This window comes from Streptomyces sedi, assembly GCF_006335015.1.
Classification (GTDB): Bacteria; Actinomycetota; Actinomycetes; order Streptomycetales; family Streptomycetaceae; genus Streptomyces; species Streptomyces sedi.
The window spans coordinates 56,126-245,021 of sequence record NZ_VDGT01000009.1; the positions used below are offsets into that span (position 1 = coordinate 56,126).

Genomic DNA, 188,896 nt, shown 5'->3' on the forward strand with positions numbered 1-188,896 from the left:
CGTGCCGTCCGCCTCGCCGCCGGCGACCAGCCGGGCGGCGGCCACGGCCGGCTGGGCCGCGAGCACCTCGCGCACCGCGGCCAGCACCTCGGGGTGCTCGGCCGGCGGTCCGCCGCCGGCGAGGGCGCGCAGCGCGGGGCCGGCCACCTCGAAGGTGACGGGGCCGGCGACGTCGAGCACCAGGGCGCCGGCGCCCTCCTGCACCGCGGCGGCCAGCGCCTGGGAGGCGGTCACCGGCACCGGGCGCGCCTCGGGCTGCCAGCGGGCCAGGGTCTCCAGCGCGGTGAAGACGGGCAGGGCGCGACGGCCGCCCGGCAGCTCCAACGTGAGCAGCGCCATCTCGCTGCTCTTCTCCCGCCGCCGGCCGGCCTCGTCGGTCTCCTCCTCACCGAGGACGGCGACCACGCCGGCCAGCAGCCGCGCCCGCGCCAGCGCCGCCACCACGGCCTCGGCGTGCGTCGCGGGGTCGGCGGCCCACGCGTCGAGGGCGGCGCGCAGCGCGGGATCGACGGTGCCGTCGTCGTCGGCGAACGCGGGCTTCGGGATGTTCTTCAGCGCCATCCGTCGAGGGTATCCATCGGGTGTGACAAAACTTCCACCGAGTGGGGCGACCCCTACGGCGGGCGACGGGAGCGGAGCGGCACGTTCCCCCTTACGCACTGTTACCCGTTTTTCACATAGTCGCCAGTGACTCGTGCGCTTGTGCGAGTTACGGTTTTGGACTATGCATCAGAACGCCCGGCGACCAGCACGGCGGCTGCGGCCCACCCTGTTGGTGAGCACAGCCCTCGCCGGCACGCTTCTGGCGTTCGCCGTGGGGGGAGACGCAGCGGACATGACCAAGAGTGAGCTGGCCGAGCAGGTCCCCGACCGAATACCGCCGGGCGTGCCTCCGGAGCCGGGCGACAGCACGGCCGACCGTGTCACGCCCTCCGAGATATCCCCCCACATGCTGGTCCCCGACCGCGCGGCGAACGCGCGGCTGGCCACGCTCATGAGCGAGGCGCCGACGGAGTCGGAGGCGCGGCTCTCGGTCTCGGTGCTGGCGTTGGACAGCGGGCGTTCGGCCTCGTTCGGCAACCAGCGCTTCGACACCGCCAGCATCGTGAAGGTGGACGTCCTGGCCGCCCTGCTGCTCAAGGCGCAGGACGAGGGCCGGCAGCTGACCGTCGAGGAGCGGGCGGACGCCGAGCTGATGATCCGGATGAGCGACAACGAGGCGACCGACGCGATGTGGGCGCGGATCGACGGCGCCTCGGGTCTTGAGGCGGCCAACGCGCGGCTGGGACTGACCGCGACCGTTCCCGGGGCCGACGGCGCCTGGGGGCTGACCCAGACCACGAGCGCCGACCAACTGGCGCTGCTGCGCACCGTCTACGCGGCGGATTCGCCGCTGGAGGCCGCCTCGCAGGAGTACCTGCACGAGCTGATGGGCACGGTGATCGACGAGCAGCGCTGGGGGATATCGGCCGCCGCCGACCCCGGCGGGGACGCCCCCGAGGGGTTCGCGCTGAAGAACGGCTGGCTGCCCCGGAGCGAGACCGGTCTCTGGGACGTCAACAGCATCGGCTGGGTCTCCTCGGGCGGCCACGAGTATCTGATCGCCGTCGTCTCGGACGGCCACTCCGACCACGCGACCGGCATCGCCGCCGTCGAGTGGGCCGCCCAGCGCGCCGTCGAGTCCCTGGCGGAGGACTCGCCTCCGGTGACCTGACCGCCGCGAGCCCCGTTCACCGCGGTCGGACCCGGTGCGGTCGGACCTGGTTCAGTCGGACCTGGCCGGCAGCCCGCCGAGCCAGAAGCGGCGGAAGAGCAGCACCCCGCCGGTGCCCAGCAGCAGCACGCCCGCGGCGCCGGCCGCCGGCGCCAGCCAGTCGGTGCCACCGCCGCCGGCGGACTCGGTGGCGGGCCCCGGGCCGAAGAACTCACCGGCGTAGACGCCGCCCTGGTCGGCGGCCGGGGCCCCGGCCGCCTCGTTGGCCGCCTCGATCGCAGCCGCCGCGTCCACCACCCCGCTGCCCACCGCGTCGTTCCTGCCGCCCTCGGGGGCGTCCTGGGCGGTCTCGGTCAGCAGCCGGCGCACCTCGGCCGGCGTGAGGTCGGGGTGGGCGGAGAGCAGCAGCGCGGCGGCGCCCGAGACGAAGGCGGCGGCGGCGGAGGTGCCCCAGCCCGTGTAGTAGCGGCCGTCGGGGTCGGCGACGATCACGTCCTTGCCCGGCGCGCTGAGCGTCGCGTACCAGCGGCGGGTGGAGAACTCGGCGGGGCTGCCGCCCCGGTCCACGGCGGCCACGGCGATGACCCCGGGGTAGCCGGCCGGGTAGGAGACGGGGTCGCCCTTCTCGCCGCCGTTCCCCGCTGAGGCGACCACCACGGCGCCCTTCTCCAGGGCGTAGCGGACCGCCGCGTCCTCCTCGGGGTCGGGGTGGGCGGAGGCGCTGTCGTCGCCGAGCGAGAGGTTGATCACGTCGGCGCCCTGGTCGGCGGCCCACCTGATGCCCTCGGCGAGGGCGCCGGCGCGTTCGTCCCTGGCCCGGTCGCGCTGCGGGTCGTCGTCCTCCAGCAGCACCCGCACGGGCAGCACCCCGGCCTCGGGTGCCACGCCGAGCACGCCGTCGCCGCGCTGACGTCCGTGGCCGTGGCCGGCGATGATGCCGGCCATCGCGGTGCCGTGGGCGGCCCAGTGGTCGTCGCCGGGCTCGGCGCCCATCCGGACGAAGTCCCAGCCGCCCTCGACGTTGTCGACGAGGTCGGGGTGGTCGGTGTCGACGCCGGTGTCCAGGACGGCGACGGTCACGCCCTCGCCGCGGGTGAACTGCCAGGCGTCCGGCGCCCGTACGGCGTCCAGTGCCCAGCGCTGCTGCTCCCGGATGGAGTCGGCGGCGGCCGGTGTGGTCGTTCCCCAGAGCACCGCCAGGGCGGCGCCCGCCGCGACGCACAGGCGCGCGTGACGCGTCGCACGCCGGCTCATGCGCTCTCCCCCGCGCGCTCGTCGTGCGCCTGGCGCAGCCGGCCGGCGATCCGGTCGACGATGCCGGCGCTGTCGTGCCCGAGGCCGGCCAGCGCGGCGGCGCCTTCCGCGTCCTCGGCCGTCGCCTCGGCCGAGGGCGTCGGCGCGGAGACCGCTCGGCCGTCGGCGAAGCCGGTCACCGACCAGGCGACGACGGGAAGTCGGTCCTCCACCGCCACGGTCCAGGCGGCGCGCTGCGCGTCGCCGAAGCCGGCCGCCGCCGTCCCCTCGACCGGGAACGCGCGCGGCAGCAGGTCGGGCCGCCCGGCCAGGCCCTCCTCGGTGAAACGCTCCGCCAGCACGCCCATGCCGGCGGCGTCGGCCGTGGTGAAGAGCAGGCCGACGGTGGTCACCGTGGTCTCCGTCTCGTCGGTGTAGGTCGCCCGTATCAGGCGGTGGCAGCCGACGGCGGAGAGCACCTCGGTCAGCAGCGGGTCGAACGCGTCGGCGCAGCCGCTGTCGGGCGCGACGCCGAGCCGCACCCAGCGCCGGTCGGCACCGCCCGGGCCCGCCTCCTCGGCCGTCAACTCCGGCGGGAACAGCTCGTCCACCGGCATCTCGCGCCACAGCTCCCTGCCGTCCTCCCAGGCCGCCTCGGCCGCCTGCTCGCGCTCGTCGCCGCCGGCCAGCCAGGCGCCGGCCGCGGCCCCGCCCAGCAGCCCGGTGCCGAGCACCAGGCAGACGACGGCGCCGACCAGCCGCAGCGGCACCCGCGCGTTGAGGGTGCGCCAGGCGCGCGCCTGGGGGCGCTCGGTGGAGGGCGGGGTGGTGAACGGGCGCGGTGGGGCGCCGGGTTGGGGCGGCGCGCTGGGCGGTGGCGGTCCGTAGGGGCTCGGCGGCGCCGGAGGGCGCGGCGGCGGGGCGCCGGGCGCCCGCCGGGGTGGGGGCACAGGGGCGAGCGGGGAGACGGGGATCGAACGCGGCCCCTGCTCGGTGTTCATCCGCCCCACTCCCCGGCCAACCGGCGACCTGCTGGTCACACGTGAACGGGCTTACTTTAAGGGCGCACGGCTAGGCAGCGGTACCTGGCCCGTCCGAGACGGCCACCACGCCGTCCAGAATGAGCTCCAGATCGGACATCGGGGGCGCCTGCCCGACGTCGTCCCAACTCAGCCGCAGCACCAGCAGGGTGGAAGGGTCCCCCGGCGCGACGAAGGCGACGCTCTCCACCACCGCCGCGCTGAACGGCGTGTTCAGCCCGACCCGCACCCGGTACCCGGACTCCCCCGCCACGGTGACGGAACCGGCGGACAGCTCGTCGGCGCCGAAGATCCCGCCGTACGCCTCGCCGGGGTAGGCGTCCCGCTGGAACGCGGCGACGTCGGAGCGCGCGGCGCCCTCCACCGAGAGCGTGCCGGCGCCGGGGAGCGCGTGGAGCGTCGCGGCGCCGGCGAGGCAGTCGAGGGCGGCGTCGGCAGGGCAGGGGTAGCCGCCGTACGCCAGCGAGACGAGGGAGTCGCTGGGGCGTTCGCTCCACTCCTCGGGCACCGGCAGGGCCACGCCGGCGACCCGGCCCTCGCTCAACGGGCCGGCGTCCGGGTCGCGTCGCCCGTCGTCGGGGGTCTCGCTCGCCGAGGGCGGCGGCCCGGTGCCGTCGTCGGGCGGGGAGCTTCCGTCGTCGCCGAGCAGCAGCGCGGCGACCAGGGCCCCGGTCAGCGCGAGGCCCAGCAGCCCGAACCCGATGACCGCCCGGTCCCGTCGCCGCCCCCGCGCGTCGGACGGGTCCGGCGCCTCGGGCTCCGGCTCGGCCAGCGGCCGGTCGCCGGGGAGCGTGGGCAGCGTGTGCGGGCCGCGCGCCGGTTCCCGCGGCAGGGAGGGAACGGTCGGGGTGCGGGTGGGCGCGTTCCCGGCCGGCCGCGTCGTGGCGGTCCACGCCGCGCCGTCCCACCAACGTTCGCGCGGCGGCTCGTCCGCTGACCGGCCGGGGTCCGCGTACCAGCCGGGCGGTGTGCTCTGGCTCACGGACCGAACTTCTCACATCGCGCGCCGTCGCGACCAGTGTTCGGGCGATAACCCCGGATAACCGTCAACGCCCGGCGGCTGCCGGGCGTTGACGGTGCGAACGGGGTGGCGGTGTCCGCGGCGGGAACGACGCGGGCCCTGGGCGCGGGCCCGGTGGGGGACTCTCCCGCCTCCGGTGAGGGCGCTACCTTCCGGAGCCCGCCGGCTCCGGCTCCGGCACCTCGGCCTCCGCGTGCTCGGCCAGCGCGTCCTTCCCACCGGGCAGCACCCTGGCCAGCCAGTGCGAACGCCCGGCGACCAGCGGCGCGAGCACCGCGAGGATGAGCACATAGCCGGCGATGAACGGCGAGAGCCGGTCGTCGAGTCCGGCCGCCGCGGCCATGGTGGCCAGGATCAGCGCGAACTCGCCCCTGGCGACGAGCGTGGTCGAGACGTTGGCGGTGGGCAGCGCGCCGAACCCGTAGATCCGGGCGGTGACCAGGCCGGCCCCGACGTTCATCACCACGGTGATCAGCACGGCGATCAGCACGGGCCAGATCACGGACGGCAGGTCGCCGGGCGCGATCGAGAGGCCGAAGCCGAAGAAGAAGATCGCGGCGAACGCGTCACGCAGCGGGTGGACCAGCTCCCTGATCCGTTCGCCGCTGCTGGTGTTGCCCAGGATGAGGCCCACCATGAACGCGGCGATGGCGTCGGCGACACCGAACTGCTCGGCGATCCCCGAGACGAGCACGGCGGCGCCGAGGAACGAGATCACCAGCAGCTCGTCGTCCTTGGTGGCGAAGAGCCGGCCGATGATCTTGGTGCCCCAGCGGGCGGCGACGGCCAGCAGGAGGAGGAAGCCGAACGCCTTGGCGATCTGCCAGGCGGTCTCCCCCGCGCCGTCGGAGCCGGAGATCACCGGCTGGAGGGCGGCCAGGTAGAGGGCGAGGAAGATGTCCTCGACCACGATGATGCCCAGGATGGGCTTGGTCTCCGGGCTGCCGATGCGACCGAGGTCGACCAGGATCTTGGTGACGATCGCCGAGGACGAGATGCCCAGCACACCGGCGAGCACCAGCGCCTCCGAGGTGCCCCAGCCCAGCGCGAAGCCGAACGCGAGGCCGGCGCCCACGTTCAGCACCAGGTAGGTGCAGCCGGCGATCACCATCTTCTTGCCGCCGGTCTTGAGGTCGTCCATGTGGAATTCGAGACCGAGGTAGAACAGCAGCAGCACGAGGCCGAGCGCGGAGAGCATCTCCAGGTCGTGCGGGTCCTCCAGCAGGACGAAGCCGGGGGTGTTGGGGCCGAGCAGTATGCCGGCCAGGATGAAGAGCGGAATCGTGGGCAGGCCTATCCGGCCGCCGAGGCGGGCGAGTATCGCGGCGGCGACGAAGGCGCCACCCATCGCGAGCAGGGTGTCAGCGTGTCCCATCCCGCATCACCCCCGGGGGCGGAGCGAAGCGGAAACGGGCAGGTGAGCGAGGTGAGCGGCGGGACCAGATGGGGTGCCGGGTCGGATGGGCGTCGGCAAGTGAGAGTCTCCTTCTCGGCGTCCGGACGGCTCGGCAAAGTGAGCGTCAAGAAATCGTTAATAATTAGCTTACCAAACGATTTCCGGCCCACCAGGGGGCGAGCCGAATTTGTCGGTGGTGTACGGCATGATCCGTGCTGTGACCACTCGCCTGATGCTGCTCGACACCGCCTCGCTGTACTTCCGCGCCTACCACGGCGTCCCCGACTCGGTCCGCGCCCCCGACGGCACCCCGGTCAACGCGGTGCGCGGACTGCTGGACTTCATCGCCCGGCTCGTCACCGACCACCGCCCCGACGCCCTGGTGGCCTGCCTGGACGAGGACTGGCGCCCCGCCTGGAGGGTGGAGCTGATCCCGACCTACAAGGCCCACCGCGTCGCCGACGAGGTGCCCGAGGGGGCCGACGTCGAGGAGGTGCCCGACACCCTCAGCCCCCAGGTGCCGGTGATCCACGAGGTGCTGGACGCCGTCGGCATCCTCCGTGTCGGCGCGGCCGAACACGAGGCGGACGACGTGATCGGCACGCTCAGCCACCGCGCCGCCGGCCCGGTGGACATCGTCACCGGTGATCGCGACCTCTTCCAGCTGGTCGACGACTCCCGGGGGGTGCGTGTTCTCTACCCCGTCCGAGGCATGGGAAATCTGGCGGCCTTCGACGAGGCCGCGCTGCGCGAGAAGTACGGCGTGGACGGCCCGCGCTACGCGGAGCTGGCGCTGCTGCGCGGCGACCCGAGCGACGGGCTCCCCGGCGTCGCCGGCATCGGCGAGAAGACGGCCGCCAAGCTGCTGGCCGCCTTCGGGGACCTGGGAGGCGTGCTGGCCGCGCTGGACGACCCCACCTCGGCCCTGACCCCCACCCAGCGTCGCCGGCTGCGCGAGGCCGCCGGCTACCTGGCCGTGGCGCCCCGCGTGGTCCGGGTGGTCACCGACCTCCCGCTGCCCGAGCGGGACGCGGCCCTCCCGACGGCCCCCGCTGACCCGGAGGCGCTGGACGCCCTCGACCGGCGCTGGGGCCTGGGCGGCTCGCTGGCCCGCCTCCTGACGGCCCTGGAGTCCCGCGCCTGAGCCACTCCCAGAGGGCCACGGGGAACGGCGCGAGCCCCACCGGCCCGGTGGGGGCGCGGGGAACGGCGCGAGCGCCCCCACCCGGGCCGCACACGACGACCCACCGCGACGACACGGGCCGCGGGCTCCTGCCGGCTACCCCAGCGAGCTGTACGCGACCACGCCGCGCAGGAGCTGGTCCACCGCCTGGCGGGCCGCCTTGGCGACGCCGCTGCCGTCGGGCGCGGCGGCGGAGAGCTGCCCGAGGACGTCGATGACCTGCTTGCACCAGCGGACGAAGTCCCCCGCCGGCATCTCCGCGTCCCGCAGCACCACGTCCAGGCTCTGACCCTGCGCCCAGCGGTAGACGGGCCAGGCGAAGCCGAGGTCCGGCTCCCGCTGCCCCACGCCGTTCACGGTGCTGATCCGGTGGCGTTCCTCCAGGGCGTCCAGCCGGCCCCAGATCCGCACCATCTCGCCCAGCGCCTGCCGGGTCCGCCCGGCGGGAACGTCGGGCGCCGGCGCGTCGTCGGCCGAGCGCGCCTCGTAGACCAGCGCGGAGACGCAGGCCGCCAGCTCGGCCGGCTCCAGCCCCTCCCACACGCCGTCCCGCAGGCACTCGCTCGCCAGCAGGTCCAACTCCCCGTACAGCCGCGCCAGTCGGCGGCCGTGCTCGGTGACCTCGTCGCCCCGCAGGTAGTCCAGCTCGGTCAGCAGCGCGGAGACCTCGTCGAAGGTCCTGGCGATCGTGTTGGTGCGGCCCGTGATCCGCCGTTCCAGCTGCCGGGTGTCCCGCTTCAGCCGGTGGTAGCGCTCGGCCCAGCGGGCGTGGTCCTCGCGCGACTCGCAGCCGTGGCAGGGATGCGCCCTGATCTCCCGGCGCAGCCGCGCGATCTCCTGGTCGTCGGCCGCCTCCGCGCGCCCCTTGCGGTGCCGGTGCGGCTCCACGTGCCCGGCCTTGGTGCGCAGCGCCGACGCGAGGTCGCGCCGTGACTGCGGGCTGCGCTGGTTGAACGACTTGGGGATGCGCATCCGGCCCAACGGTTCGACCGGCACCGGGAAGTCGATCGCGCCCAGCCGCTTCACCTGCCGCTGCACGGTCAGCACCAGCGGGCGCGGCCCGTCGTGCGCGTCGAAGCCGCGGCGCCCGCCGCTGCGCCCGTCCGGCGTGCCGGGGTCGAGCACCAGCGCGAGCCCGGCGAACTTCCCGGTCGGCACGTGGATGATGTCGCCCGGCCGCAGCTTCTCCAACGCGTCCGACGCCGCCGCCCTGCGCTGCGCCACGCCCTGCCTGGCCAGCTCGTTCTCCCGCTCCTTGAGCCGCTGTCGCAGTCCCGCGTACTCGCGGAAGTCCCCCAGGTGGCAGGTCATCGCCTCCCGGTAGCCCTCAAGGCCGCTCTCGTTGCGCTGCACCTGGCGGGAGATGCCCACCACCGAGCGGTCGGCCTGGAACTGCGCGAACGACGTCTCCAGCAGCTCGCGTGAGCGCCTGCGGCCGAACTGCCCGACCAGGTTGACCGCCATGTTGTACGAGGGCTTGAACGAGGAGCGCAGCGGATATGTGCGCGCCCCCGCCAGTCCGCCGAGCGCCCCCGGGTCCATCCCGCGCTGCCACAGCACCACCGCGTGGCCCTCGACGTCGATCCCCCGCCGCCCGGCCCTGCCGGTGAGCTGGGTGTACTCGCCGGGGGTGATGTCGGCGTGCTGCTCGCCGTTCCACTTGACGAGCTTCTCCAGCACCACGGAGCGCGCCGGCATGTTGATGCCCAGCGCCAGCGTCTCGGTGGCGAAGACGGCCTTGACCAGGCCCTCGACGAACAGCTCCTCGACGATCTCCTTGAACCGGGGCAGCATCCCCGCGTGGTGGGCCGCGATGCCTCGCTCCAGGCCCTCAAGCCACTCGAAGTAGCGCAGGACGTGCAGATCCTCGTCCGGGATGTCCGCCGTGCGCCGCTCGACGATCTCCCGCACCCGGGCGCGCGAGGAGGGGTCGTTGAGCCGCAGCCCGGCGGCCAGGCACTGCTGTACGGCCGCCTCACAGCCCGCGCGGCTGAAGATGAACGTGATCGCCGGCAGCAGCCCGTCCGCGTCCAGCCGGTCGATGACCTCGACGCGGCTGGGCGTGTAGAGCCGGTTCCGCTGGCGCTTCTCCCGCTCGCGCTCGGCCGCGCGCCGCCGGTCGCGGCCATTGCGGTTGCGTTCCCGCGCGCCCCAGGAGCGGGTGTTCTCCAGTCGCGCCATCCGCACCAGGTCCGGGTTGACCTCCCGCTTGCTCCCGGACTCCGCGAACAGGTCGTAGAGCCGCCGCCCCGCCAGCACGTGCTGCCACAGCGGCACCGGCCGGTGCTCGGAGACGATCACCCGGGTGTCCCCGCGCACGGTGTCCAGCCAGTCGCCGAACTCCTCCGCGTTGGAGACCGTGGCCGACAGCGAGACCAGCGACACCGACTCGGGGAGGTGGATGATCACCTCTTCCCAGACCGCGCCCCTGAACCGGTCGGAGAGGTAGTGCACCTCGTCCATCACCACATGGCCGAGGTTGGTCAGCGACGAGGAGTTGGCGTACAGCATGTTCCGCAGCACCTCGGTGGTCATCACGACCACCGGCGCCTCGGAGTTGACGCTGTTGTCCCCGGTCAGCAGGCCGACCCTGTCCTCGCCGTAGCGGCGCGCCAGGTCGGCGTACTTCTGGTTGGAGAGGGCCTTGATCGGCGTCGTGTAGAAGCACTTCCGCCCCTGGCTCAGCGCCAGATGGACGGCGAACTCCCCGACGATCGTCTTGCCCGAGCCGGTGGGCGCCGCGACCAGCACGCCCTGTCCCGCCTCCAGGGCCTGACACGCCTCGATCTGGAAGTCGTCCAGCGCGAAGTCGTAGAGATCACGGAAGGGGGCGAGAGCGGTCCGCTCGTCCGCGGCCCGACGCCGCGCTTCGGCGTACCGCTCGGCGGGAGACATGTCGTCGGTCATCGTCATCCGAGCCTACCGGCCCGCTCCGGCCCCCTCCGAGGGATTTCCCCGCGCCCCCGGGCAGGCCGCCGTCGGGGGTGCGGGGGGCGTGCGGGGGTCAGGTCGCGTCGTCGTCGTACCCGTTGACCCGCCGGTCGTGGTCGTCGTCCAGCCGCTGGGCCGGGCCCACCGCCTCGGGCGTCAGGTCCAGGTCGGAGGCCTCGTCGTCGGACAGCCCCGCGTTCGGGTCGCGACGCGCCCGACGGCGGTCGTTGAGCAGGGCGATGCCGCACGCCAGGAAGTACAGCCCGGTCACCGGGACCTGCAACGCGATCATCGACAGCAGGTCGGTGGGCGTGATGGCCGCGGCGAAGACCGCGATGCCCATCACCATCCAGCGCCACCAGCTGATCATCCGTTTGCCGGTGATCACCCCGCCCAGGTTCAACAGGACCAGCAGCAGGGGCAGTTCGAAGGAGATGCCGAACGCGAGGGCCAGCCGGACGGTGATGTCCAGGACCTCCTCGACGCTCACGAAGTTCTGCGCGTCGTCGGCGCTGAAGCTCAGCATGACGGGGATCGCCCGCGGCAGCAGCCAGTAGGCGAAGTAGGTGCCCGTGAGGAAGAGCGGTACGCCGACGCCGACCACGGCCCGGCTGTACTTCTTCTCGTGCTTGTGCAGCCCGGGCGCGATGAAGGCCCAGAACTGGTAGAGCCAGACCGGCGAGGCGACGATGAGCCCGACCAGCAGCGCCACCCGCACATAGGTGCCGAACGGAACCAGCAGTCCGGTCTGCGAGAGGACGGCGCAGCGCTTGTCCTCGGCCTCGGGGTCGCCTGCGTCGCAGATCGGCACAGGCTCCGTGAGGAAGTCCATGATGTCCTTGGCGAAGAACGCCGCCACGACCGCGACGATCACCACCGCGAGCGCGGCCTTCCCCAGCCTGTTGCGCAACTCCCGAAGATGCTCGGTGAGCGGCATCCGCCCCTCGGGGTCCCTGGGGGGTTTGCGCGCGGTCTTGAGCACCCCACGTCCTCATCTCGTCGGGCAGCCGGCATCAGCCCGGCCACCGGCCCTCACTGCCAGGTCAACACCGCACGTGCGGCCGTCAGCCCTGGGCGCTGCCCCGGGGCTCGTCCACGGGGCGCGCCGCCTCGCTCTCGCCGGGGGCGGGCTGGATGACGCGGGGGGCGACGGCGGGCTCGGCGTCCGCGCCCTCGCCCGGCTTCTTGCCGTCCGACTTCATGGCGGTCGTCTCGCTCTTCATGATCCGCATCGACTTGCCCAGCGCCCTGGCGGTGTCCGGCAGACGCTTGGAGCCAAAGACCACAACGACGACGAGGGCGACGACGAGAAGGTGCATAGGGGAGATAGCGCCCATGTTGTGTCTTCTCTCTCTTCGGGTCTCTCTTCGAGATTCGGATCTGATGTCGGCCCTGGGAGGAATACCCTCATCGGCCACACGCTCCGCAATCTTAACGCGGGGGGGTAAACACAAAGCAATGCTTGGGCGTCGCTCTATTCATCCGGTGAACCACGCACGACACCCGGGGTGATCTCCCGCCCGACCTCCCCCGACCTGGCCGCCAGCGGCTCGGCGGCCCGTTCCAGCTCATCGGCGGCGCGGCCGATCCGCTCCGTTCCCTCGGCGACCGCGTGGGAGAAACGGGCCACCTCGATCCCGACCCGCACGGCGAGTACGCCGAGCACGGCGACCCCGGCGAAGGTCAGGAAAACGAGTGCCATCGGCCAGAACACGGGCTATCCCAACTCCTCGTAGGCGCGCAACGCTTCCCGCGCCGCCTCGCGGGCGCTGTCGGCCAGCCGCGCGGGCGCGACGATCCGGCCGTCACCGCCGAGGCGCAGCGCGAGCCGGCGCAGCGTGATCGGGTCGGGGGTGCGCAACGCGATGCGCAGCCCGCCGTCCGGCAGCTCCTCGGCCTCGTCGTGCGCGTAGTACTCGGCGACCCAGCGTCCGCCGGGGCCGACCTCGATGACCACCTCGGGGTCGGTGGGCGCCGGCTGCACCAGCCCCTCGCTCAGGTCGCGCGGCTCGATCGGCGGCGGGTCGGCCGGCACGTCCAGCAGCTCGATGCTGGCCACCCGGTCCAGCCGGAAGGTGCGCCGGGCCTCCGTGCGGTGGCACCACGCCTCGACATAGGTGTGGCCGACGGCGAAGAGCCGGATCGGGTCGATCTCCCGGTCGGTCAGCTCGTCCCTGCCGGGCGAGTAGTAGCGGATGCGCAGCCGCCTGCGTTCGGCGATGGCCCTGTCCACCTCGGCGAAGACGCCGCCCTCGGACTCGAAGGTGACCGACACCCGGGAGCTGGCCCTGGCGCTCTCCCCGGCCGCCGCCTCCAGCTTGGCGGTCAGCCGCAGCAGCGCGTCCCGGTCCCCGGCGCGCAGCCCCGGCATCGTGGCCACGGCGCGGGCGGCGACCAGCAGCGCCGTCGCCTCGTCGGCGGCGAGCCGCAGCGGCTGGCCGGTCGTGGAGCCGGTGGCCTCCGCGTTGTACCACCAGATGTGCTCGCCGTCGGTGTCGATGTCGAGCAGGTCGCCGCCCCGGAAGCTGGTGCCGCACATCGGCAGCACGCTCAGGTCAGAGATCAGCTCGTCCTCGGTGACGCCGAACGCGCGCGCCACCTCGTCGACCCGGGCGCCCGGGCGCTCCCGCAGATAGGTAACCAGCGACAGCAGTCGCCTGGTGCGGTCAATGGCGGTGGTCGCCATGTCGTCCTCTCCCCCTCCTGCCCTCTCCGGCCTCAGCCCGCGGCCACCGCGCGCAACCGCTCCAGCACGTCGGCGCGCAGCTCCGCCGGCTCCAACACCAGCACGTCGGGACCGAACTCGGCCAGCCAGGCGTCGAGTCCGTGACCGTAGGGGATCTCCAGCTCGTCCCACTCCACGCCCCGGCTCAGGAACCGGGTCGCCCTGGCGCGCAGCGGATAGCCCGCGCCGGCGCGCAGCCGGATCCGCGCCTGTGCCGTCGCGTGCTCCCCGGCGAACGCGGCCACGCCCTCGCGCACCGCGACCTGGTCGGGCACCTCGGCCGTGAACTCGCCGGACCGCGACCTGACCCGGCCCACGATCCGCGAGAGCCGGAAGACACGCTGCGCGCCCCGCCCCCGGTCGAAGCCGGCCAGGTACCAGTTCCCGTGCCAGCACTCCAGCGCCCAGGGCTCGACCTGCCTGGCCTCGGGGGTGGCCGCGTTGGACTTGCGGTAGTCGAAGGTGACCACCCGGCGGTCGCGGCAGGCGATCATCAGCGGCTCGAACGCCGCGTCCCCGGCCGGCACACGCGGCTCCAGGGCGCTGTAGTGGTCCGCTTCCGCCTCGACCATGGGAACGCCGGCGGCGCGCAGCTTCTGGAGGGCGCCGCTGGCCGCGCCGGCCAGCCTCGCCTGCTGCCAGACGCGGGCGACCAGCCCGAGCGCCGCCGCCTCGGCCGCGTCCAGGGCGACGGGCGGCAGCCGGTTCAGGTCGCGGCGGGCCAGGTAGCCCACCTCGCCGTCCAGGCTCTCGACCGTCTCGATCACCATGCCGAGCTCGCGCAGGTCGTCCTTGTCCCGCTCGAAGGTGCGGTTGAACGCGTCCTCGGAGCTGACCTCGATGTACGCCTCGATGGAGTCGCGCAGCTCGCGCTTGCTCAACGGGCGGGCGGTGTTCAGCAGGCACAGGGCCAGGTTCATCAGCCGCTCGGCCTTGGCGATGGCCATCGCCCCGCCCCCTTCCGTTGGTCCGTTCCGATGTCCTCGGCGGGTGTCCCCGCCGGACCGGCGTGTGCGTCAACCGGCCCGTGCGGCAGGGGCGTTCGCCACGGACGCGCGTGGGCCCACCCCCGCTGAGGGGATGGGCCCACGGTACCGCCTGCCTCGATCAGACCGAGACCAGGTCGCAGACGAAGATCAGCGTCTCGCCCGGCTTGATGCGCCCGCCGGCCCCGGCGTCGCCGTAGGCCAGGTGCGGCGGGATGGTGAGCTGCCGGCGACCGCCGACCCGCATCCCCTGCACGCCCCGGTCCCAGCCGGTGATGACCTGACCGGCGCCGAGCTGGAAGACCAGCGGACGGCCGCGGTTCCAGCTGGCGTCGAACTCCTCGCCGCTGCTGAAGGCCACGCCCACGTAGTGGACGGAGACCTGGGCGCCGGCCTCGGCGACCGGTCCGTCCCCCACCCAGAGGTCCTTGATCTCAAGGTCCGCCGGCGGCTCGCCACCCGGGAAGTCAACCTCGGGCTTCTCGTTGTTCACCGAAAACCACTCCTACGAAGGATTGCTACCTGCGTCGCCTGTTGACGCGAGGGGCGCCCGAGGCGTTGATCAACCTCAGGCCGCACCAATGATGTCGACCACGAAGACCAGCGTCGAACCGGCGGGGATGCCGCCGTTCTCCTGGTCGCCGTAGGCCATGTCCGGCGGGAGGACCAGCAGGACGCGGTCGCCGACCTTCTTGCCCACCAGGCTCTCGTCCCAGCCGGCGACGACCGAGCCGGTGCCGATCTGGAAGGCGGAGGCGGACTCGCGCTCCCAGGAGGAGTCGAAGACCTCTCCGTCAGCCCAGGTCACGCCCGTGTACTGGACGACGAGCGCCTGCCCGTCGGCCACCTCGGGGCCGTCGCCCTCGACGAGCAGCTGCTCGCGCAGCTCCTCCGGCGGGTCCTCGCCCTCGGGGATGGTGATCTCAGGGCCGCCGTCGCCGATCTCCACGGCCGGCAGGCCGTCCTCGGAGTCGGCCTGCTCGCCCTCGACCGAACCGGCCGGGTCCACCTGGGCGGAGGCGACGATGTCGAAGACCCAGACGACCCCGTCGTCCTCGCTCAGCCCGACCTGCTGGGCGGCCGGCCCGAGCAGCTCGCCCGCCTGGCCCTCGACCTGCACGCGGCTGCCGACCTGCTGCCCGATCAGGGGCTGGGTGACCGCCTGCGGGAGCGAGGACTCGACGTTCGCCTGGGCGATGACCTGCGGCTTCGCCCCGTCCTCGGTCTCCTCGCTGGGCTCGCCCTCGGTGGTACGCCAGGTGTTGACCAGCTCGGCGCCCTGCTCGACGGTGGTGGCGAGCACGTCCATCCGCAGGTAGTCGCCCTCGGCGATCTCCGCGCCGTCCCCCTCGGCGAGCACCTCGACCACGGTCTCGTCGGCGACCGCGGCCTCCTCGTCGATCTCGATCTCTGGCTGCTCGCCCGACTTGCCCGAGACGGTCGCCACCGGCCCGTCGCCCCCCTTGTCGTCGCCCGATTCGGAACCGCAGGCGGCGGTCAGGAAGAGCGCCGGCACGGCCAGCGCGGCGACGAGGCGGTGCGCTCGTTGTGTGGGGATCATGAGTCCAACTCGCGATAGGAACGGCCGGGGCGGGACCCCGCTGGTCCCGCCACCCTACGACCTCGGCCGCCCCGCCGGGACGGTCACATGCCGGCGATCAGCTTCTCCACCCGCTCGTCCACGGAGCGGAAGGGGTCCTTGCACAGGACGGTCCGCTGGGCCTGGTCGTTCAGCTTCAGATGGACCCAGTCCACCGTGAAGTCGCGGCGCTGTTCCTGCGCCCGCCGGATGAAGTCGCCGCGCAGCCTGGCCCTGGTGGTCTGCGGCGGGACCGACTTGCCCTGGAAGATCTTCAGGTCGTTGCAGATCCGCTGCGCCTGACCCTTGCGCTCCAGCAGGTAGTACAGGCCGCGGCGGCGGTGGATGTCGTGGTAGGCCAGGTCTATCTGCGCCACCCTGGGGTGCGACATGGTCAGGTTGTGCTTGGCCCGGTAGCGCTCGATCAGCTGGTACTTCATGACCCAGTCGATCTCGGTGTTGATCTTGTCGAGCTGCTCGCCGCGGATCGCGTCCAGCGTCCGCCCCCACAGCTCCAGGACGCGCTCGGTGAGCCCGGAGCGCATCCCGCGCCGCTCGCAGAAGTCCAGCGCCTTGTCGAAGTACTCCTGCTGGATCTCCAGTGCGGACGCCTCCCGGCCGGTGGCCAGGCGGACCTTGCGCTGTCCGGTGATGTCGTGGCTGACCTCGCGGATGGCGCGGATCGGGTTCTCCAGGGTGAGGTCGCGCATCACCGTGCCCGCCTCGATCATCCGCAGCACCAGATCGGTCGCGCCGACCTTGAGAAGCATGGTCGTCTCGGACATGTTCGAATCGCCGACGATCACATGCAGTCGTCGGTACCGCTCGGCGTCGGCGTGCGGCTCGTCCCTGGTGTTGATGATCGGCCGGGAGCGGGTGGTCGCCGAGCTGACCCCCTCCCAGATGTGCTCGGCGCGCTGGCTGACGCAGAAGACCGCGCCCCTGGGCGTCTGGAGCACCTTGCCGGCGCCGCAGACGAGCTGGCGGGTGACGAGGAACGGGATCAGCACGTCCGCCAGCCGGGAGAACTCCCCGTGCCGGGCGACCAGGTAGTTCTCGTGGCAGCCGTAGGAGTTGCCGGCGGAGTCCGTGTTGTTCTTGAAGAGATAGACGTCGCCGGCGATGCCCTCCTCGTGCAACCGCCGCTCGGCGTCCACGAGCAGACCCTCAAGAATGCGCTCGCCCGCCTTGTCGTGGGTGATCAGCTCGGTGACGTTGTCACACTCCGGGGTGGCGTACTCCGGGTGGGAACCGACGTCCAGGTACAACCGGGCACCGTTGCGCAGAAAGACGTTGCTGCTACGGCCCCATGACACGACTCGGCGGAAGAGGTACCGCGCCACCTCGTCCGGGGACAGCCGTCGCTGGCCACGGAACGTACAGGTGACGCCGTACTCGTTCTCCAGCCCGAAAATGCGGCGATCCATGAGTGAACATTACGCCTGATGCCCACTTCTGAAACCGGGTTCGAGCGCGGCGTTTCGATCATTTCGCGATTCCGGGGGCGCTTCGGAAGGGGCCTCGGGAACTGCGAGAACGCGGCGGGTGGCGAGCAGCACCAGCACGGCGAGGCAGCCGGAGACCCCGGCGACCAGGAAGCCGGCGCCCTCCTCGCCCCACTCGACGGCCGGCCCGGCGACGGCCGTGCCGACGGCCGCGCCGACGCCGAAGGTGGTCACCAGCCAGGAGAACGCCTCGGTCACCGTGCCGCGCGGCGCGTGCCGGTCGATGACCGCGAACGCGCAGGCCAGCGAGGGGGCGAGGGCGACCCCCGCGAGGCCGGCGAACAGCGTCATCAGCGCCACCGAGCCCGGCACCAGTGCCAGCGGCAGATAGCCGGCCGCCAGCACGGAGACCAGCGCCAGCAGCCGTGGCTCCGGCGCCCCGGCCCACGGCCTGGCGCCGTACCAGAGCCCGCCGACCAGCGCGCCCACGCCGAGCGCGGAGAGCAGATAACTGGCCACCCACTCGTCGCCCCTGGCGTCCGCGTAGGCCACGGCGGCGACCGAGATCGCGCCCAGCGCCATGCCCACGCACAGGAAGCAGCCGAGCAGCGCCAGGAGCCCGCCGGAGCGCAGGGCCCCGAGCCAGTGGGCCTCGCGCTGTTCCCCGCGCCACCGGCGTGAGGGCTCGGAGACCACGACGGTGAGCGCGCCCAGCAGCCCGACCGCGTTGATCACCAGCAGCGCCGCCGCCTCGGACCAGACGGCCACGAGAAGCATCACCAGCAGCGGCCCGCCGGCGAACATCACCTCCTGCGCGACGGCGTCCAACGCGTAGGCCCTGCGCACCCGTTCGGCCGAGCCGAGCACGGTGGACCACAGCGCGCGCAGCGCGCCCTCCAGCGGCGGGGTGGTGAGCCCGGCCAGCAGCACCAGGGCGGCGGCCACCGGCAACGGCTCGGTGCCGAGCAGCGCGAACGCGACCATCGCCAGCGCGGAGACCAGCGCGGCGGGGAACATCACCCTCTGCCCCCGCAGGTCGACCAGCCGCCCGAGCAGCGGCTGGCCGACGGCGGTGGCCAGCCCGTGCACGGCGGCCAGGGCGCCGGCGAGGGTGTAGCCGCCGCCCTCGGCGCGGGTGAAGAGCACGATGGCCAACGGAGCGGTGCCATGCGGGAGTCGGCCGACGAGCGTGCCGCTCAGCAGCCGCAGCACATGGGGGGAACGCAGCAGTTCCCCGTAGCCGGCGGTCATGGGGTCACCCTTCGGTAGTGTTACGTATAACTGCCCCCGATTCTACGTACGATGCTCCGGTCCGCGACAATCGATATCCCGCTTTCGACATCCCGCTCTCCTCAACGGCCAGGGAGGCCAAGTGCCCGAGGCACGCCCGCCGACCAGTCGCGACGTGGCCCGGCACGCCGGCGTCTCCCAGGCCACGGTCTCGCTGGTGCTGCGCGACCGCTGGCGCGGCCGGGTCTCCCCCGCCCGCGTCGACGCGGTGCGCGCGGCTGCGCGGGAGTTGGGCTACCGGCCGAACCAGGCCGCCCGCAGCCTGCGGCTCGGCGGCTCCAGGACCGCGCTGCTGGTGGTGCCGGCGCTGGCCAACGACTTCTTCGGCCGGGTGCACGCGGGCGCGGCGTCGGTCGCGGCGGAGAACGGGCTCCACCTGGTGCTCTACCCCTCCCCCGGGGGCGTGGGCCCGGCGCCCGACCCGTTCGCCTCGGCCAGCGCCACGCTGGACGGGGTGCTGGCCTCCTCGATGGCGGCGGAGGCGCTGAGCGCGCTCAGCGGGGCCGGGCTGCCGCTGGTGATGCTCGACAGCGAGCCGGGGCGCGCGCCGGCCGCCGCCACGGTCAACCCGGACATCGCGGCCGGGACGCGGCTGATCGTCGACCATCTGCGGGAGTGGGGGCACCGGAGGATCGCCCATCTCGCGGCGGACGTCGACTCCTGGACCTTCGCCATGCGGGCCGCGACCCTCGCGGAACGGCTGGATATCGACGGTCTCCCGCCGCCTCGCACGGAACGGGCCGAGCTGAGCGTCGGCGGCGGACTGCGGGCGGCGGAACGCGCGTTGGCGGCCACCCCGCGCCCCACCGCGCTGTTCTGCGACGACGACCTGCTGGCGGCGGGGGCGTGCAAGGCGGCGCGGCGGATGGGCCTGCGGGTGCCGGAGGACGTCTCGGTGACCGGCTTCGACGACCTGGCGCTGGCCACCACGGTCGAGCCGGAGCTGACCACGGTGAGCCTGCCCGCTGAGGAACTGGGCGCTGCCGGGCTGCGCGCGTTGCTCGCGGTGCTCGACGGCCGCGCGCAGCAGGACACCGTGCTGCCGGTGCGGCTGGCCGTGCGCGGCACCACGGGGCCGCCCCCCGGCTGAGAACCCGCCGCCCTCACAACCGGTGGTGCACCCACCCCCCCCGGTTCCACGTAGACCGCGTGGTCGTGCGCGACATCGCAGTGCACCGGCACGAGCGCGTCGGGCACCGTGACCGGACCGGTGGCGTCGAACGGCAGCCCGGTCCAGGAACGCCACTCCGCCAACGTGCCGGGGATGACCATGGCGCGCGGGCAGACTCCGACGATCCGGCCGCCGGCGCGGACATGGACGCGCAGCCACGGGTCCCGCGGCAGCCCGTCCTCGCGGACGAGCCGCGCGTACTCCTCCACGGGCAGGTCGGGGACGAGGTGCTTGCGGTTCGGCCGCACCGGGGCGACCAGGTGCGCGAACCCGAGCCGCGCCGCGTTCTCCCGCATCGCGGCCAGCATCCGGCCCGACAGCCCGGTCCCCTGGAGGTGCCGGGCGACGCTGATCTCCAGTGCCGAGACGAGGTTCGGCCTCCGGCCGAGCTGCCGGTCGCGCGCCGCGCGCCAGATCGCCCCGTCCCAGCCGTCGACGGGGAGTTCGCCGCGCGCCGGATCGCCCTCCCAGAAGAAGGGGACGGAGAAGCCGCGGGCGACCGCCTGGTCCGGGGCCTCGGCGTCGTAGGCGAGCAGGCCGTGCTCCGGGTGCGCGGTCCTGACGTCGCTGAAGTAGAGCGGGCCCATGGGGTCCTCGTCCATGAACGCCGGCCAGGGTTCGCTCTCCGGCGCCGCGAACGAGGACTTCAGCGTGGGTCGTTGGGCGAGCGTGACGATGCGCAGGTCCATGGCCCGACCGTAGCCAGCGGGACCCGCCCGGGCACCCGGTTTACGGTGCCGCCCGTCCCCGGCCGGTCGCCGGGGACGGGCGGCGGCCGTTACTTCCCGTCGCCCTTGGGGGCCTCGTCGTCGCCCGCCTCGCCGTCCTCAGCGGCCTCGGCCGCCTCGGCGCTGTCGCCGGCCTCCAGCAGCGCGCTGAGCTGACGCTGCAACACCCGCTTGAACTTGCGCTGTTGGGGCCGCTCGCGGTCCAGCACCGCGACCTCAAGCTGGTCGCTGGTCAGCTCGCGCTCGGTGCCGCCGCTCTCCCTGCCCAACGAGGCCACGGCCAGCCGCAGCGCCTCGCCCAGGTCCATGTCGTCCCGGTGCCGCTGGCTGAGATAGCTGCCGATCTGGTCCGAGTTCCCACCGACGGCGACCGATCCGTGCTCGTCGATGATCGAACCGTCGTGCGGCAGCCGGTAGATCTCGTCCTCGGCCGGGGTGGCCCCGACCTCGGCGACCAGCAGCTCGACCTCGTACGGCTTCTCCACGGTCGCGGAGAAGATCGTGCCCAGCGTCTGGGCATAGAGGTTGGCCAGGCCGCGGGCGGTCACGTCCTGCCGGTCGTAGGTGTAGCCACGCAGGTCGGCGTAGCGGGTGCCGCCGATGCGCAGGGACTCGTACTCGTTGTACTTGCCGGTCGCGGCGAACGCGATCCGGTCGTAGATCTCGCTGACCTTGTGCAGCGCCCGCGAGGGGTTCTCGGCGACGAACACGATGCCGTCGGCGTACTGGAGCACCACCAGGCTCCGGCCGCGCGCGATGCCCTTGCGGGCGTACTCGGCGCGGTCGGCCATGGCCTGCTGGGGTGAGACATAGAACGGCGTGGACACCGGGGTCGTCCCTTCACATCTGGTCGGTCACAGCGGATTGATCGGCACCGCGAGGGCCGAGGGCACTCAGAGGGCGGGCGCCTGGGGTCCGTCGGGCCGCCGGAGGCGGCCGTCGTGGATGGCCTCGGCAGCCGCGGACACCTCGTCCTCGGTCAGGCGGCGGATGCCGTCCTCGGTGATCACCATGACGATGGGGTAGATCCTGCGCACCAGGTCGGGGCCGCCGGTCGCCGAGTCGTCGTCGGCGGCGTCGTAGAGCGCCTGGAGCACGACCGTGGCGACCTCGTCCTGCGACAGGTCGTCACGGTGCAGCTTCTTCAGGGAGCCGCGGGCGAAGACCGATCCGGAGCCGACGGAGGCGAAGCCGGACTCCTCCGTGCGACCGCCGGCCACGTCGTAGGAGAAGATCCGGCCGTGCCCGCGGTCGAGGTCGTAGCCGGCGAAGAGCGGGACCACGGCCAGGCCCTGCATGGCCATGCCCAGGTTGCCCCGGATCATCGTGGAGAGGCGGTTGGCCTTGCCCTCCAGCGAGAGGACCTCGCCCTCGACCTTCTCGAAGTGCTCCAACTCCAGCTGGAAGAGCTTCACCAGCTCGACGGCGATGCCCGCCGTGCCGGCGATGCCCACAGCGGAGAACTCGTCGGCGGGGAAGACCTTCTGCATGTCCTTGGTGGCGATGACGTTGCCCATGGTGGCGCGGCGGTCGCCGGCGAGGACCACGCCGTCGGCGAAGCCGGCGGCGACGATGGTGGTGCCGTGCGGCGCCTCGACCGGCCCCTTGATCGGGGGCGTCGCCCCGCCGGGCAGCCGCTCGGGCGCGTGCTCGGAGAGGAAGTCGAGAAAGGAGGACGACCCCGGCCGCAGGAAGGCCGCCGGGAGTCGCCCCTGATCGTGGGAGTTGGCTGCCACAGGTTTCCTTCCAGATAGGCGAAACGGTCCGCTGCTCCGGGCCGACGGAGGGCCGGGCAGAGGCAGCGTACGTCACGGACCCTACCCGTCAGATGGACATGATCCACATGACTCGGAAAGCCTCGGCCGGCAGCCCGCGGCCTACTGGCCGCCCTTCTGGACGAAGCTGCGCACGAAGTCCTCCGCGTTGGACTCCAGCACCTCGTCGATCTCGTCCAGGACCGAGTCCACGTCGTCCGTCAGGGCCTCCTGACGCTCCTTGAGATCCTCGGAGACCTCGGCGTCCTGCGCCTGCTCCTCGGTCTCCTCGCTGGTACGCGACGCCCGCTGCTGGCCGCCGCCGGTGTCCTTGGTCGCCATCTCCCTCACCCCATGCTCAGCTGTGACGTGACATGAATCAGACCCTACTCGCCGGGGCTGACATCGGCTTCCCGGAGCGGAGACCTCGGGAATCCGCTGAGATCATTCCCAGATCGGGCACCCCTCAGCCGCCGGACAGCGCCCTGACCAGATCCTCGGCGGTCTCCGAGCGTTCCAGCAGCCCCTCCACGTGCTCCCTGGTGCCCCGCAGCGGGTCCATGGTGGGCACCCGTTGGAGCGAGTCGCGGCCCGGCAGGTCGAAGATCACCGAGTCCCAGGAGGCGGCGGCCACGTGCTCCGCGTAACGGTCGAGGCAGCGCCCCCTGAAGTAGGCCCTGGTGTCCTCCGGCGGCTGCCGGCGGGCCTCGTCCACGGTCGCGTCGTCCAGCAGGGTCCTCATCCGGCCGCGTGCCACCAGCCGGTTGTACAGGCCCTTGGCCTGGCGGACGTCCGCGTACTGGAGGTCGACCAGATGCAGCCTGGCGTCCTCCCAGCCCACGCCGTCCCGGCGCCGGTAGCCCTCCATCAGCTCGCGCTTGGCGACCCAGTCCAGCTGGTTGGACAGGCTCATCGGGTCGCTCTCCAGCCGGGTCAGCACGTCCTCCCAGCGGGCCAGCACGTCGGTGGTCTGCGCGTCGGCGTCCGTGCCCCAGCGCTCCTCGACGTACTTGTGGGCCAGCTCGTAGAACTCCATCTGGAGCTGGACCGCCGTCAGCCGCCGACCGCTGCGCAGCGTCACCAGCTCCTTGAGCGACGGGTCGTGGCTGACCCGGTGGAGGGTGCGCACCGGCTGGTCGACGGCGAGGTCGACGGCGATGAAGCCGTCCTCGATCATCGATAGCACCAGCGCGGTGGTGCCCAGCTTGAGGTAGGTCGAGATCTCCGAGAGGTTGGCGTCGCCGATGATCACATGGAGCCTGCGATAGCGCTCGGCGTCGGCGTGCGGCTCGTCCCTGGTGTTGATGAGGGGCCGCTTGAGTGTGGTCTCCAGGCCGACCTCGACCTCGAAGTAGTCGGCGCGCTGGCTGATCTGGAAGCCGTGCTCGGAGCCGTCCTGCCCCAGCCCCACCCGCCCGGCGCCGCAGACCACCTGGCGGGAGACGAAGAACGGGGTGAGGTGCCGGACGATGTCGGAGAACGGGGTCTCCCGCTTCATCAGGTAGTTCTCGTGGGTGCCGTAGGAGGCGCCCTTGTTGTCCGTGTTGTTCTTGTAGAGCAGGATCGGCTGCGCGCCCGGCACCTCGCCGGCGCGCTCGGCCGCCTCGGCCATGATCCGCTCCCCCGCCTTGTCCCAGCGGACGGCGTCCAGCGGGTTGGTGGTCTCGGGGGCGCTGTACTCGGGGTGCGCGTGGTCGACGTAGAGCCGGGCGCCGTTGGTGAGGATGACGTTGGCCAGGCCGATGTCCTCGTCGGTCAGCTGGCTGGCGTCCGCGTTGTCCCTGGCCAGGTCGAAGCCCCTGGCGTCGCGGAGCGGGTTCTCCTCCTCGAAGTCCCAACGGGCTCTTCTGGCGCGGTGCATCGCCGCCGCGTAGGCGTTGACGACCTGGGAGGAGCTGAGCATGGCGTTGGCGTTGGGGTGGCCAGGGACGGAGACGCCGTACTCGGTCTCGATGCCCATCACTCGCCGTACGGTCATGCGGCCCTCCTTGCCTCGCGGCGCCCTGCGGCCCCGGTCGCTGGCTAGCAGCCTAGGCGACACGGGGTGCGGTGAGGAGATCACCGCGAGTCCTCGGGCGGTCCGGATACGCGTCCGGCTGCGGGCCACGCCTCGCGTGTCCCGCAGCCGGACGTCGTACGCTCGTTTGTCTGCTCTGCCGGGTCCTACAGGTACTGGCCCGTGTTGGCCACCGTGTCGATGGAGCGGCCGGTGTCGCCGCCCTGCTTGCCGGTGACCAGCGTGCGGATGAAGACGATCCGCTCGCCCTTCTTGCCGGAGATCCGGGCCCAGTCGTCGGGGTTGGTGGTGTTGGGCAGGTCCTCGTTCTCCTTGAACTCGTCCACACAGGCCGAGATCAGGTGGGAGACGCGGATGCCCTTCTGCTGGTGGTCGAGGAAGTCCTTGATCGCCATCTTCTTGGCCCGGTCCACGATGTTCTGGATCATGGCGCCGGAGTTGAAGTCCTTGAAGTACAGGACCTCCTTGTCACCGTTGGCGTAGGTGACCTCCAGGAAGCGGTTCTCCTCGGACTCCGCGTACATCTGCTCCACGACGGTCTGGATCATGCCGTCGATCGCGGCATCCGCGTTGCCGTGGTGCTCGCCGAGGTCGTCGTCGTGCAGCGGCAGGCGCGGCGTGAGGTACTTGGAGAAGATGTCGCGGGCGGCCTCGGCGTCGGGGCGCTCGATCTTGATCTTCACGTCGAGGCGTCCCGGGCGCAGGATCGCCGGGTCGATCATGTCCTCGCGGTTGGAGGCGCCGATGACGATGACGTTCTCCAGGCCCTCCACGCCGTCGATCTCGGAGAGCAGCTGGGGAACGATCGTGTTCTCCACGTCGGAGCTGACGCCGGAGCCACGGGTGCGGAAGAGGGAGTCCATCTCGTCGAAGAAGACGATGACGGGCGTGCCCTCGCTCGCCTTCTCCCTGGCCCGCTGGAAGACCAGGCGGATGTGGCGCTCGGTCTCGCCCACGTACTTGTTGAGCAGCTCGGGGCCCTTGATGTTGAGGAAGAAGCTCTTCCCCGCGGGCTTGCCGGTGACCTCGGCGACCTTCTTGGCGAGGGAGTTGGCGACCGCCTTGGCGATGAGCGTCTTGCCGCAGCCGGGCGGGCCGTAGAGCAGGACGCCCTTGGGCGGGCGCAGCTCGTGCTCGCGGAACAGGTCGGGGTAGAGGTAGGGCAGCTCGACCGCGTCCCTGATCAGCTCGATCTGGCCGCCGAGGCCGCCGATCCGGGTGTAGTCGATGTCCGGGACCTCTTCGAGGACCAGCTCCTCGACCTCGCTCTTGGGCACCACCTCGAAGACGTAGCCGGAGCGCGGCTCCAGCAGCAGCGCGTCTCCGGCCCTCAGGGTGGAGGCCATCAGCGGCTCGGCGAGCTTGACCACGCGCTCCTCGTCGGTGTGGCCGACCACGAGGGCGCGCTCGCCGTCCTCCAGGACCTCCTTCAGGGTGACGATGTCCCCCGCGTTCTCGAAGTCCATCGCCGAGACGATGTTCAGCGCCTCGTTGAGCATGACCTCCTGGCCACGCCGCAGGTCGGCGGCTTCGAGTCCGGGGCTGACATTGACCCTGAGCTTCCGGCCGCCGGTGAAGATGTCGGCGGTGCCGTCCTCGGTGGCTTCGAGGAAGACGCCGAAGCCGGAGGGCGGCTGGGCGAGCCTGTCTACCTCTTCCTTGAGCGCGACGATCTGGTCACGGGCCTCCCGAAGAGTGCTTGAGAGCCGCTCGTTCTGCGCCGACACGCCGGCCAGGTTCGTCTGGAGCTCGACGATCCGCTCTTCGAGAACCCGCGTGTGCCGCGGCGAATCGGCCAGCTTGCGGCGCAGGACGGTGATCTCCTGCTCAAGGTCGGCGATCTGGCGGGTCTGGTCGTCGGAACCTCGCCCGGACCGGATGCCGCGGTTGCTGTCGTCGTTCTGGGATACCACGGTCCTCACCTCCTCCAAGGGGAGCTGGACGCTTCCAGACCCTACCTGGACCGGTGCAGTTCGAAACCCCTAGATCACAAAGACGGTCGGGGCGTGTCCGATCTTCACCCTTGCGCACTCCCTCACGCGAGGGGATACCCACCCGACGCCCTCAGGAAGCGGCCGGTTGTATCGTCGGTGGTGGTCAACAGCCGTCGGGGACAGCTTCTTTTGCTGCCTCGCCCACGAAGATCCGATTCCCATGCCCCAGGACGGGGCCCGAGGAGCGACAGCCGGATGAGCACGCGGAACGAGACCCCCGCAGGGGCGGCGAGCGACGAGCTGGAGGTCTGGATCGACCAGGACCTGTGCACCGGGGACGGTATCTGTGCCCAGTACGCGCCCGAGGTGTTCGAGCTGGACATCGACGGGCTCGCCTATGTGAAGCCGCCGACCGAGCCGGGCACGGAGGCCGAGTTGCTGACGGAGCCGGGGGCCAGGGCGCCCGTTCCGCTGCCGCTGCTGCGCGAGGTGTCGGACTCGGTGAAGGACTGCCCGGGGGCGTGCATCCATGTGCGTCGCGTCTCGGACGGCGTCGAGGTACTGGGCCCCGACGCCGACTGAGGCGCCCGCCGCTGGTCCTCCGGGATCAGACGCTGTTCGGGGCGCGCTCGGCGGTGAGTTCGAGGCCGCCGTCGCGCCACTCCCAGCGCACGTCGCGCATCATGTCGGGGCAGCAGCGCGGGATGTCCGTGGAGGAGTAGCCGACCAGCCGGGCGGAGAAGCCGGTGCCCTCGGCGCGCAGCCGGTCGACGGTCATCTGTTCCGACGGCTCGACCAGGGTGGCCGTGACCTCGGGCGGCGCCTCGCTGCCCGCGCCGTGGGTGAGCAGGTACATGCCGTTGGGCGGGGTGCCGAGACCGGCGTCGCAGCGGACCACCGCGACCGTCTCGCCCTGGCCGTCGGAGTCGAGGTCCACCTCCGCCTGGTCAGTGACCAGCACGTCGAACGGGCCGCAGTCCACCGGGTAGTCGGCGATCGTCGCGTCGGGGCCGGCGGTGAGGACGGGCCCCGAGGTGGCGCCGGCGCCGGTCGGCTGGACGAGGGCCGCGGCGCCGGTGACGGCGGCGACGCCGACGGCGGTGACCAGCCAGTGCCGGGGGCGGGCGTGGGTGTGCGGGGGGCCTTCGGTGCGCGGGGGGTGGGGCGCTGCCGATTGCTGCACGCTGGGGTTCTCCTGGGGCGGGAGTGCGGCGTGCCACGTCGCGGGCCCCTGGTGGGGCGTGCCGTGGCGGGACGGGATGGCCGGCTGACGCGCCGGCAGACCGGCATCGTGCCATATCTCACATCGCCGGGGAACGGCGGGGGGCGGTTGGTCCCGCACCCCTCACCGTTCCCACCCGTTTCCTCGCCGCTCCCGCCCCTCGTGGTCAAGGGCCGGGCGGGCGGCGGGAGTTCGGGAGGTGGCCTCGGGAGGGGCCTCAGGAGGCGGCTGAACCAGGGCCCGAGTAGTCGGAGCCGTAGGCGCCGGGGGCCGGGCGGCGGCGGCGCAGCGGCGGGGTGACCCCGTCGGCGAGGCGGCGCGCGGTCAGCAGGAAGCCGGTGTGCCCGATCATCCGGTGGTCCGGACGGACGGCCAGGCCCTCGACGTGCCAGGTGCGGACCATGGTCTCCCAGGCGGTCGGCTCGTTGAAGCTGCCGTGCTCCCTGAGGGTCTCGACGGTGCGCGCGAGCTGGGTCGTGGTGGCCACGTAGGCGCAGAGGATGCCGCCGGGGACCAGAGCCTTGGCGACGGGGTCCAGGCACTCCCAGGGAGCGAGCATGTCCAGGATGACCCGGTCGACGTCGGTGTCCGAGAGGTTGTCCTGGAGGTCGCCGACCGTCAGCTCCCAGGCGGGGTGCGGGCTTCCGAAGTAACGGGTGACGTTCTCCCTGGCGATGTCCGCGAAGTCGGCGCGGCGCTCGTAGGAGTGCAGCATCCCCTGGTCGCCGATGGCGCGCAGCAGGAACGTGGAGAGCGACCCCGAGCCCACGCCGGCCTCCACCACCCGGGCGCCGGGGAAGATGTCGGCCATGGCCAGGATCTGCCCCGCGTCCTTCGGGTAGACCACCGCGGCTCCGCGTGGCATGGACAGGACGTAGTCGGGGAGCAGAGGGCGCAGCGCCAGATAGGCGACGTTTCCCGTGGTGCGGACCACCGTCCCCTCGGGGGCGCCGATCAGCTCGTCGTGGGGGAAGGCTCCCTTGTGGGTGTGGAAGCTCTTTCCCGCCTCAAGCGTGAACGTGTAGTGGCGGCCCTTGGGGTCGGTCAGCTGTACCTGGTCCCCGACCTCGAAGGGCCCGCGACGGCGGGCGGCACCGGTCGGTTCGGACATGGCGGCAAGACTAGTCCAGACGGGGAGCCGGTCCGTAATCGAGGCGTGCGAGGGCCGGTCGCGCGGGCGTCAGCTCACGGGGGCGGGCTCGCCCCGTTCCATGGCGGCGAGGACCCGGTCGACGTCGCGGGCGGAGAGCACGCCGCAGGTCGCGCCGTCCTCGTCGACGACCAGGTACTCGCTGGCCGGGGTGGCGTCGAGGTGCTCCAGCAGCCGTTCGCCGGCGAGGTCGGCGGGGACACGCATCCCCTCGGTCAGCTCCTCGGCGACGGCGATGACCGGCACCCAGGGCCGGCGTTCCTCGGCGACGGTGGCGACGGCCGCCTCGCGGACCAGGGCGAGCGGGGTGCCGTCGTCGTCTTCGACCAGCAGGGCGTTGGCGCCGACCTCGTTGGCCCGGCGCAGCGCCTCGGCCAGAGAGGTCTCGGCGGCGACGGGGACCGCGCGGCGCAGCAGGGAGCGGGCCGTCAGCGCCGGCAGCCCGGCCTCGCGGCGGGCGATCCGCAGGCTGCGCCCGGCGGAGAGCCAGATGACGGCGGCCAGCACGGCGGCCAGCAGCGCGTCGAGCAGCGGCTGGAGGCCGCCGAACGCGGCGCGGTCGCCCATCAGCAGATAGGTCGCGGTGGGGAAGCCGACGAGCACCAGCAGCGCCAGCGCCCGGCCGGCCCAGACGGTGATGACGGTGGCCCGCAGTATGTCTCCGGTGCGCCACCACAGGGCGGCGCGCAGCATCCGGCCGCCGTCCAGGGGCAGTCCCGGGAGCAGGTTGAACGCGGCGACGATCAGGTTGGAGATCATCAGCGCGGCGATCAGCACGCCGGGCACGGTGCCGGGCTCGACGAGAAGCAGCCCGAGCGCGAAGACCCCGCCGAGCAGCAGCGAGAGCAGCGGGCCGGCGCCGACGACGGCCAGGTCCCTGGCGGGGGTCGCCGAGCGGTCGTCGATCTCGGAGGCTCCGCCGACGAACTGGATCTGCACGCGGTGGACGGGCAGGCCGAGGCGGAGCGCGACATAGGTGTGGGCCAACTCGTGGACCAGCACGGAGCCGTAGAACGCGACGGCGAAGAAGAGCGCCACCGCGTAGCGGGCGGCGCCGAGTTCGGGCAGCACCCGGTCGAGCTGGTGGCCGAAGAGCAGGGTGATCAGGGCCGCGACCAGGAACCAGCTGGGGGTCACCAGAACGGGCACGCCCCGCACGCGGCCCATCAGCAGCGCGCCGCGGGGGCGGCCGGGGTCGCGGGGCCGGTCCTCCCCGTTCTCCCGGCTCACCGGCGGTCCGTGGGGCGCGCGTTCGGCCGGGGTGTCGGGGGCGGCGGCGTGCTCCGGGCGTGTCGGTGTCTCCGGGCGCTCCGGCTCTCCGGGCCGCCCCGGCTCGTCCGGCTCGGGTGACCGGTCGGTCGTGGTCTTCGCCACCTGCTCCCCTCGGGCCTCGCGGCCACGCGTGGCCGCCGCGTGGAGACGATGGTATGGGCTGGCTGTCAGTGACGCGCCGTAGGGTTCGGTGCATGAGTCGCTCCACCGCCGCGCCGCCGCGTTCCCTGTCTCCTTCCCGGGCCGCCGACTTTCAACAGTGCCCGCTGCTCTACCGGTTCCGCGTCATCGACAAGCTGCCCGAGGAGCCGAGCGAGGCGGCGACGCGGGGCACCGTGGTGCACGCGGTGCTGGAGCGGCTCTTCGACGCGCCGGCGGCGGAGCGCAGCGTGCCGAGGGCGCGGGCGCTGGTGGGGCCGGAGTGGCGGCGGTTGCTGGCGAAGCGGCCGGAGCTGGCGCGGCTCTTCGGGGCCGGCGGGGGCGCCGGGGAGGAGCGGGAGCCGGCTGACGCGCCGTCATCCGCGGACGGGGGCGGGGACGACGGGGGCGACGGGGGCGACGGGGGCGAGCTGGACGCCGAGCGGCTGGCCGCGTTCCTGGCCGAGGCGGAGCGGCTGGTGGAGCGGTGGTTCACGTTGGAGGACCCGACGCGTCTTGAGCCGGCCGAGCGGGAGTTGTGGGTCGAGACGACGCTGGAGACGGGGCTGCGGCTGCGCGGGGTCATCGACCGGGTGGACGTGGCGCCCGGCGGGGACATCCGGATCGTCGACTACAAGACGGGCAAGGCGCCCCGGCCGGAGTTCGCCTCGGGGGCGCTCTTCCAGATGAGGTTCTACGCGCTGGTGCTGTGGCGGCTGCGCGGAGTGGTGCCGCGTCGGCTCCAGTTGGTCTATCTGGGCAGCGGCGAGGTGGTGACGTACGACCCGGACGAGTCGGATCTGCGTGGCGTCGAGCGGAAGGTGCTGGCGCTGTGGGACGCGATCCAGCGGGCGACGGAGTCGGGCGACTGGCGGCCCCGCCGGGGGAAGCTGTGCTCCTGGTGCGACCACCAGGCGCGCTGCCCGGAGTTCGGCGGCACTCCCCCGCCGTACCCGTTGGACATCCAGACGGCGCTGCCGCTGCCGGCGCAGCCGTCCGGTGAAGAGCGCGGGGAGGGCGGGGAGTTGGCGCGCGAGGGCGCCCGGGCGCCGGTGGCGCGGTCGGGTGAGCCAGAATGATCGTGGATCTCGGCCGCAGTCCAGCCGGCGCGGCCGTCTCCCCGACCGAAGGGCGCTTCGATGCCGATCCGCGTTCTGCTGGTGGACGACCAGCCCCTGCTGCGCACCGGTTTCCGGATGATCCTGGAGGCCGAGCCCGATCTGGCCGTGGTGGGCGAGGCGGGTGACGGCGTCCAGGCGCTGGAGCAGGTGCGGGCGCTCCAGCCCGACGTGGTGCTGATGGACATCCGGATGCCGAGGATGGACGGGGTGGAGGCCACCCGGCAGATCACCGGGACGGTCAAGGACGGCCCGGTGAAGGTGCTGGTCCTGACCACCTTCGATCTGGACGAGTACGTGGTGGAGGCGCTGCGCGCCGGGTCCAGCGGCTTTCTGTTGAAGGACGCGCCGGCCGCCGAGCTGGTGCAGGCGATCCGGGTGGTCGCCGGCGGCGAGGCGATGCTGGCGCCGAGTGTCACCCGTCGGCTGCTGGACATGTACGCCTCCAAGCTGCCCTCGGGCGAGGAGCCGGTCCCCGACGCGCTGGGGACGCTCACCGAGCGGGAGGTGGAGGTGCTGAAGCTGGTGGCGCGCGGCCTGTCCAACGCGGAGATCGCCGCCGACCTCTTCGTCAGCGAGACGACGGTGAAGACCCACGTCGGCCATGTGCTCACCAAGCTGGAGCTGCGGGACCGGGTGCAGGCCGCGGTCTTCGCCTACGAGAGCGGGCTGGTGCGCCCCGGCAGTTGAGCCGGCGGCCGGGCGGGGCCCCGGGTCAGGCCTCGGACAGCTCCAGCTCCCAGAAGCGGAAGACGGTGGAGGGGTCGAGCGTCCACTGGAGCCCGTTGATCCGTTCGTCGGCGACCGCGTACTGGCGGCCCTGCCAGAGCGGGATCAGCGGGACCTCGTCGGCGACGATGTCCTGCACCTCCTCGAAGGCGGGCACGGAGTCGGCGCGGGCGGCCTCCTGGCGGGTGGCGGGCAGCAGCTCGCCGGTGATCCGCTCCGAGGTGTAGCCGTTGGCCAGCACGTTGTCGGCGCCGAAGAACGGGTCGGTGAAGTTCTCCGGGTCGGGGAAGTCGGGGACCCAGCCCCGGACGAACGCGCCGTACTCGCCGTCGGCGACGCCCTCGGCGAACTCCTCGGCCGGCACGCTCTCCACCGTCGCCTCGAAGAGCCCGCTGTCGTTGAGCTGGTCCGCCAGGTACTCGAACGCGGCGACGGTGTCCGGGCCGAAGCGGACCGGGGTGGCCCAGAGCGTCAGCTCGACGGGCTCGGTGACGCCGGCCTCCCGAAGGGTCCGCGCGGCGGCCTCGGGGTCCCCGGTGGCGCCGTACCGGTCGAAGAACGCGGTGTTGTGGCCGGTGATCCCGGCCGGCACCACCGAGTACAGCGGCTCGGCGGTGCGCTGGTAGACGTCGCGCACCAGCGCCTCGCGGTCGACCAGCTGGGCGATCGCGCGGCGCACCGCCGGGTCGCCGGTGACGGGGTCGTCGAGGTGGAAGACCAGGTACTGCGCCTCGGCGCTGGTGCCGTCGACGACCTTCAGGTCGCCCGTGCCGCTGCGGTCCTCGGTCTCCAGTCCCGCGATGTCGCCGGAGGCCAGCCCGCGGTAGGCGACGTCCACGTCGCCGCCGCGCACCGCCTCGCCGAGCGCCTCCTGGTCGCCGTGGAAGAGCCGCATGGTGACGCCGGAGTTCTTCGCCTCGGCGGGGCCGTGGTAGTCGTCGTTGACCTCGAAGACCACCTCGTCCTCGCCGTAGCCGGCGAGCGTGTACACGCCCGAGCCGACGGCCTGGCCGTCGGTGCGCAGCCGGTCGGAAGGGTACTCGCGGTGGTCGACGAGGGAGCCGGCGCCGGAGGCGATCTTCTGCGGGAAGGTGGCGTCCGGCTCGTTGAGGTGGAAGGTGACGGTCCTGTCGTCCGGGGTCTCGACGCGGTCGATCGTGGAGAGCATCACCGCGGGCCCGTCGGGGTCGTCGATCCGCAGCGTGCGGTCGAAGGAGAACTTGACGTCCTTCGAGGTCAGCGCGTTGCCGTTGCTGAACGTCAGCCCGTCCCTGAGCGTGCAGGTGTAGCGCTGGCTGGCCCGGTCGGTGAAGCCGCACTCCTCGGCGGCCTCGGGCTGCGGCTCGGTGCCGCCGGGCGGGAAGCTGAGCAGTGACTGGAAGACGTTGTTGAAGACCAGCCAGGATCCGGGGTCGTAGCCGGAGGCGGGGTCGACGGAGAGCACCTCGTCGCTCATGCCGACGGTGATGGCCTCACCGTCGCCCGCGCCGTCGTCCTCGGTCAGTCCACAGCCGGCCAGCAGGGCCACGGCCAGTGAGAGGGCGAGTGTGGGGCGCGCCCTCCCCAAGCGGGTCTTCACGGTGTCGGTCCTTCGGTCGCTTCACGGTCCTCGTCGACGAGCAATCGACCCTAGTTCGGCGCGGAACGCCCACGACACCGCGCACGAGTGAGATGGGTCACGCCCTTTTTCCGGCCAGATCGTCCTCGGCGCCGGGCTCGGGTGCCTCGGCGGGGCCGCTGACCAGGCCGCGCAGGAACGCGAGGTCGACCGTCTCCAGGGAGTCGACGACGGTCCGGCCGGCGGCCGGCGGGATCGGAGCGACCGAGGGCACGGCCAGCACCCGGCAGCCGGCGGCCTCGGCCGAGGCGACTCCGGTGGCGGTGTCCTCGACGGCCACGCAGCGCGCGGGCTCGGCGCCCAGCCGCAGCGCGGCGGTGAGATACGGGTCGGGGTGCGGCTTGGTGCGCGCCAGCTCGTCGCCGGCGACGGTGGTGGCGAAGAACTCCGTGCCGAGCGAGCGCAGCGTCCGGTCGATGACCTCGCGGTGCGACGCGGAGACCAGGGCGGTGGGCACCCGGTGGGCGGCCAGCTCCGTCAGCAGCCGGCGGGCGCCCGGCATCAGCGGGACGCCCCGGTCCAGGCGCCGCAGAAACGCCGAGTTGAGCAGGTCGCGCACCTCGTCGAGCGTGATGTCGGCGCCGGTCACCTCGATCAGATAGCCGGCGGAGCGGGTCATCGGGCCGCCGACGACCACCTCCCGGTGCTCCTCGTCGAGGACGTGGCCCAGCGCGCCGAAGACCTCGACCTCGGCGTCCCACCAGAAGTCCTCGGTGTCGACCAGGGTGCCGTCCATGTCCAGCAGCACCGCGCCCGGCAGCGACCCGAGGGGCCGCCGTGCGTCGAGGGCGGGAGTGGAACTCGTCATCCGCGTGCACCTCCGTGGGGAGAGAACTGGCCGGCCGCCCGCGAGGGGCAACCGGCCAGTACCGGACCGATCATTCTACGTCGGAGGCGGGAACGGCTCCGAGCCGAACGGCCGACCTCACCCGGTCGGCCTAGGCCGTCTCGTTTGGATCTTCGCGGGGGCGCGACGCCAGCTACGGCACCTCGCTGCGTTGCCGAATCGCGCGAATACGACCAAGTATGAGCTGCGATCCGGTGCCTTGCGATGCACCGCATCTGACGCCGCGCCCTGATCCACGGAGATCCAAACGAGACGACCTAGTGACCGGTCGGTGTCGGTCGGCTTTACGGACGAGACGGTCGGAGAACGGGCACTCAGCGGGCGTTGAAGTAGTTGGCCTCGGGGTGGTGGACGACGAGCGCGTCGGTCGACTGCTCCGGGTCGAGCTGGAACTCCTCGGAGAGGGTCACCCCGATCCGCTCGGACTCCAGCAGCTCGGCGATCTTGGCGCGGTCCTCCAGGTCGGGACAGGCGGGGTAGCCCAGCGAGTAGCGGCAGCCCTGGTACTCGGTGCGGAACATCCCGGACAGCTCGACCGGGTCGGCCCCGGCCACGCCCAGCTCGGCGCGGACCCGCGCGTGCCAGTACTCGGCCAGCGCCTCGGCCAACTGCACGGACAGGCCGTGGAGTTCCAGGTAGTCGCGGTAGGCGTCCGCGGCGAACAGCTCGGCGGTCGCCTCGCTGACCCGGGGCCCGATGGTGACGGTCTGGAGCGCGACGACATCGCGCTCCCCGCTCTCGGCCGGGCGGAAGAAGTCGGCCAGGCACAGCCGCCTCCCCCGGCGCTGCCTGGGGAAGGTGAAGCGGGTGCGCTCGCCGCCGTTCTCGTCGAGGATCACCAGGTCGTCGCCCTCGGCGTGGCAGGGGAAGTAGCCGTAGACCACGGCGGCCTGGAGGAGGTTGTCCGTGTGCAGCCGGTCCAGCCAGCCGCGCAGCCGGGGGCGGCCCTCGGTCTCCACCAGCTCGGTGTAGTCCGGCCCGTCGTCGCCGCGGCCGGCCTTCAGCCCCCACTGGCCCTTGAAGAGCGCGTCCTCGTCCAGCCACTCGGCGTAGTCCTTGAGCGGGATGCCCTTGACCACCCGGGTACCGAGGAACGGCGGGGTCGGCAGCGGCACGTCGGTCGCCGTGGCGGAGCGCGCCGGCCCGTCGTCCGGCTCGGCGAGCACGGGCGTCTCGCGGCGGGCGACCCTGCGCTCCTTGCGCGCGGGCAGCACCGCGCCGGGAACGCCGCGCTTGACGGCGACCAGCGCGTCCATCAGCCGCAGTCCCTCGAAGGCGTCCCTGGCGTAGCGGACCTCCCCCTCGTACACCTCGTGGAGGTCCTGCTCGACGTAGGCGCGGGTCAGTGCGGCGCCGCCGAGGATCACGGGGTAGCCGGCGGCCATGCCGCGCCGGTTCAGCTCCTCCAGGTTCTCCTTCATCACCACCGTGGACTTCACCAGCAGCCCCGACATCCCGATCACGTCGGCCCTGTGCTCCTCGGCGGCGTCCAGGATCGCGGAGACGGGCTGCTTGATGCCGAGGTTGACCACCTGGTAGCCGTTGTTGGTCAGGATGATGTCCACGAGGTTCTTGCCGATGTCGTGGACGTCGCCGCGGACGGTGGCCAGCACGATGGTGCCCTTGCCCTCGTCGCTGGAGCGCTCCATGTGGGGCTCCAGGTAGGCGACCGCGTTCTTCATCACCTCGGCGGACTGGAGCACGAACGGCAGCTGCATCTGGCCGGAGCCGAACAGCTCGCCGACGACCTTCATGCCCTCCAGCAGCGTCTCGTTGACGATCTCCAGCGCGGGGCGCTCGGCGAGGGCCGCGTCCAGGTCAGCCTCCAGGCCGTTGCGTTCGCCGTCGATGATCCGGCGGCGCAGCCGCTCCTCCAGCGGGAGGGCGGCCAGCTCGTCGGCCTTGCCCGCCCTCATGGACTTGGTGTCCACCCCCTCGAAGAGGGTGAGGAAGCGCTGGAGCGGGTCGTAGCCCTCGCGCCTGCGGTCGTAGATCATGTCGCGCGCGACCTCAACCTGTTCCTCGTCGATCCTGGCGATCGGGAGGATCTTGGCGGCGTGCACGATCGCCGAGTCCAGGCCGGCCTTCACGCACTCGTCGAGGAAGACGGAGTTGAGCACCAGCCGGGCGGCCGGGTTGAGGCCGAAGCTGATGTTGGACAGGCCGAGGGTGGTGCCGACCTCGGGGTGGCGGCGCTTCAGCTCCCGGATGGCCTCGATGGTGTTGACGCCGTCCTTGCGGGACTCCTCCTGCCCGGTGCAGATGGTGAACGTCAGGAAGTCGATGAGGATGTCGGAGGGCTGGAAGCCCCAGTTGCCCGTGAGGTCGGCGATCAGCCGCTCGGCGACGGCCAGCTTGTGCTCGGGGGTGCGGGCCTGGCCCTCCTCGTCGATGGTCAGCGCCATCAGGGCGGCGCCGTGCTCGGCGGCCAGCCGGGCGACGCGGCCGAAGCGCGAGTCGGGGGCGTCGCCGTCCTCGTAGTTGACCGAGTTGATGACCGCGCGGCCACCGAGGTGTTCGAGCCCGGCCTCCAGCACGGCGGGCTCGGTGGAGTCGAGCACGATCGGCAGCGTCGAGGCGGTCGCCAGCCGGCCGGCCACCTCCCGCATGTCGGCGGCGCCGTCCCTGCCGACGTAGTCCACGCAGAGGTCCAGCAGGTGGGCGCCCTCGCGGATCTGCTCGCGCGCCAGCTCCACGCAGTCCTCCCAGCGGCCGTCGAGCATGGCCTGGCGGAACTTCTTGGAGCCGTTGGCGTTGGTCCGCTCGCCGATCGCCAGGTACGCGGTGTCCTGACGGAACGGCACGGTCTGGTAGAGGGAGGAGGCGCCCGGCTCGGGGCGCGGCTCGCGCGTCGGCGGGGTGGTGCCGCGCACCCGGTCCACGACCCGGCGCAGGTGCTCGGGCGTGGTGCCGCAGCAGCCGCCGACCAGGGAGAGGCCGAACTCGGCGACGAACTCCTCGTGCGCGTCGGCCAGTTGGTCGGGAGTCAACGGGTAGTGCGCGCCGTCCTTGCCGAGCACGGGGAGGCCGGCGTTGGGCATGCACGACAGCGGCAGCCGGCTGTGCCGGGCGAGGTGGCGCAGGTGCTCGCTCATCTCGGCCGGTCCCGTGGCGCAGTTGAGGCCGATCATGTCGATGCCCAGCGGCTCCAGCGCGGTGAGCGCGGCGCCGATCTCGGAGCCGAGGAGCATGGTGCCGGTGGTCTCGACGGTCACCTGGACCAGCAGCGGCAGGTCGACGCCGAGCGCCGTCAGGGCGCGCCGGGCGCCGAGGGTGGCGGCCTTGGTCTGGAGCAGGTCCTGGCTGGTCTCCACCAGCAGCGCGTCGGCGCCGCCGGCGATCAGGCCCTCGGCGTTCTGCTGGTAGGCGTCGCGCAGCGGCCGGTAGGTGGTGTGGCCGAGCGAGGGGAGCTTGGTGCCGGGGCCCATCGAGCCGAGCACCCAGCGCGGCTGCCCGTCCCGCGCGCCGAACTCGTCGGCGACCTCCCTGGCGACCCGGGCGCCGGCCTCGGAGAGCTCGTGGACCCGCTCGGGGATGTCGTACTCGCCGAGGGCGGCGAGGTTGGCGCCGAAGGTGTTGGTCTCCACGCAGTCGATGCCGGTGGCCAGGTACTCGCGGTGCACGTTGGCGACGATGTCGGGGCGCGTGACGTTCAGGACCTCGTTGCACCCCTCCAGCTGCTGGAAGTCCTCCATCGAGGGGTCCTGGGCCTGGAGCATCGTGCCCATCCCGCCGTCCGCGACGACGACGCGGGCGGCGAGCGCGTCCCGCAGGGCCTGGGCGCGCTGCGCCTGGTCGGTGGTGGGCAGGCTGGCAAGTGCCATGGGCTTCTCTCCCAGAGTGCGACGGCTGTCGGCTATGCGCGCGCCAGCGGCGTGCGCACACCAGCAGCCTAACCGGCCGGCGGCGGCTGGGACCTGACCGTTCCGGCAAACGGACGGCCTTAAACTCAGTTCTGGCCTGGGGGTATCGACATCCCCCACTCTGGTTCGACAATGTCGAACGGTAACTGTTGGCGAGACGGGACGCAGGGAGGCGGCCTCATGGCTCGGTCCATCCAGTCACTGGAACGCGCGGCGGCGGTGCTGCGACTGCTCGCCGGCGGTGAGCGACGGCTGGGTCTTTCCGACATCGCCTCGGCCATAGGGCTGGCGAAGGCCACCACCCACGGGCTGCTGCGCACGCTCCAGCAGGAGGGCTTCGTCGAGCAGGACGACGCCTCGGGGAAGTACCAGCTGGGCGCGGAGCTGCTGCGATTGGGCAACAGCTACCTGGACGTGCACGAGCTGCGGGCCAGGGCGCTGGTGTGGACCGACGACCTGGCCAGGTCGAGCGGCGAGAGCGCCTATCTGGGCGTGCTGCACAAGGGCGGGGTGCTGATCGTCCACCACGTCTTCCGCCCCGACGACAGCCGCCAGGTGCTGGAGGTGGGCGCGATGCACCCGCTGCACAGCACCGCGCTGGGCAAGGTGCTGGCCGCGTTCGACCCCGTGGCGCACAACGAGGCGATGGAGTCGGACTTCGCCTCGATCACGGCGGCGACCGTGACGGAGCCCGCGGCGTACGACCGCGAGCTGGCGGGGGTGCGGGCGCGCGGCTGGGCGAGCGACGTCGGGGAGACCTGGGAGGGCGTCGCCTCGGTCGCGGCGCCGATCGTGGACCGGCGCCGGATGCCGGTCGGGGCGGTCGCCGTCACCGGAGCGGAGGAACGGGTGCTGGACGGCTCGGAACCGCGATCCGCGCTGGTGGCGGCCGTGCGGGACTGCGCGAGGGCCGTGTCGCGAGACCTCGGAGCCGGTCGATTCTAGGACAATCAGGACACCGGAGAGGGACCTGACGCGTACCCACTTGACGGAGTCCCCGCCGGGGAGAACACTGCCGTGCGTTGGTCGATAATGTCGAACAGTGGACGGATGTCGGCCAGGAATCCCCCTGGACGAAGGACAAAGGAGTCGCGGGTGTCCAGCTCCGATATCTTCTTCGGCGAGGTGCTCGGCACCGCCGTACTGATCCTGCTCGGTGGTGGCGTCGTCGCCGGCACCGTTCTCAAGAAGTCGAAATCGTTCGAGGCCGGCTGGGTCGTCATCGCCCTCGGCTGGGGCATGGCGGTGCTCACCGGCGCCTATGCCTCCACCCAGCTCTCCGGCGCGCACATCAACCCGGCGGTGACCCTCGGCATCGCCATCGACACCGGCGAGTGGGGCGACGTGCCCACCTATGTCGCCGGGCAGATGCTCGGCGCGATGATCGGCGCCGTGCTGGTCTGGCTGGCCTACTACGGCCACTTCCAGGAGCACCTGCTGGCCCGCGAGGAGGTCAGCGGCTCCGTCACGCCGGGGCCGAAGGCGTTCGACGAGGGCGCGAAGCGGACCGCCGAGCGCCGCCCCAGCGACCCGAACCAGCCGGGCCCGGTGCTGGGGATCTTCTCCACCGCCCCCGAGATCCGCAACACCGTCCAGAACCTCGCCACCGAGATCATCGCCACCGCGGTGCTGGTCATCGGCGTGCTGACCATCGGCGTCAACGACGACCTCGCGCTGTCGGGCACCGGCCCACTGATGGTGGCGCTGATCGTGCTCGGCATCGGCCTCTCGCTCGGCGGCCCCACCGGCTACGCCATCAACCCGGCACGCGACCTCGGCCCCCGCATCGTCCACGCGCTGCTCCCCCTGCCCAACAAGGGTGGTTCCGACTGGGGCTACTCCTGGATCCCCGTCGTCGGCCCCCTGATCGGCGCCGCGATCGGCGCCACGATCTTCAACCTGCTCTTCTGACCGCGTCTTCGGCGCTTCCCACCACGGAAACGGGTACCCGCGACCGCACGACCGCAACTCCACGACCAGGAGCCGCACACCATGTCTGACGCTCAGGACCCCGCACTCACCACCGAGTCACGCGAGTACATCGCCGCGATCGACCAGGGCACCACCTCCAGCCGCTGCATCGTCTTCGACCGCGACGGCCGCATCGTCTCCGTCGAACAGAAGGAGCACGAGCAGATCTTCCCCAAACCGGGCTGGGTGGAACACGACGCCAAGGAGATCTGGACCAACGTCCAGGAGGTCGTCGCCGGCGCGCTGGCCAAGGCCGAGATCACCAAGGAACACGTCAAGGCGATCGGCATCACCAACCAGCGCGAGACCACCCTGCTGTGGGACCGCACCACGGGCGAGCCGGTGCACCACGCCATCGTCTGGCAGGACACCCGCACCGACGCGCTCTGCCGCGAACTGGGGCGCAACGTCGGCCAGGACCGCTTCCGCCGCGAGACCGGGCTGCCGCTGGCCTCCTACTTCGCCGGGCCGAAGATCCGCTGGCTGCTGGACAACGTCGAGGGGCTGCGCGAGCGCGCCGAGCGCGGCGAGATCCTCTTCGGCACCATGGACTCGTGGGTGATCTGGAACCTCACCGGCGGCACCGAGGGCGGCGTGCACGTCACCGACGTCACCAACGCCTCCCGCACCATGCTGATGAACCTGCGCACGCTGCGCTGGGAGGAGCGGATCTGCGCGTCGATCGGCGTGCCGATGGAGCTGCTCCCGGAGATCCGTTCCTCCTCCGAGGTCTACGGCCACGCCAAGGGCGGCGCGCTGGACGGGGTCCCGGTGGCCTCCGCGCTGGGCGACCAGCAGGCCGCGCTCTTCGGCCAGACCTGCTTCTCGGTCGGCGAGGCCAAGTCGACCTACGGCACCGGAACGTTCCTGCTGATGAACACCGGCCACGAGGCGATCAACTCCTACGCGGGCCTGGTCACGACCGTGGGCTACCGGATCGGCGACCAGCAGCCGGTCTACGCGCTGGAGGGGTCCATCGCGATCACCGGCGCGCTGGTGCAGTGGATGCGCGACCAGATGGGACTGATCCACAGCGCGGCCGAGATCGAGACGCTGGCCAGCTCCGTGGAGGACAACGGCGGCGCCTACTTCGTCCCCGCGTTCTCCGGCCTCTTCGCCCCCTACTGGCGCTCCGACGCCCGGGGCGTGATTGCCGGTCTGACCCGCTATGTCACCAAGGCGCACATCGCGCGGGCGGTGTTGGAGGCCACCGCCTGGCAGACCAGGGAGATCGTCGACGCCATGCACAAGGACTCCGGCGTCGAGCTGACCTCCCTGAAGGTGGACGGCGGCATGACCTCCAACAACCTGCTCATGCAGAAGATCTCGGACTTCCTGGACGCGCCCGTGGTGCGCCCCATGGTCTCCGAGACCACCTGTCTCGGCGCGGCCTACGCGGCCGGGCTCGCCGTCGGCTTCTGGTCCAACGTGGAGGACCTGCGGGCCAACTGGCGACGCGCGGCGGAGTGGACGCCCGAGATGGACCCGGCCGAGCGCGACCGGGAGTACCAGTTCTGGCTCAAGGCCGTGCAGCGGACCATGGGCTGGCTCGACGAGGAAGGCTGACATCAGATGAACACCCCGCACCCGACAGCCGAACCGGCCGCCGTGACCCGCGCCGAACGGCGCGCCGAGACCCGGCAGCGACTGGGCGAGGCGACCTACGACCTGCTGGTCATCGGGGGCGGCATCCTGGGCACCTCGGTGACCTGGCACGCCGCCCAGTCGGGGCTGCGGGTGGCGATGGTGGACGCCGGCGACTTCGCCGGCGCCACCTCGTCCGCGTCCTCCAAGCTGGTGCACGGCGGTCTGCGGTACCTCCAGACCGGTGCCGTGCGGCTGGTCGCCGAGAACCACCACGAGCGGCGCGTGCTGGCCAAGGACGTCGCCCCGCACCTGGTCAACCCGTTGACGTTCTATCTCCCCGTCTACGAGGGCGGCCCGCACGGCGCGGCCAAGCTCGGCGCGGGTGTCTTCGCCTACTCGGCGCTCTCCGCCTTCGGTGACGGGGTCGGCCGGGTGCTCAGCGCGAAGAAGGCGGCGGCCAAGGTGCCGGGGCTGCGCACCGAGGGCCTGAAGGCCGTCGCGGTCTACGGCGACCACCAGATGAACGACGCGAGGGTCGCCGTGATGACCGTGCGCGCCGCCGCCGAGTCCGGGGCGACCGTGCTCAACCACGCCGAGGTCACCGGGCTGCGCAAGAGCGCGGGCCGGGTCACCGGCGCCGAGCTGCGGGACCGGCGGGACGGCTCGGAGTTCGGCGTGAACGCGCGGCTGGTGCTCAACGCCACCGGGCCCTGGGTCGACCATCTGCGGCGGATGGAGGACCCGGGCGCGGCGCCGAGCGTGCGGCTCTCCAAGGGCGTGCACGTGGTGATGCGGCGGACGGCGCCCTGGCCGGTCGCGCTGGCGACGCCGGTGGACAAGTACCGCATCACGTTCGCGCTGCCCTGGGAGGACCAGCTGCTGCTGGGCACCACGGACGAGACCTACGAGGGCGACCCGGGCGAGGTCGCGGCGACCGAGGCGGACATCGCCCAGATCCTGGACGAGGCCGGCCACTCGGTGCGCGACGAGCAGCTGGACCGGGACCTGATGACCTACGCCTTCGCCGGGCTGCGGGTGCTGCCCGGCGGCCCGGGCGGGGTCGCCAAGGCGAAGCGGGAGACGGTGGTCACCGAGGGCGCCGGCGGGATGCTGTCGGTCGCCGGCGGCAAGTGGACCACCTACCGCCACATCGGGCGGACCGTGCTGCGCAAGCTGGCCAAGCTGCCGGGCGAGCCGCTGGGCAACGAGATGGAGCCCGTCTCCGACCTGGTGCGCCGGGTGCCGCTGCCGGGTGTCGCCCGCCCCAACGCGGTCGCCCACCGGCTGCTGGCCGACCCCGACCTCGGGGAGCTGCTCGGCCCCGCGACGGCGGGCCATCTGGCGAGCCACTACGGTTCGCTCGCCTTCGACATCGCCGAACTGGTCCGCAGGGACCCGGCGTTGGGGGAACGGGTGCATCCGGACAGCCCGGAGATCGTGGCGCAGCTCGTCTACGCCAGGGACCACGAGTGGGCCGAGACCGAGGACGACGTGCTGCGGCGGCGCACCACGTTGACCATCAGGGGCCTGGACACGCCCGAGGTGCGCGAGCGGGTGGCCGAGGTGCTGGGGCGCGAGGGCGGCGCTCACGCCGAGGGGAGCGCCCCCGCCGAGGGGGATGCCCCGCCGGCCGCATAGACCATCCGCTCTTCATACCACGTCAATACCGGGGGGAGAGACTGAACCGACTCAGGGCCAGAAGGAGTTGTCGCCCGTGCGGTTCAGTCATCCCTCCCCCGTCCGACGCCGTGCCACCGTTCCCGCCGCGCTGCTCTGCGGCGCGCTGCTGCTCGCCGGCTGCGGCGCCAACGCCTCGTCCTCTGCCGGCGGCGACGCCGGGGAACCCGTCGAGGGCGGCGAGCTGACCTTCGCCCTCGCCTCGGCGCCCACCTGCGCCGACCCGCAGCAGGTCGCCACCAACGACTCCCTCTACCCGGCCAGGCAGCTGGTGGACTCGCTGACCGACCAGGACCCGGAGACGGGCGAGATCGTGCCGTGGCTCGCCGAGTCCTGGGAGGTGAACGAGGACGCCACCGTCTACACGTTCACCCTCCGCGACGACGCGACGTTCAGCGACGGGACGCCCGTCGACGCGGAGGCGCTGCGGCTCAACCTGGACGGCATCGCCGCGCTGGGCGCCAGAGCGCCGCTGGGGCACAGCTATCTGACCGGCTACCGCTCGACCGAGGTGCGGGACACGCACACCGCCGAGGTCGCCTTCGACCGGCCCAACGCCCAGTTCCTCCAGGCCACCACGACGCCCGCGCTCGGCCTGCTCGCGCCCGCCACCCTGGAGCGCTCCCCCGGCGACCGCTGCACCGAGGTGGTGGGCTCGGGGCCCTTCGTGCTGGAGGAGTACCGCGTCAACAGCTCGGTGACGCAGGTGCGCAGGGAGGACTACGCCTGGGGCTCCTCGCTCTGGGAGGCGCCGGGCGCGGCCCGGCTGGAGCGGCTGACGTTCGAGGTGATCGCCGAGTCCGGGGTGCGCACCGGCGGGCTCTCCTCGGGGCAGGTGGACGCGATCGGCGGGGTGGCCCCGCAGGACGAGGCGACGCTGGAGGCGAGCGGGCTGACGCCGCACCGCCGCGCCAACCCGGGGCTGCCGTTCTCGCTCTTCCCGCAGCTGGAGCGGCCCCTCGTCTCCGATCCGGCGGTGCGGCGGGCCGTCTCGCTGGCGATCGACCGGCAGGAGATCGTGGACACGGTCCTCTCCCCCTCCTACCGCCCGGCGACCAGCTCCCTCGCCTCGACCACAGATCTCTACGCCGACCACTCCGCACTGCTGACCCACGACCCGGAGACCGCCGCCTCGCTGCTGGCCGAGGCCGGCTGGCGGGAGGGACCCGACGGCGTGCTGACCAAGGACGGCGAGCCGCTGCGGCTGACCCTCGTGTGGGGCGCCAACTTCGGCCCCAACCAGCCGGCGTTGGAACTGATCCAGCAGCAGCTGCGCGCGGTCGGCATCGACGTGGTGCTGCGGACGGTCACCGCCGCCGAGTACAACGGCGTCCGGGAGGAGGGCGACTACGACTACGCCTGGTCCAACACCACCCGCACCGACCCCGACATCCTGCGGGCCGCGTTCTCCGACACGCTGGCGAACTTCTCCCGGGTGGACGACCCCGCGCTGGAGGAGCTGCTGAACGAGCAGAACGGCACGGTGGATCCCGAGGTCAGGGGCCCGCTGGTGGAGCGGCTCCAGGGCGAGCTGCTGGAGAAGGGCTATCTGGTCCCCGTCTTCGAGCTGACCACCGTCCTCGGGTACGGCGGCGACGTCCACGAGCTGGACTTCGAGGCCAGCTCGCGGCTCCAGTTCCACGACACCTGGCACGGCTGAGCGGCGGGCCGATGGGACGCTATCTGACGCGCCGGCTCCTCCAGGCGGTGCTCGTGCTGTGGGCCGCGTACACCGTCTCGTTCGCCGTGCTCTACCTGCTGCCCGGCGACGCGGTCGAGATCATGGCCGCCGGCGGCGGGGAGATCACCGAGGTCACCGACGAGCAACTGGACGCGGTGCGGGCCGAGTACGGGCTGGACGCGCCGCTGGCCGAGCAGTACCTGGACCGGCTGGGCGCGGCGCTCACCGGCGACCTCGGCACCTCGGTGCAGACGGGGGAACGGGTCACCGCGTTGATCGCCGAACAGCTGCCGGCGACGCTGCGGCTCACGGCCTCGGCTGGCGCCCTGGCGCTGCTGCTCGGCTCCGCCGTGGCGCTGGCCGGCGCCCACACCAGGCGGCCCTGGCTGCGGCAGACGCTGCTGTCGCTGCCCGCGCTCGGCGCCTCGGCCCCCACGTTCTGGGTGGGGCTGCTCCTGATCCAACTGGTCTCCTTCCGCTGGGGGCTGCTGCCGGCCATCGGCGACCAGGGCTGGCAAAGCCTGGTGCTGCCGGCGCTCACCCTGGCGCTGCCGACCTCCGCGGTGCTGGCGCAGGTCTTCGCCAAGAGCCTGCGCGACGCGTGGGAGGAGCCCTATGTGGCGACCGCCCTGGCCAAGGGCGCGAGCCCGGCCCGGGTCACGTTCCGGCACGCCGCGCGCAACGCCTCGCTGCCCGCGCTCACGGTCTTCGGCGTGCTGGTGGGCAACCTGCTGGCCGGCTCCGTCGTGGTGGAGACCGTCTTCTCCCGCACGGGCGTGGGCCGCGTGACGGCCACCTCGGTCACCGTCCAGGACATCCCCGTGGTGCAGGGGCTGGTGGTGCTGGGCGCGGTCGCGTTCGTGCTCGCCAACCTGGCGGTGGACCTGGTCTACCCGTTCCTCGACCCGCGGGTGACGACCGGAGGGGCGGTGGCGCGGTGAGTCTCGTGGAACGGGCGCCCCGCGCGCCCCACCGGGCGGGGAGCGCGCTGCGCGCCGTGGCGCGCGCGCCGGGGCTGCTGCTGTCGGTGGTGGTGCTGGTGCTGGTGGCCGTCGCCGCCCTCGCACCCTCGCTGCTCACCGGCCAGGACCCGCTGACCGGGGTGCCGGCCGACAAGCTGCTGCCGCCCAGCGCCGAACACCCCTTCGGCACCGACCAGTTGGGCCGCGACCTGCTCACGCGCACGGTGCACGGGACCGGTCCCACGCTGCGCGCGGCGCTGCTGGCCGTCGCGGTCGGCCTGATCCCCGGCTCCCTGCTCGGCCTGCTGGCCGGCGCGCTGGGCGGCGCGGTCGACGACCTGCTGATGCGGTTCGCGGACGTGCTGCTGGCGATCCCCGGTCTGCTGCTGTCGTTGGCGCTGATCACCGCGTTGGGCTTCGGCACCACCCGGGTGGCCGTCGCGGTGGGGGTGGTGGGCGTGGCCGGCTTCGCCCGGGTGATGCGCGCGCAGGTGCTGCGCGTGCGGGAGAGCGCGTATGTCGAGGCGGCGCACGCCTCCGGCACCCGCTGGTCGGGCGTGCTGCTGCGCCATGTGCTGCCGGGGGCGTGGGGGCCGGTCGCGGTCTTCGCCGCCGTGGAGTTCGGCACGGTCGTGCTGGCCATCTCCTCGTTGAGCTTCCTCGGGTACGGGGCGACGCCGCCGCAGCCCGAGTGGGGCTCGCTGGTCGCCGGCGGGCGCGACTACCTGGCCACCTCCTGGTGGCTGACCACGCTGCCCGGGCTGACCATCGCGCTGACCGTGCTGGCCGCCAACCGGGTCGCCCGCGCCCTGGACCACGAAACGAGGGAGGCACCGTGAACGAGCCGGGCACCGCGCACGAGCCGGGCACCGCGCACGAGCCGGGCACCGCGGAGACGGAAGGCGCCGCGCGCGCGGAAGGACGGCGCCCCGGGCCGGCCGTGCCGGGCCGCCCGCTGCTCTCGCTCAGCGATCTGCGGGTGAGCTACCGCACCCGGCGGGGGGTGGAGGAGGCCGTGCGCGGGGTGAGCCTGGACGTCGCCGCCGGCGAGGTGGTGGCCCTGGTCGGCGAGTCCGGCTCGGGGAAGAGCACCACGGGACAGGCGGTGCTGGGGCTGCTCCCCGCCGGCGGGGTGCGGGAGGCGGGCCGGATCGTCTTCGACGGCACGGACCTGACCCGCGTCGACGCCCGCCGGCTGCGCTCGCTGCGCGGCCGGGAGATCGCCCTCGTCCCCCAGGACCCCACGGTCTCGCTCAACCCGGTGCGGCGCGTCGGCCACCAGGTCGCCGAGGCGTTGCTGATCCACCGGCTCGCCGACCGGGCGGAGGCCGCGGAACGCGCGGTCGCCCTGCTGGAGCGCGCCGGGGTACCGGAACCCGCCGTGCGCGCCCGGCAGTTCCCGCACCAGCTCTCCGGCGGGCTGCGCCAGCGGGTGCTGATCGCCGTCGCGCTGGCCGCGGGGCCGCGGCTGCTGATCGCGGACGAGCCGACCAGCGCGCTGGACGTGACGGTGCAGCGCCAGGTCCTCGACCACCTGGAGACGTTGACCCGCTCCAGCGGCACCGCCGTGCTGCTGATCACCCACGACCTGGGGGTGGCCGCCGACCGGGCCCGGCGGATCGCGGTGATGTCCGGGGGCGTGATCGTGGAGGCCGGGCCGACGGAACGGGTGCTGGGCGCGCCCCGGCACCCCTACACCAGGGCGCTGCTGCGGGCGGCGCCCAGCCTGGACGGCGCGCGGGCGGTGCGCGGCGCCGGGCCGCGCGAGCCGGGGCGCCCGCCGCTGGCGCGGGGCGAGGAGCTGGTCAAGGAGTTCCCCGGGCCGCGCGGCGCGCCCGCGCACCGCGCGGTGGCGGGGGTGAGCCTTCAGGTGCGTGCCGGTGAGACCCTCGCGCTGGTCGGGGAGTCCGGCTCCGGGAAGTCCACCACGGCCCGGATGCTGGTGCGGCTGACGGACGCCACCTCGGGGCGGGTGTTCTTCGACGGCGAGGACATCACCCGGCTGGGCGGCGCGCGGCTGCGCCGGCTGCGCCGCCGGGTGCAGATCGTGCAGCAGAACCCCTACGCCTCGCTCAACCCCCGTTTCTCCGTGGCCGAGGTGATCGGCGAGCCGCTGCGGGCGTGCGGGGTCGGCCCCCGGCGGGTGCGCTGGGCGCGCGCCGCCGAGCTGCTGGAGCGGGTCGGGCTGCCCGCCGGGACGCTGCACCGGCGGCCGGGGGAACTCTCCGGCGGGCAGCGGCAGCGGGTGGCGATCGCCAGGGCGCTGGCGCCGGAACCGGAGCTGGTGGTCTGCGACGAGCCGGTCTCCGCGCTGGACGTCACCACCCAGGCCCAGATCCTGGAGCTGCTGACCACGCTCCAGGACGAGTTGGGCGTCGGCTACCTCTTCATCTCGCACGACCTCGCCGTGGTGCGGCGCATCGCCCACCGGGTCGCGGTGATGCGCCGGGGGGAGGTGGTGGAGGAGGGGGACGTCGAACGGATCTTCACCTCCCCGGGGCACGACTACACCAGGGAGCTGCTCGACGCGATCCCCGGCTCCCGGACGCGGGCCGTCCCGCCCGCCGGCCCGGACGCCGCCCCCGGCGGGCGGGACGGGCCCTGGGAGGTGACCACGGCCTGACATCCGCCGCCCGGTGGACGGCCCGACCCCGGGGGGGGGAACGGCACCTCTCGCGTCAACGCGGCCCCCGAAATTCCCCTCTCCACGGTGAGGGGGCATCGATTCGTTGACGGCGTTGACAAGGATGCGCGGACCGGAGTAACTGTGCCCTCCCCCACACGCCCCGGGGGCGCGCGGCGAACGCGCCGGTGAAGCCCACGCACGCCCGGCGCCACCTGTGGGCACGCGACGCCCCACGCGCGCGCGGGCGGACACCGAACGGCGCCGCTCCGCGTCCGGGCGACTACCCCGTGAGAGTGAACGTCCGGCGACAAGCCTGCCCCGGGCAGGCGTACGAGGACGGCCTGTTGGGCACGGTCACGCCGTAGGCTGGGGCCGCACGGAAACTTATGGCAGCCGGGGTGGGACTACACCGTTCCGTCCCGGCCGGGAGGAGGCGCTGGGTGATCGAGCTCGACGGAGTTCCCGAGCTGGTTGACCCGGTCATGGTGGCCGCGTTCGAAGGCTGGAACGATGCTGGTGACGCCGCCTCCGCAGCGGTGGCGCATCTGGAACGTGAGTGGAAGGGCGAGGTGTTCGCGGCGCTCGACGCCGAGGACTACTACGACTTCCAGGTCAACCGCCCGCACATCTGGCTGGACGGCGGCGTGCGACGCATCACCTGGCCCACGACCAGGCTCTCCGTGGTACGGATCGGCTCGGAGGACGGCCCGGTCAGGCGCCGGGACCTGGTCCTGGTCCGGGGGATCGAGCCCAGTATGCGCTGGCGCTCGTTCTGCAACGAGATCCTGGGCTTCGCCCACGAGTTGGGCGTGGAGATGGTCGTGGTGCTCGGCGCGCTGCTCGGCGACACCCCGCACACCCGCCCCGTCCCGGTCACCAGCGTGACCTCGGACGAGGACCTGGCCCGCACCCTGGACCTGGAGGAGTCCCGCTACGAGGGCCCCACCGGCATCGTCGGCATCCTCCAGGAGGCGTGCGGCCACGCCGGCGTCCCCGCCGTGACGCTGTGGGCCGCCGTGCCGCACTACGTGGCGCAACCTCCCAACCCCAAGGCGTCGTTGGCCCTGCTCCACGCGCTGGAGGACCTGCTCAACCTGGGCATCCCCATGGGCGACCTCGCCGAGGACGCCCGCGCCTGGCAGATCGGGGTCGACCAACTCGCCGCCGAGGACAGCGAGGTGGCCGAGTACGTGAAGTCCCTTGAGGAGGCCAGGGACACGGCCGAGCTGCCGGAGGCCACCGGCGAGGCCATCGCCAAGGAGTTCGAACGCTATCTGCGCCGCAGGGACGGCCAGCCGCCGACCGGCGAGCAGGGCTCCTACCTGCGCGACCCCGGCACCCACCGCCCCCGCAGGCCCCGCCCCCAGGAGGGCGAGGGCGGCCAGCCCGAAGCGGGCGGCAAGGAGCCCGAGGAGTAGCCGCCGACGGCGGGTCCCTCTCATGCGACGCGCGTCAACTCCCTTTTCGAGCGGCGGGAGTTGGCGCGCGTTCCTCTTTTACCCCGTCGCACGTTCCCGTCGTCCGTATACTGCGTCTCCGTGAGCGGAACGCGGTCCGACGACATCTCGCCTCCCTCACCCCCGGCGGGCGGTGACAGGCTTCCGCACGTCTACCGAGTCACCAAGTACGACCCCGCCGACCGTGACGAGCGGGGCCGCTACACGGGTGACGCGTCCGCCGAGAGCGACCGGGGACCGGTCGAAGCCGCGTATCTGGAGACCGTCGCCGCCTTCGCCGAGGAGTCAGGCGTGGACCACCTGGCCGTGCGGGAGCCGGAGTTCGGGAGCTTCCCCGGCGCGGGACCGCTGGCCGGTGTTCTGCCCGGCGGTCTCGCGGCCTTCCACGACGGGGCAACGGTGTCGGTCCGGACCGGCGTGGCCCTCGTCCGGGCCATGCTCCGCGAGGCCGGGCTGTGGTGCCGTCTTGAGGTGCCGGGAGCGTTCGCCGCGCACGTCGGCTGGGACCAGTACCTCTATCTCGGCAGTCGCCACCCCTGCACCTCCGCGCTGGCCCGCGCCCGGTCCCTCGGGCTGTTCCCGGAACGGCTGGACGCCTCCCCCTACGACTTCGTCCCGGACGACCCGGACCAGGTGTCACGTCCCGCGGACGACGACTTCTGGGCGCGTCTGCGCTGGCTGGTGGCCGTTCACGGCACCACGCTGCTGGAGGAGACCCCCGCCGCCAACACCACCCGGTGGCACCGGCTGACCCGCGACACCGTCGACGCGGTGCGCGCCGGCCTGGCCCCGCGCGCCCGGCTGGCGGTCTGGACCGACCCGCTCACCGACGTCGAGACGGCCCTGGCCACGCTCTCCGACGACGGCGCGGTGGAGATCCTCCGGGAGGACGACGACGGCCGGATCACCGGCACCGTCCTCGACGATCCCCGGCCCGAGACGGTGGCCACCCGACTCGCCGGCGCACGGGCCGCGACGGTCCTCCCGCTGGCCCTCGACGGGCGCCGGCCGCTGTGCACCGCGGTGCTGCCCGACGGCGACGGCGTCCTCCGCGCACGCTGGCAGACGGACGCGACACCGGGCGACCGCGACTGGGCCTTCCTGCGGACCCTGCGGCGCGGCCAGAGCGTCACCGGCACGGTGACGGACATCGCCAACTTCGGCGTCACGTTCGTGGACATCGGCGGCTTCACCGCGATGATCAACCTTCCGGAGCTCTCCCGGCGCCCGTTCGCGCACCCGTCCGACGTCGTCCGCGTCGGTCAGGAGATCACGGCGAGGATCCTCGACGTCGACATGGTGCGGGAGCGGGTCTCGCTGTCGCTCCGACCGCCGCGGGAGGCCCCCGGCCGGGGAGGGCGGAGCACGTCGGGCAGCCGGTGAGGGGGCCTCACGGGTAGGGCGACCGCCGAGGCCCCCGGCGTGACACCGCGGCCACGGTCCCGCGCCCGAGCCCCCGTTCCGTGCGTTCGTCCCGCGCCCCCGTGACGGGAAACCCCGGCGCGGGGGCGCCTCGACGCCCGCACCGCACCGGAGCCCCTCCCGGTCAAGGGCGGCAAGCCCTACAGCGCGACGCCCAGCAGCGCGTCCACCGCGCGGCTGACGACGCCGGGGGCGCCCGGGGCGTCGCCGCCCTCGCGTTCCTGGGTCTCGGCCCAGCGGTCCACGGCGCGCAGCGCCGCGGGGGCGTTCAGGTCCTCGGCCAACGCGGCGCGGACCTCGGCGACGAGGGCGTCCGGCGACGGCCCCTCGGGGCGCGAGACGGCGTGCCGCCAGCGGGCCAGTCTGGCCTCGGCCTCCGCGAGGACGGCGTCGGTCCACTCCCAGTCGGCGCGGTAGTGGTGGGCCAGCAGCGCCAGCCGGATCGCCGCCGGGTCGCGGCCCTCCGCGCGCAGCTGGGAGACCAGCACCAGGTTGCCCTTGGACTTGGACATCTTCTCGCCCTGGTAGCCGACCATCCCCGCGTGCACATAGCTCTGCGCGTAAGGGTGTTCGCCGGTGAGCACGCGGGCGTGCGAGGCGCCCATCTCGTGGTGCGGGAAGGCCAGGTCGGAGCCGCCGCCCTGGACGTCGAAGCCCATCCCGAGGTGGTCCAGCGCGATGGCCACACACTCCACGTGCCAGCCGGGCCGGCCCCGGCCGAGGCTGGCACCCTCCCAGGAGGGCTCGCCCTCGCGGGCGGCCCGCCACAGCAGCGGGTCCAGCGGGTTCTTCTTGCCCGCCCGCTCCGGATCGCCGCCGCGCTCGGCGGACAGCCGCCGCATCTCGTCGGCGTCCAGCCCCGCGACCGAGCCGAAGCGGTCGTCGGACGCCACGGAGAAGTAGACGTCGCCGTCCACGTCGTAGGCCGCGCCGCTCTCCCGCAGCCGCTCGATGAGCGGAACGATCCGGGGTATGGCCTCGACCGCGCCCACATAGTGCTCGGGCGGCAGCATCCGCAGCGCGGTCATGTCCTCGCGGAAGAGCGCGGTCTCCCGTTCCGCCAGCGCGGCCCACGGCTCGCCGGTCGCCTCGGCCCGCTCCAGCAGCGGGTCGTCGATGTCGGTGACGTTCTGCACGTAGTGGACCTGACGCCCGGAGTCGAGCCAGATCCGCTGCACGAGGTCGAACGCGGTGTAGGTGGCCGCGTGACCCATGTGAGTCGCGTCGTAGGGGGTGATGCCGCAGACGTAGAGCCGGGCGACGGGGCCGGGCGACAGCGTGACGGAACGCAGGCGCGCGGTGTCGTGGATCGTCAGATCCGGGCTCTGACCGGGCAGAACGGGGACCTTGGAAGCAGGCCAGGCATACATGTCACCGAGCCTAACCGCCGCCGCCCGCCCCCCACGAGCGGGCCCGCGCAGGCCGAAGGGCTCCCGCCCCGCGGGCGGAGGCGCCCGGAGCAGCGGCCAGGGCGCTCAGACCAGCGGCCAGGGGATCGCCGGCCACTCACCGCCCGGCAACGGGTGCGTGCCGGACTCCCGCAGCGCGTCGACGCGTTCCCGCAGCGCCGCGCACTCGGCGGCGGTCAGCAGCCCGGCCAGCCGTTCGGCCAGTTCCCGCCCCTCGGCCAGCTCGGCCCGCAGCCCCTCCAGCGCGGCACGGATCTCCTCCGGCAGCGGCTCGCCGGCCCAACCCCACAGCAGAGTGCGCAACTTGTTCTCGGTGTGGAAGCTCACCCCGTGGTCGATCGCCTGGATCCGGCCGTCGGGGAGGGGCAGCAGATGGCCGCCCTTGCGATCCGCGTTGTTGATCACCGCGTCCAACGTCGCCAGCCTGCGCAGCGCCTCGTGGTCGGCGTGGACCAGCAGCGCCGTCCGGCCCTCGGCGACCTCGGCGAGGCCGACGGCCTTCCAGCCGGGCCCCGGCTCCTCGCCCTCGACCAAGGCCAGCAGCCCCTCGTCCGGCCCCCGGCCGAAGTCGGGCGCGTCCGGCGGCGGCCCCACCCACAGCTGGACCATCCCCGTGCCGAACGGGCCCTCGCGCAGCACCGTCGGCGGCACCAGATCCCAGCCGAGCGCGCGGCAGACCTCGTGGGCCGCGACCTCGCGCTCGGCGAGGGTGCCGTCGGGGAAGTCCCACAGCGGACGCTCCCCCGACACCGGCTTGTAGACGCAGTGCAGGGTGCGGCCGTCCCGTTCCACGGTGGAGTAGAGCACCGCGTTGGAGGCGTCGGCGATCCGTCCGAGCACCGTCAACTCGCCCTCGGCGAGGATCTCCCCCGTGGTCACGTCTGGCTGCGCCGGTATCCGTTCTGCCGCGGGCATACATGTCCCTCCGGGTCGAGCGGCAGGCTGCACAGCGGGCAGGGCGGCCGGCCGGCGTTGACGACTTCCAGCGCCCGCTTCGCGAAGGCGCGTGCCATGGTGCCGCTCAGCCGCACCCGCAGCATGGGCGGTCCGTTCTCGTCGTCCCGCAGCAGCCGCTCCTCGGCCTCCGCGAACTCCTCCTCGGAGTCCGCCTCCACCTCGACCAGCGCCTGCGCCTCGACGATCATGCGCTCGGCCTCGCCGTCCCAGGCCAGGGCCATGGTGCCGACCCGGAACTCCTCGTCGACCGGCGAGACCAGCGGCGCGGTGTCGGAGATCTCGGAGGGCGCGACCGCCGGGACCGTCGTGTTGCCGCCCGAGCGGCGCACCACCTCGTCCAGCAGCTCGTCGATGCGCTCGGCCAACGCCTCGACCTGCGCTTTCTCCAACGCGACACTCGTGGTGCGGCCGGCCGCCGACGCCTGTAGGAAGAACGTGCGGCGGCCAGGCAACCCGACGGTCCCGGCGACAAAGCGTTCGGGAGGGTCGTAGAGGAAGACCTGACGGGACACGTACTGCTCCGGGGACTCGATTGCGGGGACAGGTGCACCCTACTGCGCCTGACGATCACCGCGCCCGGGGACCGCCAGGTGGAACGCGGACTACGCCCCGCCGCCGACGGGGGACCTGGTGGACTCGTCCGTGTCCCTGGCCGCGGCCTCCGTGTGCGGCACGAACTCGCCCAGGTCACCGGTGTCGCCGAAGCGCAGCAGCAGCGGCGGTTCGCCGTAGCGGATCGCGGTCACCGAGGCGGGGTGCGGCAACAGCCGCTGGAACAGGTCGAGATGCATGCCCAGCGCGTCGGCGACCACCGCCTTGATGTTGTCACCGTGGGTGCAGGCCAGCCAGACCGCCTCCGGCCCGTGCTCCGCGGCGATCCGCGCGTCCCACTCGCGCACGGCCGCCACCACGCGGTGCTGCACGTCCCGCAGCGCCTCGCCCTCGGGGAAGACGACGGCGGACGGCTGGGTGCGGACGGTGCGCATCAGCTCCGTCTCGGCGAGGTCCCTCAGCGGCTCGTTGGTCCAGCGGCCGTAGTCGCACTCGATCAGTCGCTCGTCGGAGTGGACCGCGACATCCGGGCGCGCCTCGTGCAGCGGCGCGACCGTGCGGGCGCAGCGCAGCAGCGGGCTGTGCACGACCGCGGCCAGCGGCACCCCGGCCAGCCGGCCCGGCAGCGCCGCCGCCTGCTCCTGACCGTAGGCGTCGAGGTCGACACCGGGGGTGCGGCCGGCGAGCAGCCCCGAGGAGTTGGCGGTGGTCCGGCCGTGCCGGAGAAGCAGCAGCGTGGGCATGGCGACCAGGGTAGAGCAGTCGGGGGAACGGGCCGGGGGCCGCCCGTCCCCCGTGCGGGGGACACCTGTCGCGTGCCACCGGCCGTGCGTCCGTCCGGCCCGCGGCTCCCGTACGCCCGTCCGGCCCGCGGCTCCCTTGTGCCCGGCGCCCTCAGGCGAGCCCGGCCCGCTCCAGGGCGGTGACGCCCGCGCGCAGACCGGCGAACCGCTCCTCGCGGCTGAATCCGGCCGGCGCCAGCGAGAGCGTGGTGGCGCCGGCGTCGGCGAAGGCCCGCATCCGGTCGGCGATCCGCTCGACGGGACCGATCAGCGTGGTCGCGTCGATCAGCTCGTGCGGCACAGCCGCGGCGGCGCCGTCCCTGTCGCCCGCGAGATAGCGCTCCTGGATGGTGTCGGCGGCCTCTCCGAAGCCCATGCGGTGGGCGAGCCGGTGGTAGAAGTTCTGCTTGCGGCTGCCCATCCCGCCCACGTAGAGGGCCGTGTACGGACGGAAGTGGTCGGCGAGCGCCGTCAGATCGTCACCGACGGCCAAGGGAACGGTCGGCACCAGATCGAAACCGTCCATCGTCTGACCGATCTTCTCCCGGCCGGCCCGCAGCGGCGCCAGCGTGGTCTCCTCGGCGTGCTCGGGCGAGAAGAAGATCACCAGCGCGCCGTCGGCGATCTCGCCGGTCTGCTCCAGGTTCTTCGGGCCGATGGCGGCGATGTACAGCGGGACGCGCTCGCGGATCGGGTGCACGGTCAGCTTGATCGGCTTGCCGGGTCCTTCGGGCAACGGCAACGTCCAGTGCTCGCCCTGGTGGGTCAGCCGCTCGCGGGACATGGCCTTGCGGACGATCTCCACGTACTCCCTGGTGCGGGCCAGCGGGCGGTCGAAGCGGACGCCGTACCAGCCCTCGGAGACCTGCGGCCCGGAGACGCCGAGGCCGAGCCGGAACCGGCCGCCGGAGAGGCTGTCCAGCGTCGCGGCGGTCATCGCCGTCATCGCCGGGGTCCTGGCCGGGATCTGGAGGATCGCCGAACCCACGTCGATCCGCTCCGTCTGCGCCGCGACCCAGGACAGCACGGTCGGCACGTCCGAGCCGTACGCCTCCGCGGCCCAGCAGACCGCGTAGCCGAGCCGGTCGGCCTCCTGGGCGACCGCCAGGTTGTCCGCGTCCATCCCGGCGCCCCAGTAGCCGAGGTTGATTCCGAGCCGCATGAGATCCCCTTCAACGACGCCTACTCGCCGGTAACGCACCGGTCACTGGGACTGTAGCGTGCCCCGCAAGTACGCTCAACGGCCATGGATCTCAGGCATCTCGGCCGCACCGGCCTGCGCGTCTCCCGCCTAGGGCTCGGCACCCTCACCTGGGGCAGCGAGGTCGACGAACGCGGGGCGGCCGGGTTGCTCAAGACGTTCTGGGCGGCCGGCGGCACACTCGTGGACACCGCCGACGTCTACGCGGACGGCGAGGCGGAGCGGCTGCTGGGGCGGCTGCTGGACAGCGCGGTGCCGCGCGCGGACCTGGTGATCGCCACCAAGGCGGGCAGCGTTCCCGACCCGGACCGCAGGTTCGACACCTCGCGCGGGCATCTGCTGGCCGCGCTCGACGCCTCGCTGGCGCGGCTGCGCACCGACCACGTCGACCTGTGGCAGGTCCACGCCTTCGACCAGGACACCCCGCTGGAGGAGACGCTCCAGGCCGTGGACGTGGCGATCGCCACCGGCCGGGCCCGCTACGCGGGGGTCTCCAACTTCAGCGGCTGGCAGCTGGCCAAGGCGGCGACCTGGCAGCTCGCGGCCCCCGTCGGGCGGAACCGGCTCTCCAGCACGCAGATGGAGTACTCGCTGCTGCAACGCGGCGTGGAGCGCGAGGTGTTGCCGGCCGCGCTGGACCTGGGGCTGGGGCTGCTGCCGTCCTCGCCGCTGGGGCGCGGGGTGCTCACCGGCAAGTACCGGGAGGGGGCCAGGCCGGCGGACTCGCGGGGCGCCTCGGACATGCTGTCGGGCTTCGTGGCGCCCTATCTGGAGGAGCCGGCCGGCCGGATCGTGGACGCGGTCGCCATAGCCGCCGACGGCCTCGCGGTGACCCCGGGGCAGGTGGCGCTGGCCTGGGTGCGGGACCGGCCGGGGGTGGCGTCGCCGCTGCTGGGGGCGCGCACGGTGCGCCAGTTGGAGGAGGCGTTGTCAGTGGAGGCCCTTAGTCTTCCCGATGAGATCCGCCGGGCGCTGGACGACGTGTCGGCCCCGGTGCACCACTACCCCGACCAGGACTGGAGTTCGCTGTGACCTCCGAGCACGCCACCCCCGCCGCCGATCCCGCGGCGGAGCTGCGGGCCGCCGTGCGGGCGGTGGAGAGCGGTGAGCGCTCCGCCGCCTCCTTCTACCACCGCCCCGAGCCGCCGCGGGCGCCGGCGCCGCCGCCGGAGCGGCGCGGGCCGGCGGGGCGGGCGGCGGTCCCGGTGCCGGACGGGCTGCCGGGGCTGCTGGCCGCGGGGGGCGCGCCGGAGGCGCTGGCGCCCCGGGTCGCCGCCGCGCTCGGGGAGGACGCGGAGGCGGAGCTGCGCGCCGACCCGTGGCGGCTGCTGGCGACGCCGGGCGTCGCGCCGGGCCAGGCCGACGAGTTCGCCAGGGCGCTGCTGGGCGACGAGGCGGGTCCCGCGGACGAGCGGCGCGGGCAGGCGTTGATCGGCTGGCTGCTGGAGCGCGCGGCGCTGGCCGGGCACACGGCGCTGGAGCCGGGCCGGCTGGCCTCCGGGCTCGCCGAGCACGCGGTGCCCGAGCCGGAGGAGGCCGTCAGGGCGGCCATCGAGGAGGGCGCGGTGCTGGTCTTCCAGGACCGGGGCGCCCCGGCGGACGCGCCGGCGGCCGAGGGCGAGGAGCCCGAGGTGCGGCTGCTGGTCGGCCTGGAGCGCTACGCGATGGCCGAGGAGGGCCTGGCCGACGGGCTCGGGCGGCTGCGCGGCACCTTCGCCGCGCCCGGCGGCGAGGCCGCCGAGGGCTGGGCGGCAGCCGCCGCCGAGGCGCCGAGCCCCTCGGCCGCCGAGCTGATCCGCGCGGCCGGCGAGGCCGCCGTGGTGACGCACACGGGCGGCGAGGCGTCCAGGGCGGAGCCGCTGGCGCTGGCGCTGGCCGCCGCGCGGCTGGGGCTGCGGGCCGCCGTGGCGGCCCACCAGCCGGACGGGCGGCGGCGGTTGGCGTCCGCGCTGGGCGGCGAGGCGCCGGTGGCGGCGGTGACGGTGTCCGGGCTGCTGGACGGCCACGAGGGGCCCGAGCGGGACGGCGAGGGCCGGTTCCCGTGGGACCTGCTGGTGGTGGTCGACGCGGAGCGGCTGGCCGCGGAGCCCGCGGCGGCGCTGGTGGAGTCGCTGCCGGACGGCGCCAGGCTGGTGCTCAGCGGCGACCCGCTGCTGCTGGGCTCGGCGGGGCCGGGTCAGGTGCTGGCCGATGTGCTGGCCTCCGGCCGTTTCCCCAAGGTCGTCTCCCGGACCCCGGACCCCGGGCCCGTCGGGGAGCTGGTCTCCGGGATCGGCGTCGGCGAGCTGGCGAGCGTCGAGGCGCCGGACCGGGAGGTGGTGATCGTCCCGGTCGCCGACCCGGGCGAGGCGGTCCACCGCACGGTCCAGCTGGTGACGGAGTCCATCCCGCGCGCCTTCGCGCTGGGCGTCGAGCAGGTGCAGGTGATCGTCCCCGGGCACGGCGGCCCCGCCGGCACCCGGGCGCTGAACGCGGCACTCAAGGCTCGGTTGAACGCGGGCCCCGGCGCGTTCGGCGGCTTCGACCCGGGCGACCGGGCGGCCCACTCCCCCGCCCCCGGCCAGCTGCGGCTGGTGCGGGTGGTGGAGGCCGACGAGCGCGGGCTGTGGGTCGAGGACGAGGACGGCAGGTTCGTGGTGCCCAGGGAGCGGGTGGCCGAGACGCTGCGCCACGGCTGGGCGGTCACGGCGCACCAGGCGGCCGGCGCGCGTTGGCCCGCCGTCGTCGCCGTGCTGCCGGGGGACGCGGCGGGCGCGCTGGACCGCCGCTGGGTGTACACGGCGTTCGGCCGCGCCGCGCGCCATCTCTCCGTGGTGCAGGGATGCGGGCCGGCGTTGGAGCGCGCGGTCGCCGCTCCCCCGGCGGGCGAGCGCGAGACGCGGCTGCGCGCGCTGGTGCGCGAGCAGCCGCAGGCGCCGCCGGCGGGCTGAGTCAGCCGCCCAGCCAGCGCGGTACCTCGTCGACCGCGTCCAGCGCCTCGTCGTCGAACGCGTCGCTGATGTCGAAGCGGCAGATGACGCGTTCGGCGTCGACGGCGTCGAAGGGGGCGGCCAGCCACTCCCCCGGCTCGGCCGGCTCCTCCTGGGCGGTCACCCAGAGCGTCGCGTCGCCCTCGGTGAGGCCGAACTCCTCGTGGCGGGAGGCGATCTCGTCGGGGTCGAACTCCCCGAAGAGCACGCTGAGCGCCGTCTTGACGCTGCGGCCGGCGGCGGGTTCGGCCGGGGCTCCCTCGTTCTCCACGCCCTCGGCGTCGAGTTCGGCGATCCGCTCGGCCTGGCCGAGCAACTGCCCCGGCTCGGAGACCAGGTAGTCCCGCCGCATGAAGACGCTGACCACCTCGGGGTCCTCGGGGCCGTCATAGGCGGCACCGTCGGAGGCCGGCACCTCGAAGGGCGTGACCTCGTCGTAGACCTCGTACAGCAGCTCGTCGTACACCTCGCCCGCGGCTGCCATCTCGTTGAACGCGGCGAAGACCTCGGCGTCGGCCGCCTCGACCTCCGCGTCGGTGGCCGCCGTGCGTCGTTCGATGGCGGCCAGATGCCGGTCGAGCGCTCGCTTGAGCGCCTCCGAGGCGGCACGGACTTCGGCAGCCGTGGGCTGCGCAGCATCAGACATGGTGCAGACGGTATCGGCATCCAGGGCTTGGCCGCACAATAGATTCGATGCCGGAATACGAGTTTCGCGATGTGTATGTGCCACGTGGGGTCTCGCGAGCCGCCACGACCCGTCTGCTGACCGAGCACGCCGAGTACGGACACTGGGAGTTGGCCAAGCTCCGCCTCTACCCGGACGGGAGCCGCCAGGTGCGGCTGAAACGACGGATCATCCGCCAGCTGCGCCCCACCTGGTGACGTCGTGGCCGCCCGGTCGGGGCGGCGACGGCCGCGAAGAACACCCCCGGACATGACGAACGAGTGGGTCCGCCGGGACCCACTCGTTCAGGTGGCGTGCGCCCGTGGGCGCGAGGGCTCAGCCCTGCTGGGCCGTCCGCGTCCTGCGGTAGAGCAGGGTGCCGCCGAGCACCAGGCCCGCGCCGACCGGCACGGCGGCCATCAGCGCGAAGTTGCCGCCGGTCGCGGCGAGTTGGGTCTCGACCGGGGTGTCCTCCTCGACCGGGGTGGTCTCGGAGACCAGCTCCGGGGACGGGCCTTCCGGCTCGGACTCCGGCTCCGGCTCCTCAGCCGGGGTCTTCGGCTCCTCGGGCTCCTGCTCCGGGTGGGGCGCCCGCTCCTGCGGGGCCGCCCCGTTGACGCAGTCGTTGCCGGAGGCCGGGTTCCCGATGCCGACCACGTCGACGCTGTTGCCGCAGGCGTTGACCGGCACCTCGATGGGCGCCTGGATGTTGTTGCCCGAGATCACGCCCGGCGAGTTGCTGGCGCCGCCGCTGGCGTGCGCGCCGCCGCCCTCGTTGACGCAGGTGTTGCCGAACGCCGGGTTGAGAAGCCCGACGACGTTGATCGTGTTCCCGCAGACGTTGACCGGCACGTGGACCGGGGCCTGCACGGAGTTCCCGGAGACGACCCCCGGTGAGTTGGCCGCGCCGCCCTCCGCTTCGGAGTCGGCGAACGCGATACCGCCGGTCGCTGCCAGCACGCCGCCGGCGGCGAAGACGGTGAGCAGGCCGTTTCGCGTGACCTGTCGCATGGTTGTTTCCCCTGACTTGCTTGGGATGGCCGCGGGGTGGGGGGTGAGGGCACCCGCGCCCGACGTAGCGCCTGGGCGGCCCCGGCGCGCGCGATGGCGCTCCGGGGCCGCCGGCTCAAGCCCTCGGTGAGATGGGGGACGGGCTTCAGGCGTTGATGCAGGTGTTGCCGAACGTGGGGTTCAGCAGGCCCACGACGTCCACGGTGTTCCCGCACAGGTTGATCGGGAGGTGGATCGGCACCTGGATGTTGTTGCCCGAGATCACGCCGGGGGAGGCGACAGCGGCACCGGCGGCACCCGAGTCCGCGACCGCGAGCCCGGCACCGGCCAGCGCCAGGCCGCTGGCGGCTGCCGCAGTGGCGACGACCTTCTTGATCATTACTTCCTCCTCATTGACAACGCGGACCCCAGCCGGGGACTGCACCTGTTGCAACGAGAAGGTCAAAACAAGGGCACGAAACCCCGTCGGCATTCACCTGACCTGAGGAATCCCGCACGTCCGAACGATTTTGGACCCCCCTCGTTCAGCACTGGTCCAGGAAACGGTCGAGCACCCGTACGCCGAACTGGAGCCCGTCAACCGGCACCCGCTCGTCCACACCGTGGAACATCCCGGCGAAGTCCAGCTCCGGCGGCAGCTTCAGCGGCGCGAAGCCGAACGAGCGGATGCCCAGATCGTCGAACGACTTCGCGTCCGTGCCGCCCGACAGCATGTACGGGACCGCCCGCGCGATCGGGTCCTCCGCGACCAGCGCCGTCTGCATCGCGTCGACCAGCGCCCCGTCGAAGGTGGTCTCCAGCGCCTTGTCGCTGTGGATGTCCTCCCGCCGCACGCGGGGGCCCAGCACGCGGTCCAGGTCGGCGAGGAACTCCTCCTCGAACCCCGGCAGGAACCGCCCGTCCACCGCGGCCGTCGCCTGGCCGGGGATCACGTTCACCTTGTAGCCGGCGTCGAGCTGGGTGGGGGCCGCGGTGTTCTGGAGCGTGGCGCCGATGATCTTGGCGATGCCGCCGAGCTTGGCGAGCGTCTCGTCCATGTTCTCCGGGTCGAGCGGGGTGCCGAGCGCGTCGGACAGCTCGTCGAGGAAGGAACGCACCGTCTTGGTCACCCGCACCGGGAACCGGTGCCGCCCCAGCCGGCCCACCGCCTCGCACAGCTCGGTGATGGCGTTGTCGTCGTTGGTCATCGACCCGTGGCCGGCCGTCCCGTCGACGGTCAGCCGCATCCAGTGCATCCCCTTCTGGGCCGTCTCCACCAGATAGAGCCGCAGCTTCTCGTTGACGGTGAACGAGAAGCCGCCCACCTCGCTGATCGCCTCGGTGACGCCCTCGAACAACTCCGGGTGGTGATCGACCAGATGACGCGCGCCGTAGACGCCGCCGGCCTCCTCGTCGGCGAGGAACGCCACCACCACGTCCCTCGGCGGCTTCCGCCCCGAGCGCAGCCGCTCGCGCACGACGGCCAGCGTCATCGCGTCCATGTCCTTCATGTCGACCGCGCCGCGCCCCCAGACGCAGCCGTCGGCGATCTCGCCGGAGAACGGGTCGTGCGTCCAGTCGTCGGCGTTGGCCGGCACCACGTCGGTGTGGCCGTGGATCAACAGCGCCGGCCGGGACGGGTCCTCGCCGGCGATCCGGGCCACGGTGGAGGCGCGGCCCGGGTGGGACTCGAAGATCCGCGGTTCGAGGCCGACCTCGGCGAGCTTCTCGGCCACGTACTCGGCGGCTACCCGCTCCCCCGGGCCCGAATGGTCGCCGTAGTTGCTGGTGTCGATCCGGATCAGCTCGCGGCAGAGGTCGACGACCTCCTCCTCGGCACGGCCGAGGCCACCGTCCGCCACGCTCTCCCGGGCGGCGCCGCCCTGGCCGGGGCTGCTTGCGCTCACAACTGCCTCCTCCTGCGGTACGTCCCCTCATCCTCCCCCCGACCGGCCCCGTCCCCAAGGCCGTGGGCCGCTCACCCCTCGCGGGGCGGGCTCGGGGGCCGGCGCGTCATCGGGGCCCTGACCTTTGCTATGGTTTCCCTCGTCGGCGCGGCCCACGAGGTCGCGCGTTCACCTCGTCCGGGTGGCGGAATGGCAGACGCGCTAGCTTGAGGTGCTAGTGCCCGTTTAAGGGCGTGGGGGTTCAAGTCCCCCCTCGGACACCACATCTTCCCAGGGCTGACCTGCGGGTTCTCTGCGGTCAGGGGCTCTCGGAGGCCCCATGTGGCCAGCCGCGTGGCCAACGCGGGTGATCGTTTTCGCTCAGGTCGTGATCGCGGCCAGTCCGGTCCGGGCGACGCTGGAGCCCACCCACTTCTTCACCAGGTCGACCCGACGGTAGCGGCACGCGCGCATTCTGTAACCCCGACTGCGGTGGCGGGCGTTCGCCGCCGCCTCGACGGGGCTCTCCCCGGCGTCCAGGCCATTGCTGTCTTGTGGCGCGGGGACCGTAGAGGCGGGTCCCCTCCCGTGCGCCAGCGGGTCGTCGCCTTGTCGGGCCGCCGAGAGCCTCGCCCCGCCACATCGAGGAGGGGCGAGTCGTTCGACCGGGAGTCGCGGATCCGTCGTTCAGCAGCCCGGGCACGTTGTCCGTTCTCGCTTCGCGCCCCGTCCGGTCGTCCGCTCGAACGTCCGAGTTCGTGGATGAGGCTGAGGAACGGGGAGAGAGGTCAGTCGGTTTCCCATACGACTTCCCAACCGGATTCTCGGAAGAACTCCTCGACGGATGGAAGATCCTCGACCCAGTAATCGCCAGCGTCCGTGCGGAATGCGCGATCCCGGCCGACGAAAACGTAGAAGGCCGTTGGGTCCCCCGGCATCCGCTCCACCTTCACATAGCTTCCCAGATCCCGGCCCGCGACGATGCGGCCCACGATCCCGATGCGCGGCACGTGGCGACTCCCGAAGTCGTGGATGGTCCGGCTCAGGGGCCGGTCGGCGGGGGCCGTAGCCAGGGTGTCGCGCTCGGGGGTGTCGCGGGCGTGGGCCGCTCTCCCCGTCCCGGGCGGCCCGGCTCGCCGAGCCCCGTTCCGACCCCGCGCAGCACCGCGCTCAGCAGATCCGGATAGGAGCGGGTCTCCTCCGTGTCCAGCCAGTGCCGCAGCGCCGCACGGATCGCGCCGACGGCGACAGAGGCGGCCAGACCGGGAAACAGGTCCACGCGCGGATCGGTGCCGGTGCGGGCCGCGATGACCTCCGCGAGCGAACTCTCGATGCCGGCATAGGCCTTGAGCTGCTCGGCCTCCAGCGAGGGGGTGTCCCTGATCAGCCGGGCGCCCATCTTCCACTGCTCCGAGTCGTCGGGCCGCACATGCTGGATCGCCGCCTCAGCGATCGCGTCCCACAGCGGCAGCTCCGGCGGCTGGGAGGCGACCGCGTCACACAGTCCGGTCGCGCGCGCGAGCACGAGGCTGACGATCGCCTCCTGCTTGCTGGAGAAGTAGTTGTTGAACGTCCGAGGCGAGACGCCGACCGCGGCGGCGATGTCCTCCACGAGGACGCTCTCCAGCCCGCGCGCAGCGGCCAACCGCAGCGCGGCCTCACTCAACGCCCGCCGGGTGGCGAGCTTCTTCCGCCCGCGCAGACCCAGTTCCCCGCCCGGATGATGGCCCATGCCCTCACCGTAGCGATCTCCGCGTGCGCCACGCGACTTCGCCCGTTCGCTGCCCCGGGCTGCCGATGAGCCTGACCGCGCCCAGGTGCCACGGAACGGAGGGAGAAGCGCGGGCCAGGCGTGCCCCCGCCCCGTTCCGGGGGTTGCCGCGCGAGGGCGCGCCGGCGATCGTCGAGACCCGGCGCGACCGACGTGCGACCGACGTGCGACCAACGGGGCCGCTCCCCCGGTGGCGGCGCCCCTCGGAAGGGTCAGCTCTCGACGTCGCCCACGACCTGGATGACACGCTTGCCCCGGCTGTGGCCGCTCTCCACCGCGCGGTGCGCCTCGGCGATCCGCTCCAGCGGGTAGACGTTCTCGACGACGGGTCGCAGGTCGCCGGTCTCGACCAACTTCGCTAGTTCGACGAGGAGTTCCTTCTTGGGCCTGGCGCGCGCCAGCCGGACGCGGGGGCCGGGGAGCAGCAGGGAGAGCATCGCGTAGCCCATGCCCTTGGCGGCGAGGGTGACGATCCGTCCGCCGGGCCGGAGCCGGGAGCGGTAGGCGCCGAGGTGGGCGCCGTGGAGGTCGACGACGGCGTGAAACGTGTCGGACCGTTCCAGGGCGACGAGCCTGGCGTAGTCGTAGGTCTCCTTGGCGCCCAGGTCGGAACAGAAGGCGAGGTTGTCGCCGCTGCTGACGGTGGCGACCTCGACGCCCTTGGCGTGGGCGATCTGGATGAGCGCGCTGCCGATGCCCCCGGCGGCGCCCACGATCAGCAGCCGCTGCCCGCGCTGGACGTTGGCCGCGTCGAGGGCCACCAGGGCGGTGAGCCCGACGGTGGGCAGCGCGGCGGCGTTGACCAGGTCGAGGCCCGAGGGCACGGACGCGACGAGCGACTCCCTGACGGTGATGTACTCGGCGGTGTTGGCCGCGCCGAGGGCGAAGGTGGTGCCCCAGACGCGGCTGCCGACCAGCCCGTCGTCGGCCTTGGGGCCCGCGGCGACGACCTCGCCCGCGAAGTCCTGGCCGATGCCCTTGGGTGGGCGCAGGCCGCTCATGGGTCGCATCTTGCCGGCGCGCACCTGGGCCTCGACGGGGTTGACGCTGGAGGCGTGCACCTTCACCAGCACCTGCCCCGGTCCGGGCTTGGGCATGGGGACGTGGGCGACCTTCAACACCTCGGGCGGACCGTAGCGGTCGTAACGCACGGCGCGCATCGTTGCGTTCGGCATCTCGTTCATCGCGCTCTCACCTCTCGGGGGCACATCTCGGGGCACCTCTCGGGACATCTCTCGGGACATCTCTCGGGGCACCGACCGTCCGGTGCCGATGTCCGTGGCCGTGCGTCATGGCCGTGCGCCATGGCAGCGCGAGGCGCCATGGGGAGTTCACGGGGATCTCGCGCCCCTCCTTGTCGGGCCCTGCGGGGGACGCCCGGTCCAGTTGGTGGGAGGGTCCAGCCTAAGCACAAATTGCTTGCCCCGCAATTTTGCGTGGCGCGCAATAACTGTCCACAGGTAGATGGCGGGCGACCCAAGCGGGTTACGAGCGGGTGGAGTTGACGGGGCGTTCGGGGCGAGAGGCGAGGCCGACTGCGCGTCAGGCCCTGAGGCGCGCAATCGGAACGGCCCGGTCCGTCCTCGTCCATGGCACCCAGACCGCCCCGGCGGCTGACGCGCCGGGGGACGTCGACACGGTCGGCGGTCCGGGCGGAGCGCGGGCCGTCCGGCGGGGCCGGCGGCACGTCGTAGCGCCCCCGGCCCCGCCGGTTCAGTAACCCTTTAGCGCGAGTGGCGACCATACCTTTCGAGAGGAGTGGTGGTGCGATGTCCCAACGTCCCAACGTCATCCTGCGAGGGGGACCGAGTGTCCCCGACACCGAGCGGGTCCTTTATGTGCCGGATCCCACCCAGCGGTTGAAGATATTTCGCGGTCACCGGTACGAGCATTTCGAGCCGACTCCCGAGACGGCGCTCCACGCGGGGCGGAAGCTGTTGGTGTTCACGTGGAGCGGCTGCACCTATGTCGCGGAGTAGGCGCACACCCGTCGTGTGTGCCGGGCCGGGTGCCCGTCGGATCAGTCGGTCGGGGGCAGTCCCGGCGGGTTGATCTCGGAGGTCTCGACCGCCTCGTCGGACAGGCCCCAGCGGTCCAGGACCTCGCCGTGGGAGCCGTTCTCGATCGTCTCGTTCAGTGCGGCGTGCAGCGCCTCGATGAGGCCGTTGTCGCGCTGGGTGGTGGCGGCGATCTCTCCCTGGAGGCCGCTGCCGGCACCGGAGAACGAGCCGATGACCTTCGACTCACCAGTGGTCCGCGAGTGGTAAACAGCGCTCGGGTTGGGGCCGAGGTACGCGTCCAGACGGCCGGATGAGAGGGCGAGGTAGTAGTCCGTGGAGTTCTGGAAGTAGCGGATGTCGGTGGGCTCCAGCCCGGCAGCCTCGTTCTGCTCGCTCCAACTGACCAGGATGGCCTCCTGGTTGGTGCCGGAGCTCACGCCGATACTGCGCCCGGCGACGTCCTCGGGGCCCTCCACAGTCCAGTCGGCGTCGGCCCGTGCCTCGAACGCGATGTTGTCCAGTCGGTAGGTCGCGAAGTCGTACTTCTCCTTGCGTTCCTCGGTGACGGTGATGTTGGAGAAGCCCACGTCGTAACGGCCGCTGTCCAGGCCGACGAAGATGTTGGCCCAGTCGGCCACGTGGTACCTGACCTCCAGGTCCAACACGTCAGCGACGATCGAGGCGATGTCCGTCTCCACCCCGATCACCGTCTCGTCGTCGGTGGCGTAGAACATCAACGGGGGCACCGTCCCTGCCGAGCTGATCACCTCCAGGGTGCCCCGCTCCCTGATCTCCTCGGGGACCAGCGCCGCGATGTCGGGCACGGCCTCGGTGGTGATCCGGTCCTGCTCGGGGCTGAGGTTGACCTCCTGCCCCTCCTGTCCCCCGGTCGCGTCCTCGGCGGACGCCGGCTCGGTGCCACCGTCCTCGGGGTCCGCGCACCCGGCCAGGGTGAGGCCGAGGGCCGCGAGGGCGGCGACGCCCCATGCTCGGGGCGTGCGCGTCAGGTGGGAACGCATGTGTCTCTCCTCGTGAGGGGGAACGGTGTGGTGGTGCGGAACGGGATGCCGGGGAACGGGATGCTGGGGAACGGGGTGGTGGGGAACGAGGTCACGGGGCGCCGCGCGACCGCTCAGCGGACCTGGGCGAGGAAGGCGCGGGTGCGGGGGTGGTCGGGGCGGTCCAACACCTCGGCGGGCGGGCCCTGTTCGACGACGTGGCCCCGATCCATGAAGACCACGGTGTCGGCGATCTCGCGGGCGAAGCCGACCTCGTGGGTGACGACGATCATGGTGGTGCCGCCGAGTGCCAGGTCACGGATCGTGGTCAGCACCTCGCCCACCAGCTCGGGGTCGAGCGCCGAGGTCGGTTCGTCGAAGAGCAGCACCCGAGGCGAGAGACCGAGGGCGCGGGCGATGGCGACGCGCTGCTGCTGGCCGCCGGAGAGCTGGCGCGGGTAGGCGTCGAGCCGGTCGCCGAGCCCGACGCGGGCGAGCAGCGCGGCGGCCTCCCGCCGGGCCTCGGCGCGGGGGCGGCGCAGCGCGCCGACGGGGGCCTCGGCGACGTTCTCGACCGCCGTGAGGTGGGGGAAGAGGTGGAAGTTCTGGAAGACGAAGCCGATGCGGGCGCGCTGCCGCAGCACGGCGCGCTCCTTGAGCTCGTGGAGCCGGTCGCCCACGCGCCGGTAGCCCATCAACTCGCCGTCGACGCGGACGATTCCGGCGTCCGGCCGCTCCAGGTGGTTGATGGTGCGCAGCAACGTGGACTTGCCGGACCCGGAGGGGCCGAGGATCGTGGCCACCTCGCCGGCGTGGACGTCGAGGTCGACGCCGTGCAGCACCTCTACGTCGCCGAAGCTCTTGCGGACCCCGCGTACCTCGACCATGGGCCTACGGCCGCCGCTCATCGCGCCTCGCCCTTCCTCGGTCCGCGCACGTCGGTCGCGGTGGTGTCGGTCGCGGTGGCGTGGGTCGCGGTGGCGTGGGTCGCAGTGGCGTCCGTTCGCGCCGTGTCCGTGAGTGGTTCCGGTGGTAGACCAGGTGGTACCGGCGACTGGTGAAGTGCGCGGGCGGACGACCGGCTCTGGGCCAACCCGCGCAGCCGCGTGCGCAGTTGGTCGAGCGGGCCGGGCTCCGGCTGACGCTCGGCGCCCCTGGCGAAGCGGCGTTCCACGGAGTGCTGGACGACGGTCAGCACGGTGGTCAGCACGATGTACCAGACGGTGGCGACCATCAGCAGCGGCACCACCCGCCCGTTGCGGCCGTAGATCACCTGCACCTGGTAGAACAGCTCGCCCAACGCCATCACCGAGACGATCGAGGTGCCCTTGAAGAGGCTGATGATCTCGTTGGCCGCGTTGGGCAGGATGCCGCGCATGGCCTGCGGAAGCACGATGCGACGCAACTGCCGCAGCTTCGGCAGACCCAGCGCGGCGGCGGCCTCCCGTTGGCCGGAGTCGACCGAGATGATGCCGCCGCGCACGATCTCGGCGGCGTACGCGGCCTGGTGAAGTGCCAGGCCGATCACGGCGGCGGTGATCGGCCCGACCAGGTGCATGGTCTCGAACGTCCAGAACACCGGGCCGAACGGAATGCCGAAGCCCAGTTCCTGGTAGAGGTAGGCCAGGTTGAACCAGAACAGCAGCTGCACGATCAGCGGGATCGAGCGGAAGGCCCAGATGTAGGCCCACGCGACGGCTCGTGGCACGGGGCTGCTGGAGAGCCGCATCATGGCCAGCAGCACGCCGAGCGTGAAGCCCAACGCCGTTCCGTAGAAGGTCAGTTGGAGGGTCAGCCAGACCGCCTTGAGCACGCTCTCGGCCAACAGGTAGTCGAAGAAGGTCGGCCAGTCCCAGCCCGGGTTGGTCGCCAGCCCATGCAGGAACTGCGCCACCAGCACCAGCACGACGCCCCCGGCGAGCCAGCGGCCGTAGTAGCGGGCGGGAACCACCGTGAGGCCGCGCAGCTCATCGGGGTCGTCGTCCGCGGGGGCGTGTCGGGCGGGTACGGGGGCGGCGGGCGGTGCGCTGCTCACGGGGGCCTCCGGTCGGGCTGTAGGGGGAAGGGGGCGGAAGGGCTGCGGGGATGCGGAGTGGTGGGGGGCTCAGCGCGGTGGGGCGGCTGGGGCGGCTGGGGCGAGATGCTTCTCGAAGGGCAGCAGGTGGAGGGCGTCGGGGGCGGCTGTCACGTCGAAGAGCGGCGTGTAGCCGGCGTTGAGATACAGGTGTCTGGCCTCCGGCTGCCGGGGCCCGGTCGTCAGCCAGATCCGCTGGTAGTGGCGCGCCGCGGCGCGCTCCAACTCGGCGACGACCCGGCGTGCCAGTCCCTGCCGGCGGTGGCCGGAGTGGGTCCAGATGCGCTTCAGCTCGGCGGTCCGCTCGTCGTAGCGGCGGTAGGCGCCGCCGGCGACGGGCTCACCCCGGTGCAGCAGGAGCAGCAACAGCCCGTGGGGCGGCGCGAACTCCTCCGCCGGGTAGCGGCTCAGCTCGTTCGAGGCCGTGCCGTAGCGGGCGGTGTACTCCTCCTCCAGCCCGCGCAGCAACGGCCGGACGAGCGGGTCGTGGTAGTGCGCCGGGACGACGGTCAGCTCGTGGAGCGAAAGCGACGGCATTCCATGCCCTTCGTTCAGGTCGGGCCGAGAGGGGGCGGGCCGAGAAGGGTGTTCATGCGGCGGTCCCGGCGCGGTGCGACGGGAACCGCCACGGATCGCCGCTGGCCGGCGAGGGTCGATGCCGGCCGGCATCGACCGACGACCGGTCGGCGACTGAGAGGGGGGCGGCCGTCGACGGGCGGGGGCGCACGTCTCGACGGCGGTCAGGGAGCGAAGCTCGCGTCAGCGCTCGCCAGGCGAACGGCGCCGTGGGGCGCCAGGCGGCGGAACGTGAACGAGCGGTCAGGCGCGGGCCCGCCCTCGGGGGCCGCGCGCCAGGAGAATCAGCGCATACAGGAGGCCGACCACACTCGACCCAGGTCGATGTGGTCGCGCGTGATCAAGGCCAACACGTCGCTCACGCCACACAGTTGACCGTAACGACGGGATCGAGTCAACAGGGGCACCGCGGGAGGGCACGTCGCCGGGCACGGAGCGGCCGGCACCGCCGGGCCCACGGCGGCGGGCTCCCCCGGGCGCCAACGGGCGCCACACGCCCGGACTGGTCAGGCGCCGGTCAGGTACTGGTCAGGTCCGGTAGGGACCAGTGGGGTGCGGTAGGGACCAGTCAGGGGCCGGGAGTCCGTGGTCGGTAACTGGTCAGGTGAGGGCGTGTATCACCCGGCGCACCGCCGTCATGATGCCCTAGGGAGGCGGGCGAACTCGGTCGCCAGAATCTATAGACCGGTCTATTCTTGGGTGCGTGAAGGAGACCAAGGGAGCCAGGACGAAGGCGCGGTTGGCCGAGTCGATGCTCGAACTGATGCAGCGGAACGGCTACAGCGGCACGGGGCTCAACACGGTGGTGGAGCACGCGGGAGCGCCCAAGGGATCGCTGTACTTCCACTATCCGCAGGGGAAGGAGGCGCTCGGTGAGCGGGCCGTCGCGCTCGCGGCCTCGCGTTTCGGTTCTCTTCTCACCGCCCCGGAGGCGGAGGCGCCGAGTGTGGTGGTGGGGCGGGTGATCGGGGCCCTGGCCGAGATGTTGGCGGAGAGCGACTTCCATCTGGGGTGCCCGGTCTCGGTGGTGACGCTGGAGATGGGAGGACGCAGTGAGCGGTTGCGGGAGGCGTGCGCGGAGGCGTTCGAGTCGTGGATCGTGCCGGTGACCGAGCTTCTCGTCGCGCGGGGCCGGCCGCGCCCCGCCGCGCGGGCCCTGGCGACGGCCGTGGTCAGCATGGTGGAGGGGGCGGTGATCGTGTCGCGTGCCCAGCGGTCGACGGAGCCGCTGCGGAACGCGGCCGAGGCGCTGGCCGCGCTGCTCGACGACCGGAGCGCGGGGGCCACGGCGTGAGTGGCGCGGGACGTCACGCGTTGGTCTTCGGCGCCAGTGGGTTGATCGGGCGTCACCTGGTGCTGGCGCTGACCCGGGAGGGGGTGCGGGTGAGCACGGCCAACCGTTCGTCCGCGTCCTATCGACGGCTGGCCGGGTGGCTGGACGCGCGTGGGGGCGGGGCGGCGCCGGCCGATCTTCGGGTGGACTTCTCGCGGCCGTCGCTGTTCGAGGGCGTGCGCCAGGGCGAGGGCGTGCGCGAGGGCGAGGGCCAGTTCGAGTTCGAGGAGATCACCGAGGTCCACAACTGTGCCGGCGCCTACCGGTTCGGGATGTCGGCGCGGGAGGCCAGCGAGGCGAACGTCGACTCGGTCCGGGCGGTCGTCGCCTTCGCGGCGCGGCTGCCGCGCCTGCGCCGCCTGGTCCAGGTCTCCGGCTACCGCGTCGGCGGGCAGGAGCCCGGGCCCTGGAGCGCGGAGCGACGGCGGGATGTCTACCGGGAGTTGGGGGCCTACGAGGCGTCCAGGGTCGAGGCCGACGCCGTCTTCCGTACCGAGGTGGAGCGGCTGGGCGTCCCGTGGTCCGTCGTCAACCCGGCCAGTGTGATCGGTGACAGCGCCACCGGCGAGTCCGATCAGTATCTGGGACTCGCGCAGAGCGTGCGGGACCTCTGGAGGGGGTCGCTGGCGGCGTTGCCGGGTGACGGGCGGACGTTCGTGCCGGTGGTCGCTGTCGACTATCTCGCCCGGTTCATGGCGCTGCTTCCGGCGGACGAGAGCACCGAGGGCGGCGCCTACTGGCTGTTGGACGACGAGACGCCCGCGCTGCCCGACCTGCTGACGCTCGTCGCGGAGCGGTATCGCGTGCGGGCACCCCGGACACGGATCCCGGTGTCCCTGGTGAGGCGGCTGCCCCGGCGGATCACCAGGGCTGATCCGGAGACGTTGACGTTTCTGTCGAGCGACCGCTATCCGACCGGTTCGGCGCGGGCTCTCGCGGCGCGCCACGGGCTGACCGAGCCGGACACCGTCGGGACGATCCTGCGGTGGGCCGACCATCTGGCGGCGCACCGTTTCGGGGACGCCGTCGGCGGTGGCCGTCGGTTCACCGAGGTGGGCGGGGTGCGGACCTTCGAGCTGGGCGAACGGGGCGCGTCCACCGTGGTGTTGCCTGGGCTGCCGGTCAACGCCGACACGTGGGCGCCGGTGGTGGACGCGTTGGGCGATGCCCGGGCGGTGGACCTGCCGGGTCTGGGGATGAGCGCGGGGGGTGTCGCGGACTGGCCGTCGTGGCTGGCGGCTCTGTGGGAGGGGGGCGGTGTCGATCACCTGGTGGGCCATTCCGTCGGCGCCGCGGCGGCGGTCGAGGCGGCGACCGCGCGGCCGGAGGCGGTGCGACGGCTGACGCTGGTGGCGCCGTTCTTTCTGCGGGCGCCGGGGGCGCGAGTCGCACGGTGGGCGCCGGCGAGCCGCTGGTATCTGAGGCGGGTGTCCCCGGAAGCGTTGGCCGATCGGCTCACCGGCGGCGCGGCACCCGCCGACGCCGTTCGGTCCAGCGTCGCCGACCTTCGTCGGGGCGCGGTCGCGGCGACCGTCGCGCGGCTCCTGGCCGCCGCGGGCCAGGAGCGGTGGCGGGAGGAACTGCGGGGCGGGCTGCGCCGGTTCCCGGGGGACGTGCATGTCGTGGTGGGCGCCGGTGATCCGTTGGCGCCGGAGGGGCTTGCCCTGCTGGAGGCGTTGCCGCGCGTCACCGTGACGGAGATCGACGGCGCCGGCCACCATCCCCAGTTGACGCGTCCCCGCGATGTCGCGCGGGTCGTCGGTGCGCATCGGGCTGTCCGGGGCCGGGGGTCCGGGGAACGGCCTCGGCGGGTGGTGACGAACAGGTCTGCCACGGGCGAGAGTTGACGGGCAGTCGGCGCCGTGTGCCGTTTCCCCTTCTGGGCTGCGGGGATGTCGTTCGGGCGTCACCACGCGGGTCGAACGATCCCCGGTGGACGGTGGGTTGCCGAGGGGAGGTTATGTGGCCCGGGGAGTGATCACGGTGATGCCGGGGCTGGAGCCGGTGGACAGGGCGGTGAGGGCGGCGGGGGCGTCGTCGAGGGGGATGGTCGCGCGGACCAGCGACTCCGGGCGGAGCGTGCCCACTTCGATCTGGCGCAGCATCTCCGGATAGGCGTGGGCGGCCATTCCGTGGCTGCCGACGACGGCCAGCTCCAGGGCGACGACCCGGTCCATGGGCAGCGGGGCGCCGCGCGGCAGCAGGCCGACCTGAACGTGGCGGCCCCGGCGGCGAAGGCCGTGGAGGGAGGCGGCGCAGCTGGCCGGTGAGCCGATCGCGTCGAGCGAGAGGTGGGCGCCCCCGCCGGTGGCGGCCCGCACGGCTTCCGCGACCTCCTCGGGTGGGGCGTTTCCGTCCAGGCAGACGTCGGCGCCCAACTCGACTGCCAGGGCGCGGGCTTGGGGGTGGGTGTCGACCGCGACGACCAGCGCGCCGGCCGCGACGGCGATCATGACGGCGGAGAGGCCGACACCGCCGCAGCCGTGGACGGCCACCCAGCTGCCGGGCCTGACCCGGCCCTGCGCGACGACCGCGCGGTAGGCGGTGGCGAAGCGGCAGCCGAGGCCGGCCGCCGTGGCCCAGTCCATGGCGTCGGGGACCGCGACGAGGTTGACGTCCGCGTGGTGGAGCGCCACGAGTTCGGCGAAGGACCCCCAGTCGGTGAAGCCGGGTTGGCGCTGCCGCTCGCAGACCTGGTGATCGCCGGCGGCGCAGCTGGGGCAGCGTCCGCAGGCGCTCACGAAGGGAACGGTGACGCGGTCGCCGACGCGCCAGCGGGTGACGCCCGGCCCCACCGCCTCGATCCGGCCGGCCAGTTCGTGGCCCGGCACATGAGGGAGGGCGATGCCCTCGTCGTGGCCCATCCAGCCGTGCCAGTCGCTGCGGCACAGACCGGTGGCCGCGACCCGGACGACGACGCCGTCGTCGGGCACCACCGGATCGGGCACCTCCCTCACCTCGGGCGGCCCGCCGAACGCGTCGAACACCACAGCACGCATGCCGTTCACGGTAGTCGGGCCAGCCGGCCGGGGAAATCCGCCGGTCAGGAGCGGGTGCGAGATCCCGCGACGCGTGGGAACGGGGTGCGTCCGACCGCGTGTCTCCGGCAGCGCCTGCCGCCCCGCCCGCACGGTGGCGGCGCCCGCGCCCGCGTCACGCCGTCTGCCGGGTAAGGGCCGGGGCCGACCCGCCGCCGTGGGCGCCGGGGGCATGGGCCGGCGTTTCCCACCCGAGGGGCGGCGTCAGCCGCCGTAGGCGAAGCGGTCCGCGTCGGTCTCGCTGGGGCTGCCGCGGAGGCCATGCATCCGGTCGTTCACCCAGAAGTAGCGGAACTGGGTCAACATCGGGGTGTTGCCGGTCTCGGTGAGCGCGGGGCTCCGCTCGGTGGAGACGATCTCACCGGTCGCCGTGTCGAACCTGGTGACGCCCAGGTCGAGGTTCTCCGCCGTGGGGCCAGCGACGACCACCAGCTCGTCGTCCTCCGTCGCCACCGGAGTGATCATGTGGGCGTCCGGCAGGCCACTGGTCCACCGCTTCTCGCCCGTGGCGAGGTCGTAGGCGACGACCTCGCCCACCTCATCGCCTTGCGGCAGGGTCACCGCGTACAGCGTGTCCTCGGACGCGACCATCGGCAGCGGCAGGTGCTCCGACTCGCTCAGGTGGCGCCCCCACCCGCCGCTCCCCAGGCCCAGTTCCTCCGGCGCCTCCTCGGTGCCGGCCTCGATACGCGCCAGGGGCTCCATCTCCGAGCCCAGCGCGAGCAGCAGGATCCCGTCCCCCTTGCTCATGTACCCGATCAAGGGATCGGCCGACAGCAGACGCGGGAACCGCAGTCGGACATCCGGGTCCTCCGATTCGTACCCCTGCTCCCGCGTCGTCTCGCCGGTGGCGGGGTCAACAGTCTTGAACTGGACCTCGTTGGGCAGCAGCGTGCAGTCCTGCGCGATGAACGCCTGGGTGTCGGTGGCCAGCATGTCGGACACCCCGCAGCCGCGCTCGCCCTGGTACGACACCTCCTGTTCCCAGAGGCGTTCCCCGTCGGCCAGGCCCAGCCCGACCATGCCCTGGTCCTGGGCGATGACCACCACGTCGCCGACGATCTCCGGTATCACACTGTCCCGCGCGCCGTCCGTGTCCTGCGGTGCTCCCACGGGCTGCGCCCAGCCCAACTCGCCCGAGGCCACGTTGAGAACGCTGACGGTGTCGCACTCGACCGGGTCGCCCACCGCTCCGGGCCCGTAGGCGAGCGCCACCTGGTCGTTCACGACCCGGTCGCCGGGGCCGCAGAACACCGCGCCCTCGGTGGGCGCCGTGATCTCCCAGACCAGCTCCCCGTTGGTCTGCGAGAACGCGGCCACCCGGCTCTCGGCGACGCGCACGAGCGTGTCCCCAACAGGCCACGCCGTGATGCCGCCCTCTTCGGGTGGCCGCTCCGTGTGGACCACCCAGTTCCCTTCGGCCGCGCCCTCGTCGCCTTCGCCCGCCGGCGCGTCCCCGCTCTCGGCGTCGGACGCGGAAGCCGTGGCCTCGGACTCTCCCGACCCCCACAGCGTGACCGCGGCGACCGCGGCGACGGCTATGAGCGCCACGGTGGGCACCAGCCATGGCCACACCCGTCTGCGGGGGCGCGGCGGAACGGGCGGCGGCCCGAACTGGCCGCCGTAGCCCGGTGGATGCTGGGGGTGCCACTGGGGCGGATTCGGTACTCCCACGTTTCGTCTCCCTACTGCTGTGCCCGCGGCCGACGTTGGTGTGCTGCGACCGAAGCCTGGGGTCCTTCCCCGCTTGAGAACGTAACCCGCTACCTGAGGAAGTGTGTTCGCCACACGCCGTCAAGTCGGCGTCGTGACAAGGCGGTAGTTCGCACGGCGCCCCCGCGGGCTCCGCGGTGCGGGTCGCGGACTCGGCCGCACCGCCGTGCGGAGCCCGGACGGGGAGTCGCCTTCGCGGCGGCTCGCCCCCGCGCGCCGCGCGCCGCTGCCACAATGGCCCGGGGTGCCCGCGAGGGGGCGCGAACGAAGGGGGGCGCGGGTGGTCGCGGAGGCGGCGGCGTTACGGCTGGGTGGCACGGTCGCGTCGGCGGCGGGGCGCTGGTGGCTCGGGTCCCGGCAGCGGGAGCAGGAGCGGCTGCTGCCGATGGCGGAACTGATCCGGGTGCGGGTGCCGGGCGTGCGCTTCCAGCGCGAGGTCAGCCAGCAGTTCGAGCAGATCACCAACGCGGTCTACGACCGGCTGGAGCCGTTCCTCGGGCACGCGTTCTCCCGCCTGGAGGAGGGCGGCAGGCAGGCGGTGCTCGATGCCGTGGTGGACACCTTCGAGCGAGCGGATCTCTCCGACGAGGCGCTGCTCAGCGCCGACGCCCAACCCGCCCAGCTGGTCCGGGCCATCACGGGCTCCGTGAAGGGGCCGATCGGGCTCAACGAGGTGGAACACCGGCTCTACGAGCGGCTCTTCGGCGAGTGCGTCGAGTACTACGTCCGCATCGTGCGGAGCCTGCCGGTCTTTCAGGACCGGGCGGCAAGCGAGTTGCTGGCACGGACCGCCACGCTCGGTGGTGAGGTGGCGCGCCTGTTGGAACGGCTGCCGGACCGTTCGCTGTTCGCGCCGGACGGCACCGACCAGGACACCGCGTTCCGCCGCGAGTATCTGGAGCTGGTCAGCCGGGACCTGGACGAGGTGGAACTGTTCCGGCGCACCTCGGAGCAGGCCGCCGCGCCCCGGGTGCGGCTCTCCGTCGGTTACGTGAGTCTGCGGGCCGTGGGTGACGACGGGGGCAGGCGTCGAGCGGCCCGCGCGTTGCCCGCCGCCCGGCCCGACATGAGCGACTGGGAGGAGCACGGCCGGGCGGGCGAGGGTTCCGGCGTCCGGGTGGAGGCCGCGCTACGCGACGCCGACCGGGTACTGCTGCGCGGCGAGGCCGGCTCCGGCAAGACCACGCTGCTGCGTTGGCTGGCGATCATGGCCGCGCGCGGCTCGTTCCAGGGCGAGTTGGCAGGTTGGAACGGGCTCACCCCCGTCCTGGTCAAGCTCCGCGAGTACAGCGGACGCGCCCTACCCGACCCGAAGGCCATGCTGGACGGCATCGCCGGGCCGATCGCCGGGGTCATGCCCCGGGGCTGGGTGGAACGCCAACTTGCCGAGGGCCGGGTGCTGCTGCTGATCGACGGCGTGGACGAGCTTCTGGAACACGAACGGCGGGCGGCACGCGACTGGCTGCGCAGGCTGTTGGGCCGGTACCCCTCCCGCGTGGTCGTCACCTCCCGCCCGGCCGCCGCCGGTGCCGAGTGGCTGCGCGGGGAGGAGTTCACCGCGCTGCACCTGGAACGGATGACCCCGCCGGACCTGGCCGCGTTCGTCCGTCAGTGGCACCAGGCCGTCCGCGAGCTGGACGACGACCTTCCGTGTCCCGCCGACGAGTTGCCACGATACGAACAGTCGCTGCTGGCCAGCCTCAAGGACCGCGCCCACCTCCAGTCGCTGGCCGGCACGCCGCTGCTGGCCGCCATGCTCTGCGCGATGCACCTCAACCGGGGCCGCCACCTGCCGAGAGACCGGATGGAGCTGTACCGCAACGCCCTGCACGCCCTGGTCCACGACCGGGACGCGGACCGCAACGTGCCCAGCGCCGTGGACAGCGAACTCAGCCTCGGCGACAAGCTGGTGGTGCTCCGCGACCTGGCCTGGCGGCTGTCGGACAACAACCGCAGCGAGATCGGCGTGGAACAGGCTGCCGGCCACGTCGCGGCCAGACTGCGCGCCATGCGGCACCTCGACGTGCTCGACGGCCAACAGGTGCTGGAGCAACTCCGCCACCGCTCCGGGGTGTTGCGCTCCCCCGCCGAGGGCCGCGTCGACTTCGTGCACCGCACCTTCCAGGAGTACCTGGCCGCCGAGGAGGCCGCGGAGGAGGACCGGATCGGCAACCTGGTCGGCCGGGCCCACCTCGACCAGTGGCGGGAGACGGTCATCATGACCGCGGGCCACGCCAACACCCGCCAGCGCGAGGAACTCCTCGGCGGCATCCTCGACCGCGCCGACGCCGAACCCCGCCACGCCCGCGCCCTCCGCCTGCTGGCCGCGTCCTGCCAGGAAACCCTCCCCTCGGTCGGCGACGCCCTCGCCACCCGCCTGGACTCGGCCGTCTCCCGCCTGCTTCCGGCCCGCCGCCACACCGATCCCCCGGCGCTGGCGGCCGTCGGGCCCGGTCTGCTGCGCCGGTTTCCCACCTCGCTGGAGTCCCTGACCGAGAAGGCCGCCGTACAGACGGTGCGCACCGTGGCCCTGATCGGCGGCGAGGAGGCCCTGGCGCTGCTGGCGCGCTATGTCGGGGACGAACGTGACGCGGTCGTTCGCGCACTCATCGACGCATGGGACTACTTCGACGCGTCTGGCTACGCCGATGCCGTACTCAGCCGACTGCAGTTGAGGGGGCACCTACTCCAACTGAACCACTCCGGCCAACTTCACGCGGTCAACCGGCTCCTCGACCTGACCAACCTGCACGTCAATCTTCCGACAGACGACCTCGGTTTCGTCGCTGACCTGCCGCCTCTCACGACTCTGTGGTGCAACCGCCTTCTGGATGAAGGGCTGGATCTGTCCATGCTCCGCGCCCATCCTCGGCTGAAGACCATCGGGCTACGCGGCTCGCCGCTACGCAGTGTTCCCACCGCCCTCGCGGAGCTCAAGGAACTCGCGGAAGTCACCCTGGAGGTTTCTGTCAGCGGCGACCTCGGTCTCCTGCGCCGCATACCGAATCTGCGCAACATCCATCTCTCTTACGCCGGAAGGGAATCGCCGGACGTGAGTCCGCTCACCGCACTCAGCGAGCTGGAGTTCCTGCTTCTTATGGCTGGTGACGCGAGTCGGCTGCGCGGTCTCGAAGAGCTGGGGAACATGGCGAAGCTTTCCGCTCTCGGTCTCTACGGCCACGACACCGAAGCATGGCTCACCACTCTCAGAAGCGCCCCGCCCGCCCTCACCCGCCTCACCCTGCACAACTGCGTCATCCCCCCGGGCCCTGTCGCGTTCACGCGGCTACCAAGCCTCAAGCAGTTGAGACTCAGCCGTTGCCGCACCCCGGACGGCGCCCCTGTCGCCTCGTTCGACGTCCCCGGTGCGCGCGTTCTCGTCCACTGACGCCCAGCCTCGGAGCCACGCCGAGGCGGGCGGGCTCCGAGTGACTCACGCGGGCTGTGGTCCGGGTATGGGGCGTCGTCTCGTCAGGGGGCGTTGTCGTCGCTCCGGGAGTCGGAGCAGTTGGTGCAGGGGCGTGCCGAGTTCGGCCCATTCCCGAAGGCGGTCGCGGTCCGTCCAGTGGATGTGGTGTCTGTCGCCCCAGGACCTGGCGTCGCGGGTGAAGCCGGCGTTGGTGACGACGACCGCGTTGTCCGCGCCGTGGACCGGGTGGGCGGTGCCCTTCACCTGGTACATCACCGCCGAGTTGACCTTGTTGCCGACGCGGGTGTGTTTGGCCTGGAGCACGATGCGGCCTCGCCGCGCGTGGTCGCCGATGACGTCGGCCGCCTGGTCTCCCTTCTGGCCGACGACGCGAGCGGCCCAGCCGTCGCGGATCAGCAGGTCTCGGAGAGCGAACTCGAAGGCTTTGTCGCTCATGGCGTCCAGATCCGTGAGCGGGATGCGCAGCTTGGCGAGCATAGCCGCGCGTGTGCGCCGAGCCCGGGACAGGCGCCGGGCTCGCCAGAGCCCGTACGCCATGGCCCCGAGGGCCAGCGCGACCGGCACCGGCCACGCGCGGAGGAGGGAGTGCAGCACCGCGGTGGCCAGCTCGACGGCCGCCACCAGGAGCGCCACGGCCACCACGCCCGCGGCGAGGAGCTCGCCACCGCCGCGCGGGCGGCGGTAGCGCGGGCGTCGACGGGCCGCCATCAACGGTCCGCCGACTCGGACACCGACGTCTCCGACGAGGCGGGTGCCTCATCGGTCGAGCCGCCGAAGCCGAACACCTGCCCCCACAGCCACACGCCAGCGATCACGGCGGCGATCGTCCACCCGTTGAGCTTCCGGCTGCCGGCCCGAGCCGTCGGCATGCGCCGCGTGTGCGCCCTGACGCGAACAAGCCCGTCCCCCACGCGATTTCCCCTGGGCATCCTCTTTCCCCTCTCCTTCGACCCTCGGCCGCCCAGCGCGGCCCTGCCTCAGGAATGTGTCTAGCAACCGGCACTGACAATTCCCCTCCGGCGGGCGGCAGTCGGCGGGCTCGGGGAACCCTTTCTGGACATCGGCGACCCGGGAAAGGCGGCTTGTTCGAAGAAATGCCCGGCCGAACTCCCCCGAGCTGGGCGGACGTTCATCAAGGCCGGAGGAGTTTCTCGGTGGAATCTCCCTTCCGTCACTCTGGCACCAGCGAGAGTCAGGCGTTCTCGCTGCCTCCTGTCGCATTCAGGACACCTTCGGCTGTCTCGATCCTCCTGCCTGTTCGAAAGATGCTCGAAGGGCATGGCCCCGGTGGTGAGACCGCCTTACCAGCCGAGGGGTTGGGCGTCGCGGAAGAAGCCGCCCCGGGGGCCGTCGTCCGGCAGGGTGGCGGCCCAGACGACGCCCGGTGCGCTTTCCTCGACGGGGCGCGCGCCGAGGTCTTCCGCGCCCGGCTCCGTCGCGGTCACGCCGGGGCAGACCGCGTTCACCACCACCGGTGTGTCGGACAGCTCGGCCGCGAGGACGGCGGTGAGGGCGTTCAGTGCCGCCTTGCTGACCGCGTGGCTCGCGGCTGCGCCGCCGAAGACGGGAAAGCCGAACTGGGGGTCCGTGTGCGATCCGGCGCCCGAGCTGACGTTGACGATCCTGGGGTGGCGTGACCGACGCAGCAGGGGCAGGAACGCCTGGGTCATCCGCCAGGTCCCGAAGAGCGTCACCTGGAGGGCGGCCGAGGCCCGGGTGAGATCCGCCCGGGAGGGGGTCTCCGTTCTGTCGGGGGAGGATGCCGCGTTGTTGATCAGGATGTCGAGCTGTCCCCAGCGGTCGGCGAAGGTCCGGGCGGCCGTGTCTACCGAGTCCTGGTCGGAGATGTCCACTCCCACGGGAAGGGCCTCGGCCCCTTCGATGCGGGCGGCGGCTGCCGACGCGTCCCCGGCGTCCCGCGCGGTGACGACCACGCGTATCCCGAGGCGCGCCAGCTGTCGGGCGACCTCCTCGCCTATTCCGCGCGCCGCCCCGGTGACCAGGGCCGTCGTCGGGACGGGCGGGGACGTCTCGGTCGGTTCCCCGTTCGGTGGCATCGACGGTTCCTCTCGCGGTGTTGAGTCGGGCAGTGGTGTCGGGGACGGCATGTCGGTGGGTGTCACGCCGCTCACTTGGACTCGACGCGCCCGAGCGGGGTGGGCGCGCTGGTGAGCGCCTCGCTGGCGACGTCCCAGGCCTCCTTGTCGAGTCCCAGCTCCGTGCGCAGAAAGGCCCAGGTGAGCCACAGGGCGGCGGCGGCCAACTCCGGGTTCTCGTCGTCGGCTTCGGCCGCGTCGTAACCGGAGACGCCCCCGAGGGCGTGCCCCGCGCCGAAGAGCTGGAGCAGCGCCTTGCGGCCGGGCGCGAGAGTGTACGGATCCGTGTACCACCCGGGGCCGCGCACGCTGAGGTGGGCGGAGTCGTCCTCGGCGCCCGCTATGACCAGGGCCGGGGCGCTCATGCGCGAGAACTCGGTGCCCGCGAGAACCGGGTAGTGCTCCCTGGCGTACGCGCTCAGCGCCTCGCCGCCGCTCCCCGGAGCGGACATCAGCACGCCGGCCTTGACGCGCGGCTCCGCGAGCACGAGCGGCGAGCCGTCCGTCGGATCGACGCTGCGGGCGCCGAGCAGCAGGCTCGCCGTGTACCCGCCCATCGAGTGCCCGACGACCGCCGTCCGGTCCCGGTCGACGCGCCCACGCAGCGAGGGCAGCGCCTCCTCGATCTGGTCGAGATGGTCGAGGACGGCCGCCATGTCGGTGGCGCGCGAGCGCCAGTAGAGCGGCGCCTCGGGGTCGTCGGCGTCACGCAGGCCGAGCGTGGCCGAGTCCAGGTGCGTGGGCTGGAGCACCAGGAAGCCGCGCGCGGCGAGGAAGTCCCGCAGCGGTCCGTAACCGTGCAGCGAGGAGAGGAAGTTCGACGGACCGTGCCCGTGGGACAGCAGCACGACGGGCAGCTCTGTGCCGGAGGCGGGCGCCGAGACCCGCAGCTGGAGGGGCACGGCGCGCCCGGGGGACGGCAGCGTCACCGGGGCGAGGGAGAGCACGGCCGAGGTGTGCACCACGTCGCGGGTGTAGCGGGGGGTGTCGCTCATGAGGGTGTTGCCTTTCGGGGAAGGGTGGCGGACGGCACTGCACCGCATGGCACGGGCATGGCATGGCATGGCGCCGCGAAGTCGGCCGGTCGGTAGGGACGGATGTCGGGGTGCCGCCGGTAGGTCGGCACGCGAGGAATGGTTGGGAACGCCGGGAAGCCGGGGTCCACAGGACTCGCCTTACCGGATCAACGTTCCGCTTAAGACGATACGGAACAGCGTTCCGGATTGTCAACGCGTCCCGAGCTTGTCAGACAAGCCGATGACCTCGGCGGATCGGGCCGACTACACTCACACCGAATCGGTGCCAGGTGACCGAAGGCGCGGAGGACGTTCCACGCCGCCCGACCCCGCGAGGGACCCCCAGATGACTGAACGGGACACGGCCGCGCCCCCGCGCCGCGCACGGCGCGTCGACGCGCGGCGGAACGAGCAGAAGCTTCTCGACGCGGCGGCCAGCGTCTTCGTCGCCTCGGGCGTCGACGCGCCGATCCGGGAGATCGCGGCGGAGGCGGGCGTCGGCCTGGGGACCATCTACCGGCACTTCCCCGACCGCACCGGGCTGGTCATCGCGGTCTACGGCCACCAGGTGGAGACCTGCGCGGAGGCCGGCCGGCAGCTGCTCGCCGAGGAGCCGTCGCCGCTCGACGCCCTGCTCGCCTGGGTGGAGCGCTTTGTCGACTTCGTCATCACCAAGCACGGCCTCGCCGACGCGCTGGGCTCGGACGACCCCGGGTTCCAGCGGCTGCATGCGCACTTTCTGGACCGGCTCGTCCCCGTCTGCGCCGAGCTGCTGGCAGCCGCCGAGGACGCCGGTCAGATCACGCCCGGGGTGGACGCCTACGAGCTGATGCGCGGCATCGGGAACCTCTGCGTCGGCCACGAGTCGGACGACCGGTACGACCCCCGCCACCTGATCCGGCTCCTCGTGCGCGGGCTGCGCATCGCGGAGTCCTGAGCCGTTCGGCCGGGTGGGCGCGGGTGCCGGAGTCGTCGTCTCGGCCACGGTGGCCGCCCGGAGGGGCCCGACGGACGGCGCGCTGATCCGTGGGAGCGTGGGAACGTGGGAGCATCGCCGGGCGGTGCGACCGGCGCCGGCCGTCCGTCTCGACGGACGGCGGGAGCGTGCCGGCGTCGACGGACCGGTGGGGGGCGTCGCACACGGACGGCGGGCCGGCGGCAGGCCGGAACGGGCGGGCGCGGACGGGCGAACGGACGGACGCCGGCTCGTCGTGTGCGGTCTTCAGGTTCCAGGGAGGAGAGCGGGGGCGGACGTTCGATGGCGGGCGCCCCAATCAGGCGGCGGGCGCCGGGCGTTGGCCACCGCAGCGCGCGACGCGCGACGCGCGCGCCTCGTAACTTCTCGGCCAACCGCTCGGTAGGCACGCCGAGTTCCGAGTCGGCTGCCTGCCGCGAGGACCGAGCGAACCAGGAGCGGAAGATGAACGAGAACGCCGCACGAAGGCTGCGTCGGTGGATGGCGGCGGGTGCCACCGTGGCGGCGGCCGGCACCCTCCAGGCGGGAACGGCACACGCCGACGAGACCCACCACCACTCCCACAACGGCCCCCGAGTCATGTTGGTCAGCACCGGGCAAATCGACGACCCGCTGGAGGACGTTCTGGAACACACGCTGAACTTCGGCGACGGGTACGGGTGGCACTGACGCCTCCCGAAGTGTCTTCCGGCGCGCTACACAGCGACGGCTCGCCGGATCTGAGGCCGCTCGGCGACCATCCGCTGGAGCCTCCGCGGCTCGACGCGGCGCCCACATCCCGCCCCGCCTGTGGGCGCTGGACATCGCGTCGGAGACCGTCACCGACCTCGCCGTGGTGGCCGAGCTGAAGGGGCCGCCCTCTCTTCCGGTACCAAGGAACCGTGGCGGGAACTGGCTGAGGGAACGCGACCGCCTCTCCCCGGTCCTCCTCGGCGTCCACCCCGAACCGCCGGGGGAGAACGTGCCGGCGCCGATCGACTGGGCGGTCGTCGAGGACGAACTGCCGCAGGAGGAGGGGAGTCAGCGTCGGCCGAGGGCCGTCGGTACGTTCACCACTGCCGTCCACGGTCGCCCCGGGGCCCCGTGCCGCGCCCCAACCGGGCGAGTCGGTCGCGCATGAGCTGTGACAACTCCTGCTGTTCCTCAGTCGACAGTGTCCCCAACAGGCCCACCATTTCCTCTTCCCAACGGCTGTCCCCCTGGATCAGCTTCCGGTTGTCAACCGTCCAGTTGAGTACTTCGCGGACATCTTCTGGTCGCCTCATCAGCCAGAGCGCCGCCAGCGACACCGGTCCGTTGCGCACCGCCTGTACGCAGAAGTCGTACTCCTCCCGACGCGATGGGTTCCAGGCGTACGGGAACGGACCGGTCTCGGCGCCGGCGAGCAACAGTTCGTCGTCGGAGTCCCGGGAGGCACTGTCCGCCACCTCGTAGGTGATTCCGTAGTGGTCGAGCGGCTGGGGTGCGGCCAGTTGTTGGAAGATGTCGTTGGCGGTCAGCATCCTGCTCTCCGCCGCGTATTGCTTGTCCAGTTGGCCCAGGCGTTCGTCCAGGTCGGCACGCACGGTGTACCAGCCGTGCGTCATCTGGGCTCTCACAACCTTGATCGGATCGTGCACCCACCACCGAATAGTGAGGGACACGGGTTCGGGTGGGCCGTAGGTGTGGGGCACGCGGACCCCCCGCACGCCCTGGTACTCGTCGGTGGTCACGTGGAAGGCGGCGACGTACTGGGGACGGCCTCCGACACCCTCGTACGCGCTTCCCGACTCGGGCGTGACGCGCCCGTCGTTGAGTTGGTGGAACATCCCGGTACTGTCCTGGAGGACCAGCGTGAATCCCGGCTGGTCCGACCAGCGGTATCGCAAGAGCTCTCGGCGGGGACTGCGTGTGGCACGCCGGAAGACGGGACGCCTGGTGTCGGTCATGGTGCCGTGCTCCTCGACTCGTCGGTGGTGGGGCCGGGCTGCGGTTCTCCCTGGCGCCAGGCGACCAGTGCCTGATGGGCGATGGCCTTGCCGGCCAGGGCCGGGTCCTCGTGGCGGTCGATGGTGACGAACAGTCGGAAGACCCCGTGGTACATACCGTGCGAGAGGGCTGACAGCAGGGCCTCAACTCCGAGACGGACCCTGTCGTCCCAGGTGGCCACCCTGCACCAAGTGAGCATCGCGCCGGCCGTGCGGTGGAAATGTTCTTCCTCGTTCAACCCCCGGTGCACGAGCGTGATGACGCGCTCCGCGCTTTCTCCGCCCTCGACGAGTTGTGCGCTGAACCACGAGGTGTCCTGATGAATCAGGCGAGTGAACGTCGTCAGAGCGACCGTGCCGCGGTCCCCCGGAATTTCGGCCCAGCTGGAAAGCCTCTCCAGCACCTCCGTCTGGTTTCCCGCTCGGAACAGTTCGCTGAGTGCCACCACAACGGCGTTGGTGACCCTGTACTCGCCCACCGCGTCGGTTCCGCGAAGCACATCGCCCAGAAGCCGCAACGCGTGCCGAGGGCGCGCGATCCCGTAGGGAGAGGCACAGGTCAACGCGACCGTGGAACGGACGTGCGCACTCTGCCTCCCGCTCCAGCCGGCCAGTCGATAGCGGATCTCACCCGCCAGTACCGGATCATCCGAGGCGATGCCCAGCGCGACGGCCGCGATCTGTTGCGAGGTCCTGCGCTCGGACTTCGCCAAGGTGGAGATGTGCGCGAGGGCACGCCGCCCACCACCCCACTGGGCCGCCATTCCCATCGTCCTGCCGACGGGGCGGACGAGTTCCTTCTCTCCCGGCACCTTCTCCAACCATTCGGTGATCAGCCGGGCCATCTGTCCGTACTGCCGCCACACGTGTCTGAGCACCGCCTCGGCCTGTCCATGGCGAGCGAACCGGACGGGCTCCACTGCATAGTCGTACCCGGCCGCGGAATTGACCTCCGCTGGCATGACCTCCGCGTCAATATTGCTGGTCAGGTCTCTCAACGAGTGGTTCAGCACGTACTGAGGATTCGGCCGACTCTCCTCTTCCTGACGACTTCCCGGGATGACGTGGTCAAGCCTGCCGTCGGCGAGCTCCAGCAGTCGGTCAGCCTCCTCTCGAACGACCCGGTAGTCCAAGCCCTCGAAGACAGAGGTCGCCAGCAGGAAGGCCAGGTCCCCTGACGATTCCCGCGATCGTTGGATCAACGCGCGTGCTTCCTCCTCGGCGAGGAAGCTCATCCTTTCCCGCAATCGCCGGCCGTCCGTGTTCCCCGAGGCCAGTTCCTCGACCAGCTCGACCACGTCCCTGGGAGCGAGCTGCTGAGCCAACAGCTCCTTCAGCGTCTCGCCGCCCACGCTGTCAAGGAGGCGCTGCCGTCGCGCGTCGTGCGGGATCCTGGCCGCCAGCCGCGCCTGGAACACCTCGCTCGCCGGCGGCGGCACGCAACGAAGCGGAGGGTGCCGGAGGGCGGCTTTGAGATCGCGGTGCAGGTCGTGCGCGTCGGGTATCACGATCACCATGCGTGCCTCGGCATCCCTGAGTCGACTGATCAGTTGGTTGACCCGCCAGCCTTCAAGGAGTTGTCGCGGCACAGACAAGCCGTCGACCAGATACCCGCGGACCTGCTGCCCGCTCGGGTGCCAACGGGACAGATCGACGGTTCCGTCCACGGCCCGCAGGGTCATGCTGCCGCAGTGCCGATGCAGAAGGTTGAGCGCTGCGGTGCGCCTGCCGGCGCCGGGAGCACCGCTCAGTACCAGCAGCCCCGTGTCCAGGCGACGCAACGCGTGGGCGAACCACTCGGGTTCGGCGAATCCGTGCTGCGCCTCCAGAATCTCCTCAGCGAAGATGGGCCCTTCCTGGATCGACGCGCGTCGCCCCTGCCTGGCACCTCGCGTGTTGCTGACATGCTGATCGCCCTCCACCGACCCGTAGTTGATGATCGCGCCGGGTGCGAACACGCCGGACACCGGAACCGCGCCGGTGGCCACGCCATCCAGCAGCACGTCTAGATCGTCCTCGGGGTCGCCGTCCGGCTCGGCCGCGCCCTCGCTCACTGCTTCGGCGGGCTGTTCGGTCGAGACCTCGCCCGGTGTCGCCGGTTCGTCGGGTTTCGCGCCGGCCTCCGGTTCCGGAGCCTCACCCTTCGTCGTCATCGTGCCCCGCCGTGGTGATTGGTGATCTGCTGGGCACCGTGGTGGGTACCGGTGTTGATGATGCCGCCGTCGGCCTGGAACCGACTGCTCAAACCGTCCGGGGCCGGGGCACGTTCCGGGGCCCCGGAGGCGGCCGGCTCGTCGTGAGGCGCCTGCGTGTCACCTCCGAGGACGCGCGGGTCACGCAGATTCCCAGAGGGCTCCGGCACGTACAACCAGGCTCGTTGAGCGAAGGGCTTGCCCTCGACCGTGGCGGGCACCTCAACGAAGTGGTCCATGTGGCGACCGGTGTAGCCACTGGCCACGGCGTCTTGGTAGCAGCGGTCGGAGAGGATCGCCGCGACATGGGTGATGTTCGGACTCTGTTCCGTCAACAGGGCCTTGACCGGGCGCGAGTCGAGCAGCCGGTGGGTGTCGTTGCGCGCGGTGCCGTTGCCGTCGAACTCGCCTCCCTCGTCCGGAAGAGGGCCGATGTTCAGGCTCACCCGGAGACGGAGCCGGACCACTCCCACCGAGTTGAGGTTGAACTCGGTGAGGTGCCTCTGGAGCGTCCCCAGCCACGGGTGGATGACGAACGGCATGAACTCGGGCGGAAACCCGAAGACATAACCATCGCCCGTCGAGTTCGGGAACCTGCGGTCGTGCCACACCTCCGCGAGATCGGCGTCGGCGAGGGACCGGTCGAGCACCTGCTGGATACTCCGGCTGATCTCCTCGTGCTGAATCGCCGGGTATCCGGTGAAGTCCTTGGCGTCCACCGCCACGATCCCCCGGTAGGGGGGCAACCGGCGGCTGCGTACGTTGGGGCGAATCATTGCCGACGGCGCCTCTTGCCCGTTAGCACCCGAAAACGACATCTCTCGCTGTTCCTTCCGTTGCTGGGACAGGCCAGCGCGTCCTGGTGGGCGCGGCCGACGGCAAGCCTGGCCCGAGACGGGGAGGGTCTCCGCACGCTCAGTGCGAAGAACACGTGACGTGTGCGACACGCGAGAGCGGGCACACGGCGGCGGGACACTCAGAGATGCACCACAGGGTCAGCGACACGACGCAACCCGTGAATGTCCTCAACGGTGATGCACTTTCGCCGTACGCCCAGGTACGCGGAGAGATCGGAGAGGGCGGCGGTCACAGTGTTCCGGGAAACCTGCAGATGCTCCGCGAGGTCGTCCCGGGTCAGCGCCAGCTCCGTGACGTCGGCGGGCGGCTGGCTGGGAGCGCTGGCGAGTCCTGCCAAGCGGACCAGCACCGCTGCCAGCCGGCTGGGAAGGGCGCCCGTCGCCCGCGCCTGGTCGGATTCCCGCAACCGATGAAAGGCATAGCGCACCAGCTGGGGAAAGAGCTCGTGCTCGGCGGCAAAGCGCAGAAACTCAGCCTTGCTGACGACCGTAACCGCACAGTCGGAGATCGCCTCCACGCTCGCGGAGCGCACGTCGTCGTCGAACACCGCTACCTCGCCCAGTAACTCCCCCGGTCCACGAAAGGCGAGCAGCACGGCTCGTCCGGTGTGCTCGTGCCGGACCACTTTGGTCACCCCACCGCGCAGCGCCAGAACGTGTGTGCCGGGTTCGCCCTGTCGCAACAACTGGCTGCCCGTCGCGTGCTGCCGTTCGATCCCCCGGGACAGCAGTCGCGACCAAATGTCCTCCCCCAGGAAGTCGCGCATGGTGCGGTTCACGCCACCTAAATATCTCTCACCGCGTTCGACCATGCGCCGACGGTAGCCTTCGCCCACGCATGGGATCGACCCGGCGATCAGCTTTTCACCAGTTCCCCGCAATCAGGTGACGAGGCGTCGATCGACAGGCGGCTCCACGCCGCAGGTGTCGCCGTTCCCGTCTCGGCGACGGCGAACACTGGGCGCCGCATGGCGACCGCTACGAATGTAGATCGGCGAGTCGGTCGCGCCAGTGCGCCGCCTCCTCGAACTGGGCGTACTCCTCGTGGCATTCGGCCTGCAGTCGGCAGCCGAGAGCTGCCACGTCGGGGAGGTGGCGGCGCGTCGCCTCGACGAGGGAGTGCATGGGCTGGTCGTCGGCGGGGCTGACGCATTCGTGGGCCAGTCGGGTCGCGAACTCGCTGGCGAGCGCGATCGGTTGCGCGGCGCCGGTGGTCAGCGCGTAGCCGAGGGCGTCGCCGGCGCCGCCGAGGGCTCCGGCCGCGCCCTGGGCGAACTCCATGAGCCTGCGGGCCGTTTCGGCGTCTGAGGCGCGCGCCTGGAGAAAGGCGAGTTCGGCAGCGATCTCGTAGCCGTGGCGCAGGGCCAGGTCGCCGCCGAAGTCGGTGCCCAGCGCGCGTTCCACCTCGCCCTCGTAGACGGCCAGGGCGAACGAGACCACGGCAGGGTCGTCGCCGTAGGCCAGCCGCAGGTGCGCTGCCGCGCGGGAGAGTTCGCCGCACCGGGCGAGCCGGTATCCGTGCTCGGCCGGGCTCTCCAGCTCCGCGCGCCGTCTGGCCTCGCCGATGACCTGGGAGTCCGTACGGACGGCCAGCGCGAAGGCGGCTCTGGCCTCTTCCTCCTCTCCCTCGGCGTGCAGCCGGAGGGCCAGTTCCAGGCGGGCCTCGCACTCACGCGCGGGAACGTCGGTCGACGCCGTTTCGCCTCGCCCCGAGCGGAGGTCGTCGAGGGCAAGGCGGGCGTGCACCCTTGTTTCGGCGTCGCCGAGGGCGAGGGCGCGCTCGAACGCGGCGACGGCGTCCGGGCGTCCGTCTTCCCGGAGGATGAACGCCCGGCGCAGCGACGCGTCTCCCGCCGTGGTCAGCGGCCCCCAGGCGCCGGTGCCCCAGCGGTCCCCGGCCCGGAGGGTGCGCGTCCAGCGCGGTGCGGTGACCCACACGTCGTACTCCGCCCGCACGAGGCGTTCCTCCAGGGGGAGTTCTCTGTCGGCGCGGTAGCGGCGGTTGAAGGTGGAGACGTGCGCGAGCCGTTCGAGTGCGTCGTGGTTCTCCCGGTACCAGGCGCCGAGGGCCTCGTCGACGGGGTGGTGGCGCGCCTCCACCCGTTCGACGCGTGCCACGTAGCGGTGCGCGTGCGCCTCGATCCACTCGGTGTCGAGGGACTGCTCCACGGTGAACTCGTCCCCGAGCGGTCCGCGGGGGCGGCCGTTCTCCCCGTCCGCCGCCTCTCGCAGCACCTGGACGAAGAAGCCGGGGCCTTTGGGTAGCGGATCCTCGTCCCACCACGGTTCGTGGTGCACCAGCAGGACCCTGATGCGGGTGGGTGTCTTGTCGTCGCCCGCCCGGACGACGTGTACGCGGAAGAGTCTGGTCATCGACCGGCCATCATGCCAAGGGAACTTCCCAACCTGCCGCCAGGGGGCGACAGCGCGGAGCGGGAGCATACTGGCCGGGAACCCGGGCGGCACGGCTCCGCCCCGCACGACCCGAGGGAGCAGCCGAACGTTGCGCGACGGACCGAGCAGGAGGAACGAGGCGGGCCGCCCGTCGGCGAACGCCCCGGCGCCCGAGGGCGGCGGGGAGGCGCTCGGCGGTGGCCGGCTCACCGAGGTGGTGCGGTTCGGCGACGCCGTGCGCCGCACCACGGGCCCCTGGTCCCCGGCCGTGCACGCGCCGCACACGCCGGAGTACCGGCGGAGCGTGGGCTGGGGCGAGGACGGCGACGTGCCGCGCCGGCTGCGGCTGTTCTGCGACGCCTACGGTCTCGACGCGTCCGAGCGGGCGGGACTGGTCGACCTTGTCGCGGAACGCCAGGCCGTCACCTTTGCCTCTCAGGACCTCTGGGCGGCCGAGGGCGTTCCCGGCTTTGTCGAACTCGCCGCCGGCACGCCCGAGTTCACCGAACGGCCCGACCTGCCGCATTGGCGACGGCATCGGGAAGCCTGGCAGCGCGCCCTCCTCTGACCAACGCGCCGCCGCCGGAGGGACGTTCGACGGTCGTGCTGCCCGACGGAGCGTCAACCGCGGTGCCGCCGAGTCCGTTTGTGGTCGGTCGCACCCTTCCCATGCTCCCATTCAAACCGTGATACGCGTCACACGACCTCGGACCCGTCGGGATATGCCGGCGTGGCAGCGACTGCCGCCCGAGGGCGTGCGCCGGCGTGAATCCGCTGGTCAGGTCGCTCACCGTGACCAGTACCGCGGACTGGTCAACGCTGCTGGCACGCCGCCGTCGGCATATGACCAGTTCGGCGACTCGTCAGGTGCCACAGGCTTCTCAGATCGACCTCAACGTTCCGCACGGCTTGGGGGTTAGCTGGTGGCTCACAGCGACCACCGATCAGTCAGCGGCCGGAACGGGGATCCGGCCCCCGGCACCACCTACCCCGAGAGGGACCCTCGTGAGCGACCTCGGCTACAACGTCGTGCTTCTGGTTCTCGCCCTTCGCGTGCTCGGACCCGACGCACTCCGCCTTCTGCGGCGCCTGCTGGGCGCCGGTGTCCGCATAGGCGCGGCGGCGCTGGCGGAACACCGCACCGGACAGCCGGCCAACGCCCTCCCCGTCGGAAGGGAGGAAGCGTGAACGACGAGACCCCCGACATGTACCCGCACGCGCGGGCGGTGCACGAGATCACCAGCCGACTGCCCGCCGCCTTCCACGCGTTCCACGAGCGCTATCTCCTCACCTACCGGGAGTACGCGGAACTCCAGCTCCAGGACGAGCGGTTGGCCCACCGGCTCGTGGACCAGGTGATGAGGGACCTGGCGTCGAGCTGGACCCGGCTGATGAGCGAGCCCGCTCCCGAGGCCGCGGCCTGGGCGATCCTGAAGATCAGCATCTCCGAGGAACTCGAACGGCGCGGCATGAAGCCCGCGCTGACCACCGTTGCCGCCTTTCGCCGCGCCAGTCGCCACACCCTGGAGGCCGCGCGCCCGCAGTTCGCCGCGCTGGAAAGCTCGTTGGGGCTCTTCACCGCCATCTCGCACCTTCCCGAGCGGCAGTTCGACGTCATGGTCCTCCAGTTCGTCCTGGGCTACACCCCGCAGCAGATCGCCGACATGATGGGGGTCGAACTCGCGACCGTCCGTTCGCACCGCATGATGGCCCGTACCCGTATCGCCAGGGAACTCAGGCCGAGGAACATCCTCCGTGCCGAGGAAGAAGACTGAGATGAACGACCACGAGACGGACATCGACGCCCTGTTGGACGACGCCCTGGCCCGCCCTCCCCGCCTGAGCGCCGAGGAGGCCGCGGAGGAGATCGCCGAATCCCGGCGACGCATCGAGCGCGACATCGCCGACGCGCTGTGGCGAAAGGCCCTGGAACGCGAGGAGTTCGCGATCCAGGCCCTCGCCCTCGCGCCGGCCAGCCGACCGCCCGGCCCCCGACCTCCCGTGATCCTCCAGGAGCGGGCGGGCCAGGACCTCACCCAGCTCTCCCGGCTGATCATCCGCACCTCGCACGCCGCCGCCAACATCGCGGGCCTGGTGGACCGGATCGAACCCGACGGGGCGATGGTCTTCGCCTGCCTCCTCCACCTGTCGGGGCGGCACGACGGCGCGAGGTTCTGGTGGCAGTTCTCCGCCGGCGCCGGCAAGTCCACCGCCGCCCTCTGCCTCTATCTGCTCCACCTCCAGCAGGGCGACATGCGCGACGCGCACCACTGGGCAAGGGAGGCCGTCGCCCTGGAGACCCCCGAACGGCGCCGCGCCGCACCGCGCCGCGTCTTCTACGTCTGGGACGAACCGCTGCTCTACCAGCGGGGCACGGCGACGGCGGAGTCCATGCTTCTGCGCATGGTCGCCGCCCTCGACCGGCACGAGCGCGACAGCGCGCGGCGCATCAGTCCACGACTGAACGTGGCCGTCCGGGGCCTGGAGACCGACCACCATCCCCTCTTCGGCGACATCCCGATTCCCGACCGCGCGCTGGTAAAGCAGCTCGAATCGTCGGCGTGAGCCGGGAGTTGGGTGTGATGGTGCCGGTTCAGGTGTAGGCGGCGGTGGGGCGGTCGGCGTTGATCAGGAGGGGGAGGCGGCGGCGTTGGCCGGCGGCGATGATGGCGTACTGGTAGAGCGCGGGCGGTTCGTGCAGTTCCCGCATCGGCACCCAACTCGCCCCTTCCTTGGGTTCGTTGGCCGGGAGGTCGGGGAGGACCCCGCCGTCCAGCACCCAGGTCAGGCCGGTCAGCTGACCAGTGGCGTCGGTGGTCGGGGTGAACGCCAGCACATCGGAGAGGGAACGGTCACAGCCGGTCGCGTGCGTGAACAGCGCCCGCGCGGTGGTAATCACGCAACGCCCCTCCGGCACGTCCCCGTGCGGCAACACCCACCCCTCCTCCCCGTCCTCCCGCCTGCCCCGCACCATCAACACGTGGTTGGTACCGGTGGTCGCCAGGATGTGGAACGAGAGAATGAGCGGGGAGTGGGCAATGGTGGTCAACATGTCAGCTTCCTAGGAATCGAGGGCTTGCATGAACAGCGGCCGGTGAGACCACTGGTCGGTGGTCAGCCGGCCCAGTGGTCACTGGTCAGCTGACCGGTCAACCGGTGACCCGGCAAACACTGGTGAGCTGACCAACTGGTCAACTGGTTGGGGAACTGGTCGCTCGCACGCTGGTCAGTTGAGGGCGGCCGGGAGGAACCCGGACAGGGCGGTGAGCAGACACATCAGCCCCACGAACACCGGACCGAACACCCCACCGGAGTCCGGCGGGGGCGGCGGCGAGTCCTCGTCGGGCCGGGGCACCACCCGCCAGTGCGACTCGGTGCGCGCGAGGAACAACGTGTGCTCCGGATGCTCCTGCACATGCTGGATCGACCACACGGCGACGGGCAGCGCGTCGTCGTCGAACAACGGCGAGTTCGCCCCACACGCCATGCACTCCGCACCGTGAATCCCCTCCGGGACACCCGAGCCACGCTCCTTCGTCAACACCCAGTCCGCGCTCTTCACGATCTCCGTCACGGGACACCTCCCTCTCCCCGCCGCGCGAGCTGGCGACCGAACGCGGTACGCGGCCGGCGGTACCGCGCCCGCCACCCCGACTCCGCGCAGTCCCAGACCATCGCGTGCAGTTGGTCCAGACAGTCATGGCAGGCGTACAACGGAGCGTGCGCACCGACGGTCGTGATCGCACCGATCCACACCACCGACGTCACCCGGTGCCCGCAGAAGAACCAGCACGGCCCCACCCGCGACGAGTCCACCCACACCTCGCGCCCCGGCGCCGGCAGCAGAAACTCCCACTCCGGCGGCGATGTCATCGGGACCGCCCGTTCGTCGGCCGCGCCGACACGGCCGTGAGCGGAAAGCGGAACCAGACCGACTTGCCCCCGCCCCTCGGCGAGAAGCCCCAGTCCTGGACCATCTCCCCCAGCAGCCAGAGGCCGCGCCCGCTCTCCGAACTCCAGTCGGGCATCCCGATCTTGGGCTCGTGGCGCGAGTTGTCGTCCACGGAGACGCGGATCGTTTCACCCTCTCGGGTGATTTTCAGTTCGCAACGCGGGTCGTGTTGCACGTGCTTGACCACGTTGCAGAGCAACTCAGAGACACCGAGCCTTGCCAGTTCCACTGCCTCTGCGTCACCACCCAACCGCGTGACAACGGCCGCCACGACCGCGCGCCACCGCTCGATCTCGCGGACCTGAGCCACTAACTGCCAGTTGTAGACGCCCAGTTCAGCGGCGAGTCGGGGATTAAGGATCATGGGCACCTCCCGGAGCCTGCGCGTTTCGCGCGCAAGGGTGGGCAGACGGCGACAACGCCCCGTGACCGTGCGAGCGCTCCGTGTCGTGAGACAGAATGACCCAGAGGCCCCCGATCGCGCAATCTCTCCTTCGCGTGAAATTGCACGCTCTCTCGACAGGGTCTCAACTCATGGCACACTGCGGCACATGACGACTGCGAGCCCGGTGGTCCGGCGGCGCCGGCTGGGACAGGAACTGAAGCAACTGCGCGAGGGCGCGAAGCTCACCGGCGCGGAGCTGGCACGGCGGCTGAAGTGGTCACCGTCGAAGATGTCGCGCCTGGAGGCGGGGCGGGGTGCACCCGCGGTGGCCGATGTGACCGCGATCCTGGACCACTTCGAGGTGGCCGGCGAACGACGTGACGAACTGCTCAAGCTGACACGCGAGGCTCGGAAGAAGGGCTGGTGGCAGCTCTACAGCAACATCCCGTACTCGACCTATATCGGCCTCGAAGCCGAGGCCAAGACGATCCTCACCTATCAGACCATCGTCCCGGGGCTCTTCCAGACCAGCCGCTACACCGAGGCTGTGAACCGGAGCACCGTTCCAGGCATGACCGACGACGCGGCCGAGCAGCGGCACGATGTGCGGATGCAGCGCCAGGAGTTGCTGAACCTGGCCAACCCCGTCCAGGTCCGGGCCGTCCTCGACGAAGCCGCTTTGACTCGTGTCGTCGGTGGCCCAGAGGTCATGAAGGAACAGCTCGGCCGGCTGCTGGAGCTCTCAGAGCGCCCCAACATCCTGCTCCAGGTGATTCCCTTCTCCAACGGCGCTCATCCGGCGACAATGGTGGGGCCGTTCGTCATCCTCCAATTTGAACACCAGGAGGACGCGGACGTGGTGTATGTCGAGTCCAGCAGCGATCCGTACGTTCGAGACACCGCGAGCTACGAGTTGCTGTTCGACAACCTGCGTGCCAACGCGGTCAGCGTCACCGAGACGCTGGCGATCATCAAGAACAGGATGTCGGAGCTATGAACAGCGAATCGGGCCAGGTCCCGGACCTCTCCCACGCCGCATGGCGCAAGCCGCGCCGAAGCGCGGGCAACGGTGAGTGCGTCGAGGTCGCCGACGGCTTCCCCGGCGCGGTCCCCGTCCGCGACAGCAAGAACCCGGGCCCGGCGCTCATCCTCCCCGCCTCCACCTGGACGACCTTCGTCGACCACCTCAAGCACTGAGCCAACCCCCGCACCACCCGAACCCCGCCGCCCCAACCTCACACCGGGCGACGGGGTTCACCCCACTTCAGCGCACCACCCGTTGGAGGTACCCATGCAAAAGCCCGAGCTGTACGCAACCGACCCCAGCGGCCTGGTCTGGCAGAAGAGCAGCCTGACGGCCAACAACGGTGATTGCTTCGAGTTGGCCCCCCTTCCGGACGGCGGCGTCGCCCTGCGCGACTCCAAGAACCCGGACCGCCCGCATCTCTGCTTCACCGCGGGTGAGTGGGCCGCGTTCAAGGGGGGCATCTTCAAGGGCGACTTCGACAACCTCTGACACGCGTCGGCCGCCGCCGAGGACAGGGAGTCCGCGCCATGAACCACACCTCATGCCCCACCCCGGACCTCTCCCACGCCGCATGGCGCAAGCCGCGCCGAAGCCAGGCCAACGGTGAGTGCGTCGAGGTCGCCGACGGCTTCCCCGGCGCGGTCCCCGTCCGCGACAGCAAGAACCCGGGCCCGGCGCTCATCCTCCCCGCCTCCACCTGGACGACCTTCGTCGACCACCTCAAGCACTGAGCCACCCCCCGCACCATCCGAACCCCGCCGCCCCAACCTCACACCCGGGCGACGGGGTTCACTCCGTTTCGCGCCGCACGTCCCCCACGTAGACCACCGCGTCGCTGCCGGCCAGGTGGGTCGGGTCCAGGGGTGCGTAGCCGAACCAGGGGGAGGTGCGGGGCGTGGGCGGGGCGTCGGCGAGGGTGGTGGTCAGGTGGGGGGTGGGGGTGAGCGACGGGGAGTGCGGGAGGGCGTGGAGGAGGCCCTCGACGGTGTCGGGCGGCGGGGCGTGCACGCCCCGGTGCGGGAGGCTGCCGAGCGCGGTGGCCAGGAAGGCGTAGTCGTCGCCGAGTTGGGCGTCCACCAGGGCGCCGGCGCTCCACCATTCGACCGTTCCCTCCCAGGTGCCCATCGCGCTGCGTACCCGCTGGAGGTGGGAGTTGTGGGCGTGGACGAGGACGGGGCCGCGTTCGGCGAGTGCCAGGAGGTTGGCGGCCATCATCTGGTCGCGCACGGCGACCAGCCGGGTCATGCGGGCGGGTGAGGCGTCGGCCATCCAGTGGTGGTAGCGGAGCAGGCCGGTGGCGGTGCGCGCGTGGAGGCGGGCGCGGTCCAGGGCGTCGCGGGAGGTGGCGGCGAGCAGGTGGGGGGTGTGTTCGTCGAGCAGGGCCGTCAGGTCGTCGGCGAGCAGCCGCAGCCGTTCGGCGACGGGGGAACGGCCGATCGAGCGGGCGGGGTTCAGCATCGCTTCGGGGTCGGCCCAGCGGTCGTCGTCGCCGAGGAGGGCGTCGAGCGTGGCGGCCGTGTCCTCGGGCAGCAGGGTCGCGGGCAGGTGGGGCGCGAGGTAGGCGTGCAGCGCGGTGAGTGCCTGGCGGGGGCCGGCGGCGGCGGTGATCTCCAACGGGCCGTCGAAGCCGGCGAAGTGGAGCCGTTCGGGGGCGGGCCGGCGCGCGTTGTGGGCGCGCATCCAGCGCACCAGCGCGCGGTTGGCCGGGGAGGCGCCGAGGCCGAGGTCGGGGTGGCTGAAGCCGCGTTCCATCACGTCGTCGAGGTCGGCGTGCGGGGAGTCGTCCCGGGCGTCGGGAACGGCGGGGTCGGCAGGGTCGGCGGGAACGGCAGGGTCGGCGGGGTCGGCGGGAACGGCGGGGTCGGCGGTGACGTGGTCGTCGACGAGCAGTCCGCGCAGGCAGTCGGTTTCCAGGGCGATGGTCCGGTAGCCGGCGGTCTCGACGAGGGCGCGGAAGAGCGTGTTGCGCATCTCCAGCAGCGCGTCCTCGCCGTGGGTCGGCTCGCCGAGGGCGAGCACCCGGGGGCGGGGCGTGGGGAGCAGCCGCTGGACGGCGGCGGCGTCGAGGGGGTGGGTGGCCTCCGCGATGCGGGTCACGCGGGTCACGCGGGTCACTTGGTGATGAGCCATGGCTTCCACCGTATCGTTGAGTTTCCGGTGGAAACCTTGGCGGCGAAAAGCGGGGGACTCAGGGGGAATCATGGGACGCAACCCTCAAACCGTGGGGCAGCTGAGGCCGGTCGATCTGGCGCGGCGGCACGGGCTGTCGACGCAGGCGGTGCGGAACTACGAGGACGCCGGCGCCCTCCCTGCCGCCGCGCGCACCGCGGCCGGTTACCGCGTCTACACGGCGCGGCACGGGGACGCGCTGCGCGCGTTCCTCGCGTTGGTGCCCGGGCACGGGCACCAGGCGGCGACGGCGATCATGCGGGCGGTGCACGGGGGCGTCGACGACGAGGCGTTCCAGCTCATCGACGCCAGCCATGTGCGGCTGCGGGAGGATCGGCGCACCCTTCAGGCCGTGGAGCGCGCCCTCGCCGACCTGGGGCCCGCGCCGGCGGAGTCGGCGGGCCGGCCCCGGTTCGTCGGGCCGTTGGCGCGGGAGCTGGGGGTGCGGGCGGCGACGCTGCGCGCGTGGGAACGGGCGGGGCTGCTGAGGCCGAGCCGGGACGCGGCGACCGGGTACCGGGTCTACGCCAAGGCGGATGTCAGGGACGCCCGGATGGTGCGCCAACTGCGGCGCGGCGGGTATCCGTTGGGGCAGATCGCACCGTTGATCGAGCAGGTGCGGGCGGCGGGCGGGCCCAGGCCGCTGGAGGCGGCGCTCGGCGACTGGCGCGGGCGGCTGGCCGCACGCGGGCGGGCGCTGCTCGCGGGGGCGGCGGCGCTGGAGGCGTATCTCGTCGCGTGGGGTTGAGCGGAACGCCACGGTGGGTGGCGGAGGTGTGGAACGAGCCGAGCCGGGTCACTCCTCGTAGTCGTCGGGGGTGACGTCGGCTTCCTCCAGGGCCTCGCGCAGGGTGCGGCCGGTGCCGTCGCCCGTCTCCCTCGGGTCGCCCTGCTCGGGGGCGGGGTCGGTGAGCTCGGGGTCGGTGGTCGTGGTCTTCGGCCTGTTCTCCTCGGGAACGGTCATGCCGTCGTTGCTCCCTCGCGCGTTCGGTGCCGGTGTCGGACGAGGGCCGCGAGTACCCGGCCGGCCGCGTTCCGACACCACCGTTCGGTGGTGACGGCGTGGGCGGACGCGGGCCCGTGGCGTGGTCAGCCCACCGGCAGCGGTGCCGGTTCGGGCGCCGGGGCCGGCTCGGCGCGGGGCGCGGGGACGGGGGCCGGTTCGGGGGCGGGTGCGCGGCGGCGGAGGGCGTGGAGCAGCAGGCCGGCGGCGGCCGGCAGCGCCACGAGCAGGCCGCCGGCGACCAACGCGGCCCGTGCGCCCATGAGTTCCATCATCAGGCCGACGGTGGGCGGGCCGACGAGGCCCCAGCCGGTGCTCAGGCTGCGCCAGACGCCGAGCACCCGGCCGCGCATGGCGGGCGGCGGGTCGGTCTGGAGCACGGTGGTGCCGGCGGTGTCGGAGACGGACTCCACCACGGCCATGGGGATCACCAGCAGGATCAGCAGGCCGAGGGTGGGGGTGAGCCCGGCGGCGATCTGGAAGACGGCGCCGATCGCGGACATGGCGGCGACCAGGCGGACCGAGGGGCGTTGCAGCACCCCGGCGAGGAGCGCGCCGGCGATGCCGCCGACGGCGAGCGCGGTGGAGACCGTGCCGAAGGCGCCGGGGCCGCCGGCGAGCGGGCCGGTGACGAGGACGGCCAGGGTCAGCGCGTAGTTGCGGCCGAAGACGGAGCTGAGCGCGGTGACGGCGGCCAGCAGCACCAGCTGCGGGCGGCTTCGGAAGAAGCGCAGCCCGGCGCGGGCGCCGCCGTCGTCGGGCTTCCCCGCGGCCTCGGCCGGGGCGGGCGCCGGGGCCTGTTCCGGTTCCTCGGCCGCGCGGTCGACCAGCCGGAGGAACGGGATGACGGCCGCGACGAAGACGAACGAGAAGCCGTTGGCGACGAACGCGGAGGCCGTTCCGAAGAGCACCACGGCGCCGCCGGCGAGCGCGGTGCCGGCGAGCCGGCCGACGCTGTGCACGGCCGAGCCGAGCGCGATGGCCGAGGGCACGTCGCGGCGCGGCACCAGGTCGTTGCCGAGGAGGGCGCAGGCCGGGCCGTCGACGGTGCTGATGACGCCGGTGACGGCGGCGAGCAGCATCAGCGCGGGCACGTTGAGCGCGTCGAGGGCCACCAGCACGGCGGTGGTGAAGGCGACGAGGCCGAGGGCGACCTGGCTGAGCGCGGCGGTCAGCTTGCGCGGCCAGGCGTCGACGACGGCGCCGCCGGCGAGGCCGAGCAGCAGCCCGGGGCCGGCCTGGACGGCCAGGGAGAGGCCGGTCATGGCGGCGGAGCCGGTGACCTGGAGGACCAGCAGGTTCTGGACGGTGAGCTGCATCCAGGTGCCGGCGTTGGAGACCAGGTTGGCCACGGACCACCAGCGCATGCTGGGGTGCCGCAGGGAACGCCACGGGTTGTGTCCCCTGGCGCGGCGGAGTGTGGGCATGAGGGTTCCCTGTGCCCCGGCGGGGCGGCTGACGTGGGGGGAGAACGGGCGGCGGTGCCCGTGGAACGGCGCGATCCACCGTGGCAGACGGCGGGGCGGCCGGGAAGACCAAGATCGTTCTCGGGGTGGCTGGGGAGGGGTTTCGCCGCGTGGGCTCGGGGGTTTCGGGGGTGCGGTGGGGTTGGTCACAGGTCTTTTCGCGGCGGAGCGCGCGGGCCGCGGACGACTACCGAGGTGGGTCGGACAGGTGCGTGGTCGGGTGCGGCCCGGTGGTCGGTTGCCCGCGCAGTTCCCCGCGCCCCTGAGGTGGACCGTGGTGCCGGCCGGCGGCAGACGCGCAGGTGAGAACGCGCAGGTGAGAACAGCCCCCGCCGCCCAGCGTCCGTTATGCGGCTGTTTGTCCGCGTTCGGTGGGGGTACCTGGGGACGTGGTCGCGGAAGGGTCAGGCCGCCGAGAGGAGCGGGACATGGAAGGCAGCACCGGCAGGCCGTTCCGGCACGCCGTCGTCACCGGCGGCGCCGGGTTCCTCGGGTCGCATCTGTGTGAGGCGCTGCTGGCGGCCGGCACGGAGGTGACCTGCGTCGACGACCTGTGCACCGCCCATCCCGACCATGTCGCGGCGCTCGCCGACCGGCCCGGGCTGACGCTGGTGCGCGCCGACGTGACGGAGCCGTTCGACGTCACGGGCGAGGTGGACCTGGTGCTGCACTTCGCCTCCCCCGCCTCGCCGGCCGACTATCTGCGGCTGCCGCTGCACACGTTGGAGACCGGCAGCCTCGGCACTCGCAACGCGCTGGCGCTGGCCCGCCGGCACGGCGCGCGGTTCGTGCTGGCCTCCACCTCGGAGGTGTACGGCGACCCGCTGGAGCACCCGCAGAGCGAGCGGTACTGGGGCAACGTGAACCCGGTGGGCCCGCGCAGCGTGTACGACGAGGCGAAGCGGTTCAGCGAGGCGCTGACGGTCGCCGAGGGCGAGGTGAACGGCACGGACACCGGCATCGTGCGGCTGTTCAACACCTACGGCCCCCGGATGCGCGGCCACGACGGGCGCGCGGTGCCGACGTTCGTGCGGCAGGCGCTGGCCGGCGAGCCGCTGACGGTGACGGGCGACGGGCGGCAGACCCGTTCCCTCACCTATGTGTCGGACACGGTCGCCGGGGTGCTGGCGCTGGCCGCCTCCGACCTGCGGACGCCGGTGAACATCGGCAACCCGACGGAGATCACCATGCGGGAGCTGGCCAGGACGGTGATCCGGCTGACCGGCTCGTCGTCGACCGTGCGGATGGTCGACCGGCCCGTGGACGACCCGATGGTGCGCCGCCCGGACATCACGCTGGCGCGCGGCAAGCTCCAGTGGGAGCCGGTGGTCGAGGCGGCCGACGGGCTGGCCCGCACGATCGCCTGGTTCGCCGGCCGCCCGGCCGACGCCGAACAGCCGGCCGACGCCGAACAGCCGGCCGGCACGGAACAGCCGGTCGGCACGGAACGGCCGGTCGACGCCGCGCGCCCGGCCGGCTGAAGCGCGGACGCCCCCCTCCTCCCCCGGTCCCGTTCCCCGGCTCGTCCCGGCCCACCCGACGGAGAACTGATGCGCGTACTCGGTGTCAACGCCCTCTTCCACGACCCGGCGGCGGCCCTCGTCGTCGACGGCAGGACCGTCGCCGCCGCCGAGGAGGAACGCTTCTCGCGCCGCAAGCACGGGAAACGGCCGCTGCCGTTCTCCGCCTGGGAGCTGCCGGAGATGTCCGCCGCCTGGTGTCTGAGCCAGGCGGGGCTGCGGCCCGAGGACCTGGACGCGGTCACCTACTCCTACGACCCGGCGCTGGCCAGGCCCGCCGACCGGCTGGGGCTGAGCGACCCGTGGGACGACCTGCGGCAGACGTACGCGCGGGAGGCGCCGGCGTTCCTGTGCGAGGCGCTGCCGGGGCTGGCGCCCGAGCAGGTGCGGTTCGTGCCGCACCACATGGCGCACGCCGCGTCGTCGGCGTTCGCCGCGCCGGGTGCCGAGCGTTCGTCGGTGCTGGTGCTCGACGGCAGGGGCGAGGCCACCTCGCACCTGGCGGCGCGGCGGGAGGGGGCGCGGCTGGAGGCGCTGCACGGGCAGGAACTGCCGCACTCGCTGGGGCTGTTCTACGAGGAGCTGACGGAGCACCTGGGCTTTCTGCGGTCGAGTGACGAGTACAAGGTGATGGCGCTCGCGGCGTACGGGAACCCGCGCCGGTTCCTGCCGGAGCTGCGGCGGTACGTGTACGCCACCGGGGACGGCGGGTTCCGGGCGGCGGGGGTGCCGTGGGCCGAGCTGTGCGCGGCGCGGCGGGACGGGGAGGGGTGGACGCCGGAGCAGGCGGATCTCGCGGCGGCGGCGCAGGCGTGTCTGGAGGAGACGGTGCTGGACCTGGTGCGCTGGCTGCACGGGCAGACCGGTGACGAGGTGCTGACCATGGCGGGCGGGGTGGCGTTGAACTGCGTGGCCAACTCGCGGCTGGCCGCCGAGGGCCCGTTCCGCCAGGTGTGGGTGCAGCCGGCGTCCGGGGACGCGGGCACCGCGCTGGGCGGCGCGCTGCTGCACGCGGCGGACGCCGACCCGGGCACCCCCACCCGGCCGCAGCCGGGCGTCGACCTGGGGCGGGGCTGGTCGGACGCGGAGCTGGAGGGGTGGCTGAAGACGGCGGCGGTGCCGTTCGAACGTCCGGCGGACGTCGCGGTCGAGGTGGCGCGGGCGCTGGCGGAGAACGCGGTGGTGGCCTGGTTCCAGGGGCGCGCCGAGTACGGGCCGAGGGCGCTGGGGCACCGCTCGCTGCTGGCGCACCCGGGGCCCTCGGGGAACCTGGAGCGGCTGAACGACATCAAGGGGCGTGAGCAGTTCCGCCCGGTGGCGCCGATGGTGCTGGCGGAACGGGCGTCGGAGATCTTCGCGGGGCCGCTGCCCAGCCCTTACATGCTCTTCGTGCACGAGGTGCTGCCGCCGTGGCGCGAGCGGATTCCCGCGGTGGTGCACGTGGACGGCACCGCGCGGGTGCAGACGGTGGACCGGGAGGCGGAGCCGCTGGTGGCGCGGATGCTGGAGGCGTTCGAGGCGGCGACCGGGCTGCCGGTGGTCGTCAACACCAGCCTGAACACGGCGGGTCGGCCGATGGTGGACGACCCGAGGGACGCGCTGGAGTGCTTCGGCTCGTCCCCGGTGGACCTGCTGGCGCTGGGCCCGTTCGTGGTGCGCCGGCGCGCGCTGTTCGGCGCGGGCGCCGGCTGACGGAGGCGCGGCGGGGGTCGGGGGCGGCGGGGGCGCCGGCTTACGGAGGCGTTTCGGGGGCGCGAAGGAACGACTGACACGCCCCTCGGAGGTGGCAGGTGGGTGAGGAACGCGTGACCGCTTACGCCGTGGTGATCCCGACGCTGGGCCGGCCCTCGCTGGACGCCGCGCTGGCGGCGCTGGCCGAGGGGGAAGGGCCGTCGCCGACCCGGGTGGTGCTGGTCGACGACCGGCCGCCCGAGGACCCCGAGCCGCTGGCCGTCGCGGTGCCCGAGGCGCTGCGGGCGGTCACCGAGATCGTCCCCGGCTGCGCCCGGGGCCCGGCCGCCGCGCGCAACACCGGCTGGCGCCGGGCGCGCGAGCCGTGGATCGCCTTCCTCGACGACGACGTGGTGCCGGGCTCCGGCTGGCGCCGGGCGCTGGCGGCCGACCTGGCGGCGGCCGGCGAGGGGACCGGCGGCGTCCAGGGCCGGATCGAGGTGCCGCTGCCGGAGGACCGCGCGCCGACGGACTGGGAACGGGCGACGGCCGGGCTGGCGTCGGCGCGCTGGATCACCGCCGACATGGCCTACCGGCGGGCGGCGTTGGCGGAGGTCGGGGGGTTCGACGAGCGTTTTCCCCGGGCGTTCCGCGAGGACGCGGACCTGGCGCTGCGCGTCATGGACGCCGGCTGGCGGCTGACGACCGGGCGGCGGCGCACGACGCACCCGGTGCGGCCGGCCGGCTTCTGGGTCTCCCTGCGTACCCAGGCGGGCAACGCGGACGACGTGCTGATGGCGCGGGTGCACGGGCGCGGCTGGCGGGCGCGGGCCGAGGCGCCGCTGGGGCGGTTTCCCGGCCATCTGGCGGCCGGCGCGGCGGCGGTCGGCGCGGTGGCGGCGCTGCTGGCGCGGCGGCCGGGGGCGGCGGCGCTCGGGGGTGCGCTGTGGCTGGCGGTGACGGCGGAGTTCGCCGTGGCCCGGATCGGCCCCGGCCCGCGCACGGCGGGCGAGGTCGCGCGCATGGCGCTGACCAGCGCGGCGATCCCGCCGTTCGCCGTCGGGCACCGGCTGCGCGGGATGGTGCGCCATCGCGGGACACGCCGGAGCAAAGTGTTTATATCGGACCAATCCGGCAACCCCTGGTCTCATGAGTGAACGCCCCACACGCCCGCCCGGGGGGCCCTGGCTCTTTCCGCCCGCTCCCCCGCCCGCCGGGCGCGGAGCGGACGAGCGGCACGGTCCAGGGCCCGGGGCCGTGCTCTTCGACCGCGACGGCACCCTCGTCGAGGACGTGCCGTACAACGGCGACCCGGCCCGGGTCCGGGTGCTGCCCGGCGCGCGCGCCGCGCTGGAGCTGCTGCGGGAGCGCGGGGTGGCGACCGGGGTGGTGAGCAACCAGTCGGGCGTCGCGCTCGGGTACTTCGGCCGCGCCGAGGCGGAGGCGGTCGGAGCGCGGATCGAGGAGCTGCTGGGCCCGTTCGGGGTGTGGGCCGTGTGCCCGCACGGGCCCGCCGACGGCTGCGGCTGCCGGAAGCCGGCGCCCGGCCTGGTGCTGGCCGCCTGCCGGCGGCTCGGCGTGCCGCCGCACCGCGCCGTCGTCGTCGGCGACATCGGCGGGGACCTCGCCGCCGCCGAGGCCGCAGGGGCGCGCGGGGTGCTGGTGCCGACGCCGGCCACCAGGGCCGAGGAGGTCGCCGCCGCCGGCGGGGCGGTGGCGCCCGACCTGCTCACCGCCGTGCGCGCGCTGCTCGCGCCCGCGCCCGCGGCGGCGGAGGGGGCGCGGTGACCGCCGCGCCGCGCGGGGCGCCGCGCACCCTGGTCGTCCGGCTGGACAGCGCCGGCGACGTGCTGCTGGCCGGCCCCGCCGTGCGGGCCGTCGCCGCCGGCTCGTCCGAGGTGACCGTGCTCTGCGGCCCGGCGGGCGAGGCCGCGGCGCGGCTGCTGCCCGGCGTGGACCGGGTGCGGGTCTACCACGCGCCGTGGGTCAGCCTGGCGGCGCCGGCCGTCGAGCCGGCCGACGTGGCCGAGCTGGTCGAGCGGCTGGCCGCCGACCGCTACGACCGGGCCCTGGTGCTGGCCTCCCAGCACCAGAGCCCGCTGCCGGCCGCGTTGCTGCTGAAGCTGGCCGGCGTGGCGTGGGTCGGCGCCGACAGCGAGCACTACCCGGGGTCGCTCCTCCAGCTGCGCCACCGGCGCGCGCCCTACCGCCACGAGGCCGCCGCCGCCCTCGACCTGGCGGAGGCGGCCGGATTCGCCCTGCCGCCCGGCGACTTCGGCGAGCTGCGGGTGCGGCCCCCGCGCGACACCTCGGCGCTGACCGGCGGCGAGCCCTATCTGGTCGTCCACCCGGGGGCCGCCGTGCCCGCCAGGACCTGGAGCGCCGAACGGGCCACCCGCGCCGTCGCCGCGCTCGCGGGCGCCGGGCACCGGGTGGTGGTGACCGGCGGCCCCGACGAGGCGGAGCTGACCCGGCGGGTCGCCGGCCGGCACGCGCTGGACCTCGGCGGACGCACCGCACTGCCCGAGCTGGCCGGGGTGCTCTCCGGCGCCCGCGCGGTGATCGCCGGCAACACCGGGCCCGCGCACCTGGCGGCGGCCGTGCGCACGCCGGTGATCAGCCTCTTCGCGCCGGTGGTCAGGGTGGACCGCTGGCTTCCCTACCGGGTGCCGCATCTGCTGCTGGGCCGGCAGGACGCGCCGTGCGCCGGCACCAGGGCGCGGGAGTGCCCGGTGGAGGGGCACCCGTGCCTGGACTCGATCACGGACGAGGAGGTCCTGGCGGCCGTCGACCGGCTGATCGTCGGCGGCCCGCCCTGCGACAGCATCGGACGGAAGGCCCGCGCGTGAACATACTGCTGTGGCATGTGCACGGTTCCTGGACGACGGCGTTCGTCCAGGGCCCCCACACCTATCTGGTGCCGGTGCTGCCCGACCGGGGCCCCGACGGGCGCGGCAGGGCGCTGACCTACCACTGGCCGGACTCGGTGGTGGAGGTCCCGCCGGAACGGCTCCGCGAGACGCCCGTGGACCTGGTGGTGCTGCAACGGCCCCACGAGGCCGAGCTGGCGGCCCGCTGGCTCGGCGGCCGGCGGCCGGGGCGCGAGGTGCCGGCCGTCTACGTCGAGCACAACGCCCCCGACGGCGACGTGCCGCACACCCGGCACCCCTGCGCGGACCGGGACGACCTGACGCTGGTCCATGTCACCCACTTCAACCGGCTGTTCTGGGACAACGGGCGCGCGCCGACCGCCGTCGTCGAGCACGGCGTGGTCGACCCGGGGCACCGCTGGACCGGCGAGCTGCCCAGGGCGGCCGTGGTGGTCAACGAGCCGCTGCGGCGCGGCCGGACCACGGGCACCGACCTGCTGCCGGGGCTGGCGGCCGGGGTCGGGCTGGACGTGTTCGGCATGGGCACGGAGGGCCTGGCCGCCGCGCTGGGGATCGCCCCGGAGCGCTGCCGCTCCTGGGACCTGCCGCAGGAGGAGCTGCACGACGCGATGGCGCGCCGCCGCCTCTACGCCCACCCGGTGCGCTGGACGTCGTTGGGGCTCTCCCTGATCGAGGCCATGCACCTGGGGATGCCGGTCGTCGCGCTCGCCACCACGGAGGTGGTGGAGGCCGTGCCGCCGGAGGCGGGGGTGGTCTCCACCCGGCCCGAGGAGCTGGCGCGGGCGGCGGCCCGCTACGCGCGGGACCCGGAGGCGGCCGGGGCCGCGGGGCGGGCCGCGCGGCAGGCGGCGCTACGGCGCTACGGCCTCAAGCGGTTCCTCGACGACTGGGAACGGCTCGTGGAAGAGGTGATCCGCTGATGCGGCGCGACCCCTCGTCACCGAGCCTGGGCATCGCCCTGGTCTCCGAGCACGCCAGCCCCCTGGTCGCCCTCGGCGGCGAGGACGCGGGCGGGCAGAACGTGCACGTGGCGCGGCTGGCCGGCGCGCTCGTCGACCGCGGCCACCGGGTGACCGTCTACACCCGGCGCGACTCCACCGCCCTGCCGGAGACCGTGCGGCCCCGCCCCGGCCTCACGGTGCGCCATGTGCCGGCCGGCCCGCCGTGCGAGGTGCCCAAGGACGAACTGCTGCCGTTCATGGGCGAGTTCGGCGCCCATCTGGAACGGGCGTGGGGCCGGGAGCGGCCCGACGTGGCGCACTCGCACTTCTGGATGTCGGGGCTGGCGGCGCTGGCCGGGGCCCGGCCGCACGGGGTGCCGCTGGTGCACACCTTCCACGCGCTCGGCCATGTCAAGCGGCGCCACCAGGGCAGCGCCGACACCAGCCCCGGCAGCCGCGTCGAGTGGGAGCGGCACCTGGGCGGCGCCTGCGACCTGACGGTGGCGACCTGCCGGGACGAGGTCGCCGAGCTGGCCGGCCTGGGGGTGCCGGCCGAGCGGGTGCGGGTGGTGCCCTGCGGGGTCGACCCCGAGCTGTTCACCCCCGTGGGCGACCGGCTGCCGCGCGGGCCCTGGCGGCACCGGCTGCTGCACCTCGGGCGGCTGGTGCCGCGCAAGGGCGCGGAGATCTCGCTGGCCGCGCTGGCCAGGCTGCCGGACGCCGAGCTGGTGATCGCCGGCGGCCCACCGGCCGACCGGCTCGCCGCCGACCCGGTGGCCGGGCGGCTGCGGCGGGCCGCCGAACGGCTGGGCGTCGCCGAACGGGTGCGGTTCACCGGCGCGGTGCCGCACACCGAGGTGCCGTTCCTGATCCGCAGCGCCGACCTGGTGCTCTGCCCGGCCGACTACGAGCCGTTCGGGATCGTGCCGCTGGAGGCCATGGCCTGCGGGGTGCCCGTGGTGGCCAGCGCCGTGGGCGGGCAGCGCGACACGGTCGCCGACCCGACGACCGGCCGGCTGGTGCCGCCGGGCGACCCGGTGGCGCTGGCCGACGCCGTCGCCGGGCTCCTCGCCGACCCGGCGGAACGCGCGGCCAGGGGCGCCGCCGGGCGGCGGCGGGTGCTGACCCGCTACCGCTGGGCGTCGGTCGCCGCCGCAACCGAGCGGGTCTATCTCGGCCTGCGGCACCGCTCCCCCGCCCCCGTCAGCGGCGCCGGGTGAGCGCGCACGGACCGCGACGCGGTCCCCCGGCGCCCCACCGTTCGCCCCACCCCCCGTTCCAGGAAGGAGAGTTCGCCGTGGACGCGACACCCACCGCGCGGCAGCACTGCGCGTCACTCCAGGAGGCCCTGACCGCCTTCCAGCGCGACGGGAGGACCGGGCTCGCCGAGGCGGCCGAGTGGGGACGGCGGCTGGCGGGCGTGCTGCCGGCCGGCGGGCGGCTGCTGGCGGCGGGCAACGGCGGCAGCGCCGCGCAGGCGCAGCATCTGACGGCCGAGTTCGTGGGCCGCTACCGCGACGAACGGCCGCCGTTCGCCGCCGTCGCGCTGCACGCGGAGACCTCGGCCGTGACCGCCATCGGCAACGACTACGGCTTCGAGCAGGTCTTCGCCCGGCAGGTCACGGCGCACGGGCGGCCCGGCGACGTGGTGCTGCTGCTGTCCACGTCGGGCGGCAGCGGCAACCTGCTGGCCGCCGCCGAGGCGGCGCGCGACGCCGGGGTGCGGGTGTGGGCGATGACGGGGCCGGCGCCCAACCCGCTGGCCGCACGCGCCGACGCGGCGGTCACCGTCGACGCGCCCTCGACGGCCACCGTGCAGGAGTTGCATCTGGTGGCGCTGCACGTGGTGTGCGAGGCGTTCGACGAGGCGCTGGCCGACGCGGAACGCCGGCCCGCGCCGGCGGTCCTCTTCTCCCGGGAGGCGGCGTGAAGGGGCGTGGACCGCTCGTCGTGGTGGGCGACGTCCTCCTCGACCGGGACATCACCGGCCGCGCCGACCGGCTGGCGCCCGACGCGCCCGTGCCGGTCGTCGAGGTCGCCTCGGAGCGCTGCCGGCCCGGCGGCGCCGGGCTGGCCGCGGCGCTGGCCGCCGCCGACGGCCGCGAGGTGGTGCTGGTCACCGCGCTCGGCGACGACGAGGCGAGCGAGACCGTGCGTTCCCTGCTGCCGCCCGGGGTGCGGTTGGCCGAACTGCCGCTGGAGGGCAGCCTGCCGGTGAAGTCCCGGGTGCTGGCCGGGGAACGGCCCGTGATCCGGCTCGACCGGGGCGGCGGCACGCCCGGCGCGCCCGGCGCGGAGGCCAGGGAGGCGCTGGCCGACGCCGGCTCCGTCCTGGTCGCCGACTACGGCCGGGGCACGGCCCGCGCGCTGCGCGCCGCGCTGGGGCGGGCCACCCGCGAGGTGCCCGTCGTGTGGGACCCGCATCCGCGCGGCGACCAGCCCGTTCCCGGGGTGCGGATGGTGACGCCCAACGAGCGGGAGGCCCGCTGGTTCGTGCGGGAGCACTGCGCCGAGGCGGCGGGGCGCGGGATGGCCGTCGACGACGACTCGCTGCGGGCGCACAGCCTGCGCGGCGCGCTCCTGGCCGCGCACTGGAGCGCGCTGTCCGTCGCCGTCACGCTGGGGGCGCGCGGCGCGGTGCTCGCGCGGGCCGAGTGCGACGACCCGCAGTACACCCCGGTCACCGCCGACAGCGAGGGCGACCCCTGCGGCGCCGGCGACTGCTTCGCCGCGACCGCCGCCACCGTCCTGGCGGACGGCGGGCTGCCCTCGGAGGCCGTCGACCTCGCCACCGAGGCCGCCGCCGCCTTCGTCTCCTCCGACTGCGCCGACCGCGCCAGCTGGCGCGACGACCCGAGCCGCCCGCCGCGCGCCCCGGCCTCCGGCGCCAAGCCGCGCCGGATGGCCGAGATCACGGCGCTGGCCGACTCCGTGCGGCGGCGGGGCGGCACGGTGGTGGCGGCCGGCGGCTGCTTCGACCTGCTGCACGCCGGGCACGTGCGGTTCCTCCAGAACGCCAGGCGCACCGGCGACCTGCTCATCGTGTGCGTCAACTCCGACGCCTCGGTCCGCCGGCTCAAGGGCGAGGGCCGCCCGTTGAACCGCGCCGCCGACCGGGTGGCGGTGCTGGAGGCGCTGGGCTGCGTGGACGCGGTCGCCGAGTTCGGCGAGGACACCCCGCAGGAGCTGCTGCGGCTGCTGCGCCCCGACCTCTGGGTCAAGGGCGGCGACTACCGCGTCCAGGACCTGCCGGAGGCGGCGCAGCTGCGCGAGTGGAACGGGCAGGCCCTCGTCCTGCCCTATGTCGACGGCCTCTCCACCACGGCGCTCGCCCTGCGGGCCGCCCGCGTCCCCTCGTGACGCCGTGGCCCCCCGGCTGCTGGTGCTGCGGGCCCTGGGGCTCGGCGACCTGCTGACGGTGGTGCCGGCGCTGCACGCGTTGCGGGGCGCCTTCCCCGGCCACCGGCTGGTGCTGGCGGCGCCCGGCGCGCTGTCCGACGTCGTGGCGGCGGTGGGCGCGGTCGACGCGCTGCTGCCGGCCTCGGCGCCGGGGCGGGCCGTGCCGGAGCGCCTGGACTGGCGCGGCCCGCCGCCGGAGGTCGCGGTCGACCTGCACGGCAGGGACGCGCACAGCCTCCGCCCGCTGCTGGCGCTGAACCCCGGGCGCGTGATCAGCTACGCGCGCCCCCCGGCGCCGGCGTGGCGCGAACGCGAACACGAACGCGCCCGCTGGTGCCGGCTGTTGCGCGGGCACGGCGTCCCGGCCGACCCGGCCCGCATCGGCCTCGCAGGGCCCCGCGCCCCCTCCCCCGCGCCGGGCGCCGTGCTGGTGCACCCGGGGGCCGAGGCGGTGGCCAGGCGCTGGCCGGCGGAACGGTTCGCCGTGGTCGCCAGGGCGCTCGCCGCCGACCACCGGGTGCTGGTCACGGCGGGCCCCGGCGAGGAACGGCTGGGCCACCGGGTCGCCGCCCTCGCCGGGCTGCCGCGCGCCGCGGTGCTCACCGGGCTGCCGCTGGCGGCGCTGTCCTCGCTGGTCGCCGAGGCACGCGCCGTGCTGGTCGGGGACACCGGAGTCGCCCATCTGGCGACCGCCCACGCCACCCCGTCCGTGGTGCTCTTCGGCCCGGTCGCGCCCGAACTGTGGGGCCCACCGCGCTCGTTCCGCCACCGCGCGCTCTGGCACCCGGGCCCGGGCGGCGACCCCCGCCCCGGCGACCCGCACGGGCCGGAGCCCGACGCGCGGCTGCTGCGGATCACCGTGCCCGAGGTGCTCGCCGCGTTCGACCGGGTCACCTCCGGCGCCGAACGGGACGGCGGTCAGCCCACGTAGCGGCGGGCCGACGACTCCCGCTGCGCCTCCTCCAGCAGGCAGAGCCGGCGCTCCACCTCCGGCGGCACCGCGCGGCGTTCCCTCAGCACCCACGGCAGGCCGGCGACCGCCCGCAGCAGCGCACCGGCCGTCGTGCGGTCCCTCGGCACCCCGCCGAGCACGGTCGCGGTGCGGCGCGCGGCGGAACGCGGCGAGCGGCGCAGCCACGTGAACCACAGGGTGTTGCGGATGCCGTCGGCGCGGCGGCGGGTCGGGTCGCGCAGCGCGGAGGGCCGGTGGTGGACCACCATCCGCTCCTCGAAGACCAGCCACCACCCGGCGGCCATCAGGTCGGCCGCCGTCAACTCCTCCTCGCCGCCCAGCCACAGCCGCCGGGAGAACCCGCCGACCCGCCGGAACGCCTCCGTCCTCAGCACCGTGGCGCCCGCCAGGAACGAGCCGAGCGCCGGCCCCGGCAGACCGGGCGGCCGTGGCAGCGGCGAGGAACGCAACTCCGCCACGATCGGGTCCTCGACGCCCTCCGGCTCCACCACGATGCGGGCGGTGACCGTCGCCACCGAGGGATGGGCGTCCAGCACGGAGACGGCGGTCCCCAGCGCCCCCGGCTCCCACCAGGTGTCGTCGTCGCAGAACGCGACATAGGGCGTCGTGACCTCCCGCACGCCCAGGTTCCGGCCCACCGCGCCCAGGTTGGCGCCGGGGGTCAGCAGCCGCACGTCCGGATGGTGCCGGGCGACGGCCTCGGCGGTGCCGTCGGTGGACGCGTTGTCCACGACGACCACCGGCGGACGCTCCGGGAGCGCCGCCAGCCGCTCCAGCGTGCCCAGCAGCTCGGCGCGCCGGTTGTGCGTGATGACCAGCACGGTCACCCGCGGCTCAGCCGGCGGCACGGGCCACCTCCACCCGGCGGATGTCGGCCTCCACGCCCGCCGGCAGCCGGCGCCTGGCCGCCAGGGCCGCGGGCAGCCGGGGCAGCAGCTGCCCCAGCGCCCGCCGGGCGGCACGGTCGGCCCGCGCGCTCCTGGCCAGCCGCCAGGTGTGGCGGGCGGCCACCGGCAGCGGGCGCCGCAGCCAGCTGGTCAGCGCCTCGTTGCGGTGCAGCAGCGTGGCGCGGTCCGGCCGGGGCCCGGAGTCCGGCCGGTGCACGGCGGTGACCGCGGGCGCGTGGCAGACCAGCCAGCCGGCGGCGGCCAGGTCGTAGGCCAGCAGGGTCTCCTCGGCGCCGAAGAAGAGCAGCGGGTGGAAGCCGCCGACACCCAGGAACGCGGTCCGCCGCACCACGGCGGCGCAGCCGAGAAAGCCCAGCACCCGGGGGCCCGGCAGCCCGTCGCCCCCGCCGAGGGGCGAACCGGCCAGCACCTCGTTGAGCGGGTCGGGGCCGCCCGCCGGAGAGACCCGGGTGCGGGCGGCGACCAGCCCGATGCGGGGGTCGGCCTCCAGGATCCCCACGGCGCGGGCCAGCGCGCCCGACTCCCACCAGGAGTCGTCGTCGCTGAACGCCACATACGGGTGGTCGAGCGCCCTGACCCCCTCGGTGCGGGCCAGCGCGCCACGGTTGGCGGGCAGCGCCAGCAGGCCGACCCCGGGGAAACGTTCACGCACCACCGAGCGGGTCCCGTCGTGGGACGCGTTGTCCACCACCAGGACCGAGGGCCGCTCGGGCAGGCCGGTCAACCGCTCCAGGGTGTCGGCGAGCCGGTCGGCACGGTTGCGGGTGGCGATGACCACCGCGATCGAGTCAGGACGCACCCCGCCCGAGTGCCCGCGCCCGCCCCGGCGAAACGGCCCCGCGTTGCCTCGGCGGCGCGTTCCGGCCTTCTTCGGAGGGCGCGTGCGCCGTCCCGCCGCTGGAGGAGGGCGGGCGGGCCGCGCGCGGCGGCGTCACGGCGCCGGCGCCGGCCCGTCGTCCGCGCCGGCCCGGTGGCGGGAGCGCGCCTCGTTGATCTCCGGCGCGTTGCGCACCGCCCAGTCCGCCAGGGCGGAGAGCGGCTCCAGCAGCCCGCGCCCGAGCGGCGTCAGGCTGTACTCGACGCTGGGCGGCACCGTCGGGTGGACGTCGCGCCGCACCAGCCCGTCGGCCTCAAGGCCGCGCAGCGTGCGGGTCAGCATCCGCTGGCTGATGCCCTCGACGGCGCGGTGCAGCTCGTTGTAACGGTGCGGGCGACCGCCGAGCAGGATCACCAGCAGCACGCTCCACTTGTCACCCACCCGCCGGAAGACGTCGCCCGCCGGGCAGGCGGCGAGCTCGTCGGCCGGGACCGGCCGGGGCAGCTCGTGGGCGAGTACCGAGGGAACACCGGTGTGCGCAGCGGACATCAAACTGCCTTCTTTCGGACAGCGGGCGGTACGGCCGACGATGGTGCGGCCCCGACCAAGCCTAGGAGGACAGCGTGCGACCCGACTCGCGCAAGACCGTGGTGATCAGCGGCGGAACGAACGGGATGGGCCGCGCGACGGCCCTGGCCCGACTCGCGCGCGGGGACCGGGTGGTGGTGATCGGCAGCGACGAGGCCAGGGGGCGCGCGCTGTGCGAGGCGGCCGACAACCCCCGGCTCGACTTCCTGCGGGCCGACCTCTCCTCGATCGCCGAGAACGAACGGGTCGCCGCCCGGCTCGGCGAGGAGCACGAGTCGGTGGACGCGCTGCTGCTGTTCGCCAACCGGGTCAACCCGAAGCGCCGGGAGACCGTCGACGGGCTGGAGTCGACCTTCGCCCTCTACTACCTCAGCCGCTATCTGCTCGGCCACCGGCTGCGCCCGCTGCTGGACGCCGGCGCGGACCCGTTGATCGTCAACGTGGCCGGCGTCGGGAACAAGGCCGGGCGGGTGCACTGGGACGACCCCCAACTGACCCGCTCCTACGGCCAGGTGCGGGCCCAGCTCCAGGCCGGGCGGGCCAACGACCTGCTCGGCGTCGCCTTCGCCGAAGGGGGCGAGGGGCGGGCCCGCTATGTGCTGTACCACCCCGGCTTCACCCGCAGCGGCGTCGACGGCCACCCGAACCCGGTGGTGCGCGGGGCGCTGCGCGGGCTGGCCCGCCTCTTCGCGCGGCCGGTGGACGAGGCGGTGCGGCCGGTCGTGCGCTGGATCGACGAGCCGCCGACGGAGCCGCTCACCGCGGTCGACCGGGGTAAGCCGGTCGACCGTTCGCTGGCCACCCTCGACCCCGAGGCGGCTGCCCGACTGGCCGACTACACCGAGGCGTTGCTGAGCGAACGCCGGCGCGACGCCGCCTCGGGCGACGCCGCCTCGTCGAGGCGACGCGGGCCTTCCTCGGGGGACGGCCGCCCGACCCGAGGCGCACAGCCGTGCACGCGGGGATCGGCCGCTTCGCCGCCGAACTCCGCGCGGAGCGCGGCGGGCGGCTCGTCGGCGGCGGGCGGCTCGCCGCCGACTCGCCGCTGCCAGCAGCCGCCCAGAAGCTCGTGAGGGCGCGTGCGTGAGGGCGCGTGCGGCTCGTGCTGGCGCGTGTCCGTGCCGCCGCGCGCCGGGGTGAGCGCCGGTTTCCGGCCGAGTTCGTGGCCGCCGGCGGGCGGCGGGCGGCGCTGACCGGTCAACTCCCGCGCGGCAGCGAGCGTTTCGCGCCGCGCGGGGCGGACGCCGGGAACCTTTCGGCAATCCCTGTGTCACGGGACTGTTGCGCGAGGGTGTGCGCGGGTAAGGTCCCCATAACCTTGGGAGCGCTCCCAAACCGGAACGAAGTCTCAACTCCCCACCCCCTTCCGGAAGACGGAGATCGCACGATGCACGCAGACACCCCCACCCGCCGCTGGACGCTGCGGGTGGTCACCCCGGCGCTGGCGGCCGTGGTCGCCCTCGTCGCCCTGTTTCTGAGCCCGCTCACCAACTCGGCCAGCGCACACGGCTCGATCGTGGACCCGGCAGGCCGCGCCTACGGCTGTTGGGACCGCTGGGGCGGCGACCACATGAACCCGGCCATGGAGCAGGAAGACCCCATGTGCTGGCAGGCGTTCCAGGAAAACCCCAACACCATGTGGAACTGGATGAGCCTGTTCCAGGAGAACCTGGCCGGGAACTGGCAGAGCGCCATCTCGGACGGGAACCTGTGCAGCGCCGGTGACGCGCAGGGCGGGCTGGCCAGCTCGCTGGACACCGTCGGCCCCTGGACCACGACCGACGTCGACAACGACTTCAGCGTGCACCTGTACGACACGGCCAGCCACGGTGCGGACTTCTTCGAGGTCTACGTGACCAAGCAGGGGTTCGACCCGACGACGGACGCGTTGGGCTGGGGTGACCTGGAACTGGTCGAGACGACCGGCAGCTACCCGCCGGCCTCGGACATCACGTTCGACGTCAGCGCGCCGGGCCGCACGGGCAACCACATCGTCTACACGATCTGGCAGGCGTCGCACCTGGACCAGACGTACTTCATCTGCAGCGACGTCAACTTCGGCTAAGGGGTGAGGGCGAGGACGACTACCCACCTGGCCGGTGCCGCACCGTAGTCGTCCAACCCCCGCCACAAATGCACCGCGCAGTTCCCCGCGCCCCCAAGCCGCCCACCGGCAGTGCAGGGGCGCGGGGAACTGCGCGAGCAACCCGACACCGGGCCGCACCCGACAACGCACCCCCGCCACCCAGGACCGTCGTCGCCCACGCACCCCCGGCAAGGGGCTAGGCCGTCTCGTTTGGATCTTCGCGGGGGCGCGACGCCAGCGATGGGGGCACCTCCCAGGCCCCCGAGGGGCCTGGGGGAACCTCGCTGCGTTACCGAATCGCGCGAATACGGCCAAGTATGAGCTGCGATCCGGCGCCTTGCGATGCACCGCATCTGACGCCGCGCCCTGATCCACGAAGATCCAAACGAGACGACCTAGTCGATCACGAACCACACCGCGTAGGCCACGAAGAACGCCACCACCAGCGCCGCGACGACCAGCACCGCCGTGAGGGGGGCCGCCGCCCAGCCGTCGGTGGGGTTGTGGGAGTCGTCCGGCCCGGTGAACGACGTGCCGCCCTCGGCGGGCGGGGTCTCCCCCGGCGGCGTCTCCCGGGGCAGCGTCGCGCCGCCCGGGCGGTAGCCGGGGGTCAGATACGGATCGGGGTCCGGGTTGCTGGGCGTCACGTTGCTCGGCGTCATGGCGCCCGAGTACCACCGAAGCCGCCCGGCACACCTCCACGCGGGAGGTTCAGTCGCCGGTGCGGCGCGCCAGTACCAGCCGGCAGCGCGGGGCGCCGTCGGAACGTTCCGGCAGGCCGGGCAGGGGCAGCGGCACCGTGCCCACCGCGAAGCCGGCGGCGGCCACCTCCGCCCGGGCGACGGAGAGCGGAAACGTCCGGTAGTACATGACGAACGGCGGGTGCCAGAGCGCGTTGCGCGCCCGCATCGCCGCGTCGAAGCCCCAGGTCAGCCAGTACGCGGCCGAGCCCACCCGGGGCGGCGCCGCCACCGGGAACGCCAGCAGCCCGCCGGGCCGCAGCGCCGCCCGCGCCCCGGCGAACAGCGCCGCGCGGTCGGCGGCGAGGAAGTGCCCGAACGCGCCGAAGCTGACCGCCAGGTCGAACTCCGCGCGGAACGGCAGCGCCCGCGCGTCCGCGCGCACCAGCGTCGCGTCCGGGTCTGCGTCGGCGGCCACGGCCAGCATCCCGGCGCTGCGGTCGACGCCGACCACCCGCCGCGCCCCGGCGGCGCGCAGCGCGGCGAACCCGGCGCCGGTGCCGCAGCACAGGTCGAGCGCGTCGTCGAACGGGCCGAGCCCGTCGAGCGCGCGGGCGGTCGCCTCCAGCACCACGTCGGGGGTGCGGAACGGCGTGTGGTCGAAGGTGGGCGCCAGGAGGTCGTAGCCGCGTTCGACCGAGGTCAGCGCCTGGGCGGCCAGTTCGCGTGCGGTGGGGCCCTGCGGGGAGAACACGCCGTCGAGCGTACTGCGGGGCCGGCGGCGCCGCGGAGCCCGCACCGCCCACTTTCACCGCTCCATGTCGAAAGTGCGCCATGGAACGCACACAACTGACCCTCGTTTTCTGTTCTTTGGCGTTGCTTTGTGTCTTGACAGTCGGTACTTCCGCCTCGACATTGCCTCCATGCTGCTGATGCAGGACATGACAAAAAGCTTTCTCGGCATCCGCGTCCTCCACAGCGTCTCCCTCGATCTCGCGCCCGGGGAGGTGCACGCCGTGGTCGGCGAGAACGGGGCCGGCAAGTCGACGTTGATGAAGCTGCTCAGCGGGGAGCACACCCCCGACGGCGGCCGGATCGAGATCGACGGGACGCCCGTGGCCTTCGACCACCCCGCGCAGGCCCAGGCCGCGGGGGTCGGGATCATCCACCAGGAACTCGCGCTGCTGCCGGACCGCACCGTCGCCGAGAACGTCTTCCTCGGCCGCGAGCCCACCCGTCGCGGACTGGTCGACCGGGCGGCGATGGCGCGGCGGACGACCGAGCTGCTGGCCGAGTTGCACGCCGAGGGGATCGCGCCGGACACCCCGGTGCGCGAGCTGTCGGTGGCCCGTCAGCAGACCGTCGAGGTGGCCAAGGCCCTCGCCGCCGACGTGCGCGTCCTGATCATGGACGAGCCCACCGCCGCGCTCGCCGAGCACGAGGTCGCCACCCTCTTCGACCTGGTCCGCCGGCTCACCGAACGCGGCCTGGGCATCCTCTACGTCTCCCACCGGATGCGGGAGATCTTCGCCCTCTCCCAGCGCGTCACGGTGCTGAAGGACGGCCGCCTCGTGACCTGTCTGAGGACCGCCGAGACCGACGTGGACGCCGTGGTGCGCGCCATGGTCGGGCGCGAGCTGAGCGCCTACTACCCGCCCAGGGCCGCGCCCGGGGCGCTGGGCGGGCCGGTGCTGACGGTCAGCGGAGGCGGCAACGACCGGCTCGCGGGGATCGAGTTGACCGTGCGGGCCGGCGAGGTGCTGGGCGTCGCCGGGCTCCAGGGCTCGGGGCGCAGCGCGCTGGCCCGCGCGGTCTTCGGCGCCGACCCGTTCACCAGGGGCCGGATGACGCTGGCCGGCAGGGAGGTACGCCCGCGCCGGCCGCGGGAGGCGATCCGCGCGGGCATCGCGCTGGTCGGCGAGGACCGCAAGGCCGAGGGGCTGACGCTGCGCCAGTCCGTGCGAGACAACACGCTGCTGGTGACCAGGGCCGTCGGCGTCGGGGAACGGGCCGGCGCGACGACGGTGGCCCGCCTGCTGGAACGGGTGCGGCTGGCCGGTGGCGGCGGCGCCGGGCAGGAGGTGCGTTACCTCTCCGGCGGCAACCAGCAGAAGGTCGTCATCGCGAAGTGGCTCGCCGCCCGCCCCCGGGTGCTGCTCTTCGACGAGCCGACCAGGGGCGTGGACGTCGGCGCCAAGGCCGCGATCCACACGCTGGTGCGGGAGTTGGCGGCCGAGGGGCTCGCGGTGCTGCTGATCTCCTCCGAGCTGCCCGAGCTGATCGGGATGAGCGACCGGGTGCTGGTGCTGGCCGACGGCCGCCCGGCGGGCGAGCTGCCCGCCGGGCCGAGCGAGGAGGAGATCATGCGGCTCGCCACGAGCGGCGCCGACCGGGCGGGAGCCGCCTGATGACCGCCGCCTCCCCCTCCCCCGCGCTGCCGGCCGCCGCCGCGCCGGCCGCCGCCCGCTGGCGGCGCGGGCTCTCCGACCCGGCCGTCGGGATCTGGCTGGCCGCGCTCGGCGTCACCCTCCTCGGCTGGGCGGTGGTCGCCGTCAGGGGCGGCGAGTTCCTGACCCAGCCCAACATCACCGGGATCCTCCAGAACTGCGTGGCGCTCGGGCTGATCGCCCTCGGCCAGACGATGGTGATCCTCACCGGCTCGCTGGACCTGTCGGTGGCCTATCTCGCGAGCCTCGGCACCCTGGTCGCCGCCGAGACCATGGCGGGCTCCGACGGCAACATGGTCACGGCGGTGGTCGCGGTCCTCGCGCTGTGCGCGGGCGTCGGACTCGCCAACGGGCTGATCGTCACCCGGCTGAAGGTCAACGCGTTCATCGCCACGCTCGGCGTCGCGCTGATCCTGCGCGGCTGGATCGAGGACAACTACACGGGCCCCGCGGGCGACGTGTCGCGTTCCTTCCAACGCCTCGGCTACGACCGGATCGGCCCGGTACCGGTCTCCGTCTTCCTGCTGGTCGGCGTCGCGTTGGCGCTCTGGTTCGTGCTGCGGCGCACCCGGCTCGGCCACCACATGTACGCGACCGGCGGCGACGAGCACGCCGCGCGGCTGTCCGGGGTGCGCACCGAACGCACGGTGGTGATCGCACACGTGCTGTGCGCGCTGTGTGTGGGCATCGCGGCGCTCTTCCTCGCCGCGAGGTTCGGCGCGGGTTCGCCCTGGGCCGGCACCGAGGCCCGCTACGACCTGGAGTCCATCGCGGCCGTGGTGCTGGGCGGCACGCTGCTGGCCGGCGGGCGCGGCGGGGTCGTCGGCACGCTGGGCGGGGTGACGGTGCTGGCGGTGCTGGACAGCGTCTTCAACCAGCTGGCCGTCGACCCGTTCTTCAAGAACGTGCTGCGCGGCGTCGTGATCATCGCGGCCGTCGCCGTCTACGCCCGAGGCCGCCGCAGCGCCGGGAGGAACCGTTGACCGCCACGACCGCCACCCCGATCCAGGCCCGCGTCCGCCGGGGCACCGCGCTGACCAGGGCGTTGGGCAGCGCGCTCCCGGTGTGCGCGCTGCTGTTGCTGCTGCTGGCCGCGCTGGCGGTGACCGACGCCGGGTTCTACGAGCCGGACCGGTTCCTGGCCTTCGTGCGGCGGGCCGCGCCGCTGCTGCTGCTGGCGGCCGGCCAGTACCTGGTGATCGTCAGCGGCCACTTCGACCTGTCGGTGGGCGCGGTGGTCACCACCGGGGTGGTGGCGGCGGCCGAGATCTACCACACGTACCCCGGCGCGCACTGGCTGGTGGTCACGGTGGTCCTGGTCGCCGCCGGCGCACTGGTCGGACTGGTCAACGGACTGGTAACCACCGGGCTCGGCGTGCCGTCGTTCATCACCACGCTGGGGATGATGCTGATCCTGGAGGGCGGCGTCTTCTACTGGACCGGCGGCTCGCCCACCGGGTATCTCCCGGACGAGTTCCGGGCGGTGGGGCGCCAGGACGCCTTCGGCTGGCTGCCGTGGGCGGTGGTGGTGTGCGCGGCCGTCGGCGCCGGCGTGTGGTGGCTGATGCGCTCGTCCTGGGGCCGGACGCTGATGGCGACCGGCGACAGCGAGCGGGCTGCCGAACTGTCAGGGGTGGCCACCGGGCGGGTGCGGACGGTCGCCTTCGTGCTCTCCGGCGCGGCGGCGGCGCTGGCCGCGGTGCTGGTCGGGGGCTACTCCGGGGTGTCGGCGCAGGCCGGCTCCGGGATGGAGTTCGAGGCGATCACCGCAGTCGTGCTCGGCGGCGTGCTGCTGGGCGGCGGCCGGGGCTCGGTGCTGGGCGCCATGGCCGGGGCCTTCGCGCTGACCGCGCTCTTCACGCTGCTCAACCTCCGGGGCGTCTCCGGCGCGCTGGAGCCCACCGTCCAGGGCGTGATCGTGATCGCCGCGGTGGCGCTCGGCGCCGCCAACTTCTCGCGCCCGCGCCGCCGTTCCCCCGCGCCACCCGCACCGCCGCCGGCCGCGCCGGCCGACCGGGGACCCACCCAACCGTCGACTGGAGGACCCACCCCATGAGAACCCATCGCGCCGGCCGCCGACTGGCCGCGTCGCTCGCCGCCGTCTGCGCGGCCGGCCTGCTCGCCTCCTGTTCCTCCGACGCGCCGCCCGAGGGCCCACCCGACCCGTCGGGCTCCGCCCCCTCGGAGGACGGCGGCGGCGAGGCCGACGAGGCCGAGTTCTTCGAGGAGGACGAGTACCAGCGGCAGTTGGCGCTCGCCGGGGAGACACCCGAGGGCCCCGAGGGCCGCCCCTGGGAGCAGATGCTGCGCCCGGAGATGGTCGACACCGGCGACTACGCGCTGGATGCGGACCAGGTGCACCTGTGCTTCTCCAACGCGGGCGTCTTCAACCCGTGGCGGCAGGTCGGGCTGACCACCATGGAGGCGGAGGTCGCCGAGCACGAGGAGATCGCCGAGTTCACCGTGCTGGACGCGGAGGGCAAGGACGACAAGCAGATCTCCGACATCCAGAACCTCAGCCAGCAGGACTGCGACCTGCTGATCGTCTCCCCCAACACCACGGCGACGCTGACCCCCGCCGTCGAGGAGGCGTGCCGCACGCTGCCGGTGATCGTCTTCGACCGCGGCGTCAACACGGACTGCCCGGTCACGTTCGTCCACCCCGTCGGCGGCTACGCGTACGGCGCGGCGGCGGCGGACTTCCTGGTGGAGAACGTGGAACCGGGCGGCAAGATCCTGGCGCTGCGCATCTCCCCCGGCGTCGACGTGCTGGAGAACCGCTGGTCGGCCGCCGAGTTGGCGTTCCAGGACAGCGAACTGGAAGTCGCCGACGTCGAGTTCACCGAGGGCGACCCGGCGGTCGCCAAGTCGATCGTGACGGACGCGATCCAGCGCCACGGCTCGATCGACGGCGTGTGGATGGACTCGGGCGCGACCGCGGTGGCAGCCGTCGAGGCGTTCGAGGACGCGGGCCTTGAGGTGCCGCCGATCAGCGGCGAGGACCAGCAGGACTTCCTCCAGGCGTGGGCCGACCGCGACCTGACGGCGATCGCCCCCGGCTACCCCACGTTCCAGTGGCGCACCCCGGTCATCGCGGCGCTGAAGGTGCTGCGCGGCGAGGAGGTGCCGGGCGAGTGGGTGCTGCCGCAGCCGGTGATCACCGAGGAGACCCGGGACGACTATCTGGCCGCCGAGATGCCGCCGCTGCACTACGGGCTGTGCGGCTGCGAGGACCTGCCGGGCTACCCGCGGGACTGGGGTGGCCGCTGATGGGGCTGACGGTCGGCGCCAACCCGTGGATCTGGCACGCCCCCGTCGACGAGGCCGCGGTCGCCGAGACCGTGCCGAGGCTGGCCGGCTGGGGCTTCGACGCGGTGGAACTGCCGCTGGAGTCGCCCGGCGACTGGTCGCCCCGGACCGTGGCGGCGCTGCTGAAACGCCACGAGCTGACGCCGGCGGCGGTCGTCGCGGTGATGCCGCCCGGCCGCGACCTGGTCCGTGCGGAGCCGGCGGCGGTCCGCGCCACGCAGGACTACCTGCTGCACTGCGTGGACGCCGCCCAGGCCACCGGCGCGCCCGTCGTCGCCGGACCGGTCTACAGCGCGGTCGGCCGCACCTGGCGGATGACCCCGGCGGAACGGGAGGCCGCCTACGCCGAGTGGCGCGAGTACCTGGCGCCCGTGGTGGAACAGGCGATCGCGGCGGGGGTGCGGCTGGCGGTCGAGCCGTTGAACCGTTACGAGACCAGCCTGTTGAACACCGTCGAGCAGACGCTCACCGCGTTGGAGGGACTGCCTGCCGAGGGCGTCGGCCTGGCGCTGGACACCTACCACCAGAACATCGAGGAACCCTCCCTACCGGGCGCCGTCCGGCGGGCCGCCGGGCGGATCGTCCACGTCCAGGTCTGCGCCAACGACCGGGGCACGCCCGGCGCCGACCACCTGGACTGGCCCGGCTTCCTGCGGGCGCTGCCCGAGGCCGGCTACCACGGGCCGCTGTGCGTGGAGTCCTTCACGGCACACAACGACACGATCGCGGTCGCCGCCTCGGTGTGGCGCCCGCTGGCCGACACCCAGGACACGATCGCGACGGAGGGCCTGGCGTTTCTGCGCCAGGCCCTCCGCGACGCGGGCTGACCAGGCCGGGAAGCCCGGCGGCCCAGGGGCGCGCACTCACCTGACCGACCACGCCAACCCCACCAGGGGCGCGGGGAACTGCGCGAGCGACCCCACGCCGGGCTCACGCCGACAACCCACCCAGCCACGAAGCTCCGTAGTCGACTGCGGCCCGCCACCCAGCATTCGCGCAGTTCCCCGCGCCCCCAAACCAGGCCGCCACCTACCGAACACGAACCCGCACCCAACCCACCACGCCAACCCCACCCCAGGGGCGCGGGGAACTGCGCGAGCAACCCCACGCCGGGCTCACGCCGACAACCCACCCAGCCACCAAGCTCCGTAGTCGACCAACCCCCGCCACCCAGCATTCGCGCAGTTCCCCGCGCCCCCAAACCAGGCCGCCACCTACCGAACACGAACCCGCAGAGAACACCGCACCGAGGAAGGCACCCGCCGCATGAAACGTTCCATCGCGAGATCCTCCCCCTCCCGCCGCAGACGGCTCGTGGCGCTCGCCGCCGCGCCGCTGCTCGCGTTGGGCGCGCTGCCCGCGCTCGCCCAGGCCGACGACTCCGACGCCGAGGCCGACTTCCGGGCCCTGCTCTTCACCCGGGCCGTCGGCTATGTCCACGACTCCATCCCCGACGGCATCCGGATGATGGAGGAGGAGGCCGAGGAGAACGGTTTCGAGCTGGTCGAGACCGACGACCCGGCCGTCTTCAACGACGAGGAGCTGGCCGGCTTCGACGTCGTCGTCATGCTCCAGAACTCCGGCATGGTCTGGGAGACCGACGAGCAGCGCGCCGCGATCCAGGGCTATGTCCAGGGCGGCGGCGGCATCGCCGCCATCCACAACACCCTCGACATGGGGATCGAGGAGGAGTTCCCCTGGTGGGACGACCTGGTCAACGGCGGCGCGCACATGCCCTCGCACTCCCCCGGCGTGCTTCAGGGCACCGCCCATGTGGCGGACGACGTGCACCCGTCGACGTCCTCGCTGCCGGAGGTCTGGGAACGCCCCGAGGAGTGGTACAACTTCGACCCCAACCCGCGCGGCGAGGTCCATGTCCTGGTCACCGCCGACGAGTCGACCTATGACCCGGGCGGCGACGCGATGGGGCACGACCACCCGATCTCCTGGTGTCGTGAGGACCAGGGCGGCCAGGTCTGGGCCACCGCGATGGGCCACGACGCGGCGTCCTACACCGAGGAGGCGTTCCGCGACCACGTGATCGGCGGCGTGCGCTGGGCGGCCGGCGACCTGCCGGGCGACTGCGGCGGCACGGTGTGGAGCAAGTTCGACAAGGTCACGCTCGACAGCAACACCGCCGACCCGATGGAGCTGGACGTCGCCGACGACGGCCGGGTCTTCTACGCCCAGCGCGGCGGCGAGCTGAGGGTCTTCGACCCGGAGACCAACTCCACGTCCACGGCCGGAACGTTGGACGTGTACACCGGCGGCGAGGACGGGCTGGTCGGCCTGGCGCTGGACCCGGAGTTCGCGGAGAACGGCTGGGTGTATCTCTACCACTCGCCGGCCGACGCCGAGGACGACGTCAACCGGCTCTCCCGCTTCACCGTCGAGGGGAACACCCTGGACCCGGCGAGCGAGGAGCCGCTGCTGGACGTTCCCGCCTACCGCGACCGCACCTACCCGGAGCCGGGGCACACCGGCGGCAGCCTGGACTTCGGCCCCGACGGCAGCCTCTACCTTTCCACCGGCGACGACGTGCCGCCGAACCTCTCCCCGCATTGGCAGGGTTGGGCGCCGATCGACTGGCGCGAGGGCGAGGAGATGCTGGACGCGGCCCGCACCGCCGGCAACACCAACGACCTGCGCGGCAAGATCCTGCGGGTGCTGCCGTCGGACGAGGGCGGCTACACCGTTCCCGAGGGCAACCTCTTCGCCGAGGGCACCGAGGACACGCTGCCCGAGATCTACGCGATGGGCTTCCGCAACCCGTTCCGGTTCAGCGTGGACCCCGGGACCGGCTATGTGCACGTCGCGGACTACGGCCCCGACCGGGGCGGGCCGACGACCGAGCGCGGCCCCGAGGGGCTGGTGGAGTACAACATCCTGAAGGAGCCGGGGAACTACGGCTGGCCGTTCTGCCACGGGAACAACCAGCCCTACGCGCCGTACGACCCGGACACCGGCGAGGTCGGCGAGAAGTTCGACTGCGACAACCCGACCAACCCCTCCCCCCACAACACCGGTCTCGTCGAGCTGCCGCCGAACCAGCAGCCGGAGATCTGGTACGGCTACGGCCCCTCCGAGGAGTTCCCCGAGATGGGCGAGGGCGGCTCGGGCCCGATGGCGGGTCCGGTCTACCGCTACGACCCGGACAACCCCTCGCCGACGAAGTTCCCCGAGTACTACGACGGGGCGCAGTTCCTCTACGAGTGGACGCGCGACTACGTCAAGGAGATCCAACTGGACTCCGACAGCGGGGTGTTGAAGATCAACGACTTCCTGCCGACGGAGGACTTCGTCAAGCCGATGGACCTGACCTTCGGCCCCGACGGCTCGCTCTACGTCCTGGAGTGGGGCAGCGCCTTCGACGGCGGGAACTCCGACTCCGGGCTCTACCGGATCGACTACGCGCCCGAGGGGCAGCGGCCGGAGGCCGTGGCGACGGCCTCGGTGACCAGCGGCCCCGCGCCGTTGACCGTGGAGTTCTCCGGCGCCGACTCGACCGACCCGGCGGGCGGCGCGCTGGAGTTCGCCTGGGACTTCGACGGCGACGGCACCTTCGACAGCGAGGAGGCCGAGGTCAGTCACACCTACGAGGACGTCGGCGAGTTCACCGCGCAGCTGCGGGTGACCAACGCGGCCGGCGCGACCGGCCACGCCAACATCCCCGTCACCGTGGGCAACACGGCGCCGACGGTCTCGATCGACCTGCCGACCAGCGGCCAACTCATCGAGTTCGGCGACCAGATCCCCTACCAGGTGACGGTCACCGACCCGGAGGACGGCGAGATCGACTGCGAACGGGTCATCGTCAACCCGGCGTTGGGCCACGACGACCACGAGCACCCCACCACCGACCTGCGCGGCTGCTCCGGCACGGTGGACACGGGCGACCTCGGCGGCCATCCGGAGGGCGCCGACCTGTGGTACGTGCTCAACGCCCGCTACACCGACGGCGGCGCCGAGGGCACCGGCGCGCTGACCGGCTACGGCCGGGCGGTGCTCCAGCCCGAGCACAAGCAGGCCGAGTACCACCACGACCAGTCCGGCACCCGGATCGTCTCCCAGCCGGACGCGGAGAACGGCCAGCGGATCGGCGACATCAGCGACGGCGACTGGATCGCGTTCGAGCCGATGAGCGTCGAGGGCGCGGAGACCGTCAGCTACCGGATCTCCTCGCCCGACGGCGGCGGCGCGATCGAGCTGCGCGCCGGCGCGCCGGACGGGGAGCTGCTGGCGACGACGCCGGTGCACGCGACCGGTGACTGGGACGTCTACGAGCCGACCGAACCGGCCGCGGTGGCCGAACTGGCCGGCACGCACAGGCTGTTCCTCGTCTTCACGACGCCGACCGGGGACAACTTCGACGTGGACTCGCTCCTCTTCACCACCGAGGGGTAGCCCGGCACGCCCGACCGCCGCCCGGCGCTCCCGCCCCCACCAGCGAAAAGGGAGCGGGCGCCGGGCGGCGGCTGTGCGAGGATCGCCCGCGTCGGAACGGCGACGGGAACGGGGAGCGTGGCGATGTTCGAGAGGTCACTGGGCGAGGACGGTGCGGTGCTGCGACCGCTGGAGCCGTGGCGGGCGGAGGAGTTCGCGGCGCACATGGACCGGGGCCGGGAGTTCGTCGGCCGGCACATCGGGCTCGCCGACGCGGTCAGGGACGTCGCCTCCGGCCGGGCGTTCCTCCAGTCCTACGCGGACAAGGCCGCCTCGGACACCGGCCGGATCTACGGCATCTGGACGGCCGAGGGCACCCTGGTCGGCGGGGTGCTCTTCCGGACGATGGACATCGCCCAGGGAACGGCCGAGGCCGGCTGCTGGCTGGAGCCGGCGGCGGTAGGCCGGGGGCTGGTGACCAGGGCCGCGCGGGTGATCATCGACTGGGCCGTGGAGGAACGCGGCGTCCACCGCGTGGAGTGGCTGGTCGCGGCGGCCAACGAGGCGAGCATCGCGGTCGCCCGGCGCCTGGGCATGGTGCGGGACGGGGTGCTGCGCGAGAGCTACGCGCGCGGCGGCGTCCGCCACGACATGGAGATCTGGTCCGTCCTGGCCCCCGAATGGCGCGCGGCGCGCCCCGGGTGAGCGGGCGTCCCGGTGGCCCCCCGCGGGCGACGGAAGGCCGAGTGACGCGTCACCACGGCGGCGGCTGCTGACCGTCGGGCTCCTCCCCCGGCGGGGCGGTGGCGAGCCGCAGCACCATGGTGAGCCCGCCCCCGGGGGTGTCCTCGGCGGTCAGCGTGCCGCCCATCGCCTCGACGAAGCCCCGCGCGACGGCGAGCCCGAGCCCCACGCCGCCGCCGCGTGGGGCGTCGCCGTGGCGCTGGAACGGTTCGAAGACGCGTTCCTTGGCGTCGTCCGGCACCCCGGGCCCGCGGTCGACGACCCGCAGTTCCACCCAGCCGGGCACCGCGCTGGCGGAGAGCAGCACGGGGCGGTCGGGCGGGCTGTACTTGACGGCGTTCTCCACGATGTTGGCCAGCGCGCGTTCGAGCAGGCCGGCGTCGAGCGGGACGATCGGCAGGGACTCGGGGACGCGGGTGGCCACCCGCCCCTCGGGGACCTGGGCGAGGGCGGCGGGCACCACCTCGTCCAGGGCGGTGGCGCGCACCACCGGGCGGACGGTGTCGGTCTGGAGGCGGGAGGCGTCGAGCAGGTTGTCGACGAGCTGGTTGAGCCGGTCGGCGCCCTCCTCGACGGAGGCCAGCAGCTCCTCGCGGTCCTCCCGGGGCCAGTCGACGTCCGGCGCGCGCAGCGAGGTGACGCCGGCCTTGATCGCGGCCAGCGGGGTGCGCAGGTCGTGCGAGACGGCGGCGAGCAGCGCGGTGCGGATGCGGTTGCCCTCGGCCAGCCCTCGGGCGGCGCGCGCGTCGGCGCGCAGCCGCTGGTGGTCCAGCACGGTGGCGGCCTGCGCGGCGAACGCGGCCAGCACCCGCCGGTCCTCGGCCGGCAGCACCCGGCCGTGCAGGGTGAGCGCCAGCCGTTCGCCGACGGGCACGTCCACGTCGGCGTCCTCGGGGCGTTCCGGCTGGTCGCCGCCGCCCGAGGCGACGAGGGTGAACCTGCCGCGCGTGCCCTCCCGTTCCCACAGCGCGACCGACTCGGTGGCGAAGGTGCGGCCGACCCGGGTCAGCAGCTCGCCGAGGCCCGTCTCGCCGCGCAGCACCCCGCCGGCGAGGAACGCCAGGATCTCGGACTCGGCGCGCAGCCTGGCGGCCTGGTGGGTGCGGCGGGCCGCGAGGTCGACGACGGAGGCGACGGAGACGGCGACGCCGAAGAAGACGACGAGCGCCAGCAGGTTGTGGGCGCCGGTGACGCCGAGGGTGTGCGAGGGCGCGGTGAAGTACCAGTTGAGCAGCAGCGAGCCGAGGGCGGCCGAGGCGAGCGCCGGCCAGAGCCCGCCGAGCAGCGCCGCCGTCACCACGAGGGAGAGGAAGAGCAGCACGTCGTTGGCGAGCCCGACCTCCAGGCCGAGGCCGCGCAGCCCGGCGGTCAGCGCCGCCGGGCCGAGCACGCCGACGGCCCAGCCGGCGGCGAGCCTGGCCCGGCCGAGCCGGGCGCCGCGCGCGGCGGGCAGGCCGCGGCCCTTGCCCATCCGGTCGTGGGTGACCAGGTGCACGTCGAGGTCGGGGCCCGCCTCGCGGGCGACCTGGGTGGAGATGCCGGGGCCCAGCGCGTACTCCCAGGGGCGGCGGCGGGAGACGCCGAGCACGACCTGGGTGGCGTTGGCGCTGCGGGCGAACTCCAGCAGGGCGTCCGGGATGTCGTCGCCCCGGACGTGGTGGTAGGTGCCGCCGAGGTCCTCGACGAGGTCGCGCTGGGCGGTCAGCTCCCGGGGCGAGGCGGCGCGCAGCCCGTCGCCCCTGGCGACGTAGACGGCCATCACCTCGCCGCCGGCGCCCTTCTCGGCGAGCCGGGCCGCGCGGCGGATCAGGGCGCGGCCCTCGGGGCCGCCGGTGAGGCCGACGACGATGCGTTCGCGCGCCTGCCAGGTGGAGTGGATGTCGTGCTCGACGCGGTAGCGCCGCAGGTACTCGTCGACCCGGTCGGCGACCCACAGCAGCGCCAACTCCCGCAGCGCGGTGAGGTTTCCGGGCCGGAAGTAGTGGGCGAGCGCGGCGTCCACCCGTTCGGGGGCGTAGACGTTGCCGTGCGCGAGGCGGCGGCGCAGCGCCTCGGGTGCCATGTCGACCAGCTCGATCTGGTCGGCCCCGCGCACCACGGCGTCGGGCACGGTCTCCCGCTGGCGGACGCCGGTGATGGGCGCGACGACGTCCCCCAGCGACTCCAGGTGCTGGATGTTGACGGTGGTGACCACGTCGATGCCGGCGTCCAGCAGCTCGTCGACGTCCTGCCAGCGCTTGGCGTGGCGGGAGCCGGGCACGTTGCTGTGGGCCAGCTCGTCGACCAGGGCGACGGCGGGGCGGCGGGCGAGCACGGCCGCCACGTCCATCTCGTGGAAGGCGGCGCCCCGGTGGGTGAGGGTGGTGCGCGGGATCTCCTCCAGGCCGCGCAGCAGGGTGCGGGTGCGGGGCCGGTCGTGGTGTTCGACGAGGGCCACGGCGATGTCGGTGCCGCGTTCCAGGCGCCGGTGGGCCTCGGCGAGCATCGCGTAGGTCTTGCCGACGCCGGGGGCGGCGCCGAGGTAGACGCGCAGCCGGCCGCGTCGCACCGTCACCCCTCCGGCCCGGTGGGGGCGTCGGCGGCCGGGCCGGGTTCGAAGCGGTAGCCCATGCCGGCCTCGGTGACCAGGTAGCGGGGGCGCGCCGGGTCGGGCTCCAACTTCCGCCGCAGCTGGGCCATGTAGACCCGCAGGTAGTGGGTCCGGCCGCCGGACCAGCTGCCCCAGACCTCGGAGAGCAGCTGGTTCTGGGTGACCAGCCGGCCGGGGTGGTTGACGAGGATCTCCAGCAGGTGCCACTCGGTGGGCGTCAGCCGCACGTCGTGTCCGGCGCGGCGGACCCTCTTGGCGAGCAGGTCGATCTCGAAGTCGGCCGTGGTGACCACCTCGCGTTCGGCGGCGGTGCCGGGGTCGGCGCGGCGGACGGCGGCGCGCAGCCGGGCCAGCAGCTCGTCCATGCTGTACGGCTTGGTGATGTAGTCGTCGGCGCCGGCGTCCAGGGCGCGGACCTTCTCCTCCGAGGTCTGCCGGGCGGAGAGCACGATGATCGGGACCCGGGTCCAGCCGCGCAGCCCGGTGATCACCTCGATGCCGTCCATGTCGGGCAGGCCCAGGTCGAGCACCACGATGTCCGGCTTGCGGGCGGCGGCCAGCCGCAGCGCGGCGGCCCCGTCGGGCGCGGCGTCCACGGAGTACTCGCGGACCCGCATGTTGATCACCAGGGCGCGGACGAGCTGGGCGTCGTCCTCCACCACCAGGACCCGAGTCATCTCGTGTGACCTCTTCTCCGTGTCTACCGCGCGTCCCGCGGCAGCGCGTCCAGTGCGACGTTGAGCGCCAGCACGGGGACGCGCGGTTCTCCGATGAATCCCAGGGTGCGCCCGAGGGTGTGCTCCTCGACCAGTGCGTTGACCCGTTCGGCCGACAGCCCGTTCTCGGCGGCGACCCGCCGCACCTGGAGGCGGGCGTAGGCGGGCGAGATGTGCGGGTCGAGTCCGGAGCCGGAGGAGGTGACGGCGTCGGCGGGCACGTCGGCGGGGTCGACGGCGTGTCCGGGGACGGAGTTGAACGCGACGACCTCCGCCCGTGCGGCCTCGACCGCCTGGACCAGTTCGGGGCTGTCGGCGGCGAGGTTGGTGGCGCCGGAGATCAGCGGCTCGTGCCGGGTGTGGGCGCCGTGGGTGCCCAGCCCGTCGGAGGGGCGCGGCTGGAACCAGCGGGGGTCGGGGCGCGGTTCCTCGTCGGGGTCGTCCGGGTCGTCGGGCGGCAGGAGGTAGCGCTGGCCGATGAGCGCGGAGCCGACCTCGCGGCCGTCGGCGGTGAGGGGCGAGCCGTTGGCCTCGTGGTGGAAGAGTGCCTGGGCGGCGCCGGTGACGGCCAGCGGGTAGAGCACGCCGGTGAGCAGCGTGAGGACCAGCAGGGCGCGCAGCCCGGCGCCGCAGTTGCGCAGGAGGTCGGTGAGGGTGTGTCGCATGGGGCGGACCGTTCGGTGCGGAGGGCGGGCGGGGGTGGTCAGAGGAAGAGGGCGAGCAGCCAGTCGATGGCCTTGATCCCCAGGAAGGGGACGACCAGCCCGCCGAGCCCGTAGACCGCGAGGTTGCGGCGGAGCAGGGCGTCGGCGCCGGCCGGCCGGTAGCGCACGCCGCGCAGGGCGAGCGGCACCAGGGCGAGGATGACCAGCGCGTTGAAGATCACGGCCGCGAGGATCGCGGTGTGGGGGCCGGCCAGGTCCATGACGTTGAGCCGGTCCAGCGAGGGGTGGGTCGCGGCGAACAGGGCCGGGATGATCGCGAAGTACTTCGCGATGTCGTTGGCCAGCGAGAACGTGGTCAACGCGCCCCGGGTGATCAGCAGTTGCTTGCCGATCTCGACGATCTCGATCAGCTTGGTCGGGTCGGAGTCGAGGTCGACCATGTTCCCGGCCTCCTTGGCGGCGGCCGTCCCGGTGTTCATGGCGACGCCGACGTCGGCCTGGGCGAGGGCGGGCGCGTCGTTGGTGCCGTCGCCGGCCATGGCGACCAGCCGGCCCTCGGCCTGCTCGCGCCTGATCAGCGCCAGCTTGTCCTCGGGGGTGGCCTCGGCGAGGAAGTCGTCGACGCCGGCCTCCTCGGCGATGGCGCGCGCGGTCAGCGGGTTGTCGCCGGTGATCATGACGGTGCGGATGCCCATCCGGCGCAGCTCGTCGAAGCGTGCGCGCATCCCGTCCTTGACGGTGTCCCGCAGCTGGACGACGCCGAGCACCCGGGCGCCCTCGGCGTCGCTGACCGCGACCTGGAGCGGGGTGCCGCCGTCGGCGGCGACGCGGTCGGCGATCCGGTCGGCCTCGACCGGATCGGCGCCGCCGTGCTCGCGCACCCAGCGGGCGACGGCGCCGGCGGCGCCCTTGCGGACCTGGCGCACCGTTCCGTCCCGGGTGATGTCCACGCCGGAGAGCCGGGTGGCGGCGGAGAACGGGACCCAGTCGGCGTCCGGGACCTCGTCCCGGTCGCGGGCCGGCAGGTGGTGGCCGTCCTCGGCGAGCCGCACCACGGAGCGGCCCTCGGGCGTCTCGTCGGCGAGCGAGGAGAGCTGCGCGGCGGCGGCCAGGTCCTCGGCGGTGACCCCGCGCACCGGCAGGAAGGCGTGGGCCGTCCGGTTGCCGTGGGTGATGGTGCCGGTCTTGTCGAGCAGCAGCGTGGAGACGTCGCCCGCGGCCTCGACGGCGCGGCCGGACATGGCCAGCACGTTCCGTTTGACCAGCCGGTCCATGCCGGCGATGCCGATGGCGGAGAGCAGTGCGCCGATGGTGGTGGGGATCAGGCAGACCAGCAGCGCGGTCAGCACGATCGGAGTGGCCTGGTCACCGGCCCCGGCGAACAGGGCGAACGGGCGCAGGGTGACGACCGCCAGCAGGAAGACGACGGTCAGCGAGGCCAGCAGGATGGTGAGCGCGACCTCGTTGGGGGTCTTCTGCCGGGCGGCTCCCTCGACCAGGCCGATCATCCGGTCGATGAAGGTCTCGCCCGGCCGGGCCGTGATCCGGACGACGATCCGGTCGGAGAGGACCCGGGTGCCGCCGGTGACCGCCGAGCGGTCGCCGCCGGACTCCCGGATCACGGGCGCGGACTCGCCGGTGATCGCGGACTCGTCGACGGAGGCGACGCCCTCGACGACGTCGCCGTCTCCGGGGATCACGTCCCCCGCCTCGCAGACCACGAGGTCGCCGGTGGTCAGCGCGGTGCCGGGGACGCGTTCCTCCGTCGCGCGGTCGGCGGTCAGCCGGCGGGCGACGGTGTCGGTCCTGGTGCGGCGCAGGCTCTCGGCCTGGGCGCGGCCCCGGCCCTCGGCGACGGCCTCGGCCAGGTTGGCGAAGAGGACGGTCAGCCACAGCCAGCCGGCGACGGCCCAGCCGAACGGGTCGAAGGGGTCGGCGGCGGCCAGCAGGGTGGTCGCGGCGGAGCCGACCAGCACCACGAACATCACGGGTGCCTTGGCCATGGTCCGCGGACGCAGCTTGCGGAAGGACTCGGGGACGGCGGCGGCCAGGGTGGCCCAACCGGTCGGGGCGGCGTCGCCCCCGGGCCGTTCGGTGCCCCCGGGCGCGGTGCCGGCGGGCGCGGTGCCGGCGGGTTCGGTGCCGGCGGGTTCGGTGCCGGCGGGTTCGGTGCCGGCGGGTTCGGTGCCGGCGGGTTCGGTCCTGGTGTGGCTGCGGGTGCTCATGCGGCGAGTCCCTCGGCGAGCGGTCCCAGCGCGAGCGCGGGGACGAAGGTGAGTCCGGATATGACCAGCGGGGTCGCGGTCAGCAGGGCGGTGAACAGGGGTTTGCCGGTCTGGAGGGTGCCCGCGGTGACGGGGAGCCTCGGCTGGGCGGCGAGCGAGCCGGCCAGCGCGAGCACGAGGACGATCGGCAGCAGCCTGCCGAGGAGCATGGCCAGGCCGAGCGTGGTGTTGTACCAGGCGGTGTCGGCGGACAGCCCGGCGAAGGCGGAGCCGTTGTTGTGGGCGGCCGAGGTGTAGGCGTAGAGGATCTCGGTGAAGCCGTGGGCTCCGCCGTTCAGCGCGGAGTCGGGCGGGGTGGGCAGGGCCACGGCGGCGGCCGTGCCGAGCAGCACCAGCGCCGGGGTGGCCAGCAGATAGCAGGCGGCGAGCTTCATCTCCCGGGGGCCGAGCCGCTTGCCGAGGTACTCGGGGGTGCGCCCGACCATCAGGCCGGCGACGAAGACGGCGATCAGGGCCATGATCAGCATCCCGTAGAGGCCGGAGCCCACGCCGCCCGGCGCGATCTCGCCCAGCTGCGTCATCAGCAGGGTGATGCCGCCGCCGAGGCCGGTGAACGAGGAGTGGAACGCGTTGACCGCCCCCGTGGAGGTGCCGGTGGTGGCGACCGCGAAGAGCGCGGAGCCGCTGACGCCGAAGCGGGTCTCCTTGCCCTCCATGGCGCCGCCCGCCAGCTCGGGCGCGGGACCGGCGCCGTGGTGCTCGGCGAGCAGCATCAGCCCGGCGAAGGCGACCCAGAGCACGGCCATCGCGCCGAGGACGGCGTAGCCCTGGCGGGGCGAGCCGACCATCCGGCCGAAGGTGCGGGTGAGGGCCACGGGGATCAGCAGGATCAGGAAGATCTCGAAGAGGTTGCTGAACGGCGTGGGGTTCTCGAACGGGTGGGCGCTGTTGGCGTTGAAGTAGCCGCCGCCGTTGGTGCCCAGCAGCTTGATGGCCTCCTGGGAGGCGACGGCGCCGCCGTTCCACTCCTGCGGTCCGCCGAGGAACTGGCCCACGGCGTGGATCCCGGAGAGGTTCTGGATGACGCCGCAGGCGACCAGGACGAGGGCGCCCAGCAGCGACAGCGGCAGCAGGACGCGGAAGGTGCCGCGCACCAGGTCCACCCAGAAGTTCCCCAGCTCCCCGGTGCGGGCGCGGGCGAAGCCCCGCACCAGGGCGACGGCGACGGCCATGCCGACGGCGGCGGAGAGGAAGTTCTGCGTGGCCAGGCCGGCCGTCTGGACCACGTGCCCCATGGCCTGTTCGCCGGCGTAGGACTGCCAGTTGGTGTTGGTGACGAAGGAGACGGCGGTGTTGAACGCCTGGTCCGGGTCGATCGCGGCGAAGCCGGGCGAGCCGGGCAGCACGCCCTGGAGGCGCTGGAGCAGGTAGAGCGCGGCGATGCCGACCAGCGAGAACGTGAGCACGCCGCGCAGATAGCCGGTCCAGCCCGCCTCGGCGTCGGGCCGCACGCCGATGGCGCGGTAGGCCCAGCGCTCGACGCGCAGGTGGCGGGGGGAGGTGTACACGGCGGCCAGGTGGTCGCCGAGCGGTCGGTGGGCCAGGGCGAGCGCGCCGAGCAACGCGGTCAGTTGGAGCACCCCGGCGAGTTGGGCGTTCATGGGCGGTGCCTAGAACCTCTCGGCGAAGAGGAGGGCTGCGAGGAGATAGACGAGAAGGGCGGCGGCCACCACCAGCCCGACGATGTCCTGCGGGCTCACAGCCGGGTCACCCCCTTCGCCACGAGGGCGACCGCGAGGAAGGCGGCGAGGGTGGTGAGGGCGAAGGCCAGATCGGCCATCGGGGCTCCTGGGAGACGGAGGGGAACGGAACGGAGGGGAACGGAAGGAGACGGGTGAGAACGAACCGGTGTCGAGACTTCCACTTACCGACCGTTTGGGACCTTTCGTTGACGGTTTCCCTACAGCGCCGGGCCCGACGTTGACGGAACCCATACGCGGGCCGGGGGCGGGGCGGCGCACCCGGCCGGCCGGCCTCCCGGCGGGGGCGGCGCGCGGGGGCCAGGATGCGGCGTATGTCCGAGATCCTGACCGGCCAGTGGCCGCTGGGCTGGAGCGTCGCCCTCTTTGTCCTCGCCGGCCTGCTGACGGTGGCGGGCAGCGTCCGGCTGGCCACCCTCGGCGATGTGCTGGCCGACCGCACCGGGCAGGGCGAGGCGCTGTTCGGCGCGGTCTTCTTCGGCCTGGTGGCGTCGATGTCGGGGATCGTCATGACGGCCGTCAGCGCGGCCGACGGCCACCCCGAGCTGGCGTACAGCAACGCGGTCGGCGGCATCGCGGCGCAGACCCTGGCGGTGGTGGCGGCGGACGCGGTCTACCGCCGCGTCAACCTGGAGCACGCGGCGGCCTCGCTGGCCAACCTGCTCTTCGGCTGCCTGCTGATCGGCCTGCTGGTGCTGGCCCTGATGGGGAGCTTCAGCCCGGACGTGACGGTGCTGGGGGTGCATCCGGTCGCGCCGGTGATGGTGGCGTTCTACTGGGGCGGGCTGCGCCTGATCGGCGGCCACGCGCGTCCGATGTGGGTGGCGGTGCGCACCCGTGACACCGTGCCGGACCGGCCGCAGGACGAGGAGGGCACCCGCGCGCGGCGCACGCGTTCGCTGTGGGGCGAGTTCCTGGCCATCGCGGGCGCGGTGCTGGCCGGCGGCTGGGTGGTGGCGCGGGCGGCGGAGACGTTTGTCGCGGTGACCGGGCTGGCGGCCGGGTTCGTCGGCGCGGTGCTGATGGGCGTGGTCAACGCGCTGCCGGAGACGGTGACGGCGATCGCGGCGGTGCGCAGGGGCGCGGTGACGCTGGCGATCGCGGCGGTGGTGGGCGGCAACTGCCTGGACGCGTTGAACCTGGTGGTGGGCGACATCGCCTACCGGGGCGGCTCGCTCTTTCACGCGGCCCAGCCCGACCAGCTGTTTCTGACGGCGGGCGCGCTGCTGATGACCACGGTGCTGCTGGGCGGCCTGCTGGTGCGCCAGGAACGCGGCTGGCTGCGGCTCGGGTTCGACGGGGTGACGCTGATCGTGGTCTACGCGGCGACGGTGGTGGTGCTCGCCTTCTGACCCGGTCGGTCCCCGTGGGGTACCGCCGGGTCAGAAGACGATTTCCGGCCGCGCACGCGCCACCCGGTGCCGGGGGTGGCGCGCGGGACCCGGTCCGTGGGGGGACGTCGGCTCAGTGGTGGGCGTGCGAGTCGTCCTCCGGGCGGGGCGCGTCGCCGGAGGGTTCGGCGTGGTGGCCGGGGTCGCCGGGGGCGTTGCCCTCCTCGTCGGCGACGATCAGCATTCCGGCCATGCCCATGTCGGAGTGGCTCTGGACGTGGCAGTGGTACATCCAGTGGCCGGGGCCGACGTGTTCGCCGGCGATCACCTGGAAGCCGAACGACTCGCCGGGGCCGCAGATCTTGTTGTCGATGACGCGGCTGGGGTCGTTCTCGTCGGCCAGCAGCCCGGTGCGGTTGTCGGCCCAGCGGTGACCGTGCAGGTGGAAGGTGTGGTAGTACTCGCCGTGCGTGATGGAGAGGAACTCCACGCGCTCGCCGACCACCGCCTCGAAGTCGGGCCCGTCCTGGAGGTTGTTGGTGGTCATGTCGTTGAAGACGACGACGAACGTCTTGTCGGGGACCAGGTCGCCCTCGCGGCGCACGATCAGCCCGCCGTAGAGCCCGCGTTGCAGCCCTCCGGTGCCGTGCGCGGTGCCGACGATGTGGTCGTGGTAGTTCCAGTAGCCGGCGCTGCCGGCGATGACGCTGCCGTCCTCGCGGACGCCGGGGGCGTGGGTGGTCCAGGTGTAGACGCGGCTCTCGCCGGGTGCCACCGTGCTGTCGGTGTGGGCGGTGCCGTCGTTCTCGATGGTGTAGTCGACGCCGTGGACGTGCAGGGAGACGTCCACGTCCATGTTGTTGACGAGTTCGATCTCGTAGGAGTCGCCCTCGTACATCTCCAACAGCGGCCCGGGGATGGTCGCCTGACCGGGCTCCAGGCCGTATCCGGCCTGCCCGTCGTCGCCGACTGCCTCCGCGTAGAGGGTGATCGTTTTCACCTCGCTGGTGCGGGGTTCCCCGCTGGCCCGCCCTGCCGTGGCTCCCACGGCAGTCGCGGCCAGCCCCGCCGGTGCCAGGGCGGCGGCAGCCGCGCCGGTCGTGAACATTCGCCGGGAGAAGCCTGGTCGGCGCATCGCAGAGCCTTCCTCGCTCAGTGGTCAACGACTCTGATGGCGCCTCATGGTATGAGCACGACAAGAGTTTGCCCACCCTCAGGACAAAGTTTCCTCGATTCCGGTCATAGCCATTGGCGACACGGTAAAAGAGGTCTAGCTTCCTTGGGCGTTGGCTTCTGTATCCCAAGAGGGGCGGGCGAGCTATGCGCCGCAAGCCGCAGATCTTCGCACTTGCAGCCACCCTGTCGATCGCGCTGCTGGGGGTCTCCCCCACGGCCTCAGGTAACGAGGAGGGAACCGAACAGTCAGGCGTGCTGCCCGGGGCAGCCGATGCCCAGGTGCTCGTCTTCCACGCGGCCGAAGCGCCGGCGGACCGCACACAGGCGGCCGTGGAGGCCATCCAGGCCATAGGGGCCGAGGGCCCGGCGGAGGAACAGTTCGACGTCCAGTCCACCGACGACCCCGCCGCCTTCACGCCCGACGGGCTGCTGGCGTACAACGCGGTCGTCTTCCTCTCCGCCGACGGCGCCGTCCTCGACGCCGACCAGGAGACCGCGCTCCAGGGCTACGTCCAGGCCGGCGGCGGATTCCTCGGCGTGCACGACGCGGCCACCGCGCAGCCGGAGTCCGACTGGTTCACCGGCCTCGTCGGGGCGCGCCCCGACGACGGCAGCCCGGCGGAGGCCCAGGACGCGGTCGTCGAGATCGGCGACCGGCAGCACCCGGCCACCGTCGACCTCCCGCTCGAATGGGAGCGCTCGGACGTCTGGTACGACTGGACCGACAACCCCAGCGGCCAGGTGCACACCGTCGCCCGCGTCCGGGAGAACACCTACACCCCGGGCCCCGGCGCCCAGGGCTGGGACCACCCGATCTCCTGGTGCCGCGACTACGACGGCGGCCGTTCGTTCTACACCGGCATGGGCGGCACCGCCGAGAGCTTCGCCGAGGACGAGTTCCGCTCCCACCTGCGCGGCGCGCTGCTGTGGACCGGCGGACTGACCAGGGCCGACTGCCAGGCCACCATCACCGACAACTACACGGCCGAGCGCATCACCGAGCCCAACCAGCCCGGTGAGCTGGACCAGATCGGCGAGCCCCACGGCCTGGACATCGCCGACGACGGCCGGGTGTTCTACATCGGCCGGGCCGGCGGCTGGGCGGACGACCCGCTGGTCACCGACTGGGAGGACCCGCAGATCGGCCTCGGCCAGGGCACGGTGCACGTCTACGACCCGTCGGACGACTCCGTCACCCTCGCCGCGAACCTGGAGGTCTTCGGCAACAAGGGCGGCGGCGACGAGTTGACCAAGACCGAGGAGGGCCTGCTGGGCCTCGCCCTCGACCCGGCCTTCTCGGAGAACGCGTACGTCTACCTGTACTGGATGCCGCACGCCACCATCGACCGCGAGGCCCGCATCGGTGAACGGCGCGTCAGCCGCTTCACGTTCGACGAGGCCAGCGACACCCTGGACACCGCGTCCGAGGTGACGCTGCTCAACTGGGACGCGCAGATCCACAGCTGCTGCCACGCCGGCGGCGGCCTGGACTTCGACTCCGAGGGCAACCTGTACATCGCCACCGGCGACAACAACTCCTCGGGCTTCACCGACGGCTACTCGGGCAACAACCCGGAGCCCCAGTACGAGGGCGTCTCCTTCGCCGACGCGCGCAGGACCTCCGGCAACACCAACAACCTCAACGGCAAGATCCTGCGCATCCACCCCGAGCCGGACGGGACGTACACCATCCCCGAGGGCAACCTCTTCACCGGCGAGGAGGAGGGCGGCGGCAAGACCCAGCCCGAGATCTACGTCATGGGCGTCCGCAACCCCTCGCGCATCGCGATCGACCCGGCCACCGACTGGCTCTACGCCGGCTGGGTCGGCCCCGACGCCGGCGAGCCGAGCACCACCTGGGGCCCGGCCAAGTACGACACGTTCGCCGTCATCACCGAGGCGGGCAACCGCGGTTGGCCGTACTGCATGGGCAACAACCAGCCCTACCGGGACCGGAACCTGCCCGACCCGACGCTGCCCCTGGAGTGGTACGACTGCGACGCGCCCAGGAACGAGTCCCCGCACAACGACGGCCTCGTCGAGGTGCCGCCGGTCACGCCGAACAACATCTGGTACTCACCGCAGGGCGGCGCGCCGGACTACCCCAGGGACGAGAACGGCCTGCCCAGCTACGAGGCCGACGAGGAGACGCTGCTGCTCCCGTGGCTGCGCGGCGGCGGCCAGGCCACGATGAACGGCCCGGTCTACCGCTACGACGAGGCCACCGAGAGCGACGTCGCCTGGCCCTCCTACTGGGACGGCAAGTGGTTCGTCGGTGACCACTACGACGACGAACAGCCGCGCCACGCCGTGGTGATGGACCCGGAGAACGCCGGCGCCGGCGGGCTCCCCGTGCACGCCGAGTCGCTGGACGCCATCATCCCCGACGGCGACGGCGGCATCCGCAACCTGATGGACTGGAAGTTCGCCCCCGACGGTTCGCTCTACGTCCTGGACTACGGGCGCGGCTTCTTCAACCTCACCGAGGAGTCCGCCCTCTGGCGGGTCACCTACGAAGGCGGCCCCGCCACCCCCACGCCCGAGCAGCTGGCACAGCGGTGACGGCGGACGACTCCCCCGCAGGAGGTAGGGAACGATGAAACACACCAGCACGGACGGGGACACCGCGCCCCAGCCGCGCCGGACCCGCGTCCGGGGGTGGCGACCGCTGGCGGCACTGCTGACGGTCTCCCTCGCCGGCCTCGGCCTCGCGACGCTGCCGGCGGCACAGGCCCAGCCGAGCGGCCAGAGCGCGGTCGCCGACGAGCCGGCGGAGGACCAGGTCCTGACCTGGACCGCCGACAACGACCTCGACAGCTACGAGACCGCGCCCGTCGAGGCGGTCGCCGGCCCGGCGACACTGGTCTTCGAGAACAGCGAGGCCACCGGCAACACCACGGGCATGGCCCACACGTTGACGTTCGACGTCTCCAACTCGGACTACAACAACGACGTGCGGGTCAACCTGCTCGCCAACCCGAACGACGCCAAGGGCGGCAAGCACGAGATCGACGTCGAGCTGACCCCCGGCACCTACCGCTACTTCTGCACCATCCCCGGGCATCTCGCCATGCAGGGCACCCTGGTGGTGACCGAGGGAGACGACGGTGGCGGCGGCGAGGAGGACACCACCGCGCCGGAGGTCACCCACGAGATCACCGGTGAGCAGAACGAGGACGGCGCCTACGTGGGCAGCGCGACCGTCGCACTCACCGCGACGGACGACGACTCCGGCGTGGAGAGCGTCGACTACGCGGTCGGCGCCACGGTGTTCCAGCCCTACGAGGAGCCCTTCGTCCTCGACGAGCCGGGCACCCACCGGGTGACATACCGCGCCACGGACGTGGCGGGCAACGTCTCCACCAGCCAGATGACCTACATCGACGTGGTGGAGGGACCGCCAGGCGAGGAGGACACCACCGCGCCCGAGGTCACCGCCGAGGTGACGGGCGAACAGGACGCGGACGGCGCGTACGTGGCGATGGCCACGGTCGAACTCACCGCGACGGACGAGGAGTCCGGCGTGGCGAACGTCGAGTACGCGCTGGGCGACGGCGAGTTCACCGAGTACACGGACCCGTTCATGGTCCACGACCTCGGTGAGACCACCGTGACCTACCGCGCCACCGACGCGGCGGGCAACGTCTCGGAGGACGCCACGACGACCTTCACCGTCGTCGAGGGCGAGATGCCGTCCCACCACTGAGTCGCCCCGGGGGCGCGGCCGACGACGCACCGGACCACCCGGGACCGCAGCCGTCCGCGCCCCACCGCACGGCACGCACCCCGTTCCGCGCCCCGAGCCGCCCACCCGGCGGTGCGGGGCGCGGACGGCTGCGGTGCCGGGCTACACCCGCGGGACCCGCAGCCGGTCCCAACTGGTCTCGCCCGGGATGCCGTCGGCGTCGCCGCCGGAGTAGCCGAGCTTGCGCTGCCAGGCCGCGTAGGACTCCTGGTCGACCGCGGTCCACTCCGGCCCGGGGCCCACCTGGTAGCGCCCGCAGCCCTCGGCGACCAGGCGCTCGCCCATGGCGGTGATGATCGGGCTCTCGCGGCCGGGGGCGAAGAACGCGGCGCCGGGGAACGGCTCGTGGGTCGGCGAGCCGCCGCCACCGCCGCCGTCCGGGGGCTCACCCAGCCGCGCCCGGACGCGCTCCCGCATCGCGTCCATGGTGAAGCCCCGGGGGTCTATCTTGCCCGGCTGCCACTCCAGATGGCCGATGACCGAGCGGTGGTTCCAGCCGTGGGCGCGGCAGACGGCGGCGGCTGCCCGTTCGATGGCCAGCAGCTGCGCGTCCGGCCAGGGATCCTCGCCGTCGCCGAGGTTGACGCACTCGAAGCCGTAGAAGTGCGGGTTGCCGTCGGTGTCGGCCCGGTTGTCGGGCGGCAGCTCGCGCTCGGCGATCACGGCGTCCAGCACGTCGCCGTCGCCCGAGCCGGCGTGGTTGGCGCGACCGTGGCCGACGAGGTGCACCTCTCCGGCCTTGTCGATCACCCCGTGGCACAGCGGCCCCGGCAGGGTGGAGTGGCCGTCGTAGCACAGCCGGACCGAGGCGTCCGTGCCGCTGGTGACGGTGTGGTGGATCATCACGCCGTGCACGGGGGCCCAGGCCCCCTGCGCGTTGCGGTTGTGCGTGCGCCAGCTGCGGACCTCGTGCACGGTCAGACCCTCGTCGCGCAGGGCCTTCAGCAGCCGGTCGGCGCTCAGGGGAGTCGCCATCGCGTGGCCTCCTTCGGTGGCGTGGGGGATGAACGGCGGCCGTGAGGACCGCGGGAGGTCCGGCCACCGCGCCGGACCGCCGGGGTGCCGCCTACCCGGGATCACGCCCGCCACCCGAACCACCCCCGAAACCACACCCGTTGCCCACACCCCTCGCCCACATCCGACGTCAGCGGGCCAGCGCGAGCACCTCGTTCTCGTGGCTCTCCAGCCGGTGCGGTCCCGGCTCCGCCGGGAGGAGCGCGCGGTCGCCGTGGACGGCGAGTCGGGAGCCGTCGGGGCGGACCAGCGCCGTGCCCTCGGCGTCCAGGGCGAGCAGTTCGTCGCCCAGCCGCAGCAGCAGCGGCGCCCTGGGCCCCGCCGAGACGGCGACGCGCCCGGCGGCCAGCGCCGCCAGCACCGCCTCGGGCGCCTCGTCCTCGGCCAGCACCCATGTCGTGGGCCGCCCGGGCAGCGCGTCGGCCCCCAGCCGGTGGAAGTCGCTGCCGCCGAGCGCCACGACGTCCGGCCGCCACGCCGCCGACCAGGCGAGCGGCGCGCCGAAGCGGCGGTCGCTCCAGCCGCTGTGCCAGACCTCCACATGGCGCGGCCGGTCGGTGAGCGCGTTGCGCCAGGCGCAGTCGGTGGCCACCGGGTGGTTGATCGAGAACAGCCCGCCGTGGCGCCTGGCGTGGGCCAGCCAGTGGTCGGCGGGGCGCCGGAAGTCGACCCAGCCGACATCGCCGATGACGTTGGCGTGCCCGGTGTCCGTGGTGACCTCCTGCCCGGGCAGCAGCGCGATGCCGTAGCGGGCGCCCAGGCCCGGGAGGTGCGGGTGGTGGCTGACGGTGTTGTGGTCGGTGACGGCGAGGAAGTCCAGCCCCTGGGCGGCGGCCAGCGCCGCCAGTTCGGCGGGGGTGAGCGCGCCGTCGCTGTGCACGGTGTGGCTGTGGCAGTCGCCGGCCAGCCAGCGCAGCCCGTCGACCCCGGGCAGCGGCCGGCGGTCGGGCCGTCGCGGCACGGGCGGGTCGGCCGGGGCGTCGGGCGGGGCCGTGCGGCGGCCGGTGGTGGTGATCCGCACCTGGTACTCCAGGCCGGTGGGCGGCACCCGGTGCAGCCGCAGCAGCACCCGCCACTCCCCCGGTTCGGGCTCGCCCGGCAGATAGCCGGGGGTGGCCCAGCCGACGGCGACGGTGTAGTGGTCGCGGGCTCCGCCCGACCAGCCCCGGTAGCCGGCGGGGCCGAGGCAGCCGAGGTCGAGCACCCCGGCCTCGCGTTCGTAGGACAGTTCGACGGTCAGCGCGGCCGTGCCGGGCGGCACGTCGAACGGCAGCTCGCGCAGGGGCTGTTCGAGCCGGTCGGCGAGGGTCCAGCGCCCCCGGTGGACGGTGTCGGTCGCGGGTGTCACGGTGTCCTCGTTCCCGTCGCCGGCGTCTCGTACCCCGGGGGGCCCAGCAGTTCACCGTCCCGGTACACCAGCGCGCGGTCGGCGCGCGGCAGCGCGTGCCCCGCCGTGCCCGGCGCCAGCGCGGTGTCCTCGTCGACGACGACCCGCACCTCACCAGCCGGGCCTTCCAGGGTGACCAGTTGGGAGCTGCCGAGGTTCTCCACCACGCGCACCTCGCCGGCCAGGGCGCCGGCGACCGGCTCCTGATGGAACGTCAGGTACTCGGGCCGGATGCCGTAGGTCAGCTTCTCGCCCTCGGCAAGCGCCAGCCCCTCGGGGGTGGGCAGCGCGGTGTCGGCGACGCGGACGGCGCCGCCCTCGGCCGTGCCGGGCAGCAGGTTCATCGGGGTGGAGCCGATGAACGAGGCGACGAACGTGTTGGCGGGGCGGCGGAAGACCTCGGCCGGCGTGCCGAGTTGGCGTATCCGGCCCTGCTCCATGACGGCGATCCGGTCGGCGAGCGCCAGCGCCTCGGCCTGGTCGTGGGTGACGAAGACGGTGGTGACGCCCAGCTCGCGCTGGAGGCGCTTGAGGAAGGTGCGGGCCTCAAGTCGCATCCGGGCGTCGAGGTTGGAGAGCGGCTCGTCGAAGAGGAACGCCCGCGGGTGGCAGGCCATCGCCCGCGCCAGCGCGACCCGTTGCTGCTGCCCGCCGGAGAGCTGGTCGGGGCGGCGCCCGAGGTGGTCGCCGAGCCCCAGCTCGGCGGCGGTGTCGGCGGCGCGTTCGCGGCGTTCGCGGCCGGGGACCTTCCTGATCCGCAGGGGGTAGGCGATGTTGTCGGTGACGGTCATGTGCGGGAAGAGCGCGTAGTCCTGGAAGACCATCGCGACGTCCCGCCGCCCCGGGGGCACGGCGGTGACGTCGGTGCCGCCGAGCAGCACGGCGCCCGAGGTGGCGGTCTCCAGGCCGGCGAGGGTGCGCAGCAGGGTGGTCTTGCCGCAGCCGGAGGGGCCGAGCAGCGCGAAGAACTCGCCGTCGGCGACGGTCAGTTCGACGGAGTCCAACGCGCGGACCCCGCCGGGGTAGACCTTGGTCAGGGCGGCCAGGGTGAGGTCGGCCATCAGCGTTTGATCCCTCCGTGGAACCGGAAGCCGTAGCGGGAGCTGACCAGCAGGAACATCAGCACCACCGGCACCGAGTAGAGCAGCGAGAAGGTGGAGATCAGGGCCAGGTCGGGCTGGCCGCCCTCGGTGTAGAAGGTGTACATCACGACGGCCGCCGGCGACTTCTCGGGGGAGCGCAGCAGCAGGAACGGGATGAGGAAGTTGCCCCAGACCTGTGCGACGGACCAGACGGCGATGGTGGCCAGCCCCGGCCTGACCAGTGGTACGACCACGTGCCGCATCACCTGGAGCGGGGAGGCGCCGAAGACCTGCGCGGACTCCTCGTAGGAGCGGGGCGTGCCGTCCATGAAGTCCTTGAGGATGAAGACGGCCGACGGCAGCAGCCCGCCGGACAGCACCAGGATCACGCCCAACTGGGAGTCGATGAGGTCGAGTTCGAAGGCCAGGTTGAACAGCGGCACCATGGCGGCGGTGCCGGTGACGATGGAGGAGAGCAGCAGCAGGGCGTAGAGCAGCGCGTCGCGGCCCGGCAGCCGGACCCGGCTGAGCGCGTAGGCGGCGAGCGCCGCGCAGACCACCACCAGGACGCCGGTGCCCGCCGCCAGCACGGCCGAGTTGCCGAGGGAGCGCATCGCGTACCGGTTGTCCAGCAGCGTCTCGAAGTTGGCGAGGGTGAACGAGGGCAGCGAGGCGGTGACGGAGGGGGTGTCGTCGAAGGGGGCGCTGGCGAGCCAGAGCAGCGGCACGGTGAAGAACGCGAGGACCAGCGAGCAGAAGGTGTAGAAGCCGACGGTGGCCAGCAGCCGGCGGGCGCCGTCGAGCCCCGCCGCGTGCCGGTCGGCGGCGGTTGTCTCCGGGTCCGCCCCGGGCGGGGCCGTCATCGGTCCACGTCCTTCCGCCGGCGCAGCAGCCGGGCGTAGACCACGGCGATCACCAGGTTGATCAGCAGCATCAGCACCGAGATGGCGGCGCCGAAGCCGAGTTCGCCGCCGAAGAGCGCGGTCTCGTAGATGAAGACCGGCATGATCTCGGTGCGGTCCTCCGGCCCGCCGCCGGTCAGCAGGAACGGCGTGAAGTCGTTGAACGTCCACAGGCTGATCAGCAGCAGGTTGGTCAGCACATGCCCCCGGATGCGGGGGAAGACCACGTCTCTCAGCTGCTGCCAGGAGGAGGCTCCGGCCAGCCGCGCGGTCTCCAGCTGGGAGGGCGGCACGTTCCCCAGGGCTGCGGCGTAGAGCATCATCGAGAACGCGGTGCCGCGCCAGATGTTGAAGACGATCAGCGAGAGCATCGGGTGCTCCAGCAGCCAGGCGGTGCCGGGGGTGGAGAGCAGCGCGTTGAGGGTGCCGTCGTCGCGGTCGAGCAGCGCGATCCACAGGAACGCGATCACGCTGCTCGGCAGGATCCACGCCAGCAGCACCATGGCCTCGATCAGCCGGCGCCCGAAGCCGCGCCGGTCGCGCAGCACCCAGGCGATGGCGAAGCCGAGCCCCGCCTGCCCGATGACGGCGGAGCCGAGGACGAACTGGAGGGTCAGGCCGAGGGAGTTGGTGAAGCCGTCGTCGTCCAGGGCGCGTTCGACGTTCTCCGCGCCGACGAACTGGGGGTCGACGGCGGCCAGTCCGGTGAGCCGGTAGTCGGTGGCGCCCAGGTAGATCGTCCAGAGCGCGGGGAAGACCAGGAAGGCGGCGATCAGCAGCAGCGCCGGGACGACGAACGCGGTCGCGCCGAGCCGGCCGAGGCCGGCCGCGTCGCGCTCGCGCGGCGCCGCCCCGGCCGGCGGCCCGCCCGGCTCAGGGGGCGATGTCGCCATCCACGACCTCCTCCAGCCCCTCCCGGTAGTCGGCGGCGGCCTCCGCCGGGTCCCCGCCGGCGACGACGGCCGCGGTGGCCTCCTGGAGGAGGACGGAGACCCGCGGGTAGACGTCGAGGGCCGGCCGGTAGGAGGTGAGCGGCAGCACCCGTTCGTTGACGAAGGTCAGCATCGGGTCGTCGCCGAGCAGCGCCTCGTTGACGTCGGCGCGGGCGGTGATCCTGGGGTCGTCGCCGACGAGGGCGGTGACCGCCTCGGCCGAGTGCATGAAGGCCAGCAACTCCCAGGCGAGGTCGGAGTGGTCACCCGCCGGGTTGACCACCCGGACGTTGCCGCCCGAGGTGGAGACGTGGTCGGAGCCGCCGAGCCCCGCGCCGGGCTCGGCGGCGGGGATCAGGGCGTAGCCGACGTTCTCGTCGCGGTCCTCCATGGGGGCGACGCCGCCGGCGGGGTTGACCACGGAACGCCAGAAGTAGTCGCTCTCCAGCAGGATCCCGATCTTGCCGGCGGCGAACTCCTCGAAGGACTTGTCGCGGCCCTGGGTCTCCTGCTGGAGCTGCCGGTCGCCGAGGCCGGCCCCGTAGATCTCCGCGTAGAGGCCGAGGACCCGTTCCAGGCCGGCGCTGTCGCCGGTCCAGCCTGCGCCCTCGGTGTGGATCTCCTCGCCCGCGCCGGCGAGCAGCGGCAGCACGCCCTGCATGGTGGTGGCCTCGCCCATGGCGGTGCCGGCGTTGAGCTGGATCGGGGTGACGCCGTCCAGGGCCGCCAGGACCTCGGCGGCCTCGACGATCTCGTCCCAGGAGGCGGGTTGCCAGTCGGCGGGGAGCCCGGCCTCGGCGAAGAGCTGGCGGTTGAAGTAGAGGACCCGGCCGTCGGTGCCGGCGGGGATCCCGTGCCGCGCGCCGTCGAAGGTGGCGAGCGCCTGGACGGCTTCGGGGATCTGCTCCCAGCCCTCCCAGGCGGCGTAGTCGGGGTCGGTGCGCTCCAGCGGTTCGACGTAGCCGGCCTGGGCGAACTCGCCCAGCCAGATGCCGTCCAGGGTGTACAGGTCGGGTCCCGCGCCGGACTGGAGGTCGAGGGCCAGCCGGGACTTGTACTGTTCGTCGTCGACGCCGCTGGGTTCGAAGGTGACGTCGACCTCGACGCCGGCCGCCGCCCGCTCCTCCTCGAACCGCGGGATGACCCACTGCTCGATCCAGTCGGCCTCGACCGCGTTCTTGCCGCCGGCGATGGCGTTCATGCTGATGGTCAGTTCGATGGCGCCCGAGTCGCCGTCCCCGCCGGAGCCGCAGGCCGCGACCGTTCCCGACAGGGCGAGCGCACCGGTCAGTGCGACGAGCCTTCTGGTCAGCACTCGCATTGAGTCATCCCCTCGTGAGGTTCGCTCCGGGAGAGTGACACAGCGCACTGGGGAAGAGAAGAGTCCGTTGTCCCAACTTTCGCCCTCTTCCCCGGAGTTACGCCTTCACCACGCCGGACCCGCCCCGGGTGACCGTCAGTGCCCGCGCGGGGGCGTGCGAAACGGCGTGAACCGGCTCCCGGGGCGGGAGTGCCCCGGCCGGCCGCGGGGGAGGAATCGGGTGGGCGCGGGGCGGGCGAGGGCGACCGGACCGCGCCGTGTCCGTTCCGGTGCGACTGGTGCACGGTGTCCCGCGGAGGCGGTCGGATGAGCGAGTCCACACCCCTGTCCCTCGACCCGACGGGGGGCGCGCGCCGCGCCGAGGAGGCCGCCCTGCACGCCGGCGGCGCCGCCGTGCGGGCCGACCTGGTGGGCGTCACCGTCTGGGCGGTCAACGACCCCGACCTGCTGCGGCGGTTGCTCACCGACCCCCGGGTCTCCAAGGACCCGCACCGGCACTGGCCGGAGTTCCCCGAGCGGGTGGTGGGCCGCTGGCCGCTGGACCTGTGGGTGAACGGGCAGAACATGTTCACGGCCTACGGCTCCGAGCACCGCAGGCTGCGTCGACTGATCAGCCCGGCGTTCAACCCGCGCCGGGTCAACGCGCTGCTGCCGCGCGTGGAGGCGATCACCGCGGAGCTGGTGGACGCGATCGCCGCCGTCGCGCCCGGCGTCCCGGTGGATCTGCGGGCGGCGCTGGCGGAACCGGTTCCGGTGCGGGTGATCAGCGAACTGGTCGGCGTGCCCGAGGAGATGGCGGACGACTTCCGCCGCGTGGTGCGCACCGTCTTCGACACCTCCGTCCCCCTGGAACGGGCCCAGGCCAACCACGCGGAGTACTCCGCGCTGCTCGGCACGTTGGCGGCCCGCCGGAGGGCCGAGCCCGGCGACGACCTGACCTCGGCGCTGATCGAGGCGAGGGACGAGGAGGGCGACGGCTCCCGGCTCTCCGAGGGCGAGCTGACCAGCACCCTGATGCTGGTGGTCAGCGCCGGCTACGAGACCACGACCAACCTGCTGGACCAGGCGGTCACCGCGCTGCTCACCCACCCCGAGCAGCGGGAACTGGTCCGCTCCGGCGGGGTTCCCTGGGGCGAGGTCATCGAGGAGGCGCTGCGGTACGAGGCGCCGGTGAGCCATCTGCCGCTGCGGTACGCCGTCTCGGACATCGAGCTGCCCGACGGTGGGCTGATCCGGGCCGGCGAGACGATCCTCGCTTCCTACGGCGCGGCCGGCCGGCACCCCCGGGTGCACGGCGAGACGGCGGGCGACTTCAACATCTCACGGGTCAACAAGGAGCACCTGTCCTTCGGCCACGGCCCGCACTTCTGCCTGGGCGCGCCGCTGGCCAGGGCGGAGGCGGCGGTGGCGCTGCCGGCGCTCTTCGACCGCTTCCCCGGCATCAGGCTCGCCGTCGCGCCGGAGGCGCTGCGCCCCGTGCGCAGCCTCGTCTCCAACGGCCATGTGGAGCTGCCGGTCCTGCCGCACGGGCGTTGACGGTCCCGGAAGGCGGGGTGCGACAGCCGTGGCGGGCGGTCGCGGCGGGTCCGCGGCAGGGCGGGCCGGGGGCGGCTATCCCCGCACGCGGTCCCGGTGGGCCGCCGCGTGCGGTACCACCATCGGCGTCGAGGTCCGCGGGTCGGGGACGATGTCGCAGGGCAGCCCGAAGACCTCGCCGACCAGCCCGGCGGTGAGCACCTCGGCCGGCGGGCCCTCGGCGACGACCCGCCCCTCGTGCATCACCACCAGGTGGCTGGCGAACCTGGCCGCCTGGTTGAGGTCGTGCAGCACCGCCACGATGGTGCGCCCCTCGCGGTGCAACTCCGCGCACAGTTCCAGCAGTTCGTACTGGTGGGCGATGTCGAGGAACGTGGTGGGCTCGTCGAGCAGCAGCAGCTCGGTCTGCTGGGCGAGGACCATCGCGATCCAGACCCGCTGCCGCTGCCCGCCGGACAGCTCGCCGACCCGCGCCTCGGCCAGCTCGGTGAGGCCGGTGCGCTCCAGCGCGAAGGCGATCGCGGTGTCGTCCTCGGGCGACCACTGCCGCAGCAGCGTGTGGTGCGGGTACCGGCCGCGCCGCACCAGGCCGCGCACGCTGATGCCCTCCGGCGCCAGCGGGCTCTGCGGCAGCAGCGCGACCTCGCGGGCCACCGCCCGGCCCCGGTAGGCGCGCAGGTCGGTGCCGTTGAGCAGGATGGTGCCCGCGTCGGGCTTGATGGCCCTGGCCAACGCCTTGACCAGCGTGGACTTTCCGCAGCCGTTGGGGCCGATGATCATCGTCAGCCCGCCGTGCGGCAGGTCCAGGCTCAGCTCGCGCACCACGGGCACGCCCCCGTAGGAGAGCGTCACCCCCCGCGCGCTCAGCCCCTTGCCCGTCGCCTCCGCCGGCGCTCCGGTCCGCTCGTCGCTGGTCACAGTCGTCCCTTCCGCCATTCCCTGGTGAGCAGATAGCCGAGGTAGAGGCCGCCGATGGCCATCGTGTAGATGCCCACCGGCATGTCGTCCATGGGCAGTTGCTGGGCGGCCAGGTCGGCGAGGACCAGCAGCAGCGAGCCCGTCAGCGCGGAGAGCAGCAGGTGCGCGCCCGAGCCGCCGGTGAGCCGGCGGGCGATCTGCGGCGCGGTCAGCGCGATGAACGCGATCGGCCCGGCGACGCTGATCGCGGCGGCCGACAGCAGCACCGAGAGCAGCACCGCCCGCGTGCGGGTCCGCTTGGGTTCGGCGCCCAGCGCGGCGGCGATCTCGTCGCCCATCTCGCCGATGTCCAGCCGCCTGGCCAGCGCCAGGGTCAACGGCAGCAGCACCAGCAGCGCCAGCCCGATGTCCCGGGCGTCCTCCCAGGAACGCGCGGCCAGCGAGCCGTTGACATAGGCGGTCAGCGCGGTGGCGCGTTCCCGTTCGACCGCGTAGACCACGTACTGGGTGATCGCGAGCGCGATGGCGGCGACGCCGATGCCGGCCACGATCAGCCGGCCGGGGTCGCGGAAGCCGGTGCCCGTGGAGAAGTACACCAGCGCGATCGCCGCCCCCGCGCCGACCAGCGCCCCCAGCGAGACCGGCACGTCCGGCATCTTCAACGCCACCACGGCCGCCCCGGCCCCGGCCCCGCCGCTCAGCCCGATGACGTCGGGGCTGCCCAGCGGGTTGCGGGTGACGGACTGGAAGAGCGCGCCGGAGAGCCCGAACGCGGCGCCGGCGGCGATCGCCACCACCAGCCGGGGGCCGCGCAGCCGGTCCAGCACGAAGAGCGACTTGCCCTCGGCGCCACCGGTCAGCGCGGTGGGCAACTCGCCGAGCGGCACGCCGAGTTTCCCCATGGTGAGCGTCGCCACCGAGGCGGCCACCAGCGCCAGCACGATGCCGACGCCGACCAGCAGCGCCGCCCGGCTCATCGGCAGCGCCAGCCGGCGCCCGATCACGACCATGCCCCGGGGGCGTTCCCCGCGCGCCCCCCGGACGCGCGCCCCCTCGGCGCGTTCCTCCGTCGCGGTCACGCCGTCCCCCTCATCCGGCGCACCGCGTAGAGCAGCACGGGCGCGCCCACGAACGCGGTGACCACGCCGACCATCAGCTCCGAGGGGCGCATCACCACCCGGCCCAGCACGTCGGCGAGGAGCAGCAGCGTCGGCCCGACGACGGCCGAGAAGGCCAGTTGGAGCCGGAAGTCGATGCCGACCACCGCCCGCACGATGTGCGGAACGGCCAGGCCGACGAAGGCGATCGGGCCGACGGCCGCGGTGGCCGACGCGCACAGCAGGGTGGCGGCCAGCAGCCCGCCCGCCCTGATCAGCGTGGGGTTGGCGCCCAGCGAGTGCGCCGAGTCGTCGCCCAGCGCCAGCGCGTTGAGCCCGCCGGACAGCAGCAGCGCGAGGACGAGGCCGACGGCGGCGAACGGCAGCGCCGTCCAGAAGATCTCCATCGGCCGGCCACCGAGCGCGCCCACCACCCAGTAGCGGTAGCTGTCGAACGTGTCGGGATTGCTGAGCGTCACCAGCTGGATGTAGGCGGCCAGCACCGCCGAGACCACGGCGCCGGCCAGCACCAGCCGCACCAGCCCCGTCGAGGCGCCGGCCGAGCCGATCGCGTAGACCAGCAGCCCGGCCAGGAACGCGCCGGGCAGCGCCCACCAGACCGCGCCCGACTGGCCGCCGGCGCCGAGGAACGCGGTCGCGGTCACCACCCCGGCCGAGGCGCCGGCGTTGACGCCCAGCAGTCCTGGGTCGGCGAGCGGGTTGCGGGTGATGCCCTGCATCAGGGTGCCGGCGACGGCCAGGCTGACGCCGGCCAGCACGCCGAGCGCGGTGCGCGGGTAGCGGCTCTCGACGACGGTCGCGACATAGGGGTCGGCGTCGCCGCCGAGCGTCGCGAACACGTCGCCGAGCGAGGTGGTCTTCGCGCCGAAGACGACGCTGGCCGCCATCGCCGCCGCCAGTGCCGCCAGGCAGAGGACGAGGAGGCCGGCGATCCTGACGGCGCCCGGCCCCCGGGACGTGGCGCGGCCTGGGGCGGCCTTCGCTGCTGTGGTGACGGTCATCGTGGTGTGCGTGCCGGTGGTCGGGGCGGGTCAGTCGTCGAGGGTGGTCAGCGCCTCGTCGATCAGCGGCAGATAGCGGTCGATGCTCCAGGGCACGGTCAGCGGGTTGATGATCGAGGAGGCGGTGACGAACGGGTTGTCGTCGCTGGAGACGATACCGCCGCGCTCGACGGCCGGGATGGCCGCGTACAGCGGCTGGCCCTCGATCTCGGTGCGGGTCTCCGCGTCGCTGTAGAACGTGAAGACCAGGTCGCTGTCGCCGAGTTGGTCGGCGTTCTCCAGGCCGATCATCGCCGAGTCGGTGCCCTCCAGCTCCTCGAAGGTCTCGGCGACCGGGTCGACGGTCAGACCGAGCGAGGAGACCATCTCCACCCGCTGCTCCTCCGGCAGGAAGACGCCGAGGGTGCCGGGACCCGAGGTGTAGATGTAGGAGAAGGTGACGCCCTCGTACTCCGGGCGGGAGGCGGCGGCCTCGGCGAGCTGGTCGCGGATGTCGCCGATCAGCACGTCGGCCTGGTCGGGCTGGCCGAGCGCGGTGGCGACCAGCTCGATCTGCTGGTCCCAGTTGGTGGACCACGGCAGGTCGGGGTAGGCCACGGTCGGCGCGATGTCGTTGAGGATGTCGAACTGGTCCTGGGTGATCCCGGACCAGGGCGCCAGGATGACGTCGGGCTCCAGCTCCAGGATGGCGTCGAAGTCGATGTTCTCGCCGCCGGTGAACTGCGTGGGCAGCTCGTCGCCGCGCTCGGTCACCGCCTCGTGGATCCACGGCAGGTAGCCGGTGTCGTCGCTGCCCCACTCGTAGGACTCGATGCCGACGGGGGTGCTGCCGAGGGCGATCGCGGTCTCGGCCGAGCCCTGGCCGAGGGTGACGACGCGCTCCGGCCGCTCGTCTATCTCGGCGTCGCCGAGGGCGCTCTCGATGGTGACGGGGAACGCCCCGCCGCCCTCCCCCTCGCCGGACGACGACTCGGTGGACCCGTCGTCGTCCGAGGACGAGCAGCCGCTGAGCACCAGCGCCGCCGAGGTGGCCACGGCGGCGAGGACGAGACGCTGACGGCGCGCGCTGAGCGGGGTGAGCGGCATGGACGTTCCTTCTGTTGGGGCCTGTCCCGTCGGGGACGCGACGGGTGGCGGACGGGGGGTCCGACGAGTTGAACGACGCGGAGCTTAGGTAAGCCTAAGCTTAGACTACGGTCGCCGTCGGGCCGCCGGGCACCCCAACTCTCCACGCCGGGCGGCGGCGCGCCCCGAGAGCGTCGACAACTCCCGCGACGCGCCGCCGCGTTGCCCGTTCAGCCGGCCCGGAGCCCCGGGCTCACGCGCTCGTCCCCACCGCGGGTCACGGCTTGGCGGCGGCGGGCGCCCGCTCTTCGCGCGCCTGCTCCCCGTCGCCCTCGGGGGCCGGCGCGAGGTCGAGACTGTCACGCAGCGTGGTCGGGGTGAGAAAGAGCGCCGCGAGCAGGCCGACCAGCGCGATGCCGGCCGAGATCAGGAAGATGTGGCCGGTCGCGTCCCCGTAGGCGGCCCGCACGATGCCCCTGACCGCCGGGTCCATCGCCTCGACGTTGAGCGTCGAGCCGCCGGCCGCGTCGCCCGAGGCCGGAATGCCGGCGGCGGTCAGCCCCTCGGCGATCTTCGTCGACACCTGGTGGGCGAGGACCGCGCCGAGCACCGAGACGCCCATGGTGCCGCCGAGCGAACGGAAGAAGGTGACGACCCCTGAGGCGGCGCCGATCTCGTTCAGCGGGACGGTGTTCTGCACCACCAGCAGCAGGTTCTGCATCGACATGCCCACGCCGACGCCGACGAGGAACATCCCGGCGCCGACGATCCCGAGCGAGGTCTGGTGGTCGATGGTGGACAGCGTCAGAAAGCCCAGCGTGAGCGAGACCACGCCGGCGACGATGAACGGCTTGACGTGCCCGGTGCGGGAGACCAGCCGGCCCGAGACCGCGGCGCTGAGCAGCACCCCCGCCATCATCGGTATGGTCAGCAGGCCGGCCTCGGTGGGCGTGTAGCCGCGCCCGACCTGGAAGTACTGGCCGAGGAAGACCGCGCCGCCGAACATCGCCATGCCGACCGAGAGGCTGGCCACGATCGCCAGCGCCGGGTCCCGGCGCCGCACCACGTGCAGCGGGACGACCGGCTCCCGCACCCGCGCCTCGACCAGCACCGCGGCCAGGCCGAGCACCAGCGCGGAGCCGACCATGGCGCCGGTCTGCCAGGAGAGCCAGGCGAACTCGGCGTCGACGAAGGTGACCCAGAGCAGCAGCAGGCTCACGCTCACGGCGATCAGCGAGGCACCCAGGTAGTCCACCGTGGCGTCCGGGCGGCGCACCTCGACCAGCTTCAGCGTGCGGGCGAGCATCACCAGCGCCAGCAGCGTGAACGGCACCCCGACGAAGAAGCACCAGCGCCAGCCCAGCCACGACAGGTCGGTGATGGCCCCGCCGAGCAGCGGACCGCCGACGGTGGCGACGGCCATCACGCCGCCGAGGTAGCCGTTGTAACGCCCGCGCTCCTTGGGGCTGACCATGGCCGCGATCACCACCTGGACCAGCACCTGGAGGGCGCCGAGCCCCAGCCCCTGCACGGCGCGGAAGGCGATCAGCTGCTCCGCGCTCTGCGCGAACCCGCAGGCCAGCGACGAGAGGCTGAAGATCAGGATGCCGATGGTGAGCAGCAGCTTCTTGCTGAAGAGGTCGGCGAGCTTGCCCCAGACCGGGGTGGAGGCGGTGGATGTCAGCAGGGTGGCGGTGACCACCCAGGTGTACTGGGACTGGGTGCCGTTCAGCGAGCCGATGATCTGCGGCAGGGCGACCGAGACGATCGTCGAACTGATCATCGCCATAAAGAGAACGGTCATCAGTCCACTCATGGCCCGCAGGACATGACGGTGGTCCATCGGCGCGCCCTGGGACGGCACGACGGTCTGTGCGCTCACGCGCGACCTCCAGCGGAGACGTTCCGGGTGTGTGTGAGAAGACCGTTTCACTGTACATGCACTTTGGGCATAATTGCTCAGTGGGTAACTTTGCCCGCCAGGTAAGATCTCGGACATGGAGACCATCACGGGACTGCGCGAGCGCAAGAAGGCCGCCACCCGGCAGGCGGTACACGAGGCCGCGTTGCGCCTGACCGTAGAGCACGGCATCGAGAACGTCACCGTGGAGGCGATCGCCGACGCCGCCGACATCTCGCGGCGGACCTTCTCCAACTACTTCTCGTCCAAGGAGGACGCCCTCCTCTTCGACGAGGAGCGGCGCACCAGGACCCTCGTCGAGACGCTGCGCCAGCGCCCGCCCGAGGAGTCCGCCTGGCAGGCCCTCCTCGCCGCCGCCCACTCTCTCTCCCCCCGCGCGGGCACCCCGGAGGAACGCGCCTGGGCGGCCCGCAGCAAGCTCGCGATGCGCCACCCGTCGCTGCTGGCGCGGCAGATGAGCATGCACGTGGCGCTGGAACGCGACCTGGTCGACGCCATCACCGGCCGCCCGGGCACCGACCACATCCGCCCCGAGGTCTACGCCGGCGCCTTCCTCACGTCCCTGCGCATCGCCACCCGCCGCTGGGTCGAGCGGGAGGGCTCGGAGGACCTGATGGAGCTGCTCACCGAGATCGAACGGGAGATCTCCCAGGCGTTTCCGTAGCCACCGCGCGGCGAGGCTTCAGGACCGGGGAAAATCCGCGACCGGCCGGCCGGGGCGCCCCCGCGATCGCGCCGAGCGCTGTCCCGCCGCCTGCCGTTGCTCGTAGCCGCCTTCGCGGCCCGCGAGTCCGTACGCGGTCTCCGAGTTCGGCGACGCTCCCGCGCGGAACGCGCCCTCGCCGCGTGGGCCCCGACACGACCGCGCCCCGCCGGGCGTGGTGGGGGGCCGGCGGGGCGCGGGGGGCCTCCGGTGGAGGGAGGGCCGGGGTGGGGTGGGTCAGGAGGCGAGCCAGCCGTGGCCGCGGGCGAGGCGTTCCACGCCCTGGCGGACCTGGAGGATCTGGGCGGCGGTCAGGCTGGGGACGCCCTCCAACAGCGTCTCGGTCAGCTCCTGCCGGAACTCGCGCGGCGAGAGCACGTCGCACAACCCGTCCTCGACCACCCCTCCCCCGGCGGCGGCCGGCTCCGCGCGGGCCGCGACGGGCTGCGGGGCCTCGGCCGGCGCCGCGGCGCCCTTCCTGACGACGCTCACCAGCGACGCCTTCGGACCGCGTTCCCCCTCGGCGACGTCGAACTCCACGACGGCGCCCGGCTGGTACAGATGCTTGTCATCCAGAAGGTCGTTCGCGTGCATGAAGACGTCTTCACCTCCCTCGTCCGGGATGATGAATCCGTAACCGCGGATGTCGTCAAAACGGACAACCCTGCCCTGCGTCATAACACACCTCACCACACGAGCCAGTTAGCTCAACAGCCAATCCTCCCGGCACACTACCAAGCCTCCCCGTGACCAGGGGCCGCTTCTCCGTGACAGGTCACACCGCGCGACGCGCGGCGGGGCATCTCCGGAAGGGCGTGCGAAGGGCGTTCGGACCCAACTCGGGTATTGGTCCAGACTATTGACGGCTTCCCGAAGTCTGCTTACTTTCAGGGCCGACCCAGCTCCCGCGATCCCCCACCGCCTTGGGCCGCCCCGCCCCGGCGCGATCGGAGAAGACAGGTTATGCGCATATCGCGATCCTCTCGTTCGGAAGTCCAGGGTTCCGCGGACCAGCCCCCGCGCGCCCGCAGCAGGTCGCGTCAACACCGTTCGGCGCGCCTGTGGTTGGCCGGCGTGCTGGCGGCGGGCACGGCCTTCGCCGGCGCCTCGTTGGCCACCGCGGGCGAGGAGGGCGAGGCCGCCGAGGCGGCGCCGGAGGCCGTCACCCCGTTCGCCGAGCACGGCGCGCTGGAGGTGTGCGGGACCACGCTCTGCGGCGAGAGCGGCGAGCCCGTGCAGCTGCGCGGCATGAGCACGCACGGCACCCAGTGGTTCGAGAACTGCGTGACCGACGAGTCCCTGGACGTCCTGGCCGACGACTGGGGCGCCGACGTGATCCGCGTCTCCACCTATGTGCAGGAGGACGGCTACGAGACGGATCCCGCCTACTTCACCGACCTGGCCAGCCGGATCATCGACCAGGCGACCGCGCGGGACATGTACGTGGTCGTCGACTGGCACATGTTGACCCCCGGCGACCCGAACGCGAACACCGAACTGGCCAAGCAGTTCTTCACGGAGATCACCGCGCGCCACGGCGACCAGGACAACCTGCTGTACGAGATCGCCAACGAGCCCAACGGCGTCGGCTGGTCCTCGATCAGGAGCTACGCCGAGGAGGTCATCCCGGTCGTGCGGGCCGGCGATCCGGACGGCGTGGTGATCGTCGGCACCCCGGGCTGGTCCTCGCTGGGCGTCTCGGACGGCTCGGACGAGGCGGAGATCGTCGCCGATCCGGTGAACGCGGAGAACGTGATGTACACGTTCCACTTCTACGCGGCCTCCCACCAGGAGGGCTACATCGACACCCTGGCCCGCGCCGCCGACCAACTGCCCATCTTCGTCACGGAGTTCGGCACCGAGGAGTACACCGGTGACGGCGGCGCCGACTTCGCGTTCGCCGAGCGGTACCTGGACCTGCTGGCCGAGAAGAACATCAGCTGGACCAACTGGAACTACTCGGACGACTTCCGCACCGGCGCCGTCTTCCAGCCCGGCACCTGCGACGCGGGCTCCTGGTCCGACCCGGGCTCGCTGAAGGAGTCCGGTGCCTGGATCAGCGAGCGCATCAGGGGCTGACACCCCGGGCGCGACGCCCGGAACCCACCACGCGGCGGTGCCGCGCCCCCCGGCCAGCGGGGGCGCGGCACCGCCGTCTTTTATCGCTCATGCCCGATTTTCCCCCGCCCGGGACCGGCTGTTTTTCTTATAGAGGGAACTTCCAGCGAATGTATTGCTGTAGGCGGAATCAGGTCGTAGCTTGCGAGGCACCCGCTTCACGCACGAAGGAGTCGCCATGAGCTGGTCCGAAACTACCTCTGTCGCATCATGAGCCTCGAAGGGACCGCAACGGTCACAAGTGCTCCGCGGGGGACAGCTCGGGCGAACCTGGCGGACACCTCCGGAAGCCTTCGGCGGCTGCTCGGTCAGCGCTGGCTGCGCGACCTCGGCCTGAAGGTCAGCGGCGTGCTGGTGGTGCTGCTGGCCCTGGAGGCGTGCTCCCGTACCGGACTGCTCTCGCGCGACTGGTTCCCGCCGATCACCGACACCTACGTCGAGCTCTTCAAACTCGCCGCCGGGCAGCCGCTGTGGACCGAGATCGGCAGGACGCTCAGCGGCTGGGGCCTGGGCATCGCGCTGGCCACGGTGCTGGCGGTGCCCTGCGGCATCCTGCTGGGCTCGAACGCGACCGCGTACCGGATGACCCGCGTCGTGATCGAGTTCTGCCGGCCGGTGCCCTCGGTCGCGCTGATCCCGCTGGCGGTGCTGGTCTACGGCGTCGGCCTGGAGATGAAGGTCTTCCTGATCGTCTTCGTCACCTTCTGGCCGATCCTGCTCCAGGTGATCTACGGCGTGCAGGACGTGGACCCGGTGGTGCGGGACACCGCCCGGTCCTACGGCCTGCCGGCCCACGCCCGCTTCCTGCGGGTCACACTGCCGAGCGCCGCCCCCTACATCGCCACCGGGCTGCGGATCGCCTCGGCCATCGCGCTGGTGCTGGCCGTCACCGCCGAGCTGGTGGTGGGCGCCCCCGGGCTCGGCCAGTCGATCGTGGTCGCCCAGTCCAACGCCAACCTGCCGCGCATGTACGCGCTGATCATCGTGACCGGACTCGTCGGCTGGGTGATCAACCTCGCGTTCCAGGCGATCGAACGCCGACTGCTGAAGTGGCATCCCTCGCAGCGCCAGGAGGTCGCCCAGTGAACCGCAGAGTCCTCGGATTCCTGCTCGAACTCGCCCTGCCCGTGGCCGTGTTGGTCGGCTACGGCGTCTGGGCCTCCCGGGCGCAGAGCTTCTACTTCCCGCCGCTGGACGAGATCGGGCGGTACTTCGGGGAGCTGTGGCTCTTCGACCGCGTCGGCAGCGACCTGGTGCCCTCGCTGACCCGGATGAGCGCCGGGTATCTGGCCTCGGTGCTGGTCGGCGTGTCGGTGGGGCTGCTGCTCGGGATGTCCCGGGTGCTGCGGACGGCCGCCGAGCCGGTGGTGGAGTTCCTGCGGGCCCTGCCGGCGCCGGCGTTGATCCCGTTCTCGCTGCTGCTCTTCGGCTCCGGTGACAGCTCCAAGATCTTCGTCATCGTGCTGGGCGCGGTCTGGCCCATCCTGCTCAACACGATCGACGGTGTGCGCGGCGTGGACTCCCAGCAGCTGGACATGGCGCGCGCCTACCGCATCCCGCTGGCCGCCCGGATCTGGCGCATCATCCTGCCGGCGGCCGGGCCCCGGATCTTCGCGGGCATGCGCACCTCGCTCGCGATCGCGATCATCCTCATGGTCGTCTCCGAGATGGTGGCCAGCAGCAACGGTCTCGGCTACTTCGTGCTGGAGCAGCAGCGCTCGTTCGCGATCCCGGAGATGTGGACCGGCATCATCCTGCTCGGCGTGCTCGGTTACGTACTGAACTGGCTCTTTCTGCGGGTCGAACGCCGCGTGCTGGCCTGGCACTTCGGCCTCAAGGGGCTGGCGGGTCCGGCGACGGGGCGCACCCGTTCCGCCGGGCGGTCGCCCTTCGGGAAGCGACGCGCCTCCCCCTCCCCCACGCCCGCCCACTCGTCCGCCTCGTCCGACGGAGAAGTCTGATGCTCGAAGTTTCCCATCTGCGGAAGGTCTACGGACCCGACCCGTCCGCGGCTCCGGCCGTCGCCGACCTCGACTTCACGGTCGGTGACCAGGAGTTCGTCTGCATCCTCGGCTCCTCGGGCTGCGGCAAGACAACGATGCTGCGCTGTCTGTCCGGGCTGATCCCGTTCACCGCCGGCGAGATCACGCTGCGCGGGAAGCCGGTCACCGGGCCGCCGGAGGACATGGCCTTCGTCTTCCAGGACTACAGCCGCTCGCTGCTGCCCTGGATGACGGTCCGCCGCAACATCGCCTTCCCGCTGCGCTACAAGGGCGTCGAGAGGAACGACGCGCGGCGGGCGACCGAGGAGGCGCTGGAGGCGGTCGGGCTGGCCGACCGGGGCGACCGCTACCCGTGGCAGCTGTCGGGCGGGATGCAGCAGCGCGTCGCGATCGCGCGCGCCCTGGCGTACCGGCCGCGCATCCTGCTGATGGACGAGCCGTTCGCCTCGGTGGACGCCCAGACCAGGTCCGGCCTGGAGGACCTGCTGCTGCGGGTGAAGGAGCGCTACGGGATCACCGTGCTCTTCGTGACCCACGACATCGACGAGGCGATCTACCTGGGCGACCGGGTGCTGGTGCTGCGCCCGCCGGCGACGGTGGGGCACGCGGTCACGGTGGACCTGCCGCGGCCCAGGGACCAGGTGTTGACCAAGCAGGAGCCGGAGTTCGCCCGGCTGCGTGGCGAGCTGTTCGCCGCGATCGACGGCGGGTCGGTGGCGGCATGAGCGGGCGGCGATCGACCGCGCGCCCGGGGCGCCGCGCCGGCGCGTTGGCGGGCGGGCTCGCCGGGTTGATGGTGCTGACCACGGCGGCGTGCACCGACTACGGCGGCGACCTGTCGGGCGCCAACATAGCGGGCGGCGGCGACGGCGACACCCTGGTGGTCTCGGAGACGGCCGGGGTGCCCTCCTCCTTCCTCGCCTACGGTGTGCGCCAGGGGTACTTCGCCGACGAGGGGGTCGACCTCCAGGTCAGCCCGTCCAGCGGCGGCGCCAGCGTGATCCCGGCGCTGCTCAGCGGCGACATCGACGTGGCCGGTTCCAACGTGGTCTCCGCGCTGATCGCGATGGGCCGGCGGATGCCGATCCAGATGGTGGCGGCCGGCACCTCGACCGACGAGACGGAGGAACGGGACTTCGCGCAGCTGGTGGTGCCCGAGGACAGCCCGATCACCTCGCCCGACGACCTGGACGGCACGCGGATCGCCGTCAACTCGCTGCAGAACATCAACGACGTGGTCGTCAACTCCGTCCTCGGCGAGGCCGGGCTGACCAATGACGACGTCCGCTTCGTCGAGATGCCGCTGCCGGACATGCCGGCCGCGATCGGCCGGGGCGACGTGGACGCGGGCGTGCTGATCGAGCCGTTCGCCACCATCGGGACCTCCCAGGGGCTGCGCCCGCTGGCCGGCCCCTATGTCCACACCCGGCCGGGGCTCCAGATCGGCACCTATCTGATGACCTCGGAGCGGGTGGCGGAGAACCCGGAGCTGGTGGCGGCGTTCCGGGCGGGGGTGGAGCGGACGGCCGAGTCGATCGCCGAGGACCCGGACTCGTTCCGCGAGGCGCTGCCCGAGATCAGCGAGCTGGCACCGGAGTTGGCGGAACGCATGAACCTGCCCGTCTGGCGCGGCAGCACCAACCGGGAGTCGGTGGAGACCATCCACGGGGTGATGCGGGAGATCGGCCTCACCGAGGCGGACCTGGACTACGACGGCTGGGTCGCCGACTGATCCGTGGTCCCGGGGTGGCGGGCGGCGGACCAGGCCGCCTCGATCATCGGGAAGATCTCCCCGACGGCGGCCTCCGGGTCGTCGGCTCCCCTGGCCAGGACGTGGGCGTCGACGACGAACCGCGCGAGCGCCCGGCAGGCCGTCGTCGCCCGGGGCAGCCCGAGGTCGTCGGCGACGGCCGCCGCCAACGCGTCCGCGTGGCGCAGCAGCATCGACTCCTCGTGCCGGCGCAGGGCGGTCGAACCCTCGACCAGCCGCCGGACCGGGGCGGCCCCCTCCACCGCGCAGTGCCGCACCATGGCCAGCACCTCGCGGCGCAGCGCCGGGACCAGGGGCTCGTGCGGGGCCCGTTCGGCGACCGCGTCGACCAGGCCGCGCTCGAAGTCCCGGTCCCGCGCGAAGACCAGCGCCTCCTTCGAGGGGAAGTGCGCGAAGAGCGTGGTCACGGCGACGTCGGCCTCGGCGGCCACCTCGCGGATGCCCACCTCCTCGTAGCCGCGCTCCAGGAAGAGCCGCAGGGCGGCGTCGGCGATCTTCTGTCGGGTCGCGGCCTTCTTGCGTTCGCGACGTCCGGTCGGGGCGGTCATGGGGTCCACGCTATCAACAACGAAATCGGACCCGTTTTGAAAAGCTAACCGTTAGCGCTACGGTCGGCGCATGAGGAAAGTGAGCTTCGCCGAGTTCGGCGGCCCCGAGGTGCTGCGGTTGATCGACGCCGAGGAGCCCCACGCGGGCCCCGGCCGGATACGTGTCGTCGTGAAGGCGGCGGGGGTCAACCCCGCCGACTGGAGAATCCGCGAGGGCCAGGTCCTCGGGGCCCATCCGGTCCGACTGCCCTCCGGCGTGGGGCTGGACGCCGCCGGGGTCGTCGACGAGGTCGGCCCAGGCGTCGAGGGGGTCGCGGTCGGCGACCGGGTGTTCGGGGAGGGCGAGAGCACCTACGCCGAGCGTGCCGTGCTCTCGGCGTGGGCGCCGATGCCCGAGGGCCTCTCCTTCGAGGAGGCCGCCGGCTATCCGTCGGTGGTGGAGACCGCGCTGCGGATCATCCGGGAGGTCGGGGTGCGGCCGGGGCAGACGCTGCTGGTCAGCGGCGCCTCGGGCGGCGTCGGCTCGGCGGTGCTCCAGATCGCGCGGGCGCGCGGCGTCGCGGTGATCGGCACCGCGGGCGCCGCCAACCAGGACTATCTGCGCGACCTCGGCGCCGTGCCCACGACCTACGGCGCGGGGTGGGTGGAACGGGTGCGGCGGCTGGGGCCCGTGCACGCGGCGCTCGACGTGGCGGGCTCGGGGGTGGTCCCCGAACTGGTCGAGCTGACCGGCCACCCGGACCGGGTCGTCTCCATCGCCGACCTGAGCGCGCCCGACCACGGAGTCCGCTTCTCCGGCGTGGCCGGCAGCGTGACGGACGCTCTGGCCGAGGCCGTCGGCCTGATCACGCGCGGCAGGCTGCGCATCCCGGTCGAGAGGTCCTACCCGCTGGCCGAGGCCGCCGCCGCGCAGCGCGACAGCCAGGCCGGGCACTCGCGCGGCCGACGCGTCCTCGTGCCCTGAGCCGGGCCGCCGGGCGACCTCCCTAACCGGTCAAGTCCCGCCTCTCCCCCTCGTTCTGCGTCCCCGCGAGACTACGGCCGGCCACCGACAACGAGGGGGAGACGGCAGTACGCCAGAAGTCTTCCGGGGCGGGTGTGGGTGCTGGTAACGTCCCCCGACGCCTGCACTCGGGCGGGTCAACTGGCCCCCGACCAGCGACGGAGCTGACGCGCATGTCCCCGGACGACGAATGGGTGCAAACCCTTTCCACCGGACCTCTGCTGACCATCGCGGGGGTGGCGGTCGCCGTCCTGCTCGCGTTGATCATCGTGGTGCGGCTGCACGCGTTCCTGGCGCTGATCACGGTCAGCCTGGGCACCGCGTTCGCGACGGGAATCCCGTCGGAGCAGGTGATGCCGACGCTCACCGGCGGTTTCGGGGACACGCTGGCCAACGTGGCGCTGCTGGTCGGACTCGGCGCGATCCTGGGCCGGTTGATCGAGGTCAGCGGCGGGGCGCAGGCGCTGACCGACGGGATGATCCGCCGGTTCGGTGAGGAGCGGGCGCCGCTGGCGCTCGGCGTCGCCTCGCTGATCTTCGGCTTCCCGATCTTCTTCGACGCCGGTCTTGTCGTGATGCTGCCGATCATCTTCGCCGTCGCGCGGCGGCTGGGCGGCGGGATGCTGCGGTACGGGCTGCCGGCGGCCGGCGCGTTCTCGGTGATGCACGCCTATCTGCCGCCGCACCCGGGGCCCGTGGCGGCGACCGAGCTGCTCGGCGCCGACCTGGGTCTTGTGACGTTCTTCGGGCTGCTGGTCGCGGTGCCGACCTGGTATCTGACGAGCTATCTCTTCGGGCTGTGGGTCGGCCGGCGGGTGGTGCTCCCCATTCCCGAGCTGCTGACCGGCGGTCCGCGGGCGGAGGAGCAGGAGGAGCCGCCGCGGCCCGGCACGGTGATCGCGCTGCTGCTACTCCCGCTGCTGATGATCTTCGCCAACACCGGTCTGGACGCGGCCAGGAGCGCCGGTTGGCTCACCGGTGAGGAGAGCTGGTACGAGCCGGTGCGGGCGCTGGGTTCGACCCCGGTGGCGCTGCTGGTCGCGGTGCTGGTGGCCGCCTACGTGCTGGGCACCCGGCGCGGGCGCGGCCGGGAGGTCATCGAGGAGCTCACCGACTCGGCGCTGGGCCCGGTCTGTTCGATCATCCTGATCACCGGCGCGGGCGGGATGTTCGGCGCGGTGCTCCGGGCCAGCGGCATCGGGGACGCGCTCGCGGGGAGCCTGGCCGACATGGGGCTGCCGGTGGTGGTCGCGGCGTTCCTGATCGCCTCCGCGCTGCGCATAGCGCAGGGTTCGGCGACGGTGGCGCTGACCACGGCGGCCGGGCTGACCCAACCCGCTGTCGAGGGCGGGAACTTCTCGTCGTTGGCGCTGACCGCGCTGGTGCTGGCGCTGGCGGGCGGCTCGATCCTCGCCAGCCATGTCAACGACTCCGGGTTCTGGCTGGTGGGCCGCTTCATGAACATGGACGTGCGCACCACGTTGAAGACCTGGACGGTGATGCAGACGCTGATCGGCGTGACCGGTTTCGGCTTCGCCTGCGCGCTCTACGCGGTGGCCTGAGCCGGGGGCCGGGCCCCGGCCTCAGGGGCCTCAGGCGGTGAACCTGCCGCGCAGGGTCTCCTGGAGGCGGTCCCGCGCGGTCAGCAGATGGTCGGCCAGGCCGCCGGCCTCCGCCCTGGAGGCCAGCCGATGCGCGGGCACGACGACCGCGAGCGAGGCCAGCGGGGTGGCCGCGCGGTCGCGCAGCACGGCGGCGACGGCGGAGATGCCGCGTTCGCCCTCCTCGATGTTGACGGCGTAGCCGCGGCGCCTGATCTCGTGCAACTCGGCGGCCAGGCTGGTCCAGTCGGCGACGGAGGCGGCGGTGCGGGTGTCCAGCTCGGCGCTGTCGTAGCGGCGCGACAGCTCGGGCTCCGGCATGGCGGCCAGTATGGCCTTGCCGGCGGCGGTGCAGTGGGCGGGCAGCACGACGCCGGTGCGGTTGCCGACGCGGACCGCGCGGGGGCTCTCCAGGCAGTCGATGAAGCGGACGTTGCGCCCCTCCAGCAGCGAGAGGCTGACGGTCTCCTCGGTGCGGTCGCGGACCTCCTCCAGCACCGGTCGCGCGACCTGCCGGATGTCGACGCGGCCGATGGCGGCGAGCCCGATCTCGTTGAGCACCGGGCCCGGCCGGTAGGCGGTGTTGGGCTTCTCCTGGATCACGAAGCCGCGTTTGCGCAGCGCGTTGAGCAGCCGATGCGCGGTGGAGGGCGCCACACCCAGCTCGCCGGCCGCGTCCGAGACGCGCAACGCCTGCCGTTCGCCGATGAGTTCGAGCAGGCGGAGGGCGTTGTCCACCGAGCTGGACCCGGACGCTTCATTCGACATAAAAGAATTCTAGCTCAGTTCTTTTCTGTTGAGGGGGTTCCCGGGGTAGGGCGATCCGGCGCGGGAACCCCCCGCGTCAGCCCCGCCGGACGGCGAGGTCCAACGTGCCCACCCCGTCGATCGAGGCGCGCACCCGGTCCCCCGGGACGATGGCGCCGACGCCGGGGGGCGCCCCGGTGAAGATGAGGTCGCCCGGGAGCAGCGTCATCATGTGCGAGGCGTAGGAGACGATGGCGGGCACCGGCGTCAACAGGTCGGCGGTGTTGACGTGTTGGCGTTCCCCGCCGTTGACGTCGAGCCGGATGCCGAGGCCGCCGGCGTCGCCGACCTCGTCGGCGGTGGTGAGGAACGGGCCGAGCGGGCTGAAGGTGTCGTAGCTCTTGCGGCGCGAACGGTCGGCCGCCGAGCGGACCGTGATGTCCAGGCCGAGCGTGTACCCCAGCACGTGCTCCAGCGCGCGCTCGCGCGGGATGTCGGCGCCGCCGGTGCCGACGACGATGACCAGCTCGGACTCGTGGTGGATCTCCTGCCCCGCCTCGACGATCTCGGTGGGCAGCACGATGTCCTCGGCCGGCCCCGACAGCGAGGAGGGGGACTTGAGGAAGACGTCGAAGTTCATCATCCAGGACTCGACGCCGCCCAGGGTGCGTTCCTGGACCTCGTGCATCTCGGCGACGTGGTCCGCGTAGTTGCAGGCGCAGGCCACGATCTTGCTCGGGTTGAGCGCCGGCGCGCGCAGTCGCACCTCGGCCAGCGGCCGGCCGGTGCCGCGCGCCGCCGCCTCGGCCAGCCGGCCGCGCGCCTCGGCGAAGTCGCGGCAGAGCCGCCGCCACCAGCCCGCCGTCACCGGGTCCGGATCGTGCTCCCACCCCAACGCGTCGGTGACGTCGACCACCAGGGGGGTCTCCCCCGTCTCGTCCACGACGCCCAGGCGGTGGTCGTCGAAGAGCGCCAGCTTCATCTCGTCTGCCTTTCCCTCTCCCGGCGGCCGTTCGGCGCGCCCGGTGGTTCGCGGTTCGCGTTGTGGGCCTCGCGGCCCGGTGCACGCCCCGGCTCAGCCGAAGACGTCGGTGATCTCCTGCGGCTCCGGCAGGGTCTCCTCGCGGAAGACGCCGAGCGCGCGGAGCACCGGGTCGTCGCCGAGCGAGAACAGGTCGGCGCCGGCGCCCGTCGCGTGGTGCTCCTCGGCCGCCCAGGACGGGACCACGAACATGTCGCCCGCCGTCCAGTCGAAGCGGCGGCCCGCGATCACGCTGTGCCCCGCGCCGCGGAAGACCACGTAGACCCGGTTGCCGCTGCGCCGCACCGGCGCGGAGGCGCCGCCCGGCCGCACCCGGTGCATCCCGCAGGAGAGGGTGGGCAGCACGCTGGCGCCCGAGCGCGGGTTGGTGAACTCCACGCTGACCAGGGGCTCCTCACCCTCGTTCGCCAGCTCGGTCAGCCGCCGGTCGGTCTCCTCCCAGCGGTAGACCAGCAGCCCGGACGGCTCCGGGTCCAGCGCCCCGCGCACCGCCCCCGGGACCATGGTGGCGGCGGACGCGCCGCCCTCGGCGGCGAACCGGCGCTCGGAGGCGTTGTGCGCGCCCTCCACCGGCTGGCGCAGCTCGGGGTGCGGCTCGAAGAAGATCGCGTCCAACGCCTCGATCATCGGCAGGTCGAGCCCGTCGAACCAGTACATGTGCCCGTCGCCGCCGTTGGCGTGGTCGTGCCAGGCGCCGCCGGGGGTGAGCACCAGGTCGCCCGGGCGCATGTCGCAGGCGTCGCCGTTGACGGTGGTCCAGACGCCCTCGCCCTCGGTGACGAAGCGGATGGCGCCCGGGGTGTGCCGGTGGGCCGGCGCGGTCTCGCGGGGGCCCAGACACTGGAGGGCGCCCCACAGGGTGCCGGCGGCGTAGGGCCGGCCGGCGAGACCGGGGTTGGTCAGGGAGAGCACCCGGCGTTCGCCGCCGCGTTCGACGGGGACCAGCCGGATGGCGCGCTCGGCGAGGGGGCGCAGCACCGAGCCGCGCCAGAGCCAGGGCACGGCCCTGGGGCGGGGCGTCGGGGTGAGCAACTGCTCGGTGATGGTCCACAGGGGGCGCAGCTCGGCGGCCTCGATGTCCCGGTAGAGCGCTTCCAGTTCGGGGTCGCTCGCCTCTGCCCTGGCCGCTGCCTCGGCCTCGGCCTCGCGGTTCTCCTCGGCGGTGGACATGGGGCCTCCTGGTCGGGTGTCGGTCGTCGGGCTGGGGTGTCGGGTGCGTCGGGGCGGCGGCGTCCGTGCGTCGGGCGCGGGGCGTCGCGGGTGGCGCGTTTCGCGGGTGCGGGGCGGCGCGTTTCGCGGGTGCGGGGCGCGCGGTCAGTGGGGCGCGCCGGTGGCGGGCTCCGGGGTGCGCCCCGGCGGGAGGCCGATCCCGAAGCGGCGCACGCTCTCCAGCAGCGACGCCCGGCGCATGTACGCCCGCGCGCGGTCCGGGTCGGACGCGAGGGCGCGCATCTCGTCGTGGGCGGCGCGGCGGCGCGTCTCGTCGGTCTCACGCAACCGTTCGGTGTTCCGCTGGGTGTCGGCCTGCACGTACTCGACGGCGACGGCCCGCCGCCGCTCGTCGAACGCGTCCAGCTCCGCCTCCGGGTCCGCGCCGCCCTCCGCGACGCGGCCGAGGCGGCGCGCCAGGTCGACCGCGTCGTGGATGCCGCTGTTGAGGCCGACGCCTCCCATCGGGCTGTTGATGTGCGCCGCGTCCCCGATCAGCGCCACGTTTCCCACCCGGAACGTCCCGGCGACCCGCTGGTGGACCCGGTAGAGCTGCCGGTCGATGATCGGGTAACCGTCCGGCCAGGGCGCCACGCCCTGGAACTGCCGGCGCAGCGTCTCCTCGGCGAGCGCCTCGCTCTCGTCCTGCTCCGGCGGCACCGGCCAGACCGCGCGCCAGGACTCGGGGGTGCGCAGCAGGAACAGCCACTCCCTGGGGTCGGCCACGTAGTTGACCTCGGCGATCCCGGGCAGGGCGCGGGAGAGGTCGACCGAGGTGCTGGCGATGAGGAAACGTTCCGGATAGGTGAAGCCGGTGAACTCCACGCCCAGCGCGTTGCGCACCGTGCTGCCCGCGCCGTCGGCGCCGATCACGTAGGAGCCGGTCAGCCGCTCCGTCGACCCGTCGGCCGCCCGCAGTTCGACGCCGGCACCGTCCGGCGTCCGGTCCACCCCGGTCACCCGGCAGCCGAAGCGCAACTCCACGTTCGGGGTGGCGCGCAGCCGCTCGTGCAGCATCCGCACCAGGTGTTGCTGGTTGAGCTGGAGCCGGTAGGGGAACGGGGTCTCGTCGGCGAGCAGCCCGAAGTCGAACGCGGCCACCAGCCCCTCGGTCCGGTCCCTGAAGTGGTAGATCGGCACGCGCAGACCCTCGGCGTGCATCTGCTCGGCGACGCCCAGCTCGTCGAGGAGTTCGAGCGTCGCCGCATGAAAGGTGGAGGCCCGCCAGTCGGTCTTCGGCACCTCCTCGGCCTCGATCAGGACCACCGGGATGTCGAGCCGCGCCAGCCACGCGGCGGCCACCATCCCGACCGGTCCGCCCCCGACGACGAGCACCGGCCCGCCCCTGAGTCCACGCTGTTGTGCTGCCATGCGGCCCAATCTCTCACGGGTTCCACTCATGAGAAATAGAGCCGGAGAAACTTCTTCCATGCGGAAAATGCCTCGCCCGTTCCGAACCTCCCGCACCGGTGGCCCCAAACGGACCGCCTGGCTCTACCGTGTGAGGGCACGAACGGCGCGACGGACGGAGCGAGATGGGCGACCGGCTGGTCTGTGTGGGGTCCTACACCGGGGACAGCGGCGGCTCGGGCCCCGGGCTCACCGTGCTGCGAGAGGGCCAGGACGGGGCGCTGACCACCGTCGGCGAGGCGGAGGTGTCCGGCTGCTCGTGGATCGCCTGGCACCCCTCGCTGCCGGTCGGCTACGCGGTCAACGAGCTGGACATGGGGCGCGTCACCGCGTTCACGCTGGACGCCGAGGGCGCCCCGAGGGTGCTGGACACACTGGACAGCGGCGGCGCCGCCCCCTGCCACCTCTCGGTCACGCCCGACGGGCGGCGGCTGCTGGTCGCGCACTACGGCAGCGGCAGCGTCGCCGTGCTCGACCTCGACGAGCGCGGGACGCCCGCGCGACGCACGGAGCTGGCCGAGTTGGAGGGCTCGGGGCCGGACCGGGAACGGCAGGAGGCGCCGCACGCCCACATGGTGACGCTGGACGCGGCCGGCACCCTGGCCACCGTGGTCGACCTGGGCACCGACACCCTCTGGTCCTACCGGCTGACCCCCGAGGGCCGGCTGGTCGACCGCACCGCCTCCCGGCTGCCGGCCGGCTGCGGCCCCCGGCAGCTGGTGCGGGCGGGCGGCGAACGGGCCTATGTGCTGACCGAGTTGACCAGCGAGCTTCTTCAGCTGACCGAGTCGGCGCCCGGAGTCTTCACGCCAGGCGCCGGCGTGCCGGCCGCCTCGGGGCCCGCGCGCAACCACTGCGCGCAGCTCCAGCTCTCGGACGACGGCCGGCTCGGCTGGGTCTCCAACCGGGGGCCCGACACCGTCACCGTCTTCGCCCTCGACGACGGGACGGCCCCGAGGGTGACCGCCGAGTACCCGCTGGGCGCGCCCTGGCCGCGGCACTTCTCGCTGGCGGGCGGGGGGCCGAGGGGCGCGCGCATGTACGCGGCCTCCCAGCACGGGGACGTGGTGATCGGCCTCGACCTGGACCCGGTCACCGGCGTACCGGCGGAGCGCGTGCGCCACCCGGTGGCCTCCCCCGCGTTCGTCGCGACGGTGCCCACCCGCTGAACTCCCGCCGGGCGCGGGGCTGTCGGGCGGCTGGTGGTGACCGTGTGGCTGGCGGTGACCGCGTGGCCGGTGCTGTCGCACGTCCGATACGGAGCGGTGACCGCACCTCGACCCCGTTGTCAGACCCCCGTGCCACACTGTCGGAGACCGCACGACCACGGGGGGTGGTGGCGTTGACGCCACGGGGTGACGAGACCGGAGGACGGCGGCGGATCGGCGCCGCGCGCGGCGCGGTGCCCGGGTACGCGCTGCTGCTGCTCGCGCTCCTCGTCGGCACGTTCCTCGCCCACCGGGAGGGGCTTCGTTCGCTGCGGCTGCTCGCGCTGGTGCTGGCCGCCCTCGCGCTGTGGCGGCTGGTGTGGCACGACCGGGCGCGGCTGACCGTCTCCACCTCGGCGCTGCACGTGGGCCGTCCGCTGGCTGAGGAGCGGGCGGTCCCCTGGCACCACATACGGCTGATCACCGTGGACGCCGCCGGCTCCGAGGCGCTGCTGCGGGACGGCGAGCGGCTGCGGCTGCCGGCGCCGCGCGGCCATCTGACGCACGGCCCGCGGGCGTTCGGGGGGACGGTCGCCGGGCTGCGGGCGGCGATACCCGAGTCCAGGTCGGAGCAGCCCGCGTTGAGCGCGCCGCCGGCCGGCGACTGGACGCGGCGGCGGTTCGCGCTGCGCTGGGCGGCACTCGGGCTGGCGGTGGCGGTGGCGTCGAGTTGGGCGCTGCGCCGGGACCATCCGTGGGAGGCGCCGTGGTGGCCGGGGGGCGCGGCGTTGGCGCACGCCCCCGATCCGTGCGTGGTGGCCGAGGAGAGCCTGGCCGACCTGGGCCTCGCCCGCGTGCCGGACGAGGGGCAGCCGTCGGCCACCGGGGCCGAGTCCTTCCGGGCCGAGGAGTGCCGGCTGGCGCACGCGCACGCGGAGTTCGCGCTGGCCTATCGGGTCTTCGCCTGGCGAGGCTCCGCCGAGGCCACGCCGGTGGAGGCGGCCCGTGACTGGTTCGGTTGGCTGCCGTACCACCAGGGTGCCCAGGATGTCGCGGGCACCGACTGGCGGCGCGAGGACACCCCGGGCGCGCTGGAGCTGAGCCACCGCGCGGGGAACGTGGTGGTCACCGTGGTCCGCCGGAGCTGGGCGCCGGAGGGCCAGCCGCCGGAGGCGATAGCCGAGGCGTCCCGGCTGGCCGTCGACGCCCTGGCCGCGCTCGACCGCTGACCGGACGCCCCCGCCGGCCCCGCCGGAGGGAACGGCAGGGACGGCGCACGCCGCCCGGGGGCACGGGCCGCCCGGACAGCCCACGCGGCCCGGGCCCCCGGGCGCCCAAGGGCTCGGGCCGTTCACACCGTTCAGGCCGCTCAGACGGCGGCGGACAACGCCTCGAACTGCGCGTCGGTCAGCTCCACCTCGGCAGCCGCCGCGTTGTCCTCCAGGTGGGAGACGCGGGAGGTGCCGGGGATGGGCAGCACCACGGGCGAGCGCCGCAGCAGCCAGGCGAGCGCCAGCTGGGACGGCGAGGCGTTCCGCTCGGCCGCCACCCTGGCCAGCGGCCCGTCGCCCTGGGCCAACGCGCCGGTGGCCAGGGGGAACCACGGGATGAAGCCGAGCCCGTTGGCCTCCGCGTACTCCAGCACGTCCTCGGCGGCGCGGTCGGCGAGGTTGTAGCGGTTCTGCACGGAGACCACCGTGGCGTGCCGCGACGCCTCCTCGATCTCGGCGACGCCCACCTCGCTGAGCCCGATGTGCCGGATCTTGCCCTCGGACTGGAGCGCGGCGAGCGTGCCGAGCTGGTCGGCGAGCGGCACCTTCGGGTCGATGCGGTGCAGCTGGAGCAGGTCGATCCGCTCGACACCCAGGTGTCGCAGGCTGAGTTCGACCTGCTGCCGCAGGTACTCGGGACGCCCCACGGGCACCCAGGCGTCGGGCCCGGTGCGGGTGAAGCCCGCCTTGGTGGCGATCACCAGGTTCTCCGGGTAGGGGTGCAGGGCCCGGCGCAGCAGCAGGTCGGCCGTGAAGGGGCCGTAGGCGTCGGCCGTGTCGATCAGCGTGACGCCCAGCTCGACCGCGCGCCGCAGCACCCGCACCGCCTCCTCGGGATCGGCCGGATCACCCCAGACGCCGGGGCCGGTGAGCTGCATCGTCCCGTAGCCGAGCCGGTGCACGGGCAGGTCGCCGCCGAGCGAGTAGGTCCCCGAGCGGGCGACCGGGGCGCCGTCGGTCGTGGTCATGCGGGCCTCCGTGAGCAGTGCGTAGCGGACGGTCTGTTCGGTCCAGGCCGTTTCCGTCGAGTCTCGCGGGGACAGCCCGGCGTCAACGGTAGACCCGCCCCGGCTCGGCCTGGCCCGGCGCGAGCAGCTGCGAGACCGTGACGAAGGTGTAGTCCTCCGCCTTCAGCTTCTCGATGATGCCCGGGACGGCCGGCACCGTTCCGTCGTACAGGTCGTGCAGCAGGATGATTCCGTCCCGGTCCGCGTCCTCCATGACCCGGCTCTCTATCAGGTCGGAGTCGGTGGTCTCGTAGTCCTTGGCCGTGACGCTCCAGAGGATCTGCGCGAGGCCCAGCTCCTCGCTCACCTCGCCGACGGTGTCGTCGGTGCGGCCCTGCGGCGGGCGCATCAGCGTGGGCGTGACGCCGGTCAGTTCGGCTATCGCCTCCTGGGTGCGCTCCAGTTCCTCGCGCACCTCGTCCCGGTCGATCTCGGTCAGGCGCGGGTGGGTCCAGGTGTGGTTGGCGAGCTCGTGGCCCTCGTCCACCATCCGCGTGACCAGCTCGGGGTAGGTGTCGATGTGGTTCTTGCCCAGCAGGAAGAAGGTCACCGGCACCTCCTCCTCGCGGAGGATCTCCAGCAGCTCCGGGGTGTGTTCGCTGGGCGCCGAGTCGAAGGTGAGCGCGATGCACTTCACCTCCTCGCAGTCCGGCCCCGCCGGCGCCGGCGCGTCGTCGGAGGCGTCGGCGCGGGCCTCGGACGGCGAGACGGTCTCCATCGAGCATCCGGCCAGCGCCGCCAGGGTGACGGCGGCTGCGAGCGCGGCGCCGATCCGACGCCGCGTGCGCATGACTGTGTGTGACATGGGTGGTTCCCCCGTGGTGCGACGGCTCCGCCCGCACGAGGACAGGCGTCAGCACCCCGCCCCCGCGAGCGCAATGACCCGACCACACTATGACCCGAGGAAATCGATGCCACAGGGGCCCCTGGGGGAGCCGACTACGGCCCTGACCGGCCGGGCCGGGTTGTCGTGCGCGCCCCGGCGTGTGGTTGCTCGCGCAGTTCCCCGCGCCCCTCGGGTGGGTGGGCGTTCGCGGTGAGGTGCGGGTTCGCGTGCGGTAGGTGGCGGCCTGCTTGGGGGCGCGGGGAACTGCGCGCATGCTGGGTGGCGGGGGCTGGTCGACTACGGAGCTTCGTGGCCGGGTGGGTTGTCGGCGTGAGCCCGTTGGTGGGTTGCTCGCGCAGTTCCCCGCGCTCCTGGTGGGGGTGGGTGGGTGCGTGCGGTGGCTCAGGCCAGCTCCTCGGCGGCCCGGCCCGCGACGCGGTAGGCGAGCGCGAGGATGGTCAGCACCGGGTTGACGCCGCCGTTGGTCACATGGAGCGAGGCATCGACCACCCGCACGTTGGCGTGCCCCCAGACCCTTCCCCACGGGTCGGTGACCGAGGTGGCCGGGTCGTCTCCCATCCGGCAGGTGCCCGCCTGGTGTTGGCCGGCGCTCGGCGTGGTCGCGCGCACGGTGCCGAACGGGAAGACCGCCCGGGCGCCGCTGGCCCGCAGCCAGCTCTCCGCCCGCTCCGCGAGCAGGCGCTTCCCGCCCAGGTCGGAGGGGTGCGGCCGGCCGCTGAGCCGGGCCACCGGCGTCCCGAACGCGTCCTTCACGTGCGGCGCCAGCGTCACCCTGGACTCCGGGCTCGGGACCTCGTGCACCGGCCCGGTCACCATCGCCAGCCGGGGGTAGAGCTCCCGCAGTCCGCGGATCGCGGCCGTGCCCCAGCTGGGGATCTGCCCCAGCGAGAGCAGCGTCTGGTACGCCTGCAGCGGCGTGGGCACGAAGTCGTTGGCGAGCATCCCGCCGCCGACCACCCCGGGGTTGTGGTGGCGGAAGTCGTTGCAGGCGATACTCGGGCCGGGCCCCACGCAGTCCTGGACCACCTCGTCGAAGAGGGCGTGCGCCCCGGCGTAGCCGTGGCCCTGGAGATGGCGGCCGACCTGGTCGTGGTTGTTGCCCAAACCCCCCGGCTCGCGTGCGGACGGACTGTTCAGCAGCAGGCGCGCGGTCTCGATCGCGCCGGCGCCCAGCAGAAACGCGCGCGCCCGCACCTGGCGCCGTTCCACGCCCCCCTCGCGTGAGGTCGCGAGGGCCACCGCGACCACCCGGCCGCCGGAGTCGGTGACCAGGTGCTCGGCGCGGACGCCGGTGACCACGTCGCAGCGGCCGGTGGCAAGGGCGCGCGGGATCACGGTGTTCCTGGTGTCGTTCTTGAAGTCGCCGGGGCAGCCGAAACCGACGCAGGCCGCGCACCCCACGCAGCCGCCGCGCCCGTTGTAGGCGGTGGAGTTGATCAGCAGCGGCACCGGCGAGGTGCTGAGCCCCAGCTCCTCCGCGCCCCTGGCGAGCGGCGCGGCGACCGCGTTGGCGCGCACGGGCGGCATGGGGTAGGGCCGGGCACGCGGGCCGGCGAAGGCGTTGCCGCGCGGGTCGCCGCTGACCCCGATCTCCCACTCGGCCCGCTCGTAGTGGGGCGCCAACTCCTCGTACGTCAACGGCCAGTCGGCGAGGCTGCTGCCCTCCGGGACGCCGTAGACGCTGGCCATCCGGAAGTCCTCGGGGCAGAACCGCCACGCCTGCGCCCCGTAGACGCGGGTGCCGCCGCCGAGGGTCATCGCGTTGTTGCTCCAACGGTGGTCGGCGGGGTGGACGATCTCCTCGCCTTCCTGGCCGGCCGCCACCCTCGGGTTGCCCTCGGCCGGTGGGCCCGCCGTCGGGTCGTAGTCGCCGTGGACGGCGACGCGGCGCTGGCCGCGCAGGTGGTCGGCGCGGAGCCCGGCCGGGGTGAGCCAGGTGCCGCGTTCGACCAGCAGCACGCGGTGGCCGGCCTCGGCGAGCACGCAGGCGGCGACCCCGCCGCCCGCGCCCGAGCCGACGACCACGGCGTCGTAGTGGCCCGCCACCGCCTCCCAGTCGGTGACGGCGGGCGGGTCGGGTTCGGGCGCGGGCCACGGGGCGCCGTCCGGGCGTTCGCGGTAGCCGACCAGCCGCCAGCTCACGCCGTCGCGGTTGCCGCCGTTGCCCGGGTCGCCCCAGAACCCCTGGGCGCCGAGCCTGACCACGGTGCGCAGGAACTCCTCGGGGTCGGTGACGCCCCACTCGGCCCTGGCGTCGCCGGCCAGCAACTCCTCGATCAGCACGTCCTGTTCGCCCTCGGCGAGGTCGTGGAAGGAGACGCCGCAGCTGGGGCCGCCCGCGTGGCGCGCGCAGGTCTCGTGGTCCAGCAGGCCGAGGCCGGTCTCGACCAGCGGCGCCAGGGCCGCCGCGTCCCCGGCGAGGATGCGGGGGAGGAAGGTGTCGAGCCCGGCCTCCCAGCCCGCCGGGTGGTCGTCGGCCGGGAACAGCCTGTTCACCAGTGCCCTGAGGGTGACCAACCGGTGCGGTGGGGTGGGTTGCCACGGCTCCATCGGTACTCCTTCGGTTCGACGCCGAACGGTGGGCGGGCCGTCGTCCCGGCGGCCACACGGCACCCCAGCACATCAAACCCCGGGTGCCGGGCGGACCACCATGGTCGACTTCCCACCGAAAGTGGTCCCCGGCACGGTGGGGTCACGCCAACGGGGCGCGCGGCGACGGCGGATCGGGACGCGCTGACGCCCGCGGCCCCGGACGTCCGCCCGACGGCCGGTGATCACCACTGACTGCCGTTGACCGTTAACGTTGGCTGCTGGCTGCCGGCTGCCGGCTGCCGGGCGATCGCCACCGATCGCTCACTGGCCGCCGCGGGGCGCGTACATGATGACGGCCATGCCGACGAGGCAGACGGCCGCGCCGATCAGGTCGTATCGATCCGGTCGGTAACCGTCGGCGACCATTCCCCACGCGATCGAACCGGCGACGAAGATGCCGCCGTAAGCCGCCAGGATGCGACCGAAGTTGTCGTCCGACTGAAAGGTGGCGACCACCCCGTAGAGCCCCAGTGCGATCACCCCCGCGCCGACCCAGGCCCAGCCCCTGTGCTCGCGCACCCCCTGCCAGACGAGCCAGGCGCCGCCGATCTCGAAGAGCGCGGCGACGACGAAGAGGGCGACGGAACGGGTGACCAGCATGGAACGTCCTTGGGGCGGCGTCGGTCGGGTGGGGCGGAGCGGGGCGGTTCACCGCCCATTCCATGACGCCGGTGCCGTGTCGGGCAACGTTCGCCCCGGCCCGAAGGGCGGGCGCCCGCCCCCGGGAGCGGCCCCCCGGCGTCCCGACGGGGCCTCGCCTCTTGGCCGCGGACTCAGTTCAGCCGCCCCAGCGACTCCACCGCGGCCAGCGGGTCCGGCCCCGCCGGGATCATCACCAGCCGGTCGGCGCCCGCCTCGTGCAGGACCCGCACCCGTTCCCTGCCGTGCTCGGGCGTGCCGGAGACGGACAGGTGGTCGACCCAGTCGTCCGGCAGGGCGCGGGCGAACTCCTCGGGGGAACCGCACCGCCGGCGCAGCGCGGCGAGCCCGTCGGCGAACGGCAGCGGGGCGAGGTGCGGCGCCCAGTCCGGTTGGCCGACCAGCTTCAGCCCGTCCCTGGCGTGGTCGCGGGCGACGGCGGGGTCGTCGTCGACGGCGGCGGCCGTGTAGGCGATCAGCGGATGGTCGCCCGCGGCGGCGATCCGCTCACTGGCCGCCGCCAGATACTCGACGCTCACCGGCTCGGCGAGCAGGGTGCCGTCGGCCTCCCGCCCGGAGAGCGCCAGCGACCTGGGGCCGCGCACCCCGGCGAGAACGAGCGGGGGGCGCGCGGGCGGAGCGGCCAACCGCACGCCGTCCAGCCGCACATGGCGCCCCGAGACGGTGACCCGCTCCCCCGCCAACAGGGCCCGCAGCGCCGACAGATACTCGCCGAGCAGGGTCAGCGGGCTCGCCGGCCAGGCGCCGACCTGGCGCATCCAGTCCGGCATTCCGTGGCCGACGGAGACCACCAGCCGGTCGGGGTGGAAGCCGGCCAGGGTCGCCACCTCCATGGCGGCGAACGCGGGGTTGCGCGCGCCGGCGGGCAGCAGGCCGACGCCCACGGTGATGCGTTCGGTGGTGGCGAGCACGGTGGCCGCCTGAGCGATGCCCCCGTTCAGAAAGCAGTCCTCGACGATCCAGAGCGAGTCAAAACCGAGCTGTTCCGCTCGCCGGGCGAACGCGACGAGCGTCGAACGGTCCAGAAAGCCGGGCGCCAACACGCCTACGGGGCAACTCACGTCGGACTCCTCCACGTCGATGGGCGACTCCTCCGGGGACAACGAAGGGGGCGCGCGTGAGTTCCACCCCGTGCGCCGTTCGGCTCAGCGCGCGACGCGCCCCGCCCCGGCGGCGGTTAACGACTGGCGCGCGCCGGCCGGCGCCGGTGAGGATGCCCGGATGCGGACCTTTCTGGAGACCGAGCGACTCAGGCTGCGCCCCCTCACCGAGCGGGACTCCGAGGCGCTGCTGGCGCTGGACAGCGATCCCGAGGTGATGCGCTATCTCACGGGTCGGCCGACCAGTGAGGAGACCCTGCGCACGCGTGTCCTGCCCGAGCTGCTCCACCACTACGCGTGCTGGGACGAACGCGGCTTCTGGGCCGCGGAGGAGCGGGGTTCGGGGGCGTTCCTCGGCTGGTTCGAGCTGGCGCCCGTGGAGGAGGACAGCGCGGAGGAGGTGGAGCTGGGCTACCGGCTGGCGGTGTCGGCCTGGGGGCGCGGACTCGCGACGGAGGGGGCCTCGGCCCTGGTGGACAAGGGCTTCGGCGAGCTGGGGGTGGCGCGGGTGACGGCCAACACGATGGTGGTCAACGCGCGTTCGCGCCGGGTGCTGGAGCGGGTGGGGCTGCGGCTGGCGCGTTACTACACCGAGGAGTGGGACGAGCCGATCCCGGGCGTGGAGCACGGCGAGGTGGAGTACGCGCTGACGCGCGAGGAGTGGGGCGCGCGCCGGTGAGCGCCGGTCGGCGCCCCCGTGGGGTGGGGGCGCCGACCGGCCGGGACGCTCAGTCCCGGTAGAGAACCAGCTGCGCCGGAACGTCGAACGCGCCGCCGAAGGCGCTCTCGACGTCCGCCGTCTCCTCCGCGTTCGGGTAGGCGTTGGTGCAGTCGGGGCCGGCGGAGGCGCCGGACATCAGGCTGCTGCACGGGCCGGGCTTGATGTCGGGCAGGCCGAGGATGTGGCCCAGCTCGTGTGCGGCGATCCGGGTCGTGTCGTGACCCTCGTCGACGGCCTGGCGGCCCATCCAGACGGTGCCGTTGCCCAGGCTGGTGACCAGCGCGCGGGGCCAGCCGTCGTCGGCGATGATCTCGACGTTGGCGGACTGGCCCGGATCGGCGGGCTCCAGCCGGACGTTGACGACGGTCTCGTTCCAGACCGCGGCGCCGGCGTGCACGGCGTCCACGAACTCCTCGGCGCCGCTGGCGTCGTAGGTGACCGTCGTGGCCGCCGCCGAGTGGTCGTCGGCGACCGCCTGGCCCGAGGTCCAGAGCAGTGCCACGCTCGCCAGCAGGGTGACCAGCACCCGGGTGGCCTTGTTCAGGGTCACGTCAGCCTCCTGTGGGGGGACAAATGGGAGAGGTGTGCATGACAAACCTGACCCTGCCCAGGGCGACGCGGAACGAACCCGCCTTTCCCGGCTCTTGACCGAGCGGAACCCCGACCGTCACCGGGGAACCGGGGCGTCACCCCCGCCGACGCCGGCGCTCCGCCGCGTACGCGCGAACCTCAGGCCCCGCCTTGCTCGGTGAACCGGAGTCGAACGGCGGCTGCGGGTCGTACTCGATGGCCAGCTGGGCCGCCCGGGCGGGGACCGGGCCGGCGAGCCGCTCGGCCAGCGTGAGCGCCATGTCGATGCCGGAGGAGACACCGGCGGCCGTCACCACGTTGCCCCTGACCACCACCCGCTCCTCGGTGTAACGGGCGCCGTGCGCCTCCAGGTCGGCGATCGTCGACCAGTGCGTGGTGGCGTCCAGACCGCGCAGCAGACCGGCGGCGCCCAGGATCAGCGAACCGGTGCAGACCGAGGTGGTCCACCGCGCCGCCGCGTGCATCCGGCCGATCCACTCCAGCAGCGCCGCGTCGTGCTGCGCCGGCCTGGCGCCGGGACCGCCGGGGACGACCAGCACATCCGTGCCGTCGAAGTCGCCGAACGCCGAGTCGGCGCGCAGCCCGAGGGTCTCGGCGCCATCGAGCACCACCCCCGGCTCGGCGGCGGGGAAGTGGACCTCGGCGTCCGGCAGTTGGCGCAGCACCTCGTAGGGGCCGACGGCGTCCAGGGTGGTGATCCCGGGGAACAGGGGAATCAGAATGCGCATCGCGTTCTCACGACCTCTCGTCTTGACGGCCGCCGACCTCTTCGCCTCGCCCCCTCCCCGTCGCCCGGGGACAGGCCCGACGGAGGAGAGGCGCGGCCGGCCCCTCGCGGGAGGCCGGCCGCGCCGCCCGGGGGGCGGAGAGCCCGGGTCAGCTCAGCCGCTCCTCGATCTCGTCCAGCTCGGCGTCGGTGAAGTCCAGGTTGTGGATGGCGGCGACGTTGTCCTCCAACTGCTTGACGCTGCTGGCACCGACCAGGGCCGAGGTGACCCGGCCGCGGCGCAGCACCCAGGCGATGGCCGTCTGGGCGAGGGTCTGCCCGCGTCGCTCCGCGAGGGCGTGCAGGCCGCGCACCCGGTCCAGGGTGTCCCCGGTCAACCCCTCCGGGGTGAGGAACGGGCTGGCGCTGGCCGCCCGTGACCCCTCGGGGATGCCGTCGAGGTAGCGGTCGGTCAGCAGCCCCTGCGCCAGCGGGGAGAACGCGATGGAACCGGCGCCCACCTCGTCCAGCGCGTCGAGCAGACCGTCCTCGACCCAGCGGTTGAACATCGAGTACGAGGGCTGGTGAATCAGCAGCGGGGTCCCCAACTCGCCCAGGATGCGGGCGGCCTCACGGGTCTGCTCGGGCGAGTAGTTGGAGACGCCGACGTAGAGGGCCTTGCCCTGACGCACCGCCGAGTCCAGCGCCCCCATCGTCTCCTCAAGAGGGGTCTCCGGGTCGGGGCGGTGGGAGTAGAAGATGTCCACGTAGTCGAGGCCGAGCCGGCCGAGGCTCTGGTCGAGGCTGGAGAGCAGGTTCTTCCGGGATCCCCACTCGCCGTACGGGCCGTCCCACATGTGGTAGCCGGCCTTGCTGGAGACGATGATCTCGTCACGGTAGGGGCGCAGGTCCCTGGCGAGGATCCGCCCGAAGTTCTCCTCGGCCGAACCGGGCGGCGGGCCGTAGTTGTTGGCCAGGTCGAAGTGGGTCACGCCGAGGTCGAACGCGCGACGGACGATGGCGGTCTGCACGTCGAACGGCTTCTCCACGCCGAAGTTGTGCCAGAGGCCCAGGGAGACGGCCGGCAGCTTCAGGCCGCTTCGGCCGGAGCGACGGTAGGCCATGTCCCGGTAGCGGGTGTCGGCGGCGACATAGGTCACGGTGTGTCCTCGGTTCGAATCGTCCGAATCGTCAGCAAGCTCCGGCTCTCGGCAAGCCGCCGAGTATCGTCACACGGGGTCGCGGCGGAGGCAACCGGTGTTCGGCCGCCGGGACGCCCAACGCGCGCCCGTGACCTGCGCCTTCCCCGGCGGCGTCGCCGAAGCGCCTCCACCCGGGTGCCCCGCGCACGGAACGCACGGAACGCGGGGAACGCACGGAGCGCGGGGAGCGCACGGGCTTCGGGCACGCCCGCCAGTCCCCGGCCCGGATCGCGTCCGTCGCGCGGTTGTCGAGGGCGGTCGCGTCGTCCCGCCGGGTCAGAGCGACGCGACCGCGCCTATGCCGAGGGCCAGAAGCGCCAGTGCGCTGACTCTCCCGATCGCGACGCGCGCCCGCGGTCGCGTCAGCGCCGTGCCGGGTCGGGTGAGCAGAGCCGCCCAGAGAGCCAACCAGCCACCGACCAGGGCCACATGGACCGTGGCCAGCAGGAGCAGCTGCCCCCCGAGAGGGCGCGCCGGGTCCAGGAACTGGGGCGCGAGGGTCAGATAGACGGCCGCCGCCTTGGGGTTGAGCACGGTACCGAGCAGCGACTGGAGCCAGGGCGAGGCGGCGAACCGGCCGCGCGGCCTCCGGGCCGCCACGGACCCCCGCGACCGCGGACCGCTCTCGCCGGGCCCGGTACGGCGCCAGGTCCATCCGGCCAGCACGATCAGATAGACGGCGCCGAGCGACCGCAGGACCGCGAAGGCCGTCTCGGAGCCGACGACCAGCGCGGAGAGCCCGGCCATGGCCATCGCCGCATGGACGTAGACGCCACTCGCGGTGCCGAGGATCACCGGCAGCGCACGCCCCCGGCCGGCCTCCGCGACATGGCGGGTGAGCAGCGCCAGACTCGCGCCCGGGGTGGCGACCAGGGGCAGCACGGCGAGCGCGAAGCCCCCCGCGGCTGCCCGGGGCGTCACACCACCACCCGGAAGTGCGTGGTCAACCGGTGGTCCGCGTCCAGGAGATGGAACGCCACCCCGGGCGGGGCGTCGCGGTCGGCGACCGAGGGCCCCTCCCACGGCATCCGCAGCGTCCAGGTGACGGCGGGGGCGACCACCACCGGGACCCCCGCGAAGGACGAGGCGGCCGGGGTGTGCGCGTGTCCCGTGAGCAGCCCCGCCACCCGGGGGTGGTCGGCCAGCAGCTCCACCAACCGCTGGCCGGCCTCCAGCCGCGAGGAGTCGGGCAGCGCGTGCCCCAGCGCGACCGGCGGCTGGTGGAAGGCCAGCAGCGCGGGCACCTCCTCCCCCAGACCGCCGAGGGTGGTGGCGATCCAGTCCAACGTCTCGTCGTCGAGCCGGCCCTCGTTCCGGCCGGGAATCGTCGCGTCACACATCAGCACCACGGCGTCGCCCATGCGGTACGAGCGGTTGACCGGGCCGTCGGCGGGCGGCTCGTCCAGCAGGAACCGCAGGTAGGCCGCGCGGTCGTCGTGGTTCCCCGGGCAACAGAGCACGGGGAAGGGCGCTTTGAGCAGGGCGGCGGCCTCCCGGTACTCCGACTCCGCGCCGTGATCCGCGATGTCGCCCGTGACCAGCAGCGCGTCCGGGGCGCGGGGAAGCGACCTCAGATACTCCATGACCCTGGCGGTCCGCTCCGTGGCGCGCTCGCCGCCGTCCAGATGCAGGTCGCTGAGCTGTGCCAGCAGAAGAGCCATGACGTGTGTCCTCTCTCGCCTTCCTCACGGTAAATTCTCGCTTTACCGTGAGAACAACCTAGACTAGGATCGTCACCGAGCGCAACCACCAATCTCCCGAGGATCACCGACGGTCAGCGATCCGGAAGCCTGGACGGGCGCGCCCCACCCGAACGAGGGATGCTCGTGCGGGAGTCGACGAGCGAGGCGAAGGAGGGACGGCGACGATGCGGCGCTTTCTGGCGGTCGAGTTCGCCACCACCATCCGGCACGACGCACAGGGCGGGGTGGCCGACGAGTTGTCCGATCCCGAGGCGCTCGCCCGTTGGCTCGACGAGCGGGCCGAGCTGTTCACCCCCCGCCTGGACACCTCGGCATCGCGCTGCGACGAGGAGCTGCTGGCCGAGGTGGTGGCCCTGCGCCGGGCGGTGCGGGCGCTCTTCGCGCGGGCCGTCCACCCCGGCCCGCCCAGCCCCGCCGACGCCCACCGGCTGCTGCCCCTGGAGGAGGCGATGGCCCGGCTCAACGACGCCGTGGCCCGCGAGCCGATAACGGTCCGTCTGGAGTGGCCCGAGGGGGAGCCGCCGAGCGCCACCCCGCAGCCCGGCACGGACGACGAGCGGATCAGGCTGGTGGCGGCGCTGGCCCGGTCCACGACCGCCTTCCTGACCGGCCCGTTCCGCGAGCGGCTGCGGGCCTGCACCGCCCCCCGGTGCGTGCGGTACTTCGTGCAGGGCCACGGCCGCCAGGAGTGGTGCAAGCCCGGCTGCGCCGACCGGGCGCGGGCCGCGCGCCACTACCGGCGCCGGCGCTCCGCGCAGGCGGCCCAGGACCCGGGGGCGGACTCGTGACGCCCCCTCACCCCGCCCCGGCCCGGGGCGCGGTCAGCCGGTCGGGGGGCCGGGGCGACGAGCCCGGCGACGCCACGGCCCGTTGGCCCGACGACCGGTGGGTGCCGTCCTACGGTGAGTGGGTAGGCCCCCCTTCCCGAGGGGCACCCTCCCCCACCGAACGACAAGGAGCTGACCGCCATGACGGACCGCCCAGACGGCGCCGAGGGGTTCTCCCCCGACGCCGCCGATGTCGACACCTACGACGTGATCGTGATCGGCGGTGGCCCTCCCGGGGAGAACCTCGCGGAGCGCACGCGGGCCGCCGGGCTGCGCACGGTCGTCGTGGAGCGCGAGTTGGTGGGGGGCGAGTGCTCGTACTGGGCCTGCATGCCGAGCAAGGCGCTGCTCCGTCCGCCCGCCGCGCTGGCGGCGGCCCGCGCGGTGCCCGGGGCCAGAGCGGCGGTGCACGGCGGTCTGGACGTGGAGGAGGTGCTGGCCCACCGCGACGCGTTCGCCAGCGGCTGGCAGGACGACTCGCAGGTGCGGTGGCTGCGCTCGGTCGACGTCGAACTGCTCCGTGGCCAGGGGCGCCTGGCCGGCCCGAGGTCGGTGGTGGTGACCACGCCCGAGGGCGGCGAGCTGCGGTTGGCCGCGCGGCACGCGGTGGCGCTGTGCACGGGCTCCCGCGCCACGCTTCCCGACCTGCCGGGCATGGCCGAGGCCAGGCCGTGGAGCAGCAGGGAGGCCACGTCGGCGCGGCACGTGCCCGACCGGCTGGCCGTCGTCGGGGGTGGCGTGGTCGGGGTCGAGATGGCGGCGGCCTGGCGCGCCCTGGGGGCCGGCGTCACGCTGCTGGCGCGCGGCGAGAGCCTGCTGCCTCGGTGGGAGCCGTTCGTCGGGGAGTTGGTGGCCGAGGGCCTGGCCCGCGCCGGAGTGGAGGTCCGCACCGGCGCCTCCGTCTCCGGGCTGCGCCGGCCGGATGAGTCGGGACCCGTCGTGGTGGAGGTCTCCGGGGGGAACGCGGTGATCGCCGAGGAGGTGCTCTTCGCGACCGGCCGCCGCCCCGGCACGGAGAACCTGGGGCTGGAGACCGTCGGCCTCACGCCGGGCGACTGGCTCTCGACGGACGACACCCTCCGGGTGGAGGGAGTCCCCGGCGGCTGGCTCTACGGCGCGGGCGACGTCACGCACCGGGCGATGCTCACCCACCAGGGCAAGTACCAGGCCCGGATCGCCGCGGAGGCGATCGTGGCCAGGGCCAGCGACCAGCGGCTGGACGACTCCCCCTGGGGCCGGCACGCCGCCACCGCCGACCGGCGGGCGGTGCCGCAGGTGGTGTTCACCGACCCCGAGGCGGCCTCGGTCGGCCTGACACTGGAGGAGGCCCGGCAGGCGGGGCTCCGGGTCAGGGCGGTCGACTACGACCTGGGCTCGGTCGCCGGCGCCGTTCTTCACGCCGAGGGGTACCGGGGGCGGGCCAGAGCGGTGGTGGACCTGGACCGGGAGGTGCTGGTCGGGGTGACGTTCGTCGGCTCGGGCGTCGGCGAGTTGCTGCACTCGGCGACCATCGCGGTGGCCGGCGAGGTCCCGATCGCCCGGCTGTGGCACGCGGTCCCCTCGTTCCCGACGATGAGCGAGGTCTGGCTGCGGCTGCTGGAGACCTACCGGGGCTGAGCGGGCGCGGAGCGCCCTCCCCTCCGGCGCGCCCCTCCGTCAGGCTGCCCGCCGTTCCGCCGTTCCGCCCGCGAGATCAGCGGCCCAGGGCGGAGCGGCACACGGCGTTCATCGTCGGGTCGGGGAAGTCGCAGACGGACTGCGGGAGTTCGACGGCCGGCTCCGGTGCCGCCCCTGCCGTCGGGGCAGGTGCGGGGCCGGGACCGGGCTCGGGTGCCGGCTCGGGGACGGCGGGCGCCTCCGGCGTCGGCTCGGCGGTCTCGCGTTCCCGGTCGGCCGGTCCTTCCGGGCCGGCCGCCGGGCTCGGTTCGCTCCTGGGAACGGCGTGTGCGGTCGCCATCGCGGTGGGCTCCGACGCCGCCGCCTCCCCCTCCTCGGCCGGGGGGCCGTCCCCGGAGCACCCCGTGAGCAGCAGGGCGACGGCCGCCAGACCGCCCGCAAGCCGGGCGAAGTCTCCCGCTTTGCCGGAGATGTTCGGGGTGATGTTCATCGGGTGGGCGCTCCGTCCGCGTCGGGTGCGCGCCGGGGAGTGGCCGGCGCACGCTGTTCAACGCGGCGGGCGCGCCGACCTCTCGCTGGCTCACCCCTTTGCAGCAGCGTTCCGTCAAGCCGGCTCCTCCCCGCGTCCGGCCCGACCGCCCACCGGGCCGTCCCGGCACCGGCGAAGTCCCGCGCCAGGGCTTAGTACTGCAACCGCATCTGGGGGTTGTGGCCTCGGCGTTTGTAGTGGGAGCGGCGGGCTCGGGACTGGCTGCGTCTGCGGAAGCGTGACCAGCGCAGGTGGTGGTCGTTGGTGGGGTGGCGGGGTGTGATGGCGATGCGCCCGATCAACCGGCGGATCTCCGGGACGCTCAGGGGTATGAGGTCGTGCTCGCCCTCTGCGTCGCCCCTTTTGCGGCTTCTGCGGCACGGACTGCCGTCAGGTAGGCGAGTGCGGCCATCGACAGGGTGATGTGCCGGTACCAGGCCCGGTAGAGCCGGACCTGGTAGTGGTCCAGGCCGCACTCGCCTTTGGCGGTCTGGAAGCACTCTTCCACCGCCCACCTCGCTGCGGCGACTTTGACCAGGTCTTTCAGTCGCGAGGAGGCCGGTCCGTAGCAGACGTAATAGGCGATCTCGGTGGAGTCGCTGACGCTGCGGCGGGCCAGCACCCAGTGTCCGAAGCCGTCTTCCCAGCAAGGGCGGATCGCGACACGCGCCCAGTCGTAGACGCGTTCACCGTGCGCGCCCGGCCCGCCCGACAGCCGCTTCCAGCGTTGCCGGGGCAGCGCGGCGATCAGCTCGTCGACCCTGGCCTGGCTCCAGCCGGTCGTGACCACCGTGTCGTTGACCTTCGTGGCCATCACGTGGGCGACCTTGCGCCGCTCCAGCCAGAGACGTGTGTGCTTGACCTGCCCGTATGCCTCGTCCGCGGTCACCCATGCGAACGGCACGCCGGCGTCGAGGGCGCGTTGCAGCATCCGCCTGAAGTGCTCGTTCTTGGGCGCGAAACAGATCTCGTCGTCGATGCCGGCGGCCCGGCAACGGTCCCGGTCATCGGTCCAGGAGGCCGGGAGGTAGAGCTCGCGGTCGATCAGGGCCCGCCCCTGGGTCGAGGCATAGGCCAGGAAAGTTCCGATCTGACAGTTCTCGGTCCTCCCGGCGGTGCCCGAGTACT

General features: G+C 73.2%; 170 protein-coding genes, 1 tRNA gene and 1 pseudogene (1 of these 172 only partly in view). 71 read left to right on the plus strand and 101 right to left on the minus strand.

Annotated features, from left to right (window positions below; translation table 11 throughout):
* Positions 1-561 carry the 5' portion of an SseB family protein gene (locus FH715_RS13675; RefSeq protein WP_139644933.1) on the minus strand. Its footprint begins 168 nt before the window's first position, so only the first 561 of its 729 coding nucleotides appear in the window; the start codon lies at positions 559-561; the stop codon falls past the left edge of the window.
* Positions 562-835: 274 nt separating this feature from the next.
* Here FH715_RS13675 and FH715_RS13680 point away from each other — a divergent pair, with 274 nt between their 5' ends.
* On the plus strand, positions 836-1,714 hold the full coding sequence (locus FH715_RS13680; protein WP_139644935.1) for a serine hydrolase: 879 nt from the start codon (positions 836-838) through the stop codon (positions 1,712-1,714).
* Between the two features lie 51 nt (positions 1,715-1,765).
* Here the strand turns inward: FH715_RS13680 and mycP are convergent, their stop codons facing one another.
* From mycP to FH715_RS13700, 4 genes are all read right to left on the minus strand, one after another.
* Entirely contained in the window at positions 1,766-2,968 is a 1,203-nt protein-coding gene (gene mycP, locus FH715_RS13685) for a type VII secretion-associated serine protease mycosin (RefSeq protein WP_139644937.1), read from the minus strand.
* On the minus strand, positions 2,965-3,948 hold the full coding sequence (locus FH715_RS13690) for a hypothetical protein (RefSeq protein ID WP_139644938.1): 984 nt from the start codon (positions 3,946-3,948) through the stop codon (positions 2,965-2,967). Before FH715_RS13690 ends, mycP begins: the two co-directional genes overlap by 4 nt.
* A gap of 70 nt (positions 3,949-4,018) precedes the next feature.
* Entirely contained in the window at positions 4,019-4,969 is a 951-nt protein-coding gene (locus FH715_RS13695) for a DUF2510 domain-containing protein (RefSeq protein WP_139644940.1), read from the minus strand.
* A 184-nt stretch (positions 4,970-5,153) separates the two neighbouring features.
* Positions 5,154-6,356 carry a cation:proton antiporter gene (locus tag FH715_RS13700; protein WP_139645217.1) on the minus strand — a complete coding sequence of 401 codons (1,203 nt, stop codon included), beginning with the start codon at positions 6,354-6,356 and terminating at the stop codon, positions 5,154-5,156.
* Between the two features lie 265 nt (positions 6,357-6,621).
* Between FH715_RS13700 and FH715_RS13705 the strand changes: the two genes are divergently transcribed.
* Positions 6,622-7,548, plus strand: a complete 927-nt coding sequence (locus FH715_RS13705) for a 5'-3' exonuclease (RefSeq protein ID WP_246108732.1) — start codon at positions 6,622-6,624, stop codon at positions 7,546-7,548.
* A 135-nt stretch (positions 7,549-7,683) separates the two neighbouring features.
* On the opposite strand, the gene FH715_RS13710 is transcribed toward FH715_RS13705, so the two are convergent.
* The 10 genes from FH715_RS13710 to FH715_RS13755 form a co-directional block, all read right to left on the minus strand.
* Positions 7,684-10,494, minus strand: a complete 2,811-nt coding sequence (locus FH715_RS13710) for a DEAD/DEAH box helicase (protein ID WP_139645219.1) — start codon at positions 10,492-10,494, stop codon at positions 7,684-7,686.
* A gap of 97 nt (positions 10,495-10,591) precedes the next feature.
* The gene (tatC, locus tag FH715_RS13715; RefSeq protein WP_139644942.1) at positions 10,592-11,500 is read right to left on the minus strand and encodes a twin-arginine translocase subunit TatC; all 909 of its coding nucleotides are present in this window, start codon (positions 11,498-11,500) and stop codon (positions 10,592-10,594) included.
* An 82-nt stretch (positions 11,501-11,582) separates the two neighbouring features.
* A complete protein-coding gene (tatA, locus tag FH715_RS13720; protein ID WP_139644944.1) occupies positions 11,583-11,855 on the minus strand; it encodes a Sec-independent protein translocase subunit TatA in 273 nt (90 codons plus the stop codon).
* Between the two features lie 137 nt (positions 11,856-11,992).
* A complete protein-coding gene (locus FH715_RS13725) occupies positions 11,993-12,220 on the minus strand; it encodes a hypothetical protein (RefSeq protein WP_139644946.1) in 228 nt (75 codons plus the stop codon).
* A gap of 15 nt (positions 12,221-12,235) precedes the next feature.
* Positions 12,236-13,204, minus strand: coding sequence for a helix-turn-helix transcriptional regulator (locus FH715_RS13730; RefSeq protein WP_139644948.1), 969 nt, complete (start codon positions 13,202-13,204; stop codon positions 12,236-12,238).
* A gap of 32 nt (positions 13,205-13,236) precedes the next feature.
* Complete coding sequence (locus FH715_RS13735; RefSeq protein WP_139644950.1) at positions 13,237-14,190, minus strand: helix-turn-helix transcriptional regulator; 954 nt, start codon at positions 14,188-14,190, stop codon at positions 13,237-13,239.
* Between the two features lie 160 nt (positions 14,191-14,350).
* Complete coding sequence (locus tag FH715_RS13740; protein ID WP_139644952.1) at positions 14,351-14,722, minus strand: FKBP-type peptidyl-prolyl cis-trans isomerase; 372 nt, start codon at positions 14,720-14,722, stop codon at positions 14,351-14,353.
* Between the two features lie 75 nt (positions 14,723-14,797).
* A complete protein-coding gene (locus FH715_RS13745) occupies positions 14,798-15,790 on the minus strand; it encodes an FKBP-type peptidyl-prolyl cis-trans isomerase (protein WP_139644953.1) in 993 nt (330 codons plus the stop codon).
* Positions 15,791-15,873: 83 nt separating this feature from the next.
* A complete protein-coding gene (pafA, locus tag FH715_RS13750; protein ID WP_139644955.1) occupies positions 15,874-17,235 on the minus strand; it encodes a Pup--protein ligase in 1,362 nt (453 codons plus the stop codon).
* A 9-nt stretch (positions 17,236-17,244) separates the two neighbouring features.
* Positions 17,245-18,504, minus strand: coding sequence for an MFS transporter (locus tag FH715_RS13755; RefSeq protein ID WP_139644957.1), 1,260 nt, complete (start codon positions 18,502-18,504; stop codon positions 17,245-17,247).
* A 121-nt stretch (positions 18,505-18,625) separates the two neighbouring features.
* Here FH715_RS13755 and FH715_RS13760 point away from each other — a divergent pair, with 121 nt between their 5' ends.
* The gene (locus tag FH715_RS13760) at positions 18,626-19,633 is read left to right on the plus strand and encodes a LacI family DNA-binding transcriptional regulator (protein WP_246108734.1); all 1,008 of its coding nucleotides are present in this window, start codon (positions 18,626-18,628) and stop codon (positions 19,631-19,633) included.
* A gap of 859 nt (positions 19,634-20,492) precedes the next feature.
* Here FH715_RS13760 and prcA read toward each other — a convergent pair.
* From prcA to arc, 5 genes are all read right to left on the minus strand, one after another.
* Positions 20,493-21,269 (minus strand): proteasome subunit alpha, encoded by a 777-nt coding sequence (gene prcA / locus FH715_RS13770; protein WP_139644961.1) that lies wholly within the window; start codon positions 21,267-21,269, stop codon positions 20,493-20,495.
* A gap of 66 nt (positions 21,270-21,335) precedes the next feature.
* Complete coding sequence (gene prcB / locus FH715_RS13775) at positions 21,336-22,178, minus strand: proteasome subunit beta (protein WP_139644963.1); 843 nt, start codon at positions 22,176-22,178, stop codon at positions 21,336-21,338.
* 141 nt (positions 22,179-22,319) lie between these two features.
* Complete coding sequence (locus FH715_RS13780) at positions 22,320-22,538, minus strand: ubiquitin-like protein Pup (RefSeq protein ID WP_097230087.1); 219 nt, start codon at positions 22,536-22,538, stop codon at positions 22,320-22,322.
* 124 nt (positions 22,539-22,662) lie between these two features.
* On the minus strand, positions 22,663-24,174 hold the full coding sequence (gene dop, locus FH715_RS13785) for a depupylase/deamidase Dop (protein ID WP_139644965.1): 1,512 nt from the start codon (positions 24,172-24,174) through the stop codon (positions 22,663-22,665).
* 185 nt (positions 24,175-24,359) lie between these two features.
* Entirely contained in the window at positions 24,360-26,144 is a 1,785-nt protein-coding gene (gene arc / locus FH715_RS13790; protein WP_425472712.1) for a proteasome ATPase, read from the minus strand.
* Between the two features lie 258 nt (positions 26,145-26,402).
* Here arc and FH715_RS13795 point away from each other — a divergent pair, with 258 nt between their 5' ends.
* Positions 26,403-26,729 (plus strand): ferredoxin, encoded by a 327-nt coding sequence (locus FH715_RS13795; RefSeq protein WP_139644969.1) that lies wholly within the window; start codon positions 26,403-26,405, stop codon positions 26,727-26,729.
* 25 nt (positions 26,730-26,754) lie between these two features.
* Here FH715_RS13795 and FH715_RS13800 read toward each other — a convergent pair whose 3' ends face one another.
* The 3 genes from FH715_RS13800 to FH715_RS13810 all read right to left on the minus strand — a co-directional run bounded on the left by FH715_RS13800 (position 26,755) and on the right by FH715_RS13810 (position 29,893).
* A complete protein-coding gene (locus FH715_RS13800; RefSeq protein ID WP_139644971.1) occupies positions 26,755-27,330 on the minus strand; it encodes a hypothetical protein in 576 nt (191 codons plus the stop codon).
* Positions 27,331-27,586: 256 nt separating this feature from the next.
* The gene (locus FH715_RS13805) at positions 27,587-28,480 is read right to left on the minus strand and encodes a tRNA (adenine-N1)-methyltransferase (RefSeq protein ID WP_139644973.1); all 894 of its coding nucleotides are present in this window, start codon (positions 28,478-28,480) and stop codon (positions 27,587-27,589) included.
* A 69-nt stretch (positions 28,481-28,549) separates the two neighbouring features.
* Positions 28,550-29,893, minus strand: coding sequence for a site-2 protease family protein (locus FH715_RS13810; RefSeq protein WP_246108735.1), 1,344 nt, complete (start codon positions 29,891-29,893; stop codon positions 28,550-28,552).
* Positions 29,894-29,985: 92 nt separating this feature from the next.
* Here FH715_RS13810 and FH715_RS13815 point away from each other — a divergent pair, with 92 nt between their 5' ends.
* Positions 29,986-31,008 (plus strand): RecB family exonuclease, encoded by a 1,023-nt coding sequence (locus tag FH715_RS13815; protein ID WP_246108736.1) that lies wholly within the window; start codon positions 29,986-29,988, stop codon positions 31,006-31,008.
* A gap of 60 nt (positions 31,009-31,068) precedes the next feature.
* Complete coding sequence (locus FH715_RS13820; RefSeq protein ID WP_097230094.1) at positions 31,069-31,737, plus strand: response regulator; 669 nt, start codon at positions 31,069-31,071, stop codon at positions 31,735-31,737.
* Between the two features lie 25 nt (positions 31,738-31,762).
* Here the strand turns inward: FH715_RS13820 and FH715_RS13825 are convergent, their stop codons facing one another.
* The 3 genes from FH715_RS13825 to metH all read right to left on the minus strand — a co-directional run bounded on the left by FH715_RS13825 (position 31,763) and on the right by metH (position 38,065).
* The gene (locus FH715_RS13825; RefSeq protein ID WP_246108737.1) at positions 31,763-33,355 is read right to left on the minus strand and encodes an ABC transporter substrate-binding protein; all 1,593 of its coding nucleotides are present in this window, start codon (positions 33,353-33,355) and stop codon (positions 31,763-31,765) included.
* Between the two features lie 97 nt (positions 33,356-33,452).
* A complete protein-coding gene (locus FH715_RS13830) occupies positions 33,453-34,202 on the minus strand; it encodes an HAD family hydrolase (protein ID WP_139644977.1) in 750 nt (249 codons plus the stop codon).
* Positions 34,203-34,555: 353 nt separating this feature from the next.
* Complete coding sequence (gene metH, locus FH715_RS13835; RefSeq protein WP_139644979.1) at positions 34,556-38,065, minus strand: methionine synthase; 3,510 nt, start codon at positions 38,063-38,065, stop codon at positions 34,556-34,558.
* 219 nt (positions 38,066-38,284) lie between these two features.
* Here metH and FH715_RS13840 point away from each other — a divergent pair, with 219 nt between their 5' ends.
* From FH715_RS13840 to FH715_RS13885, 10 genes are all read left to right on the plus strand, one after another.
* Positions 38,285-39,049, plus strand: coding sequence for an IclR family transcriptional regulator (locus FH715_RS13840; protein ID WP_139644981.1), 765 nt, complete (start codon positions 38,285-38,287; stop codon positions 39,047-39,049).
* Positions 39,050-39,199: 150 nt separating this feature from the next.
* Positions 39,200-40,015 (plus strand): MIP/aquaporin family protein, encoded by an 816-nt coding sequence (locus FH715_RS13845; protein WP_139644984.1) that lies wholly within the window; start codon positions 39,200-39,202, stop codon positions 40,013-40,015.
* A gap of 81 nt (positions 40,016-40,096) precedes the next feature.
* Positions 40,097-41,641, plus strand: coding sequence for a glycerol kinase GlpK (gene glpK / locus FH715_RS13850; RefSeq protein ID WP_139644986.1), 1,545 nt, complete (start codon positions 40,097-40,099; stop codon positions 41,639-41,641).
* A gap of 6 nt (positions 41,642-41,647) precedes the next feature.
* Positions 41,648-43,300, plus strand: coding sequence for a glycerol-3-phosphate dehydrogenase/oxidase (locus tag FH715_RS13855; protein WP_139644988.1), 1,653 nt, complete (start codon positions 41,648-41,650; stop codon positions 43,298-43,300).
* 76 nt (positions 43,301-43,376) lie between these two features.
* The gene (locus FH715_RS13860; protein ID WP_246108738.1) at positions 43,377-44,999 is read left to right on the plus strand and encodes an ABC transporter substrate-binding protein; all 1,623 of its coding nucleotides are present in this window, start codon (positions 43,377-43,379) and stop codon (positions 44,997-44,999) included.
* Positions 45,000-45,010: 11 nt separating this feature from the next.
* Complete coding sequence (locus FH715_RS13865; RefSeq protein WP_139644992.1) at positions 45,011-45,961, plus strand: ABC transporter permease; 951 nt, start codon at positions 45,011-45,013, stop codon at positions 45,959-45,961.
* The gene (locus FH715_RS13870) at positions 45,958-46,821 is read left to right on the plus strand and encodes an ABC transporter permease (RefSeq protein WP_139644995.1); all 864 of its coding nucleotides are present in this window, start codon (positions 45,958-45,960) and stop codon (positions 46,819-46,821) included. The genes FH715_RS13865 and FH715_RS13870 overlap by 4 nt, the downstream gene beginning before the upstream one ends.
* A gap of 101 nt (positions 46,822-46,922) precedes the next feature.
* Positions 46,923-48,605 (plus strand): dipeptide ABC transporter ATP-binding protein, encoded by a 1,683-nt coding sequence (locus tag FH715_RS13875; RefSeq protein WP_246108749.1) that lies wholly within the window; start codon positions 46,923-46,925, stop codon positions 48,603-48,605.
* 443 nt (positions 48,606-49,048) lie between these two features.
* A complete protein-coding gene (locus FH715_RS13880) occupies positions 49,049-50,026 on the plus strand; it encodes a PAC2 family protein (RefSeq protein ID WP_139644997.1) in 978 nt (325 codons plus the stop codon).
* A gap of 120 nt (positions 50,027-50,146) precedes the next feature.
* Positions 50,147-51,448: a S1 RNA-binding domain-containing protein gene (locus FH715_RS13885; protein WP_246108739.1), complete on the plus strand. Its 1,302-nt coding sequence runs from the start codon at positions 50,147-50,149 to the stop codon at positions 51,446-51,448.
* Between the two features lie 179 nt (positions 51,449-51,627).
* Here the strand turns inward: FH715_RS13885 and mshC are convergent, their stop codons facing one another.
* From mshC to FH715_RS13910, 5 genes are all read right to left on the minus strand, one after another.
* Entirely contained in the window at positions 51,628-52,857 is a 1,230-nt protein-coding gene (mshC, locus tag FH715_RS13890; RefSeq protein WP_139644999.1) for a cysteine--1-D-myo-inosityl 2-amino-2-deoxy-alpha-D-glucopyranoside ligase, read from the minus strand.
* A 105-nt stretch (positions 52,858-52,962) separates the two neighbouring features.
* Positions 52,963-53,811: an SCO1664 family protein gene (locus FH715_RS13895; protein ID WP_139645001.1), complete on the minus strand. Its 849-nt coding sequence runs from the start codon at positions 53,809-53,811 to the stop codon at positions 52,963-52,965.
* On the minus strand, positions 53,772-54,365 hold the full coding sequence (locus tag FH715_RS13900; RefSeq protein ID WP_139645003.1) for a DUF3090 domain-containing protein: 594 nt from the start codon (positions 54,363-54,365) through the stop codon (positions 53,772-53,774). The genes FH715_RS13895 and FH715_RS13900 overlap by 40 nt, the downstream gene beginning before the upstream one ends.
* Before the next feature lie 90 nt (positions 54,366-54,455).
* Entirely contained in the window at positions 54,456-55,148 is a 693-nt protein-coding gene (locus FH715_RS13905) for an MSMEG_4193 family putative phosphomutase (RefSeq protein WP_139645005.1), read from the minus strand.
* A gap of 151 nt (positions 55,149-55,299) precedes the next feature.
* Positions 55,300-56,349: an LLM class F420-dependent oxidoreductase gene (locus FH715_RS13910; RefSeq protein ID WP_139645007.1), complete on the minus strand. Its 1,050-nt coding sequence runs from the start codon at positions 56,347-56,349 to the stop codon at positions 55,300-55,302.
* An 84-nt stretch (positions 56,350-56,433) separates the two neighbouring features.
* Between FH715_RS13910 and FH715_RS13915 the strand changes: the two genes are divergently transcribed.
* Positions 56,434-57,420: an aldo/keto reductase gene (locus FH715_RS13915; protein WP_139645009.1), complete on the plus strand. Its 987-nt coding sequence runs from the start codon at positions 56,434-56,436 to the stop codon at positions 57,418-57,420.
* Positions 57,417-59,318 carry a helix-hairpin-helix domain-containing protein gene (locus FH715_RS13920; RefSeq protein ID WP_246108740.1) on the plus strand — a complete coding sequence of 634 codons (1,902 nt, stop codon included), beginning with the start codon at positions 57,417-57,419 and terminating at the stop codon, positions 59,316-59,318. Before FH715_RS13915 ends, FH715_RS13920 begins: the two co-directional genes overlap by 4 nt.
* Position 59,319: 1 nt before the next feature.
* Here the strand turns inward: FH715_RS13920 and FH715_RS13925 are convergent, their stop codons facing one another.
* Positions 59,320-60,003, minus strand: a complete 684-nt coding sequence (locus FH715_RS13925) for a hypothetical protein (protein WP_139645013.1) — start codon at positions 60,001-60,003, stop codon at positions 59,320-59,322.
* Positions 60,004-60,050: 47 nt separating this feature from the next.
* Between FH715_RS13925 and FH715_RS13930 the strand changes: the two genes are divergently transcribed.
* Complete coding sequence (locus FH715_RS13930; protein WP_139645015.1) at positions 60,051-60,239, plus strand: DUF5703 family protein; 189 nt, start codon at positions 60,051-60,053, stop codon at positions 60,237-60,239.
* A 118-nt stretch (positions 60,240-60,357) separates the two neighbouring features.
* On the opposite strand, the gene FH715_RS13935 is transcribed toward FH715_RS13930, so the two are convergent.
* The 3 genes from FH715_RS13935 to FH715_RS13945 all read right to left on the minus strand — a co-directional run bounded on the left by FH715_RS13935 (position 60,358) and on the right by FH715_RS13945 (position 62,873).
* Positions 60,358-61,032 (minus strand): chaplin, encoded by a 675-nt coding sequence (locus tag FH715_RS13935; protein WP_139645017.1) that lies wholly within the window; start codon positions 61,030-61,032, stop codon positions 60,358-60,360.
* A 145-nt stretch (positions 61,033-61,177) separates the two neighbouring features.
* Entirely contained in the window at positions 61,178-61,411 is a 234-nt protein-coding gene (locus FH715_RS13940) for a chaplin (RefSeq protein WP_139645019.1), read from the minus strand.
* A gap of 145 nt (positions 61,412-61,556) precedes the next feature.
* On the minus strand, positions 61,557-62,873 hold the full coding sequence (locus FH715_RS13945; RefSeq protein ID WP_139645227.1) for a M20/M25/M40 family metallo-hydrolase: 1,317 nt from the start codon (positions 62,871-62,873) through the stop codon (positions 61,557-61,559).
* Positions 62,874-63,093: 220 nt separating this feature from the next.
* Between FH715_RS13945 and FH715_RS13950 the strand changes: the two genes are divergently transcribed.
* A tRNA-Leu gene (locus FH715_RS13950) sits at positions 63,094-63,181 on the plus strand.
* 504 nt (positions 63,182-63,685) lie between these two features.
* On the opposite strand, the gene FH715_RS13955 is transcribed toward FH715_RS13950, so the two are convergent.
* From FH715_RS13955 to FH715_RS13965, 3 genes are all read right to left on the minus strand, one after another.
* Positions 63,686-63,907, minus strand: coding sequence for a hypothetical protein (locus tag FH715_RS13955; RefSeq protein ID WP_139645021.1), 222 nt, complete (start codon positions 63,905-63,907; stop codon positions 63,686-63,688).
* Between the two features lie 32 nt (positions 63,908-63,939).
* A complete protein-coding gene (locus FH715_RS13960) occupies positions 63,940-64,629 on the minus strand; it encodes an acyl-CoA-like ligand-binding transcription factor (RefSeq protein ID WP_139645023.1) in 690 nt (229 codons plus the stop codon).
* 251 nt (positions 64,630-64,880) lie between these two features.
* The gene (locus tag FH715_RS13965; protein WP_211367616.1) at positions 64,881-65,852 is read right to left on the minus strand and encodes an NAD(P)-dependent alcohol dehydrogenase; all 972 of its coding nucleotides are present in this window, start codon (positions 65,850-65,852) and stop codon (positions 64,881-64,883) included.
* 585 nt (positions 65,853-66,437) lie between these two features.
* Between FH715_RS13965 and FH715_RS13970 the strand changes: the two genes are divergently transcribed.
* On the plus strand, positions 66,438-66,647 hold the full coding sequence (locus FH715_RS13970) for a DUF5988 family protein (RefSeq protein WP_139645025.1): 210 nt from the start codon (positions 66,438-66,440) through the stop codon (positions 66,645-66,647).
* 41 nt (positions 66,648-66,688) lie between these two features.
* Here FH715_RS13970 and FH715_RS13975 read toward each other — a convergent pair whose 3' ends face one another.
* From FH715_RS13975 to FH715_RS13990, 4 genes and pseudogenes are all read right to left on the minus strand, one after another.
* Complete coding sequence (locus FH715_RS13975; protein ID WP_139645027.1) at positions 66,689-67,687, minus strand: ABC transporter substrate-binding protein; 999 nt, start codon at positions 67,685-67,687, stop codon at positions 66,689-66,691.
* A gap of 113 nt (positions 67,688-67,800) precedes the next feature.
* Positions 67,801-68,574: an amino acid ABC transporter ATP-binding protein gene (locus tag FH715_RS13980; RefSeq protein ID WP_281290745.1), complete on the minus strand. Its 774-nt coding sequence runs from the start codon at positions 68,572-68,574 to the stop codon at positions 67,801-67,803.
* A gap of 233 nt (positions 68,575-68,807) precedes the next feature.
* Positions 68,808-69,701 (minus strand): annotated as a pseudogene (locus FH715_RS13985) (amino acid ABC transporter permease); the annotation flags it as partial.
* 69 nt (positions 69,702-69,770) lie between these two features.
* Positions 69,771-70,277, minus strand: coding sequence for a GNAT family N-acetyltransferase (locus FH715_RS13990; protein WP_139645030.1), 507 nt, complete (start codon positions 70,275-70,277; stop codon positions 69,771-69,773).
* 742 nt (positions 70,278-71,019) lie between these two features.
* Between FH715_RS13990 and FH715_RS13995 the strand changes: the two genes are divergently transcribed.
* Positions 71,020-71,610 (plus strand): TetR/AcrR family transcriptional regulator, encoded by a 591-nt coding sequence (locus FH715_RS13995; protein WP_211367618.1) that lies wholly within the window; start codon positions 71,020-71,022, stop codon positions 71,608-71,610.
* On the plus strand, positions 71,607-73,496 hold the full coding sequence (locus FH715_RS14000) for an alpha/beta fold hydrolase (protein WP_139645031.1): 1,890 nt from the start codon (positions 71,607-71,609) through the stop codon (positions 73,494-73,496). Before FH715_RS13995 ends, FH715_RS14000 begins: the two co-directional genes overlap by 4 nt.
* A 111-nt stretch (positions 73,497-73,607) precedes the next feature.
* Here the strand turns inward: FH715_RS14000 and FH715_RS14005 are convergent, their stop codons facing one another.
* Together FH715_RS14005 and FH715_RS14010 are read right to left on the minus strand one after the other, a co-directional pair.
* Positions 73,608-74,648, minus strand: a complete 1,041-nt coding sequence (locus tag FH715_RS14005; RefSeq protein WP_139645033.1) for a zinc-dependent alcohol dehydrogenase family protein — start codon at positions 74,646-74,648, stop codon at positions 73,608-73,610.
* A gap of 243 nt (positions 74,649-74,891) precedes the next feature.
* Complete coding sequence (locus tag FH715_RS14010) at positions 74,892-76,361, minus strand: outer membrane protein assembly factor BamB family protein (protein WP_170184728.1); 1,470 nt, start codon at positions 76,359-76,361, stop codon at positions 74,892-74,894.
* 319 nt (positions 76,362-76,680) lie between these two features.
* Here FH715_RS14010 and FH715_RS14015 point away from each other — a divergent pair, with 319 nt between their 5' ends.
* A complete protein-coding gene (locus FH715_RS14015; RefSeq protein WP_139645037.1) occupies positions 76,681-79,788 on the plus strand; it encodes an NACHT domain-containing protein in 3,108 nt (1,035 codons plus the stop codon).
* Between the two features lie 45 nt (positions 79,789-79,833).
* On the opposite strand, the gene FH715_RS14020 is transcribed toward FH715_RS14015, so the two are convergent.
* The 4 genes from FH715_RS14020 to FH715_RS14030 all read right to left on the minus strand — a co-directional run bounded on the left by FH715_RS14020 (position 79,834) and on the right by FH715_RS14030 (position 82,921).
* The gene (locus FH715_RS14020; RefSeq protein WP_139645039.1) at positions 79,834-80,538 is read right to left on the minus strand and encodes a restriction endonuclease; all 705 of its coding nucleotides are present in this window, start codon (positions 80,536-80,538) and stop codon (positions 79,834-79,836) included.
* Complete coding sequence (locus FH715_RS28235; protein WP_170184729.1) at positions 80,538-80,699, minus strand: hypothetical protein; 162 nt, start codon at positions 80,697-80,699, stop codon at positions 80,538-80,540. The genes FH715_RS14020 and FH715_RS28235 overlap by 1 nt, the downstream gene beginning before the upstream one ends.
* A gap of 432 nt (positions 80,700-81,131) precedes the next feature.
* Complete coding sequence (locus FH715_RS14025; RefSeq protein WP_139645042.1) at positions 81,132-81,887, minus strand: SDR family NAD(P)-dependent oxidoreductase; 756 nt, start codon at positions 81,885-81,887, stop codon at positions 81,132-81,134.
* Between the two features lie 71 nt (positions 81,888-81,958).
* A complete protein-coding gene (locus tag FH715_RS14030) occupies positions 81,959-82,921 on the minus strand; it encodes an alpha/beta hydrolase family protein (protein ID WP_139645043.1) in 963 nt (320 codons plus the stop codon).
* 367 nt (positions 82,922-83,288) lie between these two features.
* Here FH715_RS14030 and FH715_RS14035 point away from each other — a divergent pair, with 367 nt between their 5' ends.
* Together FH715_RS14035 and FH715_RS14040 are read left to right on the plus strand one after the other, a co-directional pair.
* The gene (locus tag FH715_RS14035; RefSeq protein ID WP_139645045.1) at positions 83,289-83,879 is read left to right on the plus strand and encodes a TetR/AcrR family transcriptional regulator; all 591 of its coding nucleotides are present in this window, start codon (positions 83,289-83,291) and stop codon (positions 83,877-83,879) included.
* A 519-nt stretch (positions 83,880-84,398) separates the two neighbouring features.
* Entirely contained in the window at positions 84,399-84,587 is a 189-nt protein-coding gene (locus tag FH715_RS14040; protein ID WP_211367629.1) for a hypothetical protein, read from the plus strand.
* Positions 84,588-84,967: 380 nt separating this feature from the next.
* On the opposite strand, the gene FH715_RS14045 is transcribed toward FH715_RS14040, so the two are convergent.
* From FH715_RS14045 to FH715_RS14065, 5 genes are all read right to left on the minus strand, one after another.
* Complete coding sequence (locus tag FH715_RS14045; RefSeq protein WP_139645048.1) at positions 84,968-85,846, minus strand: hypothetical protein; 879 nt, start codon at positions 85,844-85,846, stop codon at positions 84,968-84,970.
* A complete protein-coding gene (locus tag FH715_RS14050) occupies positions 85,843-88,038 on the minus strand; it encodes an NACHT domain-containing protein (protein WP_139645050.1) in 2,196 nt (731 codons plus the stop codon). The genes FH715_RS14045 and FH715_RS14050 overlap by 4 nt, the downstream gene beginning before the upstream one ends.
* The gene (locus FH715_RS14055; protein WP_246108741.1) at positions 88,035-88,895 is read right to left on the minus strand and encodes a hypothetical protein; all 861 of its coding nucleotides are present in this window, start codon (positions 88,893-88,895) and stop codon (positions 88,035-88,037) included. The genes FH715_RS14050 and FH715_RS14055 overlap by 4 nt, the downstream gene beginning before the upstream one ends.
* A gap of 158 nt (positions 88,896-89,053) precedes the next feature.
* Positions 89,054-89,713: a Crp/Fnr family transcriptional regulator gene (locus FH715_RS14060; RefSeq protein ID WP_246108742.1), complete on the minus strand. Its 660-nt coding sequence runs from the start codon at positions 89,711-89,713 to the stop codon at positions 89,054-89,056.
* 199 nt (positions 89,714-89,912) lie between these two features.
* Positions 89,913-91,307, minus strand: a complete 1,395-nt coding sequence (locus tag FH715_RS14065; RefSeq protein WP_139645052.1) for a hypothetical protein — start codon at positions 91,305-91,307, stop codon at positions 89,913-89,915.
* A 130-nt stretch (positions 91,308-91,437) separates the two neighbouring features.
* On the opposite strand from FH715_RS14065, the gene FH715_RS14070 reads away from it, so the two are divergent.
* The 4 genes from FH715_RS14070 (at position 91,438) to FH715_RS14085 (ending at position 93,893) form a co-directional block, all read left to right on the plus strand.
* Entirely contained in the window at positions 91,438-91,896 is a 459-nt protein-coding gene (locus FH715_RS14070; protein WP_139645054.1) for a hypothetical protein, read from the plus strand.
* A 437-nt stretch (positions 91,897-92,333) separates the two neighbouring features.
* The gene (locus tag FH715_RS14075; protein ID WP_139645057.1) at positions 92,334-92,516 is read left to right on the plus strand and encodes a hypothetical protein; all 183 of its coding nucleotides are present in this window, start codon (positions 92,334-92,336) and stop codon (positions 92,514-92,516) included.
* Positions 92,513-93,103 (plus strand): sigma-70 family RNA polymerase sigma factor, encoded by a 591-nt coding sequence (locus FH715_RS14080; RefSeq protein WP_246108743.1) that lies wholly within the window; start codon positions 92,513-92,515, stop codon positions 93,101-93,103. Before FH715_RS14075 ends, FH715_RS14080 begins: the two co-directional genes overlap by 4 nt.
* Before the next feature lies 1 nt (position 93,104).
* Positions 93,105-93,893: a hypothetical protein gene (locus tag FH715_RS14085; RefSeq protein WP_139645059.1), complete on the plus strand. Its 789-nt coding sequence runs from the start codon at positions 93,105-93,107 to the stop codon at positions 93,891-93,893.
* Between the two features lie 28 nt (positions 93,894-93,921).
* Here the strand turns inward: FH715_RS14085 and FH715_RS14090 are convergent, their stop codons facing one another.
* The 4 genes from FH715_RS14090 to FH715_RS14105 all read right to left on the minus strand — a co-directional run bounded on the left by FH715_RS14090 (position 93,922) and on the right by FH715_RS14105 (position 95,644).
* Positions 93,922-94,380, minus strand: a complete 459-nt coding sequence (locus tag FH715_RS14090; protein ID WP_139645061.1) for a hypothetical protein — start codon at positions 94,378-94,380, stop codon at positions 93,922-93,924.
* A gap of 174 nt (positions 94,381-94,554) precedes the next feature.
* On the minus strand, positions 94,555-94,902 hold the full coding sequence (locus FH715_RS14095; RefSeq protein ID WP_139645063.1) for a DUF7848 domain-containing protein: 348 nt from the start codon (positions 94,900-94,902) through the stop codon (positions 94,555-94,557).
* Entirely contained in the window at positions 94,899-95,201 is a 303-nt protein-coding gene (locus FH715_RS14100) for a hypothetical protein (protein ID WP_139645065.1), read from the minus strand. Before FH715_RS14100 ends, FH715_RS14095 begins: the two co-directional genes overlap by 4 nt.
* Positions 95,198-95,644 carry an ATP-binding protein gene (locus FH715_RS14105; RefSeq protein ID WP_139645067.1) on the minus strand — a complete coding sequence of 149 codons (447 nt, stop codon included), beginning with the start codon at positions 95,642-95,644 and terminating at the stop codon, positions 95,198-95,200. Before FH715_RS14105 ends, FH715_RS14100 begins: the two co-directional genes overlap by 4 nt.
* A 187-nt stretch (positions 95,645-95,831) precedes the next feature.
* On the opposite strand from FH715_RS14105, the gene FH715_RS14110 reads away from it, so the two are divergent.
* The 4 genes from FH715_RS14110 to FH715_RS14125 all read left to right on the plus strand — a co-directional run bounded on the left by FH715_RS14110 (position 95,832) and on the right by FH715_RS14125 (position 97,423).
* Positions 95,832-96,662, plus strand: coding sequence for a helix-turn-helix domain-containing protein (locus tag FH715_RS14110; RefSeq protein ID WP_139645069.1), 831 nt, complete (start codon positions 95,832-95,834; stop codon positions 96,660-96,662).
* Positions 96,659-96,862 (plus strand): DUF397 domain-containing protein, encoded by a 204-nt coding sequence (locus FH715_RS14115; protein WP_139645071.1) that lies wholly within the window; start codon positions 96,659-96,661, stop codon positions 96,860-96,862. The genes FH715_RS14110 and FH715_RS14115 overlap by 4 nt, the downstream gene beginning before the upstream one ends.
* Positions 96,863-96,956: 94 nt before the next feature.
* A complete protein-coding gene (locus FH715_RS14120; RefSeq protein WP_139645073.1) occupies positions 96,957-97,181 on the plus strand; it encodes a DUF397 domain-containing protein in 225 nt (74 codons plus the stop codon).
* Between the two features lie 38 nt (positions 97,182-97,219).
* Positions 97,220-97,423 (plus strand): DUF397 domain-containing protein, encoded by a 204-nt coding sequence (locus FH715_RS14125; protein ID WP_139645075.1) that lies wholly within the window; start codon positions 97,220-97,222, stop codon positions 97,421-97,423.
* A gap of 58 nt (positions 97,424-97,481) precedes the next feature.
* On the opposite strand, the gene FH715_RS14130 is transcribed toward FH715_RS14125, so the two are convergent.
* Positions 97,482-98,822, minus strand: a complete 1,341-nt coding sequence (locus FH715_RS14130) for an erythromycin esterase family protein (RefSeq protein ID WP_246108744.1) — start codon at positions 98,820-98,822, stop codon at positions 97,482-97,484.
* Between the two features lie 70 nt (positions 98,823-98,892).
* On the opposite strand from FH715_RS14130, the gene FH715_RS14135 reads away from it, so the two are divergent.
* A complete protein-coding gene (locus FH715_RS14135; RefSeq protein WP_139645079.1) occupies positions 98,893-99,609 on the plus strand; it encodes a MerR family transcriptional regulator in 717 nt (238 codons plus the stop codon).
* A 48-nt stretch (positions 99,610-99,657) separates the two neighbouring features.
* Here the strand turns inward: FH715_RS14135 and FH715_RS28240 are convergent, their stop codons facing one another.
* Positions 99,658-99,825 (minus strand): hypothetical protein, encoded by a 168-nt coding sequence (locus FH715_RS28240; protein ID WP_170184730.1) that lies wholly within the window; start codon positions 99,823-99,825, stop codon positions 99,658-99,660.
* A gap of 125 nt (positions 99,826-99,950) precedes the next feature.
* Complete coding sequence (locus FH715_RS14140; RefSeq protein ID WP_139645081.1) at positions 99,951-101,291, minus strand: MFS transporter; 1,341 nt, start codon at positions 101,289-101,291, stop codon at positions 99,951-99,953.
* Between the two features lie 467 nt (positions 101,292-101,758).
* Here FH715_RS14140 and FH715_RS14145 point away from each other — a divergent pair, with 467 nt between their 5' ends.
* The 10 genes from FH715_RS14145 to FH715_RS14190 all read left to right on the plus strand — a co-directional run bounded on the left by FH715_RS14145 (position 101,759) and on the right by FH715_RS14190 (position 112,683).
* Positions 101,759-102,811 (plus strand): NAD-dependent epimerase/dehydratase family protein, encoded by a 1,053-nt coding sequence (locus tag FH715_RS14145; RefSeq protein WP_139645083.1) that lies wholly within the window; start codon positions 101,759-101,761, stop codon positions 102,809-102,811.
* A 69-nt stretch (positions 102,812-102,880) separates the two neighbouring features.
* Positions 102,881-104,542, plus strand: a complete 1,662-nt coding sequence (locus FH715_RS14150) for a carbamoyltransferase family protein (RefSeq protein ID WP_139645085.1) — start codon at positions 102,881-102,883, stop codon at positions 104,540-104,542.
* Positions 104,543-104,655: 113 nt separating this feature from the next.
* Positions 104,656-105,678: a glycosyltransferase family 2 protein gene (locus FH715_RS14155; RefSeq protein WP_139645087.1), complete on the plus strand. Its 1,023-nt coding sequence runs from the start codon at positions 104,656-104,658 to the stop codon at positions 105,676-105,678.
* Between the two features lie 100 nt (positions 105,679-105,778).
* Positions 105,779-106,309, plus strand: a complete 531-nt coding sequence (locus FH715_RS14160; RefSeq protein WP_425472713.1) for a D-glycero-alpha-D-manno-heptose-1,7-bisphosphate 7-phosphatase — start codon at positions 105,779-105,781, stop codon at positions 106,307-106,309.
* A complete protein-coding gene (locus FH715_RS14165) occupies positions 106,306-107,370 on the plus strand; it encodes a glycosyltransferase family 9 protein (RefSeq protein ID WP_139645091.1) in 1,065 nt (354 codons plus the stop codon). Before FH715_RS14160 ends, FH715_RS14165 begins: the two co-directional genes overlap by 4 nt.
* Positions 107,367-108,332, plus strand: coding sequence for a glycosyltransferase (locus FH715_RS14170; RefSeq protein WP_139645093.1), 966 nt, complete (start codon positions 107,367-107,369; stop codon positions 108,330-108,332). The genes FH715_RS14165 and FH715_RS14170 overlap by 4 nt, the downstream gene beginning before the upstream one ends.
* Positions 108,332-109,573, plus strand: coding sequence for a glycosyltransferase (locus FH715_RS14175; RefSeq protein WP_139645095.1), 1,242 nt, complete (start codon positions 108,332-108,334; stop codon positions 109,571-109,573). The genes FH715_RS14170 and FH715_RS14175 overlap by 1 nt, the downstream gene beginning before the upstream one ends.
* A gap of 77 nt (positions 109,574-109,650) precedes the next feature.
* Complete coding sequence (locus FH715_RS14180) at positions 109,651-110,283, plus strand: D-sedoheptulose-7-phosphate isomerase (protein WP_139645097.1); 633 nt, start codon at positions 109,651-109,653, stop codon at positions 110,281-110,283.
* Positions 110,280-111,713, plus strand: a complete 1,434-nt coding sequence (locus tag FH715_RS14185; RefSeq protein WP_139645099.1) for a PfkB family carbohydrate kinase — start codon at positions 110,280-110,282, stop codon at positions 111,711-111,713. The genes FH715_RS14180 and FH715_RS14185 overlap by 4 nt, the downstream gene beginning before the upstream one ends.
* 4 nt (positions 111,714-111,717) lie before the next feature.
* Positions 111,718-112,683, plus strand: a complete 966-nt coding sequence (locus FH715_RS14190; RefSeq protein ID WP_246108745.1) for a glycosyltransferase family 9 protein — start codon at positions 111,718-111,720, stop codon at positions 112,681-112,683.
* Here the strand turns inward: FH715_RS14190 and FH715_RS14195 are convergent.
* The 3 genes from FH715_RS14195 to FH715_RS14205 all read right to left on the minus strand — a co-directional run bounded on the left by FH715_RS14195 (position 112,671) and on the right by FH715_RS14205 (position 114,999).
* Positions 112,671-113,573, minus strand: coding sequence for a glycosyltransferase family 2 protein (locus FH715_RS14195; RefSeq protein WP_139645102.1), 903 nt, complete (start codon positions 113,571-113,573; stop codon positions 112,671-112,673). The genes FH715_RS14190 and FH715_RS14195 overlap by 13 nt on opposite strands.
* On the minus strand, positions 113,560-114,432 hold the full coding sequence (locus FH715_RS14200) for a glycosyltransferase family 2 protein (protein ID WP_246108746.1): 873 nt from the start codon (positions 114,430-114,432) through the stop codon (positions 113,560-113,562). Before FH715_RS14200 ends, FH715_RS14195 begins: the two co-directional genes overlap by 14 nt.
* A gap of 132 nt (positions 114,433-114,564) precedes the next feature.
* Positions 114,565-114,999 carry a winged helix-turn-helix transcriptional regulator gene (locus tag FH715_RS14205; protein ID WP_139645105.1) on the minus strand — a complete coding sequence of 145 codons (435 nt, stop codon included), beginning with the start codon at positions 114,997-114,999 and terminating at the stop codon, positions 114,565-114,567.
* 74 nt (positions 115,000-115,073) lie between these two features.
* Here FH715_RS14205 and FH715_RS14210 point away from each other — a divergent pair, with 74 nt between their 5' ends.
* Together FH715_RS14210 and FH715_RS14215 are read left to right on the plus strand one after the other, a co-directional pair.
* A complete protein-coding gene (locus FH715_RS14210; RefSeq protein ID WP_246108747.1) occupies positions 115,074-116,111 on the plus strand; it encodes an SDR family NAD(P)-dependent oxidoreductase in 1,038 nt (345 codons plus the stop codon).
* Between the two features lie 314 nt (positions 116,112-116,425).
* Positions 116,426-117,103, plus strand: coding sequence for a lytic polysaccharide monooxygenase auxiliary activity family 9 protein (locus FH715_RS14215; RefSeq protein ID WP_139645106.1), 678 nt, complete (start codon positions 116,426-116,428; stop codon positions 117,101-117,103).
* Between the two features lie 416 nt (positions 117,104-117,519).
* Here FH715_RS14215 and FH715_RS14220 read toward each other — a convergent pair whose 3' ends face one another.
* Together FH715_RS14220 and FH715_RS14225 are read right to left on the minus strand one after the other, a co-directional pair.
* Positions 117,520-117,786 carry a DUF6480 family protein gene (locus tag FH715_RS14220; protein WP_211367620.1) on the minus strand — a complete coding sequence of 89 codons (267 nt, stop codon included), beginning with the start codon at positions 117,784-117,786 and terminating at the stop codon, positions 117,520-117,522.
* A gap of 49 nt (positions 117,787-117,835) precedes the next feature.
* Positions 117,836-118,558 (minus strand): methyltransferase domain-containing protein, encoded by a 723-nt coding sequence (locus FH715_RS14225; RefSeq protein WP_139645108.1) that lies wholly within the window; start codon positions 118,556-118,558, stop codon positions 117,836-117,838.
* Between the two features lie 169 nt (positions 118,559-118,727).
* On the opposite strand from FH715_RS14225, the gene FH715_RS14230 reads away from it, so the two are divergent.
* From FH715_RS14230 to FH715_RS14260, 7 genes are all read left to right on the plus strand, one after another.
* A complete protein-coding gene (locus FH715_RS14230; protein WP_139645110.1) occupies positions 118,728-120,212 on the plus strand; it encodes a sugar ABC transporter ATP-binding protein in 1,485 nt (494 codons plus the stop codon).
* Complete coding sequence (locus FH715_RS14235; RefSeq protein WP_139645112.1) at positions 120,212-121,234, plus strand: ABC transporter permease; 1,023 nt, start codon at positions 120,212-120,214, stop codon at positions 121,232-121,234. The genes FH715_RS14230 and FH715_RS14235 overlap by 1 nt, the downstream gene beginning before the upstream one ends.
* Positions 121,231-122,307, plus strand: a complete 1,077-nt coding sequence (locus tag FH715_RS14240; protein ID WP_139645114.1) for an ABC transporter permease — start codon at positions 121,231-121,233, stop codon at positions 122,305-122,307. Before FH715_RS14235 ends, FH715_RS14240 begins: the two co-directional genes overlap by 4 nt.
* Positions 122,304-123,521 (plus strand): substrate-binding domain-containing protein, encoded by a 1,218-nt coding sequence (locus FH715_RS14245; protein ID WP_139645116.1) that lies wholly within the window; start codon positions 122,304-122,306, stop codon positions 123,519-123,521. Before FH715_RS14240 ends, FH715_RS14245 begins: the two co-directional genes overlap by 4 nt.
* Positions 123,521-124,387, plus strand: a complete 867-nt coding sequence (locus tag FH715_RS14250) for a sugar phosphate isomerase/epimerase family protein (RefSeq protein WP_139645118.1) — start codon at positions 123,521-123,523, stop codon at positions 124,385-124,387. The genes FH715_RS14245 and FH715_RS14250 overlap by 1 nt, the downstream gene beginning before the upstream one ends.
* Positions 124,388-124,826: 439 nt before the next feature.
* Positions 124,827-127,964 (plus strand): ThuA domain-containing protein, encoded by a 3,138-nt coding sequence (locus FH715_RS14255; protein WP_139645120.1) that lies wholly within the window; start codon positions 124,827-124,829, stop codon positions 127,962-127,964.
* A 123-nt stretch (positions 127,965-128,087) separates the two neighbouring features.
* Positions 128,088-128,648, plus strand: coding sequence for a GNAT family N-acetyltransferase (locus FH715_RS14260; protein WP_139645122.1), 561 nt, complete (start codon positions 128,088-128,090; stop codon positions 128,646-128,648).
* A gap of 49 nt (positions 128,649-128,697) precedes the next feature.
* Here the strand turns inward: FH715_RS14260 and FH715_RS14265 are convergent, their stop codons facing one another.
* Genes FH715_RS14265 through kdpF form a run of 6 tightly spaced genes read right to left on the minus strand, consistent with a single transcriptional unit; the run spans position 128,698 to position 136,643 of the window.
* Positions 128,698-131,235: an ATP-binding protein gene (locus FH715_RS14265; RefSeq protein WP_139645249.1), complete on the minus strand. Its 2,538-nt coding sequence runs from the start codon at positions 131,233-131,235 to the stop codon at positions 128,698-128,700.
* A 2-nt stretch (positions 131,236-131,237) separates the two neighbouring features.
* On the minus strand, positions 131,238-131,954 hold the full coding sequence (locus tag FH715_RS14270; RefSeq protein ID WP_139645124.1) for a response regulator: 717 nt from the start codon (positions 131,952-131,954) through the stop codon (positions 131,238-131,240).
* 23 nt (positions 131,955-131,977) lie between these two features.
* Positions 131,978-132,658, minus strand: coding sequence for a potassium-transporting ATPase subunit C (locus FH715_RS14275; RefSeq protein WP_139645126.1), 681 nt, complete (start codon positions 132,656-132,658; stop codon positions 131,978-131,980).
* A gap of 38 nt (positions 132,659-132,696) precedes the next feature.
* Positions 132,697-134,883, minus strand: coding sequence for a potassium-transporting ATPase subunit KdpB (gene kdpB, locus FH715_RS14280; protein ID WP_139645128.1), 2,187 nt, complete (start codon positions 134,881-134,883; stop codon positions 132,697-132,699).
* Positions 134,880-136,544, minus strand: a complete 1,665-nt coding sequence (kdpA, locus tag FH715_RS14285; RefSeq protein WP_139645130.1) for a potassium-transporting ATPase subunit KdpA — start codon at positions 136,542-136,544, stop codon at positions 134,880-134,882. Before kdpA ends, kdpB begins: the two co-directional genes overlap by 4 nt.
* 9 nt (positions 136,545-136,553) lie before the next feature.
* A complete protein-coding gene (kdpF, locus tag FH715_RS14290; protein ID WP_139645132.1) occupies positions 136,554-136,643 on the minus strand; it encodes a K(+)-transporting ATPase subunit F in 90 nt (29 codons plus the stop codon).
* A 323-nt stretch (positions 136,644-136,966) separates the two neighbouring features.
* Between kdpF and FH715_RS14295 the strand changes: the two genes are divergently transcribed.
* Positions 136,967-137,995, plus strand: a complete 1,029-nt coding sequence (locus FH715_RS14295; RefSeq protein WP_211367635.1) for a sodium:calcium antiporter — start codon at positions 136,967-136,969, stop codon at positions 137,993-137,995.
* Between the two features lie 112 nt (positions 137,996-138,107).
* On the opposite strand, the gene FH715_RS14300 is transcribed toward FH715_RS14295, so the two are convergent.
* Positions 138,108-139,109 carry a multicopper oxidase domain-containing protein gene (locus FH715_RS14300; protein ID WP_139645136.1) on the minus strand — a complete coding sequence of 334 codons (1,002 nt, stop codon included), beginning with the start codon at positions 139,107-139,109 and terminating at the stop codon, positions 138,108-138,110.
* Positions 139,110-139,294: 185 nt separating this feature from the next.
* Between FH715_RS14300 and FH715_RS14305 the strand changes: the two genes are divergently transcribed.
* Positions 139,295-141,712, plus strand: a complete 2,418-nt coding sequence (locus tag FH715_RS14305; RefSeq protein WP_211367623.1) for a ThuA domain-containing protein — start codon at positions 139,295-139,297, stop codon at positions 141,710-141,712.
* A 34-nt stretch (positions 141,713-141,746) separates the two neighbouring features.
* Positions 141,747-142,856, plus strand: coding sequence for an OmpL47-type beta-barrel domain-containing protein (locus tag FH715_RS14310; RefSeq protein ID WP_139645138.1), 1,110 nt, complete (start codon positions 141,747-141,749; stop codon positions 142,854-142,856).
* Between the two features lie 141 nt (positions 142,857-142,997).
* On the opposite strand, the gene FH715_RS14315 is transcribed toward FH715_RS14310, so the two are convergent.
* The 6 genes from FH715_RS14315 to FH715_RS14340 all read right to left on the minus strand — a co-directional run bounded on the left by FH715_RS14315 (position 142,998) and on the right by FH715_RS14340 (position 149,533).
* Positions 142,998-143,870, minus strand: coding sequence for a peptidoglycan-binding protein (locus tag FH715_RS14315; protein ID WP_139645140.1), 873 nt, complete (start codon positions 143,868-143,870; stop codon positions 142,998-143,000).
* Between the two features lie 169 nt (positions 143,871-144,039).
* Positions 144,040-145,257 carry a CehA/McbA family metallohydrolase gene (locus FH715_RS14320; RefSeq protein ID WP_139645142.1) on the minus strand — a complete coding sequence of 406 codons (1,218 nt, stop codon included), beginning with the start codon at positions 145,255-145,257 and terminating at the stop codon, positions 144,040-144,042.
* Positions 145,254-146,357: an ABC transporter ATP-binding protein gene (locus FH715_RS14325; protein WP_139645144.1), complete on the minus strand. Its 1,104-nt coding sequence runs from the start codon at positions 146,355-146,357 to the stop codon at positions 145,254-145,256. Before FH715_RS14325 ends, FH715_RS14320 begins: the two co-directional genes overlap by 4 nt.
* On the minus strand, positions 146,357-147,241 hold the full coding sequence (locus tag FH715_RS14330) for a carbohydrate ABC transporter permease (RefSeq protein ID WP_139645146.1): 885 nt from the start codon (positions 147,239-147,241) through the stop codon (positions 146,357-146,359). The genes FH715_RS14325 and FH715_RS14330 overlap by 1 nt, the downstream gene beginning before the upstream one ends.
* Positions 147,238-148,173: a carbohydrate ABC transporter permease gene (locus tag FH715_RS14335; protein WP_139645148.1), complete on the minus strand. Its 936-nt coding sequence runs from the start codon at positions 148,171-148,173 to the stop codon at positions 147,238-147,240. Before FH715_RS14335 ends, FH715_RS14330 begins: the two co-directional genes overlap by 4 nt.
* Positions 148,154-149,533, minus strand: a complete 1,380-nt coding sequence (locus FH715_RS14340) for an extracellular solute-binding protein (RefSeq protein WP_139645150.1) — start codon at positions 149,531-149,533, stop codon at positions 148,154-148,156. The genes FH715_RS14335 and FH715_RS14340 overlap by 20 nt, the downstream gene beginning before the upstream one ends.
* Positions 149,534-149,839: 306 nt before the next feature.
* Between FH715_RS14340 and FH715_RS14345 the strand changes: the two genes are divergently transcribed.
* Entirely contained in the window at positions 149,840-151,069 is a 1,230-nt protein-coding gene (locus tag FH715_RS14345; protein ID WP_139645152.1) for a cytochrome P450 family protein, read from the plus strand.
* A gap of 75 nt (positions 151,070-151,144) precedes the next feature.
* On the opposite strand, the gene FH715_RS14350 is transcribed toward FH715_RS14345, so the two are convergent.
* The 5 genes from FH715_RS14350 to FH715_RS14370 all read right to left on the minus strand — a co-directional run bounded on the left by FH715_RS14350 (position 151,145) and on the right by FH715_RS14370 (position 157,014).
* Positions 151,145-152,005: an ABC transporter ATP-binding protein gene (locus FH715_RS14350; RefSeq protein WP_139645154.1), complete on the minus strand. Its 861-nt coding sequence runs from the start codon at positions 152,003-152,005 to the stop codon at positions 151,145-151,147.
* Positions 151,984-152,997 (minus strand): FecCD family ABC transporter permease, encoded by a 1,014-nt coding sequence (locus tag FH715_RS14355; RefSeq protein WP_139645253.1) that lies wholly within the window; start codon positions 152,995-152,997, stop codon positions 151,984-151,986. The genes FH715_RS14350 and FH715_RS14355 overlap by 22 nt, the downstream gene beginning before the upstream one ends.
* 65 nt (positions 152,998-153,062) lie before the next feature.
* Positions 153,063-154,106: a FecCD family ABC transporter permease gene (locus FH715_RS14360; RefSeq protein ID WP_139645155.1), complete on the minus strand. Its 1,044-nt coding sequence runs from the start codon at positions 154,104-154,106 to the stop codon at positions 153,063-153,065.
* A 30-nt stretch (positions 154,107-154,136) separates the two neighbouring features.
* A complete protein-coding gene (locus tag FH715_RS14365; RefSeq protein ID WP_139645157.1) occupies positions 154,137-155,192 on the minus strand; it encodes an iron-siderophore ABC transporter substrate-binding protein in 1,056 nt (351 codons plus the stop codon).
* Positions 155,193-155,448: 256 nt separating this feature from the next.
* Complete coding sequence (locus tag FH715_RS14370) at positions 155,449-157,014, minus strand: MDR family MFS transporter (protein WP_139645255.1); 1,566 nt, start codon at positions 157,012-157,014, stop codon at positions 155,449-155,451.
* A 154-nt stretch (positions 157,015-157,168) separates the two neighbouring features.
* Here FH715_RS14370 and FH715_RS14375 point away from each other — a divergent pair, with 154 nt between their 5' ends.
* Positions 157,169-157,756, plus strand: a complete 588-nt coding sequence (locus tag FH715_RS14375; protein WP_139645161.1) for a TetR/AcrR family transcriptional regulator — start codon at positions 157,169-157,171, stop codon at positions 157,754-157,756.
* 276 nt (positions 157,757-158,032) lie between these two features.
* On the opposite strand, the gene FH715_RS14380 is transcribed toward FH715_RS14375, so the two are convergent.
* Entirely contained in the window at positions 158,033-158,473 is a 441-nt protein-coding gene (locus FH715_RS14380) for a cold-shock protein (protein ID WP_139645163.1), read from the minus strand.
* A 285-nt stretch (positions 158,474-158,758) separates the two neighbouring features.
* Here FH715_RS14380 and FH715_RS14385 point away from each other — a divergent pair, with 285 nt between their 5' ends.
* The 5 genes from FH715_RS14385 to FH715_RS14405 all read left to right on the plus strand — a co-directional run bounded on the left by FH715_RS14385 (position 158,759) and on the right by FH715_RS14405 (position 163,648).
* Positions 158,759-159,874 (plus strand): glycoside hydrolase family 5 protein, encoded by a 1,116-nt coding sequence (locus tag FH715_RS14385; RefSeq protein WP_139645165.1) that lies wholly within the window; start codon positions 158,759-158,761, stop codon positions 159,872-159,874.
* Between the two features lie 249 nt (positions 159,875-160,123).
* Entirely contained in the window at positions 160,124-160,999 is an 876-nt protein-coding gene (locus FH715_RS14390; RefSeq protein WP_139645167.1) for an ABC transporter permease, read from the plus strand.
* Positions 160,996-161,874 carry an ABC transporter permease gene (locus tag FH715_RS14395; protein ID WP_139645169.1) on the plus strand — a complete coding sequence of 293 codons (879 nt, stop codon included), beginning with the start codon at positions 160,996-160,998 and terminating at the stop codon, positions 161,872-161,874. Before FH715_RS14390 ends, FH715_RS14395 begins: the two co-directional genes overlap by 4 nt.
* A complete protein-coding gene (locus tag FH715_RS14400; RefSeq protein ID WP_139645171.1) occupies positions 161,874-162,641 on the plus strand; it encodes an ABC transporter ATP-binding protein in 768 nt (255 codons plus the stop codon). Before FH715_RS14395 ends, FH715_RS14400 begins: the two co-directional genes overlap by 1 nt.
* A complete protein-coding gene (locus tag FH715_RS14405; protein ID WP_139645173.1) occupies positions 162,638-163,648 on the plus strand; it encodes an ABC transporter substrate-binding protein in 1,011 nt (336 codons plus the stop codon). The genes FH715_RS14400 and FH715_RS14405 overlap by 4 nt, the downstream gene beginning before the upstream one ends.
* Here the strand turns inward: FH715_RS14405 and FH715_RS14410 are convergent.
* Positions 163,624-164,235, minus strand: coding sequence for a TetR/AcrR family transcriptional regulator (locus FH715_RS14410; RefSeq protein WP_139645175.1), 612 nt, complete (start codon positions 164,233-164,235; stop codon positions 163,624-163,626). The two genes, FH715_RS14405 and FH715_RS14410, sit on opposite strands and share 25 nt — an antisense overlap.
* A 70-nt stretch (positions 164,236-164,305) precedes the next feature.
* Between FH715_RS14410 and FH715_RS14415 the strand changes: the two genes are divergently transcribed.
* Both FH715_RS14415 and FH715_RS14420 read left to right on the plus strand, forming a co-directional pair.
* Positions 164,306-165,199, plus strand: coding sequence for an NADP-dependent oxidoreductase (locus FH715_RS14415; RefSeq protein WP_139645177.1), 894 nt, complete (start codon positions 164,306-164,308; stop codon positions 165,197-165,199).
* 212 nt (positions 165,200-165,411) lie between these two features.
* On the plus strand, positions 165,412-166,800 hold the full coding sequence (locus tag FH715_RS14420; RefSeq protein ID WP_139645178.1) for a GntP family permease: 1,389 nt from the start codon (positions 165,412-165,414) through the stop codon (positions 166,798-166,800).
* Positions 166,801-166,830: 30 nt separating this feature from the next.
* On the opposite strand, the gene FH715_RS14425 is transcribed toward FH715_RS14420, so the two are convergent.
* From FH715_RS14425 to FH715_RS14440, 4 genes are all read right to left on the minus strand, one after another.
* A complete protein-coding gene (locus FH715_RS14425) occupies positions 166,831-167,607 on the minus strand; it encodes an IclR family transcriptional regulator (protein ID WP_139645180.1) in 777 nt (258 codons plus the stop codon).
* A gap of 76 nt (positions 167,608-167,683) precedes the next feature.
* Positions 167,684-168,568, minus strand: a complete 885-nt coding sequence (locus FH715_RS14430; protein ID WP_139645183.1) for a fumarylacetoacetate hydrolase family protein — start codon at positions 168,566-168,568, stop codon at positions 167,684-167,686.
* A gap of 93 nt (positions 168,569-168,661) precedes the next feature.
* Positions 168,662-169,798 carry a cupin domain-containing protein gene (locus FH715_RS14435; RefSeq protein WP_139645184.1) on the minus strand — a complete coding sequence of 379 codons (1,137 nt, stop codon included), beginning with the start codon at positions 169,796-169,798 and terminating at the stop codon, positions 168,662-168,664.
* Between the two features lie 144 nt (positions 169,799-169,942).
* Positions 169,943-171,208: an FAD-dependent oxidoreductase gene (locus FH715_RS14440; RefSeq protein WP_170184731.1), complete on the minus strand. Its 1,266-nt coding sequence runs from the start codon at positions 171,206-171,208 to the stop codon at positions 169,943-169,945.
* 164 nt (positions 171,209-171,372) lie between these two features.
* On the opposite strand from FH715_RS14440, the gene FH715_RS14445 reads away from it, so the two are divergent.
* Entirely contained in the window at positions 171,373-172,416 is a 1,044-nt protein-coding gene (locus FH715_RS14445; protein WP_139645188.1) for a lactonase family protein, read from the plus strand.
* Between the two features lie 173 nt (positions 172,417-172,589).
* Entirely contained in the window at positions 172,590-173,624 is a 1,035-nt protein-coding gene (locus tag FH715_RS14450) for a hypothetical protein (protein ID WP_139645190.1), read from the plus strand.
* A gap of 140 nt (positions 173,625-173,764) precedes the next feature.
* Here FH715_RS14450 and FH715_RS14455 read toward each other — a convergent pair whose 3' ends face one another.
* From FH715_RS14455 to FH715_RS14475, 5 genes are all read right to left on the minus strand, one after another.
* Positions 173,765-174,634, minus strand: a complete 870-nt coding sequence (locus tag FH715_RS14455; RefSeq protein ID WP_139645192.1) for an aldo/keto reductase — start codon at positions 174,632-174,634, stop codon at positions 173,765-173,767.
* An 82-nt stretch (positions 174,635-174,716) separates the two neighbouring features.
* Complete coding sequence (locus FH715_RS14460) at positions 174,717-175,478, minus strand: polysaccharide deacetylase family protein (RefSeq protein ID WP_139645194.1); 762 nt, start codon at positions 175,476-175,478, stop codon at positions 174,717-174,719.
* A gap of 423 nt (positions 175,479-175,901) precedes the next feature.
* The gene (locus tag FH715_RS14465) at positions 175,902-178,070 is read right to left on the minus strand and encodes a GMC family oxidoreductase (RefSeq protein ID WP_139645196.1); all 2,169 of its coding nucleotides are present in this window, start codon (positions 178,068-178,070) and stop codon (positions 175,902-175,904) included.
* Positions 178,071-178,373: 303 nt separating this feature from the next.
* Positions 178,374-178,712: a YnfA family protein gene (locus FH715_RS14470; RefSeq protein WP_097230215.1), complete on the minus strand. Its 339-nt coding sequence runs from the start codon at positions 178,710-178,712 to the stop codon at positions 178,374-178,376.
* Positions 178,713-178,885: 173 nt separating this feature from the next.
* Positions 178,886-179,833 carry an LLM class flavin-dependent oxidoreductase gene (locus FH715_RS14475; protein ID WP_139645198.1) on the minus strand — a complete coding sequence of 316 codons (948 nt, stop codon included), beginning with the start codon at positions 179,831-179,833 and terminating at the stop codon, positions 178,886-178,888.
* Between the two features lie 160 nt (positions 179,834-179,993).
* Between FH715_RS14475 and FH715_RS14480 the strand changes: the two genes are divergently transcribed.
* The gene (locus FH715_RS14480; RefSeq protein WP_139645200.1) at positions 179,994-180,551 is read left to right on the plus strand and encodes a GNAT family N-acetyltransferase; all 558 of its coding nucleotides are present in this window, start codon (positions 179,994-179,996) and stop codon (positions 180,549-180,551) included.
* Between the two features lie 49 nt (positions 180,552-180,600).
* Here the strand turns inward: FH715_RS14480 and FH715_RS14485 are convergent, their stop codons facing one another.
* The 5 genes from FH715_RS14485 to FH715_RS14505 form a co-directional block, all read right to left on the minus strand.
* On the minus strand, positions 180,601-181,143 hold the full coding sequence (locus FH715_RS14485; RefSeq protein ID WP_139645202.1) for a snapalysin family zinc-dependent metalloprotease: 543 nt from the start codon (positions 181,141-181,143) through the stop codon (positions 180,601-180,603).
* 136 nt (positions 181,144-181,279) lie between these two features.
* On the minus strand, positions 181,280-181,912 hold the full coding sequence (locus FH715_RS14490; protein ID WP_139645204.1) for a DJ-1/PfpI family protein: 633 nt from the start codon (positions 181,910-181,912) through the stop codon (positions 181,280-181,282).
* Positions 181,913-182,060: 148 nt separating this feature from the next.
* On the minus strand, positions 182,061-183,050 hold the full coding sequence (gene mgrA, locus FH715_RS14495) for an L-glyceraldehyde 3-phosphate reductase (RefSeq protein WP_139645205.1): 990 nt from the start codon (positions 183,048-183,050) through the stop codon (positions 182,061-182,063).
* Positions 183,051-183,368: 318 nt separating this feature from the next.
* Positions 183,369-184,013 carry a LysE family translocator gene (locus FH715_RS14500; RefSeq protein ID WP_139645207.1) on the minus strand — a complete coding sequence of 215 codons (645 nt, stop codon included), beginning with the start codon at positions 184,011-184,013 and terminating at the stop codon, positions 183,369-183,371.
* The gene (locus tag FH715_RS14505) at positions 184,010-184,753 is read right to left on the minus strand and encodes a metallophosphoesterase (protein ID WP_139645208.1); all 744 of its coding nucleotides are present in this window, start codon (positions 184,751-184,753) and stop codon (positions 184,010-184,012) included. Before FH715_RS14505 ends, FH715_RS14500 begins: the two co-directional genes overlap by 4 nt.
* A gap of 206 nt (positions 184,754-184,959) precedes the next feature.
* Between FH715_RS14505 and FH715_RS14510 the strand changes: the two genes are divergently transcribed.
* Complete coding sequence (locus FH715_RS14510; RefSeq protein ID WP_139645210.1) at positions 184,960-185,583, plus strand: CGNR zinc finger domain-containing protein; 624 nt, start codon at positions 184,960-184,962, stop codon at positions 185,581-185,583.
* A gap of 180 nt (positions 185,584-185,763) precedes the next feature.
* Positions 185,764-187,239, plus strand: a complete 1,476-nt coding sequence (locus FH715_RS14515) for a dihydrolipoyl dehydrogenase family protein (RefSeq protein WP_170184732.1) — start codon at positions 185,764-185,766, stop codon at positions 187,237-187,239.
* Between the two features lie 76 nt (positions 187,240-187,315).
* Here the strand turns inward: FH715_RS14515 and FH715_RS14520 are convergent, their stop codons facing one another.
* Both FH715_RS14520 and FH715_RS14525 read right to left on the minus strand, forming a co-directional pair.
* Positions 187,316-187,729 carry a hypothetical protein gene (locus tag FH715_RS14520; protein ID WP_139645212.1) on the minus strand — a complete coding sequence of 138 codons (414 nt, stop codon included), beginning with the start codon at positions 187,727-187,729 and terminating at the stop codon, positions 187,316-187,318.
* Between the two features lie 361 nt (positions 187,730-188,090).
* A partial coding sequence (locus FH715_RS14525; RefSeq protein WP_139645213.1) for an IS701 family transposase occupies positions 188,091-188,896 on the minus strand: 806 nt, incomplete at its 5' end.

What these genes read in the sequence shown, in the direction of transcription:
- FH715_RS14065 (WP_139645052.1), bottom strand. Translation starts at nt 91,307, where the DNA reads ATGACCAGACTCTTCCGCGTACACGTCGTCCGGGCGGGCGACGACAAG.
- FH715_RS14455 (WP_139645192.1), bottom strand. Translation starts at nt 174,634, where the DNA reads ATGACCACGACCGACGGCGCCCCGGTCGCCCGCTCGGGGACCTACTCG.
- FH715_RS13840 (WP_139644981.1), top strand. Translation starts at nt 38,285, where the DNA reads ATGGCTCGGTCCATCCAGTCACTGGAACGCGCGGCGGCGGTGCTGCGA.
- FH715_RS14305 (WP_211367623.1), top strand. Translation starts at nt 139,295, where the DNA reads ATGCGCCGCAAGCCGCAGATCTTCGCACTTGCAGCCACCCTGTCGATC.
- FH715_RS14510 (WP_139645210.1), top strand. Translation starts at nt 184,960, where the DNA reads ATGCGGCGCTTTCTGGCGGTCGAGTTCGCCACCACCATCCGGCACGAC.
- FH715_RS14420 (WP_139645178.1), top strand. Translation starts at nt 165,412, where the DNA reads ATGTCCCCGGACGACGAATGGGTGCAAACCCTTTCCACCGGACCTCTG.
- FH715_RS13915 (WP_139645009.1), top strand. Translation starts at nt 56,434, where the DNA reads ATGGATCTCAGGCATCTCGGCCGCACCGGCCTGCGCGTCTCCCGCCTA.
- FH715_RS14330 (WP_139645146.1), bottom strand. Translation starts at nt 147,241, where the DNA reads ATGACGGCCCCGCCCGGGGCGGACCCGGAGACAACCGCCGCCGACCGG.
- FH715_RS14515 (WP_170184732.1), top strand. Translation starts at nt 185,764, where the DNA reads ATGACGGACCGCCCAGACGGCGCCGAGGGGTTCTCCCCCGACGCCGCC.
- FH715_RS14025 (WP_139645042.1), bottom strand. Translation starts at nt 81,887, where the DNA reads ATGCCACCGAACGGGGAACCGACCGAGACGTCCCCGCCCGTCCCGACG.
- FH715_RS14505 (WP_139645208.1), bottom strand. Translation starts at nt 184,753, where the DNA reads ATGGCTCTTCTGCTGGCACAGCTCAGCGACCTGCATCTGGACGGCGGC.
- FH715_RS14150 (WP_139645085.1), top strand. Translation starts at nt 102,881, where the DNA reads ATGCGCGTACTCGGTGTCAACGCCCTCTTCCACGACCCGGCGGCGGCC.
- FH715_RS13755 (WP_139644957.1), bottom strand. Translation starts at nt 18,504, where the DNA reads ATGACCGCCGGCTACGGGGAACTGCTGCGTTCCCCCCATGTGCTGCGG.
- FH715_RS13820 (WP_097230094.1), top strand. Translation starts at nt 31,069, where the DNA reads ATGCCGATCCGCGTTCTGCTGGTGGACGACCAGCCCCTGCTGCGCACC.
- FH715_RS14340 (WP_139645150.1), bottom strand. Translation starts at nt 149,533, where the DNA reads ATGCGAGTGCTGACCAGAAGGCTCGTCGCACTGACCGGTGCGCTCGCC.
- FH715_RS13965 (WP_211367616.1), bottom strand. Translation starts at nt 65,852, where the DNA reads ATGAACGAGATGCCGAACGCAACGATGCGCGCCGTGCGTTACGACCGC.
- FH715_RS14040 (WP_211367629.1), top strand. Translation starts at nt 84,399, where the DNA reads ATGGCGGCGGGTGCCACCGTGGCGGCGGCCGGCACCCTCCAGGCGGGA.
- FH715_RS13930 (WP_139645015.1), top strand. Translation starts at nt 60,051, where the DNA reads ATGCCGGAATACGAGTTTCGCGATGTGTATGTGCCACGTGGGGTCTCG.
- FH715_RS14480 (WP_139645200.1), top strand. Translation starts at nt 179,994, where the DNA reads ATGCGGACCTTTCTGGAGACCGAGCGACTCAGGCTGCGCCCCCTCACC.
- FH715_RS14115 (WP_139645071.1), top strand. Translation starts at nt 96,659, where the DNA reads ATGAACAGCGAATCGGGCCAGGTCCCGGACCTCTCCCACGCCGCATGG.
- FH715_RS14135 (WP_139645079.1), top strand. Translation starts at nt 98,893, where the DNA reads ATGGGACGCAACCCTCAAACCGTGGGGCAGCTGAGGCCGGTCGATCTG.
- FH715_RS14270 (WP_139645124.1), bottom strand. Translation starts at nt 131,954, where the DNA reads ATGACTCGGGTCCTGGTGGTGGAGGACGACGCCCAGCTCGTCCGCGCC.
- FH715_RS13725 (WP_139644946.1), bottom strand. Translation starts at nt 12,220, where the DNA reads ATGGCACTCGTTTTCCTGACCTTCGCCGGGGTCGCCGTGCTCGGCGTA.
- FH715_RS14325 (WP_139645144.1), bottom strand. Translation starts at nt 146,357, where the DNA reads ATGGCCGACCTCACCCTGGCCGCCCTGACCAAGGTCTACCCCGGCGGG.
- FH715_RS13795 (WP_139644969.1), top strand. Translation starts at nt 26,403, where the DNA reads ATGAGCACGCGGAACGAGACCCCCGCAGGGGCGGCGAGCGACGAGCTG.
- FH715_RS14235 (WP_139645112.1), top strand. Translation starts at nt 120,212, where the DNA reads ATGACCGCCGCCTCCCCCTCCCCCGCGCTGCCGGCCGCCGCCGCGCCG.
- FH715_RS14445 (WP_139645188.1), top strand. Translation starts at nt 171,373, where the DNA reads ATGGGCGACCGGCTGGTCTGTGTGGGGTCCTACACCGGGGACAGCGGC.
- kdpB (WP_139645128.1), bottom strand. Translation starts at nt 134,883, where the DNA reads ATGAGCACCCGCAGCCACACCAGGACCGAACCCGCCGGCACCGAACCC.
- FH715_RS14005 (WP_139645033.1), bottom strand. Translation starts at nt 74,648, where the DNA reads ATGCGTGCTGTGGTGTTCGACGCGTTCGGCGGGCCGCCCGAGGTGAGG.
- FH715_RS14130 (WP_246108744.1), bottom strand. Translation starts at nt 98,822, where the DNA reads ATGGCTCATCACCAAGTGACCCGCGTGACCCGCGTGACCCGCATCGCG.
- FH715_RS14435 (WP_139645184.1), bottom strand. Translation starts at nt 169,798, where the DNA reads ATGTCCACCGCCGAGGAGAACCGCGAGGCCGAGGCCGAGGCAGCGGCC.
- FH715_RS14390 (WP_139645167.1), top strand. Translation starts at nt 160,124, where the DNA reads ATGAGCCTCGAAGGGACCGCAACGGTCACAAGTGCTCCGCGGGGGACA.
- FH715_RS14125 (WP_139645075.1), top strand. Translation starts at nt 97,220, where the DNA reads ATGAACCACACCTCATGCCCCACCCCGGACCTCTCCCACGCCGCATGG.
- FH715_RS13710 (WP_139645219.1), bottom strand. Translation starts at nt 10,494, where the DNA reads ATGACCGACGACATGTCTCCCGCCGAGCGGTACGCCGAAGCGCGGCGT.
- FH715_RS14085 (WP_139645059.1), top strand. Translation starts at nt 93,105, where the DNA reads ATGAACGACCACGAGACGGACATCGACGCCCTGTTGGACGACGCCCTG.
- FH715_RS13735 (WP_139644950.1), bottom strand. Translation starts at nt 14,190, where the DNA reads ATGGCCATCGCCAAGGCCGAGCGGCTGATGAACCTGGCCCTGTGCCTG.
- FH715_RS13745 (WP_139644953.1), bottom strand. Translation starts at nt 15,790, where the DNA reads ATGATCCCCACACAACGAGCGCACCGCCTCGTCGCCGCGCTGGCCGTG.
- FH715_RS14050 (WP_139645050.1), bottom strand. Translation starts at nt 88,038, where the DNA reads ATGACGACGAAGGGTGAGGCTCCGGAACCGGAGGCCGGCGCGAAACCC.
- FH715_RS14370 (WP_139645255.1), bottom strand. Translation starts at nt 157,014, where the DNA reads ATGGACCACCGTCATGTCCTGCGGGCCATGAGTGGACTGATGACCGTT.
- mycP (WP_139644937.1), bottom strand. Translation starts at nt 2,968, where the DNA reads ATGAGCCGGCGTGCGACGCGTCACGCGCGCCTGTGCGTCGCGGCGGGC.
- FH715_RS14335 (WP_139645148.1), bottom strand. Translation starts at nt 148,173, where the DNA reads ATGGCGACATCGCCCCCTGAGCCGGGCGGGCCGCCGGCCGGGGCGGCG.
- FH715_RS13855 (WP_139644988.1), top strand. Translation starts at nt 41,648, where the DNA reads ATGAACACCCCGCACCCGACAGCCGAACCGGCCGCCGTGACCCGCGCC.
- FH715_RS14215 (WP_139645106.1), top strand. Translation starts at nt 116,426, where the DNA reads ATGCACGCAGACACCCCCACCCGCCGCTGGACGCTGCGGGTGGTCACC.
- FH715_RS13990 (WP_139645030.1), bottom strand. Translation starts at nt 70,277, where the DNA reads ATGCCGTCGCTTTCGCTCCACGAGCTGACCGTCGTCCCGGCGCACTAC.
- FH715_RS14055 (WP_246108741.1), bottom strand. Translation starts at nt 88,895, where the DNA reads ATGTCGTTTTCGGGTGCTAACGGGCAAGAGGCGCCGTCGGCAATGATT.
- FH715_RS14415 (WP_139645177.1), top strand. Translation starts at nt 164,306, where the DNA reads ATGAGGAAAGTGAGCTTCGCCGAGTTCGGCGGCCCCGAGGTGCTGCGG.
- FH715_RS13690 (WP_139644938.1), bottom strand. Translation starts at nt 3,948, where the DNA reads ATGAACACCGAGCAGGGGCCGCGTTCGATCCCCGTCTCCCCGCTCGCC.
- FH715_RS14345 (WP_139645152.1), top strand. Translation starts at nt 149,840, where the DNA reads ATGAGCGAGTCCACACCCCTGTCCCTCGACCCGACGGGGGGCGCGCGC.
- FH715_RS13865 (WP_139644992.1), top strand. Translation starts at nt 45,011, where the DNA reads ATGGGACGCTATCTGACGCGCCGGCTCCTCCAGGCGGTGCTCGTGCTG.
- FH715_RS14275 (WP_139645126.1), bottom strand. Translation starts at nt 132,658, where the DNA reads ATGCGACACACCCTCACCGACCTCCTGCGCAACTGCGGCGCCGGGCTG.
- FH715_RS14460 (WP_139645194.1), bottom strand. Translation starts at nt 175,478, where the DNA reads ATGTCACACACAGTCATGCGCACGCGGCGTCGGATCGGCGCCGCGCTC.
- tatA (WP_139644944.1), bottom strand. Translation starts at nt 11,855, where the DNA reads ATGGGCGCTATCTCCCCTATGCACCTTCTCGTCGTCGCCCTCGTCGTC.
- FH715_RS13905 (WP_139645005.1), bottom strand. Translation starts at nt 55,148, where the DNA reads ATGCCCACGCTGCTGCTTCTCCGGCACGGCCGGACCACCGCCAACTCC.
- FH715_RS13805 (WP_139644973.1), bottom strand. Translation starts at nt 28,480, where the DNA reads ATGTCCGAACCGACCGGTGCCGCCCGCCGTCGCGGGCCCTTCGAGGTC.
- FH715_RS14230 (WP_139645110.1), top strand. Translation starts at nt 118,728, where the DNA reads ATGCTGCTGATGCAGGACATGACAAAAAGCTTTCTCGGCATCCGCGTC.
- FH715_RS14375 (WP_139645161.1), top strand. Translation starts at nt 157,169, where the DNA reads ATGGAGACCATCACGGGACTGCGCGAGCGCAAGAAGGCCGCCACCCGG.
- FH715_RS28235 (WP_170184729.1), bottom strand. Translation starts at nt 80,699, where the DNA reads ATGCCGACGGCTCGGGCCGGCAGCCGGAAGCTCAACGGGTGGACGATC.
- FH715_RS14120 (WP_139645073.1), top strand. Translation starts at nt 96,957, where the DNA reads ATGCAAAAGCCCGAGCTGTACGCAACCGACCCCAGCGGCCTGGTCTGG.
- FH715_RS14245 (WP_139645116.1), top strand. Translation starts at nt 122,304, where the DNA reads ATGAGAACCCATCGCGCCGGCCGCCGACTGGCCGCGTCGCTCGCCGCC.
- FH715_RS13970 (WP_139645025.1), top strand. Translation starts at nt 66,438, where the DNA reads ATGTCCCAACGTCCCAACGTCATCCTGCGAGGGGGACCGAGTGTCCCC.
- metH (WP_139644979.1), bottom strand. Translation starts at nt 38,065, where the DNA reads ATGGCACTTGCCAGCCTGCCCACCACCGACCAGGCGCAGCGCGCCCAG.
- FH715_RS14090 (WP_139645061.1), bottom strand. Translation starts at nt 94,380, where the DNA reads ATGTTGACCACCATTGCCCACTCCCCGCTCATTCTCTCGTTCCACATC.
- mshC (WP_139644999.1), bottom strand. Translation starts at nt 52,857, where the DNA reads ATGTATGCCTGGCCTGCTTCCAAGGTCCCCGTTCTGCCCGGTCAGAGC.
- FH715_RS14030 (WP_139645043.1), bottom strand. Translation starts at nt 82,921, where the DNA reads ATGAGCGACACCCCCCGCTACACCCGCGACGTGGTGCACACCTCGGCC.
- FH715_RS14350 (WP_139645154.1), bottom strand. Translation starts at nt 152,005, where the DNA reads ATGGCGGAAGGGACGACTGTGACCAGCGACGAGCGGACCGGAGCGCCG.
- FH715_RS28240 (WP_170184730.1), bottom strand. Translation starts at nt 99,825, where the DNA reads ATGACCGTTCCCGAGGAGAACAGGCCGAAGACCACGACCACCGACCCC.
- FH715_RS14255 (WP_139645120.1), top strand. Translation starts at nt 124,827, where the DNA reads ATGAAACGTTCCATCGCGAGATCCTCCCCCTCCCGCCGCAGACGGCTC.
- FH715_RS14440 (WP_170184731.1), bottom strand. Translation starts at nt 171,208, where the DNA reads ATGGCAGCACAACAGCGTGGACTCAGGGGCGGGCCGGTGCTCGTCGTC.
- FH715_RS13910 (WP_139645007.1), bottom strand. Translation starts at nt 56,349, where the DNA reads ATGCGGCTCGGAATCAACCTCGGCTACTGGGGCGCCGGGATGGACGCG.
- FH715_RS13925 (WP_139645013.1), bottom strand. Translation starts at nt 60,003, where the DNA reads ATGTCTGATGCTGCGCAGCCCACGGCTGCCGAAGTCCGTGCCGCCTCG.
- dop (WP_139644965.1), bottom strand. Translation starts at nt 24,174, where the DNA reads ATGACCGTACGGCGAGTGATGGGCATCGAGACCGAGTACGGCGTCTCC.
- FH715_RS14175 (WP_139645095.1), top strand. Translation starts at nt 108,332, where the DNA reads ATGCGGCGCGACCCCTCGTCACCGAGCCTGGGCATCGCCCTGGTCTCC.
- FH715_RS14400 (WP_139645171.1), top strand. Translation starts at nt 161,874, where the DNA reads ATGCTCGAAGTTTCCCATCTGCGGAAGGTCTACGGACCCGACCCGTCC.
- FH715_RS14140 (WP_139645081.1), bottom strand. Translation starts at nt 101,291, where the DNA reads ATGCCCACACTCCGCCGCGCCAGGGGACACAACCCGTGGCGTTCCCTG.
- FH715_RS13960 (WP_139645023.1), bottom strand. Translation starts at nt 64,629, where the DNA reads ATGGGCCATCATCCGGGCGGGGAACTGGGTCTGCGCGGGCGGAAGAAG.
- FH715_RS13895 (WP_139645001.1), bottom strand. Translation starts at nt 53,811, where the DNA reads ATGCCCGCGGCAGAACGGATACCGGCGCAGCCAGACGTGACCACGGGG.
- FH715_RS14300 (WP_139645136.1), bottom strand. Translation starts at nt 139,109, where the DNA reads ATGCGCCGACCAGGCTTCTCCCGGCGAATGTTCACGACCGGCGCGGCT.
- FH715_RS14315 (WP_139645140.1), bottom strand. Translation starts at nt 143,870, where the DNA reads ATGGCGACTCCCCTGAGCGCCGACCGGCTGCTGAAGGCCCTGCGCGAC.
- FH715_RS13730 (WP_139644948.1), bottom strand. Translation starts at nt 13,204, where the DNA reads ATGGCGACCACCGCCATTGACCGCACCAGGCGACTGCTGTCGCTGGTT.
- FH715_RS14105 (WP_139645067.1), bottom strand. Translation starts at nt 95,644, where the DNA reads ATGATCCTTAATCCCCGACTCGCCGCTGAACTGGGCGTCTACAACTGG.
- FH715_RS13940 (WP_139645019.1), bottom strand. Translation starts at nt 61,411, where the DNA reads ATGATCAAGAAGGTCGTCGCCACTGCGGCAGCCGCCAGCGGCCTGGCG.
- FH715_RS14310 (WP_139645138.1), top strand. Translation starts at nt 141,747, where the DNA reads ATGAAACACACCAGCACGGACGGGGACACCGCGCCCCAGCCGCGCCGG.
- FH715_RS14205 (WP_139645105.1), bottom strand. Translation starts at nt 114,999, where the DNA reads ATGTCCGCTGCGCACACCGGTGTTCCCTCGGTACTCGCCCACGAGCTG.
- FH715_RS14220 (WP_211367620.1), bottom strand. Translation starts at nt 117,786, where the DNA reads ATGACGCCGAGCAACGTGACGCCCAGCAACCCGGACCCCGATCCGTAT.
- FH715_RS14470 (WP_097230215.1), bottom strand. Translation starts at nt 178,712, where the DNA reads ATGCTGGTCACCCGTTCCGTCGCCCTCTTCGTCGTCGCCGCGCTCTTC.
- FH715_RS14365 (WP_139645157.1), bottom strand. Translation starts at nt 155,192, where the DNA reads ATGCCGCTCACCCCGCTCAGCGCGCGCCGTCAGCGTCTCGTCCTCGCC.
- FH715_RS14385 (WP_139645165.1), top strand. Translation starts at nt 158,759, where the DNA reads ATGCGCATATCGCGATCCTCTCGTTCGGAAGTCCAGGGTTCCGCGGAC.
- FH715_RS14405 (WP_139645173.1), top strand. Translation starts at nt 162,638, where the DNA reads ATGAGCGGGCGGCGATCGACCGCGCGCCCGGGGCGCCGCGCCGGCGCG.
- FH715_RS14355 (WP_139645253.1), bottom strand. Translation starts at nt 152,997, where the DNA reads ATGGTCGTGATCGGGCGCCGGCTGGCGCTGCCGATGAGCCGGGCGGCG.
- FH715_RS14360 (WP_139645155.1), bottom strand. Translation starts at nt 154,106, where the DNA reads ATGACCGTCACCACAGCAGCGAAGGCCGCCCCAGGCCGCGCCACGTCC.
- FH715_RS14410 (WP_139645175.1), bottom strand. Translation starts at nt 164,235, where the DNA reads ATGACCGCCCCGACCGGACGTCGCGAACGCAAGAAGGCCGCGACCCGA.
- FH715_RS14465 (WP_139645196.1), bottom strand. Translation starts at nt 178,070, where the DNA reads ATGGAGCCGTGGCAACCCACCCCACCGCACCGGTTGGTCACCCTCAGG.
- FH715_RS13815 (WP_246108736.1), top strand. Translation starts at nt 29,986, where the DNA reads ATGAGTCGCTCCACCGCCGCGCCGCCGCGTTCCCTGTCTCCTTCCCGG.
- FH715_RS14045 (WP_139645048.1), bottom strand. Translation starts at nt 85,846, where the DNA reads ATGACCGACACCAGGCGTCCCGTCTTCCGGCGTGCCACACGCAGTCCC.
- FH715_RS14380 (WP_139645163.1), bottom strand. Translation starts at nt 158,473, where the DNA reads ATGACGCAGGGCAGGGTTGTCCGTTTTGACGACATCCGCGGTTACGGA.
- FH715_RS14145 (WP_139645083.1), top strand. Translation starts at nt 101,759, where the DNA reads ATGGAAGGCAGCACCGGCAGGCCGTTCCGGCACGCCGTCGTCACCGGC.
- pafA (WP_139644955.1), bottom strand. Translation starts at nt 17,235, where the DNA reads ATGGATCGCCGCATTTTCGGGCTGGAGAACGAGTACGGCGTCACCTGT.
- FH715_RS13700 (WP_139645217.1), bottom strand. Translation starts at nt 6,356, where the DNA reads ATGGGTGGCGCCTTCGTCGCCGCCGCGATACTCGCCCGCCTCGGCGGC.
- FH715_RS13980 (WP_281290745.1), bottom strand. Translation starts at nt 68,574, where the DNA reads ATGAGCGGCGGCCGTAGGCCCATGGTCGAGGTACGCGGGGTCCGCAAG.
- FH715_RS13935 (WP_139645017.1), bottom strand. Translation starts at nt 61,032, where the DNA reads ATGCGACAGGTCACGCGAAACGGCCTGCTCACCGTCTTCGCCGCCGGC.
- FH715_RS13830 (WP_139644977.1), bottom strand. Translation starts at nt 34,202, where the DNA reads ATGACGAGTTCCACTCCCGCCCTCGACGCACGGCGGCCCCTCGGGTCG.
- FH715_RS13975 (WP_139645027.1), bottom strand. Translation starts at nt 67,687, where the DNA reads ATGCGTTCCCACCTGACGCGCACGCCCCGAGCATGGGGCGTCGCCGCC.
- FH715_RS14260 (WP_139645122.1), top strand. Translation starts at nt 128,088, where the DNA reads ATGTTCGAGAGGTCACTGGGCGAGGACGGTGCGGTGCTGCGACCGCTG.
- FH715_RS14020 (WP_139645039.1), bottom strand. Translation starts at nt 80,538, where the DNA reads ATGGCGGCCCGTCGACGCCCGCGCTACCGCCGCCCGCGCGGCGGTGGC.
- kdpA (WP_139645130.1), bottom strand. Translation starts at nt 136,544, where the DNA reads ATGAACGCCCAACTCGCCGGGGTGCTCCAACTGACCGCGTTGCTCGGC.
- glpK (WP_139644986.1), top strand. Translation starts at nt 40,097, where the DNA reads ATGTCTGACGCTCAGGACCCCGCACTCACCACCGAGTCACGCGAGTAC.
- FH715_RS14250 (WP_139645118.1), top strand. Translation starts at nt 123,521, where the DNA reads ATGGGGCTGACGGTCGGCGCCAACCCGTGGATCTGGCACGCCCCCGTC.
- FH715_RS14110 (WP_139645069.1), top strand. Translation starts at nt 95,832, where the DNA reads ATGACGACTGCGAGCCCGGTGGTCCGGCGGCGCCGGCTGGGACAGGAA.
- FH715_RS14425 (WP_139645180.1), bottom strand. Translation starts at nt 167,607, where the DNA reads ATGTCGAATGAAGCGTCCGGGTCCAGCTCGGTGGACAACGCCCTCCGC.
- FH715_RS14035 (WP_139645045.1), top strand. Translation starts at nt 83,289, where the DNA reads ATGACTGAACGGGACACGGCCGCGCCCCCGCGCCGCGCACGGCGCGTC.
- FH715_RS14520 (WP_139645212.1), bottom strand. Translation starts at nt 187,729, where the DNA reads ATGAACATCACCCCGAACATCTCCGGCAAAGCGGGAGACTTCGCCCGG.
- FH715_RS13780 (WP_097230087.1), bottom strand. Translation starts at nt 22,538, where the DNA reads ATGGCGACCAAGGACACCGGCGGCGGCCAGCAGCGGGCGTCGCGTACC.
- FH715_RS13680 (WP_139644935.1), top strand. Translation starts at nt 836, where the DNA reads ATGACCAAGAGTGAGCTGGCCGAGCAGGTCCCCGACCGAATACCGCCG.
- FH715_RS14490 (WP_139645204.1), bottom strand. Translation starts at nt 181,912, where the DNA reads ATGCGCATTCTGATTCCCCTGTTCCCCGGGATCACCACCCTGGACGCC.
- FH715_RS14100 (WP_139645065.1), bottom strand. Translation starts at nt 95,201, where the DNA reads ATGACATCGCCGCCGGAGTGGGAGTTTCTGCTGCCGGCGCCGGGGCGC.
- FH715_RS14430 (WP_139645183.1), bottom strand. Translation starts at nt 168,568, where the DNA reads ATGAAGCTGGCGCTCTTCGACGACCACCGCCTGGGCGTCGTGGACGAG.